The 230,686-nt window shown below is 42.8% G+C and carries 217 protein-coding genes and 4 tRNA genes (2 of these 221 only partly in view); 120 read left to right on the top strand and 101 right to left on the bottom strand.

Annotation, left to right across the window (positions count from 1 at the left end):
• Together EHO59_RS16000 and EHO59_RS15995 are read right to left on the bottom strand one after the other, a co-directional pair.
• Positions 1-1,989: the 5' portion of an ATP-dependent DNA helicase gene (locus EHO59_RS16000; protein WP_135589454.1), read on the bottom strand. 9 nt of this gene lie to the left of the window's left edge; only the first 1,989 of its 1,998 coding nucleotides appear in the window; its start codon is at positions 1,987-1,989; its stop codon lies beyond the left edge, outside the window.
• Positions 1,990-1,996: 7 nt separating this feature from the next.
• On the bottom strand, positions 1,997-3,814 hold the full coding sequence (locus tag EHO59_RS15995) for a sodium-dependent transporter (RefSeq protein ID WP_135589453.1): 1,818 nt from the start codon (positions 3,812-3,814) through the stop codon (positions 1,997-1,999).
• Positions 3,815-4,042: 228 nt separating this feature from the next.
• On the opposite strand from EHO59_RS15995, the gene clpB reads away from it, so the two are divergent.
• Positions 4,043-6,610 carry an ATP-dependent chaperone ClpB gene (gene clpB / locus EHO59_RS15990; RefSeq protein ID WP_135589452.1) on the top strand — a complete coding sequence of 856 codons (2,568 nt, stop codon included), beginning with the start codon at positions 4,043-4,045 and terminating at the stop codon, positions 6,608-6,610.
• 101 nt (positions 6,611-6,711) lie between these two features.
• Here the strand turns inward: clpB and EHO59_RS15985 are convergent, their stop codons facing one another.
• The 4 genes from EHO59_RS15985 to EHO59_RS15970 all read right to left on the bottom strand — a co-directional run bounded on the left by EHO59_RS15985 (position 6,712) and on the right by EHO59_RS15970 (position 10,076).
• The gene (locus EHO59_RS15985; RefSeq protein WP_016544245.1) at positions 6,712-7,119 is read right to left on the bottom strand and encodes a helix-turn-helix domain-containing protein; all 408 of its coding nucleotides are present in this window, start codon (positions 7,117-7,119) and stop codon (positions 6,712-6,714) included.
• A gap of 312 nt (positions 7,120-7,431) precedes the next feature.
• Positions 7,432-8,964 (bottom strand): LIC12015 family putative lipoprotein, encoded by a 1,533-nt coding sequence (locus tag EHO59_RS15980; protein ID WP_135589451.1) that lies wholly within the window; start codon positions 8,962-8,964, stop codon positions 7,432-7,434.
• Positions 8,965-9,005: 41 nt separating this feature from the next.
• Complete coding sequence (locus EHO59_RS15975) at positions 9,006-9,353, bottom strand: hypothetical protein (RefSeq protein WP_135589450.1); 348 nt, start codon at positions 9,351-9,353, stop codon at positions 9,006-9,008.
• A gap of 18 nt (positions 9,354-9,371) precedes the next feature.
• A complete protein-coding gene (locus EHO59_RS15970; protein WP_135589449.1) occupies positions 9,372-10,076 on the bottom strand; it encodes a hypothetical protein in 705 nt (234 codons plus the stop codon).
• 45 nt (positions 10,077-10,121) lie between these two features.
• Here EHO59_RS15970 and EHO59_RS15965 point away from each other — a divergent pair, with 45 nt between their 5' ends.
• Both EHO59_RS15965 and EHO59_RS15960 read left to right on the top strand, forming a co-directional pair.
• On the top strand, positions 10,122-10,472 hold the full coding sequence (locus tag EHO59_RS15965) for an STAS domain-containing protein (RefSeq protein WP_135589448.1): 351 nt from the start codon (positions 10,122-10,124) through the stop codon (positions 10,470-10,472).
• A gap of 21 nt (positions 10,473-10,493) precedes the next feature.
• Positions 10,494-11,249, top strand: a complete 756-nt coding sequence (locus EHO59_RS15960) for a diacylglycerol/polyprenol kinase family protein (protein WP_135589447.1) — start codon at positions 10,494-10,496, stop codon at positions 11,247-11,249.
• A 6-nt stretch (positions 11,250-11,255) separates the two neighbouring features.
• Here the strand turns inward: EHO59_RS15960 and lcpA are convergent, their stop codons facing one another.
• Genes lcpA through eno form a run of 7 tightly spaced genes read right to left on the bottom strand, consistent with a single transcriptional unit; the run spans position 11,256 to position 16,128 of the window.
• Positions 11,256-11,828, bottom strand: a complete 573-nt coding sequence (lcpA, locus tag EHO59_RS15955; RefSeq protein ID WP_135589446.1) for a complement regulator-acquiring protein LcpA — start codon at positions 11,826-11,828, stop codon at positions 11,256-11,258.
• Positions 11,803-12,348: a DUF4416 family protein gene (locus tag EHO59_RS15950; protein ID WP_135589445.1), complete on the bottom strand. Its 546-nt coding sequence runs from the start codon at positions 12,346-12,348 to the stop codon at positions 11,803-11,805. The genes lcpA and EHO59_RS15950 overlap by 26 nt, the downstream gene beginning before the upstream one ends.
• A 26-nt stretch (positions 12,349-12,374) precedes the next feature.
• Complete coding sequence (locus EHO59_RS15945; protein WP_135589444.1) at positions 12,375-13,376, bottom strand: YheT family hydrolase; 1,002 nt, start codon at positions 13,374-13,376, stop codon at positions 12,375-12,377.
• 1 nt (position 13,377) lies between these two features.
• Entirely contained in the window at positions 13,378-13,737 is a 360-nt protein-coding gene (locus EHO59_RS15940; protein ID WP_135589443.1) for a hypothetical protein, read from the bottom strand.
• Positions 13,738-13,747: 10 nt separating this feature from the next.
• Positions 13,748-14,353 carry a ClpP family protease gene (locus EHO59_RS15935; protein ID WP_135589442.1) on the bottom strand — a complete coding sequence of 202 codons (606 nt, stop codon included), beginning with the start codon at positions 14,351-14,353 and terminating at the stop codon, positions 13,748-13,750.
• Positions 14,354-14,361: 8 nt separating this feature from the next.
• The gene (locus EHO59_RS15930) at positions 14,362-14,823 is read right to left on the bottom strand and encodes a septum formation initiator family protein (protein ID WP_210409998.1); all 462 of its coding nucleotides are present in this window, start codon (positions 14,821-14,823) and stop codon (positions 14,362-14,364) included.
• 6 nt (positions 14,824-14,829) lie between these two features.
• On the bottom strand, positions 14,830-16,128 hold the full coding sequence (eno, locus tag EHO59_RS15925; RefSeq protein WP_135589441.1) for a phosphopyruvate hydratase: 1,299 nt from the start codon (positions 16,126-16,128) through the stop codon (positions 14,830-14,832).
• A 128-nt stretch (positions 16,129-16,256) separates the two neighbouring features.
• On the opposite strand from eno, the gene EHO59_RS15920 reads away from it, so the two are divergent.
• From EHO59_RS15920 to EHO59_RS15900, 5 genes are all read left to right on the top strand, one after another.
• Positions 16,257-16,937, top strand: a complete 681-nt coding sequence (locus tag EHO59_RS15920; protein ID WP_135589440.1) for a DUF6989 domain-containing protein — start codon at positions 16,257-16,259, stop codon at positions 16,935-16,937.
• Between the two features lie 12 nt (positions 16,938-16,949).
• The gene (locus EHO59_RS15915; RefSeq protein ID WP_135589439.1) at positions 16,950-17,936 is read left to right on the top strand and encodes a UDP-3-O-acyl-N-acetylglucosamine deacetylase; all 987 of its coding nucleotides are present in this window, start codon (positions 16,950-16,952) and stop codon (positions 17,934-17,936) included.
• Positions 17,937-18,082: 146 nt separating this feature from the next.
• The gene (locus tag EHO59_RS15910; RefSeq protein ID WP_135589438.1) at positions 18,083-18,460 is read left to right on the top strand and encodes a TIGR04452 family lipoprotein; all 378 of its coding nucleotides are present in this window, start codon (positions 18,083-18,085) and stop codon (positions 18,458-18,460) included.
• Positions 18,461-18,579: 119 nt separating this feature from the next.
• Positions 18,580-20,385 (top strand): translation elongation factor 4, encoded by a 1,806-nt coding sequence (gene lepA, locus EHO59_RS15905; RefSeq protein ID WP_135589437.1) that lies wholly within the window; start codon positions 18,580-18,582, stop codon positions 20,383-20,385.
• A 4-nt stretch (positions 20,386-20,389) separates the two neighbouring features.
• Complete coding sequence (locus tag EHO59_RS15900; protein WP_135589436.1) at positions 20,390-21,430, top strand: 1-aminocyclopropane-1-carboxylate deaminase; 1,041 nt, start codon at positions 20,390-20,392, stop codon at positions 21,428-21,430.
• Between the two features lie 53 nt (positions 21,431-21,483).
• On the opposite strand, the gene EHO59_RS15895 is transcribed toward EHO59_RS15900, so the two are convergent.
• Genes EHO59_RS15895 through EHO59_RS15885 form a run of 3 tightly spaced genes read right to left on the bottom strand, consistent with a single transcriptional unit; the run spans position 21,484 to position 24,835 of the window.
• Positions 21,484-22,215: a succinate dehydrogenase/fumarate reductase iron-sulfur subunit gene (locus tag EHO59_RS15895; protein ID WP_135589435.1), complete on the bottom strand. Its 732-nt coding sequence runs from the start codon at positions 22,213-22,215 to the stop codon at positions 21,484-21,486.
• The gene (locus tag EHO59_RS15890) at positions 22,215-24,131 is read right to left on the bottom strand and encodes a fumarate reductase/succinate dehydrogenase flavoprotein subunit (RefSeq protein ID WP_135589434.1); all 1,917 of its coding nucleotides are present in this window, start codon (positions 24,129-24,131) and stop codon (positions 22,215-22,217) included. The genes EHO59_RS15895 and EHO59_RS15890 overlap by 1 nt, the downstream gene beginning before the upstream one ends.
• 2 nt (positions 24,132-24,133) lie before the next feature.
• Positions 24,134-24,835, bottom strand: coding sequence for a succinate dehydrogenase cytochrome b subunit (locus EHO59_RS15885; RefSeq protein ID WP_135589433.1), 702 nt, complete (start codon positions 24,833-24,835; stop codon positions 24,134-24,136).
• Positions 24,836-25,167: 332 nt separating this feature from the next.
• On the opposite strand from EHO59_RS15885, the gene EHO59_RS15880 reads away from it, so the two are divergent.
• The 4 genes from EHO59_RS15880 to EHO59_RS15865 all read left to right on the top strand — a co-directional run bounded on the left by EHO59_RS15880 (position 25,168) and on the right by EHO59_RS15865 (position 28,287).
• Positions 25,168-26,532: an aldo/keto reductase gene (locus EHO59_RS15880; RefSeq protein WP_246052977.1), complete on the top strand. Its 1,365-nt coding sequence runs from the start codon at positions 25,168-25,170 to the stop codon at positions 26,530-26,532.
• Entirely contained in the window at positions 26,522-27,007 is a 486-nt protein-coding gene (locus EHO59_RS15875; RefSeq protein WP_135589432.1) for a DUF309 domain-containing protein, read from the top strand. The genes EHO59_RS15880 and EHO59_RS15875 overlap by 11 nt, the downstream gene beginning before the upstream one ends.
• A 9-nt stretch (positions 27,008-27,016) precedes the next feature.
• Positions 27,017-27,907: an alpha/beta fold hydrolase gene (locus EHO59_RS15870; RefSeq protein WP_135589431.1), complete on the top strand. Its 891-nt coding sequence runs from the start codon at positions 27,017-27,019 to the stop codon at positions 27,905-27,907.
• A gap of 170 nt (positions 27,908-28,077) precedes the next feature.
• Positions 28,078-28,287 (top strand): hypothetical protein, encoded by a 210-nt coding sequence (locus tag EHO59_RS15865; RefSeq protein WP_135589430.1) that lies wholly within the window; start codon positions 28,078-28,080, stop codon positions 28,285-28,287.
• Between the two features lie 97 nt (positions 28,288-28,384).
• Here the strand turns inward: EHO59_RS15865 and EHO59_RS15860 are convergent, their stop codons facing one another.
• Both EHO59_RS15860 and serA read right to left on the bottom strand, forming a co-directional pair.
• Positions 28,385-28,690: a PilZ domain-containing protein gene (locus tag EHO59_RS15860; protein WP_135589429.1), complete on the bottom strand. Its 306-nt coding sequence runs from the start codon at positions 28,688-28,690 to the stop codon at positions 28,385-28,387.
• 495 nt (positions 28,691-29,185) lie between these two features.
• Positions 29,186-30,409: a phosphoglycerate dehydrogenase gene (gene serA, locus EHO59_RS15855; RefSeq protein ID WP_135589428.1), complete on the bottom strand. Its 1,224-nt coding sequence runs from the start codon at positions 30,407-30,409 to the stop codon at positions 29,186-29,188.
• 119 nt (positions 30,410-30,528) lie between these two features.
• On the opposite strand from serA, the gene EHO59_RS15850 reads away from it, so the two are divergent.
• Entirely contained in the window at positions 30,529-31,074 is a 546-nt protein-coding gene (locus EHO59_RS15850; protein WP_135589427.1) for a hypothetical protein, read from the top strand.
• A gap of 12 nt (positions 31,075-31,086) precedes the next feature.
• On the opposite strand, the gene lysS is transcribed toward EHO59_RS15850, so the two are convergent.
• The 4 genes from lysS to EHO59_RS15830 form a co-directional block, all read right to left on the bottom strand.
• A complete protein-coding gene (lysS, locus tag EHO59_RS15845) occupies positions 31,087-32,586 on the bottom strand; it encodes a lysine--tRNA ligase (RefSeq protein WP_135589426.1) in 1,500 nt (499 codons plus the stop codon).
• Positions 32,587-32,588: 2 nt separating this feature from the next.
• Positions 32,589-33,224, bottom strand: coding sequence for a hypothetical protein (locus EHO59_RS15840; protein ID WP_135589425.1), 636 nt, complete (start codon positions 33,222-33,224; stop codon positions 32,589-32,591).
• 62 nt (positions 33,225-33,286) lie between these two features.
• Positions 33,287-33,369: transfer RNA gene (locus tag EHO59_RS15835), tRNA-Leu, on the bottom strand.
• A gap of 65 nt (positions 33,370-33,434) precedes the next feature.
• Entirely contained in the window at positions 33,435-34,106 is a 672-nt protein-coding gene (locus tag EHO59_RS15830) for a CDP-alcohol phosphatidyltransferase family protein (protein ID WP_135589424.1), read from the bottom strand.
• 132 nt (positions 34,107-34,238) lie between these two features.
• Between EHO59_RS15830 and EHO59_RS15825 the strand changes: the two genes are divergently transcribed.
• Positions 34,239-34,312: transfer RNA gene (locus tag EHO59_RS15825), tRNA-Asp, on the top strand.
• Positions 34,313-34,326: 14 nt separating this feature from the next.
• Here the strand turns inward: EHO59_RS15825 and EHO59_RS15820 are convergent.
• From EHO59_RS15820 to pdhA, 5 genes are all read right to left on the bottom strand, one after another.
• Entirely contained in the window at positions 34,327-35,280 is a 954-nt protein-coding gene (locus tag EHO59_RS15820) for an alpha/beta fold hydrolase (protein ID WP_246052974.1), read from the bottom strand.
• Positions 35,281-35,299: 19 nt separating this feature from the next.
• Positions 35,300-36,319, bottom strand: a complete 1,020-nt coding sequence (gene fliG / locus EHO59_RS15815; RefSeq protein ID WP_135589423.1) for a flagellar motor switch protein FliG — start codon at positions 36,317-36,319, stop codon at positions 35,300-35,302.
• Between the two features lie 26 nt (positions 36,320-36,345).
• A complete protein-coding gene (locus tag EHO59_RS15810; protein ID WP_425460248.1) occupies positions 36,346-37,629 on the bottom strand; it encodes a pyruvate dehydrogenase complex dihydrolipoamide acetyltransferase in 1,284 nt (427 codons plus the stop codon).
• Positions 37,630-37,713: 84 nt separating this feature from the next.
• Positions 37,714-38,688, bottom strand: coding sequence for a pyruvate dehydrogenase complex E1 component subunit beta (locus tag EHO59_RS15805; protein ID WP_135589421.1), 975 nt, complete (start codon positions 38,686-38,688; stop codon positions 37,714-37,716).
• Positions 38,688-39,668, bottom strand: a complete 981-nt coding sequence (gene pdhA / locus EHO59_RS15800) for a pyruvate dehydrogenase (acetyl-transferring) E1 component subunit alpha (protein ID WP_135589420.1) — start codon at positions 39,666-39,668, stop codon at positions 38,688-38,690. Before pdhA ends, EHO59_RS15805 begins: the two co-directional genes overlap by 1 nt.
• Positions 39,669-39,819: 151 nt before the next feature.
• On the opposite strand from pdhA, the gene EHO59_RS15795 reads away from it, so the two are divergent.
• The 8 genes from EHO59_RS15795 (at position 39,820) to EHO59_RS15760 (ending at position 47,877) form a co-directional block, all read left to right on the top strand.
• Complete coding sequence (locus EHO59_RS15795) at positions 39,820-40,497, top strand: response regulator (protein ID WP_135589419.1); 678 nt, start codon at positions 39,820-39,822, stop codon at positions 40,495-40,497.
• Between the two features lie 4 nt (positions 40,498-40,501).
• The gene (gene creC, locus EHO59_RS15790) at positions 40,502-41,929 is read left to right on the top strand and encodes a two-component system sensor histidine kinase CreC (protein WP_135589418.1); all 1,428 of its coding nucleotides are present in this window, start codon (positions 40,502-40,504) and stop codon (positions 41,927-41,929) included.
• An 85-nt stretch (positions 41,930-42,014) separates the two neighbouring features.
• A complete protein-coding gene (gene creD, locus EHO59_RS15785; RefSeq protein WP_135589417.1) occupies positions 42,015-43,352 on the top strand; it encodes a cell envelope integrity protein CreD in 1,338 nt (445 codons plus the stop codon).
• Between the two features lie 24 nt (positions 43,353-43,376).
• On the top strand, positions 43,377-44,120 hold the full coding sequence (locus EHO59_RS15780; protein WP_246052973.1) for a DUF1361 domain-containing protein: 744 nt from the start codon (positions 43,377-43,379) through the stop codon (positions 44,118-44,120).
• Between the two features lie 460 nt (positions 44,121-44,580).
• The gene (locus EHO59_RS15775) at positions 44,581-45,426 is read left to right on the top strand and encodes a flagellin N-terminal helical domain-containing protein (protein WP_135589416.1); all 846 of its coding nucleotides are present in this window, start codon (positions 44,581-44,583) and stop codon (positions 45,424-45,426) included.
• A gap of 502 nt (positions 45,427-45,928) precedes the next feature.
• A complete protein-coding gene (locus EHO59_RS15770; RefSeq protein ID WP_135589415.1) occupies positions 45,929-46,777 on the top strand; it encodes a flagellin N-terminal helical domain-containing protein in 849 nt (282 codons plus the stop codon).
• A 229-nt stretch (positions 46,778-47,006) separates the two neighbouring features.
• Positions 47,007-47,327, top strand: coding sequence for an ArsR/SmtB family transcription factor (locus tag EHO59_RS15765; RefSeq protein WP_135589414.1), 321 nt, complete (start codon positions 47,007-47,009; stop codon positions 47,325-47,327).
• Between the two features lies 1 nt (position 47,328).
• Positions 47,329-47,877, top strand: coding sequence for an SRPBCC family protein (locus EHO59_RS15760; RefSeq protein WP_135589413.1), 549 nt, complete (start codon positions 47,329-47,331; stop codon positions 47,875-47,877).
• A 55-nt stretch (positions 47,878-47,932) separates the two neighbouring features.
• Here EHO59_RS15760 and EHO59_RS15755 read toward each other — a convergent pair whose 3' ends face one another.
• Complete coding sequence (locus tag EHO59_RS15755; RefSeq protein ID WP_135589412.1) at positions 47,933-49,180, bottom strand: lipoprotein LipL46; 1,248 nt, start codon at positions 49,178-49,180, stop codon at positions 47,933-47,935.
• 66 nt (positions 49,181-49,246) lie between these two features.
• Here EHO59_RS15755 and EHO59_RS15750 point away from each other — a divergent pair, with 66 nt between their 5' ends.
• Genes EHO59_RS15750 through EHO59_RS15730 form a run of 4 tightly spaced genes read left to right on the top strand, consistent with a single transcriptional unit; the run spans position 49,247 to position 52,986 of the window.
• A complete protein-coding gene (locus EHO59_RS15750) occupies positions 49,247-50,506 on the top strand; it encodes an exo-beta-N-acetylmuramidase NamZ family protein (RefSeq protein ID WP_135589411.1) in 1,260 nt (419 codons plus the stop codon).
• A 31-nt stretch (positions 50,507-50,537) separates the two neighbouring features.
• Positions 50,538-51,263 carry an LIC_11883 family protein gene (locus tag EHO59_RS18305; protein WP_246052971.1) on the top strand — a complete coding sequence of 242 codons (726 nt, stop codon included), beginning with the start codon at positions 50,538-50,540 and terminating at the stop codon, positions 51,261-51,263.
• Positions 51,260-52,114 carry a DUF2797 domain-containing protein gene (locus EHO59_RS15735; protein WP_135589410.1) on the top strand — a complete coding sequence of 285 codons (855 nt, stop codon included), beginning with the start codon at positions 51,260-51,262 and terminating at the stop codon, positions 52,112-52,114. Before EHO59_RS18305 ends, EHO59_RS15735 begins: the two co-directional genes overlap by 4 nt.
• Positions 52,115-52,125: 11 nt before the next feature.
• A complete protein-coding gene (locus EHO59_RS15730; protein WP_135589409.1) occupies positions 52,126-52,986 on the top strand; it encodes a M48 family metalloprotease in 861 nt (286 codons plus the stop codon).
• 79 nt (positions 52,987-53,065) lie between these two features.
• On the opposite strand, the gene EHO59_RS15725 is transcribed toward EHO59_RS15730, so the two are convergent.
• Complete coding sequence (locus EHO59_RS15725) at positions 53,066-53,713, bottom strand: SURF1 family cytochrome oxidase biogenesis protein (RefSeq protein WP_135589408.1); 648 nt, start codon at positions 53,711-53,713, stop codon at positions 53,066-53,068.
• Positions 53,714-53,871: 158 nt separating this feature from the next.
• Between EHO59_RS15725 and EHO59_RS15720 the strand changes: the two genes are divergently transcribed.
• Together EHO59_RS15720 and EHO59_RS15715 are read left to right on the top strand one after the other, a co-directional pair.
• Complete coding sequence (locus EHO59_RS15720) at positions 53,872-55,056, top strand: DUF2157 domain-containing protein (RefSeq protein WP_135589407.1); 1,185 nt, start codon at positions 53,872-53,874, stop codon at positions 55,054-55,056.
• A complete protein-coding gene (locus tag EHO59_RS15715; RefSeq protein WP_135589406.1) occupies positions 55,053-55,613 on the top strand; it encodes a GDYXXLXY domain-containing protein in 561 nt (186 codons plus the stop codon). The genes EHO59_RS15720 and EHO59_RS15715 overlap by 4 nt, the downstream gene beginning before the upstream one ends.
• Here the strand turns inward: EHO59_RS15715 and EHO59_RS15710 are convergent.
• The 5 genes from EHO59_RS15710 to EHO59_RS15690 all read right to left on the bottom strand — a co-directional run bounded on the left by EHO59_RS15710 (position 55,585) and on the right by EHO59_RS15690 (position 60,276).
• The gene (locus EHO59_RS15710; RefSeq protein WP_135589405.1) at positions 55,585-56,463 is read right to left on the bottom strand and encodes an NAD(P)-dependent oxidoreductase; all 879 of its coding nucleotides are present in this window, start codon (positions 56,461-56,463) and stop codon (positions 55,585-55,587) included. The genes EHO59_RS15715 and EHO59_RS15710 overlap by 29 nt on opposite strands.
• A gap of 46 nt (positions 56,464-56,509) precedes the next feature.
• Positions 56,510-57,253, bottom strand: coding sequence for a mammalian cell entry protein Mce (mce, locus tag EHO59_RS15705; RefSeq protein WP_135589404.1), 744 nt, complete (start codon positions 57,251-57,253; stop codon positions 56,510-56,512).
• 67 nt (positions 57,254-57,320) lie between these two features.
• Entirely contained in the window at positions 57,321-58,088 is a 768-nt protein-coding gene (locus EHO59_RS15700; protein WP_135589403.1) for an ABC transporter ATP-binding protein, read from the bottom strand.
• A 2-nt stretch (positions 58,089-58,090) separates the two neighbouring features.
• Positions 58,091-58,870 carry an MlaE family ABC transporter permease gene (locus tag EHO59_RS15695; protein ID WP_135589402.1) on the bottom strand — a complete coding sequence of 260 codons (780 nt, stop codon included), beginning with the start codon at positions 58,868-58,870 and terminating at the stop codon, positions 58,091-58,093.
• A gap of 5 nt (positions 58,871-58,875) precedes the next feature.
• Positions 58,876-60,276, bottom strand: coding sequence for a hypothetical protein (locus EHO59_RS15690; RefSeq protein ID WP_135589401.1), 1,401 nt, complete (start codon positions 60,274-60,276; stop codon positions 58,876-58,878).
• 41 nt (positions 60,277-60,317) lie between these two features.
• Here EHO59_RS15690 and EHO59_RS15685 point away from each other — a divergent pair, with 41 nt between their 5' ends.
• Positions 60,318-61,376, top strand: coding sequence for a D-alanine--D-alanine ligase (locus EHO59_RS15685; protein WP_135589400.1), 1,059 nt, complete (start codon positions 60,318-60,320; stop codon positions 61,374-61,376).
• A gap of 151 nt (positions 61,377-61,527) precedes the next feature.
• Here the strand turns inward: EHO59_RS15685 and metW are convergent, their stop codons facing one another.
• The 3 genes from metW to EHO59_RS15670 form a co-directional block, all read right to left on the bottom strand.
• Positions 61,528-62,139: a methionine biosynthesis protein MetW gene (metW, locus tag EHO59_RS15680; RefSeq protein WP_135589399.1), complete on the bottom strand. Its 612-nt coding sequence runs from the start codon at positions 62,137-62,139 to the stop codon at positions 61,528-61,530.
• Positions 62,136-63,245 (bottom strand): homoserine O-acetyltransferase MetX, encoded by a 1,110-nt coding sequence (metX, locus tag EHO59_RS15675; RefSeq protein ID WP_135589839.1) that lies wholly within the window; start codon positions 63,243-63,245, stop codon positions 62,136-62,138. Before metX ends, metW begins: the two co-directional genes overlap by 4 nt.
• Before the next feature lie 116 nt (positions 63,246-63,361).
• Positions 63,362-64,666, bottom strand: coding sequence for an O-acetylhomoserine aminocarboxypropyltransferase/cysteine synthase family protein (locus EHO59_RS15670; RefSeq protein WP_135589398.1), 1,305 nt, complete (start codon positions 64,664-64,666; stop codon positions 63,362-63,364).
• A gap of 328 nt (positions 64,667-64,994) precedes the next feature.
• On the opposite strand from EHO59_RS15670, the gene impL63 reads away from it, so the two are divergent.
• The gene (gene impL63 / locus EHO59_RS15665) at positions 64,995-66,680 is read left to right on the top strand and encodes a cytoplasmic membrane protein ImpL63 (RefSeq protein WP_135589397.1); all 1,686 of its coding nucleotides are present in this window, start codon (positions 64,995-64,997) and stop codon (positions 66,678-66,680) included.
• Between the two features lie 8 nt (positions 66,681-66,688).
• Here impL63 and EHO59_RS15660 read toward each other — a convergent pair whose 3' ends face one another.
• The 4 genes from EHO59_RS15660 to EHO59_RS15645 all read right to left on the bottom strand — a co-directional run bounded on the left by EHO59_RS15660 (position 66,689) and on the right by EHO59_RS15645 (position 70,356).
• Positions 66,689-67,582, bottom strand: coding sequence for an RsmE family RNA methyltransferase (locus EHO59_RS15660; RefSeq protein WP_135589396.1), 894 nt, complete (start codon positions 67,580-67,582; stop codon positions 66,689-66,691).
• Positions 67,582-68,109, bottom strand: coding sequence for a zinc ribbon domain-containing protein (locus EHO59_RS15655; RefSeq protein ID WP_210413093.1), 528 nt, complete (start codon positions 68,107-68,109; stop codon positions 67,582-67,584). Before EHO59_RS15655 ends, EHO59_RS15660 begins: the two co-directional genes overlap by 1 nt.
• Entirely contained in the window at positions 68,110-68,934 is an 825-nt protein-coding gene (gene fcpB / locus EHO59_RS15650; RefSeq protein WP_135589395.1) for a flagellar-coiling protein FcpB, read from the bottom strand.
• Between the two features lie 126 nt (positions 68,935-69,060).
• Positions 69,061-70,356, bottom strand: a complete 1,296-nt coding sequence (locus EHO59_RS15645) for an AAA family ATPase (RefSeq protein ID WP_210413092.1) — start codon at positions 70,354-70,356, stop codon at positions 69,061-69,063.
• 81 nt (positions 70,357-70,437) lie between these two features.
• Between EHO59_RS15645 and fliN the strand changes: the two genes are divergently transcribed.
• Entirely contained in the window at positions 70,438-70,959 is a 522-nt protein-coding gene (gene fliN / locus EHO59_RS15640; RefSeq protein WP_135589393.1) for a flagellar motor switch protein FliN, read from the top strand.
• A 59-nt stretch (positions 70,960-71,018) separates the two neighbouring features.
• Here fliN and EHO59_RS15635 read toward each other — a convergent pair whose 3' ends face one another.
• Genes EHO59_RS15635 through EHO59_RS15625 form a run of 3 tightly spaced genes read right to left on the bottom strand, consistent with a single transcriptional unit; the run spans position 71,019 to position 73,389 of the window.
• Entirely contained in the window at positions 71,019-71,951 is a 933-nt protein-coding gene (locus EHO59_RS15635) for an SPFH domain-containing protein (RefSeq protein ID WP_135589392.1), read from the bottom strand.
• Between the two features lie 5 nt (positions 71,952-71,956).
• Positions 71,957-72,886, bottom strand: a complete 930-nt coding sequence (locus tag EHO59_RS15630) for an SPFH domain-containing protein (RefSeq protein ID WP_135589391.1) — start codon at positions 72,884-72,886, stop codon at positions 71,957-71,959.
• A 29-nt stretch (positions 72,887-72,915) separates the two neighbouring features.
• Entirely contained in the window at positions 72,916-73,389 is a 474-nt protein-coding gene (locus EHO59_RS15625; protein WP_135589390.1) for an NfeD family protein, read from the bottom strand.
• 70 nt (positions 73,390-73,459) lie between these two features.
• Between EHO59_RS15625 and EHO59_RS15620 the strand changes: the two genes are divergently transcribed.
• The 6 genes from EHO59_RS15620 (at position 73,460) to fliM (ending at position 79,035) form a co-directional block, all read left to right on the top strand.
• The gene (locus EHO59_RS15620; RefSeq protein WP_135589389.1) at positions 73,460-73,897 is read left to right on the top strand and encodes a heme-binding domain-containing protein; all 438 of its coding nucleotides are present in this window, start codon (positions 73,460-73,462) and stop codon (positions 73,895-73,897) included.
• A gap of 35 nt (positions 73,898-73,932) precedes the next feature.
• Positions 73,933-75,348: an argininosuccinate lyase gene (gene argH, locus EHO59_RS15615; RefSeq protein ID WP_135589388.1), complete on the top strand. Its 1,416-nt coding sequence runs from the start codon at positions 73,933-73,935 to the stop codon at positions 75,346-75,348.
• 37 nt (positions 75,349-75,385) lie between these two features.
• The gene (locus EHO59_RS15610) at positions 75,386-76,285 is read left to right on the top strand and encodes a peptidylprolyl isomerase (RefSeq protein ID WP_135589387.1); all 900 of its coding nucleotides are present in this window, start codon (positions 75,386-75,388) and stop codon (positions 76,283-76,285) included.
• Positions 76,285-76,893: a hypothetical protein gene (locus tag EHO59_RS15605; RefSeq protein WP_135589386.1), complete on the top strand. Its 609-nt coding sequence runs from the start codon at positions 76,285-76,287 to the stop codon at positions 76,891-76,893. The genes EHO59_RS15610 and EHO59_RS15605 overlap by 1 nt, the downstream gene beginning before the upstream one ends.
• Before the next feature lie 130 nt (positions 76,894-77,023).
• Positions 77,024-78,013 carry a hypothetical protein gene (locus EHO59_RS15600; RefSeq protein ID WP_135589838.1) on the top strand — a complete coding sequence of 330 codons (990 nt, stop codon included), beginning with the start codon at positions 77,024-77,026 and terminating at the stop codon, positions 78,011-78,013.
• Positions 78,010-79,035 (top strand): flagellar motor switch protein FliM, encoded by a 1,026-nt coding sequence (fliM, locus tag EHO59_RS15595; RefSeq protein ID WP_135589385.1) that lies wholly within the window; start codon positions 78,010-78,012, stop codon positions 79,033-79,035. The genes EHO59_RS15600 and fliM overlap by 4 nt, the downstream gene beginning before the upstream one ends.
• Positions 79,036-79,109: 74 nt before the next feature.
• Here the strand turns inward: fliM and EHO59_RS15590 are convergent, their stop codons facing one another.
• Complete coding sequence (locus EHO59_RS15590) at positions 79,110-79,328, bottom strand: ferredoxin (RefSeq protein ID WP_135589384.1); 219 nt, start codon at positions 79,326-79,328, stop codon at positions 79,110-79,112.
• A gap of 248 nt (positions 79,329-79,576) precedes the next feature.
• Here EHO59_RS15590 and lsa33 point away from each other — a divergent pair, with 248 nt between their 5' ends.
• Complete coding sequence (lsa33, locus tag EHO59_RS15585; RefSeq protein WP_135589383.1) at positions 79,577-80,506, top strand: surface adhesin Lsa33; 930 nt, start codon at positions 79,577-79,579, stop codon at positions 80,504-80,506.
• Positions 80,507-80,558: 52 nt separating this feature from the next.
• On the opposite strand, the gene EHO59_RS15580 is transcribed toward lsa33, so the two are convergent.
• Together EHO59_RS15580 and queF are read right to left on the bottom strand one after the other, a co-directional pair.
• Positions 80,559-80,822 carry a SemiSWEET transporter gene (locus EHO59_RS15580; RefSeq protein ID WP_135589382.1) on the bottom strand — a complete coding sequence of 88 codons (264 nt, stop codon included), beginning with the start codon at positions 80,820-80,822 and terminating at the stop codon, positions 80,559-80,561.
• The gene (gene queF, locus EHO59_RS15575; protein WP_135589381.1) at positions 80,822-81,235 is read right to left on the bottom strand and encodes a preQ(1) synthase; all 414 of its coding nucleotides are present in this window, start codon (positions 81,233-81,235) and stop codon (positions 80,822-80,824) included. The genes EHO59_RS15580 and queF overlap by 1 nt, the downstream gene beginning before the upstream one ends.
• 92 nt (positions 81,236-81,327) lie before the next feature.
• Between queF and guaA the strand changes: the two genes are divergently transcribed.
• Positions 81,328-83,139: a glutamine-hydrolyzing GMP synthase gene (gene guaA, locus EHO59_RS15570; RefSeq protein WP_135589380.1), complete on the top strand. Its 1,812-nt coding sequence runs from the start codon at positions 81,328-81,330 to the stop codon at positions 83,137-83,139.
• 29 nt (positions 83,140-83,168) lie between these two features.
• On the opposite strand, the gene EHO59_RS15565 is transcribed toward guaA, so the two are convergent.
• The gene (locus EHO59_RS15565) at positions 83,169-83,621 is read right to left on the bottom strand and encodes a DUF4505 family protein (RefSeq protein ID WP_135589379.1); all 453 of its coding nucleotides are present in this window, start codon (positions 83,619-83,621) and stop codon (positions 83,169-83,171) included.
• 60 nt (positions 83,622-83,681) lie between these two features.
• Between EHO59_RS15565 and EHO59_RS15560 the strand changes: the two genes are divergently transcribed.
• A tRNA-Cys gene (locus EHO59_RS15560) sits at positions 83,682-83,752 on the top strand.
• Positions 83,753-83,770: 18 nt separating this feature from the next.
• Positions 83,771-83,857: transfer RNA gene (locus EHO59_RS15555), tRNA-Leu, on the top strand.
• A gap of 4 nt (positions 83,858-83,861) precedes the next feature.
• On the opposite strand, the gene EHO59_RS15550 is transcribed toward EHO59_RS15555, so the two are convergent.
• A complete protein-coding gene (locus EHO59_RS15550; protein ID WP_342776339.1) occupies positions 83,862-85,883 on the bottom strand; it encodes an O-antigen ligase family protein in 2,022 nt (673 codons plus the stop codon).
• A 57-nt stretch (positions 85,884-85,940) separates the two neighbouring features.
• Here EHO59_RS15550 and EHO59_RS15545 point away from each other — a divergent pair, with 57 nt between their 5' ends.
• The 9 genes from EHO59_RS15545 (at position 85,941) to EHO59_RS15505 (ending at position 95,583) form a co-directional block, all read left to right on the top strand.
• Positions 85,941-86,840, top strand: coding sequence for a glycosyltransferase family 2 protein (locus EHO59_RS15545; RefSeq protein WP_135589378.1), 900 nt, complete (start codon positions 85,941-85,943; stop codon positions 86,838-86,840).
• A 1-nt stretch (position 86,841) separates the two neighbouring features.
• A complete protein-coding gene (locus EHO59_RS15540; RefSeq protein WP_135589377.1) occupies positions 86,842-87,621 on the top strand; it encodes an LBBP_01157 family protein in 780 nt (259 codons plus the stop codon).
• Positions 87,622-87,623: 2 nt separating this feature from the next.
• Positions 87,624-88,211, top strand: coding sequence for a D-sedoheptulose 7-phosphate isomerase (gene gmhA, locus EHO59_RS15535; protein ID WP_135589376.1), 588 nt, complete (start codon positions 87,624-87,626; stop codon positions 88,209-88,211).
• A 2-nt stretch (positions 88,212-88,213) separates the two neighbouring features.
• Complete coding sequence (locus EHO59_RS15530) at positions 88,214-88,999, top strand: ATP-binding cassette domain-containing protein (RefSeq protein ID WP_135589375.1); 786 nt, start codon at positions 88,214-88,216, stop codon at positions 88,997-88,999.
• The gene (locus tag EHO59_RS15525) at positions 88,983-90,455 is read left to right on the top strand and encodes an FHA domain-containing protein (RefSeq protein ID WP_135589374.1); all 1,473 of its coding nucleotides are present in this window, start codon (positions 88,983-88,985) and stop codon (positions 90,453-90,455) included. Before EHO59_RS15530 ends, EHO59_RS15525 begins: the two co-directional genes overlap by 17 nt.
• Positions 90,456-90,622: 167 nt before the next feature.
• A complete protein-coding gene (gene leuC, locus EHO59_RS15520; protein ID WP_135589373.1) occupies positions 90,623-92,020 on the top strand; it encodes a 3-isopropylmalate dehydratase large subunit in 1,398 nt (465 codons plus the stop codon).
• A 14-nt stretch (positions 92,021-92,034) separates the two neighbouring features.
• Positions 92,035-92,661 carry a 3-isopropylmalate dehydratase small subunit gene (gene leuD, locus EHO59_RS15515; protein ID WP_135589372.1) on the top strand — a complete coding sequence of 209 codons (627 nt, stop codon included), beginning with the start codon at positions 92,035-92,037 and terminating at the stop codon, positions 92,659-92,661.
• A gap of 34 nt (positions 92,662-92,695) precedes the next feature.
• The gene (locus EHO59_RS15510) at positions 92,696-93,697 is read left to right on the top strand and encodes a PLP-dependent cysteine synthase family protein (protein ID WP_135589371.1); all 1,002 of its coding nucleotides are present in this window, start codon (positions 92,696-92,698) and stop codon (positions 93,695-93,697) included.
• Positions 93,698-93,702: 5 nt separating this feature from the next.
• On the top strand, positions 93,703-95,583 hold the full coding sequence (locus EHO59_RS15505) for an AAA domain-containing protein (protein WP_135589370.1): 1,881 nt from the start codon (positions 93,703-93,705) through the stop codon (positions 95,581-95,583).
• A 50-nt stretch (positions 95,584-95,633) separates the two neighbouring features.
• On the opposite strand, the gene EHO59_RS15500 is transcribed toward EHO59_RS15505, so the two are convergent.
• Complete coding sequence (locus tag EHO59_RS15500; protein ID WP_135589369.1) at positions 95,634-96,257, bottom strand: DUF1109 family protein; 624 nt, start codon at positions 96,255-96,257, stop codon at positions 95,634-95,636.
• Positions 96,258-96,381: 124 nt separating this feature from the next.
• Between EHO59_RS15500 and EHO59_RS15495 the strand changes: the two genes are divergently transcribed.
• The 7 genes from EHO59_RS15495 to gshAB are packed head-to-tail and all read left to right on the top strand — an operon-like array spanning position 96,382 to position 105,085.
• Entirely contained in the window at positions 96,382-96,969 is a 588-nt protein-coding gene (locus EHO59_RS15495; protein WP_135589368.1) for an RNA polymerase sigma factor, read from the top strand.
• A 3-nt stretch (positions 96,970-96,972) separates the two neighbouring features.
• Complete coding sequence (locus tag EHO59_RS15490; RefSeq protein WP_135589367.1) at positions 96,973-98,142, top strand: GNAT family N-acetyltransferase; 1,170 nt, start codon at positions 96,973-96,975, stop codon at positions 98,140-98,142.
• Positions 98,139-98,465, top strand: coding sequence for an ATP-dependent Clp protease adapter ClpS (gene clpS, locus EHO59_RS15485; RefSeq protein ID WP_135589366.1), 327 nt, complete (start codon positions 98,139-98,141; stop codon positions 98,463-98,465). Before EHO59_RS15490 ends, clpS begins: the two co-directional genes overlap by 4 nt.
• Positions 98,462-100,699 (top strand): ATP-dependent Clp protease ATP-binding subunit ClpA, encoded by a 2,238-nt coding sequence (clpA, locus tag EHO59_RS15480; RefSeq protein ID WP_135589365.1) that lies wholly within the window; start codon positions 98,462-98,464, stop codon positions 100,697-100,699. Before clpS ends, clpA begins: the two co-directional genes overlap by 4 nt.
• 22 nt (positions 100,700-100,721) lie before the next feature.
• Positions 100,722-102,488: a gamma-glutamyltransferase gene (gene ggt / locus EHO59_RS15475; protein ID WP_135589364.1), complete on the top strand. Its 1,767-nt coding sequence runs from the start codon at positions 100,722-100,724 to the stop codon at positions 102,486-102,488.
• Positions 102,489-102,521: 33 nt separating this feature from the next.
• Positions 102,522-104,063, top strand: coding sequence for a glutamate--cysteine ligase (gshA, locus tag EHO59_RS15470; protein ID WP_135589363.1), 1,542 nt, complete (start codon positions 102,522-102,524; stop codon positions 104,061-104,063).
• Positions 104,051-105,085 (top strand): bifunctional glutamate--cysteine ligase GshA/glutathione synthetase GshB, encoded by a 1,035-nt coding sequence (gshAB, locus tag EHO59_RS15465; RefSeq protein WP_167882139.1) that lies wholly within the window; start codon positions 104,051-104,053, stop codon positions 105,083-105,085. Before gshA ends, gshAB begins: the two co-directional genes overlap by 13 nt.
• Here gshAB and EHO59_RS15460 read toward each other — a convergent pair.
• The 9 genes from EHO59_RS15460 to EHO59_RS15420 form a co-directional block, all read right to left on the bottom strand.
• Positions 105,082-105,333: a glutathione S-transferase N-terminal domain-containing protein gene (locus EHO59_RS15460; RefSeq protein ID WP_135589836.1), complete on the bottom strand. Its 252-nt coding sequence runs from the start codon at positions 105,331-105,333 to the stop codon at positions 105,082-105,084. The two genes, gshAB and EHO59_RS15460, sit on opposite strands and share 4 nt — an antisense overlap.
• 4 nt (positions 105,334-105,337) lie before the next feature.
• Positions 105,338-105,649 (bottom strand): Grx4 family monothiol glutaredoxin, encoded by a 312-nt coding sequence (gene grxD, locus EHO59_RS15455; RefSeq protein ID WP_135589361.1) that lies wholly within the window; start codon positions 105,647-105,649, stop codon positions 105,338-105,340.
• 25 nt (positions 105,650-105,674) lie between these two features.
• Entirely contained in the window at positions 105,675-105,899 is a 225-nt protein-coding gene (locus EHO59_RS15450) for a BolA/IbaG family iron-sulfur metabolism protein (RefSeq protein ID WP_135589360.1), read from the bottom strand.
• A 72-nt stretch (positions 105,900-105,971) separates the two neighbouring features.
• Positions 105,972-106,244 carry a BolA family protein gene (locus tag EHO59_RS15445; protein WP_135589835.1) on the bottom strand — a complete coding sequence of 91 codons (273 nt, stop codon included), beginning with the start codon at positions 106,242-106,244 and terminating at the stop codon, positions 105,972-105,974.
• Positions 106,244-107,017 carry an ABC transporter permease gene (locus EHO59_RS15440; RefSeq protein WP_135589359.1) on the bottom strand — a complete coding sequence of 258 codons (774 nt, stop codon included), beginning with the start codon at positions 107,015-107,017 and terminating at the stop codon, positions 106,244-106,246. The genes EHO59_RS15445 and EHO59_RS15440 overlap by 1 nt, the downstream gene beginning before the upstream one ends.
• Positions 107,014-107,931, bottom strand: coding sequence for an ABC transporter ATP-binding protein (locus EHO59_RS15435; protein WP_135589358.1), 918 nt, complete (start codon positions 107,929-107,931; stop codon positions 107,014-107,016). Before EHO59_RS15435 ends, EHO59_RS15440 begins: the two co-directional genes overlap by 4 nt.
• 73 nt (positions 107,932-108,004) lie before the next feature.
• The gene (locus tag EHO59_RS15430; protein WP_135589357.1) at positions 108,005-109,381 is read right to left on the bottom strand and encodes a dihydrolipoyl dehydrogenase; all 1,377 of its coding nucleotides are present in this window, start codon (positions 109,379-109,381) and stop codon (positions 108,005-108,007) included.
• 6 nt (positions 109,382-109,387) lie between these two features.
• A complete protein-coding gene (locus EHO59_RS15425) occupies positions 109,388-110,203 on the bottom strand; it encodes a hydroxyacylglutathione hydrolase family protein (protein ID WP_135589356.1) in 816 nt (271 codons plus the stop codon).
• A gap of 33 nt (positions 110,204-110,236) precedes the next feature.
• Positions 110,237-110,551, bottom strand: a complete 315-nt coding sequence (locus tag EHO59_RS15420) for an STAS domain-containing protein (protein WP_135589355.1) — start codon at positions 110,549-110,551, stop codon at positions 110,237-110,239.
• 281 nt (positions 110,552-110,832) lie between these two features.
• On the opposite strand from EHO59_RS15420, the gene EHO59_RS15415 reads away from it, so the two are divergent.
• Together EHO59_RS15415 and glpK are read left to right on the top strand one after the other, a co-directional pair.
• Positions 110,833-111,789, top strand: coding sequence for an MBL fold metallo-hydrolase (locus EHO59_RS15415; protein ID WP_135589354.1), 957 nt, complete (start codon positions 110,833-110,835; stop codon positions 111,787-111,789).
• 29 nt (positions 111,790-111,818) lie between these two features.
• Entirely contained in the window at positions 111,819-113,312 is a 1,494-nt protein-coding gene (glpK, locus tag EHO59_RS15410) for a glycerol kinase GlpK (protein ID WP_135589353.1), read from the top strand.
• Here glpK and EHO59_RS15405 read toward each other — a convergent pair.
• From EHO59_RS15405 to sppA, 6 genes are all read right to left on the bottom strand, one after another.
• Positions 113,309-114,595 carry a hypothetical protein gene (locus EHO59_RS15405; protein WP_135589352.1) on the bottom strand — a complete coding sequence of 429 codons (1,287 nt, stop codon included), beginning with the start codon at positions 114,593-114,595 and terminating at the stop codon, positions 113,309-113,311. The genes glpK and EHO59_RS15405 overlap by 4 nt on opposite strands.
• A 55-nt stretch (positions 114,596-114,650) precedes the next feature.
• Positions 114,651-114,944 carry a hypothetical protein gene (locus EHO59_RS15400; RefSeq protein ID WP_135589351.1) on the bottom strand — a complete coding sequence of 98 codons (294 nt, stop codon included), beginning with the start codon at positions 114,942-114,944 and terminating at the stop codon, positions 114,651-114,653.
• A gap of 49 nt (positions 114,945-114,993) precedes the next feature.
• On the bottom strand, positions 114,994-115,974 hold the full coding sequence (locus tag EHO59_RS15395) for a PP2C family protein-serine/threonine phosphatase (RefSeq protein WP_135589350.1): 981 nt from the start codon (positions 115,972-115,974) through the stop codon (positions 114,994-114,996).
• On the bottom strand, positions 115,971-116,633 hold the full coding sequence (locus tag EHO59_RS15390) for a hypothetical protein (protein WP_246052968.1): 663 nt from the start codon (positions 116,631-116,633) through the stop codon (positions 115,971-115,973). Before EHO59_RS15390 ends, EHO59_RS15395 begins: the two co-directional genes overlap by 4 nt.
• Positions 116,634-116,699: 66 nt before the next feature.
• Entirely contained in the window at positions 116,700-118,115 is a 1,416-nt protein-coding gene (locus EHO59_RS15385; protein WP_135589349.1) for an MBOAT family O-acyltransferase, read from the bottom strand.
• A gap of 30 nt (positions 118,116-118,145) precedes the next feature.
• Entirely contained in the window at positions 118,146-119,138 is a 993-nt protein-coding gene (gene sppA / locus EHO59_RS15380) for a signal peptide peptidase SppA (protein WP_135589348.1), read from the bottom strand.
• Positions 119,139-119,275: 137 nt separating this feature from the next.
• Between sppA and EHO59_RS15375 the strand changes: the two genes are divergently transcribed.
• From EHO59_RS15375 to EHO59_RS15355, 5 genes are all read left to right on the top strand, one after another.
• Positions 119,276-120,181: an aldose epimerase family protein gene (locus EHO59_RS15375; protein WP_135589347.1), complete on the top strand. Its 906-nt coding sequence runs from the start codon at positions 119,276-119,278 to the stop codon at positions 120,179-120,181.
• A gap of 78 nt (positions 120,182-120,259) precedes the next feature.
• Entirely contained in the window at positions 120,260-121,954 is a 1,695-nt protein-coding gene (locus EHO59_RS15370; RefSeq protein WP_135589346.1) for a DNA repair helicase XPB, read from the top strand.
• Positions 121,955-121,971: 17 nt separating this feature from the next.
• Positions 121,972-123,189 (top strand): pyridoxal phosphate-dependent aminotransferase, encoded by a 1,218-nt coding sequence (locus EHO59_RS15365; protein WP_135589345.1) that lies wholly within the window; start codon positions 121,972-121,974, stop codon positions 123,187-123,189.
• An 86-nt stretch (positions 123,190-123,275) separates the two neighbouring features.
• Positions 123,276-124,184: an SH3 domain-containing protein gene (locus EHO59_RS15360; protein ID WP_246052967.1), complete on the top strand. Its 909-nt coding sequence runs from the start codon at positions 123,276-123,278 to the stop codon at positions 124,182-124,184.
• On the top strand, positions 124,169-124,975 hold the full coding sequence (locus EHO59_RS15355) for an alpha/beta fold hydrolase (RefSeq protein ID WP_135589344.1): 807 nt from the start codon (positions 124,169-124,171) through the stop codon (positions 124,973-124,975). Before EHO59_RS15360 ends, EHO59_RS15355 begins: the two co-directional genes overlap by 16 nt.
• Here EHO59_RS15355 and EHO59_RS15350 read toward each other — a convergent pair.
• A complete protein-coding gene (locus tag EHO59_RS15350; protein WP_135589343.1) occupies positions 124,950-126,416 on the bottom strand; it encodes a sodium:solute symporter family transporter in 1,467 nt (488 codons plus the stop codon). The two genes, EHO59_RS15355 and EHO59_RS15350, sit on opposite strands and share 26 nt — an antisense overlap.
• Positions 126,417-126,570: 154 nt before the next feature.
• On the opposite strand from EHO59_RS15350, the gene thrB reads away from it, so the two are divergent.
• On the top strand, positions 126,571-127,548 hold the full coding sequence (gene thrB / locus EHO59_RS15345) for a homoserine kinase (protein WP_135589342.1): 978 nt from the start codon (positions 126,571-126,573) through the stop codon (positions 127,546-127,548).
• Between the two features lie 11 nt (positions 127,549-127,559).
• Here thrB and EHO59_RS15340 read toward each other — a convergent pair whose 3' ends face one another.
• Positions 127,560-128,207, bottom strand: a complete 648-nt coding sequence (locus EHO59_RS15340; protein ID WP_135589341.1) for a hypothetical protein — start codon at positions 128,205-128,207, stop codon at positions 127,560-127,562.
• 3 nt (positions 128,208-128,210) lie between these two features.
• Positions 128,211-128,534 (bottom strand): hypothetical protein, encoded by a 324-nt coding sequence (locus EHO59_RS15335; RefSeq protein WP_135589340.1) that lies wholly within the window; start codon positions 128,532-128,534, stop codon positions 128,211-128,213.
• 310 nt (positions 128,535-128,844) lie between these two features.
• Between EHO59_RS15335 and EHO59_RS15330 the strand changes: the two genes are divergently transcribed.
• The 9 genes from EHO59_RS15330 (at position 128,845) to serB (ending at position 137,177) form a co-directional block, all read left to right on the top strand.
• A complete protein-coding gene (locus tag EHO59_RS15330) occupies positions 128,845-129,906 on the top strand; it encodes a DsbA family protein (protein WP_135589339.1) in 1,062 nt (353 codons plus the stop codon).
• 39 nt (positions 129,907-129,945) lie between these two features.
• Positions 129,946-130,926, top strand: a complete 981-nt coding sequence (locus tag EHO59_RS15325) for a malate dehydrogenase (RefSeq protein ID WP_135589338.1) — start codon at positions 129,946-129,948, stop codon at positions 130,924-130,926.
• A 16-nt stretch (positions 130,927-130,942) separates the two neighbouring features.
• Complete coding sequence (locus EHO59_RS15320; RefSeq protein ID WP_135589337.1) at positions 130,943-132,082, top strand: aminotransferase class I/II-fold pyridoxal phosphate-dependent enzyme; 1,140 nt, start codon at positions 130,943-130,945, stop codon at positions 132,080-132,082.
• Between the two features lies 1 nt (position 132,083).
• Positions 132,084-132,749, top strand: a complete 666-nt coding sequence (gene bioD / locus EHO59_RS15315) for a dethiobiotin synthase (protein ID WP_135589336.1) — start codon at positions 132,084-132,086, stop codon at positions 132,747-132,749.
• Positions 132,746-134,050, top strand: coding sequence for an adenosylmethionine--8-amino-7-oxononanoate transaminase (gene bioA / locus EHO59_RS15310; RefSeq protein ID WP_135589335.1), 1,305 nt, complete (start codon positions 132,746-132,748; stop codon positions 134,048-134,050). Before bioD ends, bioA begins: the two co-directional genes overlap by 4 nt.
• A 68-nt stretch (positions 134,051-134,118) precedes the next feature.
• Positions 134,119-135,213 carry a biotin synthase BioB gene (gene bioB, locus EHO59_RS15305; RefSeq protein ID WP_135589334.1) on the top strand — a complete coding sequence of 365 codons (1,095 nt, stop codon included), beginning with the start codon at positions 134,119-134,121 and terminating at the stop codon, positions 135,211-135,213.
• Between the two features lie 143 nt (positions 135,214-135,356).
• Complete coding sequence (locus tag EHO59_RS18210; RefSeq protein WP_008591702.1) at positions 135,357-135,530, top strand: hypothetical protein; 174 nt, start codon at positions 135,357-135,359, stop codon at positions 135,528-135,530.
• Between the two features lie 25 nt (positions 135,531-135,555).
• Entirely contained in the window at positions 135,556-136,299 is a 744-nt protein-coding gene (locus tag EHO59_RS15300) for a GDSL-type esterase/lipase family protein (protein WP_135589333.1), read from the top strand.
• Between the two features lie 92 nt (positions 136,300-136,391).
• Positions 136,392-137,177: a phosphoserine phosphatase SerB gene (gene serB, locus EHO59_RS15295; protein WP_246053054.1), complete on the top strand. Its 786-nt coding sequence runs from the start codon at positions 136,392-136,394 to the stop codon at positions 137,175-137,177.
• An 88-nt stretch (positions 137,178-137,265) separates the two neighbouring features.
• Here the strand turns inward: serB and mutS are convergent, their stop codons facing one another.
• Complete coding sequence (mutS, locus tag EHO59_RS15290) at positions 137,266-139,827, bottom strand: DNA mismatch repair protein MutS (protein WP_135589331.1); 2,562 nt, start codon at positions 139,825-139,827, stop codon at positions 137,266-137,268.
• On the bottom strand, positions 139,796-140,458 hold the full coding sequence (locus EHO59_RS15285; RefSeq protein WP_135589330.1) for a phosphoribosylanthranilate isomerase: 663 nt from the start codon (positions 140,456-140,458) through the stop codon (positions 139,796-139,798). The genes mutS and EHO59_RS15285 overlap by 32 nt, the downstream gene beginning before the upstream one ends.
• A gap of 45 nt (positions 140,459-140,503) precedes the next feature.
• Here EHO59_RS15285 and pgeF point away from each other — a divergent pair, with 45 nt between their 5' ends.
• Positions 140,504-141,199, top strand: coding sequence for a peptidoglycan editing factor PgeF (gene pgeF / locus EHO59_RS15280; protein ID WP_135589329.1), 696 nt, complete (start codon positions 140,504-140,506; stop codon positions 141,197-141,199).
• Positions 141,200-141,225: 26 nt separating this feature from the next.
• Here the strand turns inward: pgeF and EHO59_RS15275 are convergent, their stop codons facing one another.
• Genes EHO59_RS15275 through EHO59_RS15260 form a run of 4 tightly spaced genes read right to left on the bottom strand, consistent with a single transcriptional unit; the run spans position 141,226 to position 145,748 of the window.
• Positions 141,226-141,633: a response regulator gene (locus EHO59_RS15275; RefSeq protein ID WP_135589328.1), complete on the bottom strand. Its 408-nt coding sequence runs from the start codon at positions 141,631-141,633 to the stop codon at positions 141,226-141,228.
• Positions 141,634-141,662: 29 nt separating this feature from the next.
• Complete coding sequence (leuB, locus tag EHO59_RS15270; RefSeq protein ID WP_135589327.1) at positions 141,663-142,739, bottom strand: 3-isopropylmalate dehydrogenase; 1,077 nt, start codon at positions 142,737-142,739, stop codon at positions 141,663-141,665.
• Positions 142,740-142,761: 22 nt separating this feature from the next.
• Positions 142,762-143,982, bottom strand: coding sequence for an acetylornithine transaminase (locus EHO59_RS15265; protein WP_135589326.1), 1,221 nt, complete (start codon positions 143,980-143,982; stop codon positions 142,762-142,764).
• Positions 143,979-145,748 carry a phospho-sugar mutase gene (locus EHO59_RS15260; RefSeq protein WP_135589325.1) on the bottom strand — a complete coding sequence of 590 codons (1,770 nt, stop codon included), beginning with the start codon at positions 145,746-145,748 and terminating at the stop codon, positions 143,979-143,981. The genes EHO59_RS15265 and EHO59_RS15260 overlap by 4 nt, the downstream gene beginning before the upstream one ends.
• Before the next feature lie 82 nt (positions 145,749-145,830).
• Between EHO59_RS15260 and EHO59_RS15255 the strand changes: the two genes are divergently transcribed.
• Both EHO59_RS15255 and EHO59_RS15250 read left to right on the top strand, forming a co-directional pair.
• Entirely contained in the window at positions 145,831-146,196 is a 366-nt protein-coding gene (locus tag EHO59_RS15255) for a hypothetical protein (RefSeq protein ID WP_135589324.1), read from the top strand.
• 24 nt (positions 146,197-146,220) lie between these two features.
• The gene (locus EHO59_RS15250; RefSeq protein WP_135589323.1) at positions 146,221-147,357 is read left to right on the top strand and encodes an aminotransferase class I/II-fold pyridoxal phosphate-dependent enzyme; all 1,137 of its coding nucleotides are present in this window, start codon (positions 146,221-146,223) and stop codon (positions 147,355-147,357) included.
• Here EHO59_RS15250 and EHO59_RS15245 read toward each other — a convergent pair.
• Positions 147,255-148,367: a hypothetical protein gene (locus tag EHO59_RS15245; protein ID WP_135589322.1), complete on the bottom strand. Its 1,113-nt coding sequence runs from the start codon at positions 148,365-148,367 to the stop codon at positions 147,255-147,257. The genes EHO59_RS15250 and EHO59_RS15245 overlap by 103 nt on opposite strands.
• 67 nt (positions 148,368-148,434) lie before the next feature.
• Here EHO59_RS15245 and EHO59_RS15240 point away from each other — a divergent pair, with 67 nt between their 5' ends.
• From EHO59_RS15240 to EHO59_RS15200, 9 genes are all read left to right on the top strand, one after another.
• Complete coding sequence (locus tag EHO59_RS15240; protein ID WP_135589321.1) at positions 148,435-149,208, top strand: LOG family protein; 774 nt, start codon at positions 148,435-148,437, stop codon at positions 149,206-149,208.
• Between the two features lie 96 nt (positions 149,209-149,304).
• Positions 149,305-149,586 carry a 50S ribosomal protein L28 gene (gene rpmB / locus EHO59_RS15235; protein WP_135589320.1) on the top strand — a complete coding sequence of 94 codons (282 nt, stop codon included), beginning with the start codon at positions 149,305-149,307 and terminating at the stop codon, positions 149,584-149,586.
• The gene (locus EHO59_RS15230) at positions 149,537-150,244 is read left to right on the top strand and encodes an endonuclease III domain-containing protein (protein WP_135589319.1); all 708 of its coding nucleotides are present in this window, start codon (positions 149,537-149,539) and stop codon (positions 150,242-150,244) included. Before rpmB ends, EHO59_RS15230 begins: the two co-directional genes overlap by 50 nt.
• Positions 150,241-150,672 (top strand): acyl-CoA thioesterase, encoded by a 432-nt coding sequence (locus EHO59_RS15225; RefSeq protein ID WP_135589318.1) that lies wholly within the window; start codon positions 150,241-150,243, stop codon positions 150,670-150,672. Before EHO59_RS15230 ends, EHO59_RS15225 begins: the two co-directional genes overlap by 4 nt.
• Positions 150,673-151,122 carry a peptide chain release factor family protein gene (locus tag EHO59_RS15220; RefSeq protein ID WP_135589317.1) on the top strand — a complete coding sequence of 150 codons (450 nt, stop codon included), beginning with the start codon at positions 150,673-150,675 and terminating at the stop codon, positions 151,120-151,122.
• A 33-nt stretch (positions 151,123-151,155) separates the two neighbouring features.
• A complete protein-coding gene (gene uvrC, locus EHO59_RS15215; protein WP_135589316.1) occupies positions 151,156-153,015 on the top strand; it encodes an excinuclease ABC subunit UvrC in 1,860 nt (619 codons plus the stop codon).
• A 50-nt stretch (positions 153,016-153,065) separates the two neighbouring features.
• Positions 153,066-155,231, top strand: coding sequence for an LIC11755 family lipoprotein (locus tag EHO59_RS15210; RefSeq protein WP_135589315.1), 2,166 nt, complete (start codon positions 153,066-153,068; stop codon positions 155,229-155,231).
• Positions 155,232-155,242: 11 nt separating this feature from the next.
• Positions 155,243-156,646 (top strand): LA_2168 family protein, encoded by a 1,404-nt coding sequence (locus tag EHO59_RS15205; protein WP_135589314.1) that lies wholly within the window; start codon positions 155,243-155,245, stop codon positions 156,644-156,646.
• Positions 156,643-158,394 carry a phospholipase D-like domain-containing protein gene (locus EHO59_RS15200; protein ID WP_135589313.1) on the top strand — a complete coding sequence of 584 codons (1,752 nt, stop codon included), beginning with the start codon at positions 156,643-156,645 and terminating at the stop codon, positions 158,392-158,394. The genes EHO59_RS15205 and EHO59_RS15200 overlap by 4 nt, the downstream gene beginning before the upstream one ends.
• Here EHO59_RS15200 and EHO59_RS15195 read toward each other — a convergent pair.
• On the bottom strand, positions 158,374-159,699 hold the full coding sequence (locus tag EHO59_RS15195; protein WP_135589312.1) for an O-antigen ligase family protein: 1,326 nt from the start codon (positions 159,697-159,699) through the stop codon (positions 158,374-158,376). The two genes, EHO59_RS15200 and EHO59_RS15195, sit on opposite strands and share 21 nt — an antisense overlap.
• A gap of 130 nt (positions 159,700-159,829) precedes the next feature.
• On the opposite strand from EHO59_RS15195, the gene EHO59_RS15190 reads away from it, so the two are divergent.
• Positions 159,830-161,125, top strand: a complete 1,296-nt coding sequence (locus tag EHO59_RS15190; protein ID WP_135589311.1) for a glycosyltransferase — start codon at positions 159,830-159,832, stop codon at positions 161,123-161,125.
• On the opposite strand, the gene EHO59_RS15185 is transcribed toward EHO59_RS15190, so the two are convergent.
• Complete coding sequence (locus EHO59_RS15185) at positions 161,126-162,184, bottom strand: glycosyltransferase family 9 protein (protein WP_135589310.1); 1,059 nt, start codon at positions 162,182-162,184, stop codon at positions 161,126-161,128.
• On the bottom strand, positions 162,181-162,783 hold the full coding sequence (locus EHO59_RS15180) for a DUF4254 domain-containing protein (protein WP_135589309.1): 603 nt from the start codon (positions 162,781-162,783) through the stop codon (positions 162,181-162,183). The genes EHO59_RS15185 and EHO59_RS15180 overlap by 4 nt, the downstream gene beginning before the upstream one ends.
• Positions 162,784-162,913: 130 nt before the next feature.
• On the opposite strand from EHO59_RS15180, the gene EHO59_RS15175 reads away from it, so the two are divergent.
• Positions 162,914-164,668 carry a patatin-like phospholipase family protein gene (locus EHO59_RS15175; RefSeq protein WP_135589308.1) on the top strand — a complete coding sequence of 585 codons (1,755 nt, stop codon included), beginning with the start codon at positions 162,914-162,916 and terminating at the stop codon, positions 164,666-164,668.
• A 1-nt stretch (position 164,669) separates the two neighbouring features.
• Here the strand turns inward: EHO59_RS15175 and EHO59_RS15170 are convergent, their stop codons facing one another.
• The 5 genes from EHO59_RS15170 to EHO59_RS15150 form a co-directional block, all read right to left on the bottom strand.
• Positions 164,670-165,299: a nucleoside phosphorylase-I family protein gene (locus tag EHO59_RS15170; protein ID WP_135589307.1), complete on the bottom strand. Its 630-nt coding sequence runs from the start codon at positions 165,297-165,299 to the stop codon at positions 164,670-164,672.
• A gap of 5 nt (positions 165,300-165,304) precedes the next feature.
• Positions 165,305-167,233 carry an AMP-binding protein gene (locus EHO59_RS15165; RefSeq protein ID WP_135589306.1) on the bottom strand — a complete coding sequence of 643 codons (1,929 nt, stop codon included), beginning with the start codon at positions 167,231-167,233 and terminating at the stop codon, positions 165,305-165,307.
• A gap of 11 nt (positions 167,234-167,244) precedes the next feature.
• Positions 167,245-168,255 (bottom strand): N-acetyl-gamma-glutamyl-phosphate reductase, encoded by a 1,011-nt coding sequence (gene argC, locus EHO59_RS15160; protein WP_135589305.1) that lies wholly within the window; start codon positions 168,253-168,255, stop codon positions 167,245-167,247.
• Positions 168,256-168,383: 128 nt separating this feature from the next.
• On the bottom strand, positions 168,384-169,472 hold the full coding sequence (gene recA / locus EHO59_RS15155; RefSeq protein ID WP_210413090.1) for a recombinase RecA: 1,089 nt from the start codon (positions 169,470-169,472) through the stop codon (positions 168,384-168,386).
• A gap of 274 nt (positions 169,473-169,746) precedes the next feature.
• The gene (locus tag EHO59_RS15150) at positions 169,747-170,586 is read right to left on the bottom strand and encodes a hypothetical protein (RefSeq protein ID WP_135589303.1); all 840 of its coding nucleotides are present in this window, start codon (positions 170,584-170,586) and stop codon (positions 169,747-169,749) included.
• A gap of 67 nt (positions 170,587-170,653) precedes the next feature.
• Between EHO59_RS15150 and EHO59_RS15145 the strand changes: the two genes are divergently transcribed.
• The 8 genes from EHO59_RS15145 (at position 170,654) to EHO59_RS15110 (ending at position 184,434) form a co-directional block, all read left to right on the top strand.
• Positions 170,654-171,127, top strand: a complete 474-nt coding sequence (locus tag EHO59_RS15145; RefSeq protein WP_135589302.1) for a hypothetical protein — start codon at positions 170,654-170,656, stop codon at positions 171,125-171,127.
• Positions 171,128-171,130: 3 nt separating this feature from the next.
• Positions 171,131-171,553 carry an HIT family protein gene (locus EHO59_RS15140; RefSeq protein WP_135589301.1) on the top strand — a complete coding sequence of 141 codons (423 nt, stop codon included), beginning with the start codon at positions 171,131-171,133 and terminating at the stop codon, positions 171,551-171,553.
• Between the two features lie 54 nt (positions 171,554-171,607).
• Positions 171,608-172,990: a TldD/PmbA family protein gene (locus EHO59_RS15135; protein WP_135589300.1), complete on the top strand. Its 1,383-nt coding sequence runs from the start codon at positions 171,608-171,610 to the stop codon at positions 172,988-172,990.
• Positions 172,990-174,327 (top strand): TldD/PmbA family protein, encoded by a 1,338-nt coding sequence (locus EHO59_RS15130; RefSeq protein WP_135589299.1) that lies wholly within the window; start codon positions 172,990-172,992, stop codon positions 174,325-174,327. The genes EHO59_RS15135 and EHO59_RS15130 overlap by 1 nt, the downstream gene beginning before the upstream one ends.
• Positions 174,328-174,484: 157 nt before the next feature.
• On the top strand, positions 174,485-180,178 hold the full coding sequence (locus EHO59_RS15125; RefSeq protein WP_135589298.1) for an alpha-2-macroglobulin family protein: 5,694 nt from the start codon (positions 174,485-174,487) through the stop codon (positions 180,176-180,178).
• 9 nt (positions 180,179-180,187) lie between these two features.
• The gene (gene pbpC / locus EHO59_RS15120; protein WP_135589297.1) at positions 180,188-182,341 is read left to right on the top strand and encodes a penicillin-binding protein 1C; all 2,154 of its coding nucleotides are present in this window, start codon (positions 180,188-180,190) and stop codon (positions 182,339-182,341) included.
• 95 nt (positions 182,342-182,436) lie between these two features.
• The gene (locus tag EHO59_RS15115; RefSeq protein ID WP_135589296.1) at positions 182,437-183,240 is read left to right on the top strand and encodes an AAA family ATPase; all 804 of its coding nucleotides are present in this window, start codon (positions 182,437-182,439) and stop codon (positions 183,238-183,240) included.
• 6 nt (positions 183,241-183,246) lie between these two features.
• The gene (locus EHO59_RS15110) at positions 183,247-184,434 is read left to right on the top strand and encodes a VWA containing CoxE family protein (protein WP_135589295.1); all 1,188 of its coding nucleotides are present in this window, start codon (positions 183,247-183,249) and stop codon (positions 184,432-184,434) included.
• A 7-nt stretch (positions 184,435-184,441) separates the two neighbouring features.
• Here the strand turns inward: EHO59_RS15110 and EHO59_RS15105 are convergent, their stop codons facing one another.
• The 9 genes from EHO59_RS15105 to EHO59_RS15065 form a co-directional block, all read right to left on the bottom strand.
• Complete coding sequence (locus tag EHO59_RS15105) at positions 184,442-184,993, bottom strand: YceI family protein (RefSeq protein WP_135589294.1); 552 nt, start codon at positions 184,991-184,993, stop codon at positions 184,442-184,444.
• Between the two features lie 10 nt (positions 184,994-185,003).
• Positions 185,004-185,744 (bottom strand): hypothetical protein, encoded by a 741-nt coding sequence (locus tag EHO59_RS15100; protein WP_210413089.1) that lies wholly within the window; start codon positions 185,742-185,744, stop codon positions 185,004-185,006.
• A 186-nt stretch (positions 185,745-185,930) separates the two neighbouring features.
• Positions 185,931-186,116: a hypothetical protein gene (locus EHO59_RS15095; RefSeq protein WP_135589293.1), complete on the bottom strand. Its 186-nt coding sequence runs from the start codon at positions 186,114-186,116 to the stop codon at positions 185,931-185,933.
• 10 nt (positions 186,117-186,126) lie between these two features.
• A complete protein-coding gene (locus EHO59_RS15090) occupies positions 186,127-186,927 on the bottom strand; it encodes a SprT-like domain-containing protein (RefSeq protein ID WP_135589292.1) in 801 nt (266 codons plus the stop codon).
• Positions 186,890-188,872, bottom strand: a complete 1,983-nt coding sequence (locus EHO59_RS15085) for an ATP-dependent helicase (RefSeq protein ID WP_135589291.1) — start codon at positions 188,870-188,872, stop codon at positions 186,890-186,892. The genes EHO59_RS15090 and EHO59_RS15085 overlap by 38 nt, the downstream gene beginning before the upstream one ends.
• A 5-nt stretch (positions 188,873-188,877) precedes the next feature.
• Positions 188,878-189,348 (bottom strand): FKBP-type peptidyl-prolyl cis-trans isomerase, encoded by a 471-nt coding sequence (locus EHO59_RS15080; protein WP_135589290.1) that lies wholly within the window; start codon positions 189,346-189,348, stop codon positions 188,878-188,880.
• Between the two features lie 120 nt (positions 189,349-189,468).
• A complete protein-coding gene (locus tag EHO59_RS15075) occupies positions 189,469-189,804 on the bottom strand; it encodes an LIC14007 family protein (RefSeq protein ID WP_135589289.1) in 336 nt (111 codons plus the stop codon).
• 295 nt (positions 189,805-190,099) lie between these two features.
• Positions 190,100-192,124 carry an oxidoreductase gene (locus tag EHO59_RS15070; protein WP_135589288.1) on the bottom strand — a complete coding sequence of 675 codons (2,025 nt, stop codon included), beginning with the start codon at positions 192,122-192,124 and terminating at the stop codon, positions 190,100-190,102.
• 141 nt (positions 192,125-192,265) lie between these two features.
• Positions 192,266-193,783 carry a 2-isopropylmalate synthase gene (locus tag EHO59_RS15065; RefSeq protein ID WP_135589287.1) on the bottom strand — a complete coding sequence of 506 codons (1,518 nt, stop codon included), beginning with the start codon at positions 193,781-193,783 and terminating at the stop codon, positions 192,266-192,268.
• Positions 193,784-193,877: 94 nt separating this feature from the next.
• Between EHO59_RS15065 and EHO59_RS15060 the strand changes: the two genes are divergently transcribed.
• On the top strand, positions 193,878-194,222 hold the full coding sequence (locus EHO59_RS15060) for a hypothetical protein (RefSeq protein ID WP_135589286.1): 345 nt from the start codon (positions 193,878-193,880) through the stop codon (positions 194,220-194,222).
• Positions 194,223-194,255: 33 nt separating this feature from the next.
• Here EHO59_RS15060 and EHO59_RS15055 read toward each other — a convergent pair whose 3' ends face one another.
• The gene (locus EHO59_RS15055; protein WP_135589285.1) at positions 194,256-194,969 is read right to left on the bottom strand and encodes a queuosine precursor transporter; all 714 of its coding nucleotides are present in this window, start codon (positions 194,967-194,969) and stop codon (positions 194,256-194,258) included.
• A 152-nt stretch (positions 194,970-195,121) separates the two neighbouring features.
• Between EHO59_RS15055 and EHO59_RS15050 the strand changes: the two genes are divergently transcribed.
• Positions 195,122-196,720, top strand: a complete 1,599-nt coding sequence (locus EHO59_RS15050) for a glycosyl hydrolase family 18 protein (protein WP_135589284.1) — start codon at positions 195,122-195,124, stop codon at positions 196,718-196,720.
• Positions 196,707-197,663, top strand: coding sequence for an L-threonylcarbamoyladenylate synthase (locus EHO59_RS15045; RefSeq protein WP_135589283.1), 957 nt, complete (start codon positions 196,707-196,709; stop codon positions 197,661-197,663). The genes EHO59_RS15050 and EHO59_RS15045 overlap by 14 nt, the downstream gene beginning before the upstream one ends.
• A gap of 88 nt (positions 197,664-197,751) precedes the next feature.
• Here the strand turns inward: EHO59_RS15045 and EHO59_RS15040 are convergent, their stop codons facing one another.
• Positions 197,752-199,416 (bottom strand): S49 family peptidase, encoded by a 1,665-nt coding sequence (locus tag EHO59_RS15040; protein ID WP_246052962.1) that lies wholly within the window; start codon positions 199,414-199,416, stop codon positions 197,752-197,754.
• Between the two features lie 185 nt (positions 199,417-199,601).
• On the opposite strand from EHO59_RS15040, the gene uvrA reads away from it, so the two are divergent.
• On the top strand, positions 199,602-202,436 hold the full coding sequence (gene uvrA, locus EHO59_RS15035) for an excinuclease ABC subunit UvrA (protein ID WP_135589281.1): 2,835 nt from the start codon (positions 199,602-199,604) through the stop codon (positions 202,434-202,436).
• Positions 202,437-202,461: 25 nt separating this feature from the next.
• Entirely contained in the window at positions 202,462-203,520 is a 1,059-nt protein-coding gene (locus EHO59_RS15030) for an acyl-CoA dehydrogenase family protein (RefSeq protein WP_135589280.1), read from the top strand.
• Positions 203,521-203,542: 22 nt separating this feature from the next.
• On the opposite strand, the gene EHO59_RS15025 is transcribed toward EHO59_RS15030, so the two are convergent.
• Positions 203,543-204,565 (bottom strand): cation diffusion facilitator family transporter, encoded by a 1,023-nt coding sequence (locus EHO59_RS15025; RefSeq protein ID WP_135589279.1) that lies wholly within the window; start codon positions 204,563-204,565, stop codon positions 203,543-203,545.
• A gap of 19 nt (positions 204,566-204,584) precedes the next feature.
• Positions 204,585-205,616: an OmpA/MotB family protein gene (locus tag EHO59_RS15020; protein WP_135589278.1), complete on the bottom strand. Its 1,032-nt coding sequence runs from the start codon at positions 205,614-205,616 to the stop codon at positions 204,585-204,587.
• 139 nt (positions 205,617-205,755) lie between these two features.
• On the opposite strand from EHO59_RS15020, the gene mgtE reads away from it, so the two are divergent.
• The 3 genes from mgtE (at position 205,756) to EHO59_RS15005 (ending at position 208,867) form a co-directional block, all read left to right on the top strand.
• Positions 205,756-207,150 (top strand): magnesium transporter, encoded by a 1,395-nt coding sequence (gene mgtE / locus EHO59_RS15015; RefSeq protein ID WP_135589277.1) that lies wholly within the window; start codon positions 205,756-205,758, stop codon positions 207,148-207,150.
• Between the two features lie 49 nt (positions 207,151-207,199).
• The gene (locus EHO59_RS15010) at positions 207,200-207,838 is read left to right on the top strand and encodes an LA_2219 family laminin/E-cadherin/plasminogen-binding protein (protein ID WP_135589276.1); all 639 of its coding nucleotides are present in this window, start codon (positions 207,200-207,202) and stop codon (positions 207,836-207,838) included.
• A 114-nt stretch (positions 207,839-207,952) separates the two neighbouring features.
• Positions 207,953-208,867 (top strand): hypothetical protein, encoded by a 915-nt coding sequence (locus EHO59_RS15005; RefSeq protein WP_210413088.1) that lies wholly within the window; start codon positions 207,953-207,955, stop codon positions 208,865-208,867.
• Positions 208,868-208,900: 33 nt separating this feature from the next.
• Here EHO59_RS15005 and mdtD read toward each other — a convergent pair whose 3' ends face one another.
• Positions 208,901-210,313: a multidrug transporter subunit MdtD gene (gene mdtD, locus EHO59_RS15000; RefSeq protein WP_135589274.1), complete on the bottom strand. Its 1,413-nt coding sequence runs from the start codon at positions 210,311-210,313 to the stop codon at positions 208,901-208,903.
• A gap of 141 nt (positions 210,314-210,454) precedes the next feature.
• On the opposite strand from mdtD, the gene EHO59_RS14995 reads away from it, so the two are divergent.
• Complete coding sequence (locus EHO59_RS14995) at positions 210,455-211,432, top strand: patatin-like phospholipase family protein (protein WP_135589273.1); 978 nt, start codon at positions 210,455-210,457, stop codon at positions 211,430-211,432.
• A gap of 141 nt (positions 211,433-211,573) precedes the next feature.
• Positions 211,574-212,485, top strand: coding sequence for a histidine kinase N-terminal 7TM domain-containing protein (locus EHO59_RS14990; RefSeq protein WP_167882125.1), 912 nt, complete (start codon positions 211,574-211,576; stop codon positions 212,483-212,485).
• Positions 212,486-212,495: 10 nt separating this feature from the next.
• Here EHO59_RS14990 and EHO59_RS14985 read toward each other — a convergent pair whose 3' ends face one another.
• Positions 212,496-213,017, bottom strand: coding sequence for a DNA-binding protein (locus EHO59_RS14985; RefSeq protein ID WP_135589271.1), 522 nt, complete (start codon positions 213,015-213,017; stop codon positions 212,496-212,498).
• A 511-nt stretch (positions 213,018-213,528) separates the two neighbouring features.
• Here EHO59_RS14985 and EHO59_RS14980 point away from each other — a divergent pair.
• The 4 genes from EHO59_RS14980 to EHO59_RS14965 all read left to right on the top strand — a co-directional run bounded on the left by EHO59_RS14980 (position 213,529) and on the right by EHO59_RS14965 (position 218,173).
• The gene (locus tag EHO59_RS14980; RefSeq protein ID WP_135589270.1) at positions 213,529-213,837 is read left to right on the top strand and encodes a hypothetical protein; all 309 of its coding nucleotides are present in this window, start codon (positions 213,529-213,531) and stop codon (positions 213,835-213,837) included.
• A 97-nt stretch (positions 213,838-213,934) separates the two neighbouring features.
• Positions 213,935-214,885: a c-type cytochrome gene (locus tag EHO59_RS14975; RefSeq protein WP_135589269.1), complete on the top strand. Its 951-nt coding sequence runs from the start codon at positions 213,935-213,937 to the stop codon at positions 214,883-214,885.
• A 198-nt stretch (positions 214,886-215,083) separates the two neighbouring features.
• Positions 215,084-217,612, top strand: a complete 2,529-nt coding sequence (gene mgtA, locus EHO59_RS14970; protein WP_425460246.1) for a magnesium-translocating P-type ATPase — start codon at positions 215,084-215,086, stop codon at positions 217,610-217,612.
• Between the two features lie 15 nt (positions 217,613-217,627).
• Positions 217,628-218,173 carry an ion transporter gene (locus tag EHO59_RS14965; protein WP_135589267.1) on the top strand — a complete coding sequence of 182 codons (546 nt, stop codon included), beginning with the start codon at positions 217,628-217,630 and terminating at the stop codon, positions 218,171-218,173.
• Positions 218,174-218,216: 43 nt separating this feature from the next.
• Here the strand turns inward: EHO59_RS14965 and EHO59_RS14960 are convergent, their stop codons facing one another.
• A complete protein-coding gene (locus EHO59_RS14960) occupies positions 218,217-218,426 on the bottom strand; it encodes a YgaP family membrane protein (protein ID WP_135589266.1) in 210 nt (69 codons plus the stop codon).
• Positions 218,427-218,608: 182 nt separating this feature from the next.
• Here EHO59_RS14960 and galE point away from each other — a divergent pair, with 182 nt between their 5' ends.
• Complete coding sequence (gene galE, locus EHO59_RS14955) at positions 218,609-219,577, top strand: UDP-glucose 4-epimerase GalE (protein WP_135589265.1); 969 nt, start codon at positions 218,609-218,611, stop codon at positions 219,575-219,577.
• 211 nt (positions 219,578-219,788) lie between these two features.
• Here galE and fbp read toward each other — a convergent pair whose 3' ends face one another.
• Positions 219,789-220,808: a class 1 fructose-bisphosphatase gene (gene fbp, locus EHO59_RS14950; protein ID WP_135589264.1), complete on the bottom strand. Its 1,020-nt coding sequence runs from the start codon at positions 220,806-220,808 to the stop codon at positions 219,789-219,791.
• Positions 220,809-221,012: 204 nt separating this feature from the next.
• On the opposite strand from fbp, the gene EHO59_RS14945 reads away from it, so the two are divergent.
• The 7 genes from EHO59_RS14945 (at position 221,013) to rpoD (ending at position 226,993) form a co-directional block, all read left to right on the top strand.
• Positions 221,013-221,444 (top strand): hypothetical protein, encoded by a 432-nt coding sequence (locus tag EHO59_RS14945; protein WP_135589263.1) that lies wholly within the window; start codon positions 221,013-221,015, stop codon positions 221,442-221,444.
• Positions 221,445-221,657: 213 nt separating this feature from the next.
• Entirely contained in the window at positions 221,658-221,873 is a 216-nt protein-coding gene (locus EHO59_RS14940; RefSeq protein ID WP_135589262.1) for a hypothetical protein, read from the top strand.
• A gap of 171 nt (positions 221,874-222,044) precedes the next feature.
• A complete protein-coding gene (locus tag EHO59_RS14935) occupies positions 222,045-222,512 on the top strand; it encodes a hypothetical protein (protein ID WP_135589261.1) in 468 nt (155 codons plus the stop codon).
• A gap of 202 nt (positions 222,513-222,714) precedes the next feature.
• Positions 222,715-222,924 carry a 30S ribosomal protein S21 gene (gene rpsU, locus EHO59_RS14930; protein WP_008591132.1) on the top strand — a complete coding sequence of 70 codons (210 nt, stop codon included), beginning with the start codon at positions 222,715-222,717 and terminating at the stop codon, positions 222,922-222,924.
• A gap of 38 nt (positions 222,925-222,962) precedes the next feature.
• Entirely contained in the window at positions 222,963-223,412 is a 450-nt protein-coding gene (locus EHO59_RS14925) for a GatB/YqeY domain-containing protein (protein ID WP_135589260.1), read from the top strand.
• Between the two features lie 12 nt (positions 223,413-223,424).
• Entirely contained in the window at positions 223,425-225,215 is a 1,791-nt protein-coding gene (dnaG, locus tag EHO59_RS14920; protein WP_135589259.1) for a DNA primase, read from the top strand.
• Between the two features lie 11 nt (positions 225,216-225,226).
• Entirely contained in the window at positions 225,227-226,993 is a 1,767-nt protein-coding gene (rpoD, locus tag EHO59_RS14915) for an RNA polymerase sigma factor RpoD (protein ID WP_008589554.1), read from the top strand.
• A gap of 213 nt (positions 226,994-227,206) precedes the next feature.
• On the opposite strand, the gene EHO59_RS14910 is transcribed toward rpoD, so the two are convergent.
• Positions 227,207-228,814, bottom strand: coding sequence for a glycerol-3-phosphate dehydrogenase/oxidase (locus EHO59_RS14910; RefSeq protein WP_135589258.1), 1,608 nt, complete (start codon positions 228,812-228,814; stop codon positions 227,207-227,209).
• 62 nt (positions 228,815-228,876) lie between these two features.
• On the opposite strand from EHO59_RS14910, the gene tyrS reads away from it, so the two are divergent.
• Complete coding sequence (tyrS, locus tag EHO59_RS14905; protein WP_135589257.1) at positions 228,877-230,094, top strand: tyrosine--tRNA ligase; 1,218 nt, start codon at positions 228,877-228,879, stop codon at positions 230,092-230,094.
• Between the two features lie 15 nt (positions 230,095-230,109).
• Positions 230,110-230,686, top strand: partial view of a polysaccharide deacetylase family protein gene (locus EHO59_RS14900; protein ID WP_135589256.1) — the beginning only. The gene runs 623 nt beyond the window's last position; only the first 577 of its 1,200 coding nucleotides appear in the window; the start codon lies at positions 230,110-230,112; its stop codon lies off the right edge, out of view.

The raw sequence follows: 230,686 nt of genomic DNA, 5'->3' as shown, positions 1-230,686 counted from the left end.
CGCTCCCGATTCGTATTTTGGAAGTTTAGAATATTCTAATTTTAAATCGCTCCAGTCGGAGATCCTTTTTGCAGGAGGAAGAGAGTTGATCAGGTCCTTTCCGTAGGATTTTGTCCAAATACGTGAGTCCAGAAGGCTTACGATGCCTGTATCTCTTTCGGAACGGATCAATCTTCCGAAACCTTGCTTTAATACCGTAGTAGCATAGGGAAGTTGCAGATCCCGGAAAGGATTTCCTCCCTTCTCCTTCAACTTTTCGCTCCTTGCTTCGAGCACCGGATCATTAGGAGGTTGAAAAGGAAGCTTGGTGAGAATGACCGATCTCAATTTATCTCCTCGGATATCCACACCTTGCCAGAAAGTAGAAACTCCGAATAGGACCGCACTGTCTTCTGCTAAGAACTTATTCTTAGCCGCCTCTGGTCCAAGTTCCAATTGAGAAAAGATAGGAAGATCCGTTTGAGGTCGTACCATATCTATGATCTCGTTCAATGATTTATTCGAAGTAAATAATACGAATGTTCCGCCTCGAGTGAGCTCGATCAGTTTGATAATATAGCGGGCAAGATCAGCTGCATTTCTTTCTGCAGATTCCGTTGCGTCCTTCACGTCTTTCGGGAGAAAGAGGAGAGCATTCTTCTCGTATGAAAAAGGAGAAGGAACTAACTTAGATTTCGCAGGAAGATTTCCGATCCGATCACTGAAGTAATTCAGGTTTCCTTGGTTGGTGGCAAGTGTCGCAGAGGTGAATACGATACTTTCTGTTCTAGGTTCTAATATTTCTCTCAGAATGGTTTCTGATTCCAAAGGCTGAGTCAGAAGTTTTGGGAACATCTCTCTTGCTTTTTGGTTCGGAGGATCTGCCCAATAGACTCTTTCTCCCGAATCCATGGTTCTAAAAAGATGCAATCCTTCTGCTACCTGACCGATTCGTCCTGCAGACATTTCTATTTCGAGAGCGATTTCTTTTTCTTCTAGATCATCACTTTCTTTGGAGTATTTTTTAAGTTCGAGAAGAAGCACTTCTTGTAAAGAATCCAAAACGGACTCCAGGTCTCCTCCATCCATCTTCAATGGTTTACGAATTCTTTGGGATCCGTAAAAATTCAGAGGAAGTTCTCCCAGAAGTTTATTAAAACAGACTAAAAGCCTTTCGCTTGCTTGGCTTGTAAGATCATTGATCTTATTCGAATTGAGTCTTGCTCCAAGTCCGGATTTCTTTTGGGAATTCCAAACACCTTGCAATAGTTTTTGGATCTCGATAGAAGAAAGCTCGATCCTAAAAGCGGAACCTAGAACCTCCGGAAAATTGTGAGCCTCGTCTACGATGATCTTTCTAAATTCAGGAAGGATATTGAAATCGGAAGCGATATGTGCAGCAAGCAAGTGATGATTTACTATGAGAAGATTCGACTTCTGCCATTTTGCTCTTTCCAAGAAATAAAAGGAATGTGAGAAGTTAGGGCAACTTCTTCCTAAGCAAGAATCAGCTTCTCTAGTCACCTTCGCCCAAAAATCAGGAGAGGCGAATCCATCGTATTCTTGTCTTCTCCCGGATTCGGAAGAAGAGACCCAGTCCTTAAATGAATTCAGATGTTCCATCATTTCCGGACCAAAGGTTCCTTGGGTAAGAACGTTACTCAGCTTTCTCTTGCAAACGTAATTGGAGGCGCCCATTGCGATCTCCGCTCTTACTTCTTGGCCGAGAATTTGTGAAACTAAAGGAATATCTTTCTTAATGAGCTGGTCTTGGAGAGCCTTAGTCTCCGTGGAGATGATGACAGTTTCTTCTCCTTCTAACGCGCTGATTGCTGCGGGAATAAGATACGCGAGTGATTTTCCGACTCCTGTCCCTGCCTCAACGATCAGATGATTTGCATCCGCAAACGCGCGTTCTACGCTATTTGCCATTTGGATCTGGCCCGGCCTGGATTCGAAATCAGGCCAGAGCTTAGATAACTTTTGGAATTGTTCTTCGACCCTTCCCAAAATTACCTCAGGCGTTCCTTGTCTGGAACAGTTTCACGATGCAGAATAAGGAGAGAAGGGTCACAAGTCCCAAGGATCCCCACATGATAATTGCTCCGTCGAGACTCAGCAGTCCTTCGGCGATCGAAGCGGAACGAGAAGATTGTCCTTTGTCCAAATAAGGGAAAAATATCATGGCGATCCCTAAGAGAAGTATAAAGCCTCCCAAGAACAAAGGAAGTAATTTGTTTTTACTTCTATCTTTTTCGATTACCGATTCTTCCTTTCCTTTTAGGCTGATATGCACTAAAGCATAGACTACAAGGAAGATGGCAATGATCGCAAGAAATACGTAGCGAGAAATTAATGCCTGAAAGGTAGCTTCTTCTGCGCTTGTTCCTGCAGGAGCATGCGCCACCATCCAATCCACGCTCATCTTATTGATATAAGATCCCAGGTTTTGGTAGAGAAACATTCCGAATATAATAAGCAGAAAAGCCGGAGTAACGTATTGGATCACCCACCAAAAGAATCGAGGAAGTCGAGTGTGAGATCCTCTATCACCGTCTTCTAATCCTTTTTTTGCACCGATCACCCAGCCGAAGATTAAGATCTGCAAGGTAGCTAGAATATAGATGAGAACAGTTCCCACCCAGAAATCCGCCTGGTCTAAAGCAGTGAAGTTTTTATTGAAATACAGAATAGGGAAGGAGAGCGCGAATGTAATGATAAACAAAAAGAAACTGGAAGTCTCTCTTCTGATATGAAAGGACTCTTCTAAGAAAACGGTTACAGGTTGGAGCATGGTCACAGAAGAAGTGAGTGCCGCCAAGAATAACACTAGATACCAAAGCGCTCCGAAGATCTGTCCTCCTGGCATCAAAGCAAATACGGAAGGAAGTGCAATGAATCCCATTCCGAATGTCCCAAAGGAAGTAACGGAAACTCCTAAGAAAAGAAATGCGATTGGAATAGTGATCATTCCTCCGAATGCAACTTCTACAAATTCATTCAAAGAGGCTGCAGAAAGAGAAGAAAGGATCACGTCGTTTTCTTTCTTCAAATAACTGGAGAATACGAGTGCGATCCCGAAACCAGCAGACAATGTAAAGAAGATCTGACCTGCAGCAGAGATCCAAACCTTTGCTTCTCCTAAAGAAGACCAGTCCGGATTCCACATCTTAGCCAAACCTGATTCAATCCCGTCCAAGGTGAGAACTCGTACCAAAACAACTGAGGAACATACGAGCATGAGAGGAACAGCAATCTTAGCAAATACTTCTATTCCCTTAGAAAGTCCTCTGTAAACTAAGACAAAGTTCATTAGAAAACATGCAAGTGTTGCGTAAAATATTTTGCCTTTGATTGCGGCTCCATTCTCTCGGGCACCTACAAGTGTTTCGAAATGATCGGATGCCTTAGCGATCAGGCTTGCCTGGTCCGTATAGCCTGCGCCTAGATTGATCTGTCCGGTAAAGAAATCGAAAGCGTAAGCCAAACACCAGGCTTCTACAAAAACATAATATACATAAATGAGAAGAGGAATCGTAACTCCAATGGTTCCCATGAGTCTAAGAGGAACACCGGAAAGAAAGGAACGGAACAGATTCGGAAAGCTATGTCCCTGTTCTCCTCCCATTCGTCCCATCACCCATTCGGTGATGCAAACTGGAATACCAACCAGGATGAAACTGACTATATAAGGAAGAAGGAATGCTCCTCCTCCGTTTTGGACTGCCTGGCCCGGAAATCGCAAGAAATTTCCAAGACCTATGGCGCCGGATGCGACTGTGAGTATGAGTCCTGTACGGGATTTCCAACTTTCCTTGGGCGGATGATTCGACATTAACGTTCCGTAACCGGGGATTTCGGGCTGGCTTCCAGTCCGACGGGCGAGTGGAACTATAATCCCATTGGAACAACTCGTATTGTCAAAACGAATTCCTTTCTAAGATTGGAAAAAGATGGGACATAAAGAACCGAAAATTGTCTCTGACGTTCTGGCAGAAATTTGAGAACATTTTGAAGATCCTCAGTCTAATAGGCAAGTCCGGATGGGACTCTAGATAAGAAAATGAAACTAGATAAAATCACATTAAAGTTAAACGAGGCACTTGCGAGTGCCCAGTCTTCCTACGATAAGAACCCGGAAGTTCAAGAGGAACATATTGTTGCAAAGATCCTAGAACAAGGTGATGGATTCGCTCCTCCTTTATTCTCCAAGCTGGGATTGAATCTGTCGGAGTTCCTACGAAAGACAGAAGAAGCTATCTTGAAACTTCCCAGAGTGGAGGGCGGAGGAGAAAGAAACTTCTCTCGTGGTGGGATAGCGCTCTTACAAAATGCCGACAAGATACGGGCCGAGCTTAAGGACGAATACCTTTCGACGGATCATGTCTTATTAGCTTTCTTGAAAGCGGGAATCTCGGGACTTCGCCAGGAATTCCAAAGATTAGGATTAGATTATCCAAAATTACTGAAAGCAGTATTAGAACTTAGAAAAGGACAACCGATCATGGATGATACTCCGGAAAACAAGGCGGACGCCTTAAAGAAATATGCCAAGAACCTGAACGAACTCGCAAAGCTTGGAAAATTGGATCCTGTGATCGGCAGGGATGAAGAGATACGCAGGACGATTCAAGTACTCTCTCGACGTACTAAGAACAATCCTGTTCTGATCGGAGAGCCAGGTGTTGGAAAAACGGCGATCGTAGAAGGACTCGCAGGCAAGATCATACAAGGAGAAGTTCCGGAGGGGATTAAGACCAAGACCATCTATGCATTGGATCTAGGAGCAATGATCGCCGGAGCCAAGTATAGGGGAGAGTTTGAAGAAAGACTTAAGGCAACCTTAGACGAGGTGAAACACAGCGATGGGAATATCATCCTATTCATAGATGAGATCCACACTCTTGTAGGAGCAGGAGCACAAGAAGGGGCCATGGACGCTTCCAATATGCTCAAGCCTATGCTTGCGAGAGGAGAACTGCGCTGTATCGGTGCGACCACTCTTAAAGAATACCAAAAGTACATTGAAAAGGACGCAGCCTTAGAGAGAAGGTTCCAGCCGGTCTATGTGAAAGAACCTAGCGTAGAAGAAACAGTTACCATTCTACGAGGACTCAAGGATAGATACGAGCTGCATCATGGGATCAAGATCCTGGATTCTGCGATAGTAGCCGCAGCTACTTTATCGAATCGTTATATAGCGGATCGCTTCCTTCCAGATAAGGCAGTGGATTTAATAGACGAAGCCAGTTCCAAGATGAGAATCGAAATGGATTCTATGCCTGAAGAACTGGATCGCCTGAGTAAGAAGATCCAATCCTTGAAAATCGAAAGAGAGGCCTTGAAGAGAGAGACCGATACTGCATCCAAGCAACGCGTGGAAAATATAGTAAAGGAACTATCAGAGCAAGAAGAGACGTTCCGAAATCTAAAGGCGCGCTGGGATTTGGAAAAATCCAAGATCTCCAAGATCAAAGAGATCAAGGAAGAGACGGATAGATATAAACTACTCGAGGCAGAAGCGGAGAGAAGAGGGGAGATCAACCGTGTTGCGGAGATACGTTATGGAAAGTTAGTCGAGCTTTCCAAAGAGATGGAAAAGGCTAACTCCGAATTGAAAAAGATCTCCGGTAGCGGAAGACTTCTGAAAGAAGAAGTGGATGAGGAAGATATCGCGAATATAGTCTCTCGTTGGACAGGCATTCCGGTTTCCAAAATGCTCCAGGGAGAAAAGGCAAAGCTTCTAAAAATGGAAGATTCCCTAAAGAGCAAAGTGATCGGGCAGGATCATGCTTTGGAATTATTATCCGAAGCGATCCGAAGATCCAGAGCAGGGATTGCGGATCCAAATCGTCCGATAGGAACCTTCTTATTCTTAGGACCTACTGGAGTGGGTAAGACTGAGACCGCGAAGGCACTCTCTGAGTTCTTGTTCGATGATGTCAACGCGATGCTTCGGATCGATATGAGCGAGTATATGGAGGCTCATTCCGTATCCAGATTGATCGGCGCGCCTCCGGGTTATATTGGGCATGATGAAGGTGGGCAGTTGACTGAAGCTGTTCGTCGCAGACCCTACTCAGTGATCCTATTCGACGAGGTAGAAAAGGCTCATCCAGAAGTATTCAATATCTTTCTGCAGATCCTGGACGAAGGAAGACTTACTGACAGTAAGGGAAGGAATGTGGACTTCAAGAACACAGTGATTATTCTCACTTCGAATCTAGGATCGGATATCCTAAGTTCGAATGAATACAGCCAAGAAGAGAAGGAAAGAATGGTGGACCAACGTTTGAAGAAACATTTCAAACCTGAATTCCTGAACAGATTGGATGAGGTCATCCTGTTCAAATCAGTAGATGAAACGATGATCTCAAGGATTGCAGAACTTCAATTGGATGTGATGGCGAAGAAGGCCAAAGAGAATGGTCTCGTCGTATCTTACACGGAAGCTTTGAAGCAGTTCGTGGTCCGAGCAGGTTACGATCCGGAATATGGAGCAAGGCCTTTAAAGAGACTGATCCAAAGAGAGATTGGAAATGCGCTCAGCAATTTCATCCTCAAGGGAGAGTTCCAAGAAGGGCAGAAGATCAGCCTCGATTACTCAGGTGGAAGAGTAACCGTAAAATAAAACAAAAAACCCCGGTGAACAGCCGGGGTTTTAATCTAATAGCACATAAAGGGAAAAGAATGTGCAGGATAACGCACGGGGGAATGTCCCCCGTTTTTGGATTAGAATTCTACTTTATGTAGAAACAATTCCTCTTTTTTCATTTTTAGGACCTTAGAGGCCATGCTCTTAAATTCTTCTGGGGGTTCCAATAATCCCAATTCCACTTTAGAGAGGAATGGAGTGGAAACCTTAAGTTTCTTCGCCATATCGTATTGTTTGATTCCCAATTCTCTGCGTTTTGCCCAGAGTTTGTTGGTTAGTCCTTGGCTGAATTCAGGGTAAACTTCTTCTACCGGACTTTCATTAAACAGTTTATCGAGTGTGGTTTTCAAATATTTTGCGCAAGCTTGTCTGAATTTCTCAGTGGGAGCTTGGCTTCCCGTTTCGATCTTGGAAAGGTAGCTAGGGGATACGCCCAAAGCCCTTGCCATATCATATTGTTTGATACCTCGTTTTTTACGAAGCATATAGATGTGGTTGTTCATTCTTTTCCCCTTTTTTACCGTTTTATTAAGCGGTTGCTTTGCCTCAAGAATAAATTTCCATCCAGTGCGTAACACGTATTAGTATAGAAATTTTTTCCAAAACAGGCTTATAGTAAGAGGGATAAGGATAAGAATCAAGCATTTGAACGGAGCAAATATAAAAAATGGCCGTTATGCTATACTACTTTAGAATACATTCAAGTAGGTAGAACGAGGTTCAAGGATAAGTAATTAGGATTATGGTCTAAGAATACCTGAAACAAGTGGGTTCCAGGTATTCTTAATAGAATTGGTTTAGATCTTACCTGGCTTTAGTCTTTCTGCATCCAATATGAATTGGTAGTCTGACTTTAATTTCATCGTAAAATCTCGAACCAAACTTTGCTTCTTAGTTCTAATAAGATCATCTTTGATCCTTTCTCTTACTTCTCCGTAAGGAAGAGGGATTCTGTCTTGAGGATTCGCAGGATTCGGTTTTGCATAAGAGAACATTTTAGCAGCCTCATACTGATCCTTCATCTCTGCTTCAGTAACTGTTACATCATTCGGCAACACTTTCTTGAAGACAAGAGGTTGAACGATGTACAACTTCATTAACTCGTATTCGTCTTGGAAATCCTTAGACTCTAAAGCCTTCTTCAATTCAGGGGAATGATCTGCAATCTTGTACCACAGGTATTGTTGTTTAAAGAATTGTAATACACTCGCCTTATCTTCCAGCTTGGAAGCATCTAATCCGCTAAGTGCTGCGAGTTGTTTTAACTCAGCCACAACATCCTTGTATTTGACTGTTTCGCCGCTCTTGGGGTTTGTAAGAAGAACTGAATCCGGAGTGAAGCTGTTTAGATTGTCTTGGGTTACGACAGCTCTTTCGAATCCGGAGTTTTTGATAATCTCGTTTTCAGCATCGGATACCGCGTTGAATAAGAATCTCTTCTTCATATAATCCTCATAGCGAGGAGCGATATCGTCTACCTTTAGATCTGCATAATATCTTTTCGCGTCTGCTTTAGCCTGCTCCGGTAACCCGGGAGTATTCATGTATTCGGTCGCGATTACTTTCAATTTTCCTAATTCTTTTGCGAAGAATTTAGTTAATCTAGCAGAATAGATCGTTTCTACTTTTTCTACTCTTAAGACTAAAAATTTCTTAGCACGAGGCGCTTTAGGATCTGCATTCGGAGTAGGATCTTGCAATTCCTTAAGGATCCAAGTTCCTTTTTTGTCTGCAGCTTCTTGCGTGATTGCAGAGTTCGGATCAGTTCCGCAATTCAAACATTGAGGCTCTAATAAACCGCCCACTGCTCTGCGTGAAGTTTCGTCGGTGTTTTCGGTTACGAACTTAGCGATCTCTTTTTTAGAGGAAAGCTTTTGAACATTTGCGAGAAGCGTTTCCGCTCTTTGCAGAGTAGCAGCTTCTTCTTTTGGATCAGGAGAAGAGATTAAGATCACTCTTGCGAAGGCGAATTTAAGTTGGCCTTCTTTTTCTAACTTCTCAGCTAGATTCTTTTGTAAGAAGGAAGCAGCCATTTGAGGTTTGGAGTATTTTAGAAAAACGCCAAGTTCTTGCTCGGAAACCAACTTGTTATCCGTATTATACAGATTGATCAATTTGAAAAGTCCCAGTGTTTCTAGGAGTTGGTTTTGTTCTTCTAAGGTAGGATGGCCCGTCTCTTGCTTACGTCCGCCAGTATTCAATTTAAAGAAGCTTCTGAGTTCCTTTCTGGTGACCGTGCCTCCTTTGAAGGAAGCGAGGACGTCTGAGTCCATAGAGCATTGAGTCAATGCAAAGGAAAGTAGGGAGAGTACGATTATCTTTTTGTTCATATTGTTTTATTTTCCGGCTTATTCCAAGGAGATTGGATAAACTAGTATTTATGTATGGTCTTTCGGGCAGGTTGCTGCTTCTTACCTTGGATTTCAACGGATATTTCTCGAGTTAGGCGTTTTTCGTTGTCCTGGTATAAACCTTCTGCGGCTCTTGCACCGGAAGGCAAAGAAGCGGAGTTCCAATCACTGGGAGTCTCCTTGGTTTGTAGAGAAAGCATCTCCTTTCTTTGAGAAGAAAGCTTATTCATCTCTGCGCCAATGGATTCTCTCAAGGATTCGGAATAGTCTCTGTCCGAGGCTATCCTCTCCTTGATCTTTCCGAGTTCAGTTAGGTCCCTATCTATTTCTTCAGTTTTGCGTAATAGATGAGCTACTTTGATTTTCATGAGATCGGATCCGAATGATTAGGCTTCTCTTCCTGATTCTAGGCCCCAGGTCCCTTCTTGCAAGTAGGAAAAATAAAGTCCTAAGCTTAAGATCACGAACTCCTTTCCTGGATGAGTTAAGGATATAAGAAAGAAGAACGTGAAATATAAGAATTTGCTCAAGAATTCGGAGGAACCTTTTTTAAGGACCCAGACCATTCCCAAGTAAAGTAAGACCGACTTGATCCATGAAGGTTCCGAGAGCAGATCCGATTTGTCTTCTCCTATCAAGAAGAATGCTGCAAGATTTGCGATGAGTAAGATCCCATATCGAAATCGTTTTGAAACAGAAGGCAAGAGCTCTAAGGAGAGAAGTGGAAGTAGAAAAGGAGAATATTCCCTTCTTGCAAAAGAGAGCATGCAAGCGATCGCGAGTAGAAGTGTTGCCAGTACTTCTTTGAATGCAGGAAACCTAGCTCCTAAAAAGGAGAAGCCTCCTCCCCAAATCATTCCCGCTAAACTAATACAAATGATATCTAGGATTTCCTCGGGAGAAGAACCATCCCAGAGAGAGATTGCACAGATACAAGCAGGCAAGAGTAAGAAACCGAATCCAGGTCTCAAACTTCTTACGGAATGGAATTGAGAAAGTGCAAGAGTAAGGCAGAGGACTAAAGCCCCGGAGAATGGGAATCCATAGGTTTTGAAAAACAGGAATGTAGAGGTGAAGAATAGAAAAACCATTTGTATCTATTTGGAAATTCCCGTATCCTGACGAATCGGAAAGATATGATCCTCAACGAGATAATCATCTCAACTGAAAAGATAGACAACGTTCAAGTTCTGAAATTACAGGGTTCTATCAACTCCTTTACGGAGAAAAAGTTCAAGGATGCTCTTTCCGTTGCGGTCCGTCAAGGCCCTGTCATTATGGATATGGAAGATGTACATCTAGTGTCTTCGACGGGAGTGCAGGCTTTGAAAGAGGTGAGCCAAACGAGTTTTTCCAGTAAGAACAAACTCGTTCTCGTGAATATTTCCAAGGCAGTCGTTAACGTTTTTAAGATGGCGGGTTTAAACGGCTTTTTTCTAATAGCTAACGACGAAGAAGCGGCCTTAAAGATCGCGTCCAAACGCTGAAAATCGAGATCGGATAAAAGAATGAAATCTGAAAAACCATCCTCCTTTAATTACTTCAGAAAGGCCTGGCATCTATTAGGTTTGATCATTCCTGCCTGTTACTATTTCGACGTGTTCGAAGGCGCCTTCGGTTTAGTTTATGCGACTCGAGCAATCATCACTGCGATCCTGTTAGCTTGTCTTGGGATGCTAGTAATATTAGAATATTCAAGATTCAAGATAGCAGCAGTCCAAAATCTATTTGTGAAAGTTGCTGGTCCTCTTTTAAAAGAAGAAGAGAAATACAGAATCAACGGAACCTTCCCGTATTTTCTTTCCATTACCTTTGTGGTGCTTTTCTTTCCACCAGACATTACGATTCTTTCTTTGCTCTTCTTGGTGATAGGAGATCCGAGTGCTGCTTGGGTAGGAACTCATTTCGGAAAGAATCGATTCTCTAACGGAAAATCTAAGGAAGGGATCGTAGCGTTTATTCTTTCTTCGGCTTTGGTAGGTTTATGGTTTGTTTATATAGTGCAAGCCAATCCACAAGATTTCGGGATCTATCATTTCGGAAGCGGAGCCTTCTTGCAGAATATACTCTTGATCTTGCCTGCAGTGATTGCCGCGGCATTAACTGAATTGTATAGCGGAACATATTGGAATGGAGTGGTGGATGATAATCTACTGATTCCTGTCGTTTCCGCGACGGTTCTAGGTCTACTCGCTTTCTTTATTCTGCAATTGGATCCTAGTTCGATCTTCTTGGATCCTTCTCATATATTCAAAACTATTTAACTAGATCTATTTTTCTGCCGGAAGTACGTGGTACACGAAATCGATCCTGGTTTTCGTGGAACCGCTAATTCCCTTCGCAGACCAAGTGAATTCCAAATCAGTAGGAAAGAGGGAAGTCTCATACGGATATTGGTTTAATCTGTTTTCTCTCTTTTGTTTTTCTTTTACCATGCTTCCAAGATAATTAAAAGAACCGATCCAATCTTCTCCGATCTCGAACCCTTCCATCTTGCCTCGGACTCCCGAGAATTCATACATGGCAAAGTAGGTTTCTTTAATATTCTTTCTTTCTTCAGGACTCATCTTGCGGTTCATTCTGAGAACAAAGCCGGGAGTCTCTCGAGCATGAAAATAGAGATAATTTCCTAGATCTTCCCAGGTTTGAGGCTTTTTGATATTAGGAATATCGACCGAATATTTTTTGTTTAGGGCAGTAGGTTCCTTGCAGATCCCATCCCGAGTAAAATAATCGCAGAGTTCTACTTTGCTGACGGATAAGACTGCAGGCTCACATGCAAAGAAGAGCAGTAGAGACAGAAGTGTAAATGTGGATTTAGCGTTTTTCCAAAGAAGTAACATAAGATTCTCTTAAATTAGTAAAAAAGTATATAACTTCGGGTGTCTTGAAGAACTCGGGAGAATAAGGTTCTGGAATCCATTTTTGACCTTGAAAGGTGTAAATGATCTCCGCAAAAACTCCGTGAAAAAGATAAACCCTGTGCAGATCTTCTTCCAACGAGCCAAGCACTAGATTATAAGGAGTTAAATAACCTGGAAAGATCCGAACCGATTCGTCGGACTTTCGCAGCGCAGTTTGAAATTTAGAACATTCGGTTTGCAGGCTCGGGAGTTCTTCTCTTGAGATCCTTCTCTTTAAGGATAAAATACGAGTGAATCTTCCTAAGGGAGAATCCAAGAAACTCTCAAATTTATGATTCCATTTCGGAAGAGGCTTGGATTCGTAAAGAGTTTGGGAGAAGGAACCTTCTGCCTTTTCTTTCAATCTATAATATACCTCTTCATTCTCGTAAGAAACGATAAGAAAGAAGGAGGCTGGCAGCGGTTTTCTTTGTCTGGGAGAAGAAGGTTTAGGATTCACTTTCGATCCGGGGAATAAGCAGCAAACTATAATCTGGAATCGAAATAATCCAGCAGAATTTTAGTAAGCCAACGTCCATCAGGCAATTCCGGAGTGGAATTGGTCACAAATCCAACATGTCCTCCCTTCTCGGTCAGAATTGTCTTCAGATTCGGAAGCTTCTCCCATTGAATTGAGTTCCATTCGAAAAGAGGAACTACAGGATCATCCTCCGCATGGATAAGAATGCCTGGATGACGAATATTGGGAATAAAGCCGATGCAGGAGTTTGCCTTATAATACTCCATAGCACTCGGATATCCGAAAGAAGGTGCCGTAACCATATCGTCGAAGTCGAAGAATGTACGGACCTTTTTAGAGTCCTCGATCTGCTTTTGGGTCAGATCGATAAGACCTTCTTTCATTTTCTTCTTAAAGCTAGTGATGAAATGATTTCTGTAGAATCTACCAGCTAGGGAGTCTATGAACACGCAATTCTTTGCCAGATCCAAAGGAGGGGAGACTGCAGAGAATGCGAGTGCCTTATGATTTCTGGATTCTCCGAAAAATTTCAGAATGAGATTTGCAGATAAAGAGAAGCCTGAGACGAAAATCTTTCTGCTCAGGGATTCATACATATAGTCTAGAACGTCTTGGACATCCTCGGATTGGCCTGCATAATAGGATTTTCGAGAGAAGCCCCTTCCTCTTCCGCAATTCCTAAGATTCATTCGAATAATCCCGTATCCTCTTTCCAAGGCAGAAGTGGCTAAGGAAACTAGATAGGAACTCTCAGAATCTCCTTCCATTCCATGTATCATTAAAATATAATATCCGTTTGAGGGAGGAGAACTTTTTCTGTAGGAGGAGACAGGAGGATTATGCTCGAGCCAAACTGCATCCCCCGAGCCGTCGGAGAGAGTCAGTAGAATGTCTTCGCAATAATAAGAAGTTCTTAATGGATTTTCAGGTGGAAAGAGAGTGTTGTAGATTGTTTGGGCATGCTTGCCGGAGACAAATCTCCTGGGACGAAAATGAGAGGATTCCATATTACTGTATTTCATTTTCTTTAAAGAACTCTTTCCAATCCTCTAATTGCTCTTGATTCAAGAGTGAGTTCTTATCTAAATACTTTCTAAACTTCTTAAGGAACTCTTTCGCCTTTCCGCGGATTCGAGAATCTTCCGGGAACATATCTTCTAGATAGAAATTCAGAAATTCATCTAATTCGAATCCGGTTAAATCGGAAACTTGGATCTTCTTTCCTTTTTCCTCTTCCGGATTTTCGAATAGAAGTCCTGAGAATTCGAGGAGTAGGGCGGATATTTCTTGGTCGGAATCTTTGACTCCTCCCTGGAAGGTTTCCAGGAAAGAGCGAATTGTTTCTTCTAAGGAAGAGTGTGGGGACAAGGTCGAAGCCTTAGTTGCTAGGCTTCGGGAATTCTATCTTGGTTGCAAGTGAGTCTACGATCCCATATTTGATCGCCTCATCTGCGTCCATATAATAGTCTCTATCCGTATCCTCTTCTAATTTTTCCACAGGATGTCCGCAAGCTTCGGCAAGGATCTGATTGAGTCTTGCTCTGGTCTTCAGGATTTCTTCTGCTTGGATCTTTAGATCGGTTGCGGGAGCTACGATTTGTCCGCCAATACTAGGCTGGTGGATCATCACTTTACCGTTCGGCCAAATGGTCCTTTTTCCTTTTACACCTGCAGCGAGTAGAACGGAACCCATAGAAGCAGCAAGTCCCATGCATACCGTATGCACTGGAGAAGAGATCATTTTCATAGTATCATAAATAGTCAGACCGGAAGTAACTACTCCTCCAGGACTATTGATATAGAAGGTGATCTCTTTTCCTGGATCGGCCATTTCCAAGTATAATAATTTACCTACGATGTCTTTTGCCGATTCATCGGTAACCGCTCCCCAAAGGAAGATCTTACGATGGTCGATGAACTTTTTTGAAATTTTGCTACCAGCGAGTTCTTCGATTACTTCGCTGATTTTTTCTGTCTCGGACATTCTGGCTCCTAAGCACTGCGTTGTTCCAGTTTCTTCCTCCGTAATTTCCTGAAAACTCCAATAAATACGAAAGCTACAAAGGAAACGTAAAAAAAGCGAAGCAACTGGATGGGAGGGACGGGAAGATCCCGATCCGCTCTCAAAGCTATTAGACGGGAAGCAAGTACCGGACGGTTCTCCGTTTTAGGTTCCGGTTCCCTGAATTTGATGATTTGAGCGTTCTCTGAAAGAAGATAGTATTTGCGGGCTTCCTTCTCCAAGGCGACCTTATCGTCTCGGAGAAGTTTCTGTCTTTCTTCTAATTGTCTGTTCTCATACTCCAATCTCTCCACATCTAAGCGTAGACTGGAAAGACTGGTCTCTAAGCTGGATCTCACAACAAGCCCTGACTCTCCAAGTACGGTGAAGTAAAACATTCCCGATAAGAAGAGTAAAAGTAGGAAGAGTCTGTTTGCGAGATTCATGCCCATAAGAGTTTAAAGATTATAGAATGTATTTCTCCCTTTGTAAACCGCAGAAGAGCCTAATTCTTCTTCGATTCTTAAAAGTTCGTTATATTTCGCAATCCTGTCAGTTCTAGAAAGAGAGCCAGTTTTGATCTGCCCTGCATTCGTTCCGACTGCGATATGAGAAATAGTCACGTCCTCAGTTTCTCCCGATCTATGGCTGATCACATTCGTATATTTGGCCTTTTTAGCCATATCGATGGATGCCAATGTCTCGGAGAGACTTCCGATCTGGTTTACCTTAATCAGGATCGAGTTACCAACCCCAGAAGAAATACCTTGGGAGAGCTTTTCAATATTCGTAACGAATAGATCGTCTCCAACCAACTGGATTCTTTTGCCCAATTTCTCACTCAAAAGTTTCCAGCCGTCCCAGTCGTTCTCGTCCAGACCGTCTTCAATAGTAATGATCGGATACTTTGAGACTAGATTTGAATAGTATTCTACTAATTCCGCGCTGGTGAATTCTTTATTTCCTTCCCCGCCCAGAACGTACTTTTTCTTGGATTTGTCGAAGAATTCGGAAGAAGCAGCATCTAATCCGAGCAATACGTCTTTTTCAGGCTTATAGCCCGCTTTTTCGATGGCTTGGAGGATGACTTCGAGACCTTCTACGTTACTGGAAAGATCCGGAGCAAAGCCTCCCTCGTCACCGACTGCAGTATTGAGTTTTTTGGATTTCAGAACCGCTTTTAGGGAATGGAATACTTCAGCTCCGATGCGAAGAGCTTCCTTGAAATTAGGAGCTCCTACAGGAAGGATCATAAATTCCTGAAAGTCCACGTTATTGTCTGCGTGAGCTCCTCCGTTGATGATATTCATCATCGGAACTGGAAGTTCTTTCGCGAAGTTTCCACCAATATAACGGTAGAGGGGAAGCTTGGCGTGAGCCGCCGCTGCCTTTGCTGTCGCAAGAGAGGTTCCTAGGATCGCATTCGCTCCTAGTTTGGCTTTGTTCTTTGTCCCGTCCTTGTCCAACATCAGGAAGTCGATGCGATTCTGGTCCAAAGCATCTTCTCCGATCAATAGGTCCTTGATCTTGATGTTTACGTGTTCGACCGCTTTGAGAACTCCCTTGCCTAAATAGCGGGATTTATCTCCGTCTCTCAATTCAACTGCTTCGTATTCTCCTGTAGAAGCTCCAGAAGGAACTGCGGCTCTACCGAAGGAGCCGTCTTCGAGTTGAACATCCACTTCTACAGTGGGGTTTCCACGCGAATCCATGATTTCGCGGGCGCGGATCGCCGAGATTTTGGAAGATTTGGACATGTTGTTTCCTATGATACCTATCTCTTATAGATTTTTCCTGAAATCCTTTTGTTACGGGGAAATAAATCAAGCGGGAAAAGGACCAAAAAACGATTGCCGCCCCCGAGTTTGCAGATAGAAATCCCCCAATGAAAACGACTGAGAAGCATACTATATTATTCCATCTAGCGTTCGCAATACTATGTATCATAGTTTTACTTCTTCCTATTCAGGCGACAAGCGGGTGGAGATTGTTTTTTCTCGTTCTAGTTTACAATATATCTTTGCCGATCGTTGCACAGATTGCAAAGCACGATCGATGGACCGATATTTTTCTCTTTGTACTACCATTAAGTATTCTACAGGTTGTGCCGGATTGGTTCCTTTCCAAGGTGCTTGGTATACTTGTATTTTCTCCCGATGGCTTCTATAAGATAGGAACTGTTTCCGCTTATATGGCGGGGCTTTGGACTATTCCATTATTCTTAATTATATTTTCTGCTACTAGATTTACGAAACGTTATCCGGAAGCTAACTCGATCTCCAAGTATGCGGTTGCGGGTGGGGTTGCGTTTTTATTATTCGCACTCTCAGAAGAGGCATCGATTTTTATTCCGATCTGGTATGCTCAAAATGTTTCTATGTTAGGACATATAGCGATCTACGTTCTATTTCCTGAATTTCTGTTAGGAGTATTCGCAACCTTTGCGTATTTCCGCACGGAGCATAAACCATTTCGTTCAAAGCTCCTTTGGGCAGGAGCCACAATGTTTGTATATTTAGGCTCACTTTCCTTTAGCTATCTATTTATAGAAGGCGTTTGGAAGTAAGGGAAGGCGAATATGCAGGTCCTTACAAATCCTTCGCAGATCAAGGATTTAAAAGAAACTCGAAATCCGAATCTACTCTATCTTCCTCCTGAATTCAAAGCCGAAACAGGAATAGAAAGGAATTCTTCTTATACCCTCCAAAAAGAATTTACGGTAGAAGGGAAAGCCACCTTCGAGAATAAACCGAGTAAGGTTTCCGTTTCTCCTGCAAAGAACGGAAAGTCTTCCTTCTCCTGGCAGGGAAATAAATACGATCTTGATCCAGAAAAATGTATTAAAGGAAATCATAATATACAGCTTGGAGAAGTTAAGGTTATCGAACATCCTTTGGCTTGGATGCTTGCATTTGGTCTATATGCGGATTTTTCCTTAGAAGAAGCGAGTCTTCCTACCTTCGATTATTGCGATCGTGTGTATATGGAGGGAGCCAAGGCCAATCTAAAACAGGTCGGAAATAGAAAGCCTATCTTTGTCTCTTCTCCGTTTGCTCTCGTCTGGGAAAAAGGATATTGCATTTTAGAGCCAGAGGATCATGACAAATTGATAATAGATCATCAGGTGTCGTATCCTGGAGAGACTGTTGGAAATTCTAGAATAGAAATGGAATTCAACTCGGAAACTTTTTCCTTCTTTGGAGATGCGCGCACTACTGCCTTTAGAAATAAGAAGGATGCCGAGAATTTCTATCAGATCGGACTTGCTGGAGGTCTTAAGGATTATCCGTTTACTCTAGAAAATGTTCTCTTGCTAGACGAGGATAAGATCTATAATCCAAGAGAAAAATTTTTGGATGCCAAGTCGGGTTATAACTATGAATTTCTCTGTCACGAGATCATCGATATCGTTTCCTGGCTTCGCTTTGCAGAAGAGGAATATGAGGGAAGATTTGTAGGAAGGATGACTACTTTTCTTTTCGATCATCACAAACAAATAGATATCGCTCAGTTTGTATGTAACCGGGAGAATTTGGAAAAAAATGGGATCTCTATCCTTAGCTAAGTGTTCAAGAAGGTAAGAGACGCGTGAATCCTACTTCTCCAAAAATCCTTGGAAATAAATTCTGGAGCCTAAAACTAGTTGTAAATTGAAGAGTTTTCTCGAAAATTTCAAATTGCGAATCATTACATTTTAAAAGAGGTTTTAAGATGCGGGTAAAAATCCTAGCAGTCGCGTCGTTTTTCTATTTTCTCGCAAATTGCGCGGTAGCCAACCAAACGGGAGCCACAGATCGTTATAAGGGAAGTGTGGCTAAGACCAAGATCCAAGAGGCTGCCACTACCGGAGCTGCCTTGTATGCCGTTGCGGCTCAGGATGCAAGTGGGGCTACTTATATCAATAATATTGTTCTTCCACCTATCTTAGCAAATTTCACTCCGACTGAATACTATGCAAAGGCAGATGTAGATTCATGTGCCGAAGAGATTAAGAATTTTGCGGCATTGGGAGTTCGCCCGGTTGTTACAGTGCTTTTCGGCACATGCACAAATATCCAGCCGGACGGTCTAGTCACTCAGAAGATCTAAGGTCTTCTTAATCATGCCAAACTTGCTCCGAGGGCTTTCCAGAGAGCAAGTTGTTTCGCTTTCTTATCAGTATAAAAGGCTTTTCAGTGGGGGTTTCCCCACGGAATTTGTTTTTAACAATGTCTGATCGCCAGAAATTCATCCGTAATTTTTCCATTATTGCCCATATCGACCACGGGAAGTCCACTCTTGCGGATCGACTCTTGGAAATCGGCCGGATCACGGACGATAGGACCAAGAAGGATCAGATCCTCGACTCCATGGATATAGAAAGGGAGAGAGGGATCACAATTAAGGCGAATAACGCCACCTTCAATTATCTGGCTGCGGACGGAAATACATACACGATGAATCTCATCGACACGCCGGGGCACGTGGACTTTACATACGAAGTTTCTCGCTCTTTAAAGGCATGTGAGGGAGTTCTACTCATAGTGGATGCGAGCCAAGGAGTGGAGGCTCAGACTTTAGCGAACTTATACCTGGCCATGGAACAAGATCTGGCCATTATTCCAGTAATGAATAAGGTCGACCTTCCCGCAGCGGATGTTGAAAAGACCAAGCTTCAGATCGAAGACAGTTTGGGACTGGATGCGGAGAATGCTGTAGCGATCTCTGCAAAGACAGGGTTAAACGTGCAAGCTGTTCTCGAAGAGATCACAAGACAGATTCCTTCGCCTTCCGGAGATCCTAAGGGGCCGCTGAAAGCATTAATCTATGATTCTTATTTCGATCCTTATATGGGAGTGGTGATCAAGATCCGCGTTTTTGACGGAACGGTGAAGAAGGGAGATCGCATCCTTCTCATGAGTAGCCAAAAAGATTTCACTGTGAACGAAGTAGGGATCAAAGGCATCAGTTTGACTCCGACCGATTCCTTAACTGCGGGCGAAGTAGGTTATATTATAGCGGGTATCAAGAAGGTATCCGACGCGAGAACGGGAGATACTGTAACTCTGTTCTCTAATCCGAGTAAAGACGCTGTTCCTGGTTATAAAGATGCAAAGCCAATGGTGTTTGCAGGACTCTTTCCGATCGCAGGAGAGCAGTTCGAAGAGTTAGTAGATGCAATCGAAAAGATGAAACTGAATGACGCAGCACTTGTCTATGAAAAGGAAAGTTCTGCGGCCCTAGGTTTCGGATTTAGGGTAGGGTATCTAGGACTACTGCATATGGAGATCGTGCAGGAAAGATTGGAGAGAGAATTCAATCTTGACCTGATTACTACGGCGCCTTCCGTTAAATATACAATCCGAATGAAAAACGGAGAAGTTATAGATATAGATAACCCTTCCAAATTCCCGGACCCAGTGTTTATCGAAGCAACGGAAGAACCGTATGTAAAAGCTTCTATCATCACTCCGAACGAATATGTAGGAAATATCATGACTCTCGCAATCGAGAAGAGGGGAGTTCAATTAGATACCGTTTATCTTTCTCAGGATAAGGTGCAGTTGACCTACGAGATCCCTCTCGCAGAGCTTATTTTCGAATTTTATGATAAACTCAAGTCTTTGACCAGAGGATATGCTTCTTTGGATTATGAACCTTGTGGCTATAAGGCTTCTCGCCTTGTTAAGATGGATATTCTTGTGAACGGAGAATCTGTGGATGCTCTTTCCATGATTGTTCATACATCCAAAGCGGAGTCTAGAGGAAGGGAGATCATAGAAAAGCTAAAAGAGATCATTCCCCGCCACCAATTCATGATCCCCATCCAAGCTGCAGTCGGAGGAAAGATCCTCGCGAGAGAAAGTATCTCTGCACTGCGCAAGAATGTAACCGCCAAATGCTACGGCGGGGACATCACTCGTAAGAAAAAGCTATTAGAGAAACAGAAAGAAGGAAAGAAGAGGATGAAGCAGATCGGAAATGTGGAAATTCCTCAAGAGGCCTTCCTCGCAGTCTTAAAGACCGGAGACTGATCTTTTGCTCCCCGGTGTTTTGCGTATCGGCAAGACACGGATTGATCCGGTTGTTCGAACCGATTCCTACGAAATCCATATCAAACGAGACGATAGGATCTTTTTTTCTCAGGGAACAAAGATCCGCAAACTTTTCGGAATCTATGAAAGTCTTTTGCCTTCGATCGAGTCCGGTCTCTGCAAGAAAGTCCTCCTTCAGGGGAATTTACATTCCAATGCTATTCTAGCAGGTGTGCTGTTCTTTCGGCATGTCGGAGTTCCTACAAAAGTCCTCGGATATTCTCGTGATGGGAACCTTGTTTCTCCGGCTTCACTTGTTGCGAGGCGATTTAGCGAACTGGAGCTCTACCCAAGCAGGAAAGAATGGGAGAGGGCTGTCGAAGATACTACAAAAGTTTCTCTTTCCCTCAATCAACTTCATCTGAATGAAAATTCCACAGACAATGCTGCTCGGAATTTGGATCGTACATCACTCGAATCTAAACTGAGTACGCGGAATTTAAATTCCACACCGTCCAGATGGGATGACAAAGCTGAAAATCCAAATTCATCGGGAGATCTCCTTCTTCCGGAATACTTCTTCTGCCAAGAATCCTTGAACGGACTTTCTTCGCTCTGGGAAGAGATTGATCCGAATTCTTTCGATCATGTCGTATTGGATGTCGGTTCCGGACTGACCTGGCTTTCTGCAATCCTTTGGGGAAAGCTTCCTATAACTGGGATATGCCTGGGGTTGAATCGGGAGAAGACTGTCCTTTGGCTCCAAGAGAATTTGTCGTCACTTCGACAAACACTTCCTTCACTCGCTTGGAATTCATTGGTAGAACCAAAAGATAAGCTTCGTCTTTCCTTCTCCTTTGGAAAGAAAGATGGGTTTTGGGAAGAGAAGGCAAGAGAATACGAAAGAAAATTCGGGATCTACCTGGAGCCTATCTACTCTGCTAAGACATTTTCCGTTTTGGAAGAAATGGCAAAGTCAGACGAGCTAAATGGTAGGATCTTGTACGTCTACCAAGGCGGGATCTTGCAAGGAATGAACCTATAAAAAAGGCTCCCATACGGAAGCCTTTAGTTTATTAGAAAATCCGAATCTTAAACTTAGGAAAGAATGTATTCCTTGTTCAGAACTCGAATGAAATCGCGTTTGATATCTTTTGGACAAGCTGCTTCGCATTCGTATTGGTTTGTGCAATTTCCGAATCCTTCTTTGTCCATAGCGTTTACCATGTTTTTCACGCGTTCTTTCTTTTCCACTTGTCCTTGTGGAAGAAGCGCTAAGTGAGAAACTTTTGCGGAAACGAATAGCATCGCAGAAGCATTCTTACAAGAAGCAACACAGGCACCGCAACCGATACAGGTCGCCGCGTCCATTGCTACGTCCGCATCTTTCTTCGGAATAGGAAGTGCGTTCGCATCCGGAGCTCCTCCGGTATTGATGCTTACGAATCCTCCGGCTTGGATCACTCTATCGAAAGCGCTGCGATCTACTACTAAATCCTTGAGCACTGGGAATGCCTTCGCTCTCCAAGGCTCGAGATAAATGGTATCTCCATCCTTGAAGGTTCTCATGTGAAGCTGGCAAGTAGTGACTCCAGGAAGAGGGCCATGAGCCTCTCCATTGATCATAATATTACAAGAACCGCAAATACCCTCTCTACAATCGTGTTCGAAGGCGATCGGATCCTCTCCCTTTACGATCAACTCCTCGTTGACCACGTCCAGCATCTCAAGAAAGGACATATCGGGAGAAACTCCCTTTGCATCGTAATTTACGATCTTGCCTTTCTCTTTTGAGTTTTTTTGTCTCCAGACTTTGAGTTTGAGGTCCATTATTTGTAGCTCCTCGTAGCGAGTTTAATGTTCTCGAATTCCAGTTTTTCTCTGTGCTCTGTAGGTTTTGCACCCACTCCTTTCCATTCCCAAGCAGTAGCGTGACAGAACTTATTGTCGTCACGTTTTGCTTCTCCGTCGTCCATCTGGTGTTCGGTACGGAAATGTCCTCCGCAAGATTCTTCTCTTGTAAGAGCATCTAAGCAGAGTAGTTCTCCGAATTCCAAGAAGTCGGCAACTCTTCCTGCTTTTTCAAGGGATTGATTTAGCTCAGCTCCGGAACCTGGAACGTTTACATTCTTCCAGAATTCGTCTCTGATCTGAGGAATCTTAGTAAGTGCTTCTTTTAAGCTCTTCTCGTCTCTTGCCATACCGCAATTATTCCACATGAGTTTTCCTAACTCTTTGTGGAAGGAGTCGACAGTTCTCTTTCCTTTGATGGAAAGAAGTTTGTTTGTCTGCTCGTTAACGTCGGATTCTGCTTTTTTGAACTCGGCATGATCTGTAGAAGGAGTCTTACCGAATCCAACTTCTGCCAGATAATTTCCGATCGTATACGGAAGAACGAAGTATCCGTCTGCAAGTCCTTGCATTAAAGCGGAAGCTCCCAACCGGTTCGCACCGTGATCAGAGAAGTTTGCCTCACCGATCACGAATAGACCTGGAAGATTGCTCATTAGGTTATAATCTACCCAAAGACCGCCCATGGTGTAGTGAACTGCAGGATAGATCCTCATCGGAACTTTGTATGGATTTTCTCCAGTGATCTGCTCATACATCTGGAATAGGTTTCCGTATCTTTCCGCGATTGTATGTTCTCCTAAGCGTTGGATCGCTGAAGAGAAGTCTAGATAAACTCCCTGTCCACCTGGCCCTACACCGAATCCAGCATCGCAAACTTCTTTTGCAGAACGAGAAGCGATATCTCGAGGACAAAGGTTTCCGTAGCTTGGATATTTTCTTTCGAGGTAATAATCCCTTTCGCTCTCAGGAATATCCGCAGGATTACGAGTATCTCCCTGTTTTTTTGGTACCCAAATCCTTCCGTCATTACGAAGAGATTCAGACATTAGAGTCAGTTTGGATTGATGATCTCCAGATACAGGAATACAAGTAGGGTGGATCTGAGTGTAGCAAGGGTTCGCGAAGAAGGCACCTTTCTTATAAGCTCTAAAGGTTGCAGTTACGTTAGAACCCTTCGCGTTAGTCGAAAGATAAAATACGTTACCGTATCCGCCGGAAGCAAGAACCACCGCATCACCTGCGTGAACACTGATCTTACCTGTAACCAGGTCTCTGATGATCACACCTTTTGCATGACCATCGATCACAACTAGGTCCACCATCTCAGTGCGAGGATACATCTTCACATTTCCCAAACCGATCTGGCGAGAAAGAGAAGAGTAGGCTCCTAATAGAAGCTGTTGTCCCGTTTGTCCTTTAGCGTAGAATGTACGGGAAACTTGAGCGCCACCAAAAGATCTATTGTCTAAGTGACCGCCGTATTCACGAGCAAATGGAACACCTTGAGCCACACATTGGTCAATGATGTTTGCGGAAACTTGAGCTAAGCGATAAACGTTCGCTTCTCTCGCTCTAAAGTCTCCTCCTTTGATCGTATCATAGAAAAGACGATAAACAGAGTCACCGTCATTCTGATAATTCTTGGCAGCGTTGATACCGCCCTGAGCTGCAATCGAGTGAGCTCTACGAGGGCTGTCTTGAAAGCAGAAAGTTTTTACGTTATAACCAAGCTCTGCAAGAGTAGCGGAAGCGGAACCCCCCGCAAGACCGGTACCGATCACTATGATGGTATACTTTCTTTTGTTAGCAGGGTTTACCAATTTGATATGGGATTTATAATCATCCCATTTCTTTTCCAATGGACCCGATGGGATTTTGGAATCTAAACTCATAATTATTGCGCTCCTGAAACTTTCACAAAGTTAAGAAGTACGGCAACCGGCATAGAGCAGTTACCTACGAAGATAGTCAGTGCATAAAGGATCGCGAATGCGTTCGTTTTCGGAGCCCAGAAAGGAGTATTGAATCCCAGAGTCTGGAAAACGCTCGTAACTCCATGTCTAAGGTGGAATGCGAGAAGAAGCATTGCTACTATATAGGAAATGGAAACGTAAATGTTCTTAAATCCTAAAACAACCATGGAATACACGTCGTGTCTTTGCTTATCGCCGATCGTTTCATGAAGAGCGAAGTTTTCAGGTTGGATCTTTCCGAACGTGAAGTGAAGCAAATGATAGATTACGAAGGCGAGGATTACGGAACCTGTCAATGCCATGTAACGGGAAGAAAGAGTCGCTTGGATCGTGCTATTTTTTACGTAGCCAACCGGTCTCGCGGCCTTGTTTTCCAAGGACAATTGGATCGCGTAGTAAACGTGTAAAACGAAAGCGACCAAAAGAATTCCTCGAGCTAACCATAAAAGTCCGCCCAAGCTTTGTAGGAACTCGGCATAAGAATTAATCTTGTCCGGTTCTTGGAAGATCTGGAGGTTCCCCAGCATGTGTACGAATACAAAGCCGAAGAAAATGATACCGGTAATCGCAACGATAGTTTTTCTACCGATGGAAGACCTTAGATATCCAGCTTGAAAATCCATTCAAAATCTCCTGTGAGGATATAGGAAGAAGTCATCGATTTGTGTGAAAAAGGATCGGGAAACATACCGAACGTTCGGCCCGATGCCCCTACAAAGTAGGATAAAAAAACAGGTTCAGACGAAAAGCACTTTTAAACGAAAAGACAAAAAATGGACATTCTATGGAGAAAGTTTAGACTTGGTCTCATTTAGCACGATCCGGAAATTTGGAACATTATAATATGCTTGGATTAGATCCATTTCGGACTTTATATCTCGAAGATCTCCTAGAGGGAAAAAAGGAAAAGTCTACTCGCTTCGAGGAAAAGACCGGTTATTTTTATTTTAGAGGAATGAAATTATCCAGAGTCGGCTTTGGAGGATATCGCGTATCCTTGAGAGATCCCGAACATAGAGAGGCTTTGGAATTTTCCCTTCAGTCAGGAGTGAATCTTATCGATGTTTCCTCCAATTACGGAGACGGAGAAGCAGAGAACTTGGTTGGGCAAGTGCTCCGCAAGAGTTTTGCAAAAAAGAAGAGTTCCAGAAAGGAAATCTTCTTAGTCACGAAAGTAGGCTATATCCAGGGAAAGAATATGGAATTAGTCGAATCCAGGAACAAGGAGAAGGTTCCTTTCCCGGAAATCACCTATTACCAGCCAGGATGCTACCATTGCATTTCTCCTGAATTTTTAGAGGACCAATTAGAGAGGTCTCGCAAAAGGCTCGGACTCTCCGTCATTGACGCCTTCTTACTTCACAATCCTGAATATTTTCTAATGCACTCCGAGAAGAAGGGAGTTCCGCGGGCCGAGGCTAGAGTGGAATATTATCGAAGGATACGAGAGGCTTTTCTTTTTCTGGAGAAGAGTAAAAAGGAAGGGAAGATCCAGTATTATGGGATCTCAAGTAATACCTTTCCAGTCCCAGAAGAGGAGTATTCTCATAGTTCTTTGTCGAAGATACTACAAATCGCAGAAGAAGTCGGCGGCAAAGAGCATGGATTTGCCGTGGTCCAATTCCCCGGCAATTGGTATGAGGATGGATTCATTAAAAACCGGAACTCAAACGGAAAAACTCTTCTAGATCTATGCGAAAAGTTTGATCTTCTTCCACTGATCAACCGACCTTTGAATTCTTTTCGGGCAGGACAGGGAATGATTCGCCTCTCTTATTCCAGTACAAGCGGAGAAGAAGGGGAAAATCCGTCGAAGTTACTACAAATCCTCGAACTCGAATCTTCTCTCACTGAGAGACTAGGGGCAAATTCTCAGAAGAACACACTTTCCACATTGTGGAATGAATACGGCGATCGGATCAAAACGGAAGAGCAGTTCCAGATCTTACTTGAAAAATCATGGATCCCTCTTTTGAGGCAGACAGTGGACGAACTTTCCACCGAACACGGAAAAGAGACCGCCGAGGAATATATCCGAGTATTGAATACCGTATTGCCTTATTTGGAGGAACAGATCCGGATCCGTTCTTCCGAAAAACTCGCAAATCTTTATACGGACCTAATTGCAAAATTTCATTCAGAAGGATACAAACCTATAAGTCTCTCTTCTTTGATGGTGATCGATCTTGCATCTATATTAAAAAATGGGACAGTATTGTTAGGCATGAGAAGAAGAAAGTATGTAAGGGACATTCTTCCCATTTTTCAGAATCCGCTTCCTAAGATCGATCCCGCACATTGGGGAGAACATGGAATTTGATCCGGAAATACTCTCTATTCTAGAAAAGATCAAAACGGAAAAAGAGGCAAACTCTACTTTCGATTTTGCTTGGTCACAAGGAAGAAAACTTTACTTGGACGGAAGATATTTCGAGCTCCATGAAGTATTTGAATTTCAATGGAAGAAGGAGACTGGAGGCAGACGCTTTCTGCTGCATGGATGGATCCAACTTGCGATTTCCTTAAATAAGATTTTCGTTAAGCCTAATATTCGAGGCGCTAAAATGCAAGCGGAGAAGGCGAAGCAAAAATTCGAGAGCCTTGCTTCTACAGGAGAACTGTCTTCCATTGGAGAAGAATGGAACAGAGACATCATCGAATTTCTAAATGGACTCTTGTCCTTATTTTCGGGAGAAGAAAGTTGGGATATCGAACAAATTAGAAGACTTTCTCTTCCAAAATTCCAGACTGACGGAAAGGAATGGTTTGCACCTTTCGTTTTTAATATACAATGAATCCGGATTATGGAATTGACTGACCCTAAAAACACGAAGCAGGAAACCGGCTTTTTCGAATCCGGCGGATATAAACTCGCTTATGCAAAGAGAGATAACGGAAAAGGCAGAGCGTTGCTCATGCTTCACGGCTTCATGGATTCCTCTCAAACATTCCTGTTCCAAGAAGAATTTCTCTCCGAATATTTCGATCTCTATCGCTTCGATTATCGAGGACATGGCGACTCTGAATGGCTGAGAGAAGGTTTCTATCATTTCATGCTTCCTCTTGTGGATACTAGAAGCTTCATCACTCAATTCTTACCTGAAAAATTCCATATCTTAGGTCATTCCATGGGAGGAGGTTTGGGTTCTCGGATTGCCGGCCTTTATCCCGACAGAGTGGAAAGTTTAGTCGCCTTGGAAGGATTCAGTTCGATTCCGGATCCTGAAAAAGAAAGGAGAAGGTTCCGATCTTGGCTGGATTCCTGGGAGATCAGTCTTGCAGGGAAGGATAGAAAGCGCCAAAAAAGTTTTCGGTCTGTCGCGGAGGCTGCAGCAAGGCTTGCTCCAATGTATCCTAGACTTCCTGAAGATAGACTTTTAAAGATTACGGAAACCTTAACTAAACCCAGCGAGGATGGGTTTATGTGGAAGAGCGATCCTTCTTATAAAAATGGTCCTCCTGTTTTTATTAGTCCTCAATTTACTAGACATCTTTGGGAAAGCATTTCCTGCCCGGTTCTGGTAATCTATGGAAAGAAAACCCACTTGGCCTTGGATGATTCGAAAGAAGTCTTTTCTCATATTAAAGATTTAACATATACTGAGATTGAAGATGCTGGCCATAATATGCATCACGATCGTCCGGAAGCGGTGGTTGGCCTTCTTCGTGAATTCTACCAAACAAATTTGAAGTAAATAAGTTTAACGTACTACTGGGTGTCGTCTAACGTAAAATTTATTCACGGATGTTAAGTACTAAAAATTCTTGAGACATAAAGAATTTATGAGGAATTAAATAAAAAAAACTTGTACTTTTACCGTACTCAAATACGCTTCCTCCCAACGTTTGGTAGTAGGGAGCGCACATGGTGAGCAGCAAATTTAAAGAGCAATTAGAAAGATACGTGAACTATCGTGGAATCGATATCATCTTACATCTAAAAGACGGTTCCGTAGTCGAATTGGATAAAAATCGCAGACTCATCGGAGAAGAAATCGTTTACTTCCCAGAAAAATCCAGCCCAAGTAAAATTTCCTTAACAATGATCCAGAAAGCGGATCTATTCGTAGCCTAAACAATCTGTCTCTGAGAGAGAATTCTCAAAGAGTCTAAAAGATCACCACCGGGGATGTCCCCGGTGTTTTTGTATCCGATGAGAAAAAGATAGCGGCTTAAGCCAGGTCTTGGATCAGGACTTCTATTTCTCGGATCTTAGCAAAATCCTTTTCCGTATAATTCAGAAAAACATCATATTCCGAATCGGAAACTCGGTCACACTTGATGACTTTCATAGGGATATCAATGGACCCTGATAGGCTGATCATTCCTACTTTTACGAATAGGTTGGTTCCTGGTTCCATTGGGATGTCCGTTCTATGAACGATTCCCACCAGAACATTTTCCGCAATCCTGAGCTTGGAATTGTCCAGCACCTGAAAGCCTACATTAAGGGTAGAAGGGATTCTATTGTATTTCATGGCGGCGTCCTCCCGATCATTCCTTTGAAGGTTAATTTAGATCGCTTACGTTCCGATTAAGATCCCCTTACGATATCGAGAAAATCCATCGGACCAGCGCTCCTTACTTAAGAAGCAAGTTCTATACCAGTAATTCCTTATTTGGCTGGGGATCGGAAGAAATTCGTGCAATGCACTAAAATATTATGTCTTTCTCTAATATAACGAACGAATTCGGAAATGTAGCAGGAGATTGAATGGATTTCTAGGTTTTTGAAAGTGTAAACAGAGCTTTGTAGGAGAAATGAGATCTTGCATTTAGGAAACTTCTTCCAATATGCAAAGGTTCAAATGCTAATTTATTAAGCGAAATGGTTCCATTTAGTTCTTAGTTTGGAAATATTTTATTCCGAAATCGCTTTTCTAAAAGAGCGGGATCGTTTCCCTGAGAGAATACAAACGTAAGTGTTTGGCCTAAGCGATCTTAGACCAAACCAAACAAAATGCAGGAAGGTTTCAGTAGAGAATTCTGGTTTTGATGGAACCGGGATGTTTCTCTATTCTTTCCTTCAGCTCGTCGCCTACGTTCATATTGATGACCATAGAAAGATATCCGATTTCTGCGCTAGTTCCCAGATGTTGAGAACTGATATTGGCCCCAATTTCCGAAACCATGCTGTTGATATCTTTCAAGAATCCAGGTTGGTTCTTGTGAACGTTTAGGATCCTGTACATTCCCTGCGGGATCGGGTTCAATTCCAGATTCGGAAAATTCACCGCAAACGTAGTAGAACCATTGTTTACAAATTTCAAAAGTTTACTCGCAACCTCTGAACCTATATTCTTCTGAGCCTCTTCTGTAGAGCCTCCGATATGAGGGGTCAAGATCACGTTTTGTAGATTCTGCATAGGAGTGATAAACGGATCGTTATTGGATTCCGGTTCTTCCGGAAAAACATCTACTCCTGCTCCTGCAATATGGCCCGCCTTGATCGAGTCGGCCAATGCCTCCAGATCTACTACCTTTCCTCGGGATAAATTTATGATATAAGCGCCTTTCTTGGTGGCTTTGATCTCTTTTGCTCCGTAAAGATTCATCGTTTCCGGAGTTTCAGGAACATGGAAGGTAACGAAATCAGAAACAGAAAGTAACTCTTGGTAAGAGTCGATCGGAGTTGCATTTCCTAAAGGAAGTACAGTCTGCACATCATAATAAACCACTTTCAGGCCCATCGCTTCCGCGAGGACGGAAACTTGGCTTCCTATATGTCCGTATCCTACGATTCCTAAGGTCTTTCCTCGGACTTCGAAGCAATTTTTAGAGATCTTATTCCAGACCCCGCCGTGGGTGTTTCGAATATGATCCGGAACTCTTCTGGCTAACATTACGACTTCTGCGATTACTAATTCAGCTACGGAACGAGTATTAGAGTAGGGAGCATTGAAAACGGGAATTCCCTTCTTCTCCGCTTCTGCCAGATTCACTTGGTTTGTGCCTATGCAAAAGCAGCCTACGGTCATCAGTCGTTTCGCCTTATTCAAAACCGGAGCGGTAACATTGGTCTTACTTCTGATACCGAGAACATGAACATTTTCGATCTCTTTCAAAAGCTCTTCCTCGCTCAGCGCTTGGGGAAGAAGGCGAACATTGAAACCGTCTTTTTGGAAGAGGTTGAATGCATCTTGGTGCACGTTTTCCAGCAGGAGGACATTGATCTTTTCTTTTGGATAGGAAATCATAGTTCTATTGCCATGGAACTTTTCCACTGCTTCTCTGAAAACGGATTTTTTACTTCACCTTTCAGGCAAGTGGGGAAGAATGGAGCTGAAAATCTACCTGGGAGATTTATATCCGACTCATGTTTGCCCGAATTTCTCTTCCTTCTATCGCGTCCCTTTTTCTTTCCTTCCTAGTTATCGCTCTTCCGGGTTGTTCTGCAAGAATCCAGGTTTTGCCGGAGCCGGTAGTGGAGCAGACAGTTTTACGTTCCGGGCCGCTTTGTCCTACGTCTTGGTTTTGCAGTCAGGGTAAACCCGGATCTTTGAATTTTAAGGGAATCTTAAATAATAAGACGGGAGATAAGCCTCTCTTTATCGAATACTATATGAGTTCCTTCGAGGAAAGCTTTCCGATCGGGATCTCGATCAAGTTGGATCAAACCTGGCATAATCTCAGAAAGACTTCTACCGACTTCGGAGATACAGTTCGAGTCGTTTCCATTCTTCCTGCGGATTTAACGGATAAGGTATTAAACGCGAAAGAGATCCAATTGAGTTTTTCTTCCAGAGATAATACGACCACTTTCGCGCTTTCTGCTTCGAATGCGGATGGTCTGAAATCCCTTCTAAAGGATCTGAAAGAAAAACTGGATGCCCAGTCTAAATTAATGATTACGAATCACTAATTTAGTTTTTTCTTATTCCGGTCTCATGAGCGGGAAGAGAATGGTGTCGCGAATCGAATGAGAATCGGTAAGAAGCATTACTAATCTGTCTATTCCGATCCCAAGTCCTCCCGTAGGTGGCATTCCGTATTCGAGGGCTCGGATATAATCTTCGTCCATCATGAACGCTTCGTCGTCTCCTGCTTCTCTCTGCTTTACTTGCTCTTCGAATCTTTCTTTCTGATCGAAAGGATCGTTTAGCTCTGAGAAAGCATTTCCGATCTCTCTGCCTACGATATAAGGCTCGAATCTTTCCACATAACCTGGATTATTCGGATTTGATTTTGCTAGAGGAGAAAGCTCTTTCGGATAATCCGTAACGAATACTGGTTGAAGAAGATTCGGCTCCGCTTTCTCCGAGAATACTTCGTCCGCAACTTTCCATATAGAAGTGCATTTGCTTGCATCTACCTTGACAGAAGAAGCTTTCTCTTTTGCTTCCTCTAAGGTTTTTACTTGGGAGAAGTCTATTCCGGAATATTCTTTGATAATATCCACGTATTTCACTCTTCTCCAAGGAGGGCTGAGATCGATGAGATCATTCCCGTATTTAATCTTAAGAGTACCACAGATCTTTTGGGCAACCTGAGTGATTAGTTTCTCTGTAAGTTCTAACATCTTGCCCATATCGCCGTAAGCCATATAAGCTTCCATCATGGTGAACTCTGGATTATGCTTGGTAGAAGTTCCTTCGTTCCTGAAGTTGCGATTTAATTCGAAGACGCGGTCGAGTCCGCCTACGATCAGCCTTTTTAAGTAAAGCTCAGGCGCGATTCTTAGGAATAGCTGCATATCCAAAGTATTATGATGAGTGACGAAAGGTCTAGCTGCGGCTCCCCCTGCGATCGGTTGCATCATTGGGGTTTCTACTTCTAAGAATCCTTCAGAAGTGAGAAAATTGCGGATCTCAGAAACGATCTTACTTCTTGTAATGAATGTATCTCGTACTTGATCGTTGACTACTAGATCCACGTAGCGCATTCTATATCTTTGCTCCACGTCTGCGAACGCATCATATACAACGCCGTCTTTCTCTTTCACAACTGGAAGAGGGCGAATGCATTTTGCAAGTAGAGTGACAGAGGTTAAATGAAGAGTCGTCTCTCCCTTTTGGGTTTGGAAAAGATATCCTTCAATCCCGATCAGGTCTCCCAAATCGAAACTTTTGAATAAGGAATAATTCTCTTCTCCAAGATCATCTCTAGTTGCATAGAGCTGGATGACACCACTCTTGTCTTTCAGATGGGCAAAGCTTGCCTTTCCCATGACTCTCTTGGAATGAAGTCTTCCGCCTAAGAGAAACTTTTTGTCCGGGCCGCTTGGATTCTTAGCATAGCCTTCGATCAAGGAAGCTGAGTCTGAATCCGGAAAGAACCGAATCGGGTAGGGATCGATTCCCTTCTCCTTTAAGCCTTCGATTTTTTGGATCCTTTGTTGTATGAGTTCGTTCGTTTCTTTGAGTTCTTGAGACATTTCTAATTTCCTAATATGATCAAATATAAATGCTTTGCGAGTCTTCCTAAGATAGACTCCAAGCTTTTAGGTTTCAAAAACCAGTCGCTTGAGCCGATTCCTTCCGGCACTTTGGAGACTGCGATATAGATCTCAGCAGGTTCCAAAACGCTTCTATATAAACGAAGAAGAGTGGCCGAATCGAATTCCTTTCCTATGAGAAGAAAAGTCTTCCACTGACGATCCAAGGCGATCTTCAGAAGTGTTTTGGGAAATTCCTGAGGTCCAGCCTGGATTGTGTACACGAGGACCTTATTTTCATCCACTCCAAGAGACGTTAGGTATGCTTGGAGTGAGTTCGTTACATCCGAGGAGATACCTATATCGGATTCTGGAGTAACGGGAGAATATAATACTACGATAACTGGGGCTAAGCCTTTTTTCCAGAGGGCAGCTGCTTGTTTGAACTTATCTTTTTTTCCAGTTTCGATCGCTTCTACGATGAGTGCGTCCGATTTTTTTGGATCCGCTTTCGATACCAAGAGAAAGGGAGCGGAGAAGAACAGAATGAGGAAAAGAAGAAGTAATCCGAAAAAACCATAAGAAACAAGTTTGGCTTTATCTAAGAATTCTTTAACGGAGAGAGGACCGGATGCCATAAAAGTTCTACTGAGGATTCGATTTTTTCGAAGTGAGGAGAGGTCTTTTAGGTAGAAGCATTTGCTCGAGAGGGGACTCGAACCCCTACACCGAACCGGCACAAGCACCTCAAGCTTGCGTGTCTACCAATTCCACCACCCGAGCGGTCGCGATTGACAGCATGGGTGAGGGCTTGGACCTGTCAAGGAAATTCGATCAAGTATTCCGACTTAGACCAGTTGGTATTTCTTCTTCTGCTTTTTGTCTTCCGGATCCAACTTGAATCTTTCCGGATGGAAAACTATATCCCAGTATCTGCGAGCATAAGCAACGACGCCAAGGATCAGGATGAGAACAAGGACATAGCCCGAATATTCAGGATGCTGAAAGAAGTGAGTTTCTTCCAAAAGGGGACCGACCAGAGGAAGGGTCATATACCAGAGCACGCTTACTGCAACGAGCCCGACTCCGAATTTTCCCCACCAGTTCGGTTTTCCTTGGATTCCTCTCTTTAAGTAGAGAAATCCACCTAACCAAACTCCCAAGAGCTCTCTTAGGATATAAATGAGAAGGATCCAAAGTGGAAATTGATAGTAATGAACGATCACGGAAAGACCGCCTATGGTTACGATCTTATCGCAAATCGGATCTAAATATTTCCCTAATACCGATTCTTGGCTGAGCAAACGAGCCAAGAATCCATCCAGAAAATCAGTGAGAACTGCGAGAACGCAGGTACCGATCGCAAGGAGTAAATATTCACCACTACGAGGGGACTCTATATGTTTTCGAGTGAATTGAATGAAAAAAGGAAGAAGTAGGACTCTGGATACGGATAGGAAATTAGAAAGAGTGAAGATCCTATCTTCCAATAAATCCTTTGGCTTTTTTTCGTGGAGCATCTATCTTGGGCCGATTTCTATCGGAAAAACCGATCTTTGGGAAAGGCTATGGAAGGGACTTAAAAATTCATCCCTTTTTCAGAGAAACGAATTGACCCACGAGATCGCTTGGAAATTATGTTCTTCATAAAAGGAGCTGTAGCTCAGCTGGTTAGAGTGCCTGCCTGTCACGCAGGATGTCGCGGGTTCGAGTCCCGTCAGCTCCGAAATTCCTCTCGTCTTACTTAATAAAATCTTTCACAACTTCCACTGTGTGAACCGGATCTTCTTCTTCCGGAATATGACCCAGAGTATCAAAGAAGACAAGTTTGCTTCCTGGAATGTCTTTATGAAAACGTTCCGCATTTTCCGGAGGAACTAAGCGGTCCAATTTTCCCCATAGGATCAGAGTAGGGATACGGAGTTCGCGGATGCGATCTTCCATCTCTCCGGGTTTCATCTGTTGGAAACGCTCTCCCAATGCTTTTCGATTTCCTTCTCTTAAAGCGAGATCATAATATCGATCGATCTGTTCTTCAGTTACTTTAGAAGGATCTCCGTAGGTATTTTTGAGACTGGAAGCAATAATATTTCTGGGTAAAATGCTGTTTGCGATATTGCGAAGTATCGGGATCCTCGCGATCCGAAATGCTATCGGGACGGAAAGTGATACAGCTTTGTATCCGCCGGAATCCACTAAGATCAATTTTTCAAAGCGATCCGGATGCTTGAGAGCGGTGTACCAAGCGATGTTCCCGCCGAGAGAATTCCCAGCAATGATAGAACGTTTTATTTCTAGATGATCTAAAACAGCCATTACAAATTCTGCATATCGATCCATGGAATAATTATGATCCGGAGAAGGTCCTGTTAAACCGAAAGCAGGCATATCGAATCGAATTACTCTGCGGGAAGATCTTAAATTTTCTGTCCAACCATCCCAAGTATGCAGGGACGATGCTGTTCCGTGGATCAGTACAAGAGGATGAGGATCTGTCTTAGGGCCTTCATCGCGCAAATGCACTTTCATACCGAGCACATCGATAAATGTAGAAGGAGGTGCAGCCCATCGTTGCAGTTCACTTACGGGTTTGTCAGAAGCCCAGGTTGCTCCGATATAGATTGCTACTACAATGAGAAGGAATAGCAGGAAACCTACTGTAAGCTTTGCCAATCGTTTCCAAATATTGTTCATAAAATTAAATTACTCCGGATTAAATAAATTCTTCCGAATCTTTTTTCAGGATAATCTCGCCGGTCTCTTCCAAATCTCTTAAAAGCGTTAGAATACTATTTCTCGCGTCAGTAATTTCTTTGAGAGTTACCTTGCCTCGGATTTCCATACCTTCCAGGATATCATTTGCTCGGTTCTTTGACATTGCCTCAAAGAAATGAGACTTGATCCCTTCTGCAGCGCCTCTAAGTGCAACTGCGATGATATCATCTCCTCCCAATCGATTGATTAGGATTCGCATTTCCTTAGAATTGAGTAGCAACACATCTTCGAAGGTATAGAGTTTTTCTCTCACTTGAGAAGCAAGTTCCGGAGAATGCTCTTCTAACTCTTTCAAGATCGTTTCTTCCATGGATTTGTCCATGTGGTTCAGGATGCTTGCGAGAGCTTCCGCTCCTCCTGCTTCGCTGAACTCGGATTTGTCCCTTTGCTCGTACTTCTTCTTTAAGACTTTTGCAATTTGTCGGATTGCATCCGGATGAGTCTTGGTTGTATTTGCGAGACGAACTGCCACTTTGCTCTGCAATTCTTTCGGGAGGAATTTCAAAGTCTCAGCGGCTTTTTTAGGCTGCAAGAAGGCAAGGGTAACTGCAATTGTTTGCGTATGTTCCGGAGCGAGAAGATGGGCCAATGTCTGCGGCTCTGCATCGTTCAAAAAGGAAAAATCCTCTTCCGTATCTCTTCTATCTAGTTTTCCTAATATACTTTCGGACTTTTCCTTTCCGAGGGAATGATAGAGCAATTCTCTTGCGGTATCTATCCCTCCTCTTGATTCTCCGGTAAGATCTTTGAGTGAATCCTGAAAATCGAGTAGGGCGGCTTCTTTATCCGCCTTGGAGACGGATTTGATCTTGGCCATTTCTTGGACGATCTCTTCGATCAGCTTTTCATCCAATTGGGCCAAGGCCTTGGCTGCCGCTTCCTTTTCTAAGGAAAGAAGCAATAATGCTGCTTTTTTTACTTTTTGGTCTCGAGCAATTAGATTGGAGTCCTTGTCCACTTTCCCTTCCGCCAAATTGGAAACTATTAAGCGAGTAGTCGAAGCGGATGCTCTAGAAAATTTCGGAATACTTCCAACCAGCCGGCACCGACCGCGCCATCTACCACTCTATGATCGCAAGAGAGGCAGACTGAAAGAGTCTTGCCTGCAACGATGGCTCCGTTCTTGATCACCGGTTTTGCCACCACATTCCCTACGGCTAAGATCGCCGCCTCGGGTTCATTGATAACTGCAGCGAAACGATCCACACCGAACATTCCCAAATTGGAAACGGTAAATGTTCCGTCCGAAAACTCTTCCGGTTTGAGTTTCCTCTCCCTTGCGCGGGAAGCAAGCTCTTTTACCGTTTTACCGATCTCGAGAACGGAACGCCTGTCTGCATTCCTTACATAAGGAGTGATAAGCCCGCCTTCGATGGAAACTGCGACCCCAATATCTACTCTTCCATGCTTGAGAATATGATCCTCTCTCCAGGACGAATTTACTTCCGGAACTTTGCGAAGTGCGAGTGCCGAGGCGCGGATAATAAAATCGTTCAAGCTGAGTTTGATCTCTTCTCCCGACGCTTTTAAGTCAGCGTTGAGGTTTTCGCGAAGAAGGGCCAAAGGTTCCGCATCGATTTCCATATCCAGATAGAAATGAGGCTGGTGAGTCTTGGAGTGAACTAGGCGGGAAGCGATTGTCCTTCTCATTCCTGAAATAGGAAGTTTTTCCTCTTGGAATGCTTGTCCTGCAAAAGGAGAAGCTGATTCGAAGGTGGAAGAAATCCCATTTTCAATATCACGTTTAATGATCCTTCCATCGGGGCCTGTGCCTCTAACTCGAGAGAGATCAATTCCTGATTCTTGGGCGAGCTTTTTGGCAAGAGGGGAAGCTTTGATCCTTCCTTCCAAGGCAGAGTTAGAAAGACCTCGAGTGACGCTGGATTCTTTTACAGGCTCAGGTTCTTCTGTTGCGACTACAGGAGAAGGGGAAGAGCTTACTGCTGGTACTGGTTTTTGTGTCTCGGCCTTTTTCTCCGGAGAAGGGGCTGCAGGAGCACTCGCTTCCGAAGAAGGGGAGGCGATCGCTCTGGATTTTGCCTCGGCGAGAATTGCTGAAATATCTTCTCCTTCTTTTCCGATGACTGCAACAGGAGCACCTACTGGTAATTTTGCTCCTTCTTGAGCCAAAATCTCCAATATTACCCCTGCGTCGAAGGCTTCCATTTCCATGACAGCCTTATCCGTTTCGACCTCGGCGAGGATCTCTCCCGGGGCAACAGAGTCTCCCTTCTTCTTGAGCCATTTGACCAGAACTCCTTCGGACATCGTCGGAGAAAGTTGGGTCATCTCGGATATTTTTGCCATATAATTTTGCCTAATTATAATATATTAATATTAGAATATTCTGAATTACTTAATCATGCTTCTGACTTTATTAATTATCTTTTCTTCGCTCGGAAGGGAAGACCTCTCCAGGTTGGCCGCGTAAGGCATCGGCACATCTTCTTGAGTTATCCTTTCAACCGGGCAATCCAGATAATCGAATGCGTCCTTTTGAATGAGATACGCAACCTGTGCTCCGAATCCTGCCACATTCCAACCTTCTTCTACGATGAGAGCTCTGTTCGTTTTTCGAACAGAGGCAAGAATTGCTTCCTCATCTAAAGGACGGATGCTTCGTAGATCCAGTACTTCGACGGAAATGCCTTCTTTTGCTAATTTTTCAGCAGCGGGAAGCACATACATGAGCGCGCGAGACCAACTAACAATGGTAAGTTGGGTTCCTTCTCTTTTAATATCAGCCTTTCCCATAGGGATGGAGAATTCTCCTTCGGGAACTTCTCCTTTGCTTCCGTATAATACTTCGCTTTCTATAAAGATGGTAGGATTATTATCTCGAATGGAAGTTTTTAGGAGCCCGTATGCATCTGCTGGAGTATAAGGAGCGAGCACCTTTAACCCAGGAATATGAGCATACCAACTCTCGAAGGACTGGGAGTGCTGAGCTGCCAATCTTCCCCCGGCGCCTCCTGCACCTCTAAATACGATCGGAATCGGAAATTGTCCCGCACTCATATAATTCATTTTTGCGGCTGAGTTGATGATTTGATCTATCGCAACAAGTGAGAAGTTCCAAGTCATGAATTCGATGATCGGTCTTAGGCCTACCATGGCGGCGCCAATTCCGACTCCTGCAAATCCATTCTCCGAGATAGGAGTGTCTATCACTCGTTTCTCTCCGAATTTTGCGAGCATTCCTTGGGAAACCTTGTAGGCTCCTTCATAGTGTCCTACTTCTTCTCCCATGAGAAAGATATTCGGATCCTTCTCCATTTCTTCAGTCATTGCTCTATTGAGAGCTTCTCTATATGTTAGGACTGCCATTATACGTTCTCCGCATAAACATGTTTATAGAGCCAGCCTAAAGGAGGTTCTTCACTTTTCTCCGCGAAGTCCACTGCCTCTTCTATTTGCTTTGCGATGGTCTCATCCAATTTAGAAAGATCTTCTGTAGCCCAGCCGGAACCGATCAGGTCTTTTTCGGCCTTAATAAGTGGGTCACCTTGTTTATATTTTTCTAATTCTTCTTTTGTTCGATATTTTGCAGGGTCGGACATAGAATGTCCTCTGAATCGATATGTGGAAATTTCCATCAGAGTAGGACCTTCTCCTCTTCTAGCTCTTTCGACTGCGACCTTGACGTGGTCTCTTACCTTGCGGACCTCGTCCCCTTCAATATGATCTCTAGCAATATCATAGGCTGCGGCTCTTACAGATACATCTTTTACGGATAAGGCTCTATATTCAGGAGTTCCCATCGCATAATGATTGTTTTCGCAGATCATTACGAGTGGAAGTTTCCAGATGGCTGCTAAATTCATTCCTTCATGAAAGGAGCCGATATTGGCAGCACCTTCTCCAAAGAAGCAGAGAGTGACTGCTTGGTCTTCTCTATACTTAGAGGCGTACGCGATCCCAGCTGCGAGAGAGATATGGCCTCCTACAATGCCGTGGCCACCCATGAAGTTTTTCTTTTTATCGAAAAAGTGCATGGAGCCGCCGTTTCCGGATACGATCCCGGTCTTCTTTCCGAATAATTCCGCCATGAGAGACTTTGGCTCTAAGCCTCTTGCGAGTGCGTGCCCGTGATCTCTATATGTGGAAACTATATAATCTTTTTCTTCTAGAGCGGAGATTGCTCCTACGCCGACTGCTTCTTGACCGATGTATAAATGGCAGAAGCCTCCTATCTTTCCCATGCTGTATGCTTTGGCGGAAGCTTCTTCAAAGCGACGGATCAGGAGCATTTGTCTGTAGAGTTCGAAAAGATCTTGGGTTTCTTTTTTTGTTTTAGGTTGGCTCATAGTGGGTAGGGGAATTTTAAAACAATCACAAACTATCGTTGTGGAACTGGGATATGCAAACCGATTTCGAAAATTCTCGAAAAAAAGGAAAAGCTTCTGCAGGAAAAAATTTTCCTTTCCTTAGGAGAAGTTTGCGATTTCCTTTTTCTGAATGAACTCTGCTCGAACGATTCTTGTTACTGAAGATGAACCTGGGATCATTGATACGATCCGTATGGTCCTTGAGTCGGAAGGCTTTCGGGCTTTGACTGCGATGACTAGCAAAGATTGTTTTGCTCTTATGTCCGAATCTCCGGATCTACTTGTATTAGACGTCGGCCTTCCTGATTCGAATGGGTTCGAGGTATTAAAAGAACTTAGAAAGAAATATTCTATCCCGGTAATATTGCTCACGGCAAGGGAATCCGAACTGGACAAGGTTCTCGGCTTAGAACTAGGCGCCGATGATTATATGATAAAACCGTTTAGCCCGAGAGAATTGGTCGCTCGGATCCGTGCTGTGCTTCGAAGATACGACGGGAACACGGAAGAAAAGTTTACAGATTTCGTAACGGACGAGGAAAGAAAGCTCATTTATTATCACGGAAAGTCCTTAAGTCTAACACCTTACGAATATAAAACTCTCGTATTATTCATCAAACGAAGAGGTAAAATTTTTACCAGAGAGGAAATTATGGATTTGGTCTGGACCGAGCCGGAAGATAGTTTTGATCGAGCGGTGGATACTGTGATCAAAAACTTGAGAGCTAGACTAAAAGAGATTCGTCCCGACTTGGATCCTATAGAGACCAGAAGGGGACAAGGATATGGTTTAAAGGAGTCCTTATGAGTCTTTGGATCCGGATCATCGTCGGTTTTTTTTTGCGTTCTCGATCGGATTTTATTACCTAGTAGATAAGATCGAAGAATCGATTCGACCACGTTACATGGAAACTGTCGAAGAGTCCATGAACGATACGGTTTATGTTCTCTCTTCTCTTATAGAACAAGAACTTTTAAAACATCCCAATCTTCCATTTCAATCCAATATCAACCATGTATTAGGAGATTCTTTCGAGAAGGCTAAGGGAAAAGCCTTTGAAGCTAAGATCTATAGTCATACAAAACGAAAAATTGATCTGGAGTTCTACGTAACAAACGCCAACGGAATTGTGGCTTACGATTCTTCCGGAAAGAGAACGGGAGAGGATTATTCTCGATACAACGATGTATTTCTCACTTTAAAAGGAAAATACGGAGTGAGATCGAGCAAATTAGGAAAGAATGATACGGAGAGCGCGATATTCATAGCGGCTCCCATTTATTTTAAAGGAAGGATTGCGGGAGTTCTTACCCTAATAAAACCGAAGGCGAGTATATTACCTTTCATTGATTTTGCTAAGGAAAAATTCTATCGGATCAGCCTTCTTGTTGCTGTTTTTATTTCTCTTGTATTTTGCGTAGCGGTTTATTTTATTTTTTCCCCCATCCGAAAGTTATCCGGTTATGTTTCAGCTTTGCGCTCTAAGAAACGTCCTAGTCTTCCTAAGATAGGAGTCCCTGAAATCAGAGAGTTAGGGGAGCAAATGGATCAACTTGTGAGAGAGATAGCAGGCAAGGAATATGTGGAAAATTACGTGCAGGTTTTGACTCATGAGATCAAAAGCCCACTTTCTTCTATACTTGCTTCTGTAGAATTATTATCGGAGGATCCAAACAGGTTACAGCCTCTTCTTCAAAACATCCAATTAGAAAGTAAAAGGATGCAGACGGTAATCGAAAAATTATTGGAGCTCAGCGCTTTGGAGAATGTTTCCAGTTTAGAGATCCAAACAGGTTTGCGTAGTGAGGAAATTTTAACCGAAGTTGTAAATTCATTTTCGGCAGAATCTGATAGAAAGAAAATTAAACTAAGTGTATCCGGGCAAGATATTTCTTTGGATGGAAATCGATTCTTTCTAACGACTGCGTTTAGGAATCTTCTCCAAAATGCTTTAGATTTCTCTTATGTAAATACTCAGATCGGCATCCAAACTGGGATTTCCGAAAATGGGGAATGGTTTCTGGAAATCCAAAACGAGGGCCCAAATATCCCTGATTATGCTCTTGCTCGGATCTTTGAACGATTTTACTCCTTGCCTCGTCCGGATACTGGTAGAAAGAGTTCGGGGCTCGGACTTGCGTTCGTTCAGGAAGTCGCTGAATTGCATTCAGGTAAGATAGAAATATACAATTGGGCTGGGGGAGTGATTTCTAAGTTTTCCATCCCAATTCGTTCCTAAATTTTACTTCCTCACAAAATCCACATAAAGCCCTCATAATCCTCTCACAGGATTCGCAGATACTTTCCCAAAGAGGAATGAAAGTATGAGCAAATTAAAAACTTCCGTAAGCATTCGAGTATTGATTTTAGGTACGATGCTGATCGGGTTTGTGATCCCGCTATCTATGATGAGCGGCTTGGTCAGCGAAAGGCAGGAAAGATCGAGAGAAGCGGTCCAAGAAATCAATTCCAAATGGGGAGGGAGCCAAAGGATCGCAGGTCCTTTCTTGGTGGTCCCTTATAAATTGGAGAAGATCAAAAATGACAAGGAACAAGGCGAAGAGGAAGTAGATAGCGAAAGCGGAGAAATTTATATTCTGCCGGAAACCCTAACTGTAAATTCGGATCTGAAAGCGGAGAAGAGAAAAAGATCCATTTTTGAGACAGTGCTTTTTACTGGAGATTTCAAGATGGAAGGAAGTTTTAAATCTCCAACTCTTACGGATTTTCCCGCAAGAACCAAGAAAATCTTATGGTCTCAATCTAGAGTCATTCTTTCCGTTTTAGATCCGAAAGGAATCGGAAAGGATGTTAAGTTCAATTTGGCTGGAAAGGAAATGATTTTGCAGCCGGGTTCTTCTTCCAATTTTTTCCCTGCCGGACTTCATACGAAATTCGTAACAAAGGAAGGAAGTGATCACTTTTCCTTCTCGATAGAAATTCCATTAAAGGGTTCGGATTGGATTTATGTAGTCCCGACTGGAAAAACGAGCACTATCAAAATGAGCTCGGATTGGAAAGATCCTTCTTTCGTAGGTTCTATTTTGCCGAATGAAAGATCCGTAACTGAAAATGGGTTTCAAGCGGTATGGGAATCTTCTTATTTCGCAAGAAATTATCCGCAAGTCATACAATATATGAACGATTCCTATGTGGATTCCATTATAAGTTCTGCATACGGAGTTAGTTTAATCATTCCTGCCGATCAATATTTGAAATCGGAGCGCTCCCTAAAATATGCGATCTTGTTCTTAGCTGCAAGTTTTACATTGTTCTTCTTGCTAGAGATTTTCGGGGGAAAGATACTGCATCCGCTCCAATATTTGATGATAGGGGTGGCAATGCTTGTGTTTTATATTTTGAATCTTTCTCTTTCGGAACATATCGGATTCAATTGGGCATATGTATGTGCTTCTATCTCCGTATCGGCATTGATCTCCTATTATGCGGGCTCAGTACTACAGGATAAAAAGAGAGGATATCTTGCAGGAGGATATTTTACAATTCTCTACACATTCTTGTATGTGATCCTCGCCTCTGAAGAGAACGCATTGCTCTTAGGTTCATTGGCGATATTCTTCGTTCTCGCAGGATTCATGCATTTAACTAGAAATGTGGATTGGTATTCCTTTGGAGCAAAAGAGGACCAGATCCCTTCTTAATTCCATTATTTCCTTTTAGGGGATTTGATTTCCCCTGAAAGGATCTTTGCAGGCACAAATAGTATGAAATACATTTTTAATATTCCTTTTATCCAACAATTATTCGTTCTCTCCTTAAGTTGTTTTGTAAGTGTTTTCCTGATCGCCACTCGTATCTCGGTCTCTAAGGAAAAGGCATTTTCCTTTTTAATCTGGAATTTGTTTCTAGCAATTGTTCCTTTGGGAATTTCTTATTTTGCGTATGTATATTATGAATTTAGAAAGCGAAAGATAGATCTTATATTTTTGGTTTTAGGAGTCGTTTGGTTGCTCTTCTTTCCTAATGCTCCTTATATCGTAACTGACTTCGTGCATTTACGAGCTAGAAATTCTATTCCGATCTGGTTCGATATATTAATGATCTTTTCCTTTGCATGGTGCGGACTATTTTCTGGTTTTATTTCTTTGAGGATTATACAGTTGGTCTTGAATGATCGGATCAGTCAGTGGTTTGGATGGACTCTTATCGTTTTCATTTCTCCACTTACTGTTTTTGGAATCTGTATAGGTAGATTCTATCGTTGGAACTCCTGGGACTTGTTAGAAGATCCAGTTTCGCTTCTTTATGATTCTTGGAATTTTTTGCAGTTAGTGTACGGGAATTGGAAGCTAATTCTGGTATTGGGATTTTTATCCGCAGGAATGTTGTTTGCTTATCTTCTCGCTTTATCCATGGGAGAGATGAGGATGCGCTCTGTTCCGTCTCCGTTAAAAGTGAAGTCCCACTAAAGATCGGAGTAGGGGAAAATCATATCCGGGTTGCGAGCTGCAGCGGATGTTTTCGGGGAATTTTAGAGAGGATTGGATTTTTGCTTCTGCTTGAGATTCCCCCTGGCTTTTTCTAAAAAAATGCTTATGGAAATTTGCGAATCGTTCGAACCTTTAGATGAGCCCAAAGTGGCTTAAAAAAATCTAAAAAAAATCCTCTAAATCCTTTCTCTCCTACTAACAAAAACAGGCTAAAACAGCCTAAAATGATCAAAAATGACCGATTTCATGCTGAAATCGTGAAAATTAATTCCGGACCTTCTCTCCACCGAAGATATATTTGAAGGAATCTCAGAATTCTAGGGTTTTCTCTGATTTCGAGACCTTCATTTTAAATATATAAAAAAGACCAAAACCAAACCAGCGCAAGATCCCGGCACGGATGCCGGGCTCATGATCTTAAGTTTCAAGGAGGAAACAAATGATCATTAACCATAACTTAGCCGCGATTAACTCCCACCGCGTTCTGAAGTTCCAGAACAACGAAGTGGCAAAAAACATGGAAGCTCTATCTTCCGGTATGCGTATCAACCGTGCCGGCGACGACGCTTCCGGTCTTGCTGTTTCTGAGAAGATGAGAACTCAGGTGAAAGGGCTTCGCCAAGCGGAGAGAAACACTGAGGACGGCATGTCCCTGATCCAAACTACGGAAGGATATCTTCAGGAAACTAACGATATCATCCAAAGGATCCGCGTACTTGCTATCCAATCTTCCAACGGTATCTACGGTGCTGAAGACCGTCAGATGATCCAAGTAGAAGTCTCTCAGCTCGTAGATGAGATTGATCGTATTTCCTCCCAAGCAGAGTTCAACAAGATGGCATTGCTCCAAGGCGATTTCGCTCGTGGATCAAGAACCGCTTCTATGTGGTTCCACATCGGACCGAACCAGCACCAGAGGGAACGCGTTTATATCGCAACTATGACCGCTAAGGCATTGAACCTGATCAAAGCTGACGGATCTCTGTTGACCTTGTCCACTGCAGAGTGGGCTAACGAAGCAATCGGACTTTTGGACGATGCTTTAATGAAGATCAACAAACAAAGAGCAAACCTCGGAGCTTACTTCAACCGTTTAGAGCACGCTTCTAAAGGCCTGATGGTAGCTTACGAGAACATCCAAGCTTCAGAGTCGAGAATCAGGGACGCGGATATGGCAGAGGAAACAGTATCGTTCACTAAGAATCAAATCTTAGTACAATCCGGTACTGCTATGTTAGCACAAGCTAACGTAAGACCTCAGTCTGTCCTCCAGTTACTTAGGTAATTAGGACTTTCCGGCAGCGGGAGCAGTGATGCTCCCGCGCTGGGAACTTTTCTGAATTACGGAAACGGATAACTGAGAATCGACTTTGTCGGAGTGTAACGCAGATCTTGAATATTCAAAATATTTAAAGTTTTTGTAAGAGACTCTTTTCTATAAGAACCTTCATCGCTGATTATCATCGGTTTTCTGGCAGCCGTCTTTCGAAGAGGCACGGGGAAAACACTGGGATATCGCGTCTTCATACAATTCCCAATCTTTTTCCGGTTCCTTTTCTAAGGTGAAAGCCTGAGAGATAGAACCCGGATCCGTAAGGATCCGTAGCTCGATTGAGCTTTTTCGTGAGCTTATTCTTACGAAATGATGCGTTGATAAAACATCCAAAACTCTTGAGGGAGAAATGGCCTGTCGGGTGGTCCGACCGGGTCCATCCCGGAGCACCGGACAGACCATTGTCCGCGGAGGATAGGGAGATCCTCCGGAAAATCTCTACAAGGAGTGTAGGATGATTATCAATCACAACCTGAGCGCGGTGAATTCTCACCGCTCTCTGAAGTTCAACGAGCAAGCTGTGGATAAAACCATGAAAGCTCTGTCTTCCGGTATGAGGATTAACTCAGCCGGTGACGATGCTTCTGGTTTGGCTGTCTCCGAGAAACTTCGGACCCAAATAAACGGTCTGAGGCAAGCGGAGAGAAATACGGAAGACGGAATGAGCTTCATCCAGACTGCAGAAGGTTTCCTTCAGCAGACCTCGGACATCATTCAACGGATCCGGGTTTTGGCCATCCAAACCTCGAATGGTATCTACAGCCCTGAAGACAGACAGTTGGTTCAGGTAGAAGTCTCTGCCTTAGTCGATGAAGTGGATCGGATTGCTTCTCAAGCTGAGTTCAACCGTTTCAAGCTCTTCGAAGGCGACTTCGCTAGAGGCTCCAAAAGAGCTTCTATGTGGTTCCATATGGGACCAAACCAGAACCAAAGGGAAAGGTTCTTCATTGGAACCATGACTTCCCGAGCGCTGAAGCTGACCAAAGCGGATGGCAGACCAATTGCGGTCTCTTCTCCAGGGGAAGCGAATGACGTGATCGGCTTGGCCGATGCGGCGCTTGGAAAGATCATGAAGCAGAGGGCGGATATGGGAGCTTACTTCAATAGGCTTGAATATTCCGCGAAAGGACTCATGGCTGCTTATGAAAATATGCAAGCTTCCGAGTCTAGAATTCGTGACGCTGATATGGCGGAGGAAATGGTTGCGCTGACCACAAAACAAATACTCGTGCAGAGTGGTACGGCGATGTTAGTGCAAGCCAATATGAAACCGAATTCGGTCCTTAAGCTTCTCCAAATGTAAGTCTTTGGGAAGATAAAATGCCACCGGGAGAGGGATTGCTCTCGGTGGCTTTTTTTATATCGTATTGCGAAAGCTGATCCAAGTAGTGCTCGGATAATTCTCATTCGGCCTTTTACCTACAAATTCCATCGTCTAAATCCATTTTTTCTAAACGCCTCCCAATTAAAAATTTCGTAAAACCATATATTTAAGTATTGACTTAATTAAGTTTTGACTTAAATATATGGTCATGCAGGCATTAGATGCGATTTCGGATCCGACCAGGAGAAAGATACTGGAACTCCTTTTCAACGGCGAAAAAGGGGCAGGGGAAATTGCCGGGCATTTCGATATCAGCTCCGCAGCTATCTCTCAGCATTTGAAAGTATTAAGAGAATGTAATTTGATCCAAGTTCGTGTAGATGGGCAAAGGAGGATGCATTCTTTGGATTACAAAGGTTGGAAGGAGATCCAAGACTGGATAGACCGAGCTAAAGTGTTCTGGGAAGGCAGATTGGATGCTCTGGAAAAGGAATTAAAAGCGAATAAGAAAAGAAAGGAGAAGATCTAAAATGGTGAGTCGTACTGAAAATCAGAAATATGGAACATACGTATCCAGCCAAGAGATACGTTTCGAGAGAATACTTCCAGGACCAATTGAAACGGTTTGGGAATATCTTACGGATTCGGAGAAGAGAGGAACTTGGTTAGCAACAGGTCCAATGGAACTGAAAGTAGGTGGAAAGGTGCAATTGCATTTTCTACATTCTTCTCTCTCGGAAGATAAGATCTATCCTGAAAAATTCAAGCAGATGGAAAACGGAGTCACAGGAGAAGAGACAATAGTCGCTTATGATCCTCCTCGTTTCTTGAGCATGACTTGGGGAGCAGATTCCGAAGTAAGTTTCGAATTAGTCGAGAAGGGAGAGGATGTTCTTCTTACTTTAAAACATTATAAACTGGTAAATGATGGAGAGAAGCTTCTCGTTTCTGCCGGCTGGCATTCTCACCTGGATATTCTCGTATCTAAAATGTTCAAGGAACCCGTTCCTCTATTCTGGAAGAATTTCCTGAAATACGAATCGGATTACGAAAGGCTTCGCGAGGAAAGCAAGGTCTAAAAATAAAAAAGCCGACGATCACTCGTCGGCTTTCTTTTATCGATTGGAAAATCGATTATTTGTTCTGAACAAACTCTAAGGTTACCACTCCTCTAGAAGCGGATTTAACGTTTAGAGTCTTGGTTGCTAAGAATCCAAATCCTCTGTCTTTTTTATAGACTAATTCATCCATAAAAAGAGCGTCTTTTCCTGGGTAGGTTACTTCCCACTCGGATCCGTTCACATCGGAAGTTCTGACGTTTACATCTTTTGCAGCAGTAAACTCTGTCAGATCATCTTTGAATTTAGTAGCCTCGTCAGCGTTCAATCCGGTAAACTTCAGGATAATGGTATTATTCTCAGTGAGGTTGAACCATTCTTCTTTAAGTTGTTTGCTTACTTTCTTGCTTACGCTTTCTGCCCAGTTAGATATCGCTTTTTCACGGGAAACTTTTTGAGTGATATCCGCTCCGCGGCCGTCAGCCAAACCGGAATCTACAATCTTTCCATCCCCCCACAAGAGAATGACTTTATAGGAGCCGGTTGCGGCAGTGCTGTAAAGAGGTCGATCTAACTTTTTACCATAAAGTTCCGAAGTTGGATCTTGGTCTTTCGTCTCCACAGTAGCAATAATCAAAACCTCTGCTCCGGAAGCAGCAGCTTGCTGAATGATAGCAGAGCCAGTATCAGCAGAGGCAACTGCATCCGCATTCACTGTAGAAGGTTTCACTGTCTTTGAAGCGGAACTTGGATCAACGATCTTATTTCCGGATTTTTTAAGTCCTTTGATCACTTCAGCCTCAGCGATATTATTGCCGGCAAGCGGGGCTATCGATTGACCTGCAATGTTGGATGGTATTAACACTACTACTCTAGGATTTCCTACATCTGCCAAGAGGGAGTCAACAGCGGTAGAAAGTTTAGAATCTTCGATCGTGCAACGAACTGTGAGTTTGAGAATTGGTTGGGTGTCGATCTTGCCTTCGGCTTCGTCGACGATATCATAGGTTTTTACGAAAGCATCTGTCTTGGAAAGTAGGCTAGAACCTAAGCTTTCTCCGTCGGAGGCTTGGCTTTTGTTGGAAATTTCTTCACCAACAACTTTACGAACCGCATTGATCTTTGCATCTTTGATGGCTCTTTGTTTCGCGTTGGTTTTATCTCCGTTATAAATCGGAGCCTCTCCGATAACGGTAACGGTATTTCCTTCTCTAGTGTACTCTTCCTTTTTCTTACGACCGGATCCTCCTCCGGTGGCGCATGCAAAAGTGAAACCTAAAATCAGTGTGAGAGCGGTACTCCGCAGGATGGGCAGCTTTGCCATATCGCTTCCTTTTTCTCCTTGATGAATTGAATTCTGTCTATTTACTGAACAAATAAGGTATCTTACATGCGGTTCAAAGAAAGAAACAAAAAAATCCTAACTTTACTCATTTTTTTTCTGACAATTTTCTCCGACTCCTGTGCTGAAGCTTCTTCCAGAAAGCATATCTCCAAATCCAATATCATTCCTGCTGATGTTTCGTTTTACGATCAAGTGTTGCCGACTCTTGCAGGTAAATCTGTCGTTCTTGTTACAAACCCGTCGGGTATAGGCAGATATCCGGAAAAGATTTTAAAAGAGTTTAAGGAGAAGAAGGTAAAGATCAAACATTTGATCGGTCTAGAGCACGGCTTTCTTGGTCTCGAAGAGGACTTTAGTAAGTCTCCAGTGACGGTAGACGAAACCTTTCAACTTCCTATCTATCATATTTATAAAGTTAAGAACGCAGAGATCCCTGCTATTTTAAAAGGCGCAGATGCAATCGTATTCGATGTGGCTGATATGGGAATGCGTTGCTATACTTACTTAAGCGTTCTAAAGAGATTGATGGATAATTTACCTGATCCAGGCACTCGATTCATCGTTTTAGATCATCCGAATCCTGCGATGTACTTGGGTGCGAGAGGGGAAGGAATCCAGAAGAAGTTTTTGAATTTCGCGGGAGAATTCCCTTCTCTTTTTTTCACCGGAATGACGATCGGAGAAGCTGCCGCATTCTATAATGGGGAATACCTTTCAAATAGAGTGAAGTTGGATATCGTTTCTCCGGAGAATTTAAAGAGAGGATTCGATTGGGAGAGAGAGGGAATTCCATGGTCGACTCCTTCTCCGAATCTGCCAATGCTTGATTCAGCTCGGAACTATCTGGGCTTAGTGCTTTTAGAAGGTGTGAATGTTTCTGTAGGAAGAGGAACCCAGGCTCCTTTCGTTTATTTTGGAGCTCCTTGGATGAATGAGCCGGACCAGATCATTCCTGAGCTAAACGAAGATAGCAAGGGAGACTATTACTATCAGAGCGTCTATTTTAAGCCAACCTTCGGTCCGTTTAAAGAACAGATCTGTAGAGGACTTCGTTTAACAATCGTAAACAAGAAATATGATCCTTTGAGAATGGCCTACAATTTGATGACGATCTTAAAGAAACATTATAAAGATTTCAAATGGAGACAATATCCTGACGGAACCCATAATATAGATTTTCTTTGGGGAACGGAAAGGATCCGTGAGTCCATCGATGCGGGTAAGACTTACGAGGAATTCAAAGCCAGTTACTCCGAGTCCGAGTCGACTACGAATAAACAGATACAAAAGTATCTGCTCTACTAAGGTTTTCGAGGAAAGTTTCGAAATAAGAGACATGAAACGAGCCTTATTTATTTTTCCGATCTTATTCGCTTCCTTCTTAGGAGCAGAAACTCATAACGGCTGGAAGGAATACGGATTAAAAGAAGTCTTAGGAAGATTAAAATTCTATGCGTTTGCAAAGATCGCGCAGAGTGTAAGAACCGGAGCTCACTTCGACCAAGAATTTGCTCTCAAAGAAATCCCGTGCGAAGATGGCTTTCCGAAATTAGAGGGAAATTTTCAATGTGGGCTTTTGCGAGCTTCCACTTTAGAAGATCATTCTATAGGATCGGATCCAAAATCCTCGCAAGGCCAATCGAACAGTTCCAATGTGACGGCTGCATCTTCCAATATACCTTCTTCTCAAAAGCAGAACATTACAGAGGGAAATGTTTCAAAAGAGAATCCAAGCTTGCCAGGTCCCCAGAGTAGATCAGTGAACCAGGCACCTGAGGCTGCGCCGAGCCAGGCGTCCGTTACTCCTAAGAAAATTCCGATCCAAGTAAAATGGTATGATGGCTCTACCTTGGCGGGGAAGGGAGTGCTTTTAGTTCCGGGACAAAACGGAGAAGGGGATCTACAGTTGTATTATCATACGGATGGAAGATTGAGCCATTATTCGTACGGTGATTTGATCGTAGTCTTTGATTGGAAAGGAAGAGAATTAAGCACAATCTTATCCGTAAAAGTAGATTCCCGCTTGCGACCTTTGAGTGGTAGGGAATACTTTTTTCCATGAAAGAACTGTCCCACGGTTTTCTAAGAATGTTGGATCACGAAGGCATCGATCCTGTGGAATACATTTGGGTCGTGGCTACGTACGCTTCTGCGGAGCAAGGAAAGCAAGAAGCTACATTCGTTTCTCCTAATTTTCAAATCGGTAAACTAGTTGGAAAGAAAGTGAAACTTCAGTTTACCGGAAAGATCCGTTGTGTTCATTGCGGAAAGGTTACGAGCAAGAGTTTCAACCAAGGTGCTTGCTTTTCTTGCTTTCAAACCTTGGCAGAAAATGATTTATGCATTCTCCGTCCGGAAACCTGTCATTTTCATTTGGGAACCTGTAGGGAACCTGAATGGGGAGAAGGTTACTGCTTTCAAAAACATACAGTCTACTTAGCGAATACTAGCGGCTTAAAAGTGGGGATCACTCGAGAGAATCCGGTTTCAAATCGCTGGGTAGATCAGGGAGCGCAGGAAGCGATTCCTCTTTTGGAAGTAAGTTCCCGAAGAGATGCCGGACTGATTGAGAAGCAATTCACTACAATCATAGACGATAAAACCAAATGGCAGAAGATGGTAACCGAGGATTCACAACCTTACGACCTGGTTTCTAAGAAGAAGGAATTACTTACTACCCTGGACTCTTGGGATCTAGGAGTTCCTTACGTAGAATCGGATATCACAGCAATTACTAAATTAAGTTATCCTATATTAGAGTATCCTAAAAAATCAAAATCCTTTTCGCCAGAGAAGGAGACTGAAATCGATTCCAAGCTTATCGGGATCAAGGGACAATACTTATTGTTCGAGGATACTGTTATCAATGTCCGTGCCTACGGCGGATATGAGATTCGACTCTTTTCCGAATAAAACAGGATGGAATGCAATTGATCGCTTTTCGAAAATATTTTCTAATACTTGTACTTTGTTTCTCTTTCCAGAACTGCGGATGGCTTGTGGATCTGGCTTTCCCTGTCGAAATAGATAAGTTTTTGGGAGAACGTTTCTTTAAGGCAACCATCCAGGGCGAGAACGACGTTAAAGTCTATAAGAACCAAGAACTTCAGAAATATGTTCAATCTATCGCTGATAGGATCTTAAAATCCAAATCCATTCGATACAAGGAAGAGTTTTCCTATAAGGTTACTCTCTTAAAGGATGATGATACGATCAATGCGGTCTGTGCTCCAGGCGGTTATATCTTTGTGTACACTGGACTTCTTCATTTTGTAAAGGATGAAGCGACTCTCGCCGGTATCTTGGCCCATGAGATTGCACATGCAGAAAGGAGACATTCTACCAAGCAATTGTCTACGACGATCACCTTGTATTATGCTTTATATTGGACTCTTTCTTATATTCTGGGACCTGACCTTGCCCAACACGCAGCGGATCTTGCCGGTCTTTCTACCAATCTGTTCAGCTTAGCTAATAGTAGATCGGCGGAAGAAGAAGCGGATGAATTCGGATTTCAATACATGAGATCTACTCCTTATTATCCGGGTGCAATCTCAGGTTTCTTCAAGGACATTCAGGTTTGGAGAAAAGAAAAAGGAAAAGAAGAAGATCTGAATAATCCGATCGCGAAGTATCTAAGCACTCATCCTATGGATGAGGAAAGAATAGAAGAAAATGAGAGAAGATTAAAAGACGCTAAGATTCCTAAGCCAAATCCAAAGTCTTTCTTTAGAGAAAGATACGAATCCAAGATTTCTCAGTATTTAGGAAAGAAAGACGAGTAAATTCCACGGAAAGGACTACAGAGATAAGAAACGTTTTTATTTAAAGACTTTGAATACTAGAAATGCGTATTGTAACTGGCTATTCCTTTGAGAATACCGATATGTTTTCTTTCCAGAGTTCAGGGCTAGGCGGTCCTAAGATTAAATCAAAGTAGATGGGCAAGCCTTCGAGACCATACGGAGCTAAATCCAATTCGGCAATCTTCTCATCCATCAACTTCCAAAGTATTTTATAACTTATTTTCTTTTTGAGTGCAATGCTCGTATCATCGTACATTTTTAAATCAGTAATCTTTCTGCGAAAACCGTAGATAATAACCGGACTCATAAACAGTGCGTCTTCGTATCTCATAAATTTGTAGGCGTGGTTTTGCACATTTTCTTGAGAAATCCATCCTACATTAACTAAGATTGCCTTTTGGGCATACCAAGACGGCCATCCTAAAGATGGATTCGGTTTATGAACATAGGAGAAAGGCTTAATCACGAGGTAGCCTGGATGATCAAATTTTGTAGCTTCGATTAGAATTTCAGCCGGATGAAAGTGGCCGATCAATACTGCATACGGATTTTTGTCTGTTTGTGATAAAGCATTTTTGTTATTGTAAGCTTTCCAAATCTGAGAATCCGGTTCGTACACCATTTTTTTTTCGGTCTCGCAACTGTTAGAAAATGTGCTTAGAAGAACTAGAGGCATGGCAAACCTCAGTTTTGTTTTAATATTCATTATAAATTCTCAAAGTGTGTTTTTATTTAACAATGGAAGGCGTGAATATTTGCCGTAAAAAAATGATTATGCGTCCATTCGATTTTGGTAAAAAACTTTTCCATATTCTTTTGGAAGCGGCTTGACTGTTCCTTATAGATCTTTTCTACTTAGGCCCCATGAATTGGAAGGGAAAACTAAAGATCTGGATGGATGCCGGTCTCATAAATAAAGAACAGGCGGACGCCATTTTCGCATTCGAGAATGCGAAGAAGATCCCATACGCATTTTATTCTTTCTTGGCTTTAGGAATTGTAGTCTTAGGTCTGGGAGTAATTGCACTCGTCGCGGCGAACTGGGATAGAATTCATTATACTGTAAAACTTTTGGTCAGCTTCTCTCTATTAGTCGGATTAGGATTCGCTATCCTTTATTCTGAGAGAAGAGGGTTTTGGAATGATACGATCCGATATCTATTGGTTCTTCTTCTGAGCGTTCTTTGCTTAGCGAATATCGGTCTTATCTCTCAGATCTACCATACTCAGGGAAAATTTTACGAGGCAATCGCACTCTGGTGCGGGATGACTTTTCTTTTGCTCTTCTTCTATTCTGGAAGGATCTTGTTCCACCTCTGGATTGCCGGATTCGGATTCTCCGTTTTCTATGCGCTTGTAGACGAGGAAATCCTTTCCGGAGTGCGAGAACATTATATTTATTTAATGGCGTTTTGGCTTTCCTGGATTTTTGGGATAGTGAGTATCTTTATAGACAAACGTCTCGAATCGGGAGAAGATCGAAGATCCATACTCGCAAATCCGTTTATCATCTGGTATCTTTTCTATTTCATCTATTCTTCCGTTTTAGGAAGCTTCGTTACTGGATATGATTCCATTAAAGAGACCAGTTTAACAGGGAATAATTTCTATCTCCCATTTCCCTTTTATATTCCTATGATTGTTCCTATTCTTCTGATGCTTGTTGGTCGCTTCTTCCGAAAGAATTTCTCCGCAAGAAAGTTAGTCTTGTTTAGTATCTCCGGGATCTTTCTCGGCCTACTCAATTATCCTCAGCTCACTCATTGGGCAGGAAAATTTCCGGCTATCTTTTACTTCTTCTTGGCATGGTTGCCTTTGACATTCGTATTCTTTCAATCCAGAAGATGGTTCGATCTTTGTTTAACTGTAATCGGGATCCGATTCGTAGTCGCATACTTAGAAGTCTTCGGGACCTTACTCGATACAGGAGTAGGGCTTATCGTATCCGGTATTGTCATCCTAGGATTTAGCGCTCTATTCTTCAGGTTGCGGGAAAAGATACGTGTCAAAGCGAACCAACTCTTTCCTGAGGAGGAATTAGGACTATGAAACGATTCTACGGTTCTATACTTGCTGTATTCCTTCCAATCCTTGTTCTCGCTTCTTTGGCATTAGAAAGAGAGATTGATTTAAGAAGCGGTAAGGTTTTGATTCTTCCGATTACAGGTTATGATCCGAGAGATCTACTATCCGGACATTTTCTAAGATTTCAAATTGATCCGAGATATTCGGAGGTTCAATGCGATCAGGATTCCAATGCTTCTTCTTTATCTACAGTGGGAGAAACCGGAGTAAAGTTGCAATCCTCGGAATATGGTTCCTGTGTTTGCTTCGAGAATAGAGAACCTGAATCATATGAAGCAAAATACATCGCCGATTGCAGTCCTTCCGAAAGAGAGATCTTGAAATGCTGGACTTACATCAAGGGAAACTGTAAATACAATCGATTCGAATATCCGTTTCGCAAATATTTCATTCCAGAAGACAAGGCCAAGGAATGGGATGCAAAATTGAGACAGCCTGGAGCTAAGGTCCAACTTAGAATGCAAGAAGACGGCTCCGGTTTGATTGAAAAGATTATTTGGCCGGACGTATCCGGGCAGTAACCTCGTTTAAGCTGCAATAGTCCTTCTCCCCAAGTCCTGCTTGTATCCCTTCCTGGTAGATCGGATCCAATTGAGAAGAAAGGGGAAGGACCGTTTTCGTTTCGGAGGCGATTGCAAGAGCGTGCTTCAGATCTTTATGCATATTCTTTAATGCAAAATGAGTCTCGTAATTTCCTGAGAACACAAAGGGAAATTTGAAATCGCTGATCCCGGATTTAGCTCCGGATTGTTGGATGATCTCTTTCAGTGTTTCGGAAGAGATTCCTTGCTTTTCGGCTAAAAGAAATCCTTCCATATAGATCTGAAAGATTCCTGCTTGCACCATGTTCAATGCGATCTTTGCCTTTTGTCCGTCTCCTACATTGCCACAGTACACTGTATTCTTTCCGCAAAGATCTAAGATGAAATGGATCTCCGAGATTTCTTCTTGGGATCTCGCTCCAATCATAAATAAGATCTGACCATCTCTTGCCGCGTTCTTAGAACCTGTCATTGGAGCGTCCAAGAATTTCGCACCTTGCTTTTGAAATTCATTAGAAAGTCTTTGAGTGAGAGCAGGGGAAGTTGTTCCCATATCGATCACATATTTTGGTTTCGCTTCCAAGAGTTTAGAATGAAAGACAGCATTCTCAACAGAAGAATCATCTGTGAGGCATAAGATGAGTATCTCGCGATCTTTTGCTGCTTCAAAGATATCTCCGAATATTTTTCGGGTCGGAGATTCCATGTCCTTGATCTTCTCCGGACTTCTTGCGAATAAATGGAGCTTATGACCTGCAGCCGAGAGATTATTCGCGATCCCTCTTCCCATGATACCTGTGCCTAGGATTGCAATTGTACGTTCAGACATAGTGAAAGAATTTCCGAGAAAGTAAGTTTTTGCAAGAAAAAGGCGATTAGAAGGAACTAAGTGCGGCGCGGATAAAGCTTGTTACAGGAGCTTGCTCTCTCGTATCTTCCAAACCTTCTCTCAATTCTCTTAATACGATCTGTGCATCCGTGAGAACCGTATTTACGTTTGTATGAAGATCGTCTCTGTTGATCAATCTACCGAGAGTTCCGTCCCCTGAATTGATCTTTGTAGTTATATCAGCTACGTTAGAGAAGGTCGTACGGATATCTCCTCTGTTCTCTGCGATTAATTCGGAAAGAGAAACTAGAGGATCTTGGAGAACTCTTCCTTTGAGAGAAGCGCCTGCCTTATAGTCTACAACTGGGAATGCCTTTCTTGGACCTTTCTCATCTGTGGACTCGGAAGTTCCTGGATCAATGGAGATTACACGGCCGGAAAGAAGGCTTTCGTTACGGATCGCAATATCATAATTTTCGTACATTCTCAAAGGCTCCTTCAGAAGAATGGTGACTTCTACCCTGGTAGCTACTCCCACTTCTCCAGCGGGAAGAACCGCGCCGTTTTCGTCGATCTGGATGAGTTGGATACTGGAAACATAGCCGAAAGGGACACCTTGTACAGTGACCTTGTTTCCGACCTTAATTCCCTCTGAATTCTTGAAGTTGATCTTCAGGAATTCTCCCCGTTTTTGCACAGGACCGCCCTCCGTCATTACGGTGAAATAACCTACCACAACGATTGCGACGGAGAAAATCGCGCCGACTAAAAGATAACGAAAGGAACTCATTTTTTACAGAACTCTATATAATAAGTATCGGTTTTTTGTCCCGAAATATTCTCGTTTGACCCTGTATTCAGCTCTTGGTTTCAAGAATCATGGGTCCTTTGGTATTTCCATTAATAAACTGACGAACAAATTCATTGTTAGAATTCTGCACTTCTTCGGGAGTTCCGGTGAATAAGACCTGACCTCCGTAAAAGAATGAAATTCGGTCGGCGATCATGTAAGCGCTAGACATATCATGGGTCACTACGACCTGGGCCGCTCCAGTTTGCTTGCGGATCCTGAGAATGAGCTCATTAATCACGTTGGACATGACCGGATCCAGACCGGAGGTAGGTTCGTCGTAGAGAATGATTTCCGGATCGGCAGCAATTGCTCTTGCGAGTCCGGCTCTTTTCTTCATTCCTCCAGAGATATCATTCGGATAATTGTCCTTAGCGATTGTCATATCCACTAACCTGAGTTTTTCGGATACGATCCTTTGGATCTCAGCTTCCGGATAAAGTTTATGTTCTCTTAGGGGAAGGGCAACATTATCGAATACTGTCATCCAGTTGATAAGTGCTCCCGACTGGAATAAGACTCCCATCTTAGAACGGATCCGTTCTCTTTCTTGGATCTCGGCTCCTGAGATCTTTTCACCAAAGATCTTACATTCTCCCGCATCCGGATCGAGTAGCCCTGTGATATGTTTCAAGGTGACAGATTTACCTGTACCGGAAGGGCCCAAGATCACAAGAGTTTCTCCCTTCTTCACTTGTAGATTCATCCCTTTTAGGATCTTTCTCTCTCCGAAGGATTTATGAAGATTAATGAGTTCTATCGCAAATTCTTCCATGACTATTGCCTGTAAAAAATAGCGGTGATCACGTATCCGAAGAATATAACCATTAGAAAAGAAGTCACCACGGATTCTCTGGTGGCTCTTCCCACGCCTATGGCTCCTCCCGAAGTTCTTAAACCGTGAGAGCAGGAAACGGAGGAAATGATCAGGCCAAAAATATAACCTTTGAATAATCCAGTATAGAGATCTTTCAGACCTGGAATGGAAGTGATCCTTTCATAAACATCTTGGAAATATACGATGAATTCAAGACCCAATTGGTAGTGAGCAACAATGGCTCCGCCAAGAGTCCCTAAGATCGTAGAATAAACGCAAAGAACCGGAACCATTAAAGAAAAACCTAATACTCTTGGAAAGACAAGAAATCGAACCGGATCGATGGACATGACTTCTAAGGCGTCTATTTCTTCCGAAACCTTCATGGTCCCGATCTCAGCTGCAATCGCTGAACCGATAGACGCTGCGAGAATGAGAGCAGTCATAAATGGAGACATTTCTCGAGTGAGAGTAATGGTAAGAAGAAGACCGACTTGGCCTTCTGCGCCGAAGTCTTTTAAACCCAGTCCTGTATTTAACGTGAGAAGCATTCCGGTAAAGATGGCTACTACCGAGACCACGAATAGACTTCCTACACCGGAGATGAACATCTGATCTAGGATCTCTTTTCGTTTCTCCACCGCGAATCTTAGATTCAAAAAAGTCTCTGCGATGAGAACGATTGTGTATCCCGCCGCATAAAGAGTATCATTTGTTTTTTCTTTTAAGGATCCCAGCATCGAAACTAAATTTTAATCCACCAAAGAATTTGCACCGTTGTCTTTTCCTTATCTTTTTCTACACCGAAAAGACCGTATAAGAACTGATAGGAAACCTTCTCCGGAGTATTGCTATATTCCACCAAAAAAGGAATATGGATATGCAATTCGTCTTTTGACCATCTCTGAGTATACAATCTCATCAGGAAGGAGAGTCGCTTCTCTCCGTTCGCGAGTCTTTGGTATTCAACGATAGACCAGACCGGATCCCAAATTCTTTCCACAAGTTCTGATTTAATCGGAAATAAGGAAAGGAAATTCCAAGTGAGATTTCCATCCCTGTCCTCATGCCAACGGAAGAATGGCCAGAGTTTATAATAATTTTCCTCTCTTCCCCATTGCACATAGGTGCGATTCGTCCTCCACCAGAACGGAATAAAATAGGTCTCCGAGGATTTAAGATGATGGCTGTCAGTGCTGAGACGAAAATAGAATGGGGTAAGAAACCTAGTTTCCTTATAAGCAAATCTGTAATAGCCGTAAAAAGGAAAGAATATTAGTTTTCTATAATCTTCGTCGTCGTTCTGCCCATACTGAAAAATAAAGAAGAATACGTTCAGATCTTTCTCATGAGTTCTTTTGTCATAACCGTAGGAGAATAAGGAGCCGAAGAGAGGCAGCCAGAAGAATGCTTTTGCTTTCATATTCCCGTATTCGGAACTTTTAGAGGAATAGAAGGGCCAGAGCATCAGATAAGAGAATGGTTCTCTCTTGTCCTGATTGATATTCCCCCATTGAATGAAAGGCCAAAGAACGGAATACCTTTCATACTTTCCCTTATGTATCTTTTGAGAATAGAAGGGAAGGATACGAAGATCGTCTCTGACTTCGGAACCTCCCCACATGACTAAAGGCCACAGAATACTCTTTGCAGTATAATTCTTATGTTTCCAACTAGAGTAGAATGGAAAGAGTATGAAGTTCAACTCTGCATATCCGATCTTTCCTCTCATTCCTCCATAGAAGGGAAAGAAGCCGAAATAGGATTCTCTTGCAGTCTCTCCTTTTCCCCAGATCAAAAGAGGAGAAAGGGTGTCTTCGTCCCAGCCTAGATCGTCATGAAAGGATTCAGTCCCACTGATAAAAAATAAGAAGGACCAAACTCTCCAGTAATCTGTTTGCTCCGAATAAAATACGGGAAAGAGAACCGTTCTATACTTATAATTGGATTTGGTTTCCGTATAGGTAGAGAAGAAGGGACGGTAGATTTGCTCTTCTTCTCCCAAGCGCTTTTCGGATTGGTATAAGAACCAAAACTGTTTGTACTCTGCTGGATAGGGCGAAACCGGTTTAAAAGGAAATTCAGAAAATACGCTTTCCGTACAGAATAGAAAAAAAAGGATAAGGAGAATATTCTTATGCAACATTCTTCCTGACAGATCCTGAGTCGGATGAATAGAGGTTCAAATTGAAGATAGCGGTATTATTCGGAGGAACGTCGACGGAGCACGAAATTTCCCTGAGAACGGGTACTTTCATAAGTAAGACATTGGCCTCCATGGGACATTCGGTCAAACCCATTCTCATCTCCAGAGAGGGACGTTGGGTGATCCCTAGAGAATATCGACCTATTTTTCCGGAAGCAGCTAACGGGAATCCTGAATTATATTTAAAACAGTTCGAGGAATTGCATGGAGTGAACGCCTCTAGCTTTACATCCTTGGATTGCGATGTGGTCTTTTTGGGCTTGCATGGCACGAGTGGCGAAGACGGTTCTATGCAAGGCTTCTTGAAAGTTTTGGATATTCCGTTTACCGGTTCCGACGTGAAGGCATCCGCTTTGGCCATGGATAAAATACGTGCAAATCGTTTATTCCATTTGGCTGGAATGTCGGTCGCTCCTTTTTGGGAATTACGCAAAAAGGATTTCTTAGAGAATTCGACTTTGGTCGAAAGCCTGGATTTGGAATATCCTCTTTTTCTAAAGCCTGTAGAAGGGGGCTCTAGCTTTCATACGTTCCGCATCAATACGGTGGAAGAATTGGAAAGACGTCTGCCTGAATTCTTTGAAAGGGAAGATCATGCGATCTTACAGAAATTCTTAAATGGAACCGAAGTATCTTGCGGAGTTTGGGAAAAGAAGGAAGGAAGAAAGAGGATCGCAAAAGCCCTTCCTCCTACAGAGATTATTCCTGGCGGGGAATTTTTTGATGTAGAGTCCAAATACAAACCTGGTCTCTCTCAGGAGATCACTCCCGCTCGCTTGCCTGAGGCAATCATACAAAAGATCCAAGAACAAGCAATCCTCGCTCATAAGACCATGGGCTGTGAAGGATATTCCAGAACGGATTTCATAATCGTGGATGGGATTCCTTTCGTGTTAGAAACGAACACACTTCCTGGAATGACGGAAACGAGTCTTATTCCTCAGCAGGCAAAGGCAGCAGGAATTCCGATCGAGGAATTGTATCAGTCTTTGATCGATCAAGCGCTCGAGAAGGCGGGGAAGATCCCGGTCGAAAAATAAAAGTAAGGCAGCCCCCACCCATCTTCGGGATCGGGGGGAGTGGCTTGTGGGAGAAGCCTGTCCTCTATATCAGAAATTCTTACATCTCGCAACCACAAATTTCGTGGAGCAAAATCCTGTGGGAACTATCTGGGCAGTTCCTACATTATAATTATCTAATTTGAAATAACGCGAGCTTAGAGAAGAAATTCGGGCTGAACTTGACTTGTTTCAGATCGGTGAAGAAGGCTTTGTCTTCTACAGTAAATCCTCTGAGCTGACAGAATTCTTCGAAGTCTAAGACGGAAAGAAAATGTAGGTTGGGTGTATTGAACCAGCGATAGGGAAGAAGATCCGTGACCGGAGTCTTGCCCTGGAATAAGATTCGAAATCGAACTTCCCAGTATCCGAAATTCGGAAACACGATGATCACTCTTTTTCCGATACGAAGACCTTCTTTAATAATGTCTCCGGGGTGTCTAGTTTCCTGAATGGTTTGGTTCAGGATCACATAGTCGAATCTCTTGTCCTCATGATGGCTGAGTCCTTCGTCTATATCCCCGTGGTGAACATACACTCCCTTACGAATGCATTCCACGATCGCATCTTCGTCCTTTTCTATACCTTGTCCTCGGATGCCTTTTTGTTTGAGTAAATAGAGAAGGTCTCCATTACCGCAGCCAAGGTCGAGAACTCGGGAGCCAGGAGAGATCGCATCCAGAATATACGCGAAGTCTGGTCTTTCTCTAAGTGTTTTACTGCTTAAGACTTTCGAGGCGATCATTCATCCACCGGCATTTTTAAGAATCCGTTGATCACGTCTTCCTGCTTAGAGTTCGGAAGAAGAAAACTATCATGTCCTTCTTTGGTATTCAATTCCACATAAAAGACTCTTTTGTCGGCGGCCTCGAGACTTTTTACGATCTCTCTGGATTGAGCAGGAGGATACAACCAATCCGAGCTATACGAAATGATTAGGAATCTGCACTGAGCTGGGCTCAATGCTTTGGTAAGTTCCTGGCCTTTTCCTAAACTGAAATGATCCAATGCTTTGGTTACGTAGATATAAGAATTTGCATCGAAACGATCTACGAAACTTTCTCCTTGGTAAATGAGATAGCTTCCTACGGCAAAATCGGAATTCAATAGGTTTCCTCTAGGAGGATTTCTACCAAACTTTTCCCTCATTTTATCATCTGAAAGATAGGTGATATGACCCACCATTCTTGCAAGAGCTAAGCCTTTACGTGGAGATGCATTATCTTCATACAGACCATTATTCCAATTCGGATCGGAAAGAATCGCCTGCCTTCCCACTTCGTTGAATGCGATTTGCATCGCAGAATGTTCCGGGGAAGAAGCCAAAATAATACAGTTTGTTAAGAAGTCAGGATAAGAAATACTCCACTGAAGAGCCTGCATTCCTCCCATGGAACCGCCGGCTACGCAGAATAATTTTTGGATCCCGAAAGAATCGATCAGTAGTTTCTGTGCTTCTACCATGTCCTTAATGGAAACGAAAGGAAAGCTAGAACCATAAGGTTTTCCAGAAACAGGATTGATGCTCATTGGACCGGAAGATCCTTTGCATCCACCGATCACGTTAGATGATATTATAAAAAATTGATTCGTATCGAAAGACTTTCCTGGGCCTACATAATCGTCCCACCAACCTGGGCGTTTATCAGAAGAAGAAAGATACCCTGCTGCGTGAGCGTCTCCGGAAAGTGCATGGCAGATCAGGATCGCATTGTCTTTTTCTGGAGAAAGAGTTCCATAGGTTTCATATGCGATCACAGTGGGGGAAAGAACGGAACCGTTGTCCAGACGTAGATCGCCTAAGGTTGCCGTTTTCGTTTCAACGATTCCAACAGAGCGCTCTAAATCCATTCGATTTCCACCAAAAGCCGAAGCCACTTTCCTCATTTTCGGATCCTTCGAACAAGTTCGGAGAGAAAACGGGAAAGTGGCCTGTTTTTAGACGATTTTTTTGACTGAGTCGAAAGTCACACCTTTTTCAAAGCTTCATCCAGATCCGTAAGGATATCGTCAATATGCTCCAGACCCACAGATAAACGAACGAACTCCGGAGTCACACCGGTAGTCAATTGCTCCTCAGGGCTCAACTGTTGGTGAGTTGTAGAAGCAGGGTGGATCGCCAAGGACTTAGCATCTCCTACGTTTGCAAGAAGAGAGAATAACTCTAATCCATCAATTAGCTTCTTAGCCTCTGGGATTCCTCCTTTGACTCCAAAACCAATGATCGCACCGAAAAGACCGCGGGTATGGTATTTCTTCGCCAGAGCGTAATTCTTGTCGGTAGGAAGACCTGGATAATTCACCCAAGAAACTTTAGGATGCTTGGATAAGAACTCGGCTACCTTCTGAGCGTTCTGTGAATGTTGAGTTACTCTCAGAGGAAGAGTTTCGATCCCTTGCAAAATATTAAATGCATTGAAAGGGGAGATCGCAGGTCCTAAATCTCTGAGTCCTTGCACTCTCGCCTTGATGATAAATGCGATATTCACTCCGCCGAACGGCTCGAACTTACCGAATACATCCCAGAACTTCAAGCCATGATAGCTTGGATCCGGATCAGTAAAGTTCTTAAACTTACCATTTCCCCAATTGAATTTACCTGAATCCACGATGATCCCACCGATAGAAGTTCCATGTCCTCCCAAGAATTTGGTAAGAGAGTGAACTACTATGTCCGCACCGAAATCGATAGGACGGATCAGATAAGGAGAAGGAAGGGTATTGTCGATCACAAGAGGAATTCCTGCATCGTGAGCAACCTTAGCGACTGCTTCGATGTCTAGAGTATCTAATTTAGGATTTCCTAATGTTTCTGCAAAAATAGCTCTTGTCTTATCATTGATCGCTTTCTTGAAATTTTCAGGATTGGATTGATCCACAAAGTGAACCTTGATCCCTAATTTCGGAAAAGTATAATGCAGAAGATTGTAAGTTCCACCATAAAGAGAAGAAGAAGCGACAATCTCCTGTCCTGCTTCCACAATATTCAAGAGAGCTAATGTTTCTGCGGATTGACCAGATGCTGTCGCAAGTGCTGCAACCCCGCCTTCTAAAGCCGCCACTCTTTGCTCTAAGACATCAGTGGTAGGATTTCCGATCCTTGTATAAATATTACCGAATTCTTGCAGTCCGAAGAGTCTCGCCGCGTGATCGGTATCTTTAAAAACGTAGGAAGTGGTTTGGTAAATAGGAACGGCTCTGGACGTGGTTGTTGGATCCGGTGCCTGTCCTCCATGCAGAACAATTGTTTCAGGTTTATAATTTCTAGCCATGCGATGAAACTCCTTTTAGGTTATTTCGGAATATTCCTCTAAAATGTCGATAAAAAATTCATTAAATAGGATATTTAATTTATTATAGCAGATATTTGCGAAAGAGCAAGAATTACTTCTATTCCATCCCTCAAGTCATGATTCTCAAGCGAAAACAGGAAAATAATTTCCAAAATAAGAGAAATATTACTCTTTTACTGGTTTTTGATCGGAGAGCCAGGTTAGAATTACTTCGTCGTTTAGATTCTAAGCTGCTAATACGATATTAAAGATAATATTCTCCGCGAATTGGAAAGGGTGCATTGTTCCGGAATTTTCCGGTCGATCTATAAAATTGGAACTTTTGAAGAAGCTAAGACTATCATTTCTATTACCTGGGCTAGTATTCCTCTCCGTTTATTTTGTTCCTTATGCTGGAGATGAGTTGCAAGCGCAGATGTGGATGCCTCCTGGCAGGCAGTTCATGCAACCTCCTGATCCATTTACCTACGATCTAGGGGTGAACAAATTCAATAATGATTATTATCTCTACGTTGCTCCGACGATCAATATGAACTTTGGAGGGAATTTCGGATTCTCTCTAACGGCTCCTCTGAATATTCTAATAGATGATCAGGCTCCCAAAGATCCGACTACGAAGATAGGAAGCATTCGTAAGATAGACTATGATCAAAAGAGCGATTATCTAAGGGTTATTAATAATATCTGGTATGGGACGTACGGTCAGTACAAACCCGGAGAAACTACCTTCTCTTTTTATGCCGGAAAGCTTTTTGATGGATACATCGGTCACGGAACCATCGTGAACAGATATGTGAATAACCAAAGGATCGATATTTATAATGTTGGTCTCATGGCTGATATCAACAGTGATTATGGTGGAGTTCAAGTATTTACTAACTCAATCTATACTCATGAGATAGGTGCGGGAAGGGTTTATGCGAGACCTCTTGCAATGGCCTTCAAAGCATTCGATCTAATGACTGGAAGATCTCAGTTATTCTCCATGATGCAGGTAGGACAGGGGAATGTTGCCGACGAGGCAGGTCGTAAGAAAGTCTATGAAGAAGCCGGAGTGGATCCGGAAGATAGAGAGAAGTACAGAGCAATCGTAGAGGATCAAAAAACTCATCAACCTGTTGAGACAATGGTTCCGATCGACAAGAAACCGCAAACTCCTCAACAGAAGGTTAAAGAATTCTTTAACCAGGACAATTTCTCGAATCGATTCGCGATCGGATTTACAAATGCATTCGATACAAAGGCACCAACCCAGTTATCTTTCGATACGACAGGAAGACTTCGTTTGGATTCCAGTAATAACCCTCTGGTAGAACAGACCGAAAAGCTTTCTATCCAAGGAATGGATGCCGAATACAAATTGATCAGCAGTAAATATGTAGAACTGACTCCATACTATGACGTGAACACGATCAAGATCCTAAACAATGCAAAAGGAACTCATTCAGGGATCATGTTCAAATTTGGTGGGAATGATATTTATATGAAGATCAAACCCGAATACAGGAACATGGATGCGAACTACGTTCCAATGTACTTCGATAGCTTTTATGAGATAGAGAGATTTCAGTTAAATACCCAGACCCAGACGCCTCAATCAAAATTGCAGGCGGCTCAATTAGTAGATCCGAATGGACCAAGGGTTAAGGGATACTTTACTTCTATGGTATTGAATTTTTATAGGATCTCTCTCGAAGGAAACTATGAGAATTATAACGGGCCGAATAACTCGCGTGTATTCTTAGGAATGTATATACCGATCGGTTCCTTGTTGATCTTTTCGGGATATTATACTCACAAGAATTTCGATCAGAATAAGGATGCTTTCAAAGTGGACGAGAACTCAGTCGGAGCAGTTGAAGCCGCATTGAACCTAGGATTCATAAGCATCCGTCTTCAGGAGATCAGACGCTGGGTTTATGATAGCACCACGAACTCTTTCCAAGCACAGGATGAGAAAAAAGTTCTATTCTCCAATTCTCTTTCTTTCTAATTAGAATATTATAAATTTGGAAAACAGGCTTCCCATTGAGAAAGGAAGAAAGAAAAAGCCTGTTCGGATCTCAAGATAGCTTTAGATAAACGCACTGGCTTTATATTCCTCTCTTGGAAAAGAGAAATCTCTCTCTTGCTCCAACCGGGTTCCGGGCCGAGAAAGATACAAATTTCTTGCTGCGGCGTTTCGGAATTATCTAAATCAGTTGTAGGACTCGGATCCGTTGAATGAGTCTTTGCGTAAATAGATTTAGAGCGATGCGATCGTTTTGGATCAGGATGTTTCGATTCATGTTTATTCACTCTATTTTTTAGGATTTCTTCTCTGTATTCTAAGAGAAATAACCCTTTCTTATCCAAATAGAAAGCAATTCCAGAGATCGATTCAACTCTCTCTCTTAGAGTTTGTTTTCGTACTGATCCTTGCCCTTTTTCAGGGAGACTAAAACCAAGCTCTAAAAAAGGAAGATGGATATTTCCTCCTTGTTCCATTCCGGAATATAAGGTTTCCTGCAAGTTTTTGTTCTTCCAGATAGGGGAGGTCAGATATTCCTTTCTGGAAAGATCGGCGATTTGAAATTCCATAGAATGGATTCCCCAGACTCCTGCAAGATGGAGGATCTTTTCTGCAGTGGGTGGGCGCTGGACCGAAGAGATCAGATGAAGGAATGGATTTCTCTTTTTCGGACGGATGATCGGAGTATAACTCCCTTTCAGATTTTCTGGCGAGATTTCTCTGATTCGAAAAAGCCCGAGGCTTTCATTCAGAAGTCCTGCCTTGATGGAATCACCGGTATCCTTCTTTAAGATATTTCTAATATGATCGATCTTTTCAGCTGAGTAAATATTCCATTCACCGAAAGAAGATCTTTCTTTCGGATCCAAGAGTAGAATATTCATTATGTATCGACTTGAGGACGGGTTTCGTTTTCCTCAGGCTCTTCTTGCTGTGGAGCAGGAGGTTTTTCTTGTAAAGGATTCCACTGCTGTTCGTTTGTAGGTCCATTATTCCAATCCATGGAAGAATAGAAGCAGGCTCTTGCGATTCCTACGAATATTAATGCGAATAGAATGTATTTTGCGAGCAAGGGACCGAATCCTGTTCCCGAACTAGGAGTGTAAGTTTGGGATTTTTGTCCGGCAGAATTCGGATTTTCCCAACCGAAAGAATTGTTCTTTCTAAATTTGGATCGAATTCGTTCGAAGAAATTACTTAGAAAATAAAAAAATCCCCGGATAGAACGGGGATTTCCTTTGTTTGGATCTTGTGTGGGGGAATCGTATCTTCCGCCTCTAAAGCTTGCGGGATCCTCCGGATCAAATACAAAAGAGTGGTAACATCTGGGGCACCGAACGGTCAGCTTTCCTAAATCTAAAGGAATTCTGAGCTCGGTGCCGCAGGAGGAACAAGGAACAATGTACCGCACTTAGTACTTCAAGGACTCCTTGAGAGTGTTTACGTTCTCTTTGTAGTTCTCGTTTCCTAATTGGTCATTGTAATCGAAGATCTTAGTAAAGAGTCTGTCGAAATTGTCCAGATGCTTGATATAGAAGGTCTTCTTGAAAGAGTTACGGATAGGGTGGGTCTTAGTATTCTCTACATTAGACAATACGTATTTACCGACTCCTTTCTCACTAGGAGTTTCAGGGCGGTTCCACTCAGGATATCCGTTCTTTTGATAGAAAAGTTCGATTTTTTCGTTATGAGCCGGTTGATCGTTTGGTGAACGATCGATGATCTCGGACACTGATTTGTCTTCGATCAAGAAGTTGTTTTTGTAAACTCGGCTGATGATCTTGCTGATCTTACGAGGAGGTTCCATTCTTGGATCCGGATCGTTTGAATTCGGTCCTTCGAAATAGATTTCCATGTATTTAGAAAGTCCGCCTTGAACAACTCTACCTTGGCCTCTTTCTTCATCCTTAATGAAATCATAAACTTCAACTCGGATGCAGTTGTTAGCGGTGTCTTCCTGTGCGTTACTTGGCGCAGGAACACATTCATCACTATTCGCCTTTCCTTTGAATAGAACGGTGCGGAAAGGAAGAATGCGTACTTTCATTTTCATGAGTACGGTATGACGTTTCAGCCTTTCATTTAGAGCGGAAACTCTTTGGTCCAGACCCTTTTCAGTGTCCAGAATGGCTGCTCCGACTTGGCCATCCTCTTTCTTTTGAGCTTGGTTGTCTTGAGCGTTGAGTATGCCAACAATCGCGAAGATCGCCAGGCAGAATGCTATTTTGCGTTTCATTGTACCCTATTCCTTGGTCTCTATGCAGAATTGGATTTCTTCGAAAACCGAGAAAACCCTGTCTCTAGTATCGGAAAAATAGACTCCCGATTAAATCCAAGACTTACATTTTCGAGAGGAAAACTGCTATTTTCCGGATTTTGAGCTCGTTTCCAAATACAGTTCATACGGGGGAGGAGCCGGTTTCAATCCTTTTTCGATTAGACTCGCAGCCCAGCGTCTTTCCACAAAATCACAGAAATCCCGTAAATCTCTTCCGGAAAAAGTCCCTAAGCGTTGCGATATTGTTATGCGTTCTGTTTGGGTCAGATGTTTTGCATAATTTCCTAATATAGCCGCTCTTTCGGATTCATTAGGTAAAGGGAATAAAACGGAACGATCGAATCTGGACAATAATGCCTTATCCAAGTCCTGTTTTCGGTTCGTGGCTCCCAGGGTAATCGATTTTTGTCCCCCTTCAAATCCATCCAGTTTTCGTAAAAGCACAGAGAGAATATTCCTCGTAGCCTCGAATAGTCCGTCATCTCGGGAACCGGCCAGAGAGTCTATCTCGTCCAGGAATAATAGACAAGAAGGGAATAGAGAGGCTACATCGAATACGTAGGCCATGTTTTGGGCGCTTTCCCCATAATATTTACTTAAAATAGATTCTACGGGCACGTAAATGAGAGGAATGTCCGTCATACAGGAAATCACCTTTGCCATCGTGGTCTTTCCTACACCAGGCTCTCCTTCTAAGAGAATTGCCCTGGGTTTTGTCCTTCCTGGGAATTTTCGGGTGAGCTTTGCCACTTCTTCCAAGGTCTCAGGGGATTTTAGGGGAAGGATGATTGATTCCAAGATCTGTCTTTTTACATCCTCGTAACCGGCCACCGCATCGAAAGTCACCCAATCTCCTTTTTTCTTGGCTTCGATTGGATCGAATACATCTATCCCCAGACGAAGCAGGAGTTCCTTCGGATTTTGGACCGACTCCTGTTTAGAAAGTCTTAGGTATTTGAACAAATCGATTGCTGCAAAGATCTCCTCTCTATGAAAGTCTCCCTTCTTTGTGATCTCGATCTTGCTCTGGTTTCTTCCGGAATAAAAACGAAACTTAATATTATCTAAGATATTCTTGGTTTCGAATAAGTTCTCATTGAGAGCCTGCAGGCAACAGTAACCGGGTTCGAAGGTATGAATCCTTAGGTTTTCGATATGATTTCGGACGATATGAAAGCAATCTAAGAGCTGTGACTTATCCGCACCTGGGATCGGAAATTCTATTTTTAGATCCTTCTTATCCGGTAGAAAGGAGGGAAGTTGGGTATCGGAGACTCCCATTCCCTTTAATTCCCCGTAAAGCAATGCCTTGGCCTGGGTAAAATCTAGAATATTGCCGGTACTAGGACGGGCCGGCGGGTTCCAATCTTCTGGTTTCATGCTTTCTCCGGGAGAATTTCTCTTGTATAATCTGTCGGTTCGGTCGAAGAATTTAGAAAGAACCTTTGGAGGCAAACCCTTATGGGTGAAGGATCCCTTTCCCAAGACGATATAGACGCACTCTTAACTGGCTCCAGTCCTGGGGGCGGCGGCGGTGGCTCCGCTGATTTTAATTTAAGTGGCGAATTGGATTCTCTTCTCGGCGATCCGGGTGGCGGAAGTTCTTCTTCCGGCGGCGGCGGTGGAGGAGGAGGAGCTCCTTCTTTTGCGGATATTGCTGCCGCACTCGGGCCTTCTGCGGCTCCGGCGCCTCCAAAACCAAGTTCTCGTTCTAGTTCCGTTTCTTCTAATACTGCAAACTTAAACTTACTCTTAGATGTAAACATTGCTCTTACTGTAGAATTAGGTAGGACCAATATGTACATCAAGGATGTTCTTGGGTTGAATGAGGGAGCAGTGGTGGAATTAGACAACGCAGTCGGAGAAGATTTGGACATTCTCGCCAATGGAAAATTGGTAGGAAAAGGAAAATTAGTAATTCTCGACGACTACTACGGAATTCGGATCACTGAGATCGTAGACCCTTCTCGTCGTTTAATGTAATCAGATCGGAAAGTTCCGGATCGCAATGCGGTTCCGGAACTTCTTCGAATTTTCTGGATCTAAGACTTCTTCTCTTCGCTTCCTAAGACCGCTTTCATTACTGATTTGAAATTTGATAAATTGAGTGGAAGCACAAGTTCTGTTCCTTCCTGTCCTAATTTCTCCACTTCCTTAATGAATCTTTGAGCGATCCTTAGTTTGACTGCCTCTTTTCCGCCTTTGGTTTGGATCGCGCCTGCCAGAAGCTCGATTCCTTTTGCGGTAGCGACTGCAATCGATTCTATTTCCGAAGCAACACCTTCTGCCTCATTGATCCGTTTCTGCTTTTCTCCCTCGGACTTATTGATGGCTTCTTCCTTGATCCCCAAAGAGCGATTGATTCTGGAATCTCTGTCTCCTTCGGAAAGGGAGATCTGCGCCTTCTTAGCGATTTGAGCCTTCTTCTCTCTTTCCATAGCTTCTATCACAGATTTAGGAGGAGCGATATTTACTATCTCGTATCGATTCACCCGGACTCCCCAAGGTTCTGCTGCTTGGTCGAGTACCTCTAGGATCTTACTATTAATGACTTCTCGGGTCTCAAAAGTAGTATCCAGATCCATGGTTCCGATAATCGCCCTCATAGTAGTCTGCACTAGCTGAGTAACTGCAAAATGATAGTCCTCTATTCCGTAGCTTGCCTTCTGAGGATCGAGTACTCTTAAATATAGGATCCCATCCATCTCCACCTTCACGTTGTCCTTGGTGATACAAGTCTGAGGAGGAACGTCTATAGATTGCTCTTTTAGAGTATGGTAATACGAATCCGAATCTATAAAAGGGATGAGTATATGAAATCCTGCATGCAGGGTTCTGTTGTATTTTCCGAGTCGTTCTACGATAATACATTCCTGAGCGGAAACGATCCGGACGGAACGATAGATCTTATAGGCGAAGTAGAGAAAGAACCCGAACCAGAATATGGTGAGAAAAACATCGATTACTGTAGACATTTCTGTTATTCCTTACCCGAACCTAGATCCGGAATTTTATTCGTTACCTTGGAGAGTCCTTCGAATACTCCCACAATATTCGCCATCTCTGTAGGAAGAACGGTAGTCTTTGCCTTTTGTAGGATCTCTCCTAAACCAGAAAGATAATCTTCAGTGATCTGCAGATTTACTGCTTCGGATCCTCCGTCTTTTCCGATGGCTTCTGAGATCATCTGGATCCCTTTTGCCTTTGCCTGAGCAACGAATTCGATTTCTTTTGCTTTTCCTTCGGCCTCGTTTACTTTTCGAATCTTCTCTCCTTCGGAAAGGTTGATTGCTTCTTGCCTTTCTCCCATAGAGCGATTGATCCTAGAAACCTTCTCACCCTCTGAAATAGTGATCTCGGCTCTCTTGACTCTCTCTGCCTTTACCTGCTCTTCCATCTCGTGTAGGATCTCCTTTGGAGGAGAAATATTCCGGATCTCATAGCGGGTGACCTTAATTCCCCAAGGGTCTGTCGCTTCATCGAGTGCTCTTACAACATTTGCGTTGATATCGTCTCTCTCGGAGAATGTATGGTCCAGTACGAGTTTTCCGATCTCAGAACGAAGAGTTGTTTGAGCGAGCTGAATGGTGGCGCTCAGATAATTCTCGATCTCATAAGATGCTTTGTATGCATCCATGACACGAATGTAAAGGATCCCATCCACTAGGATAGAAACGTTGTCTTTTGTGATACAGGTCTGAGGAGGGATATCGATCGCGACCTCTTTTAGGTTTTGTCTGTACTTAACCTGGTCGAGGATCGGAATTAAAAAATGAAAGCCTGCGCCCAAGGCTCCTCTAAAGATTCCCAAACGCTCCACCACAAAACTGTAATTTTGGGGAACGATGATGAATGTCTTCAACACCAGATAGATCAAGGCGATAAACGCCAAGGTGAAAATTAGGAACATATTTGTACCCTTCCAATCTCCTATTTATATTATTGTATTTCGGGAAAGTCCAATGGCTCTACTATGAAAGTGAGATTTTCTCTTTCTACGATCCTTGCTCTCTTTCCTGCAGGGATCCGTTTCGATTTGCTGATCGCATCCCATTCCGTGCCTTGGAATAGGATCCTTCCTCCTCTTCTTTCTACGAGAATGTCTTTGGAAACGGATACGATCCTGCCAGGGCCTTCGTCGGGGCTGAGGGTAGCCTTTTCGCTCGCCGAAGGAAAGAATTTTCTGAGAAAGGCGCCGCCAATGAGTATTAAAATTCCAGAAAGAGCCGCCCAGATCGCAGCCTGGGTTCCTATTCCAAGTTCTGTGAAATAAGAAAGGGTTCCTACGATCACTCCGGAAAGTCCCAGAAAGAATACAAAGGTTCCAGGGACGAAAAGCTCCGCGATCATGAGTAGTATTCCCGAAGCGATCCAGAGATAAGAAAGGGTATGTCCGTCTTGAAAAAAGTCCATGCTTAGGTTTGATGAAAGGGGAAAATTCTATTTTCAAAAACATTCCCGTCCATATTCTTAGCGGGAAACGATGAAAAAAATTTGGATTCGTCTTGGAATAGGGCTCGGAGTCATATTCCTTGCTCTTCAGTTTATCCCCGTACTTCCTCCGTTAGGAATGAATGCTAATGAAATCAAAACGGAAGAACGAGTCAAAAAGATTTTGAGAAGATCCTGTTACGACTGCCATTCGGATCTGGTCCAATGGCCTTGGTATTCAAAGGTTTTCCCAGTCTCCCTATACATAGCTCACCATATAGAAGAAGGAAGAGAAGAGCTGAATTTCTCCGAATGGGAAGCACTTACTGCTGCCAAGAAAGCGGACAAGGCAGAAGAAATCTTAGAAGAGATTGAAGAAGGCGAAATGCCTCCTAAAGATTATATTCTACTTCATTCGGACGCAAAACTGGACAAGGAAGAAATAGAGATCCTAAGAGATTGGCTACAAACCTTCGCCGAAAAAGAATAAATCATCCGCAAAAGCAATCTTAGAAAGTAAACTCGATGCAAAAAAAAGAAGAAGGCACAGGCAAACTTTGGGGAGGTAGATTCAAACAATCCGCGTCTCCCATTATGGAAAGGATAGGGGAATCCGTTTCCTTTGACCAAAAATTATACAAGGAAGATCTAGAAGGTAGCAGGGCTCACGCTAAGATGCTGCATAAGATCGGCATCCTAAATGCAGAAGAGTTAAAGCAGATCCTAGAAGGTCTCTCCCAAGTAGAGTCCGAGATAGAATCCGGAAACTTCAAATTTAGTTCCGAGCTAGAAGATATTCACATGCATATCGAATCCAGACTCACAGAACTCAAAGGAGAAGTCGGAAAGAAACTTCATACCGCAAGATCTAGAAATGATCAGGTGGCCCAGGATACACGCCTCTATGTTAGGAACAGGATCGAAGAGATCTTGGATCGTTTGGAGTCCTTAAGAAAAGCATTATATACAAGAGCCGGCGAGAATGTAGATACGATCATTCCAGGCTACACTCACTTGCAGGTGGCTCAACCTGTCCGTGCCTCTCATTTTCTACTCGCTTATTTCTGGATGTTCACTCGGGATGCAGAATTCTTTCGGTTTGCGCAAGAGAGTGCGAATTTACTCGTGCTAGGTTCCGGCGCCATGGCTGGAGTGAATTACCAAAACGATCGGGATTTTCTCGCGTCCGAATTGAGAACGAATGGGATCTCTCCGAATAGCATGGACGCGGTTGCGAGCAGAGATCATCTCTTACAGTTCTTATTCGCAGCTACTCAAACTATGCTGCACGCGTCTAGGTTTTGCGAAGATATTATCCTCTATTCTTCTCAGGAATTCGGATTAATTCGACTGCCAGATTCTTTGACAACTGGTTCTTCTATCATGCCCCAAAAGAAGAATCCTGATATTGCGGAATTGATCCGAGGAAAATCGGCAAGAGTCACAGGAAATCTGAATCATCTAATCGGACTACTAAAGGGGCTTCCTCTTACTTATAATAGAGATCTGCAAGAAGACAAGCTGGCCGTATTCGATGCTGTCGAGACGGTACTTATCAGTTTAGAAGGATTGGAGGCGATGGTTTCCGAGATGCAATTCCGTCCAGAAAGGGGAGAACGTTCTTTGAAAGAAGGATTTGCGACTGCAACAGATCTTGCAGATTTTCTTGTGGGAGAAAAGAAAATCGCATTTAGGACCGCTCACGAATTAGTTGGAAGACTTGTTTCGGAATGTGTGGAGAGAAAGGAAAATCTTTTTACTGTTCCTGAAGAAGTTCGGATAAAGATCTCTTCTCATTTCTCAGGAGAGGAATACCAAAAAGCGGTCAGTTTGGAATTATCCGCTGACAAAAAAGCGAGTTACGGTGGAACTGCTAGATCCAGACAACTAGAGCAATTGGAACTAGCAAAAAAAAGTCTGGAATCATCTTCTAAACATTGAACAAATCCATGGTTGGATCATCTAAAAGGAATATAGCATGAAGCAAATATCTTCGATTCGTAGGAGTTCCTACAAACAACTCATCTTGGGACTCTTGCCCTTATTATTCTCCTTTGCATGCAAAGCGAATCCGTACTCCGAGTTGAGATATACTCCTGAAACATATAAGCCTTTAAACGTGACCGTGAAGAAGACTGAAATAGCAAAATATGCTCTTCCAGAAAAGAAAGCAATTTATGCGGTTCTTCAAACTTCTCAAGGAGATATGGTATTTGAACTATTCGATAAGGATGCTCCTTATACCGTTCAGAATTTCATAGACCTGGCTCAAGGAGAGAAGGAATTCACCTTAAGGAATGGGCAGCCTCAAAAACGTCCTTTCTACGATGGATTGACCTTTCATAGAGTGATTGAGAATTTCATGATCCAAGGTGGATGTCCTTACGGAGACGGATCCGGAACTCCTGGATACAAATTTGCGGATGAGATCAACGCCAGAAGCTTAGGGTTAGATAAACAAAAGATCGGACAAGTTCCTTATTATATGAGCTATCTGCAAAGATATGTAACCCAAGAATTGGGGATTCGTAGCCAAAAAGAATTTGAAGACAGAAAAGAAGAGTTAGAGAGCAATTTTGAAAAAGCAAAAGGACTCTCCGTTATGGAAGTTCTCTATCGATTAGGATATCGTTATAATGAAGTGGTCAATAGCCACAAGGCGATCAAAGGAGCCTTGGCAATGGCGAATGCCGGACCGAATACAAACGGCTCTCAGTTCTTTGTGAACCAAGTAGATACCCCGCATTTGGATGGACTGCATACTGTTTTTGGACAGATCATAAGCGGTTCGGATGTGATCGATAAGATCATTGCCTCCGGAAATGGCAAGACTACGATCCGCAGGGTTTTAATCTTCGACCATAGAGAACAAAAATAATGAGATCTGCCCTGGAACAGAATCCTATATTTCTTTCGGTAGCCCGAGAGATCCATGCTGCTGCTTCCACGGGTAGAATTCTAGAAATATTATCCAAACTGAATATAGGAGATACCGAAGGCGCTACACTTTTAAGGGAGATTCGATCCAAGAAGGATACCGCCTGGGATTTCAGATCGATCATACTTTTGATCCGAGTAGTTCAGGAAAATCGCCAATCCCTAGGCCAAACCTACGAGGAGGCGATGGCTCGCTATAGTAAGGTAAACACGATCACCTCAAAGAGAAGGGCAAATGAAGAAGAAGTCCGACTCAAACAGACTCTTACTGACTATATTCTAAAAATAGAATCCAATTTCGAAAAGAACGATAGGGCAGACGAGTCCATGTTCAAGGAAATCTCTAAATTCCTAGAAGGTCTGGAATCTACGGATAAACTCTCCGAATCCAATATTGGTAGTTTGAATCTTTCTCCGAAAGCAGTAGGACTTGTTTCTCCCATCCTGGAGAAATACGAAGAAAACTTACAAGAGTACATCAAACTAAAGCCGGTACTCGGAAGACTCATCCGGATCGCCGACTATATCATAGAGGATGCCGGAGCCTAAACCTACGATTTTGACCTGAAAAATGGGGATTTTTGGATGGATTTCAAGAATTCCTGCCGAAGGGTAAAGGAGAGTAGGAAAACTTTTATCGTTTCCGGGACGAATGATTCCGGATCGATCGGCACTTGGAATGGATCGAATTCTTCTAATCAGTATTACTTTAATTTTGACAGGCGCCAGTCTGAATGCGTATCCGAATCGGAATGCAAGAGGAGAAGTTTCCGAAAACTATATCCAGGCCCAAGGGATCGTAGATATCAAGATCCCAAAAATGCAGTTCAGGGAAAAGGAACCGGTCTCTGCCGTTCTCTCCGTGAAGAACACAGGCAATGAAGTCTTACGGATCTTTCCGTATGGAAAGGATCTACGTTCCTTCCAAGTACTCGTCCGTGACGAAGACGGAAGAACTGTCACAAAACTGGAAGAAGAGCCAAAGCAGGATCCGGTTTTAAGAAGAAGAAATAAGGTAGAGAACTTAGTAGGGGACGAGGTCAAAGAGATCATTCTTCATAAGGACGAAACCTTCTCCAAGGAGATTCGATTGGATCGGATCTATGAATTGGAAGCCGGAAAGAAGTATTTTGTAACTGCGTATTTTTATCCAAATATCTCCGAATATGGAGATCATTTCATTCGTTCCGAGAGCCATCCATATTTTAGCGTAGAGGAAAGAAAGAAGGATTGGATCCTTCCTGGAGTTCCTTACCAAGATCCTCAAACGGATGGCCTAGAACCGGAAGAGGTGATCCATCTTTTCATGGGTGCAGAGAAGAAGCAAAATTGGAAGCTTCATTTCAAATGGATCCATTTCCCGGAATATATACTCGCGTATGATAGATATGCCAAGGATTGGCAACAAGCAGAAGAGGCAGAAAAGGATTTCGTTCTAGAAGAATTTAGAAATTATCTCTCGGAGAATAGATCCGGCGTGCTACAATATTACAAGATCCTGGGAGTGGAAAAGGTAAGTTCCAATCTCTCCAAGGTCCGTGTGGCAGTAGAGAGAAGGGTGAATAAGATCCCTGTTCGCTACGAGTACGAATTTACTCTGAGAAGGGTTCCGGAAGATTCCGGACAGTTTTGGAAAGTGGCGAATCTGCTAGCAAAGGTAAGAAAATGACCGAGATATTATCGCAAGACGAAATCGACGCACTCTTAAACGCGATCTCCAGCGGAGAAGTGGCGGAAGACGAATATTCTTCCGTTGGAGAACAGAAAAAGGTCAAGATCTACGACTTCAAGCGTCCGGATAAATTCTCAAAAGACCAGATCCGTACTCTTCAAATGATGCACGAGACATTCGCGTGTTTAGCAACCACTGGACTTTCCGCTCAGTTGCGAGCATTGGTGCATGTGCATGTGGCTGCGGTGGATCAGTTAACATACGAAGAATTCATTCGCTCCATTCCTAACCCTACAACACTTGCTGTGATCAATATGGATCCACTGAGGGGATCTGCAATCCTCGAGATAGACCCTTCTATTTCCTTTACGATCATTGATCGTCTATTCGGTGGAAAGGGAGAGACTGCCAAGATTTCCCGAGAGCTTTCCGAGATAGAGATGAGCGTAATGGAGGGGATCATAGTTCGTATTCTTGGAAACATGAGGGAAGCTTGGTCCACAGTGATCGATTTGCGTCCTCGTTTAGGAAACATTGAAACGAACCCTCAGTTCGCTCAGGTAGTTCCTCCGAATGACATGGTGGTTTTGATCAACTTGGAAACCAAGATCGGAGAGGTAGAAGGATTAACCAACCTTTGTATTCCTTATATTACCATCGAGCCGATCATTAACAAGTTATCCGCTCAGTACTGGTATTCCTCCATTCGTAAAGGTGAATTGGACGAGAACCGTGCCATCATCCAAGAACGATTGGATCAAGTGCAGATCCCTGTTATCGCAGAAGTTGGTTCTGTGGATATTTCCATCATGGACTTTATGAACCTGACAGTCGGAGACGTAGTGAAGTTAGAAAACACGACCACTAGATCCGATATGCTCGTGAAAGTGGGAGAACGTAAGAAGTTCAAATGTCTTCCTGGTAGAGTAGGGAACAGACTCGCTATCCAGATCGGTGATCGAGTGGAAGATATTCCGGACGAACTACTCGGATCCACAAGATCAGAACAAGAATACTGATCTTCTCATAAGGCATAAAAAAAGCGGGAAGGATTCCCGCTTTGCACATAAGATCTTGTCTTATATAGTACTGGTTACTTTTTCCAGTGGATGCATTCGCCTGGACATTCGTCCATTTCTTTCTGAACGGTTTTCCAATCCTCTTCAGGGATGGGAGCTTGGTTTACATTCTCTCCACCGATATGAGTTTCGGAAGTATCGTTATCGTCCATTTGAAAGTATTTAGGCAGGTTATCTGCGCACTGGTTGCAAGAAGTACAGTTGTCTTTATCTACGTAGGCTATTTTGCTCATTCTGTTTCTCCTCGGAACTTGTCGATAGCGGTCTAGGGCTACAATTTCCAGCCATGGGTAGGAGCGCAATACCTTTTCAGAGCAAATTCTACAGCTGAAAGTGGGTCTCAGGCAAGAAGTATCTTCTTTTTGTTTCCGCTGCAAAGGATCCGAATAATTCAAAAAACCCCTAAGTAAAAATGTGGACGGAAATTTATTTCATCGATATCCTTCCCCAAACCATTTCATCAAGGGAGAATTGGAACTACATGAAACGGATAGCTATTGCCTGTTTCCTGGCCCTCGCGATTGTTTTTTCAGATTGTAAAAAAGCAAAAGAGGACCTCCAAGGAGGTGTGATCACCTTCTCTAAAGGGACCGTAAAAATTTTCGATAAGACTGGAAAAGAAAAACCAGTTTCCGTAGATACTTTCTTACTTCCGGAAGACAAGATTGAGACCGGAAAAGATTCCTATGCGGATCTTCAATTAGCCGAGGGAGTCCTCGTTCGTATTAAAGAGAATACTAGCTTAGTACTTAAAAAGATATTCGTAGACTCTGCGAATGGAGAAGTCTTTACGGATTTCGGTCTAATCAAAGGAAAAGTATTCTCCAAAGTGGATACCAAACTTAGCAAAACAAGTAAGTTCACCGTTTCTACTCCTACTTCCGTGGCTTCCGTTCGAGGAACCGAATTCATCGTAGAGGAGACCGGAAAGGGCACTAGCACTCGTGTTTCCAACGGTGCAGTTGAGGTCACTGATGCGGATGATCCTAGCAAGGTGGCAGTAGCAGATTCTGGCGAAGGAGTAAGTGCTGACGGGAATGACCTGAAAGAAGCTCCTTTAACTGATGATGAATTGAACGAGTTGAAAAGCGACGCAGCTACCGTTCAGTCTATCACTGAAGAGCAAAGAGCAAGGATCCAAGAGATCTTAAAGGACTTCCAAGAGAATAAAGCAAGAATTCTCCAAGGTTTAGAAGACCAAAAGCAAAGGAATAAAGATCTCATCGAAGGTGCTAAAGAAGAAAATCGCAAACTCTTAGAAGACACTAAGAACGCCGGAAAAGAAGAGAAAGAAGCTATTAAAAAGTCCGCTCAAGAAGAGAAGGACAAAGTAAAATCTTCTATGGACGACGCGAAGAAAGAATTGGAGAACCAGCGCAAGTCTTTGAAAGACCAAGCAGCTCCTAAATAAAGAAACGTCTAAAGACTTCTAGTTGAAAAAGCCGTTCGTAAGAGCGGCTTTTTTATTCTTCGTCCGTGGATCTGAGTTTGTAGAATAGAATGATCAAAGCAAAAATCAGAGTGAAGATATTCGCGAGAATAATAGGGTAATCATTCTTTAGAAATCCGTAACAGAGCCAGAAGAAAACTCCCACGGAAAGTACTAGATACATATTTCTAGAAATATCTCTGGTTCTTTTGTCTAATACGACCTTAATCACTTGAGGAACGAATGCAAGAGTAGTCAGTGTGCAGGCTGTAAAGCCTAACCAAGAGATAGGATCCATTAACGAGAACCGTATTCTCTTGTGACTATTGTTTTGATCCCGCCTCTGATATTATAATCCCCTTTGACCAGTATATATTTAGGATCAATAGACTGGACCAGATCTTCTAAAATATGATTCACAACATTCTCGTGAAAGATGCCAAGATTTCTGTACGCTAGAATATACTCTTTTAAAGACTTCAGCTCTATACATTTGGCTTTAGGAATATAACTGATCTCGATTACTCCGAAATCGGGCAATCCAGTCTTAGGGCAAACCGCTGTAAATTCGGGAATGGTAAAATCGATTGTGTAATCCTTCCCCTCATAAACATTGGCGAAAGATTCTATCTCAGGAAGTCTCAGGCTTGGGATATGATCCTGTCTTCCCTCGTAAGTGGAAATTCCGGTCGACTCTTGCTCGTGGCTCATGATTCCCTCTAAGAACCAGAGTTTTCCGGACTTTCTCTCTGGGAATCTTTTTACACCCGAGTTCCAAAACGAAGCACTAGGATTTTACTGAAATGAAGCGCCAAAATACCATAGGTATCGTAGATTTCGGTGGGCAGTATGCTCATTTGATTGCCTCTAGAATCCGGCGACTGGGCGCTTACTCTGAAATACTGAGTAATGACGAATCTTTAGAAACCTATTCGGGACTTTCCGGATTAATCCTCTCCGGTGGACCGGAAAGCGTATATGAAAAGGATTCTCCTTCCTTATCCGAAAAGGTATTAGAACTTGGATTGCCTGTGCTCGGGATCTGCTACGGACATCAGCTAATGATGAAACTTCTCGGCGGGGAAGTGAAGGCAGGTAACGCGGAATACGGAAGAGCTGCATTAGATTTTATTGATACTTCCAAGACCGAATTATTGAGGGGATTCAAAGGCGGAGAAGTCGTTTGGATGAGCCATGGAGACGAGGTCACTAAACTTCCTCCTGGATTTACAAGAACAGCGTCTAGCCATGACTGTCAGTTTGCAGTAGTTGAGAATCAGGACAGAAAATGGTTCGGCATCCAGCTTCATCCGGAAGTAACTCATACTGAAAAAGGAAGCGTTCTTTTAGAGAACTTTGTCCGGATCGCAGGGGCCGAAGGAACCTGGAATTTAAAACAATTCCTAGACCAAAAAGAAAAAGAACTGCTTCAGACGATCCCTTCCGACAAGAAAGTTTTCTTACTCGTTTCCGGTGGAGTGGATTCAACCGTATCTTATCTTTTACTGTCTCGCGCGCTTGGCAAGGATAGAGTTTTTGGGGTCTTGATCGACACTGGCTTTATGAGAAAGGATGAAGTTTCCAATCTTCAGTCCAAACTTGCTCCCCAAGGGATCCAATTGCATGTGCATGATGCTTCCGAGCTATTCTATTCCAGATTGAAAGGAAAAACAGATCCGGAAGAAAAACGCAAGATCGTTGGGAATCTATTCTTAGAAGCCCAAGCAGATTGCGCGAGAGAACTGGGATTGAATTCCGAAGAGTGGCTTCTTGGCCAAGGGACCATCTATCCGGATACCATCGAAAGCGGTGGCACTAAACATTCTCATACAATCAAAACTCATCATAATAGAGTAGAGGCCATCCAAAAGCTGATGGAAGAGGGAAAGATCGTAGAACCGATCAAGGATCTTTACAAGGATGAGGTTCGTGAATTAGGAAGCTTCTTGGGTTTGCCTATGGAATGGACAAACAGACATCCTTTTCCTGGACCTGGACTTGTAGTCAGAATGATCGCTCAAGAGAAGTCTTTAAGTGATTCCGTTCAAAAAGAATTGGATGAGTTTCTGGGATCGGATCCTTCTCTGCAAGGAAGATTGATACCAGTAGCTTCCGTAGGAGTCAAAGGAGACCAGAGGTCTTATGCTCATTGCGCTACTATCGTAGGAGAGAAAACTTGGGAGGAGTTGGACAAGATCTCCACTTCGATCACGAATAAGATCTCTTCTATCAATCGGGTTGTGTTGCTTCTGAAACACAAAGTCCAGGAACTTAACTCTCTCTCTTTCTCTTTTCAAAAGATCGACCTAGACAAAAAGGATTCTGATCTACTGAGAGAAGCGGATGCAATCGTAGAGAATATCCTACAGAAAAGGAAGGTATATGATCGGATCTGGCAAATGCCGGTCGTTCTTCTGCCTGTTGGATCCCAGGCTGGAAAAAGAAGTATCGTCTTAAGACCTGTGGATTCGCAAGAAGCGATGACTGCAAGCTTCTTCCATTTGGAAAAAGAGATCTTAGAAGAATTAGTCACCGAGATCCTAAAAATCCCGGAGATCGATTACGTATTTTACGATCTTACAAATAAGCCGCCTGGCACGATCGAGTGGGAATGATTCGGATTTGTTCCGAGTCTTGCGCTCATTTATAATTCTGAGAGAGAAGGATCTTTTCTTTGGATGAAAAATTCCTTTCCTTTCCAAAGAAGTTTCCATCCTTTCTCGGTTTCTTCCCAATCCGTATTCTGATCTAAAATGATCTCGGTTGCGATCCGTCCCCAAATATCTTCTGAAAACGGGTAAATCAAAATATCCTGAGGATCAAGTCTAAGATTCTCTGGATGAAAATCTATCCCTCCCTTTCCTCCGTAATATAGTTTTTCGTTTTTGAGAGAATGAAATACGATCGGATAATGGGAAGTGCTGACGAAATTCAATTCCTGACCACAAGGGGAAACATACGGATATTCGGAATGTTCTCCTGTTCGATTCTTGCGGAGTCTAGTCAGAAAAAAGTCCAGAAAACTAGGATCGATTAGTTCCGAATTCTCGTGAAAGACTTTTCCGTGAGAATCGATTTGGTAGAAATACTTCCTCAATTGTCCTTCCTCCAGTTTTCTATTGACACCTTGCCTAGGAACAAAATCATACCTCATAACGGCGTCGTAGCCAAGTGGTAAGGCATGGCTCTGCAAAAGCTTGACCCCCGGTTCGAATCCGGGCGACGCCTGCCAGAGTCTCTTGAAACGCCTGGATGGTGGAATCGGTAGACACCCAGGACTTAAAATCCTGTGAGTTCACGCTCGTGCGGGTTCAAGTCCCGCTCCAGGTACCAATCTTCAAAGTTTAAAATCGCATAGATCTCCGAGATCGATTGCGGGGATTTGGACCGGTTTTTCCGGATCAAAATCCGCAAATCGGATTTTAAAGCTCCGAAAGAATACGATATCAGGAAAGATCGTAATCTTAGAGAGTCCTATGCTTTCTTTCCAGACATAGGAGTCCCAACCGGAGCCTAGGTTCAACTCCTCAGATCCAAGGTCGAATTTTCTATGCGACCAATAAAGTTTGTCCTCATCAAAAGATTCTTCTGAGAAAACGATGATCCGTACTTTCTTAGGAGGATTCTTTGCGGTAGGAGAAATATAAAACCCAATCGAATACGGTTCTTCTCTAAGCTTTGCAGGATTCGGATATCTATGAGTGAGGCAGCCTTCTAAATAGAATTCGGAACCCGCTTCTTTAGAAGAAACCTCGATCGACTGTGTCAGTCTTTTTTCCCTTTCTTCCGAAGCTGATCTAAAAGGAAATACAGCTTTTTCTAATTTCTTGGTATAATGAGAAGATTCTGCAAAGATTTGTCTTGCGTAGGCGAGCTGGAATGGAGTGCTTAGTCTCCAAATCCAGAATCCAGTATTTAATAAAAATGTAATGCAGATAAATGCCAGGGCAAATGGAGAAGGCTTAGACTCGATTTTTTTTCCTCTTCCCCAAAGTATTCCTGCGAGAGCAAAAAAGGGAAGGGCCACTTCGTCATCCAGAAGGTAGCATTGAAAGAATCCAGCAACCCAAATGAAACCTATCCCTAAGAGAGGAAAACTTCCTTTTACTAATTTATCAGAATCTATTCTTTTGAATAAAAGATAAAAGAATAGAATCCAAAGAATGGCTGAAGCCCAGCCTCCTACAATTGCGAATTCCAATAGATCATTGTGAGCATGCTTGTTCGGAGTGATATATAGCTCGTACCATAATTGCTCTTGAGCTGTGATCAGAGGTACTTCTTCTTTTGTACTTTCTTCTTTAAATCTTCCTCCTCCAACTCCCAAGATCGGATTTTTTATAAGAAGAGGAAGACTCAGCTTATAGATCCAATACCTTTGATTTTCAGGAGTTTGTATTTCTGTGAGTTGAGAAACAGTTCTTTGAAGAAGCCAATTCTTTTGATATAGGAAGCGAATGCTAATCCCCGCAATACAGACTAGCAATAGAATTACAAGAGCTCTTTTGAGTTGTATCTTAGAAAGAATTGCCCTAAACGACTCTTGGGATCCGAGCAAAACGAATCCGAACACTGCGGCGATCCCAAGCCAAGCAGACTTGCTTTGGTTTAAGAGAAATACCCAAAGACTTAAGAAAGATAGAATGGAAAGAAATAGGATTTTCGGAACCTTCTTCTCTTTGAGAGATTGAAAAGTAAGGAGAAGGATTCCGGGAAGGTAAAAGGAAAGCAGACCTCCGTAGGTTAAGTGAGTGTTCATTAACCCGATCGGCAAATAGGTTTGAAAACCGAAAAGCGGTCCTGCGGGATGCTGTCTTCTATCTCCGGGCGCAGGATGAAATCCGTTAGAGATAAATTTGCCCAGTCTGTATTCGCTGAATACGGATGCAATTCCGCTGAGTAGCAAGAGAGAGAATGAGATCCATAGAAACTGATAGATCTTTTTCTGGTTTTCTTCCTTGGAGGAATGAAAGGCAGCAATCGGAAAGATAAGCGCTAACCAAAAATCTCCTGCTTCCGATTGTCTAGTGAATGTTTTCCAGAAATGAGAATACTCCTGGAAATGAACAAGAGAGGAAAGAAATACCAAGAAGTAGGCACCTAAGATGAAAGCCCAAGGCAAAAGATATTGCTTGAGTTTAGGCCCGTTCTCTCTCAAGGAAAATAGGAAGGAAAAAATGCAAAGCCCGGCAAGAACTTGAGAAGCCGAAACGGAGAGCGGAAACGCAACTAAGAAATAGAGTAAGGAATAGAAGGAAACGGATTCTGAGATCCTGGAAATTCTGTCCGATCGAATGAGATTCACAGGTTCCCCAGCTTTTCTTTTTCCAAGTATATTTCCAGAAAAAACCGCTGACAAAGAAGGAAAAGCTCCTATTTTAGGAAAGTATCCGCCTTTTCGCCAGGCAACAAGCTCATGACAGAAACTTCTAAAGCAAAGGAGACTCCTTCTCCTAAAAAAAGGAAAAAAAAAGCCGGATCGCAACTTAGCCTGGATTCGAACCGAGAAAGATTCCTGAAAAAACTCTCCGTAGCAATTATCACCTATAATGAAGAATCGAATATCGGGGATTGCATTCGTTCTTGCCGAGATATAGCGGATGAGATCATCGTCTTGGATTCAAACAGCACAGACGGCACAAAGGAGATCAGTAAATCCTTTCCTGAGGTCCGATTTTCTTCCCAGAGTTTTAAAGGACATGTGGAACAGAAGAATGACGCGATCTCTCTCTGCAAGAATGAGTGGATCCTTTCTCTAGATGCGGATGAAAGACTGAGCGAGGAGCTTAGATCTTCTCTTCGGGATTTCTTATCTGTTCCGGACGATCCGAAATACAATGGTCTAAAAGTCTCTAGGTTGACCTTTCATATGGGAAGGTTTATCCGTTTCTCCGGTTGGTATCCTCAGACAAAGTTTAGGGTGATTCGAAAATCCAAGGCGGTTTGGGCCGGAGAGAATCCGCATGACTATCTAGTCGTCGAAGGAAAAGGCAGAAAAGTAAAGGGTGATATCCTTCACTACAGTTTTACAGATCTTTCTCAACAAGTAGACACGATCAATAAATTCTCTTCCATCGTTGCTTGGACTAGATTCAATAAGAAGAAACGTTTTTCCATTCTGAGAACGATCACCAAACCTTTCGGGAAATTCCTGGAGATTTATCTGTTCAAGTTCGGCTTTCTGGACGGTTTTCCTGGATTTGCGATTGCTGTTTCTTCTGCATATTCCACTTTCTTAAAGGAAGCAAAGGTCTATGAGCTCGGCAAAAAGCTGATCGATCGACCTTCCAATCTTAGAAAAGATTACGGAAAATAAGATGGCTTCTAAAAAGAAAAAGTCAAGTTTCTGGAATAAGATCTTTTTCTGGAGAAAGAAGAAGAATGTCCTTCCGGAAAATGAAAAGGAAATCGTAAGAGAGAGCAGGGGATATACTTGGGAATTAAAGGACCTTCGAGAAAAAGCGGATCGCTTCTTTGTGACTCGAAAGAAACCTTCCGGAACCGTATTCGAATCCACTGCCTTAAAACTTACCAAAAATAATAGGCATCTTTTCCGTTTAGAAGGAAAAGAAAAGTCAGGCAGAGAGTATTCACTCGTGATCTCTACTGGGAATTATCTGACTGAACAAAACGGCAAAATAAGCGGAGTAGTATTTTTAGGAGAAGCTGATCTAAACAGACTTTTGGGCGGAGATCATAAGAGCCTAAAGACCATTCTTTCCGGCTTGAATACTCCGAATTGGGATGAGGAGTCCTGGTCTGTTTTAGAAGAAGAGCCGGATCTAAAACGTTCTGTCGATTCTTGGAAGGAGATCTTAACTTGGGAAGCGATTTGGAAGCAGCAGATCGTAATCAATCTTCGTCCAAGCACAACCGCCATTCTTCTTATTTTCTTAGGCAAAGAATTCGAAGATTTCTTTCAGGCGAATTCTTCGGAAAGAATCAGACAGATCGTTTCTAAGGAACTGTATTTCTTGAATGTAAGTGGGAACAGAAACTCTCCTCATTCTGAAAATTTAACTCTCTACGAATTCGATTCCGCAAAGAAAGAATTCGAACTTGTGCTCTCCAAAATCCGGTCTAAAAAGGAAAAGTGAATATGGACTTAAAAGAGATCGCTTCCAAACAAATCCTAGATTCTATCCAGACCAAAAAAGATGTGCTGGATACGTTACTTCCTGAGATCGTTCAGGCCGGTCAAATTGCTTCTAAAGTATTAGAAAATGGGAATATGATCCTGTTTTGCGGAAATGGTGGATCCTCCTGCGATGCTTCTCATATTGCAGCCGAGCTTGTAGTTCGCTACAAATCCGGAAATGAAAGAAGAGCACTTCCTGCGATTTCATTGTCTTCCGATTCTGCGGTACTCACTGCTTGTTCCAACGATTACGGATATGAGGAAGTGTTCTCTAGACAAGTGCAAGCATTCGGTAAACCGGGAGATCTTTTGATTGGCCTTTCTACGAGCGGGAATTCTAAAAATGTGATCTCTGCTACGGAAGCTGCCAAGAAATTAGGAATGAAAACGATTTCATTCTTGGGTGGAGACGGAGGAAAATTAAAAGGAATGGCAGATCTTGATATAATCATTCCTAGAAAGGAAACTGCCAGAATCCAAGAGTCCCATATTTTAATCGGTCATATCCTCTGTTCCATCATAGAACAGGAACTATTTCAATTGAGCTGAACTTGCTACGCTCTGATTCGGAAGAGATCCTGAATTGCCAAAACCTTTCCGTAATCTCGGAGTCTTCTTCCATTTTGCGGGAATTCGATTTTCTGATCCGTAAGGGTGAGATCCATGCACTAGTGGGCGAGTCGGGAAGCGGCAAGTCTACATTTGCGAATACAGTGCTTGGGCTTCTTCCAAAGAATTTACATGCAACCTGGAAGAAGTTTTCTATCTTCGAAAAAGAGATCCCCTCCGGTGATTTCCATGCTTGGAAAGATTGGCGGGGAAGAAAGATCAGTCTCATTCCCCAAAGTGCAGCTATCGGACTACATCCTTTCTTAAGCATCGGTTCGCAGATGAGAGAATATTTTTCTCTCATCGATCCATCCCTTTCCGGAAGGGAAGAAGGGATCCGATTATTAAGAGAATTCGGATTGATTGATCCGGAAGGGGCCTGGGATTCCCGTCCTCATCAATTGTCCGGAGGAGAAAGACAGAGAGTTTTAGTATTACTTTCGGTGTATTCTAAAGCGGAACTGATCCTGGCAGACGAACCTACTTCTGCTTTGGACCCGGAGACAGGCAAAGGGATTTTGGATCTTCTCAAAACTCGCATCCAAGGATCGGGAGCCGGGCTTCTATTTATCAGCCACGATCTTAGTTCCGCGAGGGAACTCGCCGATACTATAACTGTAATGAGGTCCGGACAGAAAGTAGAAACTCTGAGTAAAACAGGATCCGGCTGGGAACCGAATTCGGAGTACGCAAGAAAACTGTTTGCCTTGGATGAAAATTTTGCTTAAATTGCGTAACGCCATGCGATCTGGGGTCTTCTTTCGTTTCGTATTTTTCTTACTATTCGCTTTTCCATTGTTTGTTGGAGCGGAGAGCCTTATTTTAGAAGACTTTGATATTTCCGATTATCCTAAGGTAGAAGTACGACTCAGAGCAAGTAGGGGACTTTCCTTAGATAAGGAGATTCTTTCTCTTTCCGAGCATAAGGAAAATCGTTCTCGTAGAGTCGGGCCGAGCAAGGTGGAAAGACCGGACGGCACAAGACCAGTTCATTTCTATCTGGTCACTCAGATGACCGACTCTTTCGATCATAATATGCAGGCCACAGAGATCATTAAGACGATCGTAGAAAGAGGCGAGCCCGAAGACAGATTCAGTTTCGTATTCTTTACAGACGATGTATTTCTATCCAAGGAAGATCTAGGAAAATCGGACGCCTTAAAAGAAGCCAAGGTTCCCGGAGGAAAATCCAACAGGAATACTTCTTCTAATCTGGACTATGTATTTCAAAAGATCTCTCCTCGTTTGCAAGAAAACGATTATGTGTTGGTATTATTTTACGATAGGGATTTGATCCCTTCTTCCGAGGCACAAAACGGAGAATACACTCGAAATGTTCCCGTCCATGTGCTTTCTTTCGCTTCTACCGGAGCCAAATATCTAGCAAAGAGATATGGAGGAGAATTCTATTCTCTCACCAGTGCAGATTTTAGAAGCCAACTTCTTTCTGACCAGAATTACTTTAGAAAGAAGCCTTGGTCTTTGACCTACGATTCTCCCTTCCAAGACGAATGGCAATTTCAGGGAGACGGTGCGGTGCAAGTCGAATTGGAAACGAAGAGTTCCAGAAGATTGACTTTTGCATACGATATTCCATTTGGCACTCGGATCAGAACCTTTCTCTTACATCCTTCTATCTTTTTACCGAGCCTAGGCTTTTTAGTTTTTCTTACCTTGGTTGCTCTTCTTCTAGTTTGGAGGAAGGGAAAGAAACAACCGGAAGGTTCTGTGAGCCCGGAAGAAAGATTGCATACCATTGAAGACGAGCAAGATGCGTATCGAAAAATGTACGGCAACCAATACCAATTGGTGTACTCCGAAGAAGACCGGATCGAAACGGAACGCTCTCATCCAATCGCCCTAAAGGAATTCGAAGAAGGAGAGGCCTATGAAAAGGCAACCCTTGTCCTGAAAGAGGGAAGAAATCCTGGCAAACAGTATTCATTAGGAAGAGCAGAAACGACGATCGGGAATTCGGATCTATGTGATCTGGTTTTATACGAGCAATCCGTGAGTAAAAACCACGCTCGGATCCGAAAAGTCAGAAATAGATACATACTCTATGATCTGGTCTCCGAGGCGGGCACATTCTTAAATGGTAAGAAAGTGCTTAGGCCCCGTATCTTGTACGATTTCGACGAGATCGGCATAGGCAAAGCTCTTCTAGTATTTAGAGGGAAGTAGAGAAGCAAATCGGAGTCTCTCTTTCGGAACCTTCTTTACGAAAAACCGCTACTTTTTAGCATGGAAGAGAGACTCTTCCGAAAGTCTGGAAATCTTAGCTCTTCCTGCCGGATCGGATCCGGAGTCTAATCTTTATCTTTTATTACCCCCTGGGGGATCTGCACACCATGAAAACGATGTTCGAAAAAATCTGGGAAGACCATCTGGTCGGCGAATTGGAAGGGGGCTCCTACCTTCTCTATATAGATCGCCACCTCATTCACGAGGTAACAAGCCCCCAGGCTTTTGACGGCCTTCGTATGGCGTCTAGAAAAGTTCGTCGTCCGGAAGCTACTTTCGCGACTATGGACCACAATGTTTCCACTCGCATTCGTGATTTAGAATTAGCAGATCCTATCTCTGCAAATCAGATGAAAACTCTCATGAAGAATTGTGAGGAGAACGGGATCACATTATACGATCTAAATCACCCGGACCAAGGGATCATTCACGTGATCGCTCCTGAGATGGGACTGACTCATCCTGGGATGACAATTGTCTGCGGCGACTCTCATACTTCTACTCATGGAGCCTTTGGAGCTCTTGCCTTCGGTATTGGAACATCCGAAGTGGAGCACGTGCTTGCCACTCAAACTCTTCTGCAAAGAAGAGCGAAGACAATGGAGATCCGAGTAGACGGAAAATTATCTCCCCATGTGACCGCGAAGGATATCGTTCTCGCAATCATCGGAAAAATAGGCACAGGTGGAGCGACCGGATACGTAATCGAATACAGAGGATCTGCGATTTCTTCCCTTAGTATGGAAGCTCGTATGACAGTCTGCAATATGTCGATCGAAGCTGGTGCTCGTGCGGGACTCATCGCTCCGGACCAAATTACTTTTGATTATCTAAAAGATAGAGACTTTGCGCCTAAGGGTGCGGAATGGGAACTCGCTCTCCAGAAATGGAAACGTTATGTGACTGACGAAGGCGCTAAGTTCGACACTAGCATCGTATTGAAAGCAGAGGACATCGCTCCTCAAGTTACCTGGGGAACTTCTCCAGGACAAGTCGTCCCTGTTACCGGAGTCGTTCCTGATCCTAAGGACGCTTCTGATCCAGTGGAAAAGATAAGCATCGAGAACGCACTTAAATACATGGACCTGAGTCCTGGACAAAAGCTGGAAGAAGTAACAGTCAATAAGGTCTTTATCGGTTCTTGCACGAACTCGAGGATTGAAGATCTAAGAGTGGCAGCTTCTACCGTAAAAGGAAAGAAAGTCTCTTCTAAGGTGCAAGCAATTGTAGTTCCAGGATCCGGAAGAGTAAAACGCCAGGCGGAACAAGAAGGTCTGGACAAGATCTTCGTAGAAGCGGGTTTCGAATGGAGACAGCCAGGTTGTTCTATGTGTCTTGCTATGAATGATGATGTTCTTTCTCCGGGAGACAGATGTGCTTCCACTTCCAATCGTAACTTCGAGGGAAGACAAGGTAAAGGGGGAAGAACCCACCTAGTCGGTCCTGCAATGGCAGCAGCTGCCGCGATCGAAGGTCATTTCGTAGATATCCGTTCTTGGAAATAAGGAGATAGAGAAGAATGAAAGCATTTACCCAACACGAAGGTCTCGCAGTTCTGATCGATCGCCCGAATATAGATACTGACCAGATCATCCCTAAGCAATTCTTAAAGAAGATTGAAAGAACCGGATTCGGGATCCACTTATTCCATGACTGGAGATACTTGGACGACGAGGGCACTAAACCAAATCCAGAGTTCAGCTTAAACCTGGACCGTTACAAGGGAGCCTCGGTACTCGTTACCAGGGACAATTTCGGATGTGGATCCTCGAGAGAGCATGCTCCTTGGGCCTTGGAAGATTACGGATTTAGAGCGATCATTGCTCCTTCTTATGCCGACATCTTTTATAATAATTGTTTCAAAAATGGAATGCTGCCTGTTGTATTAAAGGCAGAAGAAGTCGAAGAGATCTTTAAAATCGTGGAAAAAACCCCGGGTGCAAAGATCAAGATCGACTTGGATAAGCAGAATGTGATCAGTCCTTCCGGAAACGTTTATTCTTTCGAAGTAGATTCTTTTAGAAAATATTGTTTGTATAATGGACTGGATGATATCGGTTTAACACTTCAGCACGAGGCGAAGATCAAATTGTACGAAGACCAAAACCGTAAAGACGTTCCTTGGTTATACGCTTCCAAAAAATAAAGATCTTGGATAGAAGGGCGCAAGAAGAGAGACTATGTTTGACGAGATTTCCCGTTCCATCGACGAGTTCGGCAATAGCCTACTCGGTGCCCTCAATAATGTCCAAAATGTATTCGGAAGAGAGCTTAGCGTAGCGAAGCCGATCAAAGAGAATGTATTGCAGATGATCGGCAATACTCCTTTGATCCGTTTGAATCAGATCGGTTCTCATATCCCGAATGTCGAAATCTATCTAAAAGCTGAGTTTTGCAATCCTACCGGAAGTGTGAAAGATAGAACCGCTCTTTCTATGGTGCTTGCTGCTGAAAGAAGGGGAGAACTGAAGCCAGGCGGGCATATCCTGCAAGCGGGCTATAATACCACAGCAATTTCTCTCGCTTGGATTGCTGCGATTCGTCAGTATAAATTCAAAGTATATCTCGCTCCAGACACTGAGCAGGAAAAGATCAAGGAACTGAAGGCGTATGGTGCCTCTGTAGAAGTGGTTCAACTTGCAAAAGGAAATTGGGACGATTCCCTTCTTGAAACTGCAAAAGCTGCTAAAGAAAAAGATAAGAATACAGTTATCCTAAATGAATTCAAGGACATGGCAAATACCAATGCTCATTTCCTATTTACTGGACCGGAAATCTGGAGAGACCTTGCCGGGAATGTGGATGCGTTCGTAGCAGGAGGAGGTTCCGGTGGAACTCTTTCTGGTGTTGGGCGATTCCTAAAAAGCAAGAAACCTTCTCTTCGTGTGATCATGGGAGTGAGTAAGAATTCTAGATTCATCCGTAAGATGGTGCAGGGAGACGCAAGCATTCGACTTCCTGAGTCTTTCGATCCGAAGGTTACCGATCAATATATAGGTGTGGACAGAGAAGAAGCACTTCGTTATCAATCCGAGCTCTATCAAAAAGAAGGTATCTTTGCGGGGCTTACGACAGGAACCACTTTGGCCTCGGCAATTCATTATGCAGAGAGTCTTCCTACTAGAGAGGACCAAAAGACTCCTAGCTACAAGATCGTAGTCTTATCTCCAGATCGTCTCTAAAAAGCATGGGATCTCATTACGAGTCCTTAAGAGAATCTCTCAAAAAAGAAAGAAAGGCAGAGCTAGATCGTTACAAGGCAGAATTAGCCGATTCGGATCTAAACCAAAGGATCCAAAATGGGCTCACTGTTTTTCCATTGGTATTCGAGGATGCTGAATTAAGCGCCGATGGAAATTGGAAGGTAGTTCTCAAACCCACCAAAGAAAAGAATATACCGGAACTGTTTCGAACAGGAACTCCGGTGCGTATCGTAAAGGAATCGGAAGAATATCCTACCGTTCTTTTAAAAGCAAATGAAGACTCTTATATCGTTTATATGGACGAGGTACCCGAATGGGTAGAAGAGGGGAAGCTCGCATTAGAAATTCTACCCGATGAGACAAGTTTTAAAGAATGGGATAAGGGTTTAGAAAAAGTCCTCACTGCAGAAAAAGGAACTCGCGCAAAATTCTTTGCGGATCTTTTCTCGGATCAGATCAAGATCACCTCTCCTAACTTTAAGACTCTTTCCGGTATATCAGAAAAATTGAATAGGTCTCAGAAGAACGCAGTTTCGGCGATCTTACAAACTGAGGACTTTATACTAGTGCATGGTCCTCCCGGAACCGGAAAAACCAAGACCATCGTAGAAGCGATCCGTCTTTTAGTCGCACAAGATAAAAAGATCCTAGCTTCAGCACCTACGAATTCTGCCTCAGATCTTTTAGTGGAATGTTTAGTAGAGCTTGGAGTTTCCGTGCTTCGCTTAGGACACCCTGCACGGATCAGCCAGAACATTCTTCAGAACTCGATGGAATTCAAGCTTTCTTCTCATCCGGAGGCAAAGCTGATCGAAAGGGACCGAAAGGAAGTTCAGGAATTATTAAAGAAGGCGCGTAAGTTCAAGAGAAGTTTCGGCAAAGAAGAAGCAGAGGAAAGAAAGGCTCTATATAAAGAAGCGGACCAACTTAGAAAAGGGATTAAGTCCAGACAGAAAGTGTTGGTCCAATACTTACTCGATTCTCATCCTGTGATCGTTTGCACTCATACTGGAGCTTCTTCTTATCTTTTAGAAAATAAGAAATTTGATTATGCGATCTTAGATGAGGGTAGCCAGGCGATAGAACCTTCTTCTTGGCTTCCGATCTTAAAGGCGGAAAAAGTGGTGATTGCAGGAGATCCTTTTCAGCTTCCACCAACAGTTCTTTCTGATGATCCTTTACTTAAAGTTTCTCTAATGGAGAGACTGATCGGTCTTTTCCCGGATAAGGATAGAGTCTTTCTGTTGGATACTCAATATAGGATGACCGATCCGATCATGAGCTTTCCCAATCATAAATTCTATGAAGGAAGACTGAAGTCCGGATTTCCGGAAGAAGATAGAAATCCATCTCCTTTTGCGGACCAATATCCTTTCTCTTCCAGCTTGGTTTTCTTGGATACTTCCGGCACGGATACTGCGGAAGAAAATCTAGATGGGAGTCTCGGGAATCCTTGGGAAGCTGAGTTCACAATTTCCATTGTTAACAAACTCATAGAAGCAGGATGGAAACCAGAAGAGCTTACTATCATATCTCCTTATAGATTTCAGCGTTATCTTCTTCTTCAAAAATTGGAAGAGATGAATCCTGAGCTTGCAAGTAAGATAGAAGTAGAAACTGTAGATTCCTTCCAGGGAAGAGAGATGGGAGCCGTTGTTTTCAGTTTGGTTCGCTCGAACCAAGAAGGCCAGGTCGGATTTCTCTCCGAGACGAGACGTTGGAACGTGGGAATGACTCGAGCAAAGAAACTTCTAGTGATGATTGGAGATGGATCGACACTCGGCCAAAATGATTTTTTTCAGGACTTAATGCAGTCCGTCGAATTGAACGGAGAAGTCAGAACTGCCTGGGAATTTATGGATTGAGAAGAAGGGAAGATCCTTCTTCTTTTTATCATCCTAAGAATTGCAGAGATTTACCAGACGAATTTCTTTTTGAGAGGAATCCAAAAAATAAGGATCCAAGCAAGACTTGCAAGAACATGAGCTAAGAAAACGTGAGACGGCTCTTGGACTGGGCAAAGAAATTTCAGACAAAGATTAGATGCTGCAAAGATAAAACTTAAGAAAAGAAATGCAGAGAGTCCGGGACGAGAGCTTGCCATCTTGCGAATCGCAAACCAACCGATTCCTCCTAAGACCAAGGACGAACCAGCTAAAATAACGGGGCAAGGACCTATGTGAACATGCTCGATATGGAAATCGGAAGCGAATTGAAATAGATTGAAACCGATCCAAAGAAAGATCGCAGCACCTGCTCCCCAGAAAATCCAAATAGAACTCTCTTCTGGATAAGCAGTCTTGCTGAGTAAATATCCGGTAATGACTCCCCAGATAATCACGAGGGCCGGCTCTGGCCACCAACCTGAGAAAGCGGGGCGATTCGTTAAGAGGGAAACACTCCAACCAAGAAGCAGACCTGATACCAAAAGCCCAAGCCAAGACAGAAAAAGAATATTAAAATTTAAACTTCCTTTTTGCAGATCTGCACTTAAGGTACGGATAAGTTCGTCTGTCTTATCGTTTTTCGGGTTAGACATTGTTCCTCCTTTTTTAGATTTTCCGCTTTAAAGTAAGAAAGATTGGACATCCTTAAAAAATCCAGTCGAATAGCTTTCTTGATCAGGCTCGTGTTATATTTCGGAGAAGACGGTCAAAGGTTACATGGTCGGTAAGCAAGAAATCTGGGAAATCCTTTCGGAAAGAATGCGCCGTGCCCAAGAAGGGGATGCAAGGGAATACGAACTTCTTCTGACCAAATGTAGAGAGATTCTGACCAATTATTTAAGCCAAAAGGTAAAGGATTGGGAAGACAGAGAGGATTTGATCCAAGACATCCTGATCGGGGTCCATAAGGCAAAGATCACCTATAGACCGGAAAGACCCTTTGCTCCCTGGTTCTTCTCGATAGCTAGATATAAAACAATCGATTATATCCGAAAGACAGGAACTAGAGAAAGGTTCGTATTCGCCGAAATGGAAGAATTTCCGCAAGAAGAGAAATCTTCTCCGGAGGAAGAATGGGATCTAGTCCAAGGATTGGAATCTTGGTTGAGTGTCCTAGAGCCAAGACAAAGGCAGATCTTGACCATGGCCAAGTTGGAAGGAAGATCCGTAAGAGAGATTTCCCAGACCACAGGACTATCCGAATCCAATGTCAAAGTGATCGTTCATAGATCGATAGAGAAGATGAAGCGGTTTTTTTCCGAGTCCGAGAGAACGGGCGAGGACCCAAAGACGTCCAAGAAATAGAAAATGCCTTCCAAAGCAAAGACTCGAAGGATCGATTCTCTAAGCGAGATTTCCGCACAAGATTGGAATCGCTTAGCGGACCCTGAGAATCCTTTTTCAGATCATGAATTTCTATATTCTTTAGAACTCTCTTCTTGTGTTGGTTCTCGCACTTCTTGGCAGCCAGAATATCTAATTGCAGAAGATGAGAAAGGGTTACATTCCGCTCTTGCATTCTATCACAAATACGATTCATACGGAGAGTATATCTTCGATCATGCCTGGGCTCATTTCTTCTCGCAGAATGGATTGTCTTATTATCCGAAAGGACTCATTGCTTATCCATTTACTCCTGTGAATGGAAGAAAGATCTTTAGAAGGGAAGGAGTTTCTATAGAAGAAGCGGTAGAAGTCTTACTTCCTGAGTTAATCGCAAATTCAAAACGACAAGGTCTCTCTAGTATCCATTTTCTTTTTACGGAAGAAGAAGAGGCAAAGGCTTTAGAGAAGAGAGGATTTGCGACTCGGATCACTCATCAATTTCATTGGAGCAATCGATCTTATGAAAGCTTTGAGCATTTTCTGGGAGATTTCAAATCTAAGAAGAGAATGCAGATCCGGAGAGAAAGAGAGGCAATTCGTTCGGATGGGATCCGCATCCTCGTCAAGCAAGGAAACGAGATCACAGAAGAAGATATGGATAGTATCTATTCCTTTTACACTGATACTTACTCCCGCAAATGGGGATCTCCGTATCTGAATCGAAAATTCTTCCGGCTCATTCGTGAAAAATTCTCCGAAAAGATCGTACTTTTCTTAGCAGAGAAACACGGAGAGAGAATTGCTGGGACTTTTAATCTAAGAAAGGGAAAGAAATTGTACGGAAGGTATTGGGGATCGATCGACCATTTTCCATTCCTGCATTTCGAATGTTGTTATTATTCTCCTATCGAATACTCCATCCAAAACGGTCTAACTATCTTCGAAGCGGGCGCTCAGGGAGAGCAGAAGTTTTTAAGAGGATTTCCTGCCGTTCCAACCTACAGTTCCCACTTTATTTTCCATGATGGAGCTCGAAATGCGATTGAACGTTTTTTAGAAAACGAAAGAATGAATATGAAGGAAATTATACTGGAGACTAATCTTCATTCCCCCTTGAAAGAGCAACAAGGCCTCAAAGGATCAGAGTTATGAGCGGGCTAAAGACGGAAGAACAGGTCCTAACTAAGGAGAAGCTGAAATTAAAAAGACCGTCTAAGTATAGAGTCGTCATCTTAAACGACGATTATACTCCGATGGAGTTCGTAGTCTGGATCCTAAGAGTTGTATTTTATAGAAGCCAAGTGGAGAGCGAGCAGATCATGCTCAAGGCTCACACCACAGGCAAGGCGCTTTGCGGAGTTTATACCCAAGAAGTAGCGCAAACGAAAGTGAGAGAAACGCATTTATTGGCGGAAGAGCATGGGCATCCTCTTCATTGCCAAATGGAAATCGAGGATGGTGAGGAAGAATCATGACATTATCTGAAGAACTAGAAAAATCTTTGAACCAAGCTAGAACCGAAGCTTTAAGAAGAAGGAATGAATATATTACGATCGAGCATATTCTTCTTTCCTTAACTTATGATCCAGTTGCCCAAGAAGTATTATTAGCCTGCGGCGCAGATATAGAGCAACTTCGTAGCGAACTGAAGGAATTCTTGGATACTGAAATGGAATCCGTTCCGGAAAGTTTCGGAGAGATAGAGCCGGAATATACCATCGGCGCACAAAGAGTACTTCAGTTAGCAGCATTTCATGTGCAATCCACACAGAAGAAGACCTTGGATGGAGGCTATGTACTTGCTTCTATCTTTAGAGAGGACCAATCTCATGCCGTTTTCTTTTTAGCAAGACAGGATATATCCAGATTCGATGTGGTTCGTTTCATTTCTCACGGGATCAAAAAGGGAGAAAAGGTAGGAGAAGGTTCTGCAAACGAAGATTCCTCCAAGAGCCAATCCGGAGACGCACTTAAAGACTTCTGTGTGAACCTGACCGAAAAGGCTCGCAGCGGAAAACTAGATCCTCTTGTAGGTAGAGAAGAAGAGATTGAAAGAACTATTCATATTCTCGCAAGAAGAAGAAAGAACAATCCTATTTTTGTCGGAGACGCCGGAGTAGGTAAAACCGCAATTGTAGAAGGTCTTGCACTTAAGATCGTAACCGGAAAGGTTCCGGATGTATTAAAAAACACTAAATTATTTTCCTTGGATATGGGTCTTCTTTTGGCAGGCACAAAATTCAGAGGAGAATTCGAGGAAAGACTTAAGAATGTAGTCCAGTCGATTACTGCGGATCCGAATAATGTTCTGTTCGTGGATGAGATCCACACGATTATCGGGGCGGGAGCGGTTTCTGGAGGTTCCTTAGATGCATCCAATCTATTGAAGCCTGCACTTTCCAACGGAGAGTTGCGTTGTATCGGAACAACGACTTACAAGGAATACAAGGCTATATTCGAAAAAGATCATGCACTCTCTAGACGTTTTCAAAAGTTGGAAGTGGGAGAGCCGTCTGTAGAAGAAACGATCCTGATCTTAAAAGGTCTTCTTCCGAAATATGAGGAATTCCACTCCGTTAAGTATTCTTCTCAAGCGGTAGAAGAAGCTGCCAGACTCGCGGAGAGATATATTCTAGATCGTAAACTTCCGGATAAGGCGATCGATTTAATAGACGAAGCTGGAGCCAAGGTAAAACTAAGAACCTCTTCTAAGGCAAAGATAGTGAGTGTTAAGGAGATCGAAGAATTGGTCTCTAAGATCTCTAAGGTTCCTCCTCGCACCGTAAAAGCGGATGATCGAGAAAAGCTCAAGGTTCTAGACGAAGAATTAAAACGTAAGATCTACGGACAGGACAAGGCGGTCACGGAACTTGTTCAGGCGATCCGTCTTTCTAGAAGCGGACTTTCAGAACCTGGAAAACCTGTAGGGTCCTTTCTTTTTGCCGGTCCGACAGGGGTCGGTAAGACGGAACTTTCTAAGCAATTGGCGGCTATTTTGGGAGTGGAATTCATTCGTTTCGACATGAGTGAATACATGGAGAAGCATACCGTTTCTCGTCTCATCGGTTCTCCTCCGGGTTATGTTGGCTTTGAACAAGGAGGCCAGTTAACCGATGCGATCGTGAGAACTCCTCATTGCGTTCTTCTTTTGGATGAGATCGAGAAGGCACATGAAGATATTTATAATATTCTTTTGCAGATCATGGATCATGCTACTCTTACGGACAATAATGGAAGAAAGGCCGACTTCAAACAGGTCATTCTGATCATGACCACAAATACAGGTGCGAGGGAGAGGGCTGCAAATCCATTAGGTTTCGATAATACTGCTTTGGTCGACCGTGGCCTCAAGGCGATCGAGAGACAATTCTCTCCCGAATTCCGAAATAGGCTGACTGCAGTAATCGAATTCAATAATCTAGAAGAAGATGTGGTATCCAAAGTTGTACGTAAACAGTTGGAATTACTCGAAGTCCGATTGAAGGAAAAGAATATCCATTTGCAATATGGAGAGGAAGTTTTACGTTGGATCGCAAAGAAATCCTACGATCCTCTCTTTGGAGCAAGACCTGTGCAAAGATGGATAGATTCGAATATCTCCAAAAAGTTATCCGAAGAGATTCTGTTCGGAGAATTAAAATCCGGTGGAATCGCTTCTCTAGAGATCGTCGAAGAAGAACTGAAATTGGTTTTTCATTCTAAAAATTGAAAGAACGGATTTCACGCGGAATATGAAACCATTTCTGATTAGCAAACGCGCTTCCGGGATCCTTCTTTTAGCTTCAATTCTCTTTCTCCTATTTGTAGGCTCTTGCAAAAAGAACCTACTACTTATAGAAGGAAGGGAAGTTTCTACCCATAATTTGGTAGCTCCTAAATTCGGAATAGATCCGAATTCACTCTTTGCAGAATCCAAGAATATCATGATTTCAACCGATTCTAGAGAAGCTTCTAAGATCGGATTAGAAATTTATAAAAAAGGGGGCAACGCGGTGGATGTCGCTATCGCAGCCTCCTTTGCCGTTTCCGTTACTCGTCCTCAATCCACTGGGATTGGTGGAGGAGGATTTCTTGTGCTCCACAACGCTAAAAGTGGAAAGTCGTATGCTTTCGATTTTAGAGAAAGAGCTCCTCTTACAGCGAATCGGAATATGTACAAGGGAAAACCTAAGGAAGAATCTCTTCTAGGATATAAATCTGTCGGGGTTCCCGGAACAGTTGCCGGTCTTGTTCTTATCCAAAAGAAATTCGGAAAGCTTTCCTTAAAAGAAGTGATCTCTCCTTCTATCAAATTGGCGGAAGAAGGTTTTACGATCTATCCAGATCTTGCCGAGGCTATCCAAGAATCCGAAAAGGATATGAGTCCGAGTATGAAGAATATCTTTCTTCCGAAGGGCAAGCTTCCGGAAGCTGGAGATATTCTATTCCAGAAAGATTTGGCCAAGACTCTTCGCATTATCTCGGAAACTGGAGACTCTGAATTCTACCAAGGAAAGATTGCAAAGGCTTTAGCCGAAGAAGTAAGCACGAAAGGTGGAGCAATTCATCTAAAAGATCTGCAAAAATACAAGGTGAAAGAAGGGCAGCCTTTAGAGATCGAATATAGAGGTCATACGATCCGGACCATGTTCCCTCCTTCCTCCGGAGTTCATTTGCTTACTATGTTGAGAATGCTAGAAACGAAAGAACTTCATTCTCTATATGATTTCTCCCAAAGCGATTATTATCATTTTCTTGCGGAAGTAATGAGAAGGGGATATGCGGACCGAGCAGTTTTAGGAGGAGATCCCGAGTATACATCGATACCGATCTCCACTCTTCTTTCCTCAGAATATGCAAAGGAGAAGATCGAGGACTTCAATCCTCAGAAGGCGACTCCTAGTTCTACGTATTTAAGTCGTTTGAACTTAAAGGCAGAATCTCCTCAAACGACACATATCTCTGTGATCGATGCAGAAGGAAATGCGGTCTCGACTACTCAATCCGTGAATTATAGATTCGGAGCTGCAGTCGTTTTGGATGGCTATGGTTTCGTTCTAAATGATACGATGGATGATTTCAGTCGTTCTCCTGGTGAGCCAAACGTGTATGGATTGATTGGGGCTGAGGCGAATTCCATCCAACCTGGAAAGACTCCTCTAAGCTCCATGTCTCCTACTATCGTATTAAAGAATGGAGAAGTGTTTTTGGTGACCGGCGCTCCGGGCGGATCTTATATCGTAAATGCAGTGCTTCAATCCATTCTTTTTAATGTGGATCTGCATTTGACCCTATATGAATCTGTGGCGCGGGGAAGGATACATCATCAATTCTTTCCGGATGCTCTTTCTATGGAAGGGCCGGCTACGGACACTGCTACATTCAACCAACTCAAGGCTAAGAAGCATGAGATCCGCCTTGGAAATAATTACGCGAAATTATTCTCAGTGAAACGTGAAAACGGCATCTTATACGGAGCCGCAGATCCAAGAGGAGATGGAATTCCTTTAGGGGAATAGTTTCCATATTCAAGATTTATAATAGGACTATTTATGAAACGCAGTATATCGCTTCCAACTTGTCCAAACCTTCGCCATGCAGTAAAGGCGAAACACGGTTTGGAAAAGGAAAGCATGCGCATCTTCCATGATGGAAGGATTGCAACGACTCCTCATCCAGAGGGTTTAGGCTCGAGTCTTACGAATCATTTTATCAAAACTGATTTTTCGGAGCCTCAGTTAGAGTTCGCTACCAATCCAAGACCTAGAATAGAGGCAATCGTAAGAGAATTACAAGATCTGCATATATTCACTTCCCGTCATCTTAAGGAGGAATGGATTTGGCCGTTTAGTATGCCTCCTATTCTTCCTAAGGATGATAAGGACATACCTCTAGGTCAATACGGACATTCTTTTTCGGGAGAATGGAAGACGATCTATAGAAACGGTCTTGGCCTTCGCTATGGAAGAAGAATGCAAACGATCTCAGGTGTGCATTATAACTTTTCCTTCTCGAATTTATTTCTGAAGCAAATTTTAGGAAAAGAGATCTCCTCATTCACTAAGGAGGAAATCTCAGAATTATATCTCTCCGTTACCAGGAATTTCCTTCGAAGGGTTCCTGAGGTTTTGTATCTTACGGGTGCTACTCCTGCTTTCGATGAGACATTCCTTCCTGTGCCGAGCGATTATCCATTCAAGAAGCATAAGCAACATACATATTATGCGCCTTATGCAACTTCTTTACGAATGAGTGAGATCGGATATACGAGCAAGGTCCAGGACGAACTGCCGATCAATTATAATTCCTTAAAGGAATATATGGATGGAATGCACTATGCCGTAAGCACTCCATACCCTCCATACGAAAAATTTGGAGAAATGCCGAATCAATTGAACAATCATTATCTTCAAATAGAAAATGAATTCTATTCTCCGATTCGACCAAAGCAGGTTCCTAAAAATGACGAAAGACCTTTGGATGCACTCAAGGCAAGAGGTATCCAATACTTAGAGATTCGTTGTTTGGATTTGGTTCCTGAGTCACCTACAGGAGTCAACAAGCCGAGTCTTGGATATATCCAGATGATTCTTTTAGATGGGCTCTTGAAAGAAAGTCCTTCTATCGACCAAGCTGAGAAACTTAGGCTGAGAGAGAACACCAAAAGGATCCTTTGGGAAGGAAGAAAGCCGGGACTCACAGTGCTCGAAGATTCAGGACAAGAAACCGATTTTATTGCTCGAGCTAAAGAATATACTCGTTCTCTTCTTCCTATCGCAGAAGAATTGGATCGTCATACCGGTAGGCACTTCTATCAAGACACCTTAAAATTGATGAATGCACGCTTTGATGATTCGAGGCTGACTCCTTCTGGAAAAGTAATCGATCGGATAGAGAACGAAGGTTGGGAGTATCGGGATCTAGGCATTCACCTTGCAAAAGAGAATTTCAGGAACCAATCTCAGATGGAGCTTACTCCAGGAAAATGGGATATGTTCGTGAAAGAAGTGCAGAAGTCTATGCAGGAAAAGATTAAGATAGAAGAGGCGGAGAAGGTAAAGAAAAACACAACCGCAAGGATCTGCAATCATTGAAGTATAAATTGGAGCCAGGCCAGTCATTAGATCCGAATGAATTCATACTGAAAGGATTCGAGGACTTGGAGATCTCTACTCAGATTGTCATCCGAGACGCATTGAATAGAGGCTTGGAAGTAGAGATCTTAGAGAGAAAAAGCCATTTTATTCGATTGAACGGAAATGGAAAGTCCAGACTCGTAAAGGAAGCTTCTAAAACGGAATTAGATTCTTATATGACTTTTTTAGTCATGGAGAATAAGACAGTTACGAAAAGAATATTAGAAGAATCAAATATAGAAGTCCCCAAAGGAACTAGCGTTTCGGATATTTCTTCCGGTTTGGAATTCTTAAAGAAGATCCAAAATCGGATCATGGTAGTAAAACCTGTGACTACTAATTTCGGAATAGGGATCACTATATTGCCGAAAGATTCTCACGAGTCGGAACAAGCAAAAGCCTTAGAGCTCGCATTAAGCCTTTCCGAAACCGCAATCATAGAAGAATTTGCTCCCGGAAATGAGTATCGCTTCTTGGTGATCGGAGATGAATGCGTGGCAGTCTGCAATCGCATTCCTGCAAATGTAAAAGGGGACGGAAAGAAGACAATCCGAGAACTGATCGAAGAAAAAAATCAGGATCCAAGAAGAGGAGTGGGGCATGTTACTCCTTTAGAAAAGATCCAATTGAATGATACCGAACTATCCGTTTTGAAAGAAGCCGGAAAAGACCCGAATACGATCCCAAAATCCGAGGAGACGGTCTTTGTTCGAAAGAATTCGAATATTAGCACTGGCGGGGATTCGGTGGATGTAACAGATCTTGCTCACGTTTCTTATAAGAAACTGGCAGTCCAGGCAGCCAAGGCAGTAGATGCAAAGATTTGCGGAGTGGATATTATCGTTGAAGATCTTAGTTCGGAAGGGAAATACAAGATCTTAGAACTGAACTTCAATCCTGTATTATATATTCATAATTATCCGTATTCTGGAAAGAATAGGAAAGTAGGGGAGAAGATCCTGGATCTATTGGGGTTTTAAGCCCCAACCACCTTCTTGCGAGATCGAACGTAATCCACGATATCTCTGGATTCATACATTAGGATATTTCCATCCACTAAGAAAGGAACCTGGCTTAAGCCTCCTAATCGGACAACTTCTTCTCTGCCTGGGGTTCCTCTACTAGCCTCTACCAATTCGTAATCTTTTCCTTCTACAAGTCCCATCCGTGAAAATTCATCTTTCACATAAGCGCAATAAGGACAGCTTGAAAATTGGTAGAGCTTCATCATATTAATTGCCTAACTTCTTTTGCAGTTCTCCGCTTCTTGCCATCTCGACTACGATGTCGTGACCGCCGATAAATTCTCCGTCTATATAGAGCTGAGGAATAGTCGGCCAATTCGCAAATTCTTTGATCCCTTCGCGAACGTTTTGGTCGGAAAGAACATTGAAGGAACCGTATTGAACTCCCAAACTTCTCAACACATTCGTAACTCCTGCAGAGAAACCGCACATAGGTGCGTCAGGAGTTCCTTTCATGAATAAGAAGGTTTTTTGAGATCCGATCAGCCCTTCGATTTTATCCTGTAGCGTTTTTTCCATACTAGTTATATTTCCTTGGTAAGATTTATGATACTTTCGTTTCTAATCCCAATGCATGAACTTCTTCTTTGAGCTCATCTTTTAGAGTGGCGTAGACCATTCTATGTTGTTCCAAAACGGATTTTCCGGAGAATCCGGAGAATTTTACGATGGCTTTGATATGGACCCCGTCATTGTACGGGTCTTGGATCTCGACTTCCGATCCTGGGAGCCCGGATTGGATCTTGTCTTTGATTTCTTGTACAGTCATTTTTACCGATTCTTAGACAGAGGATTTAATATCAGCTCCTTACGAGAGCCTTCTTGCGACAATCTTTTTTCCTCAAGGACCTTCCGTCTTCAATTCCAAGGCATGGATCCCTTTCTTCTTTAAGAATTCTCCTAAGAGAGAGTATACGGATCTATGCTGTTCCAAGAGGGATTTTCCTTGGAATGCCGCGCTTGCAATTCGGACTCTGATATGAGTTCCTCGTTTGGCGCTATTTGGATTTCCTGAATGGCCGGCATGTTCTGCAGAAAAATCTACGACCTCTAAGATTGTCGGAGAAAGTTCCCTTCTCAAAATAGTTTCTATCTCTATGCTTGCGTCAGGCATCATGTTCTTGTACCAAAACCCTTACTTAATAAATAGACGGATACCGAATAGAGTAGGATCGTTCCTAAGATCAGCAATCCTATTGCTTCCAAAGGATCTATATCGCTGACCCCTAAAAATCCGTATCGAAACGCATTTACCATGTATAGAATAGGATTAAACTTAGATACGATTTGCCAGCTTTCAGGAAGCATCTTGATCGAGTAGAAGATCCCTCCTAGGTAAGTTAACGGAGTAAGAATGAATGTAGGAATGATAGTAACATCATCGAATTTCTTGGCATAAAGTGCATTCAAGAAACCACCCATGGAAAACATGAGAGCGGAAAGGGCAACTGTGATCGCAACGACAGTCACATTATACAATCTTAATTCTGTGAAGAAGAGAGATACAACGGTAACGATCGCTCCCACTAATACACCTCGGATCACTCCTCCAATAGAATAGCCAAGAACGATCAAATAAGCGGGAGTAGGAGAAACGAGAAGCTCTTCAATATTCTTTCCGAATTTAGCGCCGAAAAAGGAAGAAACCACATTATTGTACGCATTTAAGATCACAGACATCATGACTAACCCAGGAACGATGAACTGGATATATGTATGTCCTCCAACATCTCCGATTTGAGAGCCGATTAGCTTTCCGAAGATCAGAAAATAAAGAGAGATAGTAATTCCGGGAGGAATGAGAGTCTGGATCCAAATCCGCAGAATACGGACTGTTTCTTTCCGAACAATCGTGGAGAACGCATTGTATTTTTCTTCGAAGGTCATAGTTTTTTCTCCACGAGTTTGAGGAAGAGTTCTTCTAAGCGGTTGGATTTGTTTCTCATGCTCGAAATCTGTATGCCGCTCTTATCTAATAATTGGAATAATTCGTTTAAGGAATTGTGTTTGTTTACTTCGACTTCCAAAGTGAGATCATCCACTCTATTGAGATGAAAACCATTCAAGTTGGGTGGAACAGAGATCGGCTCCTTTAGATCCAATACGAAGATCTGAGTGTCTAATTTGACCAACAGCTCCTTCATGGAAGTATTCTCCACGATCCGTCCTTGGTCGATGATTGCGATCTTCTTGCAGAGATTTTCTGCTTCTTCCAGATAATGTGTGGTTAGAATGATCGTGATCCCTGATTCGTTTAGCTTCACTAAAAAATCCCAGAGAGAACGTCTAAATTCTATATCCACTCCAGCGGTAGGCTCATCCAAGATAAGTATCTTAGGATTATGCACAAGCGCTCTTGCGATCATAAGTCTGCGCTTCATTCCTCCGGAGAGTCTTCCTGCTCCTTCTAATCTTCTGTCATAGAGCCCGAGCTGGCTAAGGTAATTATGAGCTCTCTCCAAGGCAACTTTTCTCGGAAGTCCGTAATAGCCTCCCTGGTTGACTACTATATGCTCTACCTTTTCGAAGATATTAAAATTAAATTCCTGAGGCACAACGCCTATATAAGATTTTGCTAAAGTAAGCTGAGAGTCTATATCTGCATCGAAGATCTTTACGAGCCCTGAGGTCTTATTTACCAAAGAACTCAGGATCCCAATCGTCGTGGATTTTCCGGCTCCATTTGGACCGAGCAGGGCGAAGAAATCTCCCTCGTCCACAGTCAAATCGATCCCTTTTAAGGCCTGCACTCCCCCGGCGTAGGTCTTAACTAAATTTTTTATCTCTAATGCTTTATTCATCCCCGAAAAAACGGCTCCAAGAATACATTTTGAAGCCTTGCTGTTTTCGGCAATCCTTTGGCTTCTTAGGATATTAGACGCTTAATATTTCCCTTGCCTTTCTTGCCGCATTTCTTGCGATTTCTGGCAATGCCGGATGAACATAAATCATCCTAAGCAAGTCCTCTAAAGTCCCATCCATGGTCATTAGGAGTACGAAAAGATGAATTAAATTGGAAGCTTCATCTCCTATGATATGGGCTCCCAGTATCTTTCTGGTCTTAGGGCTGACTAGGATCTTTACGAATTGATCTTCGGAAAGCCTGGCCATTCCGGTGGCACTGCTTGAGTAAGGATTGATTGCGGAGATATACTCGATTCCTTCTTTGATCAATTGCTGTTCCGTTTTTCCGACGGCTGCCACTTGAGGGTGAGTGAATACCGCATGGGGAACAGGAGGATAATCGACCTGCTTTCTTTCCTTGTCTACGTATAAGGACTGAAATAGAAACTCACCTTCGAAATTCACGGAATGGCGAAAGAAATACTTACCAATAATATCTCCGAACGCATACACTCCCGGAGAGGTTGTCTCTAAATATTCGTTTGTTTTGATATATCCCTTTTCGTTGGTTTGTATACTCGTGTTTTGCAGGTCCAGCCAATCCGTATTCGGCTTGATCCCAGTAGCAACCAAAAGTGCATCTCCTTCGATTGAAAAGGCTCCGTTCGCATCCTCGCATTCTAGATGAAAGATTCCTTTCTTATATTCTACTTTCTTAACATTCGTTCCGAGTCTTACATCTTCTTTCTTGCTGAACGCCTTTTCAAAACCGTCTATGATATCCTTATCTTCATGAGAGATCATTCTGTTCCGAACTAGAAAAGTTGTCTTAGAACCGAATGCAGAATACGCAAAGCCGAGCTCTAAACCTATATATCCTCCGCCGATCACAAGAAGTCGATCCGGAAGATCCGTTCTTCTGAGAGCCTCTCTACTAGTCATGTAAGGAGTTCCTGCTAGACCAGGGATATCGGGGATACTGGGTCTGCAACCAGCCGCAATAAAGATCCGATCTGCAGTAAGAAGCTCTCCATTCACTCGAACTACTTTATTTTCTACAAATCTTCCTTCATAAGGATAATAATCTATATTCGGATTCTTCTCATAGGCAGGAATGATACTGTCCGAGTCAGCGTCTACCGTTGCAGAAACTCTTTCGATCAAGGTTTTGAAATCTACTTTGCGAGGACCGGGAATATCCAATTGAAATCGAGAGGCATCTTTCGCCAGAGCGAGTATCTCCGCAGGATAGATGATCATCTTAGAAGGAATGCATCCTCGGTTCAGACAGGTTCCGCCTAAACGGTCCTTTTCTAAGATCGCTACTTTATATCCGAGTTTAGAAGGAGGAGTGACTAGTTTGGTCCCGCCACCGGAGCCGATGACTAGAATATCATATTTTTTCATGAGTAATTACCATTTATCTCTAAGAGATCTCAAGGCAAGAAAGAGTGATTTTGGGTCCGAAGGAATGGACTCGTTACCGGTTGATTTCTTAATTCCCTGTACAAGATTTTCTTCCGGACGAAACGCTAAGAAGAAGGGACTGAATTGTCTTTCTTCCGAAAAGGATGTGGTCCAGAATTCTTCGTTCTCTTTAAGAGATTCGACTTTTGACAGAGCAGTTTTGGCAGCAAGGTTTTTAGGATCAATATTCAGACTGAAGCGTAGATTATTCTTAAAATAATCGTGGCCCGGATACAATCGGACCGAACCAGGAAGAGTCTCAAACTTTTCTAGAATGGTAGTGTACAAGGTTTCCGGATCTCCTCCGTTTTTGCAGTTTCCGACTCCTGAATTGAATACAGTATCCCCTGTAAAGACTGCGTAGGGAATTTCCTTTTCCATTTGTAAAAGGCAGAGATGAGCGAATGTATGCCCTGGTGTATAAAACACTTCTAAATAAGAAGAAGAGTCCTTGTTCGATAAGATCCTTTCCTTCTCTTGCAGAGCTTTACTCGCGTTAGGGATCTTTGTCATTGCATTCGGATGAGCAAGAATCTCGGCTCCGAATTCTCTTACCAAACCTTGGTTACCCGAAATATGATCATGATGCTCGTGAGTGTTGAGAATATAATCTAAATCCCAGTTCTTGGCAGAAAGAACCTTTGAGATCTGAGAAGAATCAAACGGATCGATGCAGAGAGTTTTTTCAGTTTCCGGCTCGCGGACGATATAGGAGAAATTCCTAAGCGGACTATTGGTATAGATCCTAATGACTTCTAACATAAGAGAAGAAGGTTCTATCGAAAGAGGGAAGAGTTACTGGATAATATCCAGATGTTTATCCAAATTAGCGATCCGTAAAATGGTCATCACGTCTCTGCTTAGATTTCTAAGTTTGAGATGTCCATGTCTTTCCATCACATATTTTTGGGTATTGAAGATTGCCCCGATGCCGGAAGAATCCAGATAAACATCGCCTTCGAAGTCCAGGATGATGTCCTTATGGCCTTCATCGAACTGGCGAATGATCAGCTCTTTTAACGCAAACGCATTCTTGAGACTAACATTCCCCTGGATCTTGACTATGCAAGCTCCGTTCTCTAAGGACACATCTGTCTGAAAACCTTCCAATGAAAACGGCTCCGAATTTCTCTATTTCTCTGACTATCCTCGGGTTAAGAATACAACGCTTCGCCTATGAAAAAGGAGAAAGTGGCTTCGAAACCGGGAGGGAACCCGAACAAATAGATTAAATTGTGGCAAAGCGGAGGTAAACTCTTTTTTAAATCAAAATTTGATCGAAATCTATTCGGAATCGATTAAGAAATGACTGGCAAAATGCACTAAATCCGAAAAACTGAGTGCTCGATTTTATAGTGAAACTCCGTGGTTCGGACGATAATAAATTCAGTATGCGGATAAAATTTTGGGGAGTACGGGGCTCCATTTCTTCTCCCGTCCAAGGCGATCTGATCCGGTCCAAGATTCTTAGAATTCTAAGTCTCGCTTCTCCTTCTGACCTCCAGAGTCCCGAGGCTATCGAGGACTTTTTAGACTCTCTCGCTCTATCTAACTGGAGTACGTATGGTGGAAATACTACCTGCATAGAGGTCCGAGATAAGGAAGACAAACTCGTCATCATTGATGGAGGAACTGGTCTTCGGGAATTAGGTAATTCCATCTTGCATGAAGGATACGGTGCCGGAAAGGGAAAGGCAGTCTGGATCTTTACTCATACTCATTGGGATCATATCCAAGGCATTCCATTCTTCGTTCCTCTATATACTCCCGGAAATAAATTCGAGTTCGTAAGTTCAGTAGAGAATTTAGAAGAGAGACTTCGCTACCAGCATACATTTACGCATTTTCCCGTTCCTTTCGATGGCTTTCATGCTGAAAAGATATTTCGACATGTGCCTGAGGGAAGGGCATTCAGAGTTACCGATTCAGTCACTGCTATCTCCAAGGCAGTCCGTCATCCAGGGGGAAGCTTCTCCTACAGATTCGAAGAAGACGGTAAGGCATTCATCTTTGCCTCCGACGCAGAATTCAACTTAGATGAGATGGAGAATATAGAAGACTATCTGAATTATTTCAGAGGAGCCGATGTTCTTATTTTCGATACCCAATATACTTTTGAAGAATCTCTGCAAAAGATCGATTGGGGTCACAGCACAGCTTCCATGGCGACTGATATTGCACTGAGAGCTAATGTTAAGAAATTAGTAATGTTCCACCACGATCCTTCTTACGATGACGAGAAGTTGGACGCGGTATACTTAAGAGCGATCAAATACAAGGAAATGTTTGATCCTCAGAACCAATTAGAGATTGTCATGGCCAGAGAAGGCCTTGAGATCCAAATCTAAATCTTTGAACCAAACTGGGAGAAAATCGGATGAGTGAATATATCATCGGAATCGACGCCGGAACCACCGGTATAAGGACCTTTTGTTTTAATAAATCAGGAAATGTTATTTCCAGCGCGTATTCCGAGTTCAAACAGCATTTTCCAAAGCCAGGTTGGGTGGAGCATGATCCCGAAGAGATTTGGGTTAAGACTGAGAAATTGATCTTAAAGGCAATCCGGAACGGAAAGTTAAAACCGGAAAAGGCGATCGCAATCGGGATCACAAATCAGAGAGAGACAACTGTTCTATTCGATAAGGACACCGGTGCTCCTGTTTACAATGCGATTGTATGGCAATGTCGTAGAACATCCGATTTTTGCGCAGGACTAAAGAAAGAAGGACTCGAACCAATCTTTAGAAGAAAGACAGGTCTTGTAGTGGATGCATATTTCAGCGGTACTAAGATCCGCTGGATCCTAGACAATGTAAAAGGAGTTCGTGCCCGCGCAGAAAAAGGAAAGGTCCTATTCGGAACGATAGACACCTATCTTCTGTATAGACTCACGAATGGAAAAGCGCATAAGACGGATCATACCAACGCGAGTAGGACTCTTATCTTCAATATAGAAAAGAAGGAATGGGACAAGGAACTGCTCAAGATATTGCAGATCCCGGAAGCAATCTTACCTGAGACTCATAATTCAAGCAGTCTGTTTGGAAGAACAGAAGGTATCAAAGGACTTCCTGATGGGATCCCGATCTCTTCTCTCGTGGGAGACCAACAGGGAGCGTTGTTCGGACAACTTTGTACTGAACCGGGAGAGGCAAAGAATACCTACGGAACCGGATGCTTCCTATTGTTCAATACAGGAAATAAGTTGCAGATCTCTAAAAACAATCTGATCACCACTCTTGCCTGCGGACCAGAAGGAAAGACGGTGTATTGTTTAGAAGGCTCTATCTTCATTGGGGGAGCAGTGATCCAATATTTGAGAGACAATATGAGATTCTTTAAGGAATCCAAACTCTCGGAGAAGATGGCAGCTTCTGTTACCAAAGAGGATGAGGTCGTATTCGTTCCTGCATTCTCCGGACTTGGAGCTCCGTATTGGGATATGAATGCTAGAGGCGCGATCCTCGGTCTGACAAGGGATACAACCCAAGAACAGATCACTCGTGCGGCTCTCAAGTCTATCGCATTACAATCTTATGAACTAGTAGAAGCAATGGAGAACGATACAGGTTCTAAGCTCAAGGTCTTGAAAGTAGACGGAGGAGCGACCGCCAATAATTGGCTCATGCAATACCAAGCAGATATATTAGGAAAGAAGATCGTTCGACCTTCTAATCTGGATACCACGGTTTTAGGTGCTGCGTATCTTGCTGGTTTAGAAAGAGGATTCTATTCTTCCGTTGCGGATCTGAAAAAGAACCAAAAGACAAACAAGGAATTCCAGCCTAAGTTGGGATCGGCTCAGAGAGAAAGAGAGATCAGAGTCTGGAAGGATTCCGTAAAAAGAATACTCACTTCCGAGCCTTAATAATTAAACGAAAGAAGGTTAAACTCCAGCGGTTTCTTATCGCTTGTGATCGCCGCACCGACGATCATCTTGGCTTGATCGTATCTAGGGATTTCAAGAATCGATCCGGAAGGAATCCGGAAAAATTCGAAGGAATCCCTTTCCTTTTTGGAGAGGAATATATCGAATCGAATGATCTCCATGTATTTTTGGATTTGGAACAGTATTTTTTCTTTAGTAACCGAATAGAGGAGGATCCCTTCTACGCTAGCGTTTAAATTATACTTATCTCCTGGGATCGCTTGGAATTCTATCTCAGTCCTTGTTCCTATTTCTAATTGCTCCGAATCTACAACCTCTCGGTATACGGAAAAGTTTCCTTCTTCGTAATAGATCCTTCTCGAAAATCTTTTAAAGATTTCTTTCTCTACGATCTCAGGAAAGGATTCTCCTAATTCGGGTTTCTTGCTCGGTCCGTCCAGGATCTGTTTCCATCTGTTCTTGGAGACATTCTTCTCTACCATTTTGCGAACGGGTGGTGAGAGTTTAGGAATTGAATATTTTAAGATCCTTTCATCTAGTTTATTTAATATAGAATTTAAGAAAGGTCCGTGTATGAGGGGAAGTATCTCAATAGAGAAGATCCTATCCCTTAGAAACTTAGCAAATTCTATCTCATAGGTAAATAGATTCGAGACTAGTTCCTGCTCCGCAGCGGGAGTTCCTGCATACAGTATTTTTACTAAACGAAATAGATAGGTCTTACTTTCCGTATCGAAATACAATTCTTCTATTTTTCGGATAACCGAGTCTTCGTCCAATTCTGGGTTCACTATATCTCTCAAGGAAAGATAGCGTGTGGAAAACATTCTCTTACGGATCAGCCTATATAGATTGAATTCTCCAGGATAAGAGATCCCGATTTGGGTTCTTATTCCATCTCTTATGATAAAAATAGGGGAAGTTCCTAGGAGTCTGTAAGGATTCGTTTTGATTGGATAGGAATTTCCCCTAACCAGTTCGAAGCATTCGCTTCCGAATTTAGAATCTTCGGAGGAGATTAGACCATTCTCAAATTGAATATAGCTTTCAGTCTTCATAGAAGAAGATGGATACGTTCTTCTATCATACTCGATCTCATATAAGAATTTTGGAATGAGGGAAGGTTGGGAATAAAGATACGGAAGCTCTTCTATCGTAGAAATCGGATAATCGTAAAAAGGAGAAATTTTAGATTGTACTCTTGCAACGGAGTCGGGATTGCAGAAAAAGAAGTGATAGTTTTCTCCTTCTAAATGGATCATTTTTATCTGACTAAGAGAATAGGACCGGAAAAAGATTTAATAAAGAAAATTCGGATCAGGTATAGTCTTCTTCCATCAGGTCAGGATGAAGCACGGAAAGTCCAGGAGGAGTAATCTCTCTCTTTGTAAGTTTAGAAATAAGCTGTTTCTTGAATAGAGTCCAGTCGTACGTTTGCTTCAGTAACTCTATTTCTTCATCGCAACCATGCTGTAGGAAATCCAAGGTTTCTTCTACAGTTAAACCCGTAAAATGACTGCTATCGGAAACAACTCTTAGGATCTTACGAATATCCCTTTCGTTCCAAATAAGAATCCCGCTTAGTCTTTCGACCCAATATTCATGGTCCATAGCTTAGATTCTCATCGGATTCCGATCCTTCAATCCGGAAATTTAGATCTTAAAACTTTCGAACGACTAAAAGACTCATATCGTCTTGGATCCTTCCCCCAGTATGCTTGACTATATCCGTAAACAGATTCTCTATTAACTTACGGATATTCTTCTTGGGAGCCGTTTCTAGGAATTTATAAAGATTCTCTCCATAATATCCACCGATGCTCTTGTTCTTCTGTTCAAAAAGACCATCCGTAAAACAGAAAAGAATATCATCTCTCTCCATCCTGAAATGCTGAGATGGTTTGGGTTTTTTCAACGGTGAATTCATCACGGTTGAAAGAAATTTACCGTCGGTGCCGAGGATCTCAATATGATCCTCTCTACTTTTATATAAAACTAAACTGGGGTGAATTCCGGAATGGAAAAAATTTCCTTGAGGATCCGCTTTCATAAGCAGGAAGGTCGCATAAAGACTTCTGTGAATATGAGGATAGGTATTCGTTCTTTCTTCTAAATGCTCGATGATCTGATCTATGATCTCGTGAGGATGTTCATTTTTATGGATCAAATGGCTCATCTGATTCATGATCATCATACTGAATAGACCGGCTACATATCCGTGTCCGGAAGTATCTCCGATTCCCATCCAATAATTTCCTTCCTTGTCCTTTAGGAAATTATAGAAGTCTCCTCCGATGGGATTGTAGGTTAAGCAGCGGCCACGGATCTCGTAATTCTCATCCACATAATCCAGAGGGAAGACGTAGTTTTGCATTCTACTGTCTCCTCTTCTAAATCTTTTGATGATCTTTCCGAATTCCTGTTCTTTGGGCAGGATCTTTTCCGTTAAGAACAACACGAAAGCGGAGAAGTTTACGAATATTGTAAAGCTAGAGACTAAGAGAAAAACAATGGGAGCATGAATGGGAGGAGTATAGAATTTCAGGCCAATGCTCAAGCAACCTAGTATAGAAAGATTCAGTACGATAATGATCGGCCAGGCTTCCCTCAGGTATTTTTTGATCGTGGTCGAACTTCTCATTTTGATTTGAAGTAGGCATGGCCCTGGTATTCTTTCAAGGTATAATTTCTACGCGATAGACGAAACAGTTCGTCCTCCGCATACGGTGTCTTGGTGCCATCTACGACCCCGAAAGATTTTTCTCTGTATCCAGTTTCATAGAGCATTGGAATGAGCGAGTCCGAAGACGCATCATAATGATACAATAATTTGTGTGAAGATGCGACGGTATTTACTCCGGTTCTGGAGATTTGTTTTCCGTTTTTCCAAACGGATTCCTCGGATTCTATTTTTTCCGTCTGAAGAAGCACCCAATTTCCTTTGGACTTATATTTTCCCTTTCCGACGACTCTGAATTTATGGATTAATCCTTTTTCTTCGATTTCTCTTTCATAGTGTTTTCGAAAGGATCTTGTCGTCTTATCAAACTTCAAATTCTCAGAATGATTTTCTCTATAGCTGACGGAAGTGTAAGGAGAGTAGGGGGGAAGTCTCTTTTCGTAAGAACCTTGCAATTCTGCGTCAACAGAAGTTTGAGGGGTTTTGGGAAGCTCTCTTACCCAGGATGGTGGGTAGCAATTTAAAGTGAAATACGGAAGAAGAAGGATCCAAAGGATCCGAAACACTTTTAAAAAGATAGCAGAGTAGAAGGTCTTGATGATAAGATCATTTGCTGCCACCGATTTTTCCGCGCCAAAGCCTTTCCAGTTTTAGGGATCGGCTTTGGGATGGCAAACTGAAATATTTTAAAATTGGAAGTAGATAAACTCTCCGCCTCCGTCTCCGAAAATGCCTAATAATAAAAGCATAATGATCGAAAACGTAGGAAGTAGCCATGTGAATTTGCTGCTGATCCTTTCCTTCAGGTTCGGATAGTACTGAACCGCATTCCAGAAGAATGTTAGAAGAATAAATAGAAGCAATTCTTCCCAACGGACAAGTGCCTTGCTGCCAATGATATTTAAGAAACCTTTAAAGTATTCTCCGGCTAGATGCAATGAGTTCTTACCCGCAGAAGCAGTTCTAAAGAAGATACCTGAGATCGCAAATAGATGCACAATAAGAGTGACCTTCCAGAAGCGTTTCCAACCCTTCGGATCTTCTTCTTTTTTAGAGTCTGGAGAGAAGAATCTTTCCGCTCCAAGAATGAATCCCAAGTAGGCGCCCCAAAGAACATATCCGAAGTTTGCCCCATGCCATAGACCACCCAAAGTCATAGTGATCATGGAATTCAATTGCGTTCTCCAGAAACCGCCTCTGCTTCCGCCGAGAGGAATATAGAGATAATCCTTAAGCCAGGTAGATAAGGTCACATGCCAACGACCCCAAAATTCTCGGAAGGTTGGGGACAAGAACGGACCCCTGAAGTTTTCAGGAATATCATATCCGAGTAAGTATGCGGAGCCTCTTGCTATGTCGGTATAGCCGCTAAAATCACAATACACTTGGCATGCGAATCCGAACGCGGTAATGTATAGAGCTAGCGAATTATAACTGTCGGGATTGGAATACACAGGCGAGATGATCCCGGAAATATTATCCGCCATCACCACTTTCTTAAATAAACCGGAAAGGATAAGAAAGATCGCCCATTTTACCCGATTGAAATCAATAACCGGCTTATCTAATTTAGGAAGGAAGTCGGTGGTCCTCATGATCGGACCGGCGATCAATTGAGGAAAAAATAATATAAATAAAAAGTAATCTAGAGTAGGGATCTTTTCAGGAACATGATCTCTATGAATGTCCACTTGCAAGGCGATCAATTGGAAAGTATAGAAACTGATCGCTAAAGGAAGAGGAATATGGATTGTGCTACCGAATTGAGAGAATGCGGCTGAACCCGAAACGAAATCCAAAGTATCTAAAAAGAAATAGAAATACTTAAAGAAGGCGAGGTTTAGGAAATTGAGTAGAATGATCCAAAGCAAAAGCTTGGAAGTATCCTTTCCTTCTCTTTTCTTTTCCCAAAGTTTTAAGGAGAAGAAGAAGTTTACTGCGATGACTAGCAGGAAATGAATCGAGAATGCGAATCCGGAATAGAAATAAAAGATCAACGAAGAGAGAAGTAGTAGAGGCTTTCTTCCTTTTTGAGGGATGGACCAATAGATTAGAAAGGTGATACTGAATAAGCCGATAAACGGCAGAGAGTTAAAGAGCATCTTATATTTTTATCCGGTTGCTATCCTAGTTCAGGGTGAGAATAAATAATGGAGTCGGTAATCAGGAGACGTTTTGAAAGGAAGAACGTTCTCGAGTAAATTCGCAGGTAAGGAATTACTCTCTATTTGATAAAAGTTTTCCTGGCCTAATCTTTGATAAGAATAGAAGATAATCTTCGGAATAATTCCAGGACGAGAAGCGCGATATCCAGGCAGCTTGGTCGCAGTAGCGATCGCATCTTCGAAATAACCTACAGAATCCACTAAACCTTCTTGCAAGGCTTGGTTGACGGAGTAAATCCTTCCGTCAGCGAGTCTGCGAACGTCGGACTCTTTGAGTTTCGGTCTTCCTTTCTTCACGATTTGTAAGAAGCGCTCGTAGTTCTCCATGATCAAATCTTGGTAGATCTTTCGTTGCTCTGGAGTAAATTCCTCAACAGGATTTCCGGTAGCCTTGTTCGGTCCGGAACGAATGGTCATGCTCTTGATTCCCAATTTATCCAATGCTTCTTTCGCATTGATATTGAACATGATCACCCCGATAGAACCTGTCGTAGTAGTAGGAAGAGCCTGGATATGATCCGTAGCCATACTCAGATAGTAAGCTCCGGAAGCTGCAACATCCATAAAGAGAGCGAGGACTGGAATTCCTTTCTTCTTTTTGAATTCCAGAATTTCATGATAGATTAGATCGCTTGCGGTGACTGAGCCGCCAGGGGAGTCAATCTTCAAGATCACTGCCTTGATATCCGGGTCTTTTAATGCCAGGCTCAATTGGATCTTAACGAGACTCACTAAACTGTCTCTGTCTTTTGTGAGAGCGTTTCCGGGGATCTTTCTTTCGAAGATCTCGCCTTCTACAGGGATGATGAGTATCTTATCTTTTCCCGTATCAACAAACCCATCCACAAGTTTTTCTTGAGGAACAGTCAAAGGCTGAGGAGCCATGATGATGCTGATGCAATGAGTAAAGGGAAGAATTCCGAATAAGAGAAGAAAGAAACCTTTGTAACGGAAATTCATGCGGAGCCTTGGGACCCATTCTGGGAAGCCTGGGTATCGCTTCAATTCCTTTCCAGAGCTTGCGAATTCTCAAAAAAAAGTCGAGGATTCGTTTTTTACTTTCCCTATGGAAGCGTTTTCTCAACCTCCTTCCCGCAATGTACGAATTTCGGACTGAGAAGTCTCGTTTCCAAACCGACGGCAAACAATGGTTTGCTTGGGAATGGACTCCGAGTTCAGGGAAGCAAGCGATCCCTATCATTTCTCCGTACAATCCAAGCAAACCTATGTTCGAGTCCGGAAGTTTTCTCATGTTCCCTTGGGTGAATCGTCATGCCTCTTCCGAATTCGTATTGAACGGAAAGTCGATACAGGATGAAAGGATCATCCGAGATACTATGAATTTTCCGGTCCATGGGGCAGTACATTCTTTAGAGAGAAAGGCATTAAAGATCAGACCGGACGGAAAGGGAGGAGAATTTCGGATTCTTTTTCCAGATGAATGGAAAGACTCTCCACTTTCTTCCATTGCGATCCGAGAGGAATATACCTTAGAAGAGACCGCAGCGGGTACATTACTAAGTATTAAAACAAAATTTAATAATCTAAAATCCGATTCAGTCAGATTCGCTTACGGATATCATCCTTATTTTTCTCTAGTAGGAGATATCTCCGATTGGAAGCTGGATCTTTCTTTAGACAAGAACATCGAGTTGAATGAAAATCTTGTCCCGATCCAACCGTTCATTTCTAATTCAGTAAGCTCTATCTTACCGGATGAGAAGATTCCAGAGTTGGATCATCTTTTTTACGGAAGAGAACCAAGGGTTACTTTAGAAAATTCGAAACTAAAATATTCCATTACTATCTTCAGTCCTCTTCCAGAAGACGAACAAATTCCACTGAATTACTATCAAATCTATACGAAGCCTGATCAGACTGCGATCGCGATCGAACCTTGCAGCGCTCCTGGGAATGCCTTACTCTCAGGACAGGATCTAAAAGAGCTGAAAGGCTACTCTGAGACGTTCGGAGAATTCAGAATTTTAGTGAGGACAGCATGATTCGGCCTTCTATTTGCTTTCTTCTTGACAAGGAAGGGGTCATTTTCAGTCTAAGTTTTAGGGGAGTTCCGCATCCAAATGAGTAAACCGTTAATCGTACAAAGTGATAAAACTATGCTTTTAGAGGTGGATAATCCTGAATTTGAAGCCTGCCAGCTAGTCGTATCTAAGTTCGCTGAATTGGAAAAAAGTCCCGAATACTTGCATACATATAGGATCTCTCCGCTTTCTCTTTGGAACGCAGCTTCTATCAAGATGAGCGCGGATGAGATTGTCCAATGCTTAGAGCAATACTCCAGATATTCCGTTCCTAAGAATGTGATCAATGAGATCAGAGAACAGATCGGTCGCTACGGAAAAGTAAAATTAGTCAAAGAAGAGAATGGGGATCTGTGTATTATCTCCAATGAAAAAGGCTTTCTCCAAGAGATCTCGAATCATAGAGCCGTTCAACCGTATATAGAAAAGACGGAAGGCGATAAGATTTATATTAAGAAAGAATTCAGAGGTCATATCAAACAGGCCCTGATCAAGATCGGTTTCCCTGTTGAAGATCTCGCCGGTTACGACGAAGGGAACAAATACGGATTCAATCTAAGACCTACTACCAAGTCCGGAAGAAAATTCGGAATGAGGGACTACCAAAGAGCTTCAGTGGAAGTATTCCATGCAGGAGGAGGCAACGAAGGTGGTTCCGGAGTTGTCGTGCTTCCTTGCGGTGCCGGAAAGACCATCGTAGGTATCGGTGTCATGCAGATCGTGGGTGCGGAAACACTGATCCTTGTGACCAACACTCTTTCGATCCGTCAGTGGAAGAACGAGATCCTGGACAAAACCGATATTCCTGAATCGGATATTGGGGAATACTCCGGAGAAGTGAAAGAGATCAAACCGATCACCATCGCAACTTACAATATTCTTACACATAGAAAGAAGAAGGGAGGAGACTTCACTCACTTCCATCTATTCAGCGCGAATAACTGGGGACTCATCGTGTATGATGAGGTTCACCTTCTTCCAGCTCCTGTCTTCCGTATGACTTCCGAATTGCAGGCAAAGAGAAGACTCGGCCTTACCGCGACTCTCGTTCGAGAAGACGGTTTAGAAGAAGACGTATTCAGCTTGATCGGACCTAAGAAATACGATGTGCCTTGGAAAGAGCTGGAAAGCAAATCCTGGATCGCAGAGGCAAAATGTAAGGAGATCCGTGTTTCCATGGAAGACGATCTTCGCATGAGATACTCCATCGCAGATGATAGGGAAAAATTCCGTCTGGCTTCCGAGAACCCTGAGAAACTCAAGGCAATCGATCTTATCATGAAGAAACACTCGGAATCGCATCTACTTGTGATCGGTCAGTACATCAATCAGTTGGAAGAGATCTCTAAGAAGTTCAAGATCCCTCTAATTACCGGAAAGACTCCTTTGGGAGAAAGACAAGAATTGTACGATGCATTTAGATCTGGACGAATCAAATCTCTTGTAGTGAGTAAGGTTGCGAACTTCTCCATCGACTTACCGGATGCGAATATCGCAATCCAGGTCTCCGGAACCTTTGGTTCTCGCCAGGAAGAGGCTCAGCGTCTGGGACGTATTCTCAGGCCGAAAGGTGAAGATAATACTGCAGTATTCTATTCTTTGATTTCTAGAGATACAAACGAAGAGAGATTCGGACAGAACAGACAGCTTTTCCTTACCGAACAAGGATACGAATACGAAATTTACACACTCGACCAATTCAGAGAATCTCTGGAAGAAAAAGTCGGGGCTTAATCAAAAGAGAGGACCAAATGGAATGGAACGCAAGAAGGCTGGATGTAATCGAGCCTTCACCCACTCTAGCCATCAGCGCTAAAGCGGCCGAATTAAAAAAGAAAGGCGAAGACATCGTTAGCTTCGGAGCAGGGGAACCTGATTTCGAAACTCCGGCTCATATCAAAGAAGCCGCAAAGAAGGCAATCGATAAGGGGCAAACCAGATATACAGCAGTTTCCGGAACGGTGGAACTGAAGAACGCAATTATAACCAAATTCAAACGTGATAACGGTTTAGAATATTCTACGAACCAGATCATCGTTGGAACCGGCGGAAAGCAGGTCATATACAATTTCTTTTTGGCAACCTTGAATCCCGGAGATGAGGTGATTATTCCTGCTCCGTACTGGGTGAGCTATGCGGATATCGTTCGCTTGGCAGAAGGGAAAGCGGTCATTCTTCCTACCAAAAAAGAAGAAGGTTTCCTACTTTCTCCGGAGCAATTGGAAAAAGCGATCACTCCTAAGACAAAGGTATTGATCCTGAATTCCCCTTCGAATCCTACAGGTGCGGCTTATAGTCGCAGTCAGTTGGAAGCTCTCGGCAAAGTAGTATTGAAACATAAGATCATGGTATTAAGCGATGATATCTATGAATGTATCAATTTTGACGGATTCCAATTTTCTAATATAGCAATGCTTTCTCCAGAGCTGAAGGAACTTACCTTTGTTGCGAACGGTGTATCTAAGGCTTACTCTATGACAGGTTGGAGAATCGGTTATGGAGCTGGTCCTGTAGATATCATTCGAAATATGGATACGATCCAAAGCCAGTCTACTTCCAATCCTTCTTCTATCTCTCAAGCGGCTGCAGAAGCTGCACTGACCGGAGACCAGGATTGCGTTGCTGAAATGGCAAAAGCCTTCCAAAAGAGAAGGGACTTAATCGTGGGTTTATTGAATGCGATCCCAGGAGTGGAAGTAAATGTTCCGCAAGGTGCATTCTATGTTTTCCCATATCTCACAGGAGTTTACGAGACCGAAGGGTTTAAAAAGCTCGCCGCCTCCAGTTCCGAAAAGAGCAAGAGTAAATTATTTTGTGCTCATCTATTAGATAAGTATAAAGTAGCTGCAGTTCCTGGAATCGCCTTTGGGGATGATAATGCTCTTCGACTCTCTTACGCAATGGGAGAGGAAGACATCAAGAAAGGCGTATCCAGAATCGCCGAAATGGTGCGGGATCTATCCCTCTAATACTGATGCCTGTACGCCGGCTGGTATATCTCATACTAATCGGTTTTCTTATCCGGCCTGTTTTCGGGCTGGATAAAGGGCAGTATTTGGTCTTAGAACCTGGGACTGAACTTTCTCTTTTTCCAGAGAAAAAGTCCGAGGTGCTTCGAAAGCTTTCCTTCGGAGAGATTCTTTCTTCCGAAAACCAAAAAAGTTCCGAGTCCAAGTTTCAGCTTCTTACCGACAAGGATGGACTGACGGGTTGGGTAGATTCAAAGGCATTGTTCAAGATAGGGAACAAGGGCACTTATACTACGATCACGAAGGCGATCGAAAGACTTCTTTACCAGGATTCCGGACCAAACGAACTCGAGTCCGTTTTCAGTTATCTGACTAAAGTGGAAGAAGGTCCACTATTCCAAGGAAATGAATTCCTACTTCTTAAGATCAGAAGATTAGTCGTTTTACAGAGATATCTGGATGTACTGCAATCTCCCGAATATAGATCCAAGAGCCGGCCTAAATTAGAAGAACTGCTGAAAAATTTTCCGAGCGAGGTTGGAGTATATTCTAAAAATGGAATATGGTCCGATTCTCTCACGAATGCTTCGGATCGCTCCAAATTGAAAGTAAGACCAGAAAGTTTTTGGAAAACCGCAGAAGCCTATCCGAATTCGAAACCAGGAGACTTTGCGGCGTATCTGGCTGTTAAACATACTCCTGAAGTAAAATGTGCAAAAGACCCAATTTGTGTCTTACAGGATGAAGAGAATCGAAGACTGAAATATTTACTTTTGCAACCGAATGGGAATTATTCTGTGATCTTTGCTTCTCATTTGGAGAAGAGACTTATTTCCTATACCAAGGATAAAGAAACACTCTTATGCGATACGAAATTGCAGAAAGAAGCTCAGATCCGTTCTTTTAAGACCAAGGTGCAGGAATTACCTTTTCGATATGGAAAAAAATTCCATCCTAAGTTGAAGATCATAGAAGAGGAATGCTTGAAGAAGTGAAACTCTCTTTTAAGGAATATCCAGCCAAGGAGACCGCTCGTTTTTCTTTTCCTATCTTGATCCTTCACGGATTGTTCGGCTCCTCCAAAAATTGGGTGAGTGTTGCAGATTTTTTAAGTCATTATTCCCATGTGTTCAGTCTGGATCTTAGAAACCATGGAGATTCTCCTCATTCTTCTGACCATACATTGCATTCAATGTCCCAGGACATTTTGGAATTTTTAGAAGATCATAATATTCCGAAAGCGATCATTCTGGGTCACTCCATGGGCGGTCTCGTTGCGATGACCTTCACCTTAGAACATCCGGAAAGAGTAGAAACCTTGGTCATCCAAGATATCGCTCCTAGGGACTATCCATTCAATTATGATTCCGAACTTGCAGTTCTGAGAACGGATCTTTCCAAATACAAGACCAGGCAAGAAATCGATCAGGCGACTTCTTCTTTTCTTCCGAATCCATTCATTCGGAATTTCTTATTGATGAATTTGGAGAGAACAGAAAGCGGATCTTATAAATGGAAGCTGAATGTGGAAGGGATTGCTTCTTCTAGAAGAATGTTCCAATCCCAATTCCCCGGGAATGAGAAAAAATATCTAGGCAATGTATTATTCATTACTGGTGGAAGTTCTGAGTATTTCCTGAAAGGAGACAAAGAAGTCGCAATCTCCTACTTTCCAAATGCAAGATTTGAAACGATTCCTGGCGGGGATCATTATATCCATTTCACCAAGGCCCAGGAATACCAAAGAATTCTCACGGGATTTATGGATTCCCTTCCTGCTTCTTAGGCAAGAGAAGACTATTTATTAGGGCGAAGACCCAGAAAAGAACCATTCCCGTCGGGACCAAGATCGTAAAATTATAATGTTTGAATGTTCCTAAGATTGCTGTGCAAAGGATAGCACTTGCAAGGGAGAGTGCGAGTCCAAGGTCGGAGGTTGTAATTTCTCTCCTTAAGAATGGAATTACCTCAGTCAAGAAGACTGCCACCATGGAACCCACTGTAAACGAAGATATTTTCAGTCCTAGTTCCAATAGACCTTTCGTATATTCTTCTGGCAAAGAAAAGAAGAAGAAAGAACTGCCAAAAAGCAGGACTGCAAAGAATGCAGAAGAAGATTTCTGTCCACCTAAGGACCAACCGAAATCGGCCTTGGCAGTTAAAGAAAGAGAATTGATAGAACTAGACAATGTGGACATAGTAGAAGCTAGGATCCCGGAGAGTAAGAGTCCCAAGAATGGAGCAGGTACTTCTTCTATTAGAAATTTGGAAAATACTTTGTCTTGGTTTAAGGTCTGTCCTGAAAATCTGTAGTAGAGAAATGTTCCAATCGCTAGGAAAAGAATCATCTGTAAAAACACTGCGATTCCGGAGCCTACCATTGCCTTTTGCGCATCTTTGATATTTCTAGCGGCAAGAGCTCTTTGCACAAACATTTGGTCTGCTCCATGAGTTCCTAGGCTGAGCAAGGCTCCTCCCAATACCGCCCAAGGAAGGAAGTATGTTGCATTCGTATTCGAAATTTCGACCGCTTGCAGCTTATGAGTTTCCCAGGCTTGTTTCAGTATTCCTAACGGATCGCCAAAAGATTGATAGAGTAGCACGAGTGCGAATACTCCTCCGAAGATATACACAAAATATTGTAGAGTATCTACCCACACTACGGATCGAAATCCTCCCTGCATCGTGTACAAGAGAGTTACAAAAGTGACGGAACCTAGGGTCCAGACCCCGATGGAATATTGAGACACTGGACTCGGGGAGATGCGATTGATCCCAACTTCTAAAAGCATAGCTACGGGAAGAGTAGAAGCATACAGTCGAACACCGTCTCCTAAAAGACGGGTCACTGAAAAAAGACCGGACATTGTTTTCTGAGACCTTCTTCCGAAACGAGTTCCCACCCATTCATAGACAGATAAAAAATTTCCGTGATAGGTGAGGGGCAAGAGTAATATTGCCACGACTATTCGACCTAGAATATAACCCAAGATCACTTGCAGAAATGTGAAATTGCCGGAGTATGCGATTCCTGGAACAGAGAGAAAAGTAAGTGCAGAAGTTTCCGTAGCTACGATCGAAAGAGAAAGAGGGATCCAAGAAAGGGAGCGCCCTGCTAGAAAGAACTCGTTTGATTCCGAGCTGTTTCTTCCCGCCTTATAACCGGAATACAGAACGATCCCAAAATATAGAAATACTACTAAAGCGTCGGACCAAGCAAAATGCATACGCGAGCAGTTTGGGAAGAATGGTCCCTAACTGCAAATCAGAATTCGAATTCACTCCTGATTCTTACTTCGGAATGCTCTGAAAAGCTAATGACTGTCCGAGAAAGATCCAAAAAATGGCAGAAGTCCTACTGACTTTTCAATTCTTCTTCGTATGAGCGGTCCGAAATATAAATTCCAGATCAAAGTTCCGGGAACTTCCGCCAATTTAGGTTCCGGATTCGATTTGCTTGGAATGGCATTTCAGATCTATAACGAATTTGTCTTCGAATTCGGAAAGACTTCCCAATTCCAACGTAGGATCAAGGGAAGAGACGATTCTCCATTTAGTGACGAAGAAGATCTAGTACTCCAATCCTACAAAGAATATTTTTCCACCTTCATATCCAATCAACTCTCTGCGCCGGCTGAACCGACTCCTTATTCGGTTGTAATGGATTTGGATCTTCCTTTAAAGGGAGGACTTGGCTCTAGTGCAAGCGCTGTGGTCGCTGGATTTTGTGCTGCGAGATTTGCTCAGGAAAAATATTTTCCGCAAACAAAACTTCCTAGCGAATCTGAATTCTTGTACAGACTCGCACTTTTAGAAGGTCATCCTGACAATACGACTCCTGCGTATCTAGGTGGATTCGTATTTTCCTATTTTGCAGAAGAAAGACTGTATTATTTCAAACGTAAGTTCCCTAAGAACATCCATTGTTTTTTTCTCATCCCTGAATTAGAGATCGCTACGAATCATTCCCGCAAATGTTTGCCGGAGACTTATTCTACTGCAGATGTGATCTATAATATGAGCCGAATGGCAACCTGGTGGGAATTCTTAGACTCTGGAAAGCCTGGTCTCTTAGAAAGAGCCTTGGAAGACAAAATCCATACACCTTACAGAATGAATGAGGAGTTTCCACTTCTTCCTTTGGTGAAGGAGATCCAAAATCTTTCGATCGGAGTCTCTCTTTCCGGAAGTGGTCCGACGGTTGTGGCTTATGCAAGAAGAAAGGATTCTAAGAGACTCGAGAAAAAGCTTCTGGAATTGACAGAAAAGTTTTCTAAAGAGAAGGGGATTGTGTGCAGGTTAGTCAGCCTAGGAACAGATACTATAGGCGCTAGAATCTCTTCTCGTAAGATTTCTTAATATCGAACGGATCATTCCTCGTCTTCAGAAAGTCTTTCCTTACCGAAAGAATAGAGTCCCTTCTTGTCCTTGGAACTGAGAGCAATCCCTGGATGTATTTTTTGCACGCTGAAGATAAATCTCATTCTTTCCTTTCCCATTTTATTCATGAAGAAATTAGAAGTTAAACCTATCTCGAAATACTGAGTCATCCTGTCTTTTGTGATCTTGTCGGAGATCCTAAAGGATGCTATTTGTCCTATGATCTCATGGCTTTCCAGTTTCTCGCTGGATTCCATTTTTGCGAAGTATTGCATGCGGGGAGGTTTCATAAGCACTGGGCCGGATCGATTGATCAGAATATCGTAATCTTCCGTGTCCTTTCCCTTCTTGAGAATGAACACTATATGATCGTCTTGGATTGCTTTGGAAAATGTAGGAAGATTACCGAATTTTTGGCCTACAGAGAATCTATATACTCTTGTACTTTCCGGCACCACTACTTCGAAACTATCTCCTTCGTCCGGAGGAAGCAACAATCCAGGTCTAGTTTTTGCAAAGTAAGGGCGTAAGATTTCCAAATAGATAAAGAAGCCCATTCCTAAGAACGCAATTAGGCTAAGGATCCATAGAGCAAGGTCCAACTTAGGAGAGAAGATTAAGGCTAAGGTATATTGCAAGTCTTAGCCTTTGAGATCTATTTTTTTGCCTTCGATCTTTCCTTTGGGAGAAGAGCTGAATCTTGAGCTAACGATCATCGATAAAAGGTCCTTCATTTGTTCTGGACTGATGACTTGGCTCATTCTCTCTTCCGCAGAAACAGGAGAAGGTTTCATGACGAGTTCGTCAGGGCTCGGTTTGTTTCCGATCTTCTCCAATTGTTTATCCAAACTATGGATATCCAAAGTATCTCCTTGGGTCTGTTCCAATTCCTGTTTGGGCTCCTTTACTGGTGGAGACCAAGTGCTTGTCGGGTAAGAGCCCGACTGAATACCGTTCACATTCATAAACCCAAACCTCCGTTTTCAGGTTCACCTTCCAAACTTTCCTCCCGAGGGGAGAGCAAGTTATCCATGAGAATTCCTTCTAAAGCCTAAACCCCCTCGGGTTTTCGAGGAAGGATTCCCCTATGTATTCCTATCGGAAATCGAATTGTTTGCTTAATTTTTTTTCGAAAGAATTCTTAAGGGAGATTGGTTTTCGCCACTTTTTCCTAGCGCTTTTGCCTTCCTAAATCCATGGAATTATTCGTTTGCGTCTAATAGTCAGCTTTCTAAATTGGCAGCTAGGGGAAAGATTTTCCCCACCTCGGAGATTATGTCAGAAGAAAATCCTTCCCGTTTTTGGGACCGCATCCCTTGGTCCAAACTCCAGATCGCTCTTCCTTGGGTCTTTCTGGGCTATGTTTTACTATCCATTTATCCAATCGTAAAATTCTTCCTTCCCGATCATTATATGTGGATCGGTTATAGACTTTATACGATTAGCGATGTAGAGAAGGAGAACCCTTCCGCATATCGCAGATATCTGCAGGAAAATAATCAGCAGATGTACAGACTCTTCTCTCAGTTAGCTTCTTCCGAGATCCTAAAGAGAGAAGCTGCTTCCAGAGGAGTTCCTGTCGAGGAATTGACCAAATTTGGGAGTGGCTATGAGCCAAGTCCGCAAGAGATCACACAGGCGTATAACCAGTTCAAGGACCAAGAGCTCAAAGGAAAATCTTTGAACGAAGTCCGCTCCGATATCGTTAACTATTTGAAAGCGGTTCAGGAAGATAGAGAGAAGCAAGCCTTCTACCAAGGACTCAGAGATAAATATGTAACCGAGATCAAGGGACCGGAACTTCCGCCACCTTCTCGCATTGCTATTGAGCCTAGCGAGAATCCTACCTTAGGACCGAACGATGCCAAGGTTACGATCATAGAATTTTCAGATTTCGAATGCCCATACTGCGCGATGAGCCAGACCACAACCAATTCCTTGAGAGAGCAGTACAAGGACAAGATCAAGTGGGTCTTCCGGGATTTTCCGATGTCTTTCCATAAGAACGCAATGTTCGCTCACGTTGCTGCGAATTGTTCCATTCCTCAAGGCAAATACTGGCAATTAAACAGCCTTCTTTTCCAAAACGGAAGAAAATTAGAAAAACAGAATGTAATGGCTTTAGCTAAGCAAGTTGGCCTAGATATGAATGCCTTCAATCGCTGTATCGCAGATGAAGCGGCGATCAAAAAAGAGATCGAATCCGATATGGTTGCAGGACAAAAATACGGTGTGAACGGCACCCCTGCATTCTTCATCAACGGTATCTTAGTAGAAGGGAATATGCCGATCCAGAATTTCACTAAGATCATAGACGAAGAGCTTAAGAAGAACTAATCGATTTCAATATATAGTAAGTTAGGAGTTACAAATCAAATGGCAAAAACAGTTAAGGTCGCAGTCACAGGCGCCGCAGGACAAATTGGGTATTCTCTTCTTTTTAGGATCGCTTCCGGGCAAATGTTCGGCGCGGATACCCCTGTCGAGATCCAAATGTTGGAGTTAGAAGCTGCATTACCGGCTGCTAAAGGCGTTATTATGGAATTGGAAGACTGCGCTTTTCCTCTTTTGCAAAAGGTTACTGTATCTGCAGACTTAGACACAGCATTCAAAGATATTAACTGGGCACTTCTTGTAGGTTCCGTTCCTAGAAAAGCGGGAATGGAAAGAAGCGACCTTCTGAAAATCAACGGCGGGATCTTCGTAAACCAAGGAAAAGCAATCGAGAAGAATGCTTCTTCCGACGTGAGAGTTTTAGTAGTAGGAAATCCATGCAATACAAACTGCTTGATCGCAATGAACAATGCGAAAGGAGTTCCTACCGAGCGTTGGTTCGCAATGACTAAATTGGACGAGAACAGAGCGAAGTCCCAATTAGCGATCAAGGGCGGTTCCCTCGTGAAAGATGTAACGAATGTTGCTATCTGGGGAAATCACTCTTCTACTCAGTATCCTGATTTCTTTAACGCTAAGATTGGCGGAAAGGTTGCTACCGATGTGATCAAGGATCACGACTGGTTGAAAGGAGACTTCATTAAGAACGTTCAACAGAGAGGAGCGGAGATCATTAAAGCAAGAGGAGCTTCTTCTGCCGCTTCTGCAGCAAATGGAGTTGTGGATACTGTTCGTCAGATCATTACTCCTACTCCTGCTGGAGATTGGTTCAGCGTTGCAGTTGCATCTGATGGTTCCTACGGAGCAGATAAGGGACTTATCTTCGGATACCCTGTGAAATCCGATGGAAACAAAGTAGAGATCGTGAAAGGTCTTGAATTGAACGATTTCGCTAAAGAAAAATTCAATATCACTCACGATGAACTGAAAGCTGAAAGGGACGAAGTTAAGGGAATGCTTTAATCCCGATTGAGAAAAAGTGCAGGAAACGAAACTAAAGAATCTTACTTTTCTTTCGCAGCTTCCTGCCTATTTCTCTAGGTTAGAATCTCAAAAGAGGGTCCGGACTCTGGATCCTCCTACCGGCCTGGACTTCTGTTCCAACGATTACCTGGGCCTATCTCAAAATCCTAAACTACTAGAAGCCCTAAAAGAAGGTATCGATCTATACGGAGCTGGTTCCACTGCGAGTCGTTTGGTCAGAGGCCATCGAAGCGTATTTGAAGAGCTCGAGTCTGAGTTCTCCAATTGGGTACATGCAGAATCTTCTCTTTTTCTCGCCAATGGATATGCGGCGAATGTAGGTGCGATTTCCTGTGTGGCGGACCCTTCTTATCTCATCTTTTGCGATCGCAAGAATCATGCTTCCTTAATGGACGGCGTTCGCCTCTCCGGTGGAAAGAAAGTCTATTATAGACATTCCGACCTGAATCATTTAGAGGAACTTCTTCAGAAATATTCCGGTCATGCAAATAAGATGATCGTAACAGAATCCATCTTCAGTATGGACGGGGACTCGAGTGATCTTTCTTCTCTCATTCATCTGAAGGAAAAGTACGGATGCCTATTGTATTTAGACGAGGCTCATTCCATTGGAGTTTTCGGAGAGAAGGGGGCCGGTCTTTCTTCTGCTCAAGTTCCATCACAAATCTCGAATATAGATTTTAGAATGTCTACTTTCGGAAAGGCCTTAGGTCTCGAAGGAGCAATGATCTCTACTTCTTCGGATGCTAGAAAATATCTACTTCATTCTGCTAGAACCTTTGTATTCTCCACGGCGCCCTTACCGGCAATCGCGCATGCGGGACTCTCCGCGATCCGTCTTGTAAAAGAAATGGATGCAGAAAGAGAGAAGGTTTTAAGTCATTCTGAATATCTTCGTTCTCGTCTTCACAAACTGGGCAAGGACACCGGCAATTCTTCTTCTCAAATCGTGCCAATCCTACTTGGATCAGAAGCAATTGCATTGGACCTCGCCGATAAATTGGCTAAGTCAGGCTTTCAAGCCAAGGCGATCCGTCCGCCTACTGTGGATGTTTCTAGGATCCGGGTCTCGATCAATGCTAAGGTCGAAAAGCAAGACTTGGACGGGTTCATTCGGATCATAAAGGAGAATTAATTTGTCCGTATTCGTGTCAGGGACAGGTACCGATGTCGGTAAGACCCTATTTTGTTCGCTTGTAATGGCCAAGTATGCGAAGTCTCTCGGCCTTAAGTATTTCAAGCCTATACAAACCGGATCTGATTCGGATCGAGTCAAGGTAATGAACCTGACCGGTTTGAATGAATCGCATTTTTTAAAGAATTATTATACGTTTGAACTTCCTGCTTCTCCTCATCTTGCTTCCGAAATGGAGAACACTCAAGTTGATACAGATGAACTCTCCAGACATCTATTCAGCATTAAGGGGGAGAAGATCCTTGTAGAAGGAGCGGGTGGTGTTTACGTGCCTCTCAACCGCTATTTCTTTACAATGGATCTTGTGGAACAGTCCAAACTTCCCTTGGTGCTTGTTGCCTCTACTGAATTAGGCACTGTGAATCATACTCTACTGTCTATAGAAGCGATTCGCAGGAGAGATATCCGTCTTTTGGGAGTCTATTTCATCGGGCCGGAGAATCCTTTGCGCTCCGATAATATCAGAACGATTATCGAGGCGGCTGAGATTGGCCTACTCGGAACTTTTCTCTTAGAAGAAAGAAAGTTGTCTAGACAGGAATTCTTAGATAAGGTTGTCGAAGAGTTCGATCCAGATAGAATTTTACCGGATATTCTTTTCCCTTGATTTGGCATCCTTATACAATCCAATTAGATTCCGATCCTCCCTTAAAGATCGTTTCCGCTAAGGAAGAATTCCTTTTTGATGAGAATGGAAAGGAATATATAGACGGGATCTCTTCTTGGTGGGTAAGCATTCACGGTCACAATCATCCTAAAATGGTGGCCGCAGTCCAAGAACAGGCAAATCAGTTAGACCACGTGCTTCTCGCAGGTTTTACTCATCCTCCCGCATTAGAATTGGCACATGAACTCTTAGAGTTTGCCGGCTGGAATTTTCATAAAGTAGTCTATTCGGATAACGGTTCCACTGCCTTGGAGATCATGCTCAAGATTGCATTGCAGTTCTTTCGAAACCAAGGCATGGAAAAGAAGAAGGTTTTTGTGACCTTCTCCGGTTCGTATCATGGGGATACGATAGGTGCAATGAGCGTAGGCGGCGATTCCGTATTCAATCGTGTCTTTCAATCCTTACTCTTTCCAACCCGTCATTTTCCTTCTCCAGCTTGCCATGATTGTCCTGTAGGCAAGGTCCCTCATTCTTGTACAGAAGATTGTTTGGATGAACTGGAGGCCTATTTATCCGGTCATTCGGAAGAAGTAGTCGGCGTACTCTTAGAGCCTTTGATTGCAGGTGTTGGTGGAATGCTTTTCCATAAGCCTGCTGTTCTTTCTCGCCTGAGAGAGATCACCAAACGTTATGGGGTGCTTCTTCTCCTGGATGAAGTGTTTACCGGTTTTGGAAGGACCGGCTATAATTTTGCATTCCAATCTGCAGGTATACAACCTGATATGATTGCTTTGGCAAAGGGATTGACCGCAGGGGCTCTTCCCTTAGCGGCAACTCTTGTGAGAGAAGAGATCTATAGGGAATTCGTCTCGGCTGATCCTTTAAAGGCATTCTTTCATGGACATACGATGACAGGCTATCCTGGGGGATGCGCTGCCGCACTTGCATCTTTGCGAATATTCAAAGAAGAAAATAGACTTGGGGATGTAAAAATCCTGGAGTCCTATATGGAAGAAGGCTGGGCCAAGCTTAGATCCGAATTCCCTGACAAGATCAAGAATGTAAGAGTCCTAGGTGCCGTAGGTGTTGGTGAATTATTTACCGGCAAGGAAGAGCCGGGCTATATTAGTTCTTTTGCAAGGGAATTTAAAAGGCTTTGCTTGGATAGGGGAGTGATCCTTAGGCCACTTGGGAATGTAATCTATATAACTCCTCCTTATAATATCTCTAAAGCTTCGCTACAAAAGATTTTCCAAGCGATCCGAGAAGCACTTGCTTACTATAAAGTCCCGGATTAGAGAACGGCGTTTTTTCACCCGAATTTACGATTGCCAAAGAGCCTAGGGCCTCGAATAATAACGGCAGAATGAAATCGACTCTCGAAACTCCAATCCCTACGGAAGAAAAAAGCCTATCCGAGGTTCCTAGTGTGATCACTAGAGAAGAAGCCTATGCTATAGTAAGCGGAGAGACTCCTTTGACCGAGGCTCTGGACAAGGCGTACAAGGTTCGGGAGAAATACTTCGGCAAGACGGTTCGAATTCACGTACTAGATAATATTAAGAACGGCCATTGTCCGGAAGACTGCGGCTATTGCGCTCAAAGAAAGAACGCCAACTCAGGCATCCAAGAATACTCTGTGAAAAGCTCTGAGGAGATCTTTGAGGACGCTGTAAAGGCCAAGGAAAACGGAGCCTATCGCTTTTGTATGGTTACTGCAGGAACTGGACCAAATGCTCCTACTACTGAAAAACTGGCACTTACCATTGAAAAGATCAGCAAAGAGCTTGGTCTGAAAGTATGCCTTTCTGCGGGTCTTTTGGATCAGGAGAAGGCTGAACGACTGAAGTCTGCCGGTTTGGACAGATACAACCATAACCTAAATACTTCCAAGGCTCATTATCCGGAAATTTGCGATACGCATACGTATGAGCAAAGGGTCGAAACGATCACTCACTTGATGAAAGCTGGAGTCGGAATGTGTTCCGGAGTGATCGTAGGAATGGGAGAGTCCCTTCATGATCTCGTAGACGTGATTTTCGAGATCAAGAATCTGAGAGTGATTTCCATTCCGGTCAATTTCTTTCTACCTATTGCTGGGCATGCGATCAAAAACCCGCAAGCTCTGAGCCCTGAGTTTTGTTTAAGGACCTTGATTGCTTTTCGTTTAGTGAATCCGGACTCTGAGGTCAGGATAGCTGCGGGAAGAGAAGGTCATTTGAGAGGTCTGCAAGGAATGGCATTGTATGCCGCCAATTCCTTGTTTGCTAGCGGATACTTGAACGTAAAAGGATCCGATGCGGCTGAAACTATTCGCACTATTTTGGATGCTGGATTCTATCCTGAGTTTTCTTCAGGACTAGGAGAGGAAATCGATTGGGAGGTGGCCTTAGGAAAAGATCATCCTTACGCTCCTGAAAATTTTCCAGACCTATACAAATACAAAAAGACAAAGAATTAGTTTTGGATTGCGAATCGATATCGTTTAGCATTTCTTACACGACCGGGAGAAATCTTCCCTGATAGGGTTTTCCGATCCTAAGGTGGCGTTTGGATTGAAACTCTAGTAGGGATGAAAATCCTGGATATATCGGAGATTGTCGGATGAAATATAAGATAGAGATCAATAAACTAAAAAACGGCTATATTGAAGCCAAATTGATCGATACAGTTTCCAATAACCCAATTGAATTTAGAATTTGTGACACTGAAGAATACTTACAGGCTCAGATTGCCGACTGGCATAAAAGATTCCATATGAAAGAATCTGAGAACTAAGAATTTTAGAGGGACCTAAGATCAAATGAAAGCGTTAGGGATTTGTTTTTTTCTATTTTCCCTAATCTCTTGTTCTGTTTTCCAACCCAGGACAGTGTATGATTATTACAACCCAGCTTTCAATTGCGTTGATAAGGTCGGAGTTAGGGATTCTAACGAATGGGAATCCTACCAAAAACTCTATTCTGATGCAGTCCTTGTTTACACCAACGAGAACAAAAAATTAAAGAAAGCGAATATAGTATTCGTAGGAAATAGCTTGGTAGCAGGCTTTCCCGCCGATCTAATCCAAGCGGATTTTCCAGGTTCCGTGAACCGAGGGATTCCCGGAGATATGACGGAACTTCTTCTTGGGCGCTTGGACTCGACTGTACTCGATCTAAAACCTTCTACAATCATTCTGGAGATAGGTGGAAACGATATCCGGGATGGAAAGTGCCTGGATTATATAGAAGGTATTCACAGGCAGCTGATTCGAAAGATCAGGACTAATCTTCCGAATACGAAAGTGTTGATTTTAGGCATTCCTCCTGTTCTAAATCGCAATGTGAATTCTATTTCACCTGTAGTAAATGCTTGGCTCCTTCGGATCGCAAACGAGAACCAGAATGTCAAGTTTTTGGATATCTGGCCGGAATTCAGACAGAGCAAGATCCCTTTTATTAAAGAAGAATTAGCGCTCTCATTTAATGGCAAAAAGGATCCGATCCACGTCAATCGAGACGCCTATATCATCTGGCTTCGTAAAATTAAATCTATTCTCCGATAATCAGAGTGATCTTATTTTTTAGCCCTAAAAACGATTCGGATCCTCAAAGATTATCCAACGCGCTTTTTGATCGATTCAAACAACCTGTCTTTATCGAAAGAAAGACGGAAATTTCCAAAGAGTATGTCTGCGATGTGTGGAATATCGATCGCTCTCTATCAAGAGAAGAATTGGTATATCTTAGACAAGAGCTGCATAGATTCAGAAAGATCGATCTCATACAGATCTCTTCCTTTATTCAAGGGGAAAGTCTTTTCTGCTTCGACATGGATTCTACTCTTATCCGAGAGGAAGTCATAGACGAGCTTGCAAGATTTGCAGGTGTCTATGAAGAAGTAGCCCATGTCACCAAAGAAGCAATGGAAGGAAATTTGAATTTCCAAGAGGCTCTCCAAAAAAGGTGTATGTATCTAAAGGATCTTCCTGTTTCCGTATTCGATGACTTGTATTTCAAATTGCATCCGAACCACGGAGTTCCTGAATTATTTAGCGGATTAAAAAGTAAAAACGCAAAGACTGCCGTATTTAGCGGTGGCTTTACAGACATATTAGAAAGATTTAAACAAGAATATTCTATCGATGAAGTCCGAGCAAATTACCTGGATAGAGAAGGGGACCGACTATTAGGTACAGTTTCTGGAACCGTAGTAGACAAGAATATTAAAAGAGATTCCCTTCTGGAGCTTCAATCTCGTTTTCAAATTGGAACAGAGAAGATAGTTGCTGTTGGAGATGGAGCTAACGACCAGCTCATGTTAGAAGCGGCGGGACTCGGGATCGGATTTCATGCTAAGGAAGGATTAAAATCCAAGATTAGCAATTGGATCGATTTCGCTTCTATGGATGTTCTACTTTATTTATTCGAAGATTTGAATTGATCCGTCTCGGATGATCCAATTTCGGAACCTCATCTCTTGCATGTTTTTCACGAGAGATGCTGGCTAAGACCATTTCTCTAAACGACTTTTAGTTTCCTCTAGAAGAGATCTTCTTCTTCCAATCGTCAAGTAAGCGTAAAGCTTCCAAAGGTGTCATAGATTCGATCGGAAGATCTATGATTTCCTTTTTGAAATCCTGCCAGAACTGTCCATCCGAACCTGGGGTAGGCAATTCTTGAAATAGGGAAGGCTCTCTTGTCTGGATACGAATCTCCTTTTTGCGAGACTCCATATCCGTCAGTATCTCGGAGGCACGTTTTACAACCGAATCAGGAACTCCTGCAAGTTGAGCCACGTAGATACCGAATGATTTCTTTGCCTTACCAGGTTTTACTCTTCTTAAGAAGATAACCTTATCATCCTTTTCTACGGTTTCCATGTGGATATTCCAAACTCCGGGAAGTCTAGAAAGTTCTGTCAATTCATGGTAATGAGTCGCGAACACTGTCTTAGGCCGAGGATGCATTTCGGAAAGACATTCAAGGATTGCCCAAGCGATACTCATTCCGTCATAAGTGGAGGTTCCTCTTCCAACCTCGTCAAAGAGAAGAAGGGACTGAGGAGTGCAGTTCTTGAGAATGTTTGCGGTTTCCTTCATCTCCACATAAAAGGTGGATTCTCCAGCATTCAGATTATCTCCTGCTCCGATTCTAGTGAATAAGCGATCGAGTATTGGGAGTCTTGCCTTCTCCGCAGCGACACTTGCTCCGATCTGAAACAGGATCTGATTCAAAGCGATTTGTCGCATGAATGTGGATTTACCCGCCATATTCGGTCCGGTTAGAATCGCGACTGCATTCTCTTGGCTGTCCAAGTTTACATCATTCGGAGTAAATTTGATCCCAACCGGAAGACTTGCTTCAACGACTGGATGGCGAGAGGATTTCATTTCTAAAGAAGAATCTTCACTTAGCTCTGCTCTCTTCCAACCGAAACTTTCTTCTGCTTTTAAGAGAGAGATCTGAAAGTCTAGGTCTCCGAATTCTTCTGAGACGATTAGAAGTTCCGGAGAATATTCCAGAACTGTTTGGACCATTTTTTCGAACTCGATTCTTTCTACTTTCTGGATGATCTCGTCCGCTTCTAAAATTGTTCTTTCGATTTCTTCTAAGCGGCTTGTCGTAAATCTTTCCGAGGTAACCAAGGTTTGCTTTTTCAAGTATTCCTTTGGCGCCTGCTCCGCTTGGACTCGCGAGATCTCTATAAAGTAGCCCACGATCTTATTGTATTTTATCTTGAGTGTGGAGAGTCCCGTTTTCTTCTTCTCTTCGGTCTCTAACGCGAGGATCCAGTCTGCACCTTTGGATCCAGCTTCTCTCGCCTTATCTAAAGACGGATCGAATCCATCTTTTAAGAATTTGCCGTTCCCGAGAATAACTGGCAGTTCGTCCGTATGAATTCTATCTTCTATATAATCTTTCAGAGAATCCAATTTTTCAGGTTTGGTGATCGGATAACCTAAAGGAGAAAGGATTGCCTGTATCGAATCCAAAGTTTCGATCGAAGAAAGAATCGTCTTAAAGTCCCTTGGATACGGTTTATTTCCACGAAATCTTCCGAGTATTCTTTCCAAGTCTCCAAGATCACGCAAGGCTTGGATCAATTGAGCCAGAGGGATCTTCTTGATAATATCTTGCTTTTCCCATCTGGATTTTAGAATAGCAGGATCCGTTTCAGGAAATAGGATCCGTTGCTTTAATACTCGTTTGCCCTTAGCAGTGGAGCAGAAATTTAGAACGGAAAAGAGAGTATGACCCTTGTCATCCTTTTCATTCTCGATCAGCTCTAGATTCAGGATGGTCTCTCTGTCCATCTCCAAATAGGAGCCGGTTTGCAAGATCCTCGGTTCTCTTAAAGTAAGAGTTCCGTCTCTATAATTCTCTCGGATATAATATTCAAGGCATCGTGTTACTATATGAAATGGATCCTTTGCCGGATCTGCCCCGAGCTTGGATTCGTCCAAAACGGTAAATTGCCTTTCGGCGAAATTTTGCCAGGTACGGATCTTTTCTAGATCTTTCGAGAAGATGCAAATCTCGCTTGGTTTAAATTTTACTAATTCACTTTCCAATACTTCCGTCTTAGAAATGGGAACTGCAAAATGTAAAACTTCTCCCGTGGAAACATCCGCCATTCCCACGAAGATAAGAGCTGCCTTAGGAACTATTGCGCAAAGATAGTTGTTCTGAAAACCGGAGAGTAGATGTTCTTCGATAACAGTGCCCGGTGTGATGATCCGCACCACATCTCTTGTCATGAGTTTGGTGTTTCCATCTTCTGGTCTGGATTGTTCGCAGACCGCTATTTTCTTTCCCGCCGAAAGAAGTTTGGAAATATATCCGTCTTTGCTATGAAATGGAATACCGCACATAGGCACGGAATTCTGGCGCTTGGTAAGTGCTATGTCTAAAATAGAAGAAGCGATCTTGGCATCTTCCAAGAACATCTCATAGAAGTCTCCCATGCGAAAGAATAGAATGGAATCGGGAAACTTGGCCTTGATCTCCAAATACTGACGCATCATCGGAGTGTCCAAGGCTTCTGTTAGATCAGGGGAATTATTTTCCGTTATTTGCGCTTCTTTTGGCATTTTGAATAAATTTCCGGATGAGATTGGGATCCTTTATCCCGGGAGAGGATTCTACGCCGCTAGCTACGTCTACTCCGTAGGCACCGGTTTGTTGCAATGCTTTGGAAACGTTTTCAGGAGTAAGTCCTCCTGCGAGCAAATAAGGTCTTTTTACCTCACTTACATGCTCCCAAGGAAAGCTTTCTCCCGTTCCGCCTCCCGCAGAAGGATTATAGCTATCTAGTATTAATAAATTCGAATCTAGAAAAGAGAGAGAATCGTCGCTGACCGGACCTCTTACTCTATAGGAAAGTATTCTTGAATCCCTGTCTTGGTACAAAGGAGAAGTATACCCCGGCGACAAACAATCATCGCTAACGTATTGCACATAATCGTATTCCAGATTTTTCAATATGGATTCGATATAGGATCCGGCAGATTTATAAAATAAGAATACGATTTTGGGTCGCAAAAAAGAAGGTACCGATGTATATAAGTAAGTTACCAGAATTTCGGCTTCTTTCGGGGAGACTAGTCTGGGACTGGTAGAGACGAAGTTGAGCCCGATCAGGTCGGCGCCTTCTTCAATGCTTACCTTGAGATCGTCTACTTGGCGTAATCCGCAGATTTTTACTTTCGGGGTTTGGGACATGCAGCTTTATTTTCTATACAAGACCAGGACTTTCCCAAGTCAAGTATGATCGACCACCGCTTTTTCCTAGAAGATAAAAGAAGTCTTAGGCTCCTGGTTTTGGGAAATCGGGAAATTTCCGGAGACTCAACGGACCCCGAGTTTATTCGCTCTAGAGTCTCTCAAGCAACTCAAATCCCAGGCAGTGAGATCTTTCTCATGGACCAGGAGCATGGAACCACGGTCATCGAAGCGGATGATTTCCAGGAGGGCGTTCCAAAGGGAGACGCTCTATTTACCACCAAGCCTAAAAAGATCCTAGTCGTAAAAACTGCGGATTGTCTTCCGATCTTCTTTTGGACTGGAAGGCCGGCCTTAGTAGGGGTTATTCATTCCGGTTGGAAGGGAACACTTGCAGGAATTACAGAAAAGACCTTGGGAATCGTTCAGAAAAAATATGGGATCGATCTGGAGCTAGTGCATTTTTATCTAGGACCCTATGCAACCGGAAAGAACTATGAAGTAGGGGAAGATGTTGCTTCTCTATTTAGGAAAGAAGTTCCTAATTCTCTGAAGCCTGCGAGTGAACCTGGAAAATTCCTATTGGAACAAAAAACATTTCTGACCCATAGGATTAAAAGTTTAGGAGTGCAACCTTTCTTGGAAACGGCGGGTGTATGCACTATGACTGCGAATTCAGGATACTTCAGCCACAGAAGGGGAGATACGAATCGAAACTTAAACTGTATTTGGTTGGAGTAAAAGAGCTACTCCAACCAATTCAGGATCTAGATCTTGATTGTCTTACGAACGGTTGCGTTTGCTTTTTCTAAAACCTTCTCACGTTTGATGGGTTTCACGATATAATCCATGATCCCATCATCGGTTAGAGTTTTGATGACTGCAGGTGTGTTCTCGTCGGTGATCACGATCACTCTAGGGAGAACTCCCAAGTCTTTTATCTCATAGAATGCAGCAAATCCGTCTAGGACAGGAAGATGAAGATCCAAGGTGATCAGATCCACCTTGCGATTGTCCTTGTACATGTTCAGAAGTTCTTTGCCTGTTTCGGCAAATCCGACTACTTCGTAACCTTCAGACTCCAATATCTGAGCCAACTGCTTGGCTTGGAATTTGGAATTTTCCGCAATGATTACCTGATACGGTCTTCCGGAAGGAGCTACTCCGCCTTTCATCTGTCACCATCCCCGTTTATTCAAGAAATTTACAAAACCTTTTCTATTTCTATTCCGATTTCTTCGGTTCCCAAAATTTGAGCGCCTTTCTCGGCGATGTCTCTGGTTCGTTTTCCATCGGAAATCACTTTTCTAACTGCGCTCTCTATTTTGGCTGCTTCTTCTTCCATAGAGAATGAATAACGTAGCATTAAGGCAGCACTTAGAATCTGAGCGATCGGATTTGCAATACCTTTTCCTGCGATATCAGGTGCAGAACCACCGGAAGGCTCGTAAAGCCCAAAGCCGGATTCGGAAAGAGAAGCAGAAGGAAGCATTCCGATCGAACCTGTGATAATGGAAGCCTCGTCGGAAAGAATATCTCCGAACATGTTTTCGCAGAGGATCACATCGAATTGCTTCGGATTCACGATCAATTGCATAGCCGCGTTATCTACGTATAGATGGGATAATTGGACGTCGGAAAATTCACGTTTGTGCAAATCGATTACGACTTCTTTCCAAAAAACGGAAGTGGTTAAAACGTTCGCTTTGTCTATACTTGTGACTTTATTATTTCTTTTTCGGGCCGCTTCGAAGGCGACTCTCGCCGCTCTTTCTATTTCTCTGCGGGAATATCTCATCGTGTCGAATGCGAATTCCTCTGCGCCTTTTCCTTCTCTACCCTTTGGTTGGCCGAAATAGATCCCAGAGGTTAATTCTCTTAGGATCAAAATGTCCAAACCGTCTCCGATAATCTCTCCTTTAATCGGAGATGCATTTCTGAGTTCCGGATAAATGATCGCAGGCCGAAGATTTGCAAATAGATCGAAATGTTTGCGTAAGGGAAGAAGAGCTCCTCTTTCCGGTTGTTTTTCTGGAGGAAGGGATTCCCATTTAGGACCACCGACGCTTCCGAATAGAATGGCGTCCGATTCCTCGCAAAGCTTCAATGTTTCAGGAGGAAGAGGCTCTCCCGTCTTGTCGATGGCGATTCCGCCTACATAGGCTTCCGTAAATTGGAAGTCGGAGGCCTTAGAGCCGAGGGCTTTTTTTAGGACGGACAGGGCCACTTTCATGACTTCCGGTCCGATCCCATCTCCCGCTAATACGGCTACTTTTTTCATAAAGTTGGATTCCTTTTTCTTTCTATTGGTTTTGAAAATGAGTCAGGACGGATTCTAAGATATCCAATCCTTCGTTTAAATATTGAGTAGAGATCGTGAGAGCAGGCATGATACGAATGACTGTGTCTCCTGTTGCGTTTACGATCAGACCTTTTTCTAAACAGAGTTCTGCGACTTGGCGAGAAGGAATGGTAAGCTCCACTCCTATATGCAGACCTTTTCCTCTAATCTCTTTTACGATCTTGAGTTTGTCTTTGATCTGATGCAAACGACTGAGCGCGATCTCTGAGCAAGAGTTTACATTCGCAAGAATGTCTCTTGTCTGGATGATCCGAATGGTTTCATACGCGATTGCGGCGCCAAGGTGGTTTCCTCCGAAGGTAGTTCCATGAGTTCCCTTTGCGAGAACGTCCTGGTATTTTTCCGCAACTACCAAGGCTCCGATCGGAAAACCGGACCCAAGACCTTTTGCAAGCATCATGATATCAGGAGAAAACCCGAATGTCTCGAACGCAAACATGGTTCCCGTTCTGCCGAATCCGGTTTGGATCTCGTCGAGAATAAGAAGCGCCTCGTTCTCGAGTGTAAGCTCTCTTGCAAGGTTCATGTATCCGTGAGTCAATGGAATGATCCCACTTTCTCCGATGATCGGTTCTGCAATAAAAGCAACCACTCTACCTGCGAATCTTTCGAATGCGGCGACTAATTCTTCCTCGTTGTTTGGACTTACGAATTCGATTCCGTCTAGAAGTCTTCCGAAACCGGTATGAAGTTTTTTCTGTCCAGTTAGGCTGATTCCGGAAACAGATCTTCCGTGAAAACTCTTATGCAAGGAAATGATCACTGGATCATGGATCTGTTTTTGTTCCGCATAAGCTCTTGCTAATTTGAAAGCAGCTTCCGTAGCTTCCGTTCCCGAATTGCATAAGAAAACTTTTCCGGGAAAGGTATTCAATATGAGAAGCTCCGCTAATTTAGATGCTTCTTCCGAATAGAACCAGTTGGAAGTATGCATGAGCTTATCGATCTGAGTGCGAATTGCTTCGATAATATCCGGATCGCTATGGCCCAGATTTGTGACTGCCACTCCAGAAAGAAAATCAATGTACTGCTTGTTGTTTTGGTCGAAGAGTAACTCATTTACACCGTAGCGGAATGCGACAGGATAACGGTTGAACAGATCTAAAAGATATTTGTCCGTAAGTTCTTTGGTTGTTTGGAATTCGCTCGCTGTATCGTTCATTTTAAACCCGCCAATTGTAAAAATAATGCTTCTGTTTCTTTTAATTCGTCTAGTAACTCAGTCGTGAGTTTTGGGATCTCGGATTCTTTTTGGGGAGCAGTCCTGCTCTTAAAAGAAGAATAGATCTTGATCTTTGGTTCCGTTCCGGAAGGCCGAATGGTAAGTTTCGCTGATCCTTCTAATTCCAACTGGATCACATCCGAAGAAGGAAGGCCGGAAAATGCGGATTTGGATGCGCTTCCCTTTGCAGTCTTGCTCTTAAAATCCAAGAACCCGGTGACTTTACGTTTTCCTAAAGTCTTTCCGATTAGATCGTTTTCTCTCAAGGATTGCAATGAATCTTGGATCTTCTTCTTGCCTGCAAGACCTTCCAAGGTAAGAGATTTAAGACCTTCTTGGTAGAGACCGTATTTTAAATAGATCTCGTTCATGTAGGAGAGTAGGTCCTTCTTCTCCGCCAGAACTTCTACAAGCAAGAGTGCAGAAGAAAGGCTGTCCTTATCTCTTACAAAATTTACGGGAAGGTATCCGTAAGATTCCTCTCCTCCGAATAGGAAATACTGGGTCTTATTCTTGTCCAGCTTGCCCATGACTTCCGCAATGAATTTGAATCCTGTGAGTACGTTTTTCAGTGCTAGTTTATTCTTCTTAGCGATATCTGCCTGAAGATCTGTGGTAACCACAGTCTTGACTAGCACAGGTTTCTTTCCCTTCTTAGGCTTGGCGGAAACCTTTTCTGCGAGATACGCAGCAAGAATAGAACCGATCTGGTTCCCGTTCAAAAGAGTGTATCCACCTTCCTGATTCTTGACTCCTATCCCGAGTCTATCCGCATCAGGGTCGGTCGCAATGAATGCGTCCGCTCCGATCTTTTCGGAAAGCTTTTGGCTGAGAGCAAGTGCTTCTGGCTCCTCAGGATTCGGGAATTTTACCGTAGGAAATTCTCCATCCGGATCTTTTTGCTCTGGAACTAGAGTCACATTCTTATATCCGAAATCATTTAATAATTTCTTCATATAATATCCGCCTGTTCCGTGCAGCGGAGAATAAACCAGACGAATCTTAGATCTATCTTTGGCGGAGACCTTCGTGGATACGATCCCTGATTTTTTAAGATCCTTCAGATAATTTGCAAAGCAATCCGCTCCGGCCTTAACGACTAGCTTTTTATAAGCTGGATCTTTAGGAGAAAGGAATTTGATCTCATTCCAGTCTTGCACCTTTTCGATGAGAGAAATAATCTTTTTGTCATCGGGAGGAGCGAGTTGTTCTCCTTTCGCAAGGTAAGCTTTGAACCCGTTGTATTCGGGCGGATTATGAGATGCAGTCAATACGACTCCTCCGGTTGCTTTGTAATAACGAACAGCATAGGAGAGAAGAGGAGTAGGAGCTACTTCTGAAAATAAAATGACTTTGATTCCATGAGCTGCGGCGACTCCTGCGGTGACCTCTGCAAACTCTCTGGACCTTCTTCTGGAATCGTAAGCGATGACTAGGATTGGTTTTTTGGTTTTCTTTACTAAGTATCTGGAGAAACCGAGCGCGGCTTTGCCTACGGTGAATTCATTCATTCTACCGATGCCGTTTCCTATCCTTCCTCTCATTCCGCCGGTGCCGAATTCTAAGGGTACTGTGTACGCCTCTATTTCCAATCCGGAGGTTTCTCCCTTTTGGAAACGACTCAGGATGGATTTCGCTTCTTCTTGCACCTTTGGCGGAAAAGGGGCCTTGGTCCAGGATTCTATAAGTTTCGATTCGGTAGCCATTTGTTTCTCTAGTTCGCCCTTACTTGGAATAAAAATTCTAGTTCTTCCTGGTTCAAGACGTTTTTTCGCCGATTCTATAAGTATGGAATCTAACGAACTTTCTCGCGAGCAACATAGAGAACTGGACTCATTGAGAGCTGTTTTGAGAAATATTTCCTTTCTTCTTTTTCTATTGGCGGGGCTTCTCGCGTTCGGGGCTTTTTTCAGAGAGAGTCCCGGTAAGGCGATTTTGTATGCCGTCTCGGCGCTCTTCTTCTTTATTTTAGGAATCCTAGGTTACGGAGCCTCTATCTCCTTTCGAAAATCCTTGGCGTTGGACGATAGAGATCCGGAGCAGTTCCTATTCGCTCTCAAGGACCTGAGATACTTCCTGAATTGGATTGCGTATGTATTACTCGGTCTATTCTTACTTTCTTTTTTCGGCGCTTTCGCCTTGCTTCTTTCTTAAAGGAAAGAAGTCTGACTCTTTGGTGTGAGCCTAAGAGAATTTTTCATAGAAGATCGACTGGAGAGATTCAGAACGGAGGCTCCTTGCAATCTAGGAGAAAGCGGGATCCGAAATATAAACCTCTCCGAACTCGCTAGATCCTTGGATTTGGATCTAAGAGATCTTGGAAAACTTTCCTTAGCTGATTCTCCCAATTCAGGAAGAATGGATTTGAGAGAAGAGATTGCCTCTCTCTATCCAAATGTTTCTCCTGAACAAGTTCTCATCACCACAGGCACGGGAGAGGCATTATTCCTCGCGTTCCATACAGTATTGAAAGAAGGAGACCTGGTCTCTCTTTTTTGGCCTTCCTTCCAAGCATTGTACGAGGTCCCTAAATCGATTGGGGCGAAGATCCAAAGAGTGGATCTATTGCCCAGACTTCTTTCCGGAAGTTCAGGACTCGGTAGAGAGAATATACATTCTCTCTTTGAAAACAATCCTCAGCTCATCATTTGTAATCATCCACATAATCCTACAGGCATGATTGCCGAAGATACGGATCAGACAGAGATACTTTCGCAAACGGGAAATTTTCCGAATTGGATCCTATTCGACGAACACTATCGTTTTCTTTCCAAAGAAGAAGACATTGGCTGGAGCGGTTTCGGTGTTTCAGAGAAGTCGTTAGCGACTGGATCCATCACGAAATGTTTCGGTGTCATGGGGCTCAGGATCGGTTGGCTTGTCGGTCCCAAAGACTTTCTAAAAGAAGCGAGAAGTATGAAGGATTATCTGACTCATACAGTTTCGCCTATCTCCGAGTTTTTGACCTTGGAATTATTGAAGAAAAGAAAAATCCTGCAGGCTCGGATCAAAACGAATTTAGATCGAAATATTACTCTTTTTGAAAATACCTGGAAGGACCTTCCCGGAATTTCTTTTTTTCAGGCTCCGAAAGGAGGAGTCGTTGGTTTTCCAAAACTTGTGGATGGTTTGGACGCGCGAAAATTCGCAGATACTCTCTATGAAAAAGCGGGAGTATTTGTGCTTCCTTCCGACGATTTCGAGATAAACGGTTATATTCGAGTTGGGTTTGGAGAAACTCCGGAACGTTTTTCCTTGGGCCTAGAACGCTGGAGTAAGATCGGATCCGAGATAATGGCTCTCTTGAACAAATAAGCGATCTGTCTGTCTTGCGCGAAACTTGTAGATTCCAAAGTATAATAGGATTTTCCTAGATATACATGAGGACTTTCTAATGCTTTGAAGAACTCGGAATTTTCTTTGGCAGGCTTCCAATTCCATTCTTTGCCTCGGATCTCAACGGTAAGTCTTTCTCCTTCTATCTTCCAATTCGTTTCTCCTGACCGAAAGGGAAGTCCGCATCTGAGGCGCGGCTCTTCTTCTTGTAGAAATGTAGGAGAGATCCAAACTCCGAGAGGAAATAAAAGAGGTTTTTCTGGATCGATCTCTTCTTCTTTTTTATGACCATAGACCCAGACTTCTGTTCGATACACTCTGTTCGGGCTCGGATACATATCCTCATAGATCCTTCCTAATTGGTGGCTGAGCACTCTCATAGAATGGATGCGAACCTTCCATTTTCCAGGTTCACCCACAGGCAAAACGGATTCTGGAATACAATCTTGGAACAGATCCGAGGGAATATTGGTCTCCCATACAAGAAAGGGAGAAAGGGTTAGAGTGCTTTTCTGTGGGAACCATGCTTCCCAGAAATAAGGCTCGCTTCTGAATTGAAGATTTCGTTTTTTTCTTTCTGTTTGGTCTGCTTCTTCGGGAAGGAATAGATCTTCTCCAGGATGAAAGGCTAGAAAGCTAGGATCGGCTCCTTCTATTTTACTTTTCCAAGGAAGAAAGAAGAATAAGGACCAAAGAGATACTTTGTGCTTTCGGATCCTTTTTACTTTTCGTTTGGAATTCGGAAAGATCTCTTCTGTTTCAGATTCGGAGTAAGAGAACGGAGGCAGGTTTTGGGTCCAGTCTTGGGATGCCAAAGATTCTTCAGAACCGAGACTTCGAATATTCTCCGTTTGGATCCGGTTCGTAACGTAAGGATCGAGTCGTTTTTGGAGTCGGATCTTTTCCGCTTCCCATTTAACGGAAGAATGAAAGCCAAAAGAGGAAAAGACGGATCGAATTTTTTCTTTTAAACTTCTCGGTCCGATCATTCTTGGAAAGGATACAAACTAAGTTAGGAAAGGCAAGCCTAACTTCCCCCAAAATAAAGGAAAGAACATGGGAAGAACTTCGTTAGAACATGATGAGTTTCTGAGATCGGTGGACGCGTTCCATTTGAGAGTACTCGCAGAGATAGATTATCCTCAATCCATATTCAGGGATGGAAAGATCAAGGACACGATCTGCATCTTTGGCTCTGCTCGGATCCTGAGTCCGGAAGAATGCAAATCAATGGAGAATGAAAAACGCTCTGAAAAAGAAGAAGCGATCTTTCAAAAACGAAAGGAATTATCCTCTTATTATAAAGATGCAGTAGAAACTGCAAAACTGATCACGAACTGGGGAAAGGAAATCTCTAAGGAATATCATAGAATGGCTGTTTGCACGGGAGGTGGTCCCGGCATCATGGAGGCAGCGAACAGAGGTGCCAAAGAAGCAGGAGGTCCGAGTCTAGGTCTAAACATACGGCTTCCTTTCGAACAGTCCGTGAATCCTTATGTGGATCCGAATATTAGCGTTGAATTTCATTATTTCTTTATGCGTAAACTTTGGTTTCTAAGACTCTCCAAGGGAGTGGTTGCTTTTCCTGGTGGATTCGGAACAGTAGATGAGCTATTCGAAACTCTCACTCTCATCCAAACAGGACGCAATAATCTGAAAATCCCTGTCATTCTCTACGGAAGTAAGTTTTGGAATTCTATCTTTCATTTGGATACGATGAAGGAATATGGGTTAATCGATCCTTCCGATCTGGATCTGATCACCTATTGCGATAGTCCCTCTGAAGTATTGGATGTCCTAAAGAAGAAGGTTCCTTTAGACGCTGATTGAGTTCTTGCGGGGAAGAAGGAGCCGAATTCCCCGTTTTTTCCCGAATCTTTTTGGTTTCCTTGACAGCTCGTTTCGGGAGAAAATTATGGTCGCAATATGGCCAGAAAATGTGTCGTCACAGGGAAAGGAACGATTGCAGGAAACAATGTTTCCCACTCTCACCTGAAAACCCGTAGAACCTGGAAAATCAACCTGATCAAAAAGCGTATCTTCTTGGAAGATGAGAACCGCTGGGTCACTGTTCGCATCTCTACTCGTGCTTTAAGAACCTTGAAAAAGAAAGGAATCAAAGCAGCGATCAAAGATAACGCAGGATCTCTACAAGCCCTTGCCCCTAAAAAATACGCCGGAATCCAAAAAAAGGCAGTCCAAGCCTAAGTTTTCCGTAACTCCAGAATACGTATCCCGAATTTACTTCCTTTTACGGAAGGAATTCGGGGATGTAAATTCACCTCTTCATTATTCCCAAGACTATCAGTTTGCGATCTCTGTAATCCTTTCTGCGCAATGCACGGACGAAAGGGTCAATCAGGTCAGTCCAGTTCTATTTGCGGAATATCCGACCTTAGAATCCTTAGCGGAAGCTCCTTTAAAGAAAATAGAGAAGATCATCTATTCTACGGGCTTTTATAAGAATAAGGCTAAGTCAGTCTCCGGATTCGCAAATATTCTATTAAAAGATTATAATGGAAAATTGCCTAAGACGATTGCAGAGCTGATCAAACTTCCTGGAATCGGAAGAAAGACTGCGAACGTAGTACTAAACGAGATCCATCATATTTCGGAAGGATTTGTGGTGGACACTCATGTAAAACGAATATCTAAAAAATTGGGTTTAACCGACCAATCAGATCCGGTCAAGGTTGAGAAAGATCTGATGAAGAATATCCAACCGGAATACTGGATGGATCTGTCCTTATATTTTATATTTTTGGGAAGAAAGTATTGCAAGGCGCATAAGACCTTCTGCGAGACATGCATTCTTAGAAAAGAATGTCCTTCTTCCTTGGTTTTGAAAACGGGAGAATCAAAATGAGCGTAGAAGTATTCTTGGATTCCAAAATACAGGGAATGGGTCTGAGCACCCAACATATTGTGATGTCTCGGGATCTGAACCAGCACGGATTTTTATTCGGAGGACAGATGCTTGCCTGGATAGACGAGGGATGCGCTATGTTCGTCATGGAAAAGATCGGCTATTCGAATTTAGTGACTGTTAGTATGGACGATGTAGTATTCAAGAGCCCAGGTCTTCTTGGCGAGATCATACAGATTTTTTCTAAAGTAGAGAAGGTAGGAAAGAGTTCCATCACTCTGCGTTGTGCTGCAATTGCAAAGAGCCAAAAGAAAAAAGAAGTCAGAGAGATCATAGACTGTAAGATTACCTATGTTTGTCTGGATGATTCCGGTAAGCCTTTTCCGTACTTTACTCAGTTTGATACGGATGAGATCCTCAAAAGATAAATGGCCTCTCGCTTTCCGGTTTCTATAGAAAAAGAAACTGCTTTGCTCTCTAGGCTGGAAGGTCTTGGGATCAAAGAATCGGATCTAGAAGAGACTTTTGTTCGAAGCGGCGGAAAGGGAGGCCAGAACGTGAACAAGGTCTCTACTGCAGTTCGCCTTCTTCATAGACCAAGCGGAACAGAGATCAAATGTTCCATTCATCGCACCCAAGGACTGAATAGATACAAGGCTCGGATTTTACTCTGCGAAAAATTTGAAGAAGAAGCAAGAGCTCTTTCTAAAATAGAAGATCCGGAACACGCAAAAGCTAGAAAGGCAAAGGCGGATAAGGCCAGAAAGGCAAAAAGAAAAGCCAGGGCAAAAGCTTCCTCTGGTCTAAAAAGGGAATTCGTTCCAGAAAACGATTGGAAGGAAGAATACGGAGAAGATTGGACCGACTCCGAAGAATAGTATTTTCTAGTAAATCCGGGACCCTAAGAAAGAATGCCTGAAGTTTTCAATCACAGTCTGATCGTAGAAAAACTGAAGAACCTAACAGGTTCTCCCGGTTGCTACCTTTGGAAGAATTCCGAAGGCGAAGTGATCTATGTAGGCAAGGCAAAGAACCTAGACAAAAGGATCCGAAATTATTTAAAAGAAAAGCAATCCGATATCAAGACACGCCATTTGCAGAGAGAGATCTATGATCTGGATTGGATTGCAACTTCTACAGAAAAGGAAGCGCTGATCCTAGAAGCGACTCTTATCAAGAAGCATAATCCAAGGTATAATGTACGTTTAAAAGACGATAAGAAGTATCCTTATCTTTGTGTTTCACTCTCGGAACCATTTCCTATGGTATTCGTAACTCGAAAGATCAAGGGCAACGGAGATAGATTTTTCGGTCCTTATACGGATGTGAAAACGACTCGAGAAGTATTGGATGTAATTCATCGGATCTTTCCTATACGTAAGACGAAACAGGTTCTTCCTCTTCCTAAACCTAGACGGCCTTGCTTGAATTTCCAGATGGGAAGATGCCTAGGCCCCTGCCAAGGAACTGTTCCAAAAGAAGAATATGCAGTCATAGTGAATCAGATCATACAATTCTTGGAAGGTAAGAAGGAAGTTCTCGCGAATGAGCTCACGAAACGCATGGATGAATATTCCACCAAGATGGAATTCGAGAATGCCGCTCGTTATAGAGATATGCTTGGAAGGCTCCAATTATTCCGCCAAAAACAGACAGTGGTGAGTATGGATGGAGGGGATGAGGATGTAATCGCTTTCGCCCGTAAAGAAGACGAAGGACAGGTTGTTCTAATGGAAGTGAGAGGGGGTCGTCTGGATAATAAGAAATCCTTTCCTCTCCAAGGTGTGCAGAACTCTACAGAAGAGGAGATCCTCTCTTCCTTCTTCCGGGATTATTACTTGGGAGCAGGTTGGATCCCTGCGAGTATCGTAGTTTCCTTCGGATTAAAAGAAGAAGGAGAAGCAGTATTAGATTTTCTGCAAGAGAAGACAGGCTTTCGACCAAAGCTACGTTTTCCAAAAGCGGGAGAAAAGAAATCTCTCTTAAAGATCGCAGAGAAGAATGCGGAACTCAGTCTTACTGAACGACTTCTGGCAACTCATTATAGAGACCAGACAATTGCCTTAAAAGAAATCCAAGAGATGTTCCAACTGTCCGAACCTCCTCATATTATCGAATGTTATGATATCTCTCATTTCCAAGGTTCTTTTCCTGTGGCAAGCGGGGTCATGTTTGTAGAAGGAAAGCCATTCAAACAAGGATACAGAAAATATAATATACGAGGCTATGAAGGGATCAACGATCCTGGAATGATGCACGAAGTAATCTCCCGTAGATTGCAAAGGATCATGAACGAGGACGGAGTTCTTCCCGATTTGATCGTGATCGATGGAGGTCCTACACAACTAGGCAAGGCTTGCGAGGCTGCCGTAGAGGCTGGGGCTCCGAATCTTCCTATGGTCGGTCTTGCCAAGAAGAGAGAAGAGATCTATTTTCCGGGAGAGATGACCCCTTACAGTTTTGATATGAATTCCCCCGGAATGAAACTACTTAGGCATCTCCGAGACGAAGCGCATCGGTTTGGAGTGGAGCATCATAGATCCCGCAGAAATAGAGAGGCCTTGAATAGTTTAATCAAAGAGGTCCCCGATATTGGGTTGAAACGAAGCAAATTATTACTTCGATCCTTCTCCGGGCAGAAGAAGATCGAAGACGCGAATGTGGCCGAACTTATGAAAGTGCCAGGCATCGGAGAATCACTCGCCGAAAAGATCTACCAACATTTCCACACCGGAACAACAATTCCGGAGAGTCCTACTCAAATCGAATAAATTTCCCTCCCATTCTTTTTCTCTCCTACCCGTAAGAGAAGGAGGGAAAAATGAACAAATCCATTCCATTTTTCTTATTTTGCTTCTTTGGTTTCATCTCTGTTTGTAAAGGCGGATCCGCAAAAGAATCCATCTGGTCGGAAGAAGCTTCCGCCGTTTCTTTTCAATATGATCCTTTATATTCGGGTCTTCATTCGAATTCGATTAGCGAGATACAAGAAAGCGACGGAACCACATGCGTCCAAACGGGAGAAGATCCAAATCTTCTCCTTCAGATCTGCCTTCACGACAATGATGCTCATTCTAAGGAAAATTTACACCGCTCTTTTGAATCTTGGAAGAAGGAGGAATTGGTCCCCGAATCAAGTTTGGTCTTACGAGACGGGTCTTCTGCCAGAATAGGAACTTATCCTAAGAACGATCTACTGAAATGGATCCAAACGGCTGACTTCGCACTCGTTGGAGAGAGAGAATTCGACGTCGGCGCTAAAGAAAACTTTTGGACTAGAAAAGATTTTCATTCGAGAACCCATCAAAAAAGTTTCAGTATATTCCATTTTCAGAATGAAGAAATCTTGCTCGTTCTTCCAGCAAGAGGCGAAAAGGAGATCTACTTTGCTTTTCGTTTCACTTCGAAAGGTTTTCAGGAAAAGATTCGGGCAAAAATCCTTCTTATAAACCGAGCTGCTCTAGAAGAATGCAGTTTGTCTATTCCTGTGATCACCGAGATCTTCGGCGAAACTGATTCTCCGATCGGTAGATGGATCGAGATCTATAATCCGAACCCATTTCCGATTTGCGAAGAAGGATTAGGTATAGAGCTTTTCGGAACAAGGATCGCCTTACCTAAGACAACCGGATGGATCTCTCCTTTTGAGACGAGAGTGTATGGAGAATCTTCTTCTAAGTTAGAAAGATTCCCTCTCAGTGGGATTCGATGGGGAGATCTGAAGAAGGTCGGAAATCTCTATTTATTTTCGAAGCAAACCTCCGGATCATTTCCTCTTCCGGGCGGTGGATATCTTTTTGGAGAGGAATATATCTCTTGGACCAATCTGGGATTTTCCGAATGCAAGGAAGACGAAACGATTTGCATGAGTCCCGGAAGACAGGATCGAAATTCGATCCCCTCTAACAAACTTCCTGTTTGCGCTCTAAATTCCATCGAGTTAGAAGAGGTGAATCCGATCGGATGGAAAGAAGGTTCAATTCTTTGGGCCGACTGGAAATACCTGGATCTTCTCTATACAGGATTAGAAGAATGTGATCCATCCTTCTTGCAAATCCAATGGGGAAATATCCAAGAACCTGTTTCTTTCTCCGGAGCTTGGAAGCCTGGACAGATATTTACAATCGGAAGTCTGCCATTTCTAATTTCTTCTCCTAATTTTTCCTATAGAAATCTGAAGGCTGGCAAGTTAGGGGATCCTATCTCTCTCTTGGATCGATCTTCGGGAATGAGAAAGATCTTATGGGACGGGGTTTGGAAAACGAAATTAGGTTCTCCCGATAGAATCATATTAGAAAAAACAGATGGATCCGTTGCATCTATTTGCTTTGAGAACGGAGGGCCTAAGATCCATGCAAAGATAAACGCGAGCCGGGCATCAGCGCTTTCGCTGCAAATCAAAGATTCGAATCTGAATTCTCCCAATTCCATTGAGGATGCAAATCTAAGAACTTCCCCGGGAAGAAGGGCTTGTACAAATTCAGTTCTTACGAACAAAGCTATGTTCTCTGAAGTTTCCTGGATGGGTTCTTACCAGGGAACAAATCCTATCGCCAAAGATCGGTTTCTTGAATTTGTAAATAAACAAGGAAATCCGAACGCGGGTCTTTTACGGATCGTTTCCGGCTCGGGAGCAGTGACTTCTATTTTATTCCCCTTGGATCCGGATTCTTTGACCTTATTGTCCGCCGGAGCCTCTACCTGCTTTCCTGAAACTTCATTTTGGAAGGATCCAGCTTTTAGTCTTCCTACGAGTGGAAAAAATATAGTAAGGCTGTATGATCCTGATTCGGGAGAAGTTTGGGATGAATTCCTCTATGATTCCAGCGGACCGGGCATCAATGATACAAAGAATAAAATTAGAAAATCTGCATATTCTAAGGAAGAACAAGGTGTAAGGACCTGGAAGGTTAGCAGTTATGCCGGCAAGCCTTTCCGGGATCCTACATGCGCACTGACGGATGCTCACCCAAGTGAACTCGAGTAAGAGAGGTCTTTATGAAAAAGATCTTCTTTTTTACTTTGATCCTGATTGCAGCAGATCTATATTCTCAGGTTCCTTCTTCTAAATTGCCCGGATTGAAATTTTACTTTCAGTGGATCCTATTTAGGGACCAAGGAAGAGAGAAACATCCGAATGAAGATACAGCCGGCAGATTTTCTGGGAACGCTCAACCTCTAGGCTTTGGCTTTATTTACCGGAAAGAAAGCAATGAGTATAAAACACATTTGGAATGGGTAGGGATCAAAGCCTCCGAAGACAATTTGGTGCTTCTTCCTGGCAGAAACAGTTATATAGGAATTTTAAAGAACCGCTTTCTGTGGGGATTGGGAAGAAGGTCGGATCCTGAATCCTTTCCCGCTTGGACTTCTTGGACAGACGGAGTGGAAGGCGTATTTGTAGAAAACCTGGATCCGAACCTAAAGATTCGGTTTGATCTCTTGGATCTATACAGAGGCTTTCCTCTCTGGGAAAACTCTTGGCTCAGATTGCAGGGCAGAGAGCAATTCCTTTCGAAAGAAGCAAGTGATGCCTTATTGGTTCAGGACAAAAATCATAGTCGATCGAACGAATCCAGGTATAGGACAGGCTTCTTAATCCAAGGAAATAAGAATGATGAATTCGTTTATCATTTTCAGATCCGTTATTTGTCTTTAGGGGATTGGGGAAGGTTCGGAGAAGACAAGAAAGAATCCAGATCCGGTAAAGAAGATGGAGACAAGGATTACTTAGTAGAATGGAAGTTCGGCTTTGGATACATCTGGAAATATTTTTATCTCTCTTGTGATTTCTTTCTTTCTCGAGGGATAGATAAAACTGCATGGAATCCTTCTCGTCCGGAAAGATCTCTTCCAATCAGCGGAGAAGCAGTTCGATTCGATACAGGATTTTATCTGAAAGATAGCAAGATCTCTTTCTTCGGTTTTTTGCCGGACCAAGAAAAGAGAAAATCAAATGGGGAGATCTTGGAACTCGGTTTTGTGGGAATGGGAAACTCTCCTATTTCCAATCCGATCCTGCAGCAGATCTGGGGATTTTATCCTTCCAGTTGGGTTACTTCTTCCGGCTTGGAAAGAGAAGAAACAAAGTATCCGACCAAACGTCCAGCCGGCCTGATCGGTCTTCGATCAGAATGGATGGGACAGGGATTTCAGTTTGGAGTTCACTTCACATATATTTCCTTCTTTAAAGAAGACATCGCCTCATCGGGAGCTTGGATCTTTTCCAAAAGGATCTTAAGCCATTCCTTTTTGAGAGAAGGAGGATTGAGCCTGGGCTGGATCCCGAAGGGAGAGTCTATGCCTGTCTTGCAAGTAGAGGCGGGAGGTTTTGAAACAGATTTAAATGTAGGGCTCCGAAACTGGTATCTTCTATTGCAAATGAAGGCGGTATGGGAATGAAGAAGATACTCTATCTAATTTTTCTTCTTCCGTTTTGCTCCATCAATGAAGAAGGCTCGGGACTTACTTGGGAAGAGGATCACTCTCCCAAAGCATTCTTTTCTTATCCGGGTAGATTCGTTCCAGAAGCGAAGAAAAGAAATGTTCGAGAAGAGATCCTTAGATTGATCCGCGAAACCAAGCACAGCATTTATATGCATGTGTATTCCTTGGATGATCCTGAAATAGAGGATGAATTATTGCTCGCCCATTCTAGAGGAGTGGATTTGCAAATCATGGGTGAATGGGGAAAGAAGTATCCGAATGCGATCCTTCCTTTTCTGCGCTATTGGGACGGCTCCGGTTTGCAACATAGCAAGGTACTCGTAAGCGATCATAAGACAGTGTTTCTGGGAACAGGAAATTTCACGTTCTACGGTTTAGAACGAGATCATAATGGATATATCGAATTTTCTCTGCTTAGCAAGGATTGGGAAAAATTTCATTCTTTCTTAAGAGAAGAATATCCGTTTGTTACCCTGAAGATAGGAGATCTGGAATTTAAGAATTCTCCAAATGATGGATTTAGGATCCAGGATCGATTATTTACATCTGCTGCTTCGGCTCGAGAAAGTATAAGATATCTGATCTTTGACCATTACGATCCTATTTTAAGTCTCGGAATGGCTCTCTCGAAAGCGGACTTTATCGCAGGAGTTTATGATCGCCCGGTTGATCCGGAGGGTAAGCTGCTTTCTTCGAATTCGAGATTTGTGATCCAGGAAGACGGGAACGAAGATATACTAGACGATGAAAGTCTTGGAAAGGGAGGGCTTCTTCATCATAAAACTCTAATCATCGATGATCTTGAGCTATTGACAGGTTCCTATAATTATTCCTTGAGTGCGAGAGATTCGAACCGAGAAATACTTGTGAGAACCAAGAACGAAAATCTAGTCTCTCAGTTTAAAGACGAATGGCAGAGGGTGGAGGAGAAGGCGAGTCAGATCTCTTCATACGAGATGGCTCCTTCTTCCAATACGTATCAATTCGATCCGGTCCATTCTACAGTTTGTAAACAAGGAACGAATTCAGAGGATATATTCTTGGATATCGGATTCTCTTGGTTTCGTTGGATCCAGCTCTATCGATTTTTAGAAACGGATGTCTGCAAATCCTTGCAAAACTATGAATCGATCAGCTCCCGTAATTTTGGAGGAAGGTCGGAGTTTCCGAGTGTCGGTACTTTGGATTTGGGTGCAAGGTTGCTTGATCGTTCTGCAAATACACTCGCAACCTCTTCTCAAACTTCTCTGATGGCTGAATTAGAAGAAGCCACTAAAAAACCAGTTCTCTTCTTGAGACCTGAAATATTGATCTTTTCTGAGCCTGCTTGGACATTCGAAAATTCTAAAATGATCTCTATTTGGATAAATTCTCAAATTCCGATCCAAGCATGGATCTTTCATCGAGGTAAATTACCGAAGAAGTCCGAAGTGAATGTCCAAAACGAAGTCTATTTTCTGAAGGAAGCATTGGAGACTAGTACTGGGATGATTCTTTTGGAATACCAGGATTTCAGTCTATACTTCTGTTATAAGTCTGCGAACGATTCCCTTCGTTGGACACAGGACCTTCTTCTATCTATCGCAGATGGACATATAAGACAATGGAAGAAGGAAGAGTTTCCGAACTCTTGGACGGAATTCTTTTCGGAAACAGGTCTCCCGAACCAAAGGAGAGAAAATCTATGTACGGTCGGATTCTAATTCACTGGATTTTACGAATAATCCCAATAGCAACCAGAATAGAATCACTACCTCATCATCTTGGAAATAACATTGGAATAATCCGGATACAAAGAAACCTAAGAGTCCGTAAAAGAATAGGATCTGATGAAAGCCTAGTTTCGATTGAAATAGAAAGAAGACTAGGCTCGCTGCTAAGCTCAGATAAATGATCGTCGCAGGTAATCCAAAAACGGATGCGAGATGGAAATAATCATTATGAGCATGTCCTCTTTGAGTGACTTCATAGAAATAAGCAAGCTCGGGATATTCTTCTGAATGTTTAGAACGAACTTCGTCGATCGCGCGATTATAATTTCCAGGACCGACGCCGATCAAAGGATGTTCTTGTATTAATGGAAAGCTTGAGTCCCAAATAAAGGTTCGCCCTGAGTCAGTGTGTTTTTCCTTTCCGAAAAGGGGACCGATTACTTTCTTTCCGGCCGGACTGATGGCCAAAGCGGTTCCTAAGATCAAGAGCAGCCCTAAGAAGGCGACTCCTCCTTTGACTAAAAAGGATTTGGGTAATTCTTTTCTTAGAAAAAAGATATGAATTCCTGCGAGCAAAAGCGTTACTCCGGCACCTATCATACTAGAGCGGGCTTGATTGAGTAGAAGCACCAAAACATAGAGTCCTAAAAGAATTCCGGTCCAAGCGATTTTTCGAATATTCCCTTCTTGTAAAGTCTTCAAAAAGGAGAAGATTGCAAATGCTGAGAAAAACTGCAACAATCCACCAAAGGTTAAATGAGTATTCATAAGCCCGATGGAGATATAAAGAGGGACCGAAAAAAAGGAGCCCAAAGGATGAGTGAATTTGTATGTATGAGATTCCTTATACAGATCGCTGATCAGTCTGGACAATCGAACCGGTGTGAATCCACCGGCAATTCCAGTGAATATCAGAATGAGAAAGAGCCAGAATAATGCATGAAAGAGTCTAGGAGTATCTTCCTTCTTAACAAATCCTACGGAGAGAAATCCGCAGAACAAAAAGAAATCCTTCAATTCTCCGTTCCACGCGGAGCGCAGGCTGCTTGGATTCTCCCTATCCAAGGCAAGATGTAGGAAGAATACGATCCAATACCAAACGAATAGAGCGAGAGAAATCTGAAAGAGTCTGTGCTTTGGAAAAATATCCTCGAAGCGTTTTTCTCTGAGAAGATCCGCAAGCCCAAAGAAAAAGGAGAGGACGAGAAATCCTTGGCTCAAGCTTACCGAGACTCCGATTAAGGGGAAGGTAGCAAGCAAACAGAATAAGTGGGCTTTTTTCAAAAACTCTTTCATCGGCTATAATTTCAGGAAAGGATCTAACTTTCGGATTCTTTGTAAATTCGATTATTTTTGGCAAATATTCTTGGAATGGAGTGGTAAAATCCATCTTATACTAGAGATTGGTTTCGCATTAGGAACTAAGATGAAGATCCTTTATTTTTCCGATACCTTTCTTCCAAAAATAGACGGCGTGGCGATTTCCATGCGGAATTTTGCCGAGTTACTCGCTGAAAGAGGACATGAATTTCTGATCTGCTGTCCTCGATACGGAGAGGGTGATTTCGAGAGAATGGGCGAAAGGATTCGAGTCGAGAGATTTAGAAGCGGTTATCTTCCGAGTTATCCTGATATCAAAGTAGTTCTTCCTTCTCCCTCTAAGATCAAAAAGGCGATCAAAGAATTTCAACCCGATCTAGTCCATATTCATACTCCCGGTCTTATGGGTGTATATGGGATCAATGCCACTGAGAAGTATGGAGTTCCAAGCATAGGAACGTATCATACTCTGATGTCGGAACAAGACATGTATCTGTCCTTTTATCGTCTGCTCAAGCTGGACAAGCTTTTTATGAGAATTGGAAAGCTGAACAAAAAGATCAAGATCAAGGATCTGCTCAAGTTTGAGAAATTCGACAAATTCAATATCCGTAAAAAGATCATCTTAAAGATTACGAATAATCTGTATGATCGCTGTGATCTAATCATTTCTCCATCTCATCTAATCAAAAAGCAATTAGAGGAATTCGGGCTTAAGAAGCCTGTGGCGGTCATTTCTAATGGATTGGATCTTTCTCAATTCAAGGGATCTCCTAAGACATTATCCGAGAATCCTAAATTATTGCATGTTGGTAGGATCTCCTACGAAAAGAACTGCGACGTTGTGATCAACGCATTCAAGCTGATCGTAGAAAAGATTCCGGGAGCTACTCTCACGATTATCGGTGACGGACCGGCTCTTCCTTCTCTTAAACTACAGGCTCAAAAACTTGGAATAGAACGTTCCATCATGTTCACTGGCTTTATTGATAGGGCCGAGCTTCCGCAACATTATCCGAATTTCGATCTATTCCTGACTGCATCCACTATGGAGACCCAAGGGCTCGTGATATTAGAAGCGGTTGCCTGCGGACTTCCTGCGGTAGGAGTTGATTCTTTTGCAATTCCAGAATTGGTTCACCATGGAGAGAACGGTTATATTGCTAAGTCTTTCGATGTGAAGGATATCGCAGAGAAGGCGATCAGCATTCTGGAGAGTCCAGAAACGTACGCGAAGTTCTCCGAGGAATCTCTTAAAATTTCCAAGAGCCACGAGATGAAAGCTTGCGTGGATAAGATGGAAGAGGTTTACAAATCGGTAGCTGCCCAGAAAGGCAAAAAGAAGAAGAGATCCATCTTAAATACGATCTTCTCAATGGATCCTTTCGGCATCTTGGGTTGATCAGAACAGAGTATTGATATTCTTGATGACGTTGATCCTTTTGATCACGTCTTCCGGAGTGATTCTTTCCATACAGGCAAAGTCTTTTCTATAACAAGTCGTATTTCCATAAATACTACAAGGTCTGCAAGGAAGGTCCTCTATCTGCAGCACTCCAGTGTCTTCTTGTCCGAAAGGAGCAAAACCGGAAAGTGGGTGAGTGGTTCCAAAAAGCGCGATCACAGGTCTCTTTAAAAGCGCCGCGATATGTATATTAGAGGAATCCATTCCAATGATCACGTCCATCCTCTCCATGATCCCCAATTCTCCTCGTATCCCGTACTTACCACCGGATACGATTGTGATCGTTTGGTCTCCATTCCTCCATTCTTCCATAATAGAAGCTTCTTGAGAGGAACCGAATAGGAAGATCCGAACATTCGGAAATTCTTCTTTCAATAATTTTAATAGAGCAATGCTTTTCTCTAATGGCCATTCTTTCAATTTATGGCCGGCAAAGGGAGCGTAACCGATCCAAAGCCCTTCTTTCTTTTCTATCTTTCTTGCAAGTAAGAAGTCCTTCGCATAGATCTTGGATTCTGGATCCACATTGATCCAAGGACCTTTTCTGACGCTAGCAGGGTAGCCGGCCTTCTCGAATACTTTCAGGTACCGATCTACTGTATGAGGAAGTTTTCTGAGAACCTTACGATGCTTTCTGATCTGGCGCATCTTTTCTCTTCTTCCCTTGATGATTTGGAAGACAGGCACTCCCTTGAAACGAAAGAATAGACTGATAAATCTAGAACGAACACTCGAATGCAGATCTACGATCTTTTCGTAAGGCCCGAGTTTATTCAGTTCTTTGAATAAACGATAGAGACCCATGAGTCCCTTGTATTTCTTCAAATTGATACCGATCACGTTCACGTTCGGGATATTATAGAAGAATGACGCGTAATTTCCGCGGGTGACTACGGTGAGTTGAATATTGGTATATTTCGCCGCGACCGCGATGAGCGCCGGGGCCATAAGGGCCACATCTCCCATCGCAGAAAAACGTAAAACGAGTAGATTCATGCCTGTTTGGTATACAGAGAAGGATTCAGATTTTTATCGTTGTACATTTTCATTTGCCTGTACACCTTATAGAACTTATCTCCTTTGGAAAGATCGTCCATGAGTTCGTCCAAACAAAGAGCAAGATCCTTTCTTTGTTCTAGTAGTACGGACAGTTTGTTCTTGCATGTATTGATATGTTCCTGGCTGACATCGGTGCGCCTGGTCTGTTCATCCATGTGATAGATCTTTAATTCCAGGATACTCATTCTATCGATAAGCCATGCTGGTGTCTCCGAATTCATTCTGGCATTCGGTTTTCTCACTACGGACTGGAACATCGCGGAGATCCTGTCGTCTATCTGTTCGACTAGATCTGTTCTCTCCTGATTGAGCGCGTCTATCTTACGCTTGAATTTTACCAGTTCCGAATCCGGAAGATCGGGCCTTCTAATTTCGTCTTCCACGTGCCATTGGATGGTATCTATTTGGTTTTTCTTATAAAATAGGAATTCTAAGGAAGAGTCCGGGTGCGGATTGGTAGAAGTGGCTTCTGCTTTATGCCAATCTTGGACGGATTTCTTGAATATCTCAACCACGGTGGCCGAATCTAACATCATCGGAGCTAGATTTTACTCAACAGACCAAAAATCAAGAGGATTTCCTGGTTGTTGTTCCGTCGGCTATTACTATAGTTCGATCCTAGATCCGCTTTACAAAATAAATTTCCTAGGTTAGGATTTGGCGCTCATGAAAAAAATAGTCCCTCCGGAAGCCTTACAATTCTTAGCATCCATTCCCTTGTTTAAAGGACTACCAAGAAAAACCCTCGTTCTACTCTACGGTCATATAGAAGAAAGAAACGTTCACAATCATACCGTTATCTACTACAAGGGAGAAATCTCTAAGGAATTATATCTGATCCGTCATGGAGAAGTGATGATGTCTCTTGGGGAGGCGGGCAAAACCGTTAGATATTTAGGAGAAGGGGACGTGTTCGCAGAGAATAGCGTGCTCACTCGATCCGCACATACAGGATCCGCAACGGCAATTTTAGATACCTTGCTCTATGTGATCGACGGAGAGTATTTTTTAAGACTTGCAGGAAAGGAAAAAACTCTTTCGCAAAACCTGATGAGACTCATGGGGATCCGGATGAGAGAGGTCATGGAGGATCCTCATAATACCGGTTATTCTCCGAGAAGACTCGTATGCCATATTCCGATCGAAGAAGTTACCGACTTTAAAGTGAATCTGGATTTGATCGTAGATCATGGACGTAAATCTCATGAGGGCCAGATCTCTCTCGTCAAGATGGACACCTTCAAAGGGAAATCGGTTGCCGAGATGGTTCGGACGATCGCGCAACTTAGAAAGAAATCCACAATACTTCATCTTTATTTCAAGAGTCCCGGGCTCATTCCTGAACTGGATAAATTAGTACAGCAATGTGATCAGATCGTTTTCTGGGAAGAGAATCCCGAAAGGAATCTGAGACAAAAGAATGAGATCTTGGACTATTGGCAGCCGCGGATCCGAAATTTTTCAGGAAGGACATCTCGCATTGTTGTGTCAGAGAATGGCCTTCATAAGCATCAGGATTCTGCAGACCAAAAGGTATTCTATAAAGGGGAGACCTTCGCAAGATATCTTGTTTCTAAGACTAGAGGGCTTTCACTCGGAGGAGGCGGCGCAAGAGCACTCGCCCATGTGGGACTACTTAAGGTCTTAGAGAGAGAAGGGATCCAATTCGACTATGTTTCCGGATCCTCCTTTGGAGCAGTGATCGGTGCATTGTATGCAAGAGGAGAGACTGCAGATTCCATCTTCAAGATGATCGGCAAGTTTTTCGGGGGAATAGAAATGCCTTTCGATCCCACCATTCCTCTTATCTCTTTCTTTAAGGGAAAGAGAATGCTTAGAATGTTAAAAGATGCTTTCGGTTCTCAGCTCATCGAAGACCTAAAGATCCCTTTCGCTACCTCTGCTGTGGATTTACATAGTGGCCAAGAATACGTGATGGACCAAGGACCGATCTGGGAAGCTCTCGCCTCTGCTATGAGTCTTCCCGGAATGTTTCCTCCAATATTCAAAGGAGATCATCTGCTTATCGATGGTGGGGTATTGAATAATGTTCCGGACAATCTGATCCGAAGAAAGGGTGCAGATGTGATCCTTTCGGTAAACGTTTCTCCGCTCAGAGATGAAGGAATCGTTCGTCTTCTCGAAGACAGAAAGGTAACCGGAAAATCATTCTTCAAGAATTTATGGGAAGATGTGACCTATCCTCCTATCCTGAAGATCATGGCACGCGCGATCACATTAGAAGGAAGAGAGATCACAAAACTCAGAAAAGAGAAGATGGATTTATTCATTAATCTTCATATAGAAGAGTTTGCATTCACTGATTTCGGGAAATATAAGGAAATCATAAAGAAGGGAGAGCTAGAGGCAGAAGCCGCAGTAGGGGATATCCGAAAACTATTCTTTCCTTCGGAAAAATAGATTAGATAGAACTTAAGATCCTCTCTTGGAGCCTGTCAGAATGCTTTCTCCAGGAGAGTTTCCATTCTTCGCTTCCTTTAGGACCTACCTTATTCGTAAGCGCGTAGATTGCGCCGAATTGGATGTCCAAAGTCTTGCAAACCTTTGCGAGCCCGAAGGCCTCCATATTCTCGAAACCGATTCCCTCGGTTTTGATCCGCTCCAGAGCCCTAGGGCTTAAATCGTCCAGGGTGACGGAGCCGGTCCCATTGGTCCCCAATTCCAAGAATTCCGCCCCTGCAAAAGGGAATTCGAAATCTAAGAAATCGTATTTCAGATTCATATTGTCAGGGATTCGGACCTTCTTGTCCAGATACGCGATCTCATAATTCACGAATACTCGGGAAATTCCGAACTTGCCTTCCCAATCTTTGCGAGGCACAGAAGAGTATACGCCGGCAGATCCTATGCTAATGACAGCTTTCGGCTTGGGGGTATCGCTTTGGGAAAGATATTTCTGCAGATTGACTGCAGCCTCAAGGTCTCCCACTCCGGTTTCGAAGGTCCAGATCCCGGATTCCGATTTTAGTTTATCGATTTCGCCCGAGAAGGCTCCGCAGAAAAGAATATCTTGGAAAGTAGAATGACTCATTTGGATCAAGCGAAGATCGTTTTTATCAGATCCTCATAAAGTTCTGCAACCTTATTTCTTTTCACTTTCATGGTTTCCGTGAGTTCTTTTCCTTTTTCGAATTCCTTATCCAAAAGTCGGAAGTCAGCAACTTTTTCGAAGACTTTGAAACCATTTTTATCCGAAATCGCATCCCGGATCAGATCCTTGTAGAATCGGGTCACTTTTGGATCCTTTATCAGTTCGGAATGGGAAGATGGAAGCTGAATCCCTTGGGAGGAAAAATGCTCTTTGAGTTTATTGAAGTCAGGAACGATTAGAGCGGCTAAAAACTTCTGATCCTGGCCTACGATCACGGTAGAAAGAGCCCAGCCAGTTTCCAGGATCTTAGCTTCGATCGGCTCCGGTTCTACATTTTCACCGGAAGAAAGGACGATGGTATCCTTTGCCCTGCCTGCAAATTTTAATTCTCCCGTTTTGGTCCAAACGAATAGATCTCCCGAGTTAAACCAACCATCCGAGAAATTCGTTTCAGTAAGAGAAGGATTCTTATAGTAACCTGCAGTAACGTGAGGGCCCTTGTGCCAAGCGATCCCTTTTACTCCCGGCTTAGAAACCACAACTCCTTTCTCATCCACAAGTTTGATATGAGCTCCCGGGAAAACTGAGCCAATGGAACCTGTCTTAGGAATTGGAAAATCTCCCAAAGCACCCATTCCTGTAGTTTCCGTCATGCCATAGGTTTCAATAATGGGAACACCCATGGAGCGAAAGAAAAACTGGATTTTTGGCGGCATAGCACCCGCCCCACAAAATGCGAAGCGTAGTTTTCCGCCAAAAAGAGCCCTGACTGGCCCCAATACTTTCTGAGCAATCATATTCAAAAAATAGAATATAGGAAGAAGAGAGATCGCTACGAACTTATCCGTTAGATATTCTTCTTTATTCGCTTCTTTTGTCTCGGAGAAGTTGCCGGTTACCGTATCCAAGAGAGAATTATAGAATTCGGCGATTCTTACCGCAATAGAGAAGATAGTATATTTAAGAGTAGAAGTTTTAGCTGCCTTATCCCAGATCCTTCGATACAAAGCTTCCCAAACTCTAGGAACGGAAACTAATACAGTGGGCTTGATGATCTCAAAATCCCTGGTCAACTGAGCCACATTTGAACAAGCAGAGGAGGCTCCCATGGAGAGAAGAGTAGTTTCCAAGATCCTCTCCGCAATATGCCAAGGAGGAAGAAATACTACGATCCGATCGGAATGGTTTGCAGGAACGAATTGTTGGAGCTGATCCACTGTCCAGGTAAAGGAACGATGCTTTAATACGACTCCCTTGGGAACGCCTGTGGTGCCGGAAGTATAGATGATGGTTGCAATGTCATCATGAGTCAGAGATTCTCCGATAGAATGCAATTGCGTTTTTCCCTTTTTGGAAATCCAATTGCTGCCTTCTGATATTGCAGTCTCTAGATCGATGAAATGGTGTTTGGGCCTGGAAGATCGGATCTTAGCTAAGGAAGGAAAGCTTTCCTCAGATTCAATTAGAACGATTGTCTCTAAGGAGCCGAGTCGATCTAATACCTTTTCCAATTTGAGAAGTACCTGTTCTTTTTCAATGAAGGCAATCTTTGCTTCTGTATGATTTAGGATATAAAAGATCTCTTCTTCGCTTGCGTCGCAGCCCCTCGGTACATCCGCAGCACCCGCGCTCATGATTGAGAAGGAGCACAATGCCCATTCCGTTCGGTTATCGCAGAATAAACCGATCTTATCTCCCTTGCTTACATTCTTGGATCGAAAGAATGCGGAGAGATCTTCTAACCTTGCAAACCACTCCGAATAAGAGACACCCGAAAAACTCTTGTGAGTCTCATCCCAAATCCACTGAAAGGGTCTATCCTTGTAGTGAATGCAGGAATCCCGAACCAGATGGTAAATACTTCTCTTTTCCATTTGAATTTAAATTAAAGCAGTCCGAGAGTTTCAGGTTCACCCAGCATTAAATTGATATTTTGTAATGCCTGGCTCGCAGCTCCCTTCATTAAATTATCCAATGCGGAGACGATGGTGATATTCTTTCCTCTAACTCTCGCAGAGATATCCAAGAAATTCGTTTGGCTTACTTTTGCCAGATCTATCTCCTCGGGAGTTTCTCTGATCCTGATAAAGGGTTCCGATTTGGAATTCTCTTTCAAGGTCTGAAGAATGGGCAGATCTTCCGAATCCGCTTCCAAGTAAATAGTGGATAAGATCCCTCTGTAAACGGGAAGTAAATGTGGAACAAATAGGATCTCGGGATGCGCTAGGCCAGAACCCGCAAAACAATATTCTTGGATTTCCGGTTCGTGCTGATGAGAAAGTATCTTATAGGCTCTGAAATTCTCATACACGCTATTAAAGGAGAAGCCTCCATCCTCGACTCTTCCCCCTGCGCCGCTAATGCCAGATTTGCAATCTGCAATAACCCTTGGGCGAAGTTTCTTTCTCAGATCGCCTAGCAAATACAGAGCCAAGATAACAGATGTGGAGAAGCAACCAGGATTCGAAACGAAATCCGTCCCCTTTAATTTATCTCTGAAGATCTCTGGGATCCCAAAGACAGCTTTGTCCGTTAAAGAAAAGCTAGTGTGCTTTAGTTTATAATTCTTTTCGAATAGAGACTGATCGTGGAGGCGATACACTCCGGAAAGATCGATTACCTTATGACCCTTATCTAAAAACTTTGGAGTCAATTCGAGAGAGGCCTCGTTCGGAACGGCGAGAACTACCAGAGAGCCTTTCGGCACTTCGTCCTCATGTCGTTTGAAGATCAGATTTTCAGGAGAAACAAGATCCGGAAAAACTTCTGAGAGAGATTTTCCTGCGAGTTTATCGCTAGTGATATGAACTGTCTTGTACTTAGGATGTCTCGCGATGAGCCCTAGTAATTCCTTACCGGTAAAACCGCCGGCTCCTATAATGCTGATCTCTGACATTTACTATCCTTATGGAAGAGATGGGTTTGGTGCAATTTTGGAAAACCGGATCAGTCTTGGAATAAAAAAACGCCGGATGAGTTTCATCCGGCGGTCAATGGTTTCTAAAAAGAAAGCCAGTAGTATAATTAACCTGCTGCTTTTTGAGCTTCTTCGGTAGGGGCAGGATTTGGAAGTTTCCCTTCCGGCGCTAAAGGAGGTAATCCATTCAGATCGCGAACCATATTCTCTACTTGGAACGCAATTTCAGGATTCGCTTTTAGGAATTCCTTAGCGGCTTCTTTTCCTTGGCCGATCTTCTCCGTATTATAAGAATACCAGGCCCCGGATTTACTAATAATGTCGTGTTTTACCCCTAAGTCAACGAGAGAACTTTCTCGACTAATTCCAGTGTTATAGATTATGTCGAATTCTGCCTGACGGAAAGGGGGTGCCATTTTGTTTTTTACAACTTTTACACGTACCCTGTTTCCGGTAGCTTCTTCCTTCTCTTTTAAGGTCTCGATCTTACGGATGTCCAATCGAACCGTACTATAAAACTTTAAAGCGTTTCCACCTGTAGTAGTTTCCGGTGAACCGAACATGACTCCGATCTTCATACGGATCTGGTTGATGAAGATAACGACAGTCTTGGACTTGGAAATGGTTCCGGTCAATTTTCGAAGTGCTTGGGACATAAGTCTTGCTTGTAGACCCATATGGGAATCTCCCATATCTCCTTCGATCTCAGCCTTAGGAACCAATGCGGCAACTGAATCCACAACTACGATATCAATTGCATTGCTTCGTACTAGAGATTCACAAATTTCTAATGCTTCCTCTCCATTGTCCGGTTGAGAAACCAGAAGCTCTTCTAAATTGACTCCTAATTTCTTTGCGTATGCCGGATCCAGGGCATGCTCCGCATCGATAAAGGCAGCGACTCCGCCTCTTCTTTGTGCTTCTGCAATTGCTGAAAGGGTGAGAGTGGTCTTTCCGGAAGATTCCGGTCCATAGATCTCTACAATCCTACCCAGAGGATAACCGCCAATCCCAAGTGCTATATCCAGATCCAAGGATCCGGTGGGAATTACAGGCGCGACTGCGCTTGCGGAAGCCGAACCTAAACGCATAATGGAACCCTTGCCGAATTGTTTTTCGATCTGGGTCATTGCTTGGTCTATAGCCTGGCGTTTGGAATCATCCAGACCTTGGGCTTCTTCTTTTTGCTTTTTCATGGACTCTTTAGCTCCTTCTCTTGCCAAGACCCGGTTCTCCTTGATTGAATACTGCGCGTAAATTTTGCAGGGAACCTAATCTCTTTATAGATAGAAGTATACTAGGACCCCGGACAAATTCCAGAACCCCAGGAAAAAACACTTCGATTCCCTGGGAAAAGTTTCTCTCCTATATTTTCTTATGTCACCCAAAAAACAAAGAGAGGGATGAAAAAAATACAAATATTTGTATAGCAAATATGCTGGAAGGTATTTTGGACCTTGAAAATCCGGCCTATTCCGAGAGAAAACGACCCTCTACCTTTTCCTTACCCCTAAGATAAGAGGCTTCTGCCTTGCGGCTCCTTCTGGTTTGATCCCTTAAGAAGGTCCAGAACCTTCTTATATATAAAGAAAATATAATGAAGGATGCAAAGATTAGGAGAACTTTAGAAAGAAGTAATGCATAGAAGGGAATTACATTGTGATTTGCAAAGTAATATAGCTCTGTTCCATTCTCAGAGATCTTTTTGACATCTTGTCTGTGCTTCTTTTCCGTTTCGTAATAAGCGCGTATCTCTCTCATGTCAAAATTCTTGATCGGAAAATCAGGCGAGGTCTTAGTGAGAAGTAAAGCCCCCGATTCGGAATATAGAAAGAAGCTACCTTGCAGTTTCAATTCTCTCCATTTAGAAACGGGCCTATAGGGAAGGCTCTTGAATACATATCTGATCTTTAATTTGCTAGTCTCGAATTCGTAATAAGATTCCGGGAAATTCCCTTTTTCCAAGAGAACGGTCTCCCATTCTTTTCCAGGGAGTTTGTATTGAATTCCTTCTAGGATCTTTAAACTTTTGAGTTGTTCTTTGAGCTTCTCACTTTTAGCCTTTTGTTTGGCATCCAAATACGGAGAATTGGTGAGAAGGTAATCCAACATCTCTTCGGTGTCTTTTCGCAATTCTTGGAGATATTCGATGGAAAGGACTCTAACCATCCTTTCTTCCACAAGAACAGGATGTCCGGACCATTCAAGAAAGGAGTTCCATACTTCTTCGGGGGATTTTTCCGCCGAGAATAATGCCAATGGAAAGAATAGAAATAAAAGCGGAACGACTCTGCGTAAAACCTTTGACATAGGGGCCTTTGATCCTGTATTACTCAAACCATAATCGAAAACCCCAAACTGAAAAGCTTTAAAAAATATGAGCCTCCAAGATCTTCACAAAATCCAGACTACTAAATCTTCCTGGCAGGATTTCGTAGAATATAGCATTCAAACTCCTTTTTATACGGAGACCAAGGCCAAGACACAATCTCTGGTCGAGGCCATTCAACTTACATTATTTCATGATTATCTTTCTACCTTCTCCCCAGAAGAAGTCGAAAAATTTCTAACGGATTCAGAAGCATTTCATTCTTCTGCAAATAAATTCGTAAATATCTTAGAAGGGGTTCGTTATTCCCAAGAGGGATACAATAAGAGAGAAAGAGCGATGTTCTTCGGGATGCTTAAGTCACTTCTTCGAGAAAATAAACCGGATCCAGACGGGAATTTGGAAGGAATGGAAAGATACCATTTCTATCGATGCATCATTCGTTTTTGCTCCGATCTGAATTATATCTTGAGAGTATATGAAAAGTACAAGACCTATATTTCTCAAGGTTCCGGAGTCTAATTTTTGTCCCAAGGTTCTTCTCCAAAACATTCTCCCGATTGTCCGATCTGCAATATTCTCTCTCAAAAAGAGATCCCGGGACTGATCCTCAGAAACGATTCCTTTATTGTTCGCCATTCTCCCTCTGAAAAGAATATCCCCGGTTATTTGTACGTGGAATTGATTTCTCATAGAGAAAAATATGCGGAGTGGGACCCTAAGGAGTTCGAGGATTTAGGAGAGACTTTGCGCTTTGCTACGGACTGGATCCAGGAAAGGTTTTCTCCTCCAAAGATTTATACAGTCTTAGTCGCCGAAAAGGTTGCTCATATGCATTTTCATTTGGTTCCTAGATACGAAGAGATCAAGGGACCGGAGTACATTCGACAGGCATTGGAAGGTTTGGCCCAGGCGCCGGTCGGTATTCCTTTTCCTAAATTCGAGTGAATCCATAAAGCTACTTAGATTTAATTCTAAAATATCTGTCTAAAGTAAAAGGTCATGAATCCATCCAATATTGAAACACTGATAGATGCCGGAAAGAAACGAAAGGCTGACTTCGTAGAGATCTACGAAGAAGAATCCAGAAATTCTTCCATCGCACTTAGAGATCAAAAGATCGAACAATCTCTTGCCGCAACCGATTATGGGATAGGGATCCGCCTGATCTATGGTACGGATGTTCTCTACGCTTATACGAGCAATGATGATCTGGAACATTTACTTTCCTTAATAAACTTGCTTGCAGATTCAAGGGGAGAAGGAGCCGCTTCTTCCGGAGCGTTTACACTTGCTGGATCTTCTTCTAAATATTCTTTTTCGCCAAGAGTTCATGATCCTAGAAAGGTTGCTCCCTTTCGAAAATTAGAACTTTTGCAAACGGCGGACCATATTGCTCGCAAGGTATCTTCTAAGATCGTGCAAGTGGGAGTAAGTGCTTCCGATATAGTCACAAATGTTCTGATCGCAAATTCGGAAGGTCTGTTTGTAGAAGATCTAAGAGTTCGCAGTAGATTCTATCTTTCAGTGACTGCTGAAAAATCGGGAGAAAGATTCGTAGCAAGCGAATCTCCCGGAGCAGTAAAGGGTTTCGAATTTTTCGAAAGTCTCCCTGTCGAAGAATTAGCAAGAAGTGCTGGAGAAAGAGCACTCTTTATGTTGGATGCAGGCTATATCGAAGGAAAGAAAATGCCGGTGATCATGGGAAATGGTTTCGGAGGAGTGATCTTTCATGAAGCCTGCGGTCATCCGTTAGAGACGGAAGCCATCCGCAAAAAATCTTCCCCCTTCGTTGGAAAACTTGGAGAGCAGATCGCCCAGTCTTGTTTGACCGCATATGATGATGGTACTATCGAAGATCAGTACGGAACCATTCGAGTCGATGACGAAGGAATGCCGACTCAAAGAACTTTACTCATTCAGAATGGTGTTTTGAAAGGATATTTATCGGACAGAGTCGGTTCTTTGGAAACCGGAGTGCCCAGAACAGGAAGCGGGAGAAGAGAATCTTATCAATACGCTCCTGTTTCTCGCATGAGAAATACATATATAGCCGCAGGAAATGATACAATGGACTCCATGTTGGCGTCCGTGGATTTCGGTCTCTACGCGAAGAGAATGGGTGGAGGTTCGGTGAACCCAGCTACCGGAGAATTTAACTTCGCAGTGGAAGAAGGATACGTTATCCGAAACGGAAAGATCGCCGAGCCTGTAAGAGGAGCGACTTTGATTGGAAAGGGACACGAAATACTTCCTGGGATCTCTATGGTTGGGAAGGATCTGGAACTAGCCGCAGGCACTTGCGGAGCCTCTTCAGGATCCATCCCAGTAACAGTCGGGCAACCTTCTCTCAAGGTGGATGAGATCCTAGTGGGTGGAAGATAATGAATCTAGAGCAAGCAGCTAGCTTCGTATTAGAAGAAGGAAAGAGATACGGGATCGATTCTTTCGACCTGATCGCTACTGATTCCGAAGATATCGGGATCGAGGTCTTCAAAGGAAGGATCACCTCTACAGAAACTTCCCGCTCCAGAGGAGTAGGCATTCGAGTACTCAATAATTCACGCCCAGGTTATTCCTACAGCGAGAGATTTAGCAAGGACGCTCTTTCTCAAATGGTACGAGATGCAATGGACCAGACGGAGATTACGGATCCTCTGGATATGGAACTTCCTTCTCCTAAAGAATTACCTAATATAGATCTGAAACATTTTAATCCGGAATTAGAGAAGTTGGACTTCGCCTGGATGAGAGAACTCGGCCTAGCCTTGGACGAGGCCTCTTGGAACTCCGACAAGCGTGTGGAGAATGTTCCTCATGTAGGAGTCGGCAAAACGAGCAGCCAAAGTCTGATCGCAAATTCGAAAGGTGTCTTTGTTCGTAAAGAATCAAACGTTGCTTATTGCGGAACAGGACTCGTGGTTGCTAGCGGGGATGTGAAGAAGATGGGAAGTTATTATCGTTCCGGCAGGGACATTTCTCTCTTCGATCCTAAGTACATTGCAAAAGAAGCCGCACACAGAGGAACAGAACTTTTGGACGCAAGGCCTCTGCCTAGCGGTGTCTATTCCATAGTATTTGGAAATAGGATCAGTCCTCAGATTTTCGGCATGTTTTCTTCTCCTTATTTTGCCGATTCCGTGCAAAAGGGATCTTCTCGTTTAGTTGGAAAATTAGAGAAGGAAATCGCTTCTTCCATTTTAAGCATTCATTGCGAGGCGCATATTCCCGATTACCCCGGTTCTCGTCTGATCGATTCCGAAGGAATTCCCACATCCGCGCAAACGAAAGTAGTGGAGAAGGGTGTTTTGAAATCTTTTCTCTATAACTTAGAATCTTCTAAGAAAGATGGAGTCCTGCCTACCGGTCATGGAGTTCGGTCTTATTCGGGAAGAGCTGGAACATCTTTTTCTAATATGATTGTACCATTGGGAGAAAAGTCGCGAGAAGAGCTCTTATCCTCCGACTCTCATTGTATCTTGATCCAAAAACTGGAAGGTGGAGCTGGCTGCAGCGCAGTCTCCGGAGAGATTTCTATCGGGATCCAAGGCATCTATTATAAGAACGGAAAGCCGGAGCATGCAGTGGATCGGATCACAATGAATACCAATTATTTCGATCTATTGCATAAGATTGGTGGGATCTCTAACGAGTATTCGGATAGCTATTCTTCCATTAAGGTTCCGGACATGTTAGTTTCGGAGATCCATATCGCAGGATAAGATACAACAGAATTCGATTCTATTTTTGCGGATCTTTTCAGGTCCTGGCGACCATTTCCGCATAAATACACGATCCTATTTTTGGCAATTTCTTGCTTGCCGCTTCTTTTCCTTTTTGGGATGAAAGATCTCATTCCCGAAAGGAAAGGATTTTAATTTGCGCCTCCGTTTTCTCTTCTTCTTTACGATCTATTTATTTTCATTCCTTCTTTTGGCTCAAACTAGCTTTGCCCAAGGTGCCAAGGTGCAGTTCAGTTTTTCTCCTCAGGGAGAGACAAAGAATGTAGGACAGGTTCAGGTATTATTCAAGGAGCCAATGGTTCCTTTAGGTGATCCTAAGAGAGCCGTGTCTCCTTTTACAATTGAATGTCCTGCGAAAGGTGATGAGAGATGGGTTACCGAAACAGATTGGGTGTATGAATTTCCGCAAACCTTAGAAGGAGGGGTTCGCTGTAAGTTCACCACGAATTCAATCAAGGCCTTGAGTGGAAATATCTTAGAAGCAGGCAAAGTATTTAGCTTTCATACGGGAGGTCCAGCGGTTACGAGCGTGAGTCCTTATGAAGGAGCGATGATCTCCGAAGACCAAGCTTTCGTGGTCAACTTTGATACGGAGCCTAAGCTTTCGGATGTAAGCGAGAAAGTCTATTTTGCTATGGAAGGTCTCGGAAATAAGATCCCGATCCGCATCTTGCAAGGAAGAGAAAGAGAGAATATATTAAAAGTCACTCGAGACGATCCTAAATCAAAGAAAGTATTTGTGATCGGCGCAAGACAACTTTTTCCAGGAGACGTTAAGCTTCGCTTGGTAGTGGAGAAGGGTCTGAGATCTTCTTCCGGGATTGCAAGTTCTTCCGATTGGGCGACTACCTTTCAAGTTCGACCCGCTTTTACTGCGACATTGAATTGCGAGAGAGTAAATGCGAATGCTGGATGTGTTCCGATCTCTCCTGTGTATCTTTCCTTTTCTTCTCCTATTAATAAGGCTTGGAAAAATCAGATCTCCATTCGCCTCAAAGATGGGAGACTTGTTTCTCCCAAGAAGAAAGAAAATGAGGATTCTTATTACGAGGAAGAGTCTTCCTATTCCGTTTCATTTCCGAGTCCTCTTCCTCCTCAAAGCGAGTTCGAGATCATATTACCCAAGTCCATCACGGATGATATGGGAAGAAGTTTGCAAAATATATCTTCCTTTCCTTTGAAGTTTCGGACAGACGAATATCCTCCTCTCGTTAAATTCTCCTCCGGCTTCGGGATCGTAGAGAAATTCCCGGAGGCATTGCTTCCCGTAACAGTGCGTAACGTGGAAACTCCAGTCATCGCAAAGCATTTGAACCCGATCGATCCTTCCGGAGAAGGAGAGCTCATTCACGAACAATGGTCGAAGCTGAGCGAGAAGGGAAAAGATTTTATTGGAAATCTTTTTGGGCCGAAACAGGAGACGAAACCAAGCGGTAAATCCATTCCTGCGAGATCCTTGGTAATTGGTTCCTCGGATGCCAAGACATTGATGCGTTGGTTAGCAAAAGGAGAATCGGATGATCACCAGGTCTCTATTTTCCCCGCACAAGAAACGAATGCAAAAAAGTTTGGAATCCCTTCTCCCAACGGAGAAAAGAGATTCGAGGTGATCGGTATCCCTCTGAAGAAAAGCGGATTGCATATTATAGAAATTGAAAGTCCGATCCTTGGCCAAGCTCTTCATGAAGAGAAGAATCCGTATTACGTTAGAACTGCTGCATTAGTTACGAATCTAAGTATTCATTTTAAATGGGGGAAGAGCTCTTCCTTGGTCTGGGTGACTTCCTTGGACAAGGGCCAACCTGTAGACGGAGTAGAGATAGGTCTATTCGATTGTAGGGGTTCGCAAGTATGGAAAGGAAATACGGACCAATCAGGAAGACTTTTAATCACTGAGAATCAATCAAAATTACAAGTCACAAGTTGTGGGAATGAAGAACCTTTCTATAGCGGTATCTTTTTGGTCGCTAAGAAGGGAGATGATTTCTCCTTTTTACATACAAGCTGGGACAATGGAATCGAAACTTGGAGATATAAACTCAGTCATGATTCGTACGATTCCGAGTTTAAATATAGAACGATTTTAGACAGAACCCTTTTTAGAGAAGGAGAAACGGTTCATATGAACCATATTCTTCGCAAAGCGGATCCTTATGGATTTCGTTATCCGAATTCGGATGAGATTCCAGATAGTGTTTTTATCCAACACAATGCGAGCGGTCAGCAATACGAATTTCCCCTTCGTTGGTCTGACACATTTACTTCCGAGTCTAGTTTTACCATTCCCAAGGAAGCAATCCTAGGAGAATATTCGATTTATTTAAAATTCAAATCCAGAAGCGGTGGGGAGAAGAGGATCTTCTCCGGTGGATTTACTACTGCCCAATTTAGGCTTCCTCTTCTAAAAGGAGAATTGCAAGCTGATTCGAATCAGCTCATTACTCCGAAAGACATACAAGTGACCGGGCAAGTGTCTTATCTTTCCGGAGGAAAGGCAGGTTTACTTCCTGTGACTCTTAGATCCTCCATCCAAAATACGGGTGGGATTTATTTTCCTTTCAATGGCGATCTAGAATTTTCGAACGGAAGAGTGAGTGTTTCCAGCTCTTCTAACGAAGAGGAAGGAGAAGGCTCGGCACAAAAGCAGGATTTCAAGTCGATCGAGTCTAAAACAGACAATAACGGATTTATCTCCGAGAAGATCGTAGTTCCTAAAAAATTAGAAGGTGTCCGGTCCCTAAATTTGGAAATGGAATGGAAGGATCCAAATGGAGAGATGCAAACGATCTCCAGAAATTTTAAACTACTTCCTTCTAAGAATCTAATTGCGATCCAGAACGAAGATTGGGTGGCTGTTAAGAGTAAACTCAAATCAAAGGTCTATATTGTAGATGCCTCCGGGAATCCTGTCCCGAATAAGAAGGCAATTGTAAAAGCATTCGGAATTCGTTATATATCTCATAGAAAGAGATTGGTCGGAGGATTTTATTCCTACGATCATAGGAGCGAAAGGAAGGATTTAGGAGAAGTATGCTCCGGTCTTACCGATTCCAAAGGTATCTTAGAATGTAAGGGCTCTGTTAGTCAGGCTGGCCAATTGTATTTGGAGGCAAGAGTGGATGGAGAGGATTCTTATGCGAATACTTCCATTTGGATCGTGAACGAGCAGGATATTTGGTTCGGTTCGACGGATCATGATAGAATGGATCTTCTTCCTGAAAAAAGAAAATACGAACCGGGAGAGACTGCTCGATTCCAGGTTCGGATGCCTTTCAAGACTGCAACCGCTCTTGTGACGGTAGAAAGAGAGGGTGTATTTAAATCTTTCGTCCAAACCTTGAACGGGAACCAGCCTGTTGTAGAAGTCCCGATCGAAAATCATTATGGTCCGAATATATTCGTCTCGGTTTTAGCGGTGCGGGGAAGAGTGGATTCTCCGAAAGCGACTGCTCTTGTAGATCTCGCTAAGCCTGCGTATCGTATGGGAATCGCTGAAGTCCAGGTAGGTTGGAAACCGTATGAACTTTCTTTAAGCGTTAGTGCTGATAAGCAGGAATATAGGCCGAGGGAAAAGGCAAAAGTAAAGGTTCGTTTATCAGAGCAAGATAGATCTATCTGGAAAGACTCTAAGATCACAATCGCTGCGGTTGATGAGAGCCTTTTGGAACTAAAGCAGAATCTATCCTGGAATCTTTTGCAGACAATGATGGCTCCTAGGGGAATCCAGGTCCAAACTTCCACGGCTCAAATGTTCGTGATCGGAAGAAGACATTTCGGTTTGAAGAGTCTTCCTCCCGGAGGCGGAGGAGGCCATTCTTCTACTCGGGAACTTTTCGATACATTACTCTTTTGGAAAGCGGATCTGACGCCAAATTCGAATGGGGAATTAGAGTTTGAAGTCCCTCTGAATGATTCTCTTTCTTCTTTCAAGATCGTTGCAGTTGCCTTGGGAGGAACGAGCCGTTTCGGGACAGCTTCTACTTCTATCAGGACAAGCCAAGAAATTCTGGCCTACGCGAGTGTTTCTCCTTTAGTAAGAGAAGGGGATAAGATCCAAGCAGGGGTTTCCTTAAAGAATACGAGCGATAAGCGTATCGATCTGGATTTGAGTGTTAAGTCGGAACCGGATCTAAGACTCGCAAAGAAAACGGTTTCCCTCTCCGCAAATGCTTCGGAAACGATTTATTGGGAATTCGAGGTTCCAAGAAACATTACGGAAATTAAATATGAATTCGCGACGGAAGCTTCTTCTATCAAATTTAAGGATGCGTTCGTATTCAAACAAAAGGTGGATAAGCCAACCGTATCACAGACCCTGCAGGCAAATTTCTATCAATTGAATCCGACGATCAATGTCCCTTTGCAAGAACCGGAAGACGCAGAGCCCGACCGAAGCAAGGTAGAGGTCTCTCTCTATTCCAGTTTGGTTTCTGGGCCTATGGAAGGGATCCAGAATTATATGAATCTGTATCCATACAATTGCTTGGAGCAGAAACTTTCTAAGGCGGTCAGTTCCGGCAACGAGTCAACGTGGAATAGTATCATGACGGATCTTCCGAAATACATGGACTATGATGGACTCTTACGATTCTTTCCGGATTCAATCTCTTATGGGAATGTTCCTCTTACTACCTATCTACTTCTTCTTTCGTCCGAATCAGGATGGCAGATCCCGGATAAATCGAAAGATGCGATGGTAGGAGCCCTGAATCGATTTATAGATGGGACTTTGTATAGAACCTCTCCTTTAGCGACTACTGATACATTGCTTCGCAAGATTTCAGCGTTAGAAGCAGTTTCTAAATTTTCTACGATAGAAGCTTCTAAGATACGTGCAATTGAAACGGATCCGAATCGTCTACCGATCGAATCCTTGATCTCTCTTCGTAACCTATATAGGCAAGTGAATTGGGACGCAAAGAAACGTCAGAAAGTAGATGATATACTTAGATCTAAGCTTCGCATCCAAGGAAGTTCCTACGAGCTTTCGTCGGATACGTCTTATTTGTGGTGGCTTCTTTCTTCTAGAGATACGGTAAGCGCTCGATTCTTGAATTCTATTTTAAACGACCAAACTTGGAAAGAAGAAACTCCGAAGCTTCTGAGAGGTTTCTTAAACAACACTAAGTCTGGGCATTACGATATTACTACTGCAAATGCGTTTGCGGCTTTAGCGTTTAGAAAATACCAGAAAGCATTCGAATCGGATTCCGTTTCGGGAGAAGTACGACTTTCTTTAGCTGCTCAATCCCAAAGTTTTGATTGGGATAAGAAAGAAGGGAAATTGCAGTTTGAATTCCCGAAAGGAAAGTCAGAACTGAATGTGCAACAGAAAGGATCTGGACAACCTTACGCGTATGTGAAGACAATCTCTGCGATTCCTTTAAAGAAACCGATCCATAGTGGACTGAGAGTAGAGAAGCAGATCACTGATTTACAGGGAGCGAATAAGACTTCTTTCAAAGAAGGCGATATCGTAAAGGTCAAGATCAAGATCAAATCCGAATTTTCTATCTCCTGGCTTGCGTTGAAAGACCCTGTGCCCGCCGGCGCAAGTGTTCTCGGCTCCGGATTAGGTAGAGACTCGGCCATGCTCTCCGAGACAAAGACGTCCTGGTGGGAGAGTCCTTCTTTTGTAGAAAGAAAATTCGAAGGTGTGACCGCATACTATGAGTATTTCTTCCCGGGAGAGATCATTTACGAGTATGTGTATAGGATCAATTCTCCAGGAGTCTTTCGCCTTCCTCCTACAAGAGTGGAAGCCTTGTACCAACCTGAAGTTTATTCCGTGTTGCCTAACTCGGATATAGCGGTGCAGCCAAACCGTTAGGATGGAATCATGAGAAGAGTGGTTCTCCGCGTATTTTCCTTTCTTCTCGCAGGATCTATCCTTTCTAACGGGCTTGGTCTCTCTCTATTCGCGGAGCCATATTCTCAAGAGATCGCTATAGATTTACAAAAAGGACAGACTCCTAGTTTTTCAGATGTGAAGAATTCATTTCGACCTTCGGAAGGAATCCTTTTGGATTCCAAGGGAGAAGTCTTACAAACACTCCGACTCGAAAAAAACTACCGTCGACTCGAATGGACTCCTGCGTCCGAGATCTCTGAGACTCTCATTCTCTCTTTGCTTCTTCAGGAAGACAAAAGATTTCCATTTCATTCAGGTGTGGATTTTTATGCCATTCTCGGTTCTTTGAAGGATAGAATATTAGGGAATTCTAAAAGAGGTGCGAGCACGATTTCTATGCAGTTAGCTGGCTTTCTTTTGGGGACAAAGCCAGGAACAAGAGGATATGCTGACAAATGGACCCAAATGAGAACCGCTCGGGATCTAGAGAGAACTTGGACCAAACCTGAAATCATGGAAGCGTATTGGAATCTCGTTCCATTTAAAGGTGAGTTCATTGGAATTAGAGCTGCGTCTAGGGGAATTTTCGGAGTGGATCCTTCTTCTTTAGCTCCAGAACAGGCTCTATTACTCGTTTCTCTATTACCAAATCCGAATATTTCTAAATCTAAATGGGCGAAGAGAGGCTGTTATTTAGCAAAGGGAATTGGGAAAGAAGATCTCTGCAAGGAAATCGAAATTGCAATCTCAGAATATAAAAGACCCGGCTCTGTTTGGAATACGGAGAGCTATAAGGCCTATCATGCAGGATACAGGATCTTTAAGAAAGGGGACGGTAGTCTGGATTCCTTGCAAACTGGCAGGGTCCAAACCACGATAGATCCGTATTTGCAGGCCAAGGCTGAGTTTGCGATGGATCGGGTGCTTTTTTCCATCCAAGAAAGAAATGTAAAGGAAGCGGGGGTTCTCGTTCTGGACAATGAGAGCGGTGCAGTACTTGTTTATTTAGGAAATTCTAAACTATCAAAAGAAAATTATTTTGTAGATTCCATTCATTCTCGTAGGCAAGCCGGCTCCACCTTAAAGCCATTTTTATATTCCTTAGCATTCGAAAAGAAACTATTAGAACCCGGATCTATTCTCATCGACGAGCCAAAGGACTGGGAGTTAATCGGGGGCACATATAAACCCAATAATTATGAAGAAAAATATATGGGTGCTGTACCTGCAAAAGTGGCTCTTGCTTCTTCTTTAAATATACCTGCGGTCCAGGTTTTGGATTGGGTAGGAGTTCCTACATTCGTTTCCAAGCTGAATGAGTTGGGATTTCAGAAATTGCAATCTCCCGAATTCTATGGTCTTTCCTTGGCTTTAGGAACTGCGGATGTGACTCTCTGGGAATTGACAAATGCGTATCGAACAATAGCGAATCATGGAATCTATACAGAGGCTACTTTCTATTCAGATGAAGCGAGTGAAAATCTTTTGCAAAGGAAAATGCAAGATCATGTTTATGGTAAGCGCATCTTTTCTGATGGAGTTTCCGGCTCTGTTCAAAAGATCTTATCTTCTAGAGAGAATCGAGCTCCTAGCTTCGGATGGGAATCGAATCTCTCTACTCGCTTCTTCAGTTTTGCTAAAACTGGAACTTCTCAGGACATGAGAGACAATTGGTGCATCGGTTCTAGCGGTAAATATACCGTAGGAGTTTGGGTCGGAAATATGAGTGGGGAACCCATGTATGACGTGAGTGGAGTAACTGGTGCTGCTCCTCTCTGGAAAGAGATCATACAACTCTTAGAAGAATATAAGCCTTCCGGTGCTGTGCTGACTCATGCGATAGAAGAGAAAGGCACTTCTGTCCCACTGACCAAACGAGTGCAAAAGGGAGAGCCAAGAATTATCTATCCTGAAAACGGAAATCTATTCGCGATCGATCCTGAGATCCCTGAAGAGAATGAAAGGATTCGATTTAAGGTACGAGGATCTTCCCAGGATTTGGAATGGATCTTAAATGGAAAAGTGATCGGCTCCGGAAGAGAGAATTATTTGGATTGGAGACCTAAGAGAGGGAACTATCTACTCTCGGTCCGAGAAAGGAACGGGAAACTTTCGGAGACAGTTGCCTTCCAAGTTCGTTAGAAAGAGTTCCTACACAGCTTTCTTTCCCTTCCAAACCGATCCGAAAATTTCTTTTAAGAGAAGATCCAAATTCCAAGGTAGGTATAGGAGCTCTCATGTCAGACGAAAAGAACCGTCCGGAAACCTATTTACTTTCCCAAGAACTAGAAGAAGCGGTCAAGGTTGCTGAAATCACTTCCAGGCCTTTATTATTGAAGGGTGAACCCGGAACGGGCAAGTCTCTACTCGCAGATTATTTATCTTATACTACTAAAAAGAAATTATTCTCCTGGCATGTGAAATCCACATCTCTTGCAAAGGAAGGTCTATATTTCTACGATGCAGTGTCCAGATTGAACGATTCCCGTTTTGCCGAAGACAAGGAGAAGGTTCGAAATATAGAGAATTATATTAGGCTTGGTGCACTCGGAGAGGCGTTCTCCGCATCGGAGCCTTCTGTGGTTTTGATCGATGAGATAGATAAGGCAGATATAGAATTTCCGAACGACCTTCTTTTGGAATTAGATAGAATGGAATTCGTTATCCAAGAGACCGGAAGAAAGATCAAGGCACAGAATCGACCGCTTACTCTAATCACTTCCAATAATGAGAAGGAACTTCCTGCAGCCTTTTTGAGAAGATGCATTTTTCATTATATAGATTTTCCTGATCCTGTGTTCATGAGCGAAATCGTTTCCTCTCATTTTCCGAATATCGAGACGAGCCTGTTGAAGAGAGCACTGGAATCCTTTTATGTGATCCGCACTATGGATGATATGAAGAAAAAACCGGGAACAAGTGAACTATTGGATTGGATCCAAATTCTAATGCATATGGGGGCAAAACTTCCCGAAGATGGAAGAATTCCGTATATAGGTGCCCTCGTGAAGAATGAAGAGGATCTGAAACTATTCAGATAGAAGAATTTGTTTTTTACATTCTTTTACAGACTAAAAGCTTCCGGAATCCCACTCTCCACGGTGGAGCTCTTGGATTTTTTGAAGGCAGTCGATGCTCTTTCAAAACCTAAGGCTTATTTATCAGTAAACGAATTCTATAGAGTTTCCAGACTTTGCTTAGTTAAGGATGTACGATATTACGATGCATTCGATCAAGTTTTTACCGAGTTATTCGGAGAAAGAGGAATCCTCAGAGATTCTATTCGTAAAGAGATCTTAGATTGGCTTTCTCAAATATTCGATAATCCTAATAAACTTCCTCCAGGTATCATTCCTCCCGAAGAATTGTGGAAAGAATTCTTAGATAGGCTCGAGAACCAAAAGGGAGAGCATCATGGCGGAAATAAATGGATCGGCACAGGAGGAAGTTCTCCATTCGGACATTCGGGGCAGAATCCCGGAGGAGTCAGGATAGGTGGGGAAGGCGGAGGAAAATCCGCTATCTTCCAGGCGATGGAAAGAAAATACAAAGACTATCGTACAGATGAGCAATTGGATGTTCGTCAGATTAAGATTGCCTTAAAGAAACTCAGGAATCTACGCAAAGAAGGAATTCCCGAATTCCATCTTCCAAAGACAGTAGATGCAACCTGCAGGAACGCGGGAGATCCCGAATTAATATTCGAAAGGACTCGAAAGAACGGGATTAAAATTCTCCTGCTTATGGATACGGGAGGAAGCATGACTCCTTATGCGGAGAGGGTGAGTAAATTATTCTCCGCTGCCCACCAGATGAATCATTTTAAGGAATTTGGATACTATTACTTTCATAACTCTATCTATGATTCGGTTTATCCTAAAGGAGATTTGCGTCGTCCGATTCCTCTTAAAAATCTGTTCAAGAAACATAAGGACGATACCAAGGTTATCATCGTCGGAGATGCATACATGGCTCCTTATGAGCTTTTGGATTCCGCTTATGGATTCTATCATTCTAGATTTAGAGAAGAGACCAGGCTTCCTGAAAATCCGGAATCAGGATTAGACAGTTTTAAGAGACTCAAGTCTCATTTCCAGGAAGCGATTTGGATGAATCCGGAGCCTAAGAGATACTGGGATGCTCCCACCATCTACGAATTAAAGAAAGTGTTTCCTATGTTCTTTTTAAGCGTAGACGGCTTGGAAGAAGGGATCCGTAAATTACTCAATCAGTGAAGAGTAATCAAGGTTTGAAAGTAAATTTATAATCTATAACAACCTCGTCCTTCGCCTTAGCAAATAAAAGACTAGGTGCCACCACATCGAAATCACTCATCAAAACTTGGAACTTACCTGAGACAGTCGTTTCATGATCGTCCTTGTGGATACTTGCGATAGATTTTATCGGCTTCGTTCTTCCGTTGATCGTCAGATTTCCGGAAATGGACCATTCTCCATCTTTCGTAAGGCTGATCGCAGTGCTTACAAATGAAATACCATTGTGAGTCGGATAGCCCAGAGACTCCATGATATGCTCATCCCTGTTCTCATCTCCGGAACGGATTTCCTTTACTGGAATTTCGATCTTCACAGATTTCGGGATTTGCACCCCGTTGGTATTTGCGGTAAGAGAAATAGGACTCGCGTTAACTCCTGTACATTTACCGATCACAGTTTTGAACGGATGAATGACAGTGAATTCGATCTTCGGTTCGGAGAGTTTCAACTCTTCCGAATAAATCGGAACAAGAAAGGTATATAATAGAAATAAGATAGAGAGAAGAATTTTGATCATTTGTTTTCCTTTAAAAATAAAATACTGCTATCGACATAGTAAATGCTGCAAATCCGGTCCATCCGACCGCTTCCATCGTATGAGCTGCTGATGGTCCGTGTTTAGGAATTTGTTCTCCGATAAAAGGTAAAGCTAACATTGCAGGCAAATGTACCCAGATCAACGCTTTGTGAGTGAAGATTGTGCTTAAGCCAGGCTCTCTCTCTAATTTTTTAGAAGGGGAGAAGAAGGCGAGCCCTGCTGTCAAAGCATAGAGAGTAAACGTAGTCCCTGCCAATGATTTATGAGTGCTCCCGCCTGGATCCCCATCCCAAGGAGAAGCATTCATAAGCAATGTATATGCAGTATAACTATTGTGGGTATTATGCGGATCCTGTATTAAGAGATAATCCGCAAACGGTTGGTATTCCTTATGCAAATGAGAAAGAGAACGTTCTCCTGCAAGATTTGTGGCTAGCCAAAATCCCCAGGTCAAAAGACCGAGTCCTTGGTGCCAATTTAGGAGAGAGCGTCTCGTTTCTAGACTTTCTTTTTCTTTCTGTCTGTCTTCTGTCGACTTGATCCCGATTGGTACCGAATCTTGGCTGTAAAATCCAGGAGAGTAATTTCGATAATCGGGTATTAGAGGATTGCCGCCGGTAAACTGAGAGAAGTCATTCGAGTCATAGGGAGAAGCGCTCAATTGAGAACCGGTAAAAGTAAGAAGGGAAGAAATGAGGATCAGGGCAAAGATCCTGACTTTTGTTTTCACATCGATCTCCATTCGAATTTGATAGTCCATTCCAGTGAAAAGAAAATCATATTTTTAAAAATGAACTAGAGTGGAGTAGATAATAAAAATCAAGGAATGAAAGCAAAAAATAGAGGAAGAGAGAAGAGTGTCTGAAATTAACTTTAGGAAACTGATTCTAATTCTCTAAGGCAAATCCGGAACCGACTAGCGTTTAGACTGAAGCTTTCTTAAGATCTCAGTAACTGCTTGCGTATAACCGTCGTAAACCCCTCGGTCATATTCCGACAAAGACTTGTATTCAAAACCGGAGAACTCTTTTAGAAGTTTGGAAAGTTCCTCCTCTATTATATTTTTACGAATATATACTGTTTCGAAATGAGTCGGGTGCATAGGAATATTCTTAAATGCTGGAAGTATTTCTGGAACGATTTTCTTTTCTAAGACTAATTAGAAAGTTTGGATATTCCTTTTTCAACCAATTTATCGCCTCTCGGTATCTAACGTATCTTTTTTCCAATACTTTGAATTGAGGGCTATGGATTGAATTCTTACCGTTGATCCGACGGACAGGGAGAATATGATGTAGTATCTCATGGTGCACAACGTGTTCAATGACTAATGAAGGGACCTTTGGGTGATCCAGAACGGGACTAATTCGGATCGACATGGTTTGCTTTTCGTAACTTCCTAAGCGTCTTGTTCCTATACGATCCGACCAAAAAATAGAGATCAATTTCGGATCGATCTTAGGAAAGTATTCTTGGATAATCCGATTCATAATGTCGGATAGATCGTAAAATTTTCCTTTCGAACTTAATCTGGAAATCTGCTTAGTATTCTTTCGTTCCGGAAGTGAGTTCAGAAAGTCCATTACGTCTTCCTTATGCCTTGGCTCCGGTTTAAGTCCAAATAGTCTAGAAAGAAGTAAATACGCCAAGGATTCCGGGATCCTTGAGTCGGCGTCTAATAGAGAAGAATGAAATTTCGCGAATAATATTCCCTTTTTATAAAGGATCGAATTATTGCCATTTCTATAAGGATAGAATTTGATCTGAACGGATTGCAACGATTCGGAACGAAATCGTCTCGATCTTACTTTGAGTTCTTCCCAAGCAGAGCGCAGTAATCTCTCCCAATCTTCGGAGAGTCGGCTTTCCTGGGATTTAAGAACCGAAAAATTCCCGAATCCTTTTTCTGGCATCTGTTTCCTGATCACTCTTTATTTGAGAAGAAGGGCTCGAATTTTCAGTTTGCTTGGCAACGAAGCCTTTCTTCAACACCTTGTCCGGCTCGGAGATCTCTTCAATAAAACGAGAAACTCTATTGAAATATTGCGAATTATTCTGAAAGGAGACTTGAGGGTAGGTGAGAAGTAATTTTTTCTTAGCTCGGGTAATCCCGACGTAGAATAGTCTTCTTTCCTCTTCTAAATTCTTTTCTCCTTTTCCGGATGGAAAGGATCCTTCGGACACATTCAATAATACTACAGTATCAAATTCGAGTCCTTTGGAAGAATGCACAGTGGAAAGAACCAAACGCTCATCCTCTTCTTCAGGTGAAAGTTTGTCTAAGCTCTTTGTAGGACCTTCTAAACTCATATCTACTAAAAACTCATGCAGAGTATCGTATCTTTGAGAAAGAGTGAGAAATGAATTGAGGTCCTCTAATCTTCTCTTAGGATCGTCGTATTTTTTTTCTAATAAAGGAGAGTAGAAATGAATGAAATTCGTGAGGATCTTCTGTAAATTCTGGTCCTGATCTTCCAACAAGGACACAAGTTCTTTTAGATAAGAAGAAGATGGTCCGGAACTGAAACGTAATAAAGACTCTATATTTCCGGATGTCTTTTCGAGTTCGGTTAGGATTGCCTTTCCCTTTGTGCTCCCTATCCCAGGGATAAGCAAAAGTATTCTTAGCCAAGAGAGAGAATCGCTTCTATTTTCTCTAATCTTTAAAAGAGAGAGATAATCCTTTGCATGAGCACTATCCACGAACTTTCTTCCACCGAATTTCAAAAAAGGAATGTTTCGCTGGCTTAATACCAATTCTAACTGGTTGGAATTCCAACCGGAGCGGAATAGTACAGCGATCTCTTTTAAGGGAATTCCATCTTCCCTTCTTTCGAGAATCATATCAGCGATACCTTCTGCTTCTTCCAGCTCGTCTGCGTATCCTAAAAGTTCCGGTTTTAAGTAATCTTCGTTTTTAGTATAAAGATATTTTTCATACTTATCTCTGAAATTTGCGAGCACCGAATTTGCAAGATTTAGAATGGATGGAGTGCTTCTATAGTTTCTTTCCAGATAGATCGGTTTCGTTTTGGGGAATATTTTAGGGAAATTGAATATTCCATTCACATCCGCGCCGCGAAAAGAATACACACTTTGTGCATCATCTCCCACCACAAAAATATTTTCATGATCCATTGCCAAAAGACAAGCGATATGAGCTTGGATCTGATTCGTATCCTGGTACTCATCCACCATGATGTACTGGTACTGTTCTGCTAACTTCTTGCGGACGGATTCGTGCTTGTTCAATAAGTCTCTGGTATGAACGAGTAGGTCGTCGTAATCTACAAGGGATCTTTCTCTTTTATAGTTTGCGTATTCTGAAAAGATTTTTTGGATTAGGCTCTCTTGTTCCAAGAACTTAGGATATTCAGTCTTCAACAATTCTTCTAATGTCTTTGCTCGATTGATGATTGCTGAATGAAGAGAGATCAAGGTATCATTCGAAGGAAACCTGGATTTCTGTTTGGAATATTCTCCTTCTGTTCTAAGAAGCTGGAAGATATCTGAAGTATCTGATTCATCCAAGACTGAGAATTGAGAAGAAAGCCCTAGAACGGGAGCATACTTTCTAAGTACATGACTACTGAAAGAATGAAATGTTCCTCCGTGAACACGAGAGCATCGTTTGTCCAAAAGAGAAACCGCCCGTGAGAGCATTTCTCTGGAGGCTTTTCGAGTGAATGTGAGTAATAGGATGTTTTCGGCAGGAACGCCAGTTTCGACCAGCTTAGAAAGTCTGTGAACTAATGTCTTGGTCTTTCCGGTGCCCGCTCCGGCGATAACCAGGACGGGACCGTGTAGTGTTTCGATCGCTTCTTGTTGCTTCTCGTTTAATATCTCCGGATTGCCCATCGATCTTAGTGGTGGTGATGTCCCCCTTCGCCGTGGACATGCCCGTGACTTACTTCCTCGTCTGTTGCGGTTCTGATATTCACGATTTGCACGTCAAAGACCAGATCCACTCCTGCAAGAGGATGGTTCCCGTCCACGATGATGGTTTCTCCTTTGATCTCGGTGATTGTATAAACTGTATCCGGTTCGTCGGTTTGGAACATCATTCCTACGCTTAATACTTCGTCTTCAGGGAATTGACTTTTAGGAACATCGAATACTAATTCTGGATTTTTTTGTCCGTACGCTTTGTCCGCATCTACGGAGATGATTTTTTTATCTCCTGAATTCATACTCTTGATCTCATCTTCCAATCCAGAGATGATTTGACCGGTACCTTCCAAATAGGAAAGAGGGTGACTGCCTTCGGAGGAATCGATCAGATTCCCTTCTTTATCTTTTAATGTATAGTGAAAGCTCACGACTCGAGGATTCATTCAGTTTGCTCCATAAGGGGGCCATCGGCCTAGGGTATATATGCGGAGGGATTTTTCCGGTACCGTTTCCGTTAGTATATTATTGAAAGGTCCTGGGACAATCAGATTTTTCGGGTAATTTTAAAAGTCGTAAGAAATTTCGACTCCGAAGCTCTCAACGTCCTTAATGAATTGCTCCACACGATTCGCGAGAAAGAACCAGGAATCTCTGTGAACTATATCACTTAGAAAGTTTATAAAACGATTCGTGTTTCGATTCGCAAACTCTCTATCTTGTGTGTAGTTTAAAAGGATGGAATATGCTAAAGACTTTAGAACTTTATCATTGATAGATAGTTCGTTATATCCCGGCAGGCTAGGCTCCGAAAGGATCAATCTTGTTTTAGAGTTACCTTCGGTTATGTACAGATTATAATCGGTAGAATTTGGAACTCTTTCTGCTGAGTATACTTTCATTCTGAAGCACTCCTCTTGGATCCTAGAGGAATTTTATGTCCTTACTTGATGGAAATTCGATCTCCATTAAGAATCATACCCACAAAAAGTCAACGGGAAAGAATGCTTTTGTCACTTCTCCGCCACAAAACGGGTCTTAGATTATAAGAACTTTTAAGTATGTCGTATAAAAATATATGTGGAAAGGAACAGTCTTTGCACGTCGTTAGAGTATTTAGAATATAGTTTAATGAAATAAAAAACCCGCCTTCGAATGAAGACGGGTCGTTCGAATAAAGATCTAATTTCTATTTTCTTAATTTTGTTCGGAACCTATACGGACCGCAGCCAAGTATCCTTCTAACATGGCTCTTTTAGCATCTATCCCGGACGCATCCTTAGCTCCTCCAATCAGATAGGAAGGAGTCTTTGCTCTTTCCGATTGAAAGGTTTCATACAAAGACTTATCACTTACCTGACCCGCGCAGAGAATGATCGTATCACATTCTAAGGTCTTGTCTCCTTCTTTCTTTGTCTCGATCACTAATCCCTTATCATTTACTTCTTTATAAGTAAGGGAAGAAAGGAAGTCCACTCCCTTGGATTGCAATTCTTGCAAGAGTGCCCAAGAAGTAGTGGCACCAAGTCCCGCTCCGACTTTTCCGTTTCTTCTTAAGATAGAGACTTTTCTTTCTGCAGTCTCAGGTTGTATTCTTGCTTCTGTATAAGAATTCACATTGTATCGATGGAAGTAAGAGGAAATATCCGGATCTTTTTCTTCTGTAAGTTTATGAGCAACGTCTACTCCGATCCCTCCGCCTCCGATGATGGCTACTTTAGATCCTGCCTTAAATGTTCCATTCAAGAATTCAACATAGCTAGCGTGAGGCTTTTTATCTAAGCCAGGAAGATTTAGATTTCTAGGAAGCACTCCTGTCGCAAAGATCACTGCATCCGGTTTCAAAGAATCTAATAGAGCGAGATCCGCCTTGGTATTGAAACGAATGTCCACTCCTAAGCGAGGAAGTTCGTTCTTAAAGTAACGGATGGTTTCAAAGAATTCGAATTTACCAGGAATGGCTGCGGCCAGATTCAATTGGCCTCCCAGCTTTTCAGTAGCTTCTAAAAGAATGACCTCATGTCCTCTAAGCGCGGAAACTCTTGCAGCTTCCATTCCACCTGGACCGGAACCTACTACTACCACTCTTTGTTTTTTGGCCTGAGGAAGGGAGCTCCACTCCAATTCTCTGTTTGCGGAAGGATTCACTAGACAAGAAACCATTTCTTCTTTGAAGGTATGATCTAGACAGGCTTGGTTGCAAGCCACGCAAGTATTCACTCTTTCTGTTTCGTTGCTTTGGATCTTATTTACGATATCTGCATCCGCTAAGAAAGGTCTCGCCATACTCACAATATCCGCTTCTCCAGCGGATAGAACTTGGATAATCGTCTCCGGCATATTGATTCGATTGGATGCAATGATTGGAATACCTGGAACTGCAGCCTTTACTTTGCCAGCGATCTTTGCCCAAGCGCCTCTCGGTACTAATTGAGAAATCGTAGGGATCCTGGATTCATGCCAACCGATTCCTATATTCAACGCGTCTGCACCTGCGGCTTTTAGTTCATTTGCGAGTGCGATCACTTCTTCGAAGGTAGGGTTGCCCGGAATGAGATCGATCCCTGACATACGTACGATCACAGGATAGCCTGGACCGACTTGCTTGCGGACCTCTTTCATAACTTCGATTGCGAATCGTCTTCTGTTTTCGGGGCTTCCTCCGAATTCATCGGATCGCTTGTTTGTAACTTCGGAGAAGAATTGGTTTACTAGATATCCTTCCGAACCCATCACTTCTACCGCTCTAAATCCTACTTGCTTAGCGCGTAGTGCGGAAGATCCGAAATCACGGATGGTTCTCCATGCTTCTTCCGTAGATAATTCTTTTGGAATAAAGCGATTGATAGGAGCTCTAAGCGGGGAAGGGGCCACGAGCTCTCTATGATATGCATATCTTCCTGCATGAAAAAGCTGAGCGCAAAAGATTCCTTTGGATTTTAGTGCAGACGCTGTCTTTTCTAGTTCCTTGCAGTCTTCTTCTTTCTGAAAGTCGAAGAAGATATTGGAACCCTTTCCTTCTGCGTTAACCGAAATTCCTCCGGTGGTGATGAGACCGACTCCGCCATCGAATCTTCTTCCGTAGAATGCGACCATTCTATCTGCAGTTTGGGGAAGTCCTTCTAATCCAAGGTGCATAGAACCCATAATGATTCGGTTCGGAATGGTTTCCGCTCCGATGGAGATCGGGCGAAAAATGGAGGAAGTATCTAAGGAAGACATAGGAGTAGGCCTCTTCGAATAGGAAATAGTAGAACACTCGTTCTACTATGAGAGGTTTTCTTTGAATCTGCAAAAGGCAACGGTTTTTCTAGGAGTTTTAAAAATAGATACCGAACGATATTCGGCATCTTCCAAAATCTTCTAAGAGAGAGAAAAACGATTCAGAGCGGAAATATAAGCTTGAGAACAGGCTTCTATGATATCCGTAGAACTTCCTTTTCCAACGACTCTTTCTCCGTGTTTTTCCAAGGTTACGGATGCTTCTGCAAGTGCATCCTGGCCTTCTGTTACTGGAGAGATTACTAGCTTTATAAGTTCTGCGTCTGAGATGGTTGCTTTCTGGATCGCTCTAAAGATGGAATCTACAGGTCCATCTCCGGTTGCAGATTCTTCTCTTATTGTTCCTCCAATAGAAAGACGAATGCTTGCTGTTGGAGTACTTTTTGTGCCCGTAGTAACATGAAAACTTTCTAATGCGAATTTGTCGTTGGAAGATTTTCTGGACTCGTCTGCGAAGAGAGCTCTGATATCCTCATCGAAGATTTCCTTCTTGCGGTCCGCAATCTCTAAGAATCTTTGGTACGCTGCCTCTAATTCTTCTGCATGAGGATTGAATCCTAAGCGAACGATCCTATCTTTGAAGCCAGCTCTTCCACTATGACGTCCTAGGACCATTCGATTGGATTGGATCCCCACACTTTCCGGAGTCATGATCTCATAAGTTTCTCTGTTCTTCAAAACACCGTCTTGGTGAATTCCTGACTCATGAGCAAAAGCATTTGCTCCAACGACAGCCTTATTCGGTTGCACCACCATTCCTGTGATGGTCTTTACTAGATAAGAAGCCTTTGCGATCTCTTCCGTTGCAATGTTTGTCTGGATTCCGAATTTATCTTTGCGGGTTCTAAGAGCCATGACCACTTCTTCCATGGCTGTATTGCCTGCTCTTTCACCGATCCCGTTTACGGTACATTCTATTTGTCTTGCTCCGTTTAGAACAGCTGCGAGACTATTCGAAGTAGCAAGTCCTAGATCGTTATGGCAATGCGCCGAGAAGATCGCCTTGTTACTGTCCTTTACATTTTGGATGAGGAATTTAAAAAGTTCGCCGTACTCGTAAGGAGTAGTGTATCCGACTGTGTCCGGAATATTGATCGTAGTTGCTCCCGCTTCGATCACTGCCTCGCACAGTTCTCTTAAGAACTCAGGCTCTGAACGAGTCGCATCTTCGGGAGAGAACTCTACATCTTCCACATGATCTCTACAAATCTTAACAGCTTCTACAGCCATCTTCAGAACCTCGGAAGGATCCTTTCCTAATTTGAATTTCATGTGAATGGGAGAGGATGCGATAAATGTATGAATTCTCTTTTTCTTGGCGGGAATAATTGCCTTTGCAGCTGCTTCTAGGTCTGGACGAACTGCTCTTGCAAGTGCAGCAATGATTGGACCTTCTACTTCTCTGGAAATTCTTTGCACCGCTTGGAATTGCACAGGAGAAGAAACAGGAAAGCCAGCCTCGATCACATCCACCTTCATTTTTGCGAGTTGGAGAGCGATCTCAATCTTTTCGTTCTCGCTCATGGCCGCACCAGGACATTGTTCTCCGTCCCTAAGGGTGGTATCGAAAATTCTCACAAAATCCAAATTAGAGTTCATTGCTTGGAATACTTCCTTACTCCAAAAATAATGTCTGAATCGGGCCGTAAACCCAATTTATGCGTAAAGCTCTCTATGGAGATTAGACCCGCAAATGCACTCTGAAACACCTCAATTCTTTGCTTCCAGTTTAAAAGCCGAGGATGCTGGAAAGTCCGCCGAACTCTATGCTGACCTTTTTCAAGGAAAAGTAATTCGTTCCAGCCTTGGTCATGCAGAGGCGATATTTTCAGAAAAACAGACTATTGTATTCAGTAAGGAAACGAAAGATTGCCCGGTTTCTCCAGGAACTTCTATCTGGACGATCTCAGAAGAAGGAGCCGAATCTTTTTCTTCTCGTTTACTCTCTTCCGGTTTTCAAAAGGAGTCTCGGTCGTCTCAGTACATCTCCTTTTTAGATCCTTGGGGAAATCGGCTTTGGCTTTATTTTAAGAAATAAACCTCGAATGAAAAGAAACGGATTTAGAGAGGATTAACCAGGATACGCCTGGATCTCTTCTTTTCCTTCTTTTAAGGCATGTTCTGCCATTCTATGAGCATCTTCTCCCAGGTATCTTTCGATTAGGTAGTGGGACGCATAGATAAGAGGAGTGATGCCGATTGCGATTAGGATCTTGTAGCCAAAGTTTGTATAAGAGATTTGGTTCAGAGTTTGGAACTCATACTGTCCCCAATATGCTACAAAGATAACGACATAAGAATCCAAGAGCTGGGAGAAGATCGTAGAACCGGTGGCTCTCAACCAAAGCAGTCTATTCTGGGTTCTTTTACGGATCAAATGGAAGATCTGGATGTCTACAAGCTGGCCGATCAAGTAAGCGATTACTGAACCTGCGATTACTTGACCTGTATTGAAGAAAACCACCTTAAAAGAATGATCATCTACAGGAGAATTCCCTACGGCAGGGATATGCATATCAATTTGGAGTAAGAAGTATGCAAGAACGATCATCACCATTCCCACTAGAGTGAGGTATCTGACACCTCTTCTTCCATAATACTCGTTTAAAAGGTCTGTGACGATGAATGTGATCGGAAAGGGGATCACTCCAAGGGTCAAATTGAAGGCGAGGCCTCCCACATTTAGTTGGATCCACTTAGAGCCGGTGACTTCCGCCATGAGCAAGAAAGTGATGAATATGGAACCTAGAACGAAAAAGAGTTTGGCCGGCCTATGAAACTGCATCCAGGGAAAAATTTCGCGGATCTAGGCTCTGTCAATCAAAGAACAAGGAGGAATTTCACAAACGTTTGACAGGGAAGTTCACTGAAAATCACTGGAAGACAGTCGGTGCTTTATTTTTTGCCTCCGCGATTCGATATATACATAGAGCTCAAATGAATCCAAACGATGAACCATTTACCCCAGAGGACCTAAGCCGTCCCGTTCCTTACCAACCAAAGAAGCAATCCTTTCTACAGACAGGGATCGTTAGCTTCACTTGGATTGTGCTTTCCGGAATTTCTTTCTACCTTGGGATCCAAGCCTTAAAGCCGCATCCCGGCCAAAAACAGGAAAGCCAAGCAGTTGCTGAGGCTCCCATCCAATTCCAAAACGTTGGGGTAAAGTCGGAGTTAGTTCCTACCGGCGCTTGGGAAGATCTTAAGAAATGGTGGAATTCCACTGTTCCTAGCTCTTCTTCCGATGGTTCTTCTCCTGAAGATAAGACCTCTGTGGTCCCAGTGCTTGTAGAAGATGATACAGCTTTCAGAGCTTCTACTTGGTTCTCCGATTATGAGGCGATGAAACGTACTGTTCATCTATACAATGAAATTCATCCTTTTATTTACGGATTTAAAGGAAGAGAGACGAATAACGGAGACCTGTATTCTCTTTGGGGAAGTGCCCAAAAACATGCCAGAGTTGCCGAACTTCGCTCCTTGAACCCTAGGGTAAAGATCATCCCGACCATTTTCCGTTGGGAAAACAAGAATGAGAAGATCGCAGAGAATATCGGTCTAAACGGCAGAAACGATATCCGAGACAAACATATCCAAAACATTCTTTACGAAGTGGACACGTATGGGTTCGATGGGATCGATATTGACTACGAAGGAATGAGCTGCGAGAAGAAAGAGAAATTCGAGGAATTCATCGTAATTCTTTCCAAAGAGATTCATAAGAGAGGAAAGTTACTCTCCGTTGCCGTCCATCCTAAGACTGCTGCCAAAAAGACTTCTTTAAAGGCTTGCAAAGGTCTAAAAGAAAAGATTAATATGGACTTCGCAGAAAATTGGAGAGGTCCGATGACTCACGATTATGCTTTTCTCGCAAAGCATGCGGACCGAGTGAAAGTGATGGCGTACGAATTGCACCCACGCAAGTACAGAAATCCGGGACCAGGGCCACAGGCGCCTAACGTTTGGATCCGAAATATCATCACTTACGCTAAAGAAAGAGTTCCAGCTAAGAAATTATATATGGCGATCCCGACTTACGGATATGATTGGGCACTGAATTGCAACGCTAAGATCAAGTCTGTGTATTGGTCGGACGCATTGAAGCGCCAACAGTTAGGAGTCACTAAACAACCTACGAATATCAACCAGGTAATGGCGGATAACAAGAACTCTTCTTCTTGGACAAATCTTTCTAAGTTTAGCTGGGTTCACCAAGGAAAAACTTACGAGGATCCTAGTATCTGGTACAAATCAGAAGGTTGTGATCGAGTGGCTTTCTTTATGAACAGAAAGGCTTTCGAAGATAAGATGACATTATTAAGATCTTATGATATAGGTGGGTTCTCTTTCTGGCAATTGCTTTCGGACAACGATCCTGGGATCAACACTTACTTGGAACTCTTGGTGACGAATAAACTTCCACCTGTTCCTAAGGCGACCCCTGAAAAGATTCAGACTCCGGATGTAAAACAAGCTGCACCTGAAGAAGGTCAGGAAGAAGCCAAGTCCTCATCCGAGGAAATTGTCAAAAAATAAGGACACCCTTATCACGGACGATCCTTCCCAAGCCGCTAAGGTACTTAAGGGGGGTGGGGTCGTCCTTTTTCCGACAGAGACTGTTTACGGTCTAGGCGCCGATTCTAGAAACCTAAAAGCCTGCCTAGAGATCTATAAGATCAAGAATCGTCCGGCAGACAATCCCTTGATCGTTCATCTTTCTCATTCCAGTGAGATCCCTAAGATAGCAAATATGAATGCATTCGCAAAAGAGCTGGCCTCTTCTTGCATGCCAGGACCGATCACATTCGTACTTTCTAAATTAGATAATTCTGTTTTTTCTACAGGGCTTCCTACAGTTGCAGTTCGAGTTCCTTCTCATTCCAAGGCGAATGAAATGCTGAGAGCGTTTGGGGGACCGGTTTCTGCGCCTTCTGCTAATCTTTCTGGACAACCGTCGATCACTAGATTTACGGACGCAGTTCATGAATTTAAGGGAAAGGTAGATCTCATCTTAAAAGGACCGGAGCCCACAATCGGCTTGGAATCTACCGTTATTGATCTTTCAGGGCCAAGGCCAAGGATCCTACGTCCTGGATTTTGGAGTTTGGATGATCTGAAAGACTTCTTACCTGAATTGGATGAATTCTCATCAGAAGATCTTATGCAGGAAGAAGAAAAGCCGATGAGTCCTGGCACCAAATACAGACACTATGCACCTAATGCAAATGTGATTCTCGCCGAAGAAGAAACTCGTCCAAAATCGGATGCGGCTGCAATCGGAATCGGACTATCTGACGGTTGGCAGTATTCAGTGGATCTGAAAGACAATGCAGAATACATGAAAAGTCTGTATTCCTTCTTCAGAGATTGCGATACGAAAGGAATCTCTAAGATCTATTGCTTTCCCCCCACAGAAGGTAGGGGGAAAGAGGCCTTACTCAATCGGATCCAAAAAGCAGCGGATTCGAACTTACCTTAATATCTAGTTCGAATCCATTTAAGTAAGCAGGAAATACTTTGCCTTTGAAAAGTGATGGTCGATTGGATCGTCACTCCGGTCTGCAAAATTATTTGGAAAGTTCCGTTGCGATCTCTGAAAGATAGAGAATTTCTCTTGGATCTTCCTTTCTATCTTTCCAGAGTAAGGACAATGGAAAAGATCTTAGATTGAAACCTGTCATTTGCAATCCAGGCTTTAGGTCCTGAACCAAGTCCTTCCAGCTATACGTTCCTGGAAGATATTGCACATCGATCTTTTTGGCTCCCAGATCTGTTTTCAGTTTTTGTAATATATCTAGTAGGCTAGAGCAGGAATCCAAAAAACCTGCCTTTTGAAATCTATCCCCTAAAAAGACCCTTCCTTCTCCCCATTTGGATTCTAATTCATGGAAAGTTTTCTTTCTAGCTTCCGTGACCCGAGAATAGAATACGTCTCTGGATCTAAGTACTTCTTTTTTTAAGAATTGTTCCGATTTGGGGGAAAGTTTTCCGTATTCAGAGAGAATATCTCTATGAGGGTAGAATCCGATTCTTTCTTTCTTAATTCCGAATTTATCATATAGTTTTTTCAGTTCGAATCTAAGCATGACGGCACCTATCGAACCTACTACGGAATAAGGTGTGCCATGAATTTCCTTGGTTCCACAGGCAAGATAATATCCCCCGGAAGCAGCCACATTCAATACATAAGTAAGCACCGGTTTCTTTTCGGAGAGTTTCTTGATCTCCCTATAAAGTAGTTCAGAGACGAGAGCGCTTCCCCCAGGTGAATTCATTTCTAAGATCACTGCGGAGACTTTCGGATCTTCTTTGATTTCCTTAAAGATCTCTTGGTAATAGCGAAAGGAAACCTGTCTGGATCTAAAGTCTTCTTCTCTTCCTAAATCCGGAAGTATATTTCCTTGTACAGGAATGATCACTACTGTAGGTAAGGATCTGGAGAGAATACTGAAATTTTTCTTTTTATTATAAAGCCTGAATCCGCCGGGAGTTAACTTCTTATATTCCGGTTTTGTATCCTCTGATTCTTTTTTATAATTTTTAAAAAGATAATTCTCTTCGAATTCATCTTCTTCTAAGAATTCGGTGATAAAACCTAAATCTTTTAACTTCTCCGCACCTATAATCGGTTCTTCTAAAGCCTTTAAGTCCAAGCCAGATGTTTTACGAAAACCTAATTCTAAGAGTTCTTTTTGGTCGGAGAGAAGAGATTCTATATTCTTCTTTGCGGGAGCCGAGAAAGAAGTCCTTTGGAAAGTCTCTCCGAAAGCCTTGAATTCTCCGCTGGCATAGGCTTCAACTCCTACACCGTATTTTTTAGCAGCTCCTCCAAAGAAATAAGGCTCTGCAGATGGAAGCACAGGAAAGAACTCCGCAGCGGAAGAAGTGTATCTATACTTACAGAAGGACAGCAGAAGTAATGCCTTGGTTCCTCCGCCTAAACAAAATCCTGCAGTTTGGATTCCTTTATCATTCAAGACTTGGATTGCTTGGCAAATATTCCAAATTTCTCCGAATCCGTATTCTGGATTAGAAATTTGAAAGGAAACTTTTCGTAATCCTGGGACCATACTAAGTGCTTTCAAGCCAAGAAGAAAATCCACTAAGAATGGAGAGTCTTCCTTAGAGACAAGAAGACGAACTAAGAAGGACTTCTTATCATAAGAAAAAGAAGAAGGGATCTCAAGGTAGAAATGATTTCCTTTTCGGATGGTCCATAAAAGGATCCGCATTCCCTGGAAAAAAATCCGTATCGGTAAAAAGAGCAGGGAGATAAGTGTCTTGATCATTCGAAATTCCTTTTGTCGACCAAAGTAAAACCGCGTTTTATTCCGGAAAACGTAAAATTCCGAAATGAAAACCGCTTTTCAGCCAGAGTTTCGGGATTTTATCTGAATCAAGAGAGAGGATTAAAAGTTTGGACCATATTAAGATCAGAGGAGCAAGAGAGCATAATCTCAAAAATATCAGTTTAGATATTCCGAGAGACAAACTCGTTGTGATCACGGGTCTTTCTGGCTCGGGCAAATCCTCTCTTGCATTCGATACGATCTATGCAGAAGGTCAGAGAAGATACGTCGAAAGTCTTTCAGCGTACGCTCGCCAGTTCCTGGGTCAGATGGAAAAACCGGATTTGGATCTGATCGAAGGTCTATCTCCCGCCATTTCCATAGAACAGAAAACGACTCACCGAAATCCTAGATCTACAGTGGGAACTGTTACGGAGATCTACGATTATCTCCGCCTTTTGTATGCAAGGATAGGAAAGCCTCATTGTCCAATCTGCGGCACCCCGATCCAATCTCTTTCCGTTGACCAGATCACGGATCGCATCCTGAGTTATCCGGAGGGAACAAAGATCCAACTTCTTTCTCCCGTAGTTTCCGGAAAGAAAGGAGAGCATAAGGACGTTTTAGAAAAGATACGCAAGGACGGTTTCAATCGGATTCGGTTGAATGGCGAGATCAAGACTTTAGACGAAGAGATCGTTTTAAAGAAAAGTTTTAAGGCAACGATCGAGATTGTCGTGGATCGTTTGATCATCAAGGACGGAATACGCTCTCGTCTAGCGGATTCCATAGAGACTTCTCTCAAGCAATCGGATGGGATCCTGCTCGTAGATGACGGCAAGAAGGACCATACCTTCTCCCAAAAACTCTCCTGTCCAAATCACCCGGAAGAATCTCTTCCTGAATTATCACCCAGACTTTTTTCATTCAATTCCCCGTATGGAGCCTGCGAGACCTGCGATGGACTCGGAAGCCTTTTAGAATTTGACGAGGATCTCTTAGTCACGGACGCAGAACTTTCCCTAGTAGAAGGTTGCATAGAAGCATGGGCCGGTTCTAAGAGCAGTAGTTATTGGTTCTTAACTACAGTTCATTCTTTGGCAAAGAAATTAAAATTCGATTATAATGTTCCTTGGAAGAATCTACCTAAGAAGGTGCGAGACACCATTCTATATGGCGATAAGAACTTAAAGATAGATTATGATTTCAGGAACGATAAGTCCCATTATGAATTCAGTAGGGAATTCGAGGGAGTGATCCCGAATCTAAAGCGTAGGTATAAGGAAGGCTCGGAAGCTCGACGCCAACAGCTTGAAGGTTTTATGACAAACCATTCATGTCCCTCCTGCCAGGGTAAACGTCTGAAGCAGGTGAGTCTTGCGGTAAAAGTAAATAATACCACGATCGATACATTTTCGGGATTCAGCGTAGAGAATGGACTCGAATTCGTAAAGGCAATGAAGCTCAAAGGAAGCGATGAGGTGATTGCAAGGCCGATCCTAAAGGAGATCCAACAGAGATTGACCTTCTTGAATGATGTAGGAGTAGGCTATCTAAGCTTAGAACGTTCTGCGGGAACTCTTTCCGGGGGAGAAGCGCAAAGGATCCGTCTTGCTACTCAAATCGGCTCTCGTCTCCAAGGGGTTCTCTATATTTTGGATGAACCTTCTATCGGTCTTCATCAGAGAGACAATACAAAACTCGTAAATACTCTAAAGGACCTGAGAGATCTTGGAAACACTGTTCTAGTCGTGGAGCATGACCAGGAAACCATGGAAGAAGCGGACTGGCTGATCGACATGGGACCAGGAGCCGGTGTTCATGGAGGCTCCGTAGTTTGCTCTGGCACTCCGGAAGAAGTTTCAAAGAATAAGAACTCTCTGACAGGAAAGTATCTGTCTGGAAAAGCGTTTATTCCTCTTCCCCAGAATGTACGTCCTGGAAATGGGAAGAAGCTTAAGATAATAAATGCAAAAGAGAATAATCTAAAGAATGTTTCCGTCGAGATCCCACTCGGAAAACTGATTGTTGTGACTGGAGTTTCCGGATCAGGAAAGTCCACTCTCATTAATGATATCTTATACAATGCAGCAGCTCATAAGGTAATGAAGATGAGAACCGTTTGGGGCAAACACGAGAAGATCACCGGTCTCGAAGAAATAGATAAGATTATCAATATCGATCAGTCTCCGATCGGCAGGACTCCCAGATCCAATCCCGCAACGTATACTGGGCTATTTACTGTGGTCCGGGATATTTTCTCTCAATTAGAAGATTCTAAACTAAGAGGTTATTCTCCCGGAAGATTTAGTTTCAATGTGAGCGGTGGTCGCTGCGAGACCTGTGAAGGCGATGGGATCCTGAAGATAGAAATGCATTTTCTTCCGGATGTATATGTAACCTGTGATGTATGCAAAGGAAAACGGTACAACCAAGAAACATTAGAAGTTCGTTATAAAGGAAAGAATATCTTCGAAATCCTAGAAATGACCGTAGAGGATTCTATTCCATTTTTTGAAAATATTCCTGCACTGAAGCGGAAACTAGAAACCTTGGGCGAAGTCGGCCTCGGTTATATTAAATTAGGGCAGCCAGCCACTACTTTTTCCGGCGGAGAAGCGCAAAGGATCAAGTTGGCGACAGAATTGTCCAAACGACCGACTGGAAAGACTCTTTATATACTAGACGAGCCTACGACCGGACTTCATTTCGAAGACGTGAGACACTTGATGACAGTTCTTCATACGCTCGTAGATCGAGGAAATTCCATGATCGTGATCGAGCATAACTTGGACGTGATCAAGCAAGCGGATTGGATCATAGATCTTGGACCAGAAGGTGGAGATGGTGGAGGAAGCATCATCGCAGAAGGAACTCCTGCAGAGATCTCCAAGGTGAAAGAATCTTTTACCGGTCAGTATCTGAAGAAGGTACTAAACGGTTCCGGAAAAAAGGCCGGCTGATCGTTCGGAAGTAATTTATAAAAACATGATAGAATTAAAATCTAAGCTCGAATCCTTTCCCCGGGGAGAATTTCGAACAATATACAAATCCTCACTTTCAGAGATAGCCAAGGCAGGTATGTTTGTCGCTCTCAGAGACGGGCGATACAGGGAATTTCACGAGAAACTAGTCCTTCTTCCTTCCTTTGATCATGGAATTGGAGTGGGTGTCGGCATCATGGCCCAGACCAATGTGGCCGGCAAGATCCTGCGCATGGTTTCTGGTAAGGAAAATGGAGTTCCTACAAAGCCAGGAACGAAAGAACTGGCAGCAGAGATCTTAGATCGTTTGAGTAGCGGCCTTGGCATCTTGGGCCTAGGAGTAAGCGAACCAGAATGGATGGGAAAACTTACGAATCTGAAATCGATAGCGAGAACTCTTCCCGACGGAAGTATCGAATTAGATTTCTTTAAAGGATTTGTGACGAACGGTGCGGATGCCGAAGGATTTCTGATTGTTGCTAGAAAGGACGGAAGCCCAGAATACGGAGTGTATTATATTCCTAGAGATATTCCTGGTTTGTCAGTGGAAGAATTCCATATAGAATATGCGATGGAAGCAACTCACTGTAAGATCAAAGCGGAGAAGCTTCGGATTCCAAAAGAGTATTCATTTGTAGATGATTATGCAAAGCTAGGAGCAGATATACATCTCTCTGAAATGCTTTCTGCAGCAGTTCTGTTCTCCGGAGCGATCCGAAAAGTAGTGGCTGACCTAAGCCAAGGCTCCGAATGCAGAGAAAGATTTGCCGTTCTGGGAAAACTTTGGGATCTAAGCGGCCTACTTTATGGAAAATGCATGGAGCTTTCGGATAAAAAAGATAGGGATCCAGATTATAAGATAGAAGTGGACCATCCGTATGGATACGAAGCCATTATAGATGAATGCTTCACCATTTTGGATGGAATTCCGAACTTTGACAGAAGAAATGAATATCCTGATCTAGGGCTATTCACTTCTATTCATCCTGCGAGAAGTCCAGTTTATATCAAGAATCGATTGAGACAATCCAGAGAATGGAGAAAATTCGGTTCTTTAAAATAGATCAGGCCAGGCCATCTTCCGTTCAGTGAGAATGGTGATGAGCCGGATGATCGTGAGTATGATGGTGGTGTCCCCATTCTTCCGAATCTATATCATGCAATGTCTTGGCTACGATTCCTTCGATCGCTTGAGTTGTCTTAGGATCTTCTAACTGAAGGTATATCTGTTCGAATTTCCATTCTCCTCTTAGGATCTCATACGCTTCTTTTAATATTTGATTCGAGTCTGCCTTGGCAGAGATCTGCAATCGAAATGCAGATGCATGAATTCCCTTAGTTAAAGTCCAGGTATGAGCAGAGAGGATGGATTCTACTCCTTTTATCTCCAATATATCTTTCTTCAGATGTCCCCATTCCTCATGGGTAGGAGACGCTTCCAAAAGAATGAAAATACTTTCTTTCAAGATGCTTGCTGCCGACTTCAAGATGATCAATGATAGAAGTAAACTGATCAATGGATCGATCCAGTTCCAACCCACGAATCGGATAAGCACAGCTCCTACAAGAACCGCCAATGTTCCAAGAAGATCACTGAGAACGTGCAAGTAAGCGGACCTAAGATTGATATTATCTCCTGCTATTCTCTTCAGAAGCCAGACAGAGAGAAGATTGAAAGCAATCGTTCCCAAGCTGAAGACAAGCATGGAATCGGGAGCGATCTCATGCTTTGCCTGAAATCTATCAATCGCCTCTATGATAATATAAACTGAGATGCCTGAGATGAGAATGGAATTGCAGAAAGCTGCAAATACTTCCACCCGAAAGAATCCGAAATTCATTTTGGGACTTGGTTTTCGATCCGAGATCCAAACCGCAAAGATACTAAGTAAAAACGCAAAAGAGTCGGAGATCACATGCCCCGCATCTGCGAGAAGAGCAAGACTCTTACTCTGAGCAGAACCGAATATCTCCCAGGAAAATATCAGAATAGAAAGAAGGAAGGTAAAGACCAGAGTCCGGATCGTGTCCTTACGTTTGGGACGCAGGATTGCCTGCCTTAGAAAAGGCTCGAAGCTGGAGATGGAAGCTGTTAGATTTTTATCCAAAGTGAAATTTCAAAAGGCCTTAATGGCTCTTTCCGCTTTGAGGCTCGAGTACGATATCCACTCTTCTATTCAAAGATCTATTTTCAGCGGTATCGTTGGAAACGATCGGTTGGTGATCTCCATAACCCGCGACCGAAAAATTTCTTCCGTCCAAATTCTTGCTCTCTAATAGAAAACGAACAACGGATAGAGCTCTCTCTGTGGATAGTTGCCAGTTGTCTTGGAATTTCTTGTTTCTGATCGGGATATTGTCTGTATGTCCTTCTACAATGATCAGGTTGCCTGGATAATTTCCCAAGATCTCTTTGATCTTATCTAATGCGGGAAAGATCTGTTTTTTAAGATCTGCAGAGCCTGAATCAAAAGAGATCTGGTCGTCTATATTGATCACGAGTCGGTTGTGGAATCTTTTAACTCTGATTTGTCCTTTTGCGATCTCACCCGAAAGCTTGGATTCAAGTTCATTTGCTTGTTCGGAAAGACGATTGAGTTCTCTTTTCTGGTTCTCGCTTAGATTTTCCAGCTTGGAGATCTGATCCGTCAGGGATTGGATACGAGCCTCGAGGCTTGCAATCTTGCTTTCGTATTCCCGCTTCATATCATCCATTTTTTGGATGCAATTCAACTTTTCCTTCTCGAGCTGGCTTCTCAGATCGTTGACTAGGTCCTGGTATTTCTTGGATTGCCTTTCGTTTTCCTCGATCAGTTCCTTTTCTTTACTGCTACTTTTGGTTTTCAATAAGGCGATCTGGTTCTCAAGTGCTCTAATCAGATCCGCGTACATGTCCTTATCCTTCTCTCTAAAGGATCTTTCGTTCGCGAGCTGGTCTTCGAGGCTCTTAATCTTGCCGTCGAGCGAGGCTTTTTCCTTCTTAGAGTTTTCTGATTCGTTTCGATATCGGATCTTCAAGGAATCTAACTCTAGTTCTAAGGTCACTTTTTCGTTATAAAGCTTATTGTATTCCCAGGGAAAATAGAATGCATCGGAAAAGACGGGAAGGGAAACTGCGAGCAGAATGATCGGTGTAAGTCGGAAAAAAAACTGTTTCATAGTCGGATAAGGAGACACTGGGTTCTATTCTAAGCCGTCCGATCCATCGTCAAATGAAAAACACCGAACCGAAAAATCAGGAAATTCATTGAACGAGTGAATTCCCTCAGGATTCTGTCGATAGGGGAGGAAAGCCGAAATGGACGAAACAAACAGCACAAAGGAAATTTCTTCCACGAAGGCCCAGCCGACATCAGCGGAATGGATGGGCTCCTTCTCCGAAAAAGTAGAGAATAAGGACAGAGAATATTTAAAGGCATTCACTTCTTCCAATCACCCTGCGGACATTGCAGAGGTCTTGGAAAGACTGGATGTAGAAGAAGCATTTTACGTATTTAAACTCTGCGATTCCGAAATGCAGTCTCAGATCCTGGTAGAGTTCGATGAGGATCTACAAGCGGATCTGATCTCTCGACTCAATATGCAGGAGATCTCTCCTATCGTCGAGAATCTGGAGCCTGACGATGTCACCAACCTGATCTCCGAGGTTTCTAAGGAGAAGGCGGAAGAGATCCTAAATTCACTCGATCGAGAGGACTCTTCTCAGATCAGAAAACAACTGAATTTTAGGGAATACACTGCAGGTCGTTTGATGACGACTGAATTCGCTTCCGCGTATGAAACCGATACGGTTCGAAAAGCAATTATCAAATTAAGAAGAGTCGCAAAAGAGACAGACGATATTTATCTTCTCTATGTCACCGACTCCGAAAATCATTTAAAAGGTTTCGTCAAACTCAAGGATCTATTTCTTGCTCCTTTAAATCAAAAGACGAGTAGGCTTGTAAAAGAAGAGGTCTTCTCCATTCATTATGATACGGACCAGGAAGAAGTGGCCCGTATGTTCCGTAAATACGACTTAGTCTCTGCTGCAGTAGTAGATGATCTGGATCGGATTATCGGGCGAATTACTGTGGATGATATCTTAGATATCGTTGAGGAAGAGGCTTCTGAGGACATCCTTCGTATGGGGGGAGTTTCGGAAGAAGAGAGACTGAACACTTCCGTTTGGGACTCCATCCGAAGAAGATTAGTGTGGCTAATCTTTAATTTAGGAACAGCAACTATAGCTTCTTCAATGGTTTCCTTTTTCGAGAGCACGATCCAATCTCTTGTATTTCTCGCGGCTCTTATGCCGATCGTTGCCGGAATGGGTGGAAATGCAGGAACTCAGGCAATCACTGTAGTAGTTCGAAATATTGCAACAGGAGATCTTGGTCCCTCCAACTGGAAGGTTGCATTTAGAAAAGAAAGTATCATTGGGCTTATCAATGGGATCACAATAGGATCCATCACTGGACTTGCTGTATACTTCTTCTTTGGAAAGCCTGCTCTTGCGGTGGTGATCTTTCTTGCCATGCTTGCGAATCTGATCATGGCGGCCTTGGTGGGAGCTTGTATCCCTATGGCCTTGAAATTGCTAAAAATAGATCCTGCAATCGCATCTTCTATCTTTGTGACAATGACTACTGATACATTTGGTTTCTTTTGTTTCTTAGGTCTTGCCACACTGTTCTTGCAATATTTAGTATAGTTAAGAAATTCGCATATAAATACAGATTTTATTGGGTAGGAAAAATCCTATGATCCGTGCATTGTTCTTTCGTATCTCCTTGATTGGTTTGGTGGTTCCACTTCTTTTCTTATTGGGAGCGTGTGCTAGCAGCTCTGTCCACAAACCGGACCAACCTAAGGGAGAAGTCGTACCGAATCCTGCAGGTGAATCGGAGATCGTGATCAATGAGGAAGGGGACGAAGTGAAGATCACTACTTTGGATCCACAAGCCTTTCAAGCTGTTTCCAAAGATACTGCAGAATATTTCAGGGTCTATATCACGAGTGATTCCTACAAGGTCCGCCAGATCAGAGGCGCGAAATTCATCAAGCGCAAGGTAGATAAGGGCGGGGACGCACTCATCAGCGAAGAATTAGTAAAATATAATAGAATAAATTTCAGCGACGATGGAATTATACTAGTGATCCTAAACGGAAATACTGGAGCAGTAGAGACTATTCGCTTCAATACTAGAGTTCCTCGCATCAATGATTTGGCAAAAATCATCCAGAACGATGTTACCCGTTGGTCCATGGAGCATTCAGAAGAGAAGCCTGTGGTAACAAAGTATCAGATCCACTACACGATTAAGCTCGAAAACAAATCGGGAACGACTCGCGACGGCGTGAAAGAAGATCTGAAGAAAGAAGTGATCAAGAGAAAATAATCTCTTTACAATTCGCAGTGAATTAAAATTACCAGGGCCCTTCGTTGGTATTCAGAACCAACTTCTCGAGAGTGCTGAAATATTTTTTCTTTTTGCAAATTCTGCGAGCGACGCATGTCGTATAAGAGATTTATATTTATGTTTACCCGCTTAACTTTCTCATTTCTTCTATTTTTATCTGCGTGTGATTGTAAGCAGGAACCCTCAAATCCAATGAAAGAGACTTCAATCCAAGACGAACAGGAAGCAGTTGATTTTGAAAGATGCGTCGATGGAAAGCTAGTTAGAAAAAAGGGAGATGATTGGGAAACCTGCGTTCGTCCGGAGCGAACCGTTTTTAGGCATACTCTAAAGAACGATCAAATTTTCGAAGTCAATCTCCAAAGTGAGATTATCCAAGGATCTCACACTTTTCATGATACAATAATCGTAAAATATAAGGGAAAGAAGGTCTTTTCCAGATCATATCTTGACCTACCTGTGTCCATCCGTTACGACGAAACCGAACACTTTCGAAATGGCAGCTACGATGTGTTTGTAGTGATTACAAACACTCAAGGAGCTCATTGCTGTTCCGTTGTGGATACAATCACTTTAGATCCTAAAGATAAACTCTCTATTTCTAATATTCCAACACCGGATCATATTAGTTTTGCAGATATGGATAATGATGGTTTCATTGATGCGATTGCAGGAAACTATCTAGACTATTTTCACCAAAGTCATGCCGATTCAGCGGATGCGTCTATTTTCTTTCGATTTAAAAACGGCAGGTTCGTACAAGACAAAAAAGCTTTTTCTAAGATATACGAAGGAATGGCTGAATCGCATAAAAGCAATATTAAATCGAATAATCCAAGTATAGAAAATCTTAATTCCGTGATTTCTGCCGCATTCTATTATATTTATATTGGCAAAGAAAATTTGGCTAAAGCACTGATCTATAAATATGGAAAAGAAATTGAGCGGGACTCGATAAATCCGACCCAATTGTTTAAAGAATTACGTGAGCTCGTAAAAGAGATTTAAGCCTTATCAGTCAGTCATAGGCCCTCTCTTCCCTCAATCCAGCAAATGCTCATTTAGATGTACAATCTTTCCATCCTCCTTCTTAAGCTGCCAAAAGATAAAGCTAGAAGAAAGAGTGACCAGTCCCATACAGACAAAGGTACTTCTAAACGCTAAGATCATCTGTTCGGAATGATTGCTTCCGAACAGATCTGTGAAAGCCTCTAAAGCAGTTGCAGCACAAGACACTCCCATTCCCATGGCCAGCATTTGAACCATGGAAAGCATGGTGTTCCCACTGCTTGTATATTCTTCTGTTAGATCTTTTAGAGCCAGAGTATTCATTGCAGTAAATTGCAAAGAATTGAACGCTCCGAAGAAAAGCAATTGGATAGAAATAGTCCACCAAGTATGACCGGATTGGCTGAATAGAAAGCTACACATTGCAAATCCAACTAACAATGTATTTGTCATGAGCACGACTCTATAGCCTAACTTATAGATCAAAATAGGAACCAGTCGTTTGATTGCGATCCCGGCAATCGCCATCGGCAACATCATAAGCCCTGCTTGGAAGGGGGAATAACCCATATTCACTTGCAAAAAAAGTGGAACTAAGAAGGGCATACTCGAGCTTCCTAATCGGGAGAATAAATTGCCGAGAAGACCTATACTTAATGTAGGAATAGAAAAGATCTTAGGTGAAAAAAGAGGTCGTGGTGTCCTTGCAGCATGGATCCAATAGGCAGTCAGGCTTGCTAATCCGAAAATGGTAAGCAATAGAATTCCGGCTCTCTGGATCCCAAAGCTGTAACTTGCATCCAATGCCATAGAGAATGTAACCATACCGAAAGCGAGTAACGCATAACCGGTTATATCGAATTTTGAAAGCTCCGAAAGAGGATCTCCTTTCATATAGATCGCGGCAAAACTCACTCCAATAATTCCTACTGGTATATTGATCAAGAAGATCCAATGCCAGGAAGCTGTTTCTACGAGCCAACCACCCAAGACTGGTCCGATCAAAGGACCTATCAAGCCGGGAATTGCTACGAAACTAATCGCTTGTAAGAATTCGTCTCTCGGAACGGACCGAAGCAATGCCAAACGTCCAACAGGAAGAAGAAGTGCTCCTCCCATTCCTTGTACGATGCGCGCGAGCACCAAGTGGGTAAGATTTTGAGAAGCCGCGCAGAATAAGGAGCCTATCACAAACAAAGAGAGTGCTCCAATATACACCTGTCTCGTTCCGAATTTATCGGCGATCCAACCAGAGGCAGGAATGATCATCGCCATCGTAAGTAAATACACTACAACAACGGATTGCATTTTAAGAGGGCTGGTCCCGAGGCTACTTGCAATAGCAGGAATCGCAGTATTGACAATCGTACTGTCGAGGGTCTGTACGAAAAAGCCGCAAGCGACTAACCATAGTAAAATTTTGGAATTCTTTTCATCTGAAGCCATAGATGCAAACCCACTCCCCAAAGGGAAAATTCTTCTTAGTCTCTATTAAATTTTCCTTTTTTCAAATGTCATCCCAATATTCTTTGTAAACGAAGCGTTATACGCAGACCAAATCTCCTCGCAGAAGCGGAAAGGCATTTTATGAAAAGAATATTACAAATCGATGGTGGAGGGATTTTAGGGATCATGCCCGCTATGGTATTGATCCGATTAGAAGCTTTACTCCAAAAAGTTAAGAAAAAAAGTTTAGCAGAATCTTTTGATCTAATAACCGGTTCTTCTACCGGAGCGATTATAGGCGGAGCGGTGGCCGCAGGAGTTCCTATCCAGACGATCGCCGATCTCTATATTAAAAAAGGTGCAAGTTTATTTACCTCTAGGACAAAATGGAATCCTGGAAATTGGTTGAGACCTAAATATGATCGAACTCCTTTTATTTCTGAATTAAATTCTACTCGGACTTCCGATGGAAAATTGCTGGGAGAGCTTAAGATGAAGGATTTGAAAACTTCCTTCATGGCCACTGCTTTTAACCTTTGCTCCCAAAGGACCCATTTCTTAAAATCCTGGGATAAAGCAGATAAGAATCGGCCAGTTGCGGAGGTGATTACATGGTCTGCTTTATCAGCAGCGTATTACTTTGGAAAGATCAATGTTCCTGATTTTAAATGGACTAACTATTCTCCAGACGGTTCTGAAAAAACGGAAACGGGCGCAGTTTTTCAGGATGGAGGGCAAGGAATCAATAATAATACGATCCATTATATTCATACCGAAATCCTTGCGAACGATTGGGAGGCTAAAGGAAGTTTGATCATTTCACTCGGAACTGGGAATGTAAGCCCGTACGTTACATACGCCGAAGCCTCTAAAACTGATTTCATTGAACAGATCGCCAAATATCCATTTCAAGCAAGAAATGAGTCTACGATGGCCCAGGTATTAGAGGCTAGATATATTTCTCAAATGAATCGGGCCATGAAATTTCACCGTTTTGATACCCTGATCCAGCAGGAAGAAAATCAATTAGATAAAGTGGAACTCATTGACCGATTTGTAGAATATGGCAGGAAAATGGCGGATACTCTGGATGAGACTTTCGTTAAAAAGAATTTTTGAATTAAAGTCCTCGATTATCCTCTCTATCTACCATTTGGAATATGCCCGGAGACAAATTTTTACTATAGATTTCTTGCCAACTATGAATGGGGCGGAAATTCTGATCCCATATATATAGTTTTGCTGTCTTGGAGTCTTGCCTTGTCCCTGTTCGTCTTCTTGCTTCTGTTCAGTTCGGCCTTATTCTTCTATTATAGATCCGAGAGGAACAAGTTAGCGCTCGCTTTTGCCCTTTTAACGATCACAATCGCGTCCTGGTGTCTTTTGGTCTTCCTTGGTGGGCTGCCTTTGCCACAAGGAATGCGGTCCTTCATTTTGGACATCACTCTTGTTCCGATCATTTTCCTTCCTTTATTCAATAATTATATTATTCGAAACTATACAAGACCTCACGATCTAATTCCCATCCCCATGTATTTCATGGTGGCTCATATCACGGCAATTATTGTATTCTCAGCACTTTCCGTTATGGGCCTTGTATCTCCCTACTATTTGGATGGAGACGTTGTTCGGTATCGAGGCGGTTTGACTTATATCCTTTTGATGCTGTACATTTACGTCTCGACTATCTGGGGTTTGGGTAGAGTGGTATGCAATATGGTGAAGGGTAGTTATTTTGTTCGCCTTCATTCCATTTATATTTTTACTGGGATCCTTCTTGCGAGTATCATTGCATTTACCTTTTTGATCGCGCTACCTTCAAAGGAGCCTAGCTTAAGTCCTTTGGCATCCTTCGGTATGCTTGCATTTCTTTGGTTTAGTTGGGTTCCGGCTACAAAATACAGGCTGTTCAATGTTGCATTGACGGACTTCGGACAAGATTTTCGTAATCCTAGGCTTTCTTCTATTATCATTACGATCAATCGGTTTCTATTGAATAAGATGGATCCTATTGCATATAAGGATATATGCGACCAATATGAAAAATTGAAATTAGAAGAGATTGAACGGATCCAAATGTCCGGTCTATACGATTTGATCCGAAAGGCTGGAAATCCTGTGAAGTATATAGTTACTTCTTCGGAAAAGATCGTGAAAACATTCTTTCGTTAGCCGAAATCGATCATTTCTTTTTTCGAATTACTTTTCTCTCTACCTTAAGAGCTGCTTCTAAGATATCTTCGTACCCTTCGCTAGGCAGATCAAACATGACTGAGATCAAATTTCGAAAGAGCCGGTTTTTCTTTTCACTGAACAATTTAATACAGAATCTACTTACAAGATCCTGATCGATCTCTTCTAAGGTTTCGCTAAGATTTACGATTCTCGCAAGCTGAGCATTCTTTACTTCAGATAAATTGGTATTTGTTTTTACCCAGGAACCGAATTCCTTATGAAAGACAGGCAATAGCTCTTCGAGCTCCGCCTTTTCTTGTCCTTTTCCGGTCCTAACAAATATCTTTGAGATCCCAAACTTAAACAAAAGCTGATTTAGAACGGATTCAGGTGTCTCTACATTCCCATTGATCCATCGATACACTGTGGTTTCGGACCTTTGCAAGTACTGAGAGACTTCCTTGACATTCGTCAGTAGAGTTACCGCTAATCCGAGTCTTTCGCCTTCGGTAATCAGATCTTTAGCCATATTTGTTTTCTCTTTTTTTCATAATCGGCAAAATGTAAAAAATACTTGCAAACTTGCATTTTGTTGGTTTGATTGGTTCCACAATACCATAGTCAATTTTGGGTTCAAGAAGTAATTTTAGGTGTTTTACGGATAATTTCGGTAAGATTCCTAGGTTTTTGAACCTTAGATTTTCTTTGCCTATTGGGATTTTCAATTTTTTTCGGATGGGTGTTATCCGTTAAAAATTTCTATTTTATGGAAATATAAACTTCTGAATCGGATGGAACTCTTTAAGCTTACATTAGCAAAATTTATAGTGAAGACAGAAGACTATTCGTCTCTCTTTTCTTCCTATTTTATATTTCTAAAAGGGCTTTCCTTGCTTTCGCTTAGTTTTTACGGGTTTTCCTTATTCGGAGCAGAAATCCCGGAACGAGTTTCTGTCGGCAGAATTTCTTCCTTTTATAAATTATCTCTCGTATTTTCCGAACTCGATTCTTCTTTCATTGATATTGAGTTTGTGGGGAAGATGCAAAGTCCTCTGCTTAGATTTCTTTCAAAGAGTAAGATCCTTGCTTCTTATGTGAAATTTTATCCTTCCGTTACTCAATCTGAGGTCCAGAAAGATGGACTTTGTTTCTCTCAGGAGACTTTCATTAAGACAAAAGAAGGCTATATTCTTATCGAAAAGTTAAAAGTAGGGGACTATGTTTTAGGCGGGATTGAGAGCTCAGGCGAATTGGCCTATAAAGTGGTTACAGAAACATTTTTAGAAGATGTCCATTCGATAAAATGCAAGATCCAAACCCAGGCGATCCGGAAATGTGCTGAACTTTAATAGTATTGAATGCAAAAATCGAAGAGTATTGTCAAAAAGTTATAGCTTCTTACCATTCAATCTCTAAAAAGTCCCTGGTTATATCCAGAGGAACTGAATGAAAAGAATTCAAAAGATCATTGGAGCAATCTTCTTGCTCATACCAATTTTAGCGATTGGGTCCTTATACGTTGCTTTTCCAAAAATGAGACCGCCAGAAGAGATTCAGGCAAAACAAGATCGAGGGAATATTGAAAGAGGAAGATATCTTGCAAATCATGTTTCCGCCTGTATCGATTGCCATTCCACAAGAGATTGGCAGAAATTTTCAGGACCATTGCTTCCTGAATCCATCGGAGAAGGCGGGGAGATCTTTGACCAAAAGATCGGTTTTCCAGGCTCGTTTGTAGCTCCGAACATTACTCCTGCTTCGCTTGGAACTTGGACGGATGGAGAAGTGCTTCGTGCAATCGCGAGTGGTATTAGTAAGGATGGCCGTCCTCTTTTTCCAGTCATGCCACATCCTCTTTACGGTAAGATGGCAAAGGAAGATTTGCTTTCTATCATTTCCTACTTAAGAACACTTCAACCTATCCAAAAAGCAAACGGTGCTTCCAAACCAGACTTTCCTTTTATTCTAATTTTAAGAACCATTCCCGAGCCTGCAGAATATGGAGAGTCACCTAAACGTGAGGATAGGATCGCTTACGGTAAGTATTTATTCAATGCAGCTGCTTGTTCCGAGTGCCACACGAAGAAAGAAAAAGGCCAGCCGGTTGCAGGTATGGAACTAGCTGGAGGTTTCGAATTTCCCTTGCCGAACGGAACTAAGACCGTTTCTGCGAATATTACCCCGGATAAAGAAACCGGTATCGGGCATTGGTCTGAGGAAAGATTTGTGGAACGATTCAAGAGTATGGAGCCACCTCGTTACCAACCTCATCCAGTAAAAGAGGGTGAAACTCAAACCATCATGCCTTGGACTATGTATGCAGGAATGACTAAGGACGATTTGGCGGCGATCTTTGCTTACTTGCAAACGGTCCGTCCTATCTTCAATAAGATCTAAAACTTTGACTCTATCGTTCAGCAGTCGATTGAACGATAGAGTTTTTGCTCCTCTTCCACCTCAATAAGCAATTTGACTGATAACAATCATCTTTGCTTTTTCCGTTCGAGTCCTTTTTTCGCTTTTCTGAAATCGATCGAGTAGAGATCGTACAAGCTTTTATATCTCCAATCTTTTTGTGAATTTTTCTGAAACATTATGAATGAAACGAATTCTCTCTCCTCATTTTGGTCCCTATCTCCTGAAAACTGTCTAAAGGAACTAGATTCCTCTCTGAAAGGTTTGTCCAATGCTGAGGCCAAAGAGCGCCTAAGTAGATTTGGAGAGAATCGATTGACTGCTAAGGAAAAAACTTCCGCTCTCGGCCTTTTGCTGAATCAATTCAAGAGCCCGATCATTCTTCTTCTTTTTATGGCAGCGGGGCTCTCCGTTATCGTTCAGGACGCAGCAGATGCGATCATCATTTTAGGAATCGTTTTGGCGAGCGGACTCTTGGGTTTTTGGCAGGAATACGGCGCCATGAATGCGGTCGAAAAACTTCTCGCAATGGTGCAAATCACGGTATCCGTTTTCAGAGAGGGCTCTGCGACTGAATTACCTTTAGATAATATAGTTCCCGGCGATATTTTAAATTTAAGTGCGGGGAATATCATTCCTGCAGACAGCATTCTTCTGGAATCCAAGGATCTGTTCGTGAATGAGGCGACTCTCACTGGAGAGACCTTTCCTGTAGAAAAGTCGGTAAATGAACTTCCTCCAGAGACTCCTTTGGCAAAGAGGATCAATTCTCTTTGGATGGGAACTCATATCATTAGCGGCCAGGCAAAGGCCTTAGTCGTAAAGACAGGCAAGGATACAGAATTCGGAAGTATCTCCGAAAGATTGAAATTGCGACCTCCCGAAAACGAATTCGAAGTAGGAGTAAAGAAGTTCGGATACTTTCTTCTTCATATTACTTTGCTTTTAGTGCTTGGTATTTTTGTGATTAACGTGTTTTTAGAGCGTCCTGTTCTGGATGCGTTTCTCTTTTCTCTCGCGCTTTCCGTAGGTTTAACTCCTCAACTCTTACCTGCAATCATTAGCATCAATCTTTCTCATGGTGCCAAGAAAATGGCGGAGAATAAGGTAATCGTAAAGCGTCTGTCCGCGATCGAGAATTTCGGAAATATGAATGTGATCTGTTCTGATAAGACCGGAACTCTTACGGAAGGAACCGTGCAATTCCATTCTTCTCTAAACTCGAATGGAGACAAAAGTGAGGAAGTTTCTCTTCACGCATTCATTAATGCATCCTTCGAGACTGGTTTTATCAATTCGATTGATGAGGCGATCCGTAAGGATCTAAATTATGATCTATCCGATTATACCAAGACGGATGAAATCCCTTATGATTTTATTCGAAAAAGATTAAGTATCCTAGTGTCTCACAAAGGATCTCATCTTTTGGTCACTAAGGGTGCTCTTACGAATATTCTGGATGTTTGCAAGTTCGTAAGGGAAGGCCAGAGTGCTCAAGTTTCCTTGGAAGCAGTTCGGGAGAAAATACAAAAGTTATACGAGGATCTGAGTGCACAAGGATTTCGGATCTTGGGAATTGCAAGCAAGCAAATAGGAAGTTCCTCCCGGGTATCTAAATCCGATGAAGAAGGAATGGTGTTTTTAGGTTTATTAGTTTTTCATGATCCACCTAAACCAAAAGTGCATGAGACCATCGCTTCTTTACGTAATCTGGGAGTTTCTTTAAAGGTAATTACGGGTGATAACCGACATGTGGCTCGATCCCTTTGTTCGCAAATAGGACTCGATCAGCCCAAAGCCTTGTATGGAGAAGAGTTGAATCGTGTTAGCGATGAGGCTTTGATCCATTTAGTAGGCGATGTGAATATATTTGCTGAGATAGAACCAAATTGCAAAGAAAGGATCATTATCGCTCTCAAGAAAGCCGGAAACGTTGTAGGTTATATCGGAGATGGGATCAACGATGTATCAGCTCTTCATTCCGCAGATGTGGGAATCTCAGTCGAGACAGCGGTAGACGTTGCCAAGAATGCAGCAGATATAGTTCTATTAGAAAAAGATCTAGAAGTATTAGTAGAAGGGGTCAAGCAAGGGAGAGTTACATTTGCAAATACCTTAAAATACGTCTTCATGGCAACCAGCGCCAATTTCGGAAATATGTTTAGTATGGCGGGAGCATCCTTGTTTCTTCCTTTCTTACCTTTACTTCCGAAACAGATCTTGCTTACAAATTTTTTGACCGATTTTCCGGAGATGACGATTGCAACGGATCAAGTAGATACAGAAATGATCTCTTCTCCCAAACGCTGGGATATTTCTGTGATTCGAAAATTCATGCTCGTATTCGGATTAGTCAGTTCCTTCTTCGATTATTTAACCTTCGGAGTTTTACAGTGGGTCTTGCATGTGGACCCTGAGCAATTCAGGAGTGGTTGGTTTATAGAATCCGTTGTTTCGGCTTCTCTCATCGTGCTTGTGATACGGACTAGAAATCTATTCTTTCGAAGTAAACCAGGAAGACCATTGTTCATTGTGACTTTGCTCGTGATCTTTGCCACCATCCTTCTTCCTTATACTCCAATTGCGGAGGTGTTTGAGTTAGCACCATTGCCGTTAGAGTTCTTGGGAATCCTGTTTGGGATCATATTACTTTATGTGACCATGGCGGAAGTAGCCAAACATTTCTTTTATAAAAGAGTCAAGATCTAGGTCGGAAGGATTGGAATGACGATAGACAGATTCATTCTTAAGAATATTATTAAAAGCTTACTCGAATACAGCGTGTTGATTTCCTTCGGACTATTCGTTATCTACTTGGACGAGATCGAATTTTCAGGGTTAAATATCACGTATCTCATCATTTTTCTCGCGGGCGTAAAATCGGTGTATTTCTTTATCAAAGGTTTCAAGAAGATCTCCGAGTTCTCTGAGCTGGAAGTTAGATATTATGAATTTTTGGTGTTCATTGCTGTAAACATCAGCATGATCATTTTGTCTTTTGGAATAGACTATTTCTGTCTCTTTCGGATCGATCCTAAGTCTTTCTCCGGATTGCCGATCGAGGCTGCGAATACAGCGCTTTCTTTTAAGTTCTTCTATTTTAGTTTAATGATCTTCACGAATATAGGGATCATTAAGATTATTCCTGAGACGACTGAATCCGAGATTTTAGTGATCTTGGAAGCGATTGTTTCCTTTATCACGATTATTTTTGTTTTATCCGATTTTCTTAGCTTAAAGGAATCCTTAAGTAGAAAGAAAAATTTCTGAAATTTTACCAGGGATTGTCTTCATCCCCAGTAAAATTGAATTCTCACTTCTTGTGCGCGTGAAAGCGAGTGTTGATGCCTAATACTGAATAGATCGGGCACCAACCGATTATACCAGTAACCAAAGGAATGCAACCGATCGCAAAGAGAGGTATCTTGTACCATTCGTTGGTAAAGAAGGCCCAGGCAATCAAGCCTGTTCCCAATAAGACTCTAAAGGCACGATCAAAAAAGCCTGAATTAATGAATTTCATCGTTCTTCTCCTATATTTAGGATCGATGATAAAAATGAAACGGTCAATCCGCAATAGGTCTCTAAACAAAGCGCAGACGATGACTTTTATCAAAGGATTCTAATCTTTGGCGGAACTGCATTTAGAACCATGAAATTCCTTTTTACAATTTCATGTACGGATAGAAAAAGGTAAAAATCCCTATGAAGAAAATCCTAGTTACCGGAGGAGCCGGATACATCGGCTCTCACATGAATAAATATCTACACAAGCAAGGTGTGGATACCATCGTTTTCGATAATTTATCTAACGGGCATATGAAGTCGGTAAAATGGGGGACCTTCATCCAGGGAGATCTTTTACATAAAGAAGACCTCGAAAAACTATTTCAAGAAAATGAAATAGAGGCAGTGATCCATTTCGCTGCATTTGCCTACGTTGGTGAATCCGTTCTTGATCCTCAAAAATATTATATTAACAATCTTGTCGGGACCATTAATCTTCTAGAGACAATGCTTCGCCACCAAGTGAAGAATTTCATTTTTTCTTCAACTTGCGCGACCTATGGAGCCGTCACTCAAGTCCCTATTGTGGAAACAAATCCTCAGAGCCCTATCAATCCGTATGGCTGGTCCAAGCTGATGATTGAAAAGGTATTGGAGGATTATTCCAAGGCCTACGACCTAAAGTATGTTGCACTTCGTTATTTCAATGCATCGGGTTCCGATCTGGATATAGGAGAAGAGCATGATCCCGAAACCCATCTTCTTCCGATTGTGATTGAAAATGCATTGGGTAAAAGAAATCAATTAGTCGTAAATGGGAAGGATTACGATACCAAAGACGGGACAGCGGTTAGAGATTATATTCATGTAATGGACTTGGCCCAGGCTCATTATTTGGGTTTGAAATATTTGCAAAATGGCGGCTCTTCCGACTTTTTTAATCTCGGAATTGGCACTGGCTTCAGCGTTTTAGAAATCATCCAAACCGTGGAAAAGATATCAGGCAAGAAGTTAGAATACAAGATCGGCCCAAGAAGAGAAGGGGATCCAGCCATTTTGATTGCAGACAATACTAAGGCAAAGAAGGTCCTCGGATGGGATCCCCAATTTGCAAATATTGAGACAATCGTTTCCAGCGCTTGGGAATTCCATAAGTCTCAGGCTTAATATATTTTTTGAATATAACTGGGCAGTGGATCTTAAATCTCACTTTTATTTTGCGACGATATTTTGAGTTTCAAAAAGGAAGAGAATAAAAGTAGATTCTCAGTCGAATCACCAAAAGGAATTTCTTTTTTGTCTGTTTTAGAAAAGTAAAAGAAAAGAAGGGGTAATTTGGGCCTTCCTTTGATCGGAAGACCCAAGTGAAGGTAGGAAATTATTTAACGAAGGTAAGGAAATGCTCCACTTCTTTTTTAGAACCTACTACGAAAGTCGTTCTTTCATGCAATTCTTCCGGCTGCATGTCTAGGATTCTTTTCCCTTCTACAGTGACTGCCATTCCCCCTGCTTGTTCTGCGATGAGCGCCATCGGAGCTACTTCGTATAAAAGTCTAAGCTTTCCTTTAGGATACTTGGAAGACTTGGTATCATTCGGATAAAGGAAGATTCCTCCCTTTAATAGGTTTCTGTGGAAGTCCGCTACGAGAGAACCGATGTATCTAAGAGACTGAGGCTTTCTTCCGCCTTCGATCGACTTGATATTCTTAATATAATTCTTCACTTCATCCGACCAATAGTCATAGTTTCCTTCATTGATGGAGTAGATTCCACCAGACTCAGGCATTTTCATCTCCGGGTGAGAAAGAATAAATTCTCCACAAGATGGATCCAAAGTAAAACCGGAGACTCCCTTTCCTACGCAAAGCACAAGCATGGTAGAAGAACCGTATACGATATATCCTGCCGCTCTTTGCTTGGAACCTTTTTGTAAGAGATCCTCTTTGGTTCCTGGAGTTCCTTGAGGAGTTGTCCTTAAATGAACGGAGAAAATAGTTCCGATAGAAACGTTCGCATCAATATTAGAAGATCCATCTAATGGATCGATCGCGATCGTATATTTACCGATTTTGTAGCCGTTAGGGATCGCAATAATCTCCTCTTGCTCCTCGCTACCCATAGCGCATAAGTGACCACAGCGGGTAAGTGTATGAGTGAAGATCTTATCTGCATACTCATCCAACTTCATCACTGTTTCGCCCTGGACATTGGTTTGGTCGGTGGAGCCTAATATATTCTCCAAAAGACCTGCTTTACGTACTTCTCTGGAAACGATCTTGGCTGCGTACACCAAGTGGCTCATCAGCGCGGTAAAATCTCCCGTTGCCTGAGGAAGCTTCAGTTGTTCCTCGATTAGATATTGAGAAAGACTCACTAATTGTGTGGGATGCGCGCTCACGATGGCTCTCCTTGGTTCCGTTTTCGGTTTACCGGATAGAAAATCGCCCCTGGCCTGCCTGACAAGCGGGATTTCTGGCCCAGACTCTCTTCAAGTATAAGGGAGTAACAAGCAAAGACCAGGCATTTCCTTCCATGGAAAAGAAATCCATTCTCCGAAAAAGCCTGGAATTTTGAAAAGGAGAAGTCGATATTTAAGAAGAACATGGAAAACACGGATCAAAAGCCTAGAATTCCGGACGTATTCGAAGAATTCACAAACCAATTCTTAAGAGATGTTAAAAACTCGCTCAGTACAGAAATGGTACTGACCCATTTTTACTTCCAGGATCTATCTCAGTATTTTCGTTTATTGGGAGAGCAGAAGTCCGGAGAGATCTTAGAAGAATTAAAGTCTGTGATCCAAGCCCATCTTCGTCCGTATGACAAGCTCTATGTCCTCAACGCCAGATCCTTCTTAACATTCTGTCCGGATTGTAGATTGGATATCGTAAAGAGCCGCTTCGATGAAGTGATTTTTCAAGTGAACCATCTCATCATAGATTATGAGATCCGATTCTTGGAGCTTACGGAAACTCTGGATTCCTTTCAACCAGTGTACGAGAAACTCTTAAAACCTTTGCCCGAAACTCTTTAACAAATTTGAAATTCCTGCAAACGTAAATAGAAGAATGATCGAACACTCATCAGCAAGACGAGGATGATCAGTACTAAACTTTTGTGTGGTACCTTCCGCTTTTCTTTCGAACTAAAGTCTTACTTCTCTCAGTTGATTTTATTTTCTTCCTAAAAAAACTCTCTCCAGGAAATGAACGTTTGTACCGTAAATTGAACCGTACGGGAGGGAAAGATGAAGGACAGGGCGGCGCAATTTAAAGATACCTTGGAACGTTATATCAACTACAGAGGGATCGATATCATTCTCACTCTCAAAGACGGAACCGTGATCGAGCTGGACAAAAACAGAAGAATGGACGGAGACGTGGTCATCAAGAACGGAGACTTCGGAATAGAAGCAACCATTGAAATTTCTCAGATCCAAAAGGCCGATTTCTTCGCAGCCTAATTCAACTCTTTTCTTAATATTCTAATATGGATGATAAAGATCCGAATCCGGATCTTTCATTTCTTCTCCAGAAACTGCCCGAAAACTTCCTTTTAGTTCTTGCTGGTCTTTCTTTTCTAGATTACAATTTTTCCCCGCAGTGAAGGAACTTAGGTTCCGCAGGGGGAATTCATGGAAGTAATAGGTTTAGTCCTGCTCGCAGGCTTCATCGGTACAGTTTGTATGTCTGTCTCGATGTGGTCTATCCATTATGCAGGTTCTGTGAACGCGGACATGATCCGTGCGATCGGAAGCTTCTTCACCAAGGATATGAACAAAGCTCTGGTTCCAGGGATTATCACTCATATTATCTTTGGGATCATGTTTGCCTTTCCCTATGCGTTTATCATCAATCTTGCCCCTCATGTGTTGATCGCTTATATTGTCACAGGAGGAGCCTTGGGTTTCTTTCATGGATATTTAGTCGGTTTTGTACTGGTATCCTTGGTTGCCCAAAAACATCCGCTGGAGCAATTCAGAGAGGCGGGGATTAGTGTGGCCGCCGCTCACGTTTTCGGACATTTGGTCTATGGAGTGGGAGTCGGAGTGGTTCTCGGTCTTGCGGGCTTTAATTTCAAGCTCGTCCTGGGAATGAATTAGATTATGTCTAAAATTCGGCTTTCCTGCCTGGAATTCTGCCGAATGGCATTGACTTCCGGGGTGGTCAACAGAAATTAGTAAATACGGGGTACTTTGTCCCCAGACTCCGGACCATTGGTACGTCCATTTTGGTCGGTAACAGGTTTTGCCGCTACCGTTTATCCGGTCCTTAAAGAATCCAGACAGGGAGGAATTCCACCGAATGGTAGGAATCATTGTAAAGGAAGGCGAGTCCATCGAATCCGCTCTCAAACGTTTCAAGAGAGATTGTGCAAACGCTGGAATCATGAGCGAGATCAAAAGACGCGAATTCTATGAAAAGCCAAGCATCAAAAAGAAAAAGGCTCTCGAATCCGCAAAACGCAAACTAGAAAAGAAAAAACGCCTCTTCTCTCGTAAAGACCGCGGTTAATCCGCGGTTCTCCGAGCGAGGATCAAAAGAGAGCGGGCATGTCCCTCCAAATTAAAATCAACACCGACCTAAAAGAGGCCATGAAATCCAAATCGGAACCTCTTCTTTCCACTCTACGCCTATTAAAGGCGGATATTCAATATGAGCTCACTAAGAATGGCGCTCAGGAATTGAGTGATGAACAGGTCATTGTACTCATCAAGCGAGGATATGCAAAACGGACCGATGCCATCGAAATGTATGAGAAGGCGAATCGATCCGATCTAGCGGATAAAGAAAAGGGAGAGGCTGAAGTTCTAAAAAGCTATCTTCCTCCAGATGTTCCTGAGGAACAGATCCGTGCTGCAGTTGATAAGATTGTCCAAGAACTCAATGCTTCAGGTCCCAAAGATACAGGAAAGGTCATGGGAAAAGTTATGGCAGAGTTCAAAGGCGCGAATATAGACGGATCAAAGGTTTCTGCGATCGTAAAATCCAAACTTTCCTAAGCGGGCAAAGCGTTGCAGTTCCAAAGGGAATTTATCGAGCGTATTCGTAGGGAAGTTCCCATCGAATCTTATATTAGCCGATTCGTACCTTTGCAAAAAAAAGGGAGAAACATGGTGGGCCTTTGTCCATTCCACCAAGAAAAGTCTCCTTCCTTTAATGTTTCCACTGACAAGCAGTTCTATCATTGTTTTGGCTGTAAGGCCTCTGGCGATATCTTCCAGTTCGTAATGAGCTATGAGAAGGTGGACTTCCAACGAGCTAAAGAGGTTCTCTCCGAATACTCGGGCATTCCAATCATAGAAAAAGGAAAAGAGGAGATCGAAAGAACCGAACTTCTCTACAGAGTAAACAGAAAAGCTCTACACTTCTTCCAAGAAAATCTAAGAGGACCACAGGGCCTTGCCGCAAGAGAGTATCTAACGTCTCGCGGATTGGGAGAGGAGATACAGAAATCATTTCAATTAGGATTTGCTCCTGCCGGATTCCAGAATTTAATCCCAAAAGTATTCTCCTCGAGAGAAGAAATAAAGGCAGCACTCGAAGTAGGTCTGATCAGAGAATCTGATAAGGGAAAAGAGCCTTACGATTTCTTTAGAGAAAGGATCATGTTCCCAGTTTTCGATCTTTCCGGAAGGGTGATCGCATTTTCCGGAAGGATAGTCGGTCCAGGCAAAGAAGCTAAGTACGTGAACAGTCCTGCTTCTTCCATATTCGATAAGGGAAGGACTTTTTATCATCTTCATGAATCCAAAGAATTCATCCAAAAGTCGAGAACTGCGATTTTAGTGGAGGGATATTTGGATGTGATCGGTCTCGTAGATAAGGGGATCGACAACACGGTCGCTTGTATGGGAACTGCAGTTACCGAAAATCATATTCGTACGATTAAGAAATTCACCGATCGATTTCTTTTGGTCTTAGACGGGGATTCCGCCGGAAGAAAGGGCGCTCTCCATGCCGCAGAACTCTGTCTAAAAGAAGGGTTGGATTGTTTTGTGGTACTTCTTCCGGAAGGAAAGGATCCATTCGATCTTTCCAAGGAATTGAACCGCCAAGAATTGCATAAATTACTAGACCAGCCGATTCCTGCTTCTTCCTTCGTGGTAGAAGAACTCCTGGAAAAGGCGGATTCCAGAGCGCTTCCGGAAAAGAAAAGAAAAGCGCTCAATAATCTCTATCAGTTCCTAAAAGGCTTTAATCGGGACTCCGATCGTGAATTCTTCCTAAGCCTGGGAGCCAGACAATTAGGCATCAGCATGGATGCAGTTTTACGGGATTATAAGGGAGGAGGAGCCAAGTTTGCCTCTCCCGGGTCCGATAATAATAGGGAAAAAGCGCAAAAGAAAGCGTCCGGACCAAATCCCGCAGAAAGTTGCGAACGCAAGATTATCGCGCTTTTGGTCAGAATGAATTCTCTTTTTCATTTTTCCGAGGAATTATCCGCCTTGGAATTCTTGGATCCTAAAAGCGCATTTTTATGGGACTTTTTATATACAAGATACGCGAGCGAGGAAGAAATATCTCCCGCGTCCATTCTTTCCTCGGAAATCCCGGGTGAATTTAAGGAAGCAATCGCTCCCTTCCTTTTGGAAGAAACGGAAATGGCTCCTGAAGAAGGAGCAAAAGTTTTTCAAGGTTTGCTAAAGCAGCAAAGAGTCTTCGTCATAGACGAAAGAATGAGTGAATTGGACTCGGACTCTTCTTTAGAGCAAATGGAAAAGCTTACTAAACTGGCATATTATAGGACCGAGAAGGCGAAACTCTTAGAGAATATTCGCAATGAGAACTCGGGCGTAAGATAGGGGACCGCAGAATGGAAAATCTACAAAGCATGCCGGAAGTGCAGAAGATCATTGCGATAGGAAAGGCGAATAGCGAAATTTCCTACGACGAGATCAACGAGATACTCCCGGACAAGATCTTAAACTCGGAGAAGATTGATGATGTATTCACTCTTCTACACGAGATGGGAATTGAGATCGTAGAAGAATATACGAGAAAATCTCTGGAGCCGGCAACTTCTATCTTGCCTAAAGATGATCCGGCTCTTCCAGTAAAACCGGCTCGTAAAAAGAAAGAGACTGCTTCCTCAGCAGGCGGATCGGAAGATCCTATCCGTTTGTATCTGAAAGAGATCGGAAAAGTAAATTTGATCTCCGGAGAGACAGAAGTATTTCTCGCTAAGAAGATCGAGAAGGGAGAGAAGATCATTGAAGAAACGATCTTAGGTTCTTCTATCCTGAGAGCGAACTTCATCAAACTTCTTCCTAAGATTCGCAGCAAGAAAACTAAAGTGTACGATCTCGTCCGTGTGGACAAGATGTACGCGATGAATGCCGAAGAGGCGAAGAAATTAGAAGAATTATTCTTCAAGAATATCTCCGTCATCCAAGAGCAAGAAAAAGTACTCCAAGAAGCTCAGTCCAGGATCCGCAAGTATTCAGAGAACTCTAAGAAATACAAAGAGTTCAAAGAGAAAATAGATATATCCAAAGGAATCATAGACACCGCGGTTCGCGAGCTGGGAGTTTCCCAGAAAGAGATCCAGAAGATCTCTCAGAAGATCAAATCCATGGTCTTCCGAATTAAGGAAATCGATCGTCATTTCTTAAAGATCAAGGCTCAGTACGGATACGACGTAAAAGATATCAAAGCTTTCAACCGCTTCATTGAGAAGAATGAGAAGTTGGAAGATATCGAAAAGATGATGGGAGTCTCTATTGATGAGGTCCGAGAAGTCATCAAGGATATCCGCAACAATGAGCGTAAACTCCGTCGTATGGAGCAAGAAGCAGGTTCTTCTGTCCAAGAGATCAAGGACTGGGGCGAAAAGATCATCAAGGGCGAAAGAGAGATCGCTCAGGCTAAGAAGGAACTTGTTAAGGCAAACCTTCGTCTCGTGGTTTCCATCGCAAAACGATATGCAAACCGAGGAATGCATTTCTTCGATTTGATCCAGGAAGGGAATATCGGCCTGATCAAGGCTGTGGACAAATTCGAGTATAAGAAAGGATATAAATTCTCCACTTATGCAACTTGGTGGATTAGACAAGCAATCACTCGTGCTATTTCTGACCAAGCGAGAACGATCCGTGTTCCTGTTCACATGATAGAGCAGGTGAACAAAGTGATCCGCGAGACCCGTCTATTCGTACAGGAATTCGGTAGAGATCCTTCTAACGAAGAGATTGCGGAACGTTTGGGATGGCCTGTTCAAAAAGTAAAAGCAGTTAAGAACGTTGCCAGAGAACCAATTTCTCTCGAGATTCCTGTCGGTTCAGAAGAAGATTCAGAGCTCGGGGACTTTATCGAGGACAAGGATGTGGAATCTCCAGTGAATTCTGCGGCTTCCAGTATTCTCGCAGAGCAGATCCGTCAGGTTCTTCATACTCTTCCTGCAAGAGAGCAGAAGGTCATTCGTATGCGATTCGGTTTGGACGACGGATATCCTCAGACATTAGAAGAGGTCGGATACCAATTCAAGGTAACCAGGGAAAGGATTCGTCAGATCGAAGCGAAGGCTCTTCGAAGACTGCGTCACCCGTCTCGCTCCAAAAAACTGAGAGATTATATCGATTGAGATTTTGATCTTCGGATCGAAGAATAGAACGATATAAACTGAATTGTTCTAAAGCAAATGAGAACGTAAGCGAAGAGTTTACGTTCTCATTTTTATTTTCGAAGCATTCAATTAGATAAGCGAGATCAGCAAAGTTTTAATAAACGGCAAAAGCAAAAAGCCGTTTAGATTTGAAGAGATCTCAATCACTGCGACTTTTTGCTAAAAATTGAATTACTTTCCGTTATAAGTCGTTTTTAAAGAATCGATCAAAGAAAGCGCTTCTGCTTCTTTCTCTTTTCTTTCTGATTCCTTCCATCCGAGCCCTTTTGCTAAGATCGTAGAAATTGGTCCGGCAAGTTTTGCTGCGAGTTTTAGATCTACGAATTGGACTCTGAATCTTCTCGCAAGAACATCTGTTACGCTCAGCGCGAATTCCTCTTTAAGGAACCATTCCACTTCTTCTTTGAAGTAATCTACACCCTTAATCAGTGGGGTTGGAGATTTTCCGAGCACTACAAAAACTTCTCCTCCGTAATAGTTCTGGAGTCTTTTGGCTCCTTCTTCTCCCACCTTGTACATCTTTTGGATCTCTTGGTACAAGTTCTCCGAGTATCCTACCTTGCCGGGGAATACATGAGTGGCGGTTCTGGATCCTCCATAATTCTCGAGTCCACCTTCTACCAAGACTCTATCGATCAGATCTTCTGCCATCTTTCTGTAAGTGGACCATTTTCCTCCACCCATAGTAACTAGCCCGGAAGGAGAGACTAAGATCACTTCCTCTCTGGAAATATTCTTTGTATCTTGGTTTCCTTCGGGAGAGATAAGAGGACGAATCCCGGCAAATACGGAAAGTATATCCTTTTTCTGAAGAGGCTTTGCAAGATAATCGGATCCTGTCTGCAATAGGAAATCGACTTCCGATTCGAGAGGCATAGGATCTTCCGTTACCTCATGGATCGGAGTATCTGTTGTCCCGAGCACAACATGGTCTTCCCAAGGAATCAGGAACACGACTCGTCCATCCTTCGTTTTCGGAATAATAAGTGCGGTATTGCAAGGGATGGTTTCCTTCTTAAATACTAAATGAATTCCTTGGCTCGGAGAAAGCACTCTGTATGTTCTTGGATCGTCCTTTAAACGGATATCGTCCACCCAAGGTCCGGTTGTGTTTACGATTACCTTAGCCTTAACGATTCCAGTTTCTCCCGTAAGAAGGTCTTTGATCTTTCCTCCCACGATCTTCCCATCTTTCTTTTGAAAGGACAGAAGCTCGGTCCTACTCAGAATATGCGCACCTTCTTTAGCGGCAGCCCTTGCAAGATTTACATTCAAACGAGCGTCATTGAACTGAGAATCATAATAGAGAATCCCGCCAGTAAGTCCTTCCGATTGAAGAGCAGGAAAATCCTTTAGAACTTCTTCCTTAGAAACTCTTTTATGAGCGGGAAGCTTTCCTCTCCATGCAAGAATATCATACATGGTCATTCCAATACTGTAATATGGTTTTTCATACAGCTTGTAGGTAGGAAGTATGAAAGGAAGAGGTTTGACCAGGTGAGGTGCATTTTCCAGAAGCCTTTGTCTTTCTGTAAGAGCCTCATGGATTAGTTTAAAATGGAATTGAGCGAGATAGCGGACCCCGCCGTGTATAAGTTTGGTGGAACGGGAAGAAGTTCCGGAAGCGAAATCCGATTTTTCGAGAAGGGCGACCTTCAATCCTCTCAGGCTGGCATCCAAAGCGGCGCCAGCTCCGGTGGCTCCTCCGCCTAGGATGAGGATGTCGAAGTTTTCCTCAGTGAGTTTTTGGAATCGGCTTTTGCGATCGTGTTTTTGCATATTTCGGGTCTTCCTGCTTTACACGCTGATTTCGGTAGGTGAAATTGCAATAAAAGAGCCAAATGGAACCTAAAAAACAAATCGAACTTATCCGACGAGGCACCGTCGACCTAATTAGCGAAGAGGAACTTACCTCCAAGCTCACCAAAAAGAAATCATTAAAGATCAAGGCCGGTTTCGATCCCACGGCTCCCGACTTGCATTTAGGGCATTTCGTACTACTTAGAAAGTTGCGCCATTTTCAGGAATTGGGTCATGAAGTGAATTTTCTTCTGGGCGATTTTACCGCCATGATAGGAGATCCTACAGGAAAATCCGAGACCAGAAAACGTCTCTCCAAAGAAGAGGTGCTCAAGAATTCGGAGACTTACCAAAACCAAGTCTTTAGAGTCTTAGATAAGGACAAGACCAAGATCGTTTATAATTCTGCCTGGTGTGGAACATTGAAATTCGAGGATGTGCTCGTTCTAACTTCCAAGTATAGCGTGGCTCAACTCTTGGAGAGAGACGATTTCAGTAAGCGTTATAAGAGCGGACAATCCATTTCACTCATCGAATTCCTCTATCCGTTGGTCCAAGGCTATGACTCTGTGGAAATGGAAGCCGACGTAGAGATAGGAGGGACGGATCAAAAATTCAACCTTCTTGTAGGAAGAGAGTTACAAAGAGAATACGGAAAAGAAGCACAATGCGTTCTAACTTTGCCTCTGTTAGTTGGCTTGGACGGAGTCAAGAAGATGTCCAAGTCTTTGGGCAATTATGTGGGAATCACTGAAGAACCGATCGACATGTTCGGAAAGTTAATGTCCATCTCCGATGAGCTCATGTGGAATTATTTCGAATTGCTTACAGATCTTCCGATGGAATCCGTTTCGGAAAGAAAGAAGGGCATCCAATCCGGAGAATTGCATCCTAAGGAAGTAAAAACGGAACTTGCAAAATTAATAATGGACCAATTCTCTTCCTCAGAAGCGAATTCTCAGGCAATTGAAGAATGGAATAAGGTGCATAATCCTAAGGCTAGGGCCATTCCTGAGAATATCCAGGCAACAGAGCTTGGTCCTGAATTCTTCGCAGAAAGTGAAACTCCTCAGCTTAGCTGGGTTCTTGCCAAATTGGGCTTTGTTCCTTCCGTTTCAGAGGCGAGAAGGATCATCAAATCCGGGGGGATTTATGTCGACGAAGAGAAACTCACGGACGAAAAATTTACTCTCACTAAAAACGCAGAGTACTTGATTCGCCAAGGCAAAAAAGGAAAATTCATTCGTTTGGTCAGTTGACGAAAGACGCCTAAGATGCTCAGCGAAGAAGAAGAATCAGTTCTATCCAAAACGATCCGAGAGATCCAAGATACGGAAATTGAATCCGAGGTCTTGGAAAAGAAATTTCGTCAGATCCGGATCGGTACCTCTCTTATTTTCTTTCTTGCCTTGAGCCTGACCACTGTATTTGCACTTGCTCGTCGTTTAGATTCTCTCCAAAACACAGTTGAAAAACAAAGTCAGGTAATCACTGGGCTTTCCGAAGATATTACGAGTCTTCGTTTGGAAGAACAACAGAGAGAAGAAGAGGTACTTCGTTTCAAATCGTCTCTTCTGGATGATGTTCCAGAAGGAGATATGACAGAAGAGATAAATAAGAATCTTGCTGCCTTACAACAAATCATACCTAAGCCAGGAATCGGAAAGAATATCAGCCGAGGAAATCCGAATTTCAAGGAGATCGCACTTACTTTCGATCTAGGAACTGGCGAAGATCTTCAGATACTTTACGATTTTATGATCCGTTTTCCGATCAAGGTGACTCTTTTCGTTTCCAATGAGAATCCGGCAAAGAAGGGCGGATCTCTATTCTCCAAGACGAATTTATTGT

The organism is Leptospira semungkisensis (assembly GCF_004770055.1).
Taxonomy (GTDB): domain Bacteria; phylum Spirochaetota; class Leptospiria; order Leptospirales; family Leptospiraceae; genus Leptospira_B; species Leptospira_B semungkisensis.
Note: the sequence above shows the minus strand (reverse complement) of the source record. Positions and strands in the feature narration are given on the sequence as shown.

Coding starts and splice junctions, on each gene's coding strand:
- EHO59_RS15995 (WP_135589453.1), bottom strand. CDS start 3,814: ATGTCGAATCATCCGCCCAAGGAAAGTTGGAAATCCCGTACAGGACTC.
- clpB (WP_135589452.1), top strand. CDS start 4,043: ATGAAACTAGATAAAATCACATTAAAGTTAAACGAGGCACTTGCGAGT.
- EHO59_RS15985 (WP_016544245.1), bottom strand. CDS start 7,119: ATGCTTCGTAAAAAACGAGGTATCAAACAATATGATATGGCAAGGGCT.
- EHO59_RS15980 (WP_135589451.1), bottom strand. CDS start 8,964: ATGAACAAAAAGATAATCGTACTCTCCCTACTTTCCTTTGCATTGACT.
- EHO59_RS15975 (WP_135589450.1), bottom strand. CDS start 9,353: ATGAAAATCAAAGTAGCTCATCTATTACGCAAAACTGAAGAAATAGAT.
- EHO59_RS15970 (WP_135589449.1), bottom strand. CDS start 10,076: ATGGTTTTTCTATTCTTCACCTCTACATTCCTGTTTTTCAAAACCTAT.
- EHO59_RS15965 (WP_135589448.1), top strand. CDS start 10,122: ATGATCCTCAACGAGATAATCATCTCAACTGAAAAGATAGACAACGTT.
- EHO59_RS15960 (WP_135589447.1), top strand. CDS start 10,494: ATGAAATCTGAAAAACCATCCTCCTTTAATTACTTCAGAAAGGCCTGG.
- lcpA (WP_135589446.1), bottom strand. CDS start 11,828: ATGTTACTTCTTTGGAAAAACGCTAAATCCACATTTACACTTCTGTCT.
- EHO59_RS15945 (WP_135589444.1), bottom strand. CDS start 13,376: ATGGAATCCTCTCATTTTCGTCCCAGGAGATTTGTCTCCGGCAAGCAT.
- EHO59_RS15935 (WP_135589442.1), bottom strand. CDS start 14,353: ATGTCCGAGACAGAAAAAATCAGCGAAGTAATCGAAGAACTCGCTGGT.
- EHO59_RS15930 (WP_210409998.1), bottom strand. CDS start 14,823: ATGGGCATGAATCTCGCAAACAGACTCTTCCTACTTTTACTCTTCTTA.
- eno (WP_135589441.1), bottom strand. CDS start 16,128: ATGTCCAAATCTTCCAAAATCTCGGCGATCCGCGCCCGCGAAATCATG.
- EHO59_RS15920 (WP_135589440.1), top strand. CDS start 16,257: ATGAAAACGACTGAGAAGCATACTATATTATTCCATCTAGCGTTCGCA.
- EHO59_RS15915 (WP_135589439.1), top strand. CDS start 16,950: ATGCAGGTCCTTACAAATCCTTCGCAGATCAAGGATTTAAAAGAAACT.
- EHO59_RS15910 (WP_135589438.1), top strand. CDS start 18,083: ATGCGGGTAAAAATCCTAGCAGTCGCGTCGTTTTTCTATTTTCTCGCA.
- lepA (WP_135589437.1), top strand. CDS start 18,580: ATGTCTGATCGCCAGAAATTCATCCGTAATTTTTCCATTATTGCCCAT.
- EHO59_RS15895 (WP_135589435.1), bottom strand. CDS start 22,215: ATGGACCTCAAACTCAAAGTCTGGAGACAAAAAAACTCAAAAGAGAAA.
- EHO59_RS15890 (WP_135589434.1), bottom strand. CDS start 24,131: ATGAGTTTAGATTCCAAAATCCCATCGGGTCCATTGGAAAAGAAATGG.
- EHO59_RS15885 (WP_135589433.1), bottom strand. CDS start 24,835: ATGGATTTTCAAGCTGGATATCTAAGGTCTTCCATCGGTAGAAAAACT.
- EHO59_RS15880 (WP_246052977.1), top strand. CDS start 25,168: ATGAAATTATCCAGAGTCGGCTTTGGAGGATATCGCGTATCCTTGAGA.
- EHO59_RS15875 (WP_135589432.1), top strand. CDS start 26,522: ATGGAATTTGATCCGGAAATACTCTCTATTCTAGAAAAGATCAAAACG.
- EHO59_RS15870 (WP_135589431.1), top strand. CDS start 27,017: ATGGAATTGACTGACCCTAAAAACACGAAGCAGGAAACCGGCTTTTTC.
- EHO59_RS15865 (WP_135589430.1), top strand. CDS start 28,078: ATGGTGAGCAGCAAATTTAAAGAGCAATTAGAAAGATACGTGAACTAT.
- EHO59_RS15860 (WP_135589429.1), bottom strand. CDS start 28,690: ATGAAATACAATAGAATCCCTTCTACCCTTAATGTAGGCTTTCAGGTG.
- serA (WP_135589428.1), bottom strand. CDS start 30,409: ATGATTTCCTATCCAAAAGAAAAGATCAATGTCCTCCTGCTGGAAAAC.
- EHO59_RS15850 (WP_135589427.1), top strand. CDS start 30,529: ATGTTTGCCCGAATTTCTCTTCCTTCTATCGCGTCCCTTTTTCTTTCC.
- lysS (WP_135589426.1), bottom strand. CDS start 32,586: ATGTCTCAAGAACTCAAAGAAACGAACGAACTCATACAACAAAGGATC.
- EHO59_RS15840 (WP_135589425.1), bottom strand. CDS start 33,224: ATGGCATCCGGTCCTCTCTCCGTTAAAGAATTCTTAGATAAAGCCAAA.
- EHO59_RS15830 (WP_135589424.1), bottom strand. CDS start 34,106: ATGCTCCACGAAAAAAAGCCAAAGGATTTATTGGAAGATAGGATCTTC.
- EHO59_RS15820 (WP_246052974.1), bottom strand. CDS start 35,280: ATGAACAATATTTGGAAACGATTGGCAAAGCTTACAGTAGGTTTCCTG.
- EHO59_RS15810 (WP_425460248.1), bottom strand. CDS start 37,629: ATGTCCGAAGGAGTTCTGGTCAAATGGCTCAAGAAGAAGGGAGACTCT.
- EHO59_RS15805 (WP_135589421.1), bottom strand. CDS start 38,688: ATGGCAGTCCTAACATATAGAGAAGCTCTCAATAGAGCAATGACTGAA.
- pdhA (WP_135589420.1), bottom strand. CDS start 39,668: ATGAGCCAACCTAAAACAAAAAAAGAAACCCAAGATCTTTTCGAACTC.
- EHO59_RS15795 (WP_135589419.1), top strand. CDS start 39,820: ATGAACTCTGCTCGAACGATTCTTGTTACTGAAGATGAACCTGGGATC.
- creD (WP_135589417.1), top strand. CDS start 42,015: ATGAGCAAATTAAAAACTTCCGTAAGCATTCGAGTATTGATTTTAGGT.
- EHO59_RS15775 (WP_135589416.1), top strand. CDS start 44,581: ATGATCATTAACCATAACTTAGCCGCGATTAACTCCCACCGCGTTCTG.
- EHO59_RS15770 (WP_135589415.1), top strand. CDS start 45,929: ATGATTATCAATCACAACCTGAGCGCGGTGAATTCTCACCGCTCTCTG.
- EHO59_RS15765 (WP_135589414.1), top strand. CDS start 47,007: ATGCAGGCATTAGATGCGATTTCGGATCCGACCAGGAGAAAGATACTG.
- EHO59_RS15760 (WP_135589413.1), top strand. CDS start 47,329: ATGGTGAGTCGTACTGAAAATCAGAAATATGGAACATACGTATCCAGC.
- EHO59_RS15755 (WP_135589412.1), bottom strand. CDS start 49,180: ATGGCAAAGCTGCCCATCCTGCGGAGTACCGCTCTCACACTGATTTTA.
- EHO59_RS15750 (WP_135589411.1), top strand. CDS start 49,247: ATGCGGTTCAAAGAAAGAAACAAAAAAATCCTAACTTTACTCATTTTT.
- EHO59_RS18305 (WP_246052971.1), top strand. CDS start 50,538: ATGAAACGAGCCTTATTTATTTTTCCGATCTTATTCGCTTCCTTCTTA.
- EHO59_RS15735 (WP_135589410.1), top strand. CDS start 51,260: ATGAAAGAACTGTCCCACGGTTTTCTAAGAATGTTGGATCACGAAGGC.
- EHO59_RS15730 (WP_135589409.1), top strand. CDS start 52,126: ATGCAATTGATCGCTTTTCGAAAATATTTTCTAATACTTGTACTTTGT.
- EHO59_RS15725 (WP_135589408.1), bottom strand. CDS start 53,713: ATGAATATTAAAACAAAACTGAGGTTTGCCATGCCTCTAGTTCTTCTA.
- EHO59_RS15720 (WP_135589407.1), top strand. CDS start 53,872: ATGAATTGGAAGGGAAAACTAAAGATCTGGATGGATGCCGGTCTCATA.
- EHO59_RS15715 (WP_135589406.1), top strand. CDS start 55,053: ATGAAACGATTCTACGGTTCTATACTTGCTGTATTCCTTCCAATCCTT.
- EHO59_RS15710 (WP_135589405.1), bottom strand. CDS start 56,463: ATGTCTGAACGTACAATTGCAATCCTAGGCACAGGTATCATGGGAAGA.
- mce (WP_135589404.1), bottom strand. CDS start 57,253: ATGAGTTCCTTTCGTTATCTTTTAGTCGGCGCGATTTTCTCCGTCGCA.
- EHO59_RS15700 (WP_135589403.1), bottom strand. CDS start 58,088: ATGGAAGAATTTGCGATAGAACTCATTAATCTTCATAAATCCTTCGGA.
- EHO59_RS15695 (WP_135589402.1), bottom strand. CDS start 58,870: ATGCTGGGATCCTTAAAAGAAAAAACAAATGATACTCTTTATGCGGCG.
- EHO59_RS15690 (WP_135589401.1), bottom strand. CDS start 60,276: ATGTTGCATAAGAATATTCTCCTTATCCTTTTTTTTCTATTCTGTACG.
- metW (WP_135589399.1), bottom strand. CDS start 62,139: ATGATCGCCTCGAAAGTCTTAAGCAGTAAAACACTTAGAGAAAGACCA.
- metX (WP_135589839.1), bottom strand. CDS start 63,245: ATGGATTTAGAGCGCTCTGTTGGAATCGTTGAAACGAAAACGGCAACC.
- EHO59_RS15670 (WP_135589398.1), bottom strand. CDS start 64,666: ATGGCTAGAAATTATAAACCTGAAACAATTGTTCTGCATGGAGGACAG.
- EHO59_RS15660 (WP_135589396.1), bottom strand. CDS start 67,582: ATGAATATTCTACTCTTGGATCCGAAAGAAAGATCTTCTTTCGGTGAA.
- fcpB (WP_135589395.1), bottom strand. CDS start 68,934: ATGAAACGCAAAATAGCATTCTGCCTGGCGATCTTCGCGATTGTTGGC.
- EHO59_RS15645 (WP_210413092.1), bottom strand. CDS start 70,356: ATGAAACCAGAAGATTGGAACCCGCCGGCCCGTCCTAGTACCGGCAAT.
- fliN (WP_135589393.1), top strand. CDS start 70,438: ATGGGTGAAGGATCCCTTTCCCAAGACGATATAGACGCACTCTTAACT.
- EHO59_RS15635 (WP_135589392.1), bottom strand. CDS start 71,951: ATGTCTACAGTAATCGATGTTTTTCTCACCATATTCTGGTTCGGGTTC.
- EHO59_RS15630 (WP_135589391.1), bottom strand. CDS start 72,886: ATGTTCCTAATTTTCACCTTGGCGTTTATCGCCTTGATCTATCTGGTG.
- EHO59_RS15625 (WP_135589390.1), bottom strand. CDS start 73,389: ATGGACTTTTTTCAAGACGGACATACCCTTTCTTATCTCTGGATCGCT.
- EHO59_RS15620 (WP_135589389.1), top strand. CDS start 73,460: ATGAAAAAAATTTGGATTCGTCTTGGAATAGGGCTCGGAGTCATATTC.
- argH (WP_135589388.1), top strand. CDS start 73,933: ATGCAAAAAAAAGAAGAAGGCACAGGCAAACTTTGGGGAGGTAGATTC.
- EHO59_RS15610 (WP_135589387.1), top strand. CDS start 75,386: ATGAAGCAAATATCTTCGATTCGTAGGAGTTCCTACAAACAACTCATC.
- EHO59_RS15605 (WP_135589386.1), top strand. CDS start 76,285: ATGAGATCTGCCCTGGAACAGAATCCTATATTTCTTTCGGTAGCCCGA.
- EHO59_RS15600 (WP_135589838.1), top strand. CDS start 77,024: ATGGATCGAATTCTTCTAATCAGTATTACTTTAATTTTGACAGGCGCC.
- fliM (WP_135589385.1), top strand. CDS start 78,010: ATGACCGAGATATTATCGCAAGACGAAATCGACGCACTCTTAAACGCG.
- EHO59_RS15590 (WP_135589384.1), bottom strand. CDS start 79,328: ATGAGCAAAATAGCCTACGTAGATAAAGACAACTGTACTTCTTGCAAC.
- lsa33 (WP_135589383.1), top strand. CDS start 79,577: ATGAAACGGATAGCTATTGCCTGTTTCCTGGCCCTCGCGATTGTTTTT.
- EHO59_RS15580 (WP_135589382.1), bottom strand. CDS start 80,822: ATGGATCCTATCTCTTGGTTAGGCTTTACAGCCTGCACACTGACTACT.
- queF (WP_135589381.1), bottom strand. CDS start 81,235: ATGAGCCACGAGCAAGAGTCGACCGGAATTTCCACTTACGAGGGAAGA.
- guaA (WP_135589380.1), top strand. CDS start 81,328: ATGAAGCGCCAAAATACCATAGGTATCGTAGATTTCGGTGGGCAGTAT.
- EHO59_RS15545 (WP_135589378.1), top strand. CDS start 85,941: ATGACAGAAACTTCTAAAGCAAAGGAGACTCCTTCTCCTAAAAAAAGG.
- EHO59_RS15540 (WP_135589377.1), top strand. CDS start 86,842: ATGGCTTCTAAAAAGAAAAAGTCAAGTTTCTGGAATAAGATCTTTTTC.
- gmhA (WP_135589376.1), top strand. CDS start 87,624: ATGGACTTAAAAGAGATCGCTTCCAAACAAATCCTAGATTCTATCCAG.
- EHO59_RS15525 (WP_135589374.1), top strand. CDS start 88,983: ATGAAAATTTTGCTTAAATTGCGTAACGCCATGCGATCTGGGGTCTTC.
- leuC (WP_135589373.1), top strand. CDS start 90,623: ATGAAAACGATGTTCGAAAAAATCTGGGAAGACCATCTGGTCGGCGAA.
- leuD (WP_135589372.1), top strand. CDS start 92,035: ATGAAAGCATTTACCCAACACGAAGGTCTCGCAGTTCTGATCGATCGC.
- EHO59_RS15510 (WP_135589371.1), top strand. CDS start 92,696: ATGTTTGACGAGATTTCCCGTTCCATCGACGAGTTCGGCAATAGCCTA.
- EHO59_RS15505 (WP_135589370.1), top strand. CDS start 93,703: ATGGGATCTCATTACGAGTCCTTAAGAGAATCTCTCAAAAAAGAAAGA.
- EHO59_RS15500 (WP_135589369.1), bottom strand. CDS start 96,257: ATGTCTAACCCGAAAAACGATAAGACAGACGAACTTATCCGTACCTTA.
- EHO59_RS15495 (WP_135589368.1), top strand. CDS start 96,382: ATGGTCGGTAAGCAAGAAATCTGGGAAATCCTTTCGGAAAGAATGCGC.
- EHO59_RS15490 (WP_135589367.1), top strand. CDS start 96,973: ATGCCTTCCAAAGCAAAGACTCGAAGGATCGATTCTCTAAGCGAGATT.
- clpS (WP_135589366.1), top strand. CDS start 98,139: ATGAGCGGGCTAAAGACGGAAGAACAGGTCCTAACTAAGGAGAAGCTG.
- clpA (WP_135589365.1), top strand. CDS start 98,462: ATGACATTATCTGAAGAACTAGAAAAATCTTTGAACCAAGCTAGAACC.
- ggt (WP_135589364.1), top strand. CDS start 100,722: ATGAAACCATTTCTGATTAGCAAACGCGCTTCCGGGATCCTTCTTTTA.
- gshA (WP_135589363.1), top strand. CDS start 102,522: ATGAAACGCAGTATATCGCTTCCAACTTGTCCAAACCTTCGCCATGCA.
- EHO59_RS15460 (WP_135589836.1), bottom strand. CDS start 105,333: ATGAAGCTCTACCAATTTTCAAGCTGTCCTTATTGCGCTTATGTGAAA.
- grxD (WP_135589361.1), bottom strand. CDS start 105,649: ATGGAAAAAACGCTACAGGATAAAATCGAAGGGCTGATCGGATCTCAA.
- EHO59_RS15450 (WP_135589360.1), bottom strand. CDS start 105,899: ATGACTGTACAAGAAATCAAAGACAAGATCCAATCCGGGCTCCCAGGA.
- EHO59_RS15445 (WP_135589835.1), bottom strand. CDS start 106,244: ATGCCTGACGCAAGCATAGAGATAGAAACTATTTTGAGAAGGGAACTT.
- EHO59_RS15440 (WP_135589359.1), bottom strand. CDS start 107,017: ATGACCTTCGAAGAAAAATACAATGCGTTCTCCACGATTGTTCGGAAA.
- EHO59_RS15435 (WP_135589358.1), bottom strand. CDS start 107,931: ATGAATAAAGCATTAGAGATAAAAAATTTAGTTAAGACCTACGCCGGG.
- EHO59_RS15430 (WP_135589357.1), bottom strand. CDS start 109,381: ATGAAAAAATATGATATTCTAGTCATCGGCTCCGGTGGCGGGACCAAA.
- EHO59_RS15425 (WP_135589356.1), bottom strand. CDS start 110,203: ATGTTAGAAGTCATTAGGATCTATACCAATAGTCCGCTTAGGAATTTC.
- EHO59_RS15415 (WP_135589354.1), top strand. CDS start 110,833: ATGCGGATAAAATTTTGGGGAGTACGGGGCTCCATTTCTTCTCCCGTC.
- glpK (WP_135589353.1), top strand. CDS start 111,819: ATGAGTGAATATATCATCGGAATCGACGCCGGAACCACCGGTATAAGG.
- EHO59_RS15405 (WP_135589352.1), bottom strand. CDS start 114,595: ATGATCCATTTAGAAGGAGAAAACTATCACTTCTTTTTCTGCAATCCC.
- EHO59_RS15400 (WP_135589351.1), bottom strand. CDS start 114,944: ATGGACCATGAATATTGGGTCGAAAGACTAAGCGGGATTCTTATTTGG.
- EHO59_RS15395 (WP_135589350.1), bottom strand. CDS start 115,974: ATGAGAAGTTCGACCACGATCAAAAAATACCTGAGGGAAGCCTGGCCG.
- EHO59_RS15385 (WP_135589349.1), bottom strand. CDS start 118,115: ATGCTCTTTAACTCTCTGCCGTTTATCGGCTTATTCAGTATCACCTTT.
- sppA (WP_135589348.1), bottom strand. CDS start 119,138: ATGAATTTCCGTTACAAAGGTTTCTTTCTTCTCTTATTCGGAATTCTT.
- EHO59_RS15375 (WP_135589347.1), top strand. CDS start 119,276: ATGTACGAATTTCGGACTGAGAAGTCTCGTTTCCAAACCGACGGCAAA.
- EHO59_RS15370 (WP_135589346.1), top strand. CDS start 120,260: ATGAGTAAACCGTTAATCGTACAAAGTGATAAAACTATGCTTTTAGAG.
- EHO59_RS15365 (WP_135589345.1), top strand. CDS start 121,972: ATGGAATGGAACGCAAGAAGGCTGGATGTAATCGAGCCTTCACCCACT.
- EHO59_RS15355 (WP_135589344.1), top strand. CDS start 124,169: ATGCTTGAAGAAGTGAAACTCTCTTTTAAGGAATATCCAGCCAAGGAG.
- EHO59_RS15350 (WP_135589343.1), bottom strand. CDS start 126,416: ATGCATTTTGCTTGGTCCGACGCTTTAGTAGTATTTCTATATTTTGGG.
- thrB (WP_135589342.1), top strand. CDS start 126,571: ATGAGCGGTCCGAAATATAAATTCCAGATCAAAGTTCCGGGAACTTCC.
- EHO59_RS15335 (WP_135589340.1), bottom strand. CDS start 128,534: ATGAATGTGAACGGTATTCAGTCGGGCTCTTACCCGACAAGCACTTGG.
- EHO59_RS15330 (WP_135589339.1), top strand. CDS start 128,845: ATGTCAGAAGAAAATCCTTCCCGTTTTTGGGACCGCATCCCTTGGTCC.
- EHO59_RS15325 (WP_135589338.1), top strand. CDS start 129,946: ATGGCAAAAACAGTTAAGGTCGCAGTCACAGGCGCCGCAGGACAAATT.
- bioB (WP_135589334.1), top strand. CDS start 134,119: ATGAAATCGACTCTCGAAACTCCAATCCCTACGGAAGAAAAAAGCCTA.
- EHO59_RS18210 (WP_008591702.1), top strand. CDS start 135,357: ATGAAATATAAGATAGAGATCAATAAACTAAAAAACGGCTATATTGAA.
- EHO59_RS15300 (WP_135589333.1), top strand. CDS start 135,556: ATGAAAGCGTTAGGGATTTGTTTTTTTCTATTTTCCCTAATCTCTTGT.
- mutS (WP_135589331.1), bottom strand. CDS start 139,827: ATGCCAAAAGAAGCGCAAATAACGGAAAATAATTCCCCTGATCTAACA.
- EHO59_RS15285 (WP_135589330.1), bottom strand. CDS start 140,458: ATGTCCCAAACCCCGAAAGTAAAAATCTGCGGATTACGCCAAGTAGAC.
- pgeF (WP_135589329.1), top strand. CDS start 140,504: ATGATCGACCACCGCTTTTTCCTAGAAGATAAAAGAAGTCTTAGGCTC.
- EHO59_RS15275 (WP_135589328.1), bottom strand. CDS start 141,633: ATGAAAGGCGGAGTAGCTCCTTCCGGAAGACCGTATCAGGTAATCATT.
- leuB (WP_135589327.1), bottom strand. CDS start 142,739: ATGAAAAAAGTAGCCGTATTAGCGGGAGATGGGATCGGACCGGAAGTC.
- EHO59_RS15265 (WP_135589326.1), bottom strand. CDS start 143,982: ATGAACGATACAGCGAGCGAATTCCAAACAACCAAAGAACTTACGGAC.
- EHO59_RS15260 (WP_135589325.1), bottom strand. CDS start 145,748: ATGGCTACCGAATCGAAACTTATAGAATCCTGGACCAAGGCCCCTTTT.
- EHO59_RS15255 (WP_135589324.1), top strand. CDS start 145,831: ATGGAATCTAACGAACTTTCTCGCGAGCAACATAGAGAACTGGACTCA.
- EHO59_RS15245 (WP_135589322.1), bottom strand. CDS start 148,367: ATGATCGGACCGAGAAGTTTAAAAGAAAAAATTCGATCCGTCTTTTCC.
- EHO59_RS15240 (WP_135589321.1), top strand. CDS start 148,435: ATGGGAAGAACTTCGTTAGAACATGATGAGTTTCTGAGATCGGTGGAC.
- rpmB (WP_135589320.1), top strand. CDS start 149,305: ATGGCCAGAAAATGTGTCGTCACAGGGAAAGGAACGATTGCAGGAAAC.
- EHO59_RS15225 (WP_135589318.1), top strand. CDS start 150,241: ATGAGCGTAGAAGTATTCTTGGATTCCAAAATACAGGGAATGGGTCTG.
- EHO59_RS15220 (WP_135589317.1), top strand. CDS start 150,673: ATGGCCTCTCGCTTTCCGGTTTCTATAGAAAAAGAAACTGCTTTGCTC.
- uvrC (WP_135589316.1), top strand. CDS start 151,156: ATGCCTGAAGTTTTCAATCACAGTCTGATCGTAGAAAAACTGAAGAAC.
- EHO59_RS15210 (WP_135589315.1), top strand. CDS start 153,066: ATGAACAAATCCATTCCATTTTTCTTATTTTGCTTCTTTGGTTTCATC.
- EHO59_RS15205 (WP_135589314.1), top strand. CDS start 155,243: ATGAAAAAGATCTTCTTTTTTACTTTGATCCTGATTGCAGCAGATCTA.
- EHO59_RS15200 (WP_135589313.1), top strand. CDS start 156,643: ATGAAGAAGATACTCTATCTAATTTTTCTTCTTCCGTTTTGCTCCATC.
- EHO59_RS15195 (WP_135589312.1), bottom strand. CDS start 159,699: ATGAAAGAGTTTTTGAAAAAAGCCCACTTATTCTGTTTGCTTGCTACC.
- EHO59_RS15190 (WP_135589311.1), top strand. CDS start 159,830: ATGAAGATCCTTTATTTTTCCGATACCTTTCTTCCAAAAATAGACGGC.
- EHO59_RS15185 (WP_135589310.1), bottom strand. CDS start 162,184: ATGAATCTACTCGTTTTACGTTTTTCTGCGATGGGAGATGTGGCCCTT.
- EHO59_RS15180 (WP_135589309.1), bottom strand. CDS start 162,783: ATGATGTTAGATTCGGCCACCGTGGTTGAGATATTCAAGAAATCCGTC.
- EHO59_RS15175 (WP_135589308.1), top strand. CDS start 162,914: ATGAAAAAAATAGTCCCTCCGGAAGCCTTACAATTCTTAGCATCCATT.
- EHO59_RS15170 (WP_135589307.1), bottom strand. CDS start 165,299: ATGAGTCATTCTACTTTCCAAGATATTCTTTTCTGCGGAGCCTTCTCG.
- EHO59_RS15165 (WP_135589306.1), bottom strand. CDS start 167,233: ATGGAAAAGAGAAGTATTTACCATCTGGTTCGGGATTCCTGCATTCAC.
- argC (WP_135589305.1), bottom strand. CDS start 168,255: ATGTCAGAGATCAGCATTATAGGAGCCGGCGGTTTTACCGGTAAGGAA.
- recA (WP_210413090.1), bottom strand. CDS start 169,472: ATGAAAAAGCAAAAAGAAGAAGCCCAAGGTCTGGATGATTCCAAACGC.
- EHO59_RS15150 (WP_135589303.1), bottom strand. CDS start 170,586: ATGTCAAAGGTTTTACGCAGAGTCGTTCCGCTTTTATTTCTATTCTTT.
- EHO59_RS15145 (WP_135589302.1), top strand. CDS start 170,654: ATGAGCCTCCAAGATCTTCACAAAATCCAGACTACTAAATCTTCCTGG.
- EHO59_RS15135 (WP_135589300.1), top strand. CDS start 171,608: ATGAATCCATCCAATATTGAAACACTGATAGATGCCGGAAAGAAACGA.
- EHO59_RS15130 (WP_135589299.1), top strand. CDS start 172,990: ATGAATCTAGAGCAAGCAGCTAGCTTCGTATTAGAAGAAGGAAAGAGA.
- pbpC (WP_135589297.1), top strand. CDS start 180,188: ATGAGAAGAGTGGTTCTCCGCGTATTTTCCTTTCTTCTCGCAGGATCT.
- EHO59_RS15115 (WP_135589296.1), top strand. CDS start 182,437: ATGTCAGACGAAAAGAACCGTCCGGAAACCTATTTACTTTCCCAAGAA.
- EHO59_RS15105 (WP_135589294.1), bottom strand. CDS start 184,993: ATGATCAAAATTCTTCTCTCTATCTTATTTCTATTATATACCTTTCTT.
- EHO59_RS15095 (WP_135589293.1), bottom strand. CDS start 186,116: ATGCACCCGACTCATTTCGAAACAGTATATATTCGTAAAAATATAATA.
- EHO59_RS15090 (WP_135589292.1), bottom strand. CDS start 186,927: ATGCCAGAAAAAGGATTCGGGAATTTTTCGGTTCTTAAATCCCAGGAA.
- EHO59_RS15085 (WP_135589291.1), bottom strand. CDS start 188,872: ATGGGCAATCCGGAGATATTAAACGAGAAGCAACAAGAAGCGATCGAA.
- EHO59_RS15080 (WP_135589290.1), bottom strand. CDS start 189,348: ATGAATCCTCGAGTCGTGAGCTTTCACTATACATTAAAAGATAAAGAA.
- EHO59_RS15075 (WP_135589289.1), bottom strand. CDS start 189,804: ATGAAAGTATACTCAGCAGAAAGAGTTCCAAATTCTACCGATTATAAT.
- EHO59_RS15070 (WP_135589288.1), bottom strand. CDS start 192,124: ATGTCTTCCTTAGATACTTCCTCCATTTTTCGCCCGATCTCCATCGGA.
- EHO59_RS15065 (WP_135589287.1), bottom strand. CDS start 193,783: ATGAACTCTAATTTGGATTTTGTGAGAATTTTCGATACCACCCTTAGG.
- EHO59_RS15060 (WP_135589286.1), top strand. CDS start 193,878: ATGCACTCTGAAACACCTCAATTCTTTGCTTCCAGTTTAAAAGCCGAG.
- EHO59_RS15055 (WP_135589285.1), bottom strand. CDS start 194,969: ATGCAGTTTCATAGGCCGGCCAAACTCTTTTTCGTTCTAGGTTCCATA.
- EHO59_RS15050 (WP_135589284.1), top strand. CDS start 195,122: ATGAATCCAAACGATGAACCATTTACCCCAGAGGACCTAAGCCGTCCC.
- EHO59_RS15040 (WP_246052962.1), bottom strand. CDS start 199,416: ATGCGGATCCTTTTATGGACCATCCGAAAAGGAAATCATTTCTACCTT.
- EHO59_RS15030 (WP_135589280.1), top strand. CDS start 202,462: ATGATAGAATTAAAATCTAAGCTCGAATCCTTTCCCCGGGGAGAATTT.
- EHO59_RS15020 (WP_135589278.1), bottom strand. CDS start 205,616: ATGAAACAGTTTTTTTTCCGACTTACACCGATCATTCTGCTCGCAGTT.
- mgtE (WP_135589277.1), top strand. CDS start 205,756: ATGGACGAAACAAACAGCACAAAGGAAATTTCTTCCACGAAGGCCCAG.
- EHO59_RS15010 (WP_135589276.1), top strand. CDS start 207,200: ATGATCCGTGCATTGTTCTTTCGTATCTCCTTGATTGGTTTGGTGGTT.
- EHO59_RS15005 (WP_210413088.1), top strand. CDS start 207,953: ATGTCGTATAAGAGATTTATATTTATGTTTACCCGCTTAACTTTCTCA.
- mdtD (WP_135589274.1), bottom strand. CDS start 210,313: ATGGCTTCAGATGAAAAGAATTCCAAAATTTTACTATGGTTAGTCGCT.
- EHO59_RS14995 (WP_135589273.1), top strand. CDS start 210,455: ATGAAAAGAATATTACAAATCGATGGTGGAGGGATTTTAGGGATCATG.
- EHO59_RS14985 (WP_135589271.1), bottom strand. CDS start 213,017: ATGGCTAAAGATCTGATTACCGAAGGCGAAAGACTCGGATTAGCGGTA.
- EHO59_RS14980 (WP_135589270.1), top strand. CDS start 213,529: ATGCAAAGTCCTCTGCTTAGATTTCTTTCAAAGAGTAAGATCCTTGCT.
- EHO59_RS14975 (WP_135589269.1), top strand. CDS start 213,935: ATGAAAAGAATTCAAAAGATCATTGGAGCAATCTTCTTGCTCATACCA.
- mgtA (WP_425460246.1), top strand. CDS start 215,084: ATGAATGAAACGAATTCTCTCTCCTCATTTTGGTCCCTATCTCCTGAA.
- EHO59_RS14965 (WP_135589267.1), top strand. CDS start 217,628: ATGACGATAGACAGATTCATTCTTAAGAATATTATTAAAAGCTTACTC.
- EHO59_RS14960 (WP_135589266.1), bottom strand. CDS start 218,426: ATGAAATTCATTAATTCAGGCTTTTTTGATCGTGCCTTTAGAGTCTTA.
- galE (WP_135589265.1), top strand. CDS start 218,609: ATGAAGAAAATCCTAGTTACCGGAGGAGCCGGATACATCGGCTCTCAC.
- EHO59_RS14945 (WP_135589263.1), top strand. CDS start 221,013: ATGGAAAACACGGATCAAAAGCCTAGAATTCCGGACGTATTCGAAGAA.
- EHO59_RS14940 (WP_135589262.1), top strand. CDS start 221,658: ATGAAGGACAGGGCGGCGCAATTTAAAGATACCTTGGAACGTTATATC.
- EHO59_RS14935 (WP_135589261.1), top strand. CDS start 222,045: ATGGAAGTAATAGGTTTAGTCCTGCTCGCAGGCTTCATCGGTACAGTT.
- rpsU (WP_008591132.1), top strand. CDS start 222,715: ATGGTAGGAATCATTGTAAAGGAAGGCGAGTCCATCGAATCCGCTCTC.
- EHO59_RS14925 (WP_135589260.1), top strand. CDS start 222,963: ATGTCCCTCCAAATTAAAATCAACACCGACCTAAAAGAGGCCATGAAA.
- rpoD (WP_008589554.1), top strand. CDS start 225,227: ATGGAAAATCTACAAAGCATGCCGGAAGTGCAGAAGATCATTGCGATA.
- EHO59_RS14910 (WP_135589258.1), bottom strand. CDS start 228,814: ATGCAAAAACACGATCGCAAAAGCCGATTCCAAAAACTCACTGAGGAA.
- tyrS (WP_135589257.1), top strand. CDS start 228,877: ATGGAACCTAAAAAACAAATCGAACTTATCCGACGAGGCACCGTCGAC.